Origin of the sequence: Pseudomonas serbica (assembly GCF_028823535.1) — a bacterium.
GTDB classification, from domain to species: Bacteria; Pseudomonadota; Gammaproteobacteria; order Pseudomonadales; family Pseudomonadaceae; genus Aquipseudomonas; species Aquipseudomonas serbica.
This window is the reverse complement of sequence record NZ_JAQIYM010000001.1, coordinates 1-228,686: the sequence shown is the minus strand read 5'-3', so window position 1 is coordinate 228,686 and position 228,686 is coordinate 1. Positions and strand designations below refer to the sequence as shown.

Here is a 228,686-nt window from a genome sequence, read left to right as displayed (position 1 = left end):
CGCTGCTGGTGTTGAACAGGATGTCGGCATCGTACGGGCAGGTCAGCCAGGCGTTTTGCGCCAGTTCGGCCTCCAGTTGCCCGGCTTCCCAACCGGCGTAACCCAGGGTGATGACGCTTTTCGCCGGGCCGACACCGTCGGCGATGGCGAAGAGCACGTCCTGGGATGTCGACAGGGACAGATCGCCTTCCAGATCAACGGTCGCTTGAAAACTCTGGCCCGAGGGGTGCAGGACAAAACCGCGATCGGTCTGCACCGGCCCGCCGATGAAGATCGGCACGTGTTGGCACAGCGCTGGCGGTTCGATATCCGGGCGCAACTGCTCGAGGATATCGGCCAGGTTCAGGTCCTGCGGACGGTTGACCACCAGCCCCATGGCACCATTGGCCGTGTGCTCGACGATGTAGGTCAAGGTGTGCGCAAAGTTCGGGTCGGCCATGTGAGGCATGGCGATCAGGAAGTGATGCTTGAGGTAGCTGGGGCTGACGTTTTTCATGAGCGCTAGTGTGGCGTTGGAGGGGCAAACTGACAAGCTGGGGATGCACAGGAAATGCCGCAAATCCCAAGAAGGGCACAGATACATGTGGGAGCGGGCTTGCTCGCGAAAGTGGTGTGTCATCCAAGATGAATCTCGACTGGCACGACGCCTTCGCGAGCAAGCCCCTCCCACAGAGGGATTTTTGCTGGTCAGTTGCTGGAGAGGCGGTCGCCGCGGGCAAATTTCCAGGTGCGGATGATTTCCAGGCGATCGATGTCCGACAGGTCCCCGGTAAATGGTGCAAACGGCGCCGCCAGGCGCACGATGCGCTGGGCCGCCTGATCCAGCAGCGGTTGCCCGGACGACTCCAGCACCAGCACTTCATACAGCGAGCCGTCGCGATTGATCGAAACCATCAGGCGCAAATTGCCGTAGATTTGCTTGCGCCGGGCTTCGTCAGGGTAATTGAGGTTGCCGATGCGCTCGACTTTCTTGCGCCATTCGTCCTTGTACCAGGCGCCCTTGTCGCGCATGGTCGAGGCGGCGCTCAGGCGGTGGATGCGCGGGCGCTTGGCGTACAACTGTTGTTCGTTGGCCAGTTCGGCTTCGAGGCTGGCGATGTCGCTGGACAGTTGTTCACTGTCGAACGTCGGTGCGGCTACCGCAGGCTTGGTGACGGGCTTGGGTTCTTCGGTTTTCGCCGAGGCTTTCTTCGGTTTGGGCGCGACGGTGGTCACGGCAGCCTTGGGCGGGGCTTCCTGCTGTTCCGGCTTGGCCGCCGGCGGTGGCGTGACTTTCTGTACCTTGTTGTCCTGGAAAGGGGCGATCTCGGTGGTCTTGGGGATCGCCTTCTTGTCCAGGGTGCCGCTGCCTTGCTGATTTTCCTGGGCGAGGAAATCGGCCTTGTCCGGCTTTTTTTCGCTCTTGAAGGTGGCGAGGGTGATTTCCAGGGTTTTGCTGATCTGCTTGGGCTCGACCATCGTGAAACCGACGCCCAACAGCAATGCCAGGTGGATCAGTGCCGCCAGGAACAGGGTAAAACCGAGACGATCGGCCGGGCGCACGCCGTAATGGGCGAGTTCGGGAGGCAGATCGGACGGAAGGGTCATGACAAGGAAACCAACATCGCGTTTTCACAGGCCGCGCATGATAACGCAATGTTGGTTTGGCTTTTCAACGGGCCTTGAGCTTCTGATCGATGGCATCCATCAGCATGCCGCCAATATCGGTGCCGAAGGCATTGTCGATTTCGCGGATGCAGGTCGGGCTGGTGACGTTGATTTCGGTCAGGTGCTCGCCGATCACATCGAGGCCGACGAACAACAGGCCTTTTTCACGCAGGGTCGGGCCGACTTGCGCCGCGATCCAGCGATCCTTCTCGGTCAATGGGCGAGCTTCACCGCGGCCACCGGCGGCGAGGTTGCCACGGGTTTCGCCAGCGGCGGGAATGCGCGCCAGGCAGTAGTCCACCGGTTCGCCGTCGATCATCAAAATGCGTTTGTCGCCATCGACGATGGCCGGCAGGTAGCCCTGGATCATGATTTGCTGCTGGCCGTGCAGGGTCAGGGTTTCGAGGATCACCGAGAGGTTCGGGTGGCCGGCGGTGTGACGGAAGATCGACGACCCGCCCATGCCGTCCAGCGGCTTGAGGATCACATCGCCATGATGGTCGGCGAATTCGCGCAGTACGTCCGGACGACGGCTGACGACGGTCGGTGGCGTGCACTGCGGGAACAGCGTGGCGAACAGCTTTTCGTTGCAGTCGCGCAGGCTCTGCGGCTTGTTGACCACCAGCACGCCCGCACTTTCGGCCTGTTCCAGCAGATAGGTGGAATAGACGAATTCCATGTCGAAGGGCGGATCCTTGCGCATCAGGATCACGTCCAGATCGCTCAGCAGGGCGTCCTGCTCGGCCTCCAGCTCGAACCATTTTTCCGGGTTGGCGAACACTTTCAGCGGACGCATCCGCGCCCGAGCCTGGCCTTCGGCCTGGTACAGGTCGCGCTGTTCCATGTAGAACAGTTCCCAACCGCGCTTTTGTGCGGCCAGCAGCATGGCCAGCGAGCTATCCTTTTTATAGGAGATGCTGGCGATAGGATCCATGACAATCCCGACACGAACGCTCATGGGTGTTTCCTCAAGATTTGGGGCTGATGTCGACCTGTAGGAGCCAGCTTGCTCCTACAGAAGATCAGGCCGAAGGACCATATAAAAGTGGCGTCAGAGTGGCGCTGAGTGTGTTCCCGGTCAAGGAAAAACCACTGCCAGGGCCGGCCGATAGATTGGATTAGGAGACTGTGCTAAAAAGGCTGCCATGTCGTGCCGGCCCTTGAACATCAAGGGTTTCGAGTCCTCGATGGCCCGCAAATGGACAAATAGATTCTTAAAGGCGACGGTAGAGCCACTATGGAACAGCAACCCAGCGCCTTGAAGGTCATGGTGATCGACGATTCGAAGACGATTCGTCGCACCGCCGAAACACTGCTCAAGAACGTGGGTTGTGAGGTCATCACGGCCATCGACGGCTTCGATGCCCTGGCCAAGATCGCCGACCACCACCCCGGCATCATCTTTGTCGACATCATGATGCCGCGCCTGGATGGCTATCAGACCTGCGCTTTAATCAAGAACAACAGTGCCTTCAAGTCCACGCCAGTGATTATGCTGTCGTCCAAGGACGGACTGTTCGACAAGGCCAAGGGGCGCATCGTCGGCTCTGACCAGTTCCTGACCAAACCTTTCAGCAAGGAAGAACTGCTGAACGCGATACAGGCCCATGTTCCGGGGTTTGCCGCTGTTTTGCCGCAGTAAGACACCTACAGAGACGCTCGGCCATTGGGCCTTGCGCCGACAAGAATGGGGAAGACCATGGCACGTATCCTGATCGTCGATGATTCGCCGACTGAAATGTACAAACTGACCGGCATGCTGGAAAAGCACGGTCATGAAGTATTGAAAGCCGAAAACGGCGCAGACGGCGTGGCCCTGGCCCGCCAGGAAAAACCCGACGCAGTGCTGATGGATATCGTCATGCCCGGACTCAACGGCTTCCAGGCGACCCGCCAGTTGACCAAGGATCCGGACACCGGGCATATCCCGGTGATTATCATTACCACCAAGGATCAGGAAACCGACAAGGTCTGGGGCACTCGCCAAGGGGCAAGGGATTACCTGACCAAGCCGGTCGACGAAGATACCTTGATCAAGACCCTCAATGGCGTGTTGGCCGGTTGATCGTACGGCCATGAACGAATCACTGACCGCCTTCGAACTGCTGCTGCAGATCGACCGGCGCTGTCGCTTGCTGGCGGCGGACTTGCCGTCCCAGCCGACCCGACAGGACAGTTGGAGCGGCATTGGTTTTCGCCTGGGCGAACAGGGGTACGTCGCACCCATGGGCGAAGTCGGTGAAGTGTTGCACGAGCCGCGTTTTACCCAGGTGCCGGGGGTCAAGCCCTGGGTCAAGGGCGTGGCCAATCTGCGTGGGCGCTTGTTGCCGATCATGGACCTGGCAGGCTTCTTCGGCCATGAAGTCTCGACGCCGCGCAAGCAGCGGCGGGTGTTGGTGGTGGAGCACGACGAGGTGTTTGCCGGGCTGTTGGTCGATGAAGTCTTCGGCTTGCAGCATTTTGCCCGGGACAGCCTGCAGCCGACAGACACGTCGAACAGCCCGATTTCACCGTTCATCACGGGCCGGTTCCAGCGAGAACAGACCTGGCGGGTGTTCAGTCTGCTTGCGCTGGCGCGGTCGCAAGGATTCATGAACATCGCGCTATAAACGCGGACACCTGTGGGAGCGAGCCTGCTCGCGATTGAACGATAACGCGGTGTTCCTGAAACACCGCGGTGCCTGAATCGCGAGCAGGCTCGCTCCCACGGGTTCTTCGGCAAGTAATGAAGGGTGTGGGTTAACAGGCGAAGACCGATGATAAAAGCAAAAGCAGGCAAGCCAATGGAAGGGTCGCGGAGTCGGTCGCAGATCATCGTGCTGTTCATCGCACTGATTATCTTCATCATGCTGTTGTTCGCCAATTTCGCGTACCTCAATACCCAGGCCACTTACGACAAACAGTACATTGGCCACGCCGGTGAGCTGCGCGTGTTGTCCCAGCGCATTGCCAAGAATGCCACCGAAGCGGCCGCCGGCAAGGCCGCTGCGTTCAAGTTGCTGAGCGATGCGCGCAACGATTTTGCCCGGCGCTGGAGCTATCTGAAGAAAGGCGACCCCGCTACCGGCCTGCCACCGGCGCCGGCCAGCGTGCGCCCGGAAATGCGCGCCGTGCAACTGGACTGGGAACGCCTGCTGAAAAACACCGACGCCATCCTGTCCAGCGAACAGACGGTGTTGTCGCTGCACCAGGTCGCCGCGACCCTGGCCGAAACCGTGCCGCAATTGCAGGTCGAATACGAAAAAGTGGTGGAAACCCTGCTGCAACGCGGAGCGCCGGCTGCGCAGGTGGCGATGGCCCAGCGTCAATCACTGTTGGCCGAACGTATTCTAGGGGCGGTCAATACCGTGCTGTCCGGCGACGAGAACTCGCAACAGGCCGCCGATGCGTTCGGCCGCGATGCGGCGCGTTTCGGCCAGGTGCTCAACGGCATGCTCCAGGGCAATGCAGCCCTGCGGGTCAGCCAGGTCGAGGATCACGACGCGCGCGCGCGGCTGATGGAGATTTCCGAGTTGTTCGAGTTTGTTTCCGGCTCTGTGGACGAAATCCTCGAAACCTCACCGGAGCTGTTCAAGGTCCGTGAGTCGGCCACTAATATCTTCAGCCTGTCGCAAACCCTGCTCGACGAAGCGTCCCAGTTGGCCAGCGGCTTCGAGAACCTCGCCGGGGGACGTGACACCGACACCATCGGCGGCTATGTCCTGGGCCTGGCGGCGTTGATGTCGATCATCCTCATCGGCCTGGTAATGGTGCGCGAAACCAATCGCCAGCTGCGCGAAACCGCCGAGAAGAACGAACGTAACCAGAACGCGATCCTGCGCCTGCTCGACGAAATCGAAGACCTGGCCGACGGCGACCTGACTGTGACCGCCACGGTCACCGAAGACTTCACCGGGACCATTGCCGATTCGATCAACTATTCCGTGGACCAACTGCGCGATCTGGTGGCGACGATCAACCTGACCGCCGGCCAGGTCGCTGCCGCCGTGCAGGAAACCCAGGCCACTGCGATGCACCTGGCGCAGGCCTCGGAACACCAGGCCCAACAGATCTCCGAGGCCTCTACCGCGATCAACGACATGGCTGAGTCCATCGACCAGGTGTCGGCCAACGCCGCCGAATCCTCGGCGGTGGCCGAGCGTTCGGTGGAAATCGCCAACAAGGGCAACGAGGTGGTGCACAACACCATCCATGGCATGGACAACATCCGCGAGCAGATCCAGGACACCGCCAAGCGAATCAAGCGCCTTGGCGAGTCTTCCCAGGAAATCGGCGACATTGTCAGCTTGATCGATGACATTGCCGATCAGACCAATATCCTCGCCCTCAACGCGGCGATCCAGGCGTCCATGGCCGGTGATGCCGGGCGTGGTTTCGCGGTAGTCGCCGACGAGGTGCAGCGCCTGGCGGAACGCTCGTCGGCCGCGACGCGGCAGATCGAGACCCTGGTGCGGGCGATCCAGGCCGACACCAACGAAGCGGTCATTTCCATGGAACAGACCACCACCGAAGTGGTGCGCGGCGCGCGTCTGGCGCAGGATGCCGGGGTGGCCCTGGAAGAAATCGAAGGGGTATCCAAGACCCTGGCGGCGCTGATCCAGAGCATTTCCAACGCCGCACAACAACAGACGTCGTCTGCCGGTCAGATTTCCCTGACGATGAACGTGATCCAGCAAATCACCACGCAGACCTCGTCCGGCTCTACCGCCACCGCCGAGAGCATCGGCAACCTGGCGAAAATGGCCAGCCAGTTGCGGCGTTCGGTGTCCGGATTCACCTTGCCGGCCACCCAGGCGCAGGTCGCGGACAAAGCTTGAACCGCCCCCGGGCATGGCTATCTTGATTGAAGTGGGGATTGGAGTGGTTATGGGTGATCGGCACGACTATGTGGCCCTCGAATGGGTCAAGGGCGAAATTGCCGAAACGCTGAAGCAGGCTCATCACGCGATCGAAACCCAGCTTGATGACCCGCAGGCGACGCACGCCCTGAGCGAATGCCTGGCGTGCATCCATCAGGTTCACGGCAGCCTGCAGATGGTCGAGTTCTACGGTGCGGCCTTGCTCGCCGAAGAAATGGAGCAACTGGTCAGCGCCTTGCAACATAATCGCGTCAATCATCGCGACGAAGCGTTGCACCTCATGCTGCAAGCGCTGGGACAATTGCCGATTTACCTTGATCGCGTGCAAGGCGCCCGCCGCGATTTACCTCTGGTGGTATTGCCACTGATCAACGACCTGCGCAGCGCCCGAGGCGAAAGCCTGTTGTCGGAAACCAGCCTCTTCAGTCCGCAGTTGCCCGGCCTGGCTCCACTGGACGAAGCGTCCCTGGCGAGTCTGGCGCCTGCGGAACTGCCGAATGTACTGCGCAAATTGCGGCAGATGTTGCAGATGGCCCTGGTCGGTTTGCTGCGTGAACAGGACGACGACACTCATCTCGGGTATCTGGCCAAGGTTTTCACGCGTTTGGAAAGTTTGTGCGATTCCGCGCCCCTGAGCCCGCTGTGGCAGGTCGCTTCGGCGCTGGTCGAAGGCATGCGTGCCGGCGCCATCGCCAACAGCCCGGCCTTGCGCAGCCTCTTCAAGGAGGCCGACAAGGAACTCAAGCGCTTACTCGAAGAGGGCATGCAGGGTATCAATCATCCGCCGCCACCCGAGTTGCTCAAGAGTTTGCTGTTCTATATTGCCAAGGCCGAACATCCCACCGGGCAGATGCTGACCATGAAAGATCGCTACGCACTGGATGATGCATTGCCTGACAGCGCGATGGTCGACGAAGAACGCGCACGGCTGGCTGGTCCCGACCGGGACGCCATGCGCTCGGTATTGTCGGCATTGTGTGAAGAACTGGTGCGGGTCAAGGAGCGCCTGGACCTGTTCGTGCGCAGCGACCGGCAGCATGCCTCGGACCTCGACAGTCTGCTCGCGCCCCTGCGGCAAATCGCCGACACCCTGGCGGTGCTGGGCTTCGGCCAGCCTCGCAAGGTGATCATCGATCAACTGGCCGTGGTGCTGAGCCTGGCCCAAGGTCAGCGCGCACCCGATGACGCGATTCTCATGGACGTGGCCGGCGCCTTGCTTTACGTCGAAGCGACGCTGGCCGGCATGGTCGGCACCGTGGAGCCGGAAAGCCAGGAAGACAGCCGCCTGCCCACCACCGACCTGACGCAGATCCACCAGATCGTTATCAAGGAGGCGCGCATCTGCCTGCAGCAGGCCAAGGACATGATCGTCGACTACATCGATGCCGATTGGGACCGTCAGCACCTGCAGGCACTGCCGGCTTTGTTGACCCAGGTGCGCGGTGCGCTGGCGATGATTCCGCTGAGCCGTGCGGCGAGCCTGATCGAAACCTGTAATCAGTTCATCCGCGAGCACCTGCTGCTTGAGCCGGGCCAGCCTGGCTGGCAGGCGCTGGACAGTCTGGCCGACGCCATCACCAGCATCGAGTATTACCTGGAGCGCCTGAGCGACGACCCCGCAGCCCCCGGTGAACAACTGCTCGACGTGGCGCAACGCAGCCTGGCTGCGCTCGGGGTTTTCCCCAGTGAACAACAGGTGCCGGTGCTTGCCGATATCTTGAGCCCTGGCGAAGCACAATCCCTGCGCCAACAGCAGGAACAGGACGCGCCGGCAATCGTCCAGAGCCTGGCCGATGTGCTGGCCAACCCGGTCTCGGCCTTGAACCCGCCCGCGCTCGATACGCCGGGCAGCCTGTTGCCGCCGCCGTCAGGCGAAGCGCCGGTGGACGAGGAATTGCGCGAAGTGTTCCTCGAGGAAACCGAGGAAGTGCTGGAGATCCTTGGTGAGTATTTGCCACGCTGGACGGCGAACCCCGCCAACCGATCGGCCCTGAGTGAACTGCGCCGCGCCTTCCATACCCTCAAGGGCAGTGGCCGGATGGTGCGCGCCCTGGTGCTTGGCGAACTGGCCTGGGCCATGGAAAACCTGCTCAACCGCATCCTCGAACAGAGCGTGCAGCCTGGCGCCAGCGTGTACCAGCTGCTCGGTGAGGTGCTCGATCTACTCCCGGAACTGATGGCCGAATACGCCGCCGATGCCCAGCGCCAACGTGACGATGTCGATCGGTTGGCGGCCCGTGCCCATGCCTTGGCCAAGGGCGAAGCCACGGCAGCGGACGAGGACACCCTGGACGTCGCGGCCCTCGACCCGCTGTTGCTGGAAATCTTCCGCAAGGAAGCCGAGACCCATCTGAATAGCCTCAACCGTTTTCTCGACCAGGCCGCCGAACACCTCCCGCTGGCGGCCAGCGATGAGTTGCAGCGCGCCTTGCACACGCTCAAGGGCAGTGCGTCGGTAGCCGGGGTCCTGCCGATTGCCGAGCTGGCGACGCCGCTGGACGAACTGGCCCGGGAATATAAAGCCCACCTGATCGCACTCGACCTGGACGAAGTTGAAGTGCTGCTGGAGGCCGAAGGTTTGTTTCGTCTTGGGTTGCGCCAGCTCAAGAGCGATCCGCTGGCTGAAATCCCCGGTTCCCGGGCCTTGATCGAGCGTGCCAGGACGCTGCTCGCCGAGCGCCTGAAAACCCTCTCGAACACGCCTAGCAGCGGCCTGCGGATCAAGCGTGACCCGCAGCTGATCAACAACTTCCTGGCCCAGGGCATGGACATCCTGCTGGACGCCGAAAGCCTGTTGCGACGTTGGCAGCAGCATCCGGGCGAGCGCCAGGAGCTCAGTGCATTGCTGGACGAATTGACCACCCTCGGCGAAGGTGCGCACCTGGCTGACCTGCAACCGGTGGACGAGCTCTGCGAAGCCTTGCTCGACCTCTATGGTGCGGTGGAAGAGAGCAGCCTGGCGGTCAGCGAAGCGTTTTTCCATGAGGCGCAAGGCGCCCACGAAGCGCTGATCAACATGCTCGATGAGTTGGCGGCCGGCCAGGAAGTCAGCCCGCGCCCGGAAAAAGTTCGGGCCTTGCACGGCTTGCTCGATCAAAGCCTCGACCCATCCGCCATGGGCCTGATTCGCAGTGACGGCAGTCGCACCTTGAGCATCCGCGAGCTGGGCGACGCCACCGCAGAACTTGAACGCGCGCTACCCCCTGTGGGAGCGAGCCTGCTCGCGATGGACCCACAGGCGCCGCGGTCATCCAATGACAACGCGTCATCGTTAACGTCCATCGCCGGCAAGCCGGCTCCTACAGGGGGCCACGCTACCGGCCTGGACAACGACATCGTGTCGATTTTCCTCGAGGAGGCCGAGGATATCCTCGAAAGCGCCAACCATTCCCTGCAACGCTGGATTGGCGATCCGCAAAATGCCGCACCCTTGTCGTCGTTGCAGCGCGATCTGCACACCCTCAAGGGGGGCGCGCGGATGGCCGAGGTCGAACCGGTCGGTGATCTGGCCCACGAACTGGAAAGTCTTTATGAAGGGCTGGTGGACCGCCGTTACAGCCACAGCGCAGGGCTCGCGCAGTTGCTGCAACAGAGCCATGACCGTCTGGCGCAGTTGCTTGAACAGCTGAAAAATCATCAAGTCCTGGGCGACCCCGAGAACCTGATCGAAGCGATTCGTGCGTTCAGGCAAGGTCACGCGAGCAACGTCGAAGTGATCGAGGCGCCAGCCGGCAACGACTCGGCCCATCATGATGGCGAGTTGCTGGACATCTTTCTTGAAGAAGGCTTCGACATCATCGAAAGCTCCGGCGCGGCGCTGTTGCGCTGGCAGGCTGAGCCGTCGAACCGCCAGGAATTGGAAACCCTGTTGCGCGACCTGCACACCCTCAAGGGCGGTGCGCGCATGGTGGAAATCGCTCCGATCGGCGATTTGGCCCATGAGCTGGAGTTTCTCTACGAAGGTCTGTCCACCGGCGCGCTGCAACCCACCGCGGCGTTGTTCGAACTGCTGCAGCGCAGCCATGACCGCCTGGCACAGATGCTCGACGCGGCGCGTGCCGGTGAGCCATTGCCGCCGGCCGACCGGCTGATCAACGCCATCCAGAACTTCAGTCACCCGGTACTGGCTGAAACCCCGGCGCCGCTCACCGTGGCGGCAAAAGCCGAGCCGCCACAGCTGCAACCCGAAGCTGGGGCAGACATGGTCAAGGTCTCGGCGGAGCTGCTCGACGACCTGGTCAACCTGGCTGCTGAAACGTCGATCTTTCGCGGTCGCATCGAGCAGCAGGTGAGCGACGCGCAGGTGGCGCTCAACGAAATGGAAACCACCATCGAGCGCATGCGCGACCAGTTGCGCCGACTCGATACCGAAACCCAGGGCCGGATCCTCAGCCGTCAACAGGTCGACGCCGAGCGCCTGGGCTACGAAGAATTCGACCCGCTGGAAATGGATCGCCACTCGCAATTGCAGCAACTGTCGCGTGCCCTGTTTGAATCCGCCTCTGACTTGCTCGACCTCAAGGAAACCCTCGACCGGCGCAACCAGGACGCGGAAAACCTGTTGCAACAGCAGGGCCGCATCAACACCGAATTGCAGGAAGGCCTGATGCGCACGCGCATGGTGCCGTTCGAACGGATGCTGCCGCGCCTCAAGCGCATTGTCCGCCAGGTGGCCAGTGAGCTGGGCAAGGACGTCGAGTTCATCGTCGGTAACGCCGAGGGCGAAATGGATCGCAATGTGCTCGAGCGCATGGCCGCGCCGCTGGAGCATATGCTCCGCAACGCCGTCGACCATGGCCTTGAACCCGCAGATGTGCGAGTGGCGGCGGGCAAACCGGCGCAAGGGCGGATCACCCTGGACCTGTTGCGTGAAGGGGGTGACATCATTTTCGATATTCGCGACGACGGTGCCGGCGTGCCACTGGAGATGGTGCGACGCAAGGCGATCAAGCGCGGCCTGCTCGAGCCTGGCAGCGTCATCAGCGACCACGACGTGTTGCAATTCATCCTGCAGCCGGGGTTTTCCACAGCCGAGAAAATCACCCAGATCTCCGGGCGTGGTGTCGGCATGGACGTGGTGCACGAAGAAGTGCGGCAGCTGGGCGGTACCATGAGTATCGACTCGGTGCCGGGGCAGGGCGTGCATTTTCGCATTCGCCTGCCGTTCACCGTGTCGGTCAACCGGGCCCTGATGGTGCAATGCGCGGAGGACCAATACGCGATCCCGCTGAACACCATCGATGGCATCGTCCGCGTATTGCCCAACGAGCTTGAAGGGCATTTCCGTCTTGATCCGCCGACCTATGAATACGCCGGGCAGCGCTATGAATTGTGTTACCTGGGCGAGCTGCTGAAAACCAGCCCGCGTCCACGTCTGTCGGGCCAGAGCCTGCCGTTGCCGGTGCTGCTGGTGCAATGCAACGAGCGGCATATTGCAGTGCAGGTCGATGCCATGGCGGGCACGCGCGAGATCGTGGTGAAAAGTCTCGGCCCACAGTTTGCGGCGGTGCAAGGGGTGTCCGGGGCAACGATTCTGGGGGATGGCCGGGTGGTGCTGATTCTGGATCTGCTGGCGCCGGTTCGCGCCATGCAAGCCCGTACGCCGCAACATGCGGCGAGTCACGAAGTCGAGGTCGAGCCACAGCGGCCATTGCTGGTGATGGTGGTCGACGACTCGGTCACCGTGCGCAAGGTCACCAGCCGTTTGCTCGAGCGCCACGGCATGAACGTGCTGACCGCCAAGGACGGTGTCGACGCCATGCTGCTGCTTGAAGAACACAGCCCGGACCTGATGCTGCTGGACATCGAAATGCCGCGCATGGATGGCTTCGAAGTCGCGACCCAGGTGCGCAACGATGAGCGTCTGCGGCATCTGCCGATCATCATGATCACCTCACGCACCGGCCAGAAACACCGCGACCGGGCCATGGCCATCGGCGTCAACGACTACCTTGGCAAGCCTTACCAGGAATCGGTATTGCTCGAAAGCATCGCCCTGTGGAGCAAGCCCCATGCATGAGCGTCGCCACGACTCGCGCGACAGCCAGCTCACCGGCCTGCTGCTGCCCCTGGCCGACCGCAACCTGATCCTGCCCAACGTCGCAGTCGCCGAGCTGATCGATTACCAGTCCGCGGCCTTCAACCTGGACTCACCGCCCTGGTACCTGGGACGGGTAGCGTGGCGAGACCGGCAGATTCCTTTGCTCAGCTTCGAATCGGCGTGCGGGCAGAAAATCGTCATCGGTGAACGCGCGCGAATCGTCATTCTCAATGCGCTCGGCGGTCGCCCCGAGCTGAAATTCATCGCGCTGCTGGTGCAGGGAATTCCGCGCTCGTACAAGCTCGACAGTCAGTTGAGCTACGTGGATGTGCCGTTGTGCTCGTTGGAGAAAGCGGCGGTTCAGGTGGCGGATCAAGTGGCCAAGGTGCCGGATTTGCTGGCGCTGGAGGAGTTGTTGGTGAGCGCCGGGCTCGCCTGAAGTGCCCCTTCGCGAGCAAGCCCGCTCCCACATTTGGATCGAGTTGCGCACAAACTCTGTGTTCACCGCGGTCCAATGTGGGAGCGGGCTTGCCCGCGAAGGCGTCAACCCTGACGACGTGACTTTCCCGGTTCATTAACCTGAGCGTAACAATCCGCCACTCTGCTTGATTGATGCCCCCACCCAACGCTCCTACTGTGACCCCCACGACAGCGAACCCGTGGAGTGGTCATGACAACAACAATATCCCCCGACTCGCGATGGACGCGGCGGCGTAGCGAAAAGCAGCGGCGTCTTGCGCAGGTGCGAGACCTGGCTGACGGTGTGGTGTTGCCCACCGACAAGATCGTGGCGGCACTGGAGGCGTTGATCCTGCCTGGCGACCGCGTGGTGCTGGAGGGCAACAACCAGAAGCAGGCGGATTTTCTTTCACGTTCCCTGGCCAAGGCCGACCCCGCGAAGCTGCATGACCTGCACATGATCATGCCCAGCGTCGGGCGCTCCGAGCACCTGGACCTGTTTGAACGCGGCATCGCCCGCAAGCTCGACTTCTCCTTCGCCGGTACCCAGAGCCTGCGCATCAGCCAGTTGCTCGAAGACGGCCTGCTGGAGATCGGCGCGATCCACACCTACATCGAGCTCTATGCGCGACTGGTGGTCGACCTGATCCCCAACGTGGTGCTCAGCGCCGGTTTCATGGCCGACCGCGCCGGCAACATCTACACCGGGCCCAGCACCGAAGACACCCCGGCGCTGATCGAGCCGGCGGCCTTCAGCGACGGCATCGTCATCGTCCAGGTCAACCAGTTGGTGGACGACGTCAGCGACTTGCCGCGGGTCGACATTCCCGCTTCCTGGGTCGACTTCGTGGTGGTGGCGGACAAGCCGTTCTACATCGAGCCGCTGTTCACTCGTGACCCCCGGCACATCAAGCCGGTGCATGTGCTGATGGCGATGATGGCGATTCGCGGGATCTACGAAAAACACAACGTGCAGTCGCTCAACCATGGGATCGGCTTCAACACCGCGGCCATCGAGCTGATCCTGCCGACCTACGGTGAATCCCTCGGCCTCAAGGGCAAGATCTGCCGCAACTGGACGCTCAATCCCCACCCAACCCTGATCCCGGCGATTGAAAGTGGCTGGGTCGAAAGTGTGCATTGCTTCGGCACCGAACTGGGCATGGAAAACTACATCGCCGCCCGGCCGGACGTGTTCTTCACCGGGCGCGATGGCTCCCTGCGCTCCAACCGGATGTACAGCCAACTGGCCGGGCAATACGCGGTGGACCTGTTCATCGGCGCCACCCTGCAAGTCGACGGCGACGGCCATTCTTCCACCGTGACCCGCGGTCGCCTGGCCGGTTTCGGTGGCGCGCCGAACATGGGCCACGACCCGCGCGGTCGCCGCCACGGCACACCAGCCTGGCTCGACATGCGCCACGCCGATGCGGCCGAGCCGATGCTCGAACGCGGCAAGAAACTGGTGGTGCAAATGGTCGAGACCTTCCAGGAAGGCGGCAAACCGACCTTCGTCGAAACCCTCGACGCGGTGGAGGTGGCGAAGAAAAGCGGCATGCCGCTGGCGCCGATCATGATCTACGGCGACGACGTCACCCACCTGCTGACCGAAGAAGGCATCGCCTATCTGTACAAGGCCCGTTCGCTGGAAGAGCGCCGGGCCATGATCGCCGCCGTGGCCGGGGTGACCGCCATCGGCCTGCGCCACGACCCCAAGGACACCGCGCGCATGCGCCGCGAAGGCTTGATCGCCTTGCCCGAAGACCTTGGCATCCGCCGCACCGACGCCACCCGCGAATTGCTCGCCGCGAAGAGCGTGGCCGACCTGGTGGAGTGGTCCGGTGGCCTCTACAACCCGCCCGCCAAATTCAGGAGCTGGTAATGCACGCACTCAACCTGCAACCGAAAACCCTGAGCCTGGCCGAACGCCTGGCAGACCTGGCGGTGGACGCGTTGATCGACGAGGCGGACCTGTCGCCGAAACCGGCGCTGGTCGACCGCCGCGGCAATGGTGCCCATACCGATCTGCACCTGGGGCTGATGCACGCCTCGGCGCTGGCCTTGTGGCCGGCGTTCAAGGAAATGGCGCAAATCGCTATCGAGATCGGCGAGGTCGGATTGCCGCTGCGCGAGGCCATTGGCCTGATCGGTCGTGAAGGCGAACAGGCGATGCTTGCCACCACCAACGGCGTGAATACCCATCGCGGGGCGATCTGGGCGCTGGGCCTGTTGGTCGCCGCGGTTGCGCTTGAACCGCAATCCAGCGCCGCCGGCCCTGTCGCCTTGCGCGCCGCACGCCTGGCCTTGCTCGATGATCGTTACGCACCGAGTCCGCTGAGCCATGGCGCCCAGGTCGCTCAACGCTACGGCGCACGGGGTGCCCGTGAGGAAGCGCAGCTCGGTTTCCCGGCAGTGACCCAACGCGCGCTGCCGCAACTCAAGTGCAGCCGCGCGGCCGGCCATGGCGAACAGAACGCGCGGCTCGATGCGCTGCTGGCGATCATGACCAACCTGGCCGACACCTGCGTGCTGTATCGCGCCGGGGAAGAGGGCCTGCACACCATGCAACTGGGCGCCCAGGCCGTGCTCGACGCGGGCGGCAGTGCCAGCCTCGCCGGGCGTCGTCGGCTGCACGTGCTGGACCAACAATTAATCGCATTGAATGCCTCGCCCGGTGGCGCTGCCGACCTGCTCGCAGCCTGCCTGTTCATCGATCGTATCGAGTCTGGCGATGGCATTACTCAGGGAGCGTTTTGATGGAAACCTTATCCTTTGAATTCCCCGCCGGTCAGCCGCCACGCGGTCGCACGCTGGTGGGTTGTGTAGGCTCGGGCGATCTGGAAGTACTGATCGAACCGGGTCAGGCCGGCAAGCTGACCATCACCGTGCAGACCTCGGTCAACGGCAGCGAACAACGCTGGCAGCACCTGTTCGCGCGGATGTTCGACGGCCAGACCCCGCCGGCCATGGACATCGATATCCACGATTTCGGCGCCACGCCCGGCGTGGTCCGCCTGCGCCTGGAGCAGGGCTTCGAGGAGATCGGTCATGACTGACAGTACAGCACTTCTCCATAAGCACAGCTTCGTCGAACTGGGTGCGCGGCAACGGGCCAAAGCCTTGCTCGATGCCGGCACCTTCCGCGAATTGCTCGACCCGTTCCAGCGGGTCATGTCGCCGTGGCTGTCGCGCCAGGGTGTTGTGCCACAGGCCGATGACGGCGTGGTCATCGCCAAGGGCAGCCTCGAGGGTTTGCCGGTGGTGATCGCGGCCATCGAAGGGGCCTTCCAGGGCGGCAGCCTCGGTGAAGTCGGCGGGGCGAAAATTGCCGGGGCGCTGGAACTGGCTGCCGAGGACAACCGCAAGGGCATCCCCACCCGCGCCGTGTTGCTGCTGGAAACCGGTGGCGTGCGTTTGCAGGAAGCCAATCTCGGGTTGGCGGCGATTGCCGATATTCATGCGGCGATTGTCGATCTGCGCCAGTACCAGCCAGTGGTTGGCGTGGTGGCGGGCAGCGTTGGTTGTTTTGGCGGCATGTCGATTGCCGCCGGGCTGTGCAGCTACCTGCTGGTGACCCGGGAAGCGCGTCTGGGCCTGAACGGCCCACAGGTGATCGAACAGGAGGCGGGGCTCGAGGAATATGACTCGCGGGATCGTCCTTTCATCTGGAGCCTCACCGGCGGCGAGCAACGGTTTGCCACGGGGCTGGTGGATCGCTACACCGATGACGACGTCGCGCAGATTCGCCAGCAGGTCGGTGAACTGCTCAAGCAAGGGTTGCCCGCGCAGCCACGCAGTACTCAGGCCGAGCTGTTTCTGCAACGGCTGGCGCGCCTGGACGCCGAACCGCAAATCGAACCGGCGACGGTTCGCGATCTGTATCAAGGAGAGCGCCCATGAGTGCCTATTCCCTCAGAGGCTTGAACTGGTTCAATGCCTTGGCTGCCGCTGCCAAGCCGGTCGACGGTGTGCCGGCCTCGCTGAAAGTGGCGGATGGGTTTCTAGGTGAACAAGCCGTGCGGTTTATCGCCGTGGTGGCCGACCCTGGCAACCGTTTCGTCCGCGCTCGTCATGGCGAAGTCGGTCTGCTCGAAGGCTGGGGCCTGGCCAAGGCGGTGGACGAGATGATCGCCGCCGATCACGGCAAGCCGCAAAAACGCGCCTTGATCGCCATCGTCGACGTGCCCAGCCAGGCCTATGGTCGCCGTGAAGAAGCCCTCGGCATTCATCAGGCGCTGGCCGCTGCGGCGGACAGCTATGCCCGCGCCCGTCTGGCCGGGCATGCCGTCATCGGTCTGCTGGTGGGCAAGGCCATGTCCGGGGCGTTTCTCGCCCATGGCTATCAGGCCAACCGGCTGATTGCCCTGCGCGATCCGGGCGTGATGGTGCACGCCATGGGCAAGGCCTCGGCGGCGCGGGTGACCTTGCGCAGTGTCGAAGAATTGGAAACCCTGGCCGCCAGCGTGCCGCCGATGGCCTATGACATCGACAGCTATGCCAGCCTCGGCCTGCTCTGGGAAACCCTGGCGGTGCAGCAGATCGAACAGCCTACCGCGGCGGATCTGGCGCGGGTGAGCGAATGCCTGGTCCAGGCGATCGACGATGTCGCGCACAAGGGCACGGATCTCAGCGGTCGACTCGGCGCGGCCAATCGCGCGGCCTCAAGCAAGGTTCGCCAATTGCTGAGGGAGCAGTGGTGAGCCGTTACCTGGCCCACGACCTGCTGTGGGGCATGACCCCGCAGCAGTTGCCCGTGGATGCGCCTGCCTGGGCGATTGAGTCGATCGAAGCCGGCCAGCCCGTGGTGGTGCGCCGCGCGCCTTCGACGGCGGAGCGGATTGCGGTCGGCGTGCGTGGCCGTTTGCGTGAGCAGCGTTATGGGACCTCGATGGCGATCGCAGCGATCACCCGTCGGGTCAGTCCGGAACAGCTGTGTCATGTCCATACTCACCGCGACCTGCCCGCGCTTGAGGCCTTGGCTCAATTGCGCCCCGTACTCGATGCCTGCGGTTGGGCCTGGGGTGTCAGCGGTAGCGCCGGGTTTGAATTGGCCAGCGGCTTTGCAGCGCTGCATGAGGCCAGCGATCTGGACCTGATTCTGCGCACGCCACAAGCGCTGACCCGTGATCAGGCTCGGGAGTTGCTGGCATTGCTCGATGCGGCGCCCTGTGGGGTGGACATGCAGTTGCAGACTTCGTCTGGCGCTGTCGCCTTGCGTGAATGGGCGAGCGCTTCCACTCGGGTCCTGCTCAAGAATGCCACGGCAGCCTGCCTGGTGATCGACCCATGGAACCCCCGGGAGCAGGCAGCGTGAGCAGCTTGCTGGTGTTCCCGGGTCAGGGTGCGCAGCGGCCGGGCATGCTTCAGGGTTTGCCTGGGGAAACCCTGAGTGAAGCCTGCGATGTGTTGGGTGAAGACGTGCGACTGCTTGATTCTGCCGAGGCATTGCGATCGACGAGGGCGGTGCAACTCTGCCTGCTGATCGCCGGTGTGGCGGCCGCACGGCAGTTCTCATTGCCGGCGGATTACGTCGCCGGGCTGTCCATTGGTGCCTACCCGGCCGCGGTGGTCGCCGGTGCCCTGGAGTTCAGCGATGCGCTGCACCTGGTCAACCTGCGCGGTGAGTTGATGCAGCAGGCGTATCCACAGGGCTACGGGATGACCGCGATCATCGGCCTGGAACTGGCGGTGGTGGAGAGTTTGCTGGCCCGGGTCCACAGCGTCGATACGCCGGTGTACCTGGCCAATATCAATGCCGAAAACCAGGTGGTGATTGCCGGCAGTGACGCCGGGATGAAGGCGCTGGCCGAACTGGCAAAAGCACGCGGGGCAGGGCTGGCCAAGCGTCTGGCGGTGAGTGTGCCGTCGCACTGCCCGCTGCTGGATGCGCCGGCGCAAACCCTGGCCGAAGCGTTCGCCAATGTGAAGCTGCAAACGCCGAAGATTGGCTACCTGAGCGGCAGTCGTGCGCGCCCGGTGATCAAGGTCGAGGCCTTGCGCGACGACCTGGCCTACAACATGTGCCGCGTGGTGGATTGGCGCGGCACGGTGCAAAGCGCCTACGAGCGTGGCGTACGCCTGCAGATCGAACTGCCGCCCGGTGCGGTGTTGACCGGGCTGGCGCGCCGGGTATTCGAACAGGGCACCGTGATCGCTTTCGACGGTGCCCGGCTCGATACCCTGCAGGCGCTGTTGCGTGAGGAGGGACGTCGCCACCCCTAGACACCCTGAGGCTTCGAACAACAAGAACAACATTCGACGATGCACTTTGAGGACGACAACAATGATTATTTACGGTGTGGCGCTGCTGGCGATCTGTACGCTGGCAGGGGTGATCATGGGCGACATGCTCGGTGTCTTGCTGGGCGTCAAATCCAACGTCGGCGGGGTCGGGATCGCGATGATCCTGTTGATCTGCGCGCGGTTGTGGATGCACAAACGCGGCGGCATGACCAAGGACTGCGAAATGGGCGTCGGGTTCTGGGGTGCCATGTACATTCCGGTGGTGGTGGCGATGGCGGCGCAACAAAACGTGGTCACGGCCTTGCACGGTGGGCCGGTGGCGGTGCTGGCGGCGATCGGCTCGGTGGTGGTCTGCGGCTGCACCATTGCCCTGATCAGCCGGACCCACAAGGGCGAACCCTTGCCCGATGAGCCCACGGAAATGACCCCCGTCGGCACGCCAGTAGGAGGTCGCTGATATGTGGGATCTCATCGAGAAAGGCCTGGAACACAACGGCCTGGTCACGGCATTTGCCTTCGTCGGCGTGATCATGTGGGTATCTGTCATCCTCTCCAAGCGCCTGACGTTCGGGCGCATCCATGGCTCGGCGATTGCGATCGTCATCGGCCTGGTCCTGGCCTGGGTCGGCGGCACCATGACCGGCGGGCAAAAAGGCCTGGCGGACCTGACCCTGTTCTCCGGCATCGGCTTGATGGGCGGCGCCATGCTGCGCGATTTCGCCATTGTCGCCACGGCGTTCGAAGTGCAGGCCACCGAAGCGAAAAAGGCCGGGTTGATCGGCGTGATCGCGCTGCTGCTGGGCACGGTGCTGCCGTTCATTGTCGGCGCGTGCATGGCCTGGGTGTTTGGTTATCGCGATGCGGTGAGCATGACCACGATTGGCGCGGGGGCGGTGACTTACATCGTCGGGCCAGTGACCGGTGCGGCGATTGGCGCGACCTCGGACGTAATGGCGCTGTCGATTGCCACAGGGCTGATCAAGGCGATCCTGGTGATGGTCGGCACGCCGATGGCGGCACGCTGGATGGGCCTGGATAACCCGCGCTCGGCGATGGTGTTCGGCGGCCTGGCGGGTACGGTGAGCGGGGTGACGGCGGGGCTGGCGGCGACGGATCGGCGGTTGGTACCTTATGGCGCGTTGACGGCGACTTTCCACACCGGGCTTGGGTGCTTGCTGGGGCCTTCGTTGTTGTTCTTCATTGTTCGCGGGATTGTTGGCTAGGATTTTGTTTCGCTTGCCATGACGCCTTCGCGAGCAGGCTCGCTCCCACAAGGGATTGCATTCCAATGTGGGAGCGAGCCTGCTCGCGAAGGGCGCGACGCGGTCTCAAGCCTGGCGATTGGCATACATCCGACACTCCGCCAGCAACGCCAGCAAATTCGGGTCACGCTCCTTGGCCTTCAGGAACACCACGCCAATGTGCTGTTGCAACCGATACTTCTCCTGCAACGCAATCAGCTTCACCCGGTTTTCGTACACCGCCGCAATCCTGCCCGGCAGCAACGCATACCCGACGCCCGAGCTGACCATGCTCAGGAGGGTGAAGATGTCGTTGACCTGCATCGCTACCTTCGGCTCGAACCCCGCCTGCTCGAATACCCGCTTGCCGTCCTGATGCGTGGCGAAGCCCTGGGTCAGGGTAATAAAGGTTTCGTCGCGGACTTCGGCCAGGTCGACTTCGGTACGCTGGGCGAACCTGGAATCGGCGGGGGTGGCGAGGAAGATGTCGTCAGAGAACAGCGGGATCTGCTCGCAATCGGGGTCGTTGATACTGTCGTCCAGGGACACCAGGATCGCGTCGACTTCCATGTTCTTGAGCTTGTACAGCAAGTCGAAGTTCGAGCCCAGGATCAGGTCGATGTTAAGTTCGCTGCGGCGGATCTTCAGGCCCATGATCAGTTGCGGCACGGTCTTGACCGTCAGTGAATACAGCGAGCCCAATTTGAAACGCTCGGCGGAGAACCCGGCAGCTTCGCGGGTCAGGCGCACGGTTTCGACCACATCCTGAATCAACTTCTGCGCCCGTTCTTCGAGGACGTAGGCGCTTTCCAGTGGCGTCAGGTTGCGCCCCTCGTGCTTGAACAACGGGCAGCGCAGGGCGCTTTCCAGGGAGTGGATGGCCCGATGTACGCTAACGTTACTGGTCTGCAATTCGGCAGCGGCGCGGGCCAGGTTGCCGGTGCGCATGAAAGCCAGGAACACCTCGAGTTTTTTCAGGGTCAACTCTTCATCGATCAGCATGGGGTGGGCTCTTATTGGGATAACCCGATTGTGCACGCATGCGGGTTGGATCGCGCCATATTGTGCTTTATCGATTTTCGAGGTGGGGTAAACGATGTATCACGGGGAAAGATTGAACGCCTGGACGCATCTGGTCGGGGCCGTGGCGGCGTTTGTCGGCGGAGTGTGGTTGATCGTGGTTGCCAGCCTTGACGGCAGTCCTTGGAAGATCGTCAGCATGGCGATCTACGCCTTTACCTTGCTGGTGTTGTACAGCGCATCGACCGTGTACCACAGCGTGCGCGGACGCAAGAAAGCGATCATGCAGAAAGTCGATCACTTCTCGATCTACCTGTTGATCGCGGGCAGCTACACGCCGTTCTGCCTGGTGACCCTGCGCGGGCCCTGGGGTTGGACTTTGTTCGGGATTGTCTGGGGGCTGGCGCTGATCGGCATCCTGCAGGAAATCAAGCCGAGGTCGGAAGCGCGCATCCTGTCGATCGTGATCTACGCGGTGATGGGCTGGATTGTGCTGGTGGCGGTCAAGCCGTTGCTGGCGGCGCTAGGCACTGCCGGGTTTGCGTGGCTGGCGTCGGGGGGGATTTTTTATACCGTGGGCATCATCTTTTTTGCCCTGGACCATCGCCTGCGGCATGCCCATGGGGTCTGGCACCTGTTCGTAATCGCCGGGAGTTTGCTTCATTTTGTGGCGATTTTCTTTTACGTCTTGTAGGCGAAGCGGCCTTCTTCAGGGACAGGCGAGGCGATCCAATTGCTCCTGGGCTCGACGGCTGAACACCTGCAATAAGTCGTTCAAAGTGTGGGGCGGTGGTTCGGCGGCGCGGGTCACTGCGTACAGGGTAATGGGCAGTGGCGGCGCCAGAGGGCGAATGGTTGTGGTGTCGGGAGACGCGCCGAGGGCGGTGAACGGATCGATCACCGCCACGCCCGCGCCAGACTCCACCATCGCCCGAGCCAGGGAGTAGGTCTGCACGGCGATGCGCACCCGGGGTGGCGGTTCAACGGCTTCCAGGTAACTGTCGAGCCGTGCTGCCAGCGGATCGGCACTGGATAAACCAATCAGCGGCGCATTCGCCAGGGCCATCAGCGGCAATGGTTTTCCCGTCTCTTCCTGTGGCCAGTAACCCCTCGGCGCCAGCGCCACCAGCACGCCGCACGCCAGGGCCTGGGCCTTGAGCCCCGGGTGATCCGGGCGTTGCAGGGTCAGGGCGACATCCACTTCACGCATCAACAGGTTCTGCACCAGTTCGCGACTGTGGGCGCTGGACAATTCGCAGACGATGTCCGGGTAGTGCATAGTCCACTCATGAATGGCCGGCGGCAGCAATGACAGAGCCAGTGCCGGAGTGGCGCCGATGCGCAGGCTGTGACCCGGCTCGCGACGCAGGCTCTGGGCCAGGCGTCGCACGCCTTGCAGGCTTTCGCTGACCTTGTCCACTTCGCGCTCCAGCTCCAGCGCTTCCGGCGTCGCCTGCAACTTGCCGCGCACCCTCAGGAACAACGGGAAGCCCAATTGTTGCTCGGCGTGCTGCAACACCTTGCTCACCGCCGGCTGCGAGACATGCAGCAACTGCGCGGCAGCACTGATCGAGCCGGTCTGGCGGATGGCCTGGAAAATCTCGATATGGCGAAGGCGCATGGCAAGTCCATAACCTTTGTTTATATGTTTAACATGTTTATGCATTGTTCAACGTCTGTCACCTGGTTCTAACCTCGACCATGTTTTCACAACGGTTTTAAGGACGGACATGGCTCAGCGTGTGTGCATCATCGGCGGCGGTGTGATTGGCCTGGCTACGGCCTATGCGCTGGTGCGCGACGGTTTCGAGGTAACGCTGGTCGAGGCACGGGACTCGTTGGGCAGCGAAACCAGCTTCGCCAACGGCGGCCAGTTGTCCTATCGCTATGTCGCGCCCCTGGCCGACGCCGGTGTGCCGTTGCAGGCCATCGGCTGGATGCTGCGCGGCGACTCACCATTGAAACTGCGCCCGCGCTTTGACCCGGCCCAGTGGCGTTGGATGGCGTCGTTCCTCGGCGCCTGCCGACGCTCGGTCAACCGCGCGAACGCCGCGCACTTGCTGCGCCTGGCGCTATTGAGCCAAGCCACCCTGAAGTCCTGGCGCGAGGACGATGGACTGGCGGGTTTCCAGTGGCGGCGCAATGGCAAACTGGTGACTTTTCGTCAGAACAGCAGTTTCGAACATGCGCGCCAAGGTCTGGCCGACCCGCAACAACAGCAAGTGTTGTCGCCGGCCGAATGTGCACAGCTGGAACCGGCGCTGATCGATGCGCCCTTTGTCGGCGCGATCTACACCCCGGAGGAGGAGGTCGGCGATTGCCACGCTTTCTGCCAGCAACTGGCCGCGCGGCTGCAAGCGTCCGGCCGTTGCGAATTTCTCCTCGGGCAAGCAGTGACCGGGATTCGCCATGGCAACGGCAGCGTCAAGGCCATCGAAATGGGGGACCAGGTGCTGCCGGTCGAGCAACTGGTGATCGCCGCCGGACACCGCAGTCCGCTGTTGGCGCTGCCCGGGCTGCAACTGCCGCTTTACCCGCTCAAGGGCTACAGCCTGACCGTGCCCATCGGCGTCGGTCACCGGGCGCCGGACGTGAGCATCACCGACTATGACCGCAAGATCGTCTATGCCCGCATCGGCGAGCAATTGCGCGTGGCGGCGATGGTCGACATCGTCGGCTTCGACCCTGCGCTGGACCCCAAGCGCCTGGCACTGATCAAGCGTCAGGCCCATGACACCTTCCCGGATGCCGGTGCATATGACCAAGCCGTCGAGTGGGCCGGCATGCGCCCGGCCACCCCCAGCGGCGTACCGTTGCTGGGGGCGACGGCGTATCGCAACCTGTGGCTCAACCTCGGCCATGGTGCGCTGGGTTTCACCCTGGCGTGCGGCAGCGGGCGCGTGCTCAGCGAACTGATCGGCGAGCGCCGACCTTCCATCGACCTGCAGGGTTTCAACCACCGGGCTGCCTGAAAAAACATCACCCACAACGGAGAATAACAATGCAAAAAATCACGTTGCTCGCTTGCACCCTCAGCATGTTGCTAGGCAGTCAGGCGCAGGCCAATGAAACGCCGCTGACGGGCACCCTGGGCAAGATCGCCGGTGCCAACAGCATTACCCTGGGCTATCGCGATGCTTCGGTGCCCTTTTCCTACGTGGGTGATCACAGCGGCAAGCCAATGGGGTACTCGGTGGATCTGGCGGGCAAGATCGTCGAACGCATCCAGCAGCAACTGGGGCGGCCTGACCTGAAGGTGAAGTACAACCTGGTGACCTCGCAGACCCGCATTCCATTGGTGCAGAACGGCACCGTGGACCTGGAGTGCGGTTCCACCGGCGTCACGGCCGAACGGCAAAAACAGGTGGCGTTCTCCTATGGCTTCATCTACGTCAAAGGCCAGCTGCTCACCGCGAAGGACAGCGGGATCAAGCGCTTTGCCGACCTGCGCGGCAAGAATGTGGTGACCACGGCCGGCACCACCAACGAGCGCTTCCTGAAAAGCTACAACGTCGATCACAAGATCGGCATGTTCGTGATCAGCGCCAAAGACCACGGCGAAGCCTTCCAGATGCTGCAATCGGGTCGGGCGGCGGCGTTCTACATGGACGACGCGCTGCTCTACGGCGAGCGGGCCAAGGCCAATGATCCGCACAAGTGGGTGGTGGTCGGGGAGGAGCAATCGCGGGAGATCTACAGCTGCATGGTGCGCAAGGACGATCCGCAGTTCCTCGCCCTGGTCAACGGCGTGTTGGCGGACCTGTATAGCTCGGGCGAGATCAATGGCATTTACCAGCGCTGGTTCGAGCAGCCGATCCCGCCGAAGGGTTTGAACCTTGAGTTCCCGATGACCAGCGAACTCAAGGCGATCATTGCCAAGCCGGTAAGCGATCCGGTGCAGTAGCTTTAGAAATCACCCCAGAGTTGCTGGGCCACCGCCAGCGCCACAACCGGCGCGGTCTCGGTGCGCAACACTCGCGGGCCGAGGCGGGCGGCATGGAAGCCGTTGGCCTTGGCCTGATCGACTTCGGCGTCGGACAAACCGCCTTCCGGGCCGATCAGGAACGCCAGGGACGCAGGCTTGGCATGGCTGACCAATGGCTCGGCCACCGGATGCAGCACGAGTTTCAATTCGGCTTCAGTCTGCTTGAGCCAGTCAGCCAACAGCACCGGCGGATGAATCACCGGCACCCGTGAGCGCCCGCATTGCTCGCAGGCGCTGATTGCTACCTGGCGCCAGTGCAGCAGGCGTTTGTCGGCGCGTTCATCCTTCAAGCGGACTTCACAACGCTCGCTGAAAATCGGCGTGATTTGCGTGACGCCCAGTTCGGTGGCTTTCTGGATCGCCCAGTCCATGCGCTCGCCTCGGGACAAGCCTTGGCCGAGGTGGATCTGCAGCGGCGATTCGACCTGGCCGGCGAACTGTTCGTTTATCTGTACCACTACGCGTTTTTTGCCGACTTCCACCAGCGTGCCGCGAAATTCATGGCCGGAACCGTCGAACAGTTGCAACGCATCGCCCTCGGCCATGCGCAGCACGCGCCCGATGTAATGGGCCTGGGCCTCGGGCAACTCGTGCTCGCCAGTGCTCAAGGGAGCGTCGATGAAGAAGCGGGACAGTCTCATGCGTGGTCTCTGTAATTCAAATGTAGGTCTTGCTGACGCCTTCGCGGGCAAGCCCGCTCCCACAGGGTAATGCGGTTAACTGTGGGAGCGGGCTTGCCCGCGAAGGCGTCAGCCCTTGCACCACAGAAACCAGGGTGAAACCAATCAGCCCGGATCGCGGAACCCCGGATGGAAATCCTTCGGCACCGCCACGCTGACGCTCTCGCGGGTGGCAATGTCGATCCCTTCACTGGCGACTTCGGCGAGGAAATCGATCTGCTCCGGGGTGATCACGTACGGCGGCAGGAAATACACCACGCTGCCCAACGGGCGAAGCAAGGCGCCGCGCTCCAGCGCATGCTGGAACACCTTCAGGCCGCGGCGTTCCTGCCACGGATAAGCCTCTTTACTGGCTTTGTCCTTGACCATCTCGATAGCCAGCACCATGCCAGTCTGGCGCACTTCACTGACGTTCGGATGATCGGCCAGGTGAGCGGTGGACGAGGCCATGCGCTGGGCCAGGGCCTTGTTGTTCTCGATGACGTGGTCTTCTTCGAAGATATCCAGCGTCGCCAGGGCCGCCGCGCAGGCCAGCGGGTTGCCGGTGTAGCTGTGGGAGTGGAGGAAGGCGCGCAGGGTCGGGTAATCGTCGTAGAAGGCGCTGTAGACGTCGTCGGTGGTCAGGCACGCCGCCAGCGGCAGGTAGCCGCCGGTCAAGGCCTTGGACAGGCACAGGAAATCCGGGCGGATGCCGGCCTGCTCGCAGGCGAACATCGTCCCGGTGCGGCCGAAGCCGACAGCGATTTCATCGTGGATCAGGTGCACGCCATAACGATCACAGGCTTCGCGCAGCAGCTTGAGGTACACCGGGTGGTACATGCGCATGCCGCCGGCGCCCTGGATCAGCGGCTCGACGATCACCGCCGCGACGCTATCGTGGTTCTCGGCCAACGTCTGCTCCATGGCGGCGAACATGTTGCGCGAGTGCTCTTCCCAGCTCATGCCCTCAGGGCGCAGGTAGCAATCGGGACTCGGCACCTTGATGGTGTCGAGCAGCAGCGCCTTGTAGGTTTCGGTGAACAGTGGCACGTCGCCCACCGACATCGCCGCCATGGTCTCGCCGTGGTAGCTGTTGGACAGGGTGACGAAGCGCTTCTTGTCAGGCGCGCCGCGGTTGAGCCAGTAGTGAAAGCTCATTTTCAGCGCGACTTCGATGCAGGATGAGCCGTTATCGGCGTAGAAGCACCGGGTCAGGCCTTCCGGCGTCATCTTCACCAGGCGCTCGGACAGCTCGATCACCGGCTGATGGCTGAAGCCAGCGAGGATCACGTGCTCCAGCTGATCAACCTGGTCCTTTATGCGCTGGTTGATGCGCGGGTTGGCATGACCGAACACGTTCACCCACCAGGAGCTCACCGCGTCGAGGTAGCGCTTGCCTTCGAAATCTTCCAGCCACACGCCTTCACCGCGCTTGATCGGGATCAGCGGCAGTTGTTCGTGATCTTTCATCTGGGTGCAGGGATGCCACAACACCGCGAGATCGCGTTGCATCCACTGATTATTCAGGCCCATGTTCAGTCTCCTCGAGGCGTTCCGTGACATGCGCGGACTTACAATCGCGCAAGCCTATGCAATGCGTGCCTCGGGAACAACCCATTGTGTCGATTGAGCTACTTTGTATAGGGCGATAGACGTTGCTGGCGGGCGTCTGACGGCTGACGTATCCTTCGCGGTTCTTGGGCCGCCTGGCTCGCAAAACCGCTATTTTTTCCTGAATTTCCGGAGTTCGCTGAATGTCTGTCGGTTGGCTGCGCGCCTGTGCGCTGGTGATGTTGGGGCTGTTCAGCGTGTCTGCGCTGGCAAAGGATAAAACCGCGATCGTGATCGGCGGCGGGGTTTCGGGCCTCACGGCTGCCTATGAGCTGCAGAAAAAAGGCTGGCAGGTCACGCTGCTGGAAGCCAAGCCGAGCCTGGGCGGTCGTTCCGGCATGGCCACCAGCGAGTGGATCGGCAACGACAAGACCCAGCCGGTACTGAACAAGTACGTATCGGAATTCAAGCTGAGCACTACGCCAGCCCCTGAATTCGTGCGCACACCGAGCTACCTGATCGACGGCGTGTATTACACCGCCGCCGACCTGGCCACCAAGGATCCAACCACGGCCGAAGCGCTCAAGCGTTACGAAAAGACCGTGGACGACCTGGCGCGCTCGATTGAGGACCCGCAAAACCCGTCGGCCAACAACACGCTGCACGCCCTGGACCAGATCAACGTGTCCAACTGGCTGGATCGCCTGAGTCTGCCGGCCACGGCCCGTCAGTTGGTGAACCAGCAGATCCGTACCCGTTACGACGAACCTTCGCGTATCTCACTGCTGTACTTCGCCCAGCAGAGCCGCGTTTACCGTGGCGTTTCCGACCGTGACCTGCGTGCTTCGCGCCTGGTCGGCGGCAGCCCGGTGCTGGCCCAAGCCTTCGTCAAGCAGCTGAAAACCATCAAGACCAGCTCCCCGGTCTCGTCCATCAGCCAGGACAAGGACGGCGTCACCGTCAAGGTCGGCAGCGTTGGCTATCAGGCTGACTACGTGGTACTGGCCGTGCCGCTGCGCGCACTGAACAAGATCCAGATGACCCCGGCGCTGGACGCCCAGCACCTGGCGGCGATCAAGGGCACCAACTATGGCTGGCGCGACCAGATCATGCTGAAGTTCAAGACGCCGGTGTGGGAGCCTAAAGCGCGCATGTCCGGCGAGATTTTCAGCAACACTGGCCTGGGCATGTTGTGGATCGAGCCGGCCTTGAAGGGCGGCGCCAACGTGGTGATCAACCTTTCCGGCGATAACGCACGGGTGATGCAGGCGTTCGGCGACAAGCAGATGGTCGATCAGGTGCTGATCCGCCTCCACGCGTTTTATCCACAGGCGCGCGGTTCGTTCACCGGTTATGAAATCCGTCGCTACAGCACCGACCCTTCGATGGGCGGCGCCTACCTGGCCTTCGGCCCAGGTCAGATCAGCAAGTTCTGGCGCCTGTGGGAACGCCCGATCCAGCGCGTAGCCTTTGCCGGCGAGCACACCGACACCCTGTACCCGGGTACCTTGGAAGGCGCGTTGCGCACCGGCCAGCGTGCGGCCAGTCAGGTGGAAGACCTGGCGGCGGGCAAGTCGTTTGAACCGAAGGCCGCTCCAGTCGCCGCCGCAGCGGCAGCCGGCGCGGTAGCGGCGAAGAAGGGTAACTTCTTCACCAACCTGTTCGGCGGCTCGGACGACGAGAAGAAGCCAGAGCCGGTTAAAGCGCCAGAACCCGTAGCCCCGGCGCCTGCACCCGCCCCGGCGCCGACCCCTGCACCTGCTCCGGTCGAACCACCGAAGCCTGCGGCACCGGTGAAAGCGGAGCCTGCGAAGAAGGCCCCGGCCAAAGCGCCCGTGAAGAAGACCGAGACTAAAAAAGCCCCGGCCAAGGCACCGGCGAAAAAGACTGAGCAAGCGAAGAAGCCAGCGGCGACCACGGTTACCAAGGCGCAGTAACGTTCAGGCGTAAAAAAAGCGCGGCCCGAGGGTCGCGCTTTTTTTTGCCATCAAACATGAGGCATCTCGGCGTTGACGGCCAGTCCTACACGCCTCAGCGATATATCAGAGACTTCCCACAAGCGAATCGGAAGGGAATGATGAGTAGCGCTTGACCTTGGACTCTATGCTCTTCAGAAACGGGAGAGCCTATGAAAGAACTGACAGTAATCATCGTATTGATAGCCCTTGCCGGTTGTGCAAATGCCGAGCTTTTTACTGAGGGATACAGTCGGAGATACGGCCATGGACTGGCCTACAAATGCGATATGAATCCGTACGATCCTGACTGTCTACAGCCACCTCCCGTGTACCACAATTAGGCAAGGCAAAGACCACTGAGACCAGGGCTCGATAACGTTCAAGCGCAAAAAAGCGCGGCTCAAGGCTGCGTTTTTTTACGCCTGAAAAAAACCGAGGAGAGGAATCGAATAAAACTTTTGATACAGGTGTTCTCTGGTTTGTATTCACTTCTTTTCACAATTTCGACTTTAATCTTTCCTTAACCCGCGTGATTCAGGCTCTTGATCGTATTTCTCGATATTTCAAAGCGAAATTTTCCGCTTTAATTCGATAGGTAAATCGATAGTCTTGGGGCCAGCACTTACAGGGATCTAGGCAATGCAGCTACGAAACTCTACTTCCCGCTACGGCTGGGTCAGCATTTTCATGCACTGGGGTGTGGCGCTGGCGGTCTTCGGGCTGTTCGCGTTGGGGCTGTGGATGGTCGGGCTCGACTACTACAGCACCTGGCGCAAAGACGCGCCGGACCTGCACAAGAGCATTGGCTTGGTGTTGCTGGGGGTGATGGTGCTGCGGGTATTGTGGCGCTTCATCAGTCCGCCGCCACCGACCTTGACCAGCTACAGCCGCATGACGCGCCTGGGCGCCAAGTTTGGCCATGGCTTTCTGTATCTCAGTCTGTTTGCTGTGATGATTGCCGGTTACCTGATTTCCACCGCCGAAGGTGTCGGTATCCCGGTGTTTGGTTTGTTTGAAGTGCCTGCACTGGTGTCCGGGCTACCGGACCAGGCAGATACCGCTGGCGTGATTCACCTCTACCTGGCGTGGGTGCTGGTAATTTTTTCCGGCCTCCATGCGTTGGCAGCATTGAAGCACCACTTTATCGACCGTGATGTGACCCTCAAGCGCATGCTGGGTCGCAAAGCCTGAAGTTCAACCTCGACTCCAAAGGAAAACAAAGTATGTTGAAAAAGACTCTGGCCGCTCTGGCAATCGGTTCCGCCCTGTTGTCCGCCGGTAGCGTAATGGCCGCTGACTACGTGGTCGACAAAGAAGGCCAGCATGCCTTCGTTGACTTCAAGATCAGCCACTTGGGCTACAGCTTCATCACCGGTACCTTCAAGGACATCGACGGCAAGTTCAGCTTTGACGCTGCCAAGCCTGAAGACAGCAAGATCGAATTCAACGTGAACACCGCCAGCGTGTTCACCAACAATGCCGAGCGTGACAAGCACATCTCCAGCAAAGACTTCCTGAACGGCAGCAAAGCCACGTTCGTTTCCACCAGCGTCAAGCCTACCGGCAAGAACGCCGCTGGCAAGGACACTGCTGACGTGGCTGGCGACCTGACTATCCTCGGTGTGACCAAGCCAATCGTGGTCAAGGCCACTTTCCTGGGTGAAGGCAAGGATCCATGGGGCGGCTACCGTGCAGGCTTCGAGGGTACCTTCAGCCTCAAGCGTTCCGATTTCGGCAAGCAGAAGGACCTGGGTCCATCGTCCGATGCAGTTGAAATGTACGTGACCTTTGAAGGTGTCAAAGCGAAGTAATTTTCGCGCCTGACAAAAAAACGCCCGCTGCTCTCCCGAGTACGGGCGTTTTTTATTGCCCTACACAACCCCCCTGTAGGAGCTGGCTTGCCAGCGAAGGCGTCCCTGAGGTCTGCGCAGAATTCGAGGGCCCCTTCGCCGGCAAGCCGGCTCCTGCAGGTTTTGTGTTTGCGCATAAAAAATGCCCCGGATCGCGAGATCAGGGGCATTTTTCATGGCAGCGACAAATCAGCGATTGCGGGTCAGCAACGCCGGTTTTTCACCACGAGGACGGCTTGGCAGTTGATCCAGCTGCTCAGGTGTCGGGAAGCGATCGGCCTTCGACTCCTTGTGCATGATCTTCGGCGCTGGACCGCGAGGGTTCTGCACGGCCGGTTCCGAACGTGGTTGCTCGTCACGGGCCGGGCGGCGGTTGCGCGAGTCTTCGCGACGGGCCTGGCCATCACGTGGCGCGCCGCTGCGTGGACCGCTGCGCTTGGCTGGCGGGGTGCCGGTGCTGGCGCCATCGCTGTTGCGCGGACCGCTCTGGCGACCGCCCTGTGGCTTGCCGCCACGGGGAGCGCCGGAACCGGCAGCTGTGCCTTGTGCCGGGGCACCCGGACGACGGCCGCGGCCCTGGGCAGGTTTCTGCTGTGGCACGTAGTCGACGCGGTTACCGAAGTTATCGATATCGTCGTCGAGGAATTCGTCCGGCGCACGATCGGCCGCGGCGCGCGGCGGCTGGCTTGGTTGTCGCTGTTCGCGGGCCGGGGTGCCTTCGCGCGGCTTTTGCTGGCGGGCTGGACGCTCACCGCGCTCAGCCGCCGGCTTTTCCTTGCCCTTGTCCTTGCCTTTGTCCTTACGACCGCCACCACCGCCACCGCCGTTCGGACCATCGCCGCGCGGGCCACGTGGATTGCGCGGGTTGCGCATATCCGGACGCTCGCGTGCTTCGGGTTTCTCGGCTTCCACGGCGCTGATATCGAAGCCCATCAGGTCGCCGTCGGCGATTTTCTGCTTGGTCATGCGTTCGATGCTTTTCAGCAGCTTCTCTTCGTCCGGAGCCACCAGCGAGATCGCCTCGCCCGAGCGACCGGCACGGCCCGTACGGCCGATGCGGTGCACGTAGTCTTCATCGACGTTCGGCAGTTCGAAGTTGACCACGTGTGGCAACTGGTCGATGTCCAGGCCGCGGGCGGCGATGTCGGTGGCCACCAGGATGCGCACGGTGCCGGCCTTGAAGTCGGCCAGGGCTTTGGTGCGCGCGTTCTGGCTCTTGTTGCCGTGGATAGCAACGGCGCTCAGGCCGTGTTTGTCCAGGTACTCGGCCAGGCGGTTGGCGCCGTGCTTGGTGCGGGTGAACACCAGGACCTGTTCCCAGGCGCCAGCGGTGATCAGGTGCGCCAGCAGCGAACGCTTGTGGTTGGCCGGCAGGCGGAATACGCGTTGCTCGATGCGCTCGACCGTGGTGTTCGGCGGCGTGACTTCGATGCGTTCCGGGTTGTGCAGCAATTTGCCGGCGAGGTCGGTGATGTCCTTGGAGAAGGTCGCCGAGAACAACAGGTTCTGGCGTTTGGCTGGCAGGCGGGCCAGGACCTTCTTCACGTCATGGACAAAGCCCATGTCGAGCATGCGGTCGGCTTCGTCCAGCACGAGGATTTCCACGTGGGACAGGTCGACGCTGCCTTGGCCGGCGAGGTCGAGCAGACGGCCAGGGCAGGCCACCAGCACGTCGACGCCACGGGACATGGCCTGGACCTGAGGGTTCATGCCGACGCCACCAAAGATGCAGGCGCTGACGAACTTCAGGTCACGGGCGTAGACCTTGAAGCTTTCGTGCACTTGCGCGGCGAGTTCGCGAGTAGGGGTCAGGACCAGTACGCGCGGTTGGCGCGGGCCGTGACGCTGGGATTTGTCCGGGTGACCGTTGGGGAACAACCGCTCCAGGATCGGAAGGGCGAAACCGCCGGTTTTACCAGTACCTGTCTGTGCCGCGACCATCAGGTCGCGACCTTGCAACACGGCGGGAATGGCCCGCTGTTGCACCGGAGTAGGCTCGGTATAGCCCGCTGCCTCGATGGCGCGGACTAAAGCCTCGGAGAGACCGAGGGAAGCAAAGGACATGAGTAATCCTGTTCTAAGTTAGGGCTTGGCCCAATGGGAGTCTTGCCTGGCGCGAATGGCGTTTATGGGGAACGCAATCCCGTCCGGTCCTGCTTCGGTCACGAAGGCTCGTCTGGAGCGCTCGCGCGGGCTGGAAAGCTGCGCTGTAGCGGGGTCGAGATGCCTTGAACGGTTCCGAGCGTCCGGGCGTGAGCCTGGCGGGAAGGCCGGAGTATAACAGAGCAATCACTGCGCGCCGCTTTCCTGCTGCTCAACGGTTTTTTCTGTGTTGGCCGTGGTCCGCGCGGGGTTGACGGTAATGGCCGGGGCGGCGCCGTAGCGCGCGCTGAGTTCGGCGTAGGCCGGTTCGCGCTTGAAACGTTTGAGTTCGGCGCCGAAGCGCTGCACCAGCAGGTCCATGCCGGCATTGCGGCGCACCGCCAGAAACTGGCTCTGCTGACTGATGACTGTGGGGTTTTCGGTGATCTTGTTGCGGATATTCAGTTCGTCGAGCAGGTGCTGGCCCACCCTGCGGTCGGTGATCAGCAGGTCGATTCGCCCGCGCACCAGTTTGCCGAAGTTTGCTTCATGGCTGGGTGCCGGTTCCCGGGTGAACAGGGTCGAGTCCCGAAAGTCCTGGCTGTACAGGTAGCCGGGAGAGATGCCGATGGTCAGGCCGCGCAGTTCGTCGAGGGTACGAAACGGGTGGGGCCGGGCGTTGGCGTAGAACATCACGAACTGGACTTCCGAGAGCGGTTCGCTGGGGTAGAGCAGGGTCGCATCACGTTCTTCGCTGTGGAAAATGTCCAGCGCGCCATCCGCCTGGCCGGTTTCGAGCATCGACAGGCAGCGTTTCCAAGGCAGGAACTGCCATTCCACTTCGATGCCCAGGCGCTTGAAGACGATGGCGGTGGTTTCGTAGTCCAGGCCCAGGGCTTTGCCGTTTTCCTCGTACACGTAAGGTGCCCAGGGTTCGGTGACAATGCGCAATTTCTCGCCCCGAGCGGCGAAGCTCAGGCAAGTGAATACAAGCAGGGTGATGAACTGCGTGATCAAAGGCATGGGCTTGAGATTACGACGAGAAACGCGAAAGAGCCAGAAACTGGTGGCAGATGCTCTAACTCCGTGGATTGCCGCACAATAAAAGTGCCTGAAAGCAAAAGATCGCCGCCTGCGAAAGCTCCTACAGGGATTACACATTTCCCCTGTAGGAGCTTTCGCAGGCGGCGATCTTTTGATCTTGCCTTGATGCTTAACGCGGCAACTTCAGGTTGTTCCACACCGCCAGGCTCGCTTCAGCCTGGTTCAGCGTGTAGAAGTGCAGCCCTGGCGCACCGCCCTGGAGCAGGCGTTCGCACATCTCGGTGATGACTTGCTCGCCGAAACGCTGAATGCTCTGGGTATCGTCGCCGTAGGCTTCCAGTTGCTTGCGGATCCAGCGCGGGATCTCCGCACCGCAGGCATCGGAGAAGCGTGCCAGCTTGCTGTAGTTGGTGATCGGCATGATCCCCGGCACGATCGGAATGTTCACACCCTTGGCCCGCACGCGCTCGACGAAATAGAAGTAGCTGTCGGCGTTGAAGAAGTACTGGGTGATCGCACTGTCGGCGCCAGCGTTGGCTTTGCGTACGAAGTTGTTGATATCGTCTTCGAAGTTGCGGGCCTGCGGATGCATTTCCGGGTAGGCGGCGACTTCGATGTGGAAATGATCGCCGGTCTCTTCACGGATGAATTCAACCAGGTCGTTGGCGTGGCGCATTTCGCCGCTGGCCATGCCCATGCCCGAAGGCAGGTCACCGCGCAACGCGACGATGCGCTGGATGCCGGCGGCCTTGTACTGGCTCAGCAGGCCGCGCAGGTCGGCCTTGCTGTCGCCGACGCAGGACAAGTGCGGTGCGGCCGGGACTTTGACTTCACTCTCGAGTTGCAACACGGTGTTGAGGGTGCGATCACGGGTCGAACCACCGGCACCGTAGGTGCAGGAGAAGAAATCGGGGTTGTACGTGGCCAGCTGACGGGCAGTGGCGAGCAGCTTTTCATGCCCAGCGTCGGTCTTGGTAGGGAAGAACTCGAAGCTGTAGCGACGATCTTGGGACATGGTCATATCCTTGGAAACAAGAACCTTCGAGGCGCTGCAATCCCATGTGGGAGCGAGCCTGCTCGCGAAAGCGGTTTAACAGCCAAGACAATGTGAATGTCAGGGCCTCATCGCGAGCAGGCTCGCTCCCACAGGGAGAGCGAGCAGTCAGCGCCTGTTAGTAGCGGTAAGCGTGCGGCTTGAACGGACCTTCGACGGTCACGCCGATGTAGTCGGCCTGGGTCTTGGTCAGCTGAGTCACGACGCCGCCGAAACCGCGGACCATTTCCAGGGCCACTTCTTCGTCGAGTTTCTTCGGCAGTACTTCAACGGTCAGGCGCTCGGCTTTCTGGGCTGGCGACAGGTCAGCGTACTTCTGGCCGAAGAGGAAGATCTGCGCCAGTACCTGGTTGGCGAACGAACCGTCCATGATGCGGCTTGGGTGGCCAGTGGCGTTGCCCAGGTTAACCAGGCGGCCTTCAGCCAGCAGGATCAGGTAGTCGTCGTTCTGCGGGTCGAAAGCGCCAGCGCCGGTGCGGTGGATCTTGTGAACCTGCGGCTTCACTTCTTCCCATGCCCAGTTCTTGCGCATGAAAGCAGTGTCGATTTCGTTGTCGAAGTGGCCGATGTTGCAGACAACAGCGCGTTTCTTCAGGGCCTTGAGCATGTTCGCGTCGCAAACATTGACGTTGCCGGTGGTGGTCACGATCAGGTCGATCTTGCCCAGCAGTGCTTTGTCGATGCTCTCTTCGGTACCGGTGTTGATACCGTCGATAAACGGCGAAACCAGTTCGAAACCGTCCATGCAGGCTTGCATGGCGCAGATCGGGTCGACTTCGGACACCTTGACGATCATGCCTTCCTGACGCAGGGACTGGGCCGAACCCTTGCCCACGTCACCGTAACCGATGACCAGCGCTTGCTTGCCGGACAGCAGGTGGTCGGTACCACGCTTGATCGCATCGTTCAGGCTGTGACGGCAGCCGTACTTGTTGTCGTTCTTGCTCTTGGTCACCGAGTCGTTGACGTTGATGGCCGGGATTTTCAGCTCGCCCTTGGCCAGCATGTCCAGCAGGCGGTGTACGCCGGTGGTGGTTTCTTCGGTCACGCCGTGAACGCGGTCCAGTACCTGTGGGTACTTCTTGTGCAGCAGTTCGGTCAGGTCACCGCCGTCGTCGAGGATCATGTTGGCGTCCCATGGCTGGCCATCCTTGAGGATGGTCTGCTCCAGGCACCACTCGTACTCTTGCTCGGTTTCACCTTTCCAGGCGAAAACCGGGATGCCGGCAGCGGCGATGGACGCAGCGGCCTGGTCTTGAGTCGAGAAAATGTTGCAGGACGACCAGCGTACTTCGGCACCCAGGGCAACCAGGGTTTCGATCAGCACGGCGGTCTGGATGGTCATGTGGATGCAGCCGAGGATCTTCGCGCCCTTGAGCGGTTGCTCTTCAGAGTACTTGCGACGCAGACCCATCAGGGCCGGCATTTCGGACTCGGCGATGATGGTTTCGCGACGGCCCCAGGCAGCCAGGGACATGTCGGCGACTTTGTAATCGGTAAAATCTGCAGGCGTGATAACAGCGCTCATGAAGAGCCTCCATTCGTAATGTATGCGAATGGGCGCCGTTGTGCGTTTAGTGTCTGGCCGGTGATGACCAAGCAACGCCCCATCCGAGCCTGACAGGTCTAGCCTGCTGCAGCGCCCCTCGGACAGGTGGCGGGAAAACGGTAGCAAGTGAAGATTACCGTTTTGAAACGGGGGCGATTATAGCGGGCTATGCTGATCTTCCAAAGGGTTTCTGTTGGTCAATGTCCGAACGGTAATCGAGACCATAGTCGATGCTCAATAGAGCTCTGGCCCGGGGTCTGCCAAGATAGCGCCCTCATTCGGCAAGACGCTCAGGAGTGAACATGAATTTCCACACCCGCAAATGGGTTAAACCCGAAGACCTCAACCCCAATGGCACGCTATTCGGCGGCAGCCTGCTGCGTTGGCTCGACGAAGAAGCGGCGATCTACGCGATCGTCCAGCTGGGCAACCAGCGTGTGGTCACCAAGTACATTTCCGAAATCAATTTCGTCAGCGCTTCGCGCCAGGGTGACATCATCGAGCTGGGTATCACCGCCACCGAATTCGGTCGCACCTCGATCACCCTCAAGTGCGAGGTGCGTAACAAGATCACCCGCAAAAGCATCCTGACGGTGGAGAAGATCGTTTTCGTCAACCTGGGTGAAGACGGGCTGCCCGCGCCCCATGGCCGTACCGAGATCAAATACGTCAAAGACCAGTTCAAGGATGAAGGCGCTGTCGAATAATTTGAGGATGACGAACGGAATCTGAACCGCGCGGGTCGTAACTACATCGCACGCCAGCGGTTCAGGAGTTCCATGGACACTAAAAAAGACGGCAAGACCCCCGACCTCTCGGCAAAAGAGCAGCATGAGGTCGAAAAAAACCAGCCGCCACGCGCGGCGGTCCTGCACGAAATCATCCGCACCCAGGGCGATCAGGAACTGGAGCGCAGTGTTGCCGCGCTGTGGTGGTCGGCGCTGGCCGCAGGCTTGACCATGGGCCTGTCGCTGATGGGGATGGGCCTGCTCAACTCGCGCCTGCCGGACGGCGAGGGCTTCAAGGTGATCGCCAGTTTCGGCTACTGCGCCGGTTTTCTCGCGGTGATCCTCGCCCGCCAGCAACTGTTCACCGAAAACACCCTGACTGCCGTGCTGCCGATCATGAGCAAGCCCACGCTCGGTAACTTCGGCCGATTGCTGCGGCTGTGGTCGGTGGTGCTGGTGGGCAACCTCTGCGGCACCTTGCTGGTGGCCTACGTCATGCTGGAGCTGCCGATTTTCGACGGCAAGACCGACGTGGCCTTCCTCGACATCGGCCGCAAGGTCATGGAAAACGACGTCAGCCAGATGTTCGCCAAGGGCATCATCTCGGGCTGGATGATCGCCACCATGGTCTGGATGATCCCGTCCATGGAGAGTGCCAAGATGTGGATTATCATCCTCATCACCTACCTCATGGCGCTGGGGGATTTCACGCACATCGTGGTCGGTTCGCTGGAGGTCGGTTATCTGGTGTTTGCCGGCGAACTGCCGTGGAAGGATTTCTGGCTGGTGTTCGCCGGGCCGACGCTGGTGGGCAATATCGTGGGGGGCAGCTTCATCTTCGCGTTGATCAGCCATGCGCAGATTCGCAGCGAGAGCGGGCCGCCCAAAAGCGCATCGGATCAGGCTGAAGAGCCCGATCCACAGAAGATCAAAAAGTGATCAGCCCGGCACATTCACTACGGCGCCAGCGCGGCGTTGCAGGTAGATGAAATACAGCGCGGCCAGCACGGTCAGGCCACTGACCGCTGCGCCGGTCCACGGCAGGTCCGCGAGGTCGGCACCGCTGGCGACCACCAGCCCGCCGATCCAGGCACCGGCCGCGTTACCGAGGTTAAAAGCACTCTGGTTGAGCGTCGAGCCAAGGTTGGGCGCTTCATGGGCCTGATCGATGATCAGCAGTTGCAGGATCGGGCACAGGGCGAAGGCGAAAATGCCCCACAACACCAGGGTGATTGCCGCTGGAATCACCGAATGGCTGGTCTGGCTGAACGCGGCCAGGACCACCACCACGGCCAGTGCCATGCCGACCAGCGAAGGCAGCAGGCGGCTGTCCGCCAGGCGCCCGCCGAGCATGCTGCCCGCCGTCAAGCCCACGCCGAACAGCAACAGCATGATGGTCACGCCATGGGGGCTGACGCCGGTGATGTCCTGCAGGATCGGCGCGATGTAGGTGAAGACGCTGAACAGGCTGGTCGAGGCCAGTACGCTCATGCCCAGTGCCAGCAACACGTTGGCCTTGCCCAGTACCTTGAACTCGCGGGCCAGGTCGGCGTTGTCCATCGCGATATGCTTCGGCAGCCAGACCCACTGCGCAATGGCCGCGATCACACCGATCACCGACACTGCCCAGAACGTCGAGCGCCAGCCGGCGTACTGCCCAAGCGCGGTGCCCAATGGCACCCCAAGCACGTTGGCCAGGGTCAGGCCGGTGAACATCATGGCAATCGCCTGGGCCCGTTTGTTCGGCGCCACCAGGCCGGCAGCAACCACCGAACCGATACCGAAGAACGCACCGTGACACAGCGCGGTGATCACTCGCGCGGCCATCAGCGTGGCGTAATTGGGGGCCAGTGCGCAGAGCATGTTGCCGAGGATGAACATCAGCGTCATGCCCAGCAGCGTCGCCTTTCGCGGCATGTTGGCGGTGCCGACCGCGAGGATCGGTGCACCGAACACCACACCCAGGGCATAACCGGTGATCAGCAGTCCGGCGTCGGGAATGCTCACCGCGAGGTCGCGGGCAACATCGGGCAGCAAGCCCATGATGACGAATTCGGTGGTGCCGATGCCGAACGCGGCAACAGCAAGGGCAAGCAAGGCGAGTGGCATGCGCAAGGTCTCTGTCGGTAGTCTTGACGCTCTGATCAGGCATACGCATGCCAAAGACCGATCTCGATGAGAGCGGGCGAGGGCATTTTTATTGGAATTAGTCTGTGCGCAACTGAGTGCGGCGTGGTCGGTTGCAGTATAAACAGCTGCTGACATATGGCGAATCAATTAAAAGGAGTAGGCCGTGCTTGCGACGGCGTTGGTGTTGGTGGCGGCGTTGCTGCATGCGGCGTGGAATACCCTGATCAAGTTCAGTGCCGAGCGGTTGCTGGTGGTGGCCTGCATGGACAGCGTGGCGTTGCTTTTCGTCGCGCTCATGCTGCCGTTTGTGGAGCTGCCACCACTGGAAATCTGGCCGTGGATTCTCGCCTCGGCAGCGTTCGAGTTGCTCTACCGCTATTTGCTGATCCAGGCTTATCGGGTCGGCGACCTCGGGCTGGTCTATCCACTGATGCGGGGTCTGTCGCCGCTGGTGGTGTTGGCGCTGACGCTGATTTTTGCCGGGGAAGTGCTGACCTATCAGCAGATATTCGGGATCCTGCTGATCCCGCTCGGCATGCTTTGCCTGCTCTGGCAGGGGGGCGGCGGTGCGCACTTGCCGTGGTCGATGCTGCCGGTGGTGGCGCTGATCGGCCTGTGCATCGGTTGCTACACGTTCATCGACGGCCAGGCCTTGCGACGCTGGTCACACCCACTGGATTACTTGGTCTGGGTGACGTTGCTCAGTGCCTGGCCGTTTCCTTTGCTGGCCTGGGTTCGCAAGCGGCCGGCCTTCAAGTTGTTCTGGCGCGAGCAATGGCGGCTGGGCCTGGCGGTCGGATTCTGCGTGTTGTTCAGCTACGCTCTGGTGCTGTGGGCCATGCAGCTGGGCTCGACTGCTGAAGCGGCTGCCTTGCGCGAGATCAGCGTGATATTGGTGGTGCTGTTCGGCATGCGTTACCTGAAAGAACCTTTCGGCGGGCCACGGCTCTTAGCCTGTGGGCTGGTGCTGGTTGGCATGCTGGTGATGAAATTCTGATTGTTCTGAAACGTGAAGAAGGGAATGCTTTATGACGGTTGCTCTGTGGTGCATTTTGATCGCGATTATTCTGCCTTATGTCTGTACAGGCATCGCCAAGGCCAGTGGCGGGTTTCGTCTGAGTGACAATCATGATCCCCGTGACTTTCTCGAGTCGCTCAATGGTTTGGCCAGGCGCGCGCATGCGGCGCAACTGAACAGTTTTGAAGTGACCCCGGCGTTCGCGGCCGCCGTGATCGTGGCGCACCTGGCTGGCAATGCGGAGCTGGTGACGCTCAATGTGCTGTCGGTGTTGTTCATCACCAGTCGACTGCTCTACATCATTTTCTATCTGGCCGACCTGGCGATTTTGCGATCGCTGGCGTGGTTTGTGGGGATGGGGTTGATCGTCAGCTTTTTTGTCGTCTCTGCCTGAAAGAAGTTCGGCGTTTTTACTGGCCTCATCGCGAGCAGGCTCGCTCCCACACTGATCCCTGTAGGAGCGAGCCTGCTCGCGATAGCTATCGATCAGTCACAGCGAATATCAAGGCTTGGTGTTGGCCGTATCCGCCACCTGCGGCACCTGTGGCAGCGCCGCGCCTTTGGGCCATAGCATCCAGATCTGCCCTTGCTGCTTCATGTCCCCCGCCAGTTGCCCGGCCGCCTCGCCGGTGCCCCAGAACAGATCCGCACGAACCTCGCCGGCAATCGCGCCGCCGGTATCCTGTGCCGCCACCGGGCGTACCAGGGCGGTACCGTCGGGTTTGGTGGTGGACAGCCACAACAAACTGCCCAGCGGAATGACCTTGCGATCCACTGCCGCGCTGTAACCCGCCGTCAGCGGCACGTTCAGCGAGCCGCGCGGCCCTTCGTTGCTATCCGGGTTACGGGTAAAAAACACATAGCTCGGGTTGCTGCCGAGCAGTTCAGGAATGCGCGAAGGATTGGCCTTGGCCCAGTTGCTGATGGCGCCCATGGTCACGTCTTCTTTCTTCAACTCGCCTTGCTCCACCAGCCAACGTCCTATGGGTCGGTAGGGGTGACCATTCTGGTCGGCGTAGGCAATGCGCAATTGCCGGCCGCTGTCGAGCTGGATGCGACCCGAACCCTGGATCTGCAGGAATTGCAGGTTCATCGGGTCGGTCAACCAGGCCACCACGGGTGCCTTGACCCCGTTGCTCTCGATGGTTGCGGCATCGTCATACGGCTTGAGCACGCGGCCTTCAAGTCGACCGCGCAGGCGTTTGCCCTTGAGTTCCGGGTAGATGCTGTCCAGTGAGACGATGATCATGTCTTCCGGCACGCCATACACCGGGATGTTCGCCGCTGCGGTTTGGGTCAGGCTGCCAGGGTAGACCGGTTCGTAGTAGCCAGTGATCAGGCCGTTGGGATTGTCATTGGCGGCGCGCAGGCCGTAGACATCCAGGTTCTGCTTGAGGAAACCGCGAATGTCATTGGCGCTCTGCGGTACGTTGGCCGCCGCTGCGCAGGTGCCGCCCCAGACCGGGTCGGCCTTGAGCCGGGTGCAGGCGCTGCGCCACGAGCCGAAACCGGCGACGAGGTCGCTGTCGGAGACTGCTGGCAACGCTTCCCAGGTGGCGCTGGAGTAGGTGGCCAGTGCGTGGGTCTTCGGTTGTTTGTCTTCGCCGCCGGTGCAGCCTGCGAGCACGGCCACGATCGGAAGCGTCCAGGCCAGGGGGTGACACCAGGCCTTGATACGGCTGTTCATGAAGTAATTCCTTTGCCGGTTGCCTGAGTGTCGTGCGCGCTCATGCAACCCGTATTGATAATAGGGGTATTGGTGTTTGCCGGTGACGCGAGGATACTGGCCGACGTTTTCCGCGACCTGAAGCCACCATGACTCTTAAAAGACTTTCTGTTGTATTGCTGGCCTGCCTGACGCTGTCCGCCTGTGGCGGCGTCGATCCCAACTCGCCCCTCGGTCAGCGCAAGGCCATTTTCAAACAGATGCTCAAGACCGCTGAAGACCTGGGCGGCATGCTGCGTGGCCGTATTGCATTCGATGGCCCCAAGTTTGCCGAGGGCGCGGTGAAACTCGATGCGCTGTCCCATGAGCCGTGGAAACATTTCCCGCAGGTGCGTGAAGAAGACCATACCAGCGCCAAGAGTGACGTCTGGGAGAAGCAGGCACGCTTTGAGCAGATGGCTCGCAACCTCGAGGCCGCCACCGGCGAACTGGTGATCGCCAGCCAGGTTCAACCCTACAAGGCCAGTAACCTGGGGCCGGCGGTACAGAAGGTCGAAGATGCCTGCAGTGCGTGCCATAAGGAATTTCGCGATCATTGACCTTTAGGGGCCTTGAGGGCGCTAAAAGCTTCGCTGGCAAGCCAGCTCTTACCTGTCCAGCTCGTCCACCGCTTCCTGCAACTCCTTGCGGGACTCGGCGAGTTTGTCCTTGCGCTTGTTGATCTTCTCGGCGTCGCCTTGCTTCATGGCTTTGTCGAGGTCGGCCTGACGCTTGCTGACTTCGTGCTTGGCGTCGAGCACCTTGTTTTCCCGTTCTTTCTTCAGCGAGGCATCAGTGCAATTGGCGCTGACCTCGCTCAAGGCTTTCTCCAGTCCGGCCTGTTGGTCGGCATTGCCGTGGGATTTGGCCAGTTCGATCTGATTCATGATGCCTTGTTTCTTGGCTGCGCAACCGGTCAGGCCCGGGGCGTCTTCAACTGCCATCAATGGAGTGGCGATTACGCTGCAAAGGGTCAACAGGACCAGCGGTGGAAGAAATTTCATAAAAGCTCCAGGTGAAAAAGGCATCCGTATCGATGCAGCGATGGCATGTTTGAGCCCATCGGGACTATTGGGTTCCCGGGCGCGCGGCACCACCGGGGCTAAAATTGAAATCCATCCATGGCGGCCAGTCGCAGTGTTTCACTCAGGGCCAGGACCTGCGGGTCGCGAAAAAATGCGCTCAATTGCGCCGCGCGCCCTGGTCCGATGTCAGGTTGGGCTTGCCATTGTTCGATATCCCGTTGCGCCAGCTCCCGCCATGAATCACCGAGATGCGCCTTACCGGCCGGCGGCATGCCCAGGGCTTTGAGCCAGCGGTCGAATGGGCGTTGCCGGGCACTGTCGAAACTACTGGCCAGCCGGGCAGCGCCGCGCTCGCCGAAACCGTCAATGTTAGCAAGCTCTTGGGCATCGAGGGTCAACCAATCCAACAGGCTGTTCAGGCGACCTGTTTCAAGAAGTTTTTCCCAGGTGCCGGGGCCTACATGGGGCAGGGCCAATCCGTGCTTGCCGCTGAGCCAGGTCAGGCGCGCGAGAAACTGGCTTTTGCATCCCGGGGTCGGCTGCCAACAGCTCAAGGGATGGAAGTCGGCCGCCAGCGGCACGTGCATTTCCGCGCGTTCGGTACTGCGCAGCACCACGCCATCGAGCCTGGGAATGGTCAGCCCGGCCAGGCTGATGGCCACCTGGTCGCCCGGACGAATATCCAGGGTTTGCCAACGGTGCAGGGAGCTCACGCTGACGCGCTTGATCTGCTGGTCATCAAGGGTCACCGGCGTCAACTCCAGCACGGGGGTGATCCTTCCCGTGCGGCCAATCTGGAAGTGAACCTTGCGCACCTCGGCCAGTGTCTGGGCGAACGGATACTTCCAGGCAACGATCCAATACGGTGCTTTTGCCTGCCAGCGCTCGGCAGGCGGGCGCTGCTCCTGGCGCAGGACAATTCCGTCGCTGGCAAATGGCAGGGGCGAGCGGTACCAGTGATCACGCCAACGTTCGACGTCGGCCAGCGAAGTGATGGCCTGGGTGTACTGCGCGGTACCGGTGAACCCCAGTTTTTCCAGTTCCGCGATACGGGCTGGCAAGCTCGTCGGTCCGTGCGGCCATTCCCAGGCAAACAGGCCGATTCCCTCGGCCTGCTCGATGCTCAACGTCTTGCGCGCCATCAAGCCGGCGACCGTGCCGCGGGAGTTGAGGCTGCCGGCGCTGGCTTGCACATGGTCAGTCAGGCGCCAGTAGAGTTCGCCCTGAACCACCAGGTCCTGTAGCTCCGACAGGCGTTGGGGAATGGCGGCGATCTGGCGCGCCGAGGTGGTCCAGTCCTGGCCCTGCACGCCGTCGCCGCGACTGATCGCCTGCACCAGCAGACCTTCGCGGTACACGAGGGTCACGGCCACGCCGTCGACCTTGGGCTGCGCCCAGACATCCGTGCGATCACGCAGCCATGTGTCAACGGCGCGAGCGTCCCGCAGCTTTTCCAGTCCGGTATGCGGCACCGGGTGGACCAGCGGGCCGGTCGCGCTGCGCAGTGGGTCGGCGGCGGCACCCAGGCTGAAACATTGCCGCCATTGGGTCAGGCGTGCCAAGGATTGATCGTAGAGTTCGTCGGCGATCAGTGAGCGGCCTTCACGGTGATAGCTGTCATCCCATTGGTCGATCTGCTTTTGCAGTGCGGCGATTTCCTGCGCGGCACGGGCGGACGGCCAGGTGGGGCATTCGCCAGCAGCAGTGCCCAGGCACAGGAAGGTGAGGAGTAAACCGGTCAGCAGGCGGGGCAGCATTGTGAGCTTCCTTGCTCAATGGAGGTGCCTGAAGGTTAGCCAGTGGTGGGCGGCTGGGTTGGTGGCTGTTTTTCGGCTTGTTTCCAGGCATGAAAAAACCCCGCACGGCGAACCGTGCGGGGTTTCGGGTACCACTGGGAAGACTTACAGACCGGCGGCGGTGCGCAGGTGCTCGGCGCGGTCGGTTTTTTCCCAGGTGAAGGTGGTGAAGGTGTCTTCGCCAACCGTCTTGGTGGCCGGGGTGCGACCGAAGTGGCCGTACGCAGCGGTTTCCTGGTACATCGGGTGCAGCAGGTCAAGCATGGTGGTGATCGCGTATGGACGCAGGTCGAACACTTCTCGGACCAGTTTGACGATCTTGTCATCGCTGATCTTGCCGGTGCCGAACGTGTTCAGCGAGATCGAGGTCGGCTGGGCGACGCCAATGGCGTAGGACACCTGGATTTCGCAACGCTCGGCCAGGCCGGCAGCGACGATGTTCTTGGCCACGTAACGACCGGCGTAGGCGGCCGAACGGTCAACCTTGGATGGATCCTTGCCGGAGAACGCGCCGCCGCCGTGGCGGGCCATGCCGCCGTAGCTGTCGACGATGATCTTGCGGCCGGTCAGGCCGCAGTCACCTACCGGGCCACCGATGATGAACTGGCCGGTCGGGTTGATGTGGAACTGCGTGTCCTTGCTCAGCAGTTCGGCAGGCAGGACGTGCTTGACGATCAGCTCCATCACGGCTTCGCGCAGATCTTTGTACGACACGTCCGGGTTGTGCTGGGTCGACAGGACAACTGCGTCGATACCCACGACCTTGCCGCCTTCGTAACGGCAGGTGACCTGGGACTTGGCGTCCGGACGCAGCCACGGCAGCAGGCCCGACTTGCGGGCTTCGGCTTGCCTTTGTACAAGCTGGTGCGAGAACGTGATCGGCGCGGGCATCAGCACGTCGGTTTCGTTGCTGGCGTAGCCGAACATCAGGCCCTGGTCGCCGGCACCCTGATCTTCAGGCTTGGCGCGGTCGACACCCTGGTTGATGTCAGGGGACTGCTTGCCGATGATGTTCATCACACCGCAGGTCGCGCCGTCGAAGCCGACGTCGGAACTGGTGTAGCCGATGTCGGTGATGACGTCACGTACGATCTGCTCCAGGTCAACCCAGGCCGAGGTGGTGACTTCGCCAGCGATGATCGCTACGCCGGTTTTCACCAGAGTCTCGCACGCCACGCGGGCGAACTTGTCTTCAGCGATGATGGCGTCCAGCACCGCATCAGAAATCTGGTCGGCGATTTTGTCCGGATGCCCTTCAGACACGGACTCGGAGGTGAAAAGGGAGTATTCGCTCATCTCGATGTTTTCCTGAAATTACCGATGGTGAGTGTCGCCAGCCGACCGCTGAAAATGGCGGACCTGGATCTGGAAACCATTACGTAAGCCTACATAGAGGCTTTCTCCGGGGACGAGCCCCGCAGCGGTGGCCCAACGGGCCAGATCGTCCTGTTCAAACCCCAGCCAGAGATCACCGCAGGCCTCCTTGGCCCAACTCTGGTTGTGGCTGCATAATTCTGTTACCAACAGGCTGCCGCCTGGGTGCAACAAATTGGCCATGTGCTTGAGCGCATCGGCCGGCGCGGCAAAGTGATGCAGCACCATGTTCAGTACAACGCAATCGGCCTTCAGACTGACGCCGTTCAGGGCATCGGCCAGTTGCAGGTTAACGTTAGTCAGCGAATCGCGTTCGCACACCTGGCGCGCCAGTTCGAGCATGGCCTGGCTATTGTCCAGTGCCGTGACCTGGGTGAAGCGCCGCGCCAGTTCCGGCAGGAAGGCACCGTCGCCGGGGCCGACCTCGATTGCCGTGGCAGCGCTGCCAAAGCTCAGTTTGTCGAGCAGGGCCACCACGCTTTCGCGGTACTGCGCCAGGCCGGCGATCAAGTCCTGCTGGGCGCGAAATTTCTCGGCGACCCGTGAGAAAAAGTCCTGGCTGGCGGCCTCGCGTTGCTTGTGTACCTGAGTGATCCGCATCTGCACGTCGGCAGGCAGGGTCAGGTTGTCGACTTCTTCGAGCAGGGCCGCGTGCAGTTTGCCCCCCGGCAACTCGGTGTGGGGCAGGGCGCGACGGTAGAAAATCGCATTGCCTTCACGGCGGGTGGCGACCAGGTCGGCTTGGGCCAGCACCTTGAGGTGATGACTCATGCCTGATTGGCCTATGCCGAAGATCTGCGCCAGTTCCAATACGCCGAACGAATCGTTGGTCAGTGCGCGCAAGACATTCAGGCGCAAGGGATCGCCGCCGGCCTTGCACAAGGCTGCCAGCTCATCACAATCGTCCTGGCGAATGGAGGGCGCACGTAAATTCATAGGCCGGCAGTCTAGTCACGCGCCGGAAGCATCGCAAGATCAATATCAAAAAGTTTTGATATTGATCGATAGATGGCACTTCTCACGAACTGGTTAACTCTACAAACCAAGAGCGGAAAGGTTTCACCCGTCTATTCCGTCAACAAGCATGGGAAAAACGCCTCCAGATGACTTTCTGTCATTGCCCCGAGGCGTCCGTGTGAGGGAAAATGCTCGCCTTTTTTCCGTTTCATTTTTATCACTCTCGATTCAGAACCCGCAGGAGAACAGCGATGCCTAGCCGTCGTGAGCGTGCCAACGCCATTCGTGCCCTCAGCATGGATGCCGTGCAAAAAGCCAACAGCGGCCATCCCGGTGCCCCTATGGGTATGGCGGATATCGCCGAGGTGCTTTGGCGCGACTACCTCAAGCACAACCCGAGCAATCCATCGTTCGCCGACCGTGACCGCTTCGTGCTGTCCAATGGTCACGGCTCGATGCTGATCTACTCGTTGCTGCACCTGACCGGCTACGACCTGTCGATCGATGACCTGAAACAGTTCCGCCAACTGCACAGCCGTACCCCGGGTCACCCGGAATTCGGCTATACCCCAGGCGTCGAGACCACCACCGGTCCACTGGGCCAAGGCCTGGCCAATGCCGTGGGCTTCGCCCTGGCTGAAAAAGTCATGGCGGCGCAGTTCAACCGTCCCGGCCACAACATCGTCGACCACCACACCTACGTATTCCTGGGTGATGGCTGCATGATGGAAGGCATCTCCCACGAAGTCAGCTCCCTGGCCGGTACCCTGGGCCTGGGCAAACTGATCGCCTTCTACGATGACAACGGCATCTCCATCGACGGTGAAGTCGAAGGCTGGTTCACCGATGACACGCCAAAGCGCTTCGAATCCTACAACTGGCAAGTGATCCGCAACGTCGACGGTCATGACCCGGAAGAGATCAAGATCGCGATCGAGACCGCGCGCAAGAGCCCGCAGCCGACCCTGATCTGCTGCAAGACCACCATCGGCTTCGGTTCGCCGAACAAACAAGGCAAGGAAGACTGCCACGGCGCTCCGCTGGGAGACGCGGAAATCGCCCTGACCCGTGCGGCGCTGAAGTGGAATCACGGCCCGTTCGAAATCCCGGCCGACATCTACGCCGAGTGGGACGCCAAAGAAGCCGGTCGCGCGGTCGAAGCCGAATGGGACCAGCGTTTTGCCGCCTACTCCGCTGCCTTCCCGACCGAAGCCAACGAACTGATCCGTCGTCTGAGCGGTGAACTGCCGGCTGACTTCAGCGAAAAAGCCGCGGCCTACATCGCCGAAGTGGCCGCCAAGGGCGAAACCATTGCCAGCCGTAAAGCCAGCCAGAACGCCCTGAACGCGTTCGGCCCGCTGTTGCCTGAGTTCCTCGGAGGTTCGGCTGACCTGGCCGGTTCCAACCTGACCCTGTGGAAAGGTTGCAAAGGCGTCACCGCCGACGACGCCAGCGGCAACTACATGTACTACGGCGTGCGCGAGTTCGGCATGACCGCGATCATGAACGGCGTTGCCCTGCACGGCGGCCTGGTGCCTTACGGCGCGACCTTCCTGATGTTCATGGAATACGCGCGCAACGCGGTACGCATGTCGGCCCTGATGAAGCAGCGCGTGATCCACGTCTACACCCACGACTCCATCGGTCTGGGCGAAGACGGCCCGACTCACCAGCCAATCGAGCAACTGGCCAGCCTGCGCTGCACGCCGAACCTCGACACCTGGCGTCCGGCCGATGCCGTTGAATCGGCGGTGTGCTGGAAGTATGCGCTGGAGCGTAAAGACGGTCCTTCGGCACTGATCTTTTCGCGTCAGAACCTGCAGCACCAAACCCGTGATGCCGGGCAGATTGCCGACATCAGCCGCGGTGGCTACGTGCTCAAGGACTGTGCAGGCGAGCCTGAGCTGATCCTGATCGCCACCGGTTCCGAAGTGGGTCTGGCCGTCCAGGCCTTCGACAAACTGACCGAGCAGGGCCGCAAGGTGCGTGTGGTTTCCATGCCGTGCACCAGCGTGTTCGATGCTCAGGACGCCGGCTACAAGCAATCGGTCCTGCCGTTGCAGGTCAGCGCCCGTATCGCCATCGAGGCGTCCATCGCCGACTACTGGTACAAGTACGTGGGCCTGGAAGGTCGCGTAATCGGCATGACCACCTACGGCGAGTCGGCGCCTGCGCCGGCCTTGTTCGAAGAGTTCGGCTTCACCCTGGAAAACATCCTGGGTCAGGCTGAAGAGCTGCTGGAAGACTAAGCAAAACGCGGCGGTTTCAACACCGCCGCCGTCCCCTTTAGGAGCTGGCTTGCCAGCGAAGGCGTCTTTTCAGTCGACAGCATCGTTGAATCTGAGGGCCCATTCGCAGGCAAGCCAGCTCCTACAGTGGGCGAGTTGCACATAAGAATTTCGTCTGACTGCGTCTATCGAGAACCCCATGCCTCAACCGCGTCCCTACAAAGTTGCACTCAACGGCTACGGCCGGATTGGTCGTTGCGTCTTGCGTGCGTTGTTCGAGCGAGGCGAAAAGGCCGGGTTTGAAATTGTCGCGATCAACGACCTGGCCGACATGGCCAGTATCGAATACCTGACACGCTTCGACTCCACCCACGGGCGTTTTCCCGGTGAAGTGAAGGTCGATGGCGATTGTCTGCATATTAATGGCGATTGCGTGAAGGTCCTGCGCAGTGCCACTCCCGAAGGCATCGATTGGGCGTCGTTGGGCGTCGATCTGGTGCTGGAATGCTCCGGCGCCTACCACACTCGCGAAGACGGCCAACGGTTCCTCGACGCCGGCGCGCCGCGGGTGCTGTTTTCCCAGCCGATGGCCAGCGAGGCGGATGTCGACGCCACCATTGTCTACGGCGTGAACCAGGGTTGCCTGACCGGCGAGGAGCTGCTGGTGTCCAACGCCTCCTGCACCACCAACTGCGGCGTGCCGCTGTTGCGACTGCTGGACCAGGCCATCGGTCTTGAGTACGTGTCGATCACCACCATCCATTCGGCCATGAACGACCAGCCGGTGATCGATGCCTACCATCACGAAGACCTGCGCCGCACCCGTTCGGCGTTTCAGTCGGTGATTCCGGTGTCCACTGGTCTGGCGCGTGGCATTGAACGCCTGCTGCCGGAACTTGCCGGGCGAATTCAGGCCAAAGCCGTACGTGTGCCGACGGTTAACGTGTCTTGCCTCGACATCACGATGCAGACCGTGAGCGATACCGACGCCGCCGAGGTCAACCGGATCCTGCGCGAGGCGGCTACTAGCGGCCCGCTCAAAGGTCTGTTGGCCTACACCGAGCTTCCCCATGCAAGCTGTGATTTCAACCACGACCCACATTCGGCGATCGTCGATGCCAGTCAGACTCGAGTTTCCGGCCCAAGGCTGGTGAACATCCTGGCCTGGTTCGACAACGAATGGGGTTTTGCCAACCGAATGCTGGATGTTGCGGAACACTATCTGCATACAGCCTCTACAAAACCTGCTCTCTAAGAACAGCTACTCAGGAAATGCGACCAATGACCGTGTTGAAGATGTCCGACCTCGATCTGCAAGGTAAGCGCGTACTGATTCGCGAAGACCTCAACGTCCCAGTCAAGGACGGTGTTGTCACTAGCGATGCGCGAATCCTGGCTTCGCTGCCGACCATCAAGCTGGCCCTGGAAAAAGGCGCGGCCGTGATGGTCTGCTCGCACCTTGGCCGTCCGACCGAAGGCGAGTTCTCGGCCGAGAACAGCCTCAAGCCTGTCGCCGACTACCTGAGCAAGGCTCTGGGTCGCGAAGTGCCGCTGGTGGCTGATTACCTGGGCGGTGTTGACGTGAAAGCCGGCGACATCGTGCTGTTCGAAAACGTTCGCTTCAACAAAGGCGAGAAGAAGAATGCCGACGACCTGGCCAAGCAATATGCGGCCCTGTGCGACGTGTTCGTGATGGACGCCTTCGGCACCGCGCACCGTGCCGAAGGTTCGACCCATGGCGTGGCCAAGTTCGCCAAGGTTGCTGCTGCAGGCCCGCTGCTGGCTGCCGAACTGGACGCGTTGGGCAAGGCGCTCGGCGCTCCGGCCCAGCCGATGGCTGCCATCGTGGCCGGTTCCAAGGTCTCGACCAAGCTTGATGTGCTCAACAGCCTGAGCCAGATCTGCGACCAGTTGATCGTCGGCGGCGGTATCGCCAACACCTTCCTGGCGGCTGCAGGTCACCCGGTCGGCAAATCCCTGTACGAGCCGGACTTGCTGGACACCGCTCGCGCCATCGCGGCCAAGGTCAGCGTGCCGCTGCCAGTGGACGTAGTGGTCGCCAAGGAATTCGCGGAAAGCGCGACGGCCACTGTGAAGTTGATCGCCGATGTAGCCGCTGACGACATGATCCTGGACATTGGTCCACAGACGGCGGCTAACTTTGCCGACCTGCTGAAATCGTCGAAGACCATCCTGTGGAACGGCCCGGTCGGGGTGTTTGAGTTCGACCAGTTCGGTAACGGCACCAAAGTGCTGGCCCAGGCCATCGCGGACAGCGCGGCTTTCTCCATTGCTGGCGGCGGCGACACCCTGGCGGCCATCGATAAATATGGCGTTGCCGAGCAAATCTCCTACATTTCTACCGGCGGCGGCGCGTTCCTGGAGTTCGTCGAAGGCAAGGTGTTGCCAGCCGTTGAAGTCCTGGAAAGCCGGGCGAAGGCCTGAGGGTCGCCCGTTTGACCAGGCAAGGGAGTGTTCAAATGGTCAAGACCTTAGCGCTGTTGATCGTCGCGGGATTGCTGGCGGCTTGCGGGAGTAATCCCAAAGCCACGCCGGACCCCGGACCGTCGGCGCCAAAGAACGGTTGCTACCAGGCCGACTGGCAGGCGGAAACCAACCCGGTGCTCAACAAGCGTTCCGGACCTGATGGCCTGGACAAATACGAGACACAGGCCCCCACCAAGGAACATGGTTGTCCTTGACGGGTCTGACTCTTTACTCAGGGCTGGCGGCGTTTGCCGTCAGTCGAGGGACACGGATGAAAGGTTTTATCGCCATCACGGCGCTGGCAGTGCTGGGCGGGTGCGCCAACTGGAACCCGTTCCAGTCGTCCACCCCGGCGGATGACTGGACCACCTGGGTCTGCGACAGCCAGGCCAAAGTGGTCTGGCGCTACACCGACGACAGCCGCAACGAGGTCGACGTGCGCCTGGGCGGGGCCGATCAGGTCCATCGCCTGAAGCAGGAACCGGGCGCGTCGGGTTCGCTGTACAGCGACAACATGCTGGCGTTTCACATAAAAGGTGAGGAAGGCCTGGTCTACTGGGTCGCCACCAATGATTTGATTGGCCGTGGCTGTAAGGCGCTGTAACTGACATACCACGGACCTGATGTGGGAGCGGGCTTGCTCGCGAAAGCGGTGGTTCAGCTTGCATTGATGCTGGATGTTAAATCGCATTCGCGAGCAAGCCTGCTCCCACAGGGTTCTCTGTAGTTCTTGAGATTTTGCTCCACCGAATTCGCAGCCCGGACCAACCCCCGATCTGCAATAACTTGAATAGCCGCCGCCGCTACGGCAGGCTGGCACGATTAACGACCCAAACCGGGAGAGAAACACACAATGGCACTTATCAGCATGCGCCAGATGTTGGACCACGCAGCCGAGTTCGGCTACGGCGTTCCAGCCTTCAACGTCAACAACCTTGAGCAGATGCGCGCCATCATGGAAGCCGCTGACAAGACTGACTCCCCGGTGATCGTCCAGGCTTCGGCCGGTGCTCGCAAATACGCTGGCGCACCGTTCCTGCGTCACCTGATCCTGGCGGCAATCGAAGAATTCCCGCATATCCCGGTGTGCATGCACCAGGACCACGGCACCAGCCCTGACGTCTGCCAGCGTTCCATCCAGCTGGGCTTCAGCTCGGTAATGATGGACGGTTCCCTGGGCGAAGACGGCAAGACCCCGACCGACTACGACTACAACGTACGCGTCACCCAACAAACCGTGGCCATGGCTCACGCCTGCGGCGTATCGGTAGAAGGCGAATTGGGCTGCCTGGGTTCGCTGGAAACCGGCATGGCCGGTGAAGAAGACGGCATCGGCGCCGAAGGCGTCCTGGATCACAGCCAGATGCTGACCGACCCTGAAGAAGCCGCTGACTTCGTCAAGCGCACTCAAGTGGATGCCCTGGCCATCGCCATCGGCACCAGCCACGGCGCCTACAAGTTCACCAAGCCGCCTACCGGCGACGTGTTGGCGATCGACCGTATCAAAGAGATCCACAAGCGCATTCCGAACACTCACCTGGTCATGCACGGTTCGTCTTCGGTTCCGCAAGAGTGGCTGGCGATCATCAACCAGTACGGCGGCGACATTAAAGAAACCTACGGCGTACCGGTTGAAGAAATCGTCGAGGGCATCAAGCACGGCGTGCGCAAGGTCAACATCGACACCGACCTGCGTCTGGCATCCACCGGCGCCATGCGTCGCCTGATGGCCACCAACCCGAGCGAATTCGACCCACGTAAATTCTTCGGCGCCACCGTGACTGCCATGCGCGACGTGTGCATTGCCCGTTACGAAGCCTTCGGTACCGCAGGCAACGCTTCGAAGATCAAGCCGATCTCCCTGGAAGCGATGTTCCAGCGCTACCTCAAAGGTGAGTTGAACGCCAAGGTCAACTAAGCCTCAGGTGCTTGATAAAAAACCCGCCATTAGGCGGGTTTTTTTATTGAAGAGCGGTATTTCTGAAAAATTCTATATCGACTACGTAGAGCGCCTGAGTATGAGGATCGCTATAGACGCGTTTTCCCTTGAGTGACTCATAACGTCGATTAATGGCTTCGAGAATAAAGTAACCAGAGCGTGCGTTATGGTCACGGGTGTTTGACCCGGCAAAGTAGATGTCGGTTTGAACGCCGTTCGCATTTCTGAACCGATAGTCCCCGACCAATACGTAGTCAATAACGCCAATACGTAACGTACCTGTCATGGCGCCACTTCTGTCGATGCTGGAAGTGATATTCAATTCGTAAGAAGTTCCGGCTTTATCAGTGGCGCTATACGCGGCAGTGATATATCCCAGCATGTTGATCTCTTCCTTAGCACTCATGGAGTCTTATTCCTTTGCTTTGATCTGGCGTCAAGGGAGAGCTATGTGTTGGGTTGCCGATGAAGAATAAATTCGGCGTGGCGAATATTCACCTGTCATAAATGACAGTTGTTTATTCGATATTGTTATGTGGGTAACAATGATGGGTAATAAGCATTTGTCGTTTTGAATTATATGAAAAACCCGCCTGGCGGCGGGTTTTTGTGGGGCAGGGACCCGGATAGGGATCACTATTTATCGTGATCAATATCCAGCTTGCTGAATGTCACTTGTCCGCCCTCACTGGTGTATCCGGTGTTGTCCTGAACGTACGCCCCTGCCTTGAAATACAGCGGTTTGTCGCGCCAGGTGGCACTGATGGTGGTATCCCACTGGTAACCCGCGGCGCTGACGCCCAGTGCGCCGCCGGGGCTCAAATGAATGAGGTAGTTGAACTCATTATTGAGCTTGATCCCGGTGGCGAGGGTGATGATCCGGCTTTCAGAGTCGTCGGGGTGCATGCGCACTTTGATGACGAGGTTGCCGGTCTCGGTTTTGGTTTTGTATTGGTATTCGAGTTTGACCATCGGCTTCTGGCTGTTATAGGCGTGGATCTGCCCGATCACGATCTTGCCCGAGCTTGGGACCTGGTTCACCGCCAGGGTGGCGTGGAGCAAGTTGTCGGCGTCCGGGTAGAACCAGTTTTTCAGCGTGCCGTTGCTGTAGGTTTCACGCAGCTCGGTGCGCGGATAAATCGCGTTTTCAGTGCGCGAGCCGGTCACTGGCGACCAGAAAAACAGAACGCCCGTGTCGGAATGGAAGTATTGATCCTTGAAACCGTCTACCAGTTTTGAGGTTTCAACAGTGTATGGCGGGCTGCCGACAGGAACACTGAGATTCCAGGTTGCGAGGTCAATCATAGTCAAAGCTTCCGCGAATGAATGCTGCACGAACGTGCCAATCGCTCTAGCACGTGCCTTTGGGGCGGTCTTTATAAGCGTAGTGAACTATTTTGTTAACGCCCGCCGGGCAGTTAATTGGCGCCAACATCCTGTCGAAGTGCCATCCTGCCCGATTTTAGCGGGCTGCGTGGCCGACCGTTAGTCGGCAAATGACGCTTCGGTCGAGTGATGGCGCACTGACACCTTCTGCTTTCACTGATCCCGGTCTAGAGTGAAGGCACAATATCTGTCCGGTTTTCACCCGAAGTCGACCTGACATCCAGACCTAGAGAAGCAGCATGGAATGCGCGCACCCAATGCCAGCTGAAGGCCATTCAACCCTGTTGATCGTCGATGATTACCCTGAAAACCTGGTCAGCATGCGTGCATTGCTGCAGCGCCAGGATTGGCAGGTCATCACCGCTGCCTCCGGTTTCGAGGCGCTCGGGTTGTTGCTTGAATACGATGTCGACCTGGTGCTGCTTGATGTGCAAATGCCGGGCATGGACGGTTTTGAAGTGGCGCGCTTGATGCGTGGCAGCCAGCGTACGCACCTGACACCGATCATTTTCCTGACCGCCAACGAACAGTCCCAGGATGCCGTGATCAAGGGGTATGCCAGTGGCGCGGTGGATTATCTGTTCAAACCCTTCGACCCACAGATCCTCAAGCCCAAGGTCCAGGCGCTGCTCGAGCACCAGCGCAATCGCCGGGCATTGCAGCGCCTGAGTCATGACCTGGAGGTCGCTCGCGCGTTCAATGCCTCGGTGCTGGAAAACGCCGCCGAGGGCATCCTGGTGGTCGGTGAGGACGGTCTGGTGCGCTTTGCCAACCCGGCAATGTCGCGACTGCTCAATGCCACGGTGCAGGAGCTGCAGGGCAAGGAGTTCCTGGATTTCCTGCAAAAACCGCACATTCCGGTCTGGGCCGATTCTGACCTGTTGAACGGGTACAAACGCGGCGAGACCTTGCGCCTGCACGATGCATTGCTGCGTACCGCCCCGGGGCAACAGGTGCCCGTGGCGCTGTCCTGCGCCCCACTGCCTACGGAACAACATGCGATGGTGGTGACAGTGCTGGACATGTCGGTGGTGCGCCACCTGCATCAGCAACTCGAATTCCAGGCGGTCACCGATCCGCTGACCGGGTTGCTGAACCGCCGTGGCTTTTACCAGACTGTGGAAAACCTCCTGTTGCGAGGCGAACGTTCGGACAGTGCCTGGGTCCTGTTGTACCTCGACCTGGATGGCTTCAAGCGGGTCAACGATTCGCTCGGTCACGATGCCGGCGATCGCGTATTGCGTTGGGTGTCCGAACAGTTGAAGGCCTGCCTGCGTCCATTTGACATCCTGGCACGCATGGGGGGAGATGAATTCACGGCCTTACTGGACCTGGAGTTTCCCGAGCAGGCGGCGAAGATTGCGGAAAAACTCATCGAACGGGTGTCGGTCTGCCAGCAAATCGACGGTCTGGATATCGCCCTCGGCGCCAGCATCGGCATTGCCACGTTCCCCGATTGCGGCGCCAACCTCGATGGCTTGATGCGCGCGTCCGACATCGCCATGTACGAAGCCAAGCGCGCCGGCCGCCAGCAGTATCGGTTCTACGACCACGAAATGAACGGCCGGGCTCGCTCGCGACTGATGCTCGAGGAAAGCGTGCGCACGGCCATCGAGAATCGTGATTTCAATCTTGTGTATCAGCCTCAGGTGGCTGTTGCCGATGGGCGGCTTCGTGGATTCGAGGCGTTGCTGCGCTGGCAGCACCCGAGCGTCGGCGACGTGCCCCCAGGGTTGTTTTTGCCGCTGCTGGAAGAGGCACGGTTGATCAGTCGCCTGGGCAGCTGGATCTACCAACGCAGTGCCGGGCAGCGCAAAGCTTGGGAGGCGCTGTTTGCCGAGGACCTGGTGGTGGGTGTCAGCTTGAGCAGCACACAGTTTGCCATGCCCCATCTGGTCACCGAGTTGCGCCAGGTACTGGAGCGGCATGGTTTGCAGTCGCGTCACCTGGAGGTCGAGGTGACGGAAGAGGCCTTGATGCATAACCCGGAGGAAACCCGGAAGCAGCTGCGTTTACTGCGCAATCTTGGGGTCCGGGTGGCGCTGGACGACTTCGGTTCCGGCCCGTGTTCGCTGTCTCATTTGCGCGACCTGGAACTGGATACGCTCAAGCTCGATCGCCATCTGATCAGCCGGCTTCCGGATTCCTCCAGGGACGCCGCCCTGGTGCGCAATGTGATCGACCTGTGCAAGGAGTACGGGATGCTGGTGGTTGCCGAAGGGGTCGAAACCCTGGCGCAATACCAGTGGCTGCAAGCCAATGGCTGTGAGTATGTGCAAGGTTTCCTGGTGGCGCGGCCGATGATGGCCGAAGACACCGGGCTCTTTGTGCAGCCCTTCGACTGGGGCGCGCTGACCGGCTGAATTCGCTACACTGGCGACCTTTTGCTGATTTGAGTTGCCGCTGCGATGACCGCGTTGAAATACCTCCAGGCCTACCCGGCTACCTTGCAAGACCAGGTGCGTCAGATGATCGCCGACGGTCGGCTGGGCGATTACCTGAGCCAGCGTTACCCGCAAAAGCATGGAGTGCAGAGCGACAAGGCGCTGTACACCTATGCCCTGGACCTCAAGCAGGAATACCTGCGTAACGCCCCTTCCATCGACAAGGTCCTGTTTGACAACCGTCTGGACCTGACACACCGCGCACTCGGCCTGCACACCACCATCTCGCGGGTGCAAGGCGGCAAGCTCAAGGCCAAGAAAGAAATCCGCATCGCCTCATTGTTCAAGGAGGCGCCATCGGAGTTTCTGAAAATGATCGTGGTGCATGAGTTGGCGCACTTCAAGGAGTCCGACCACAACAAGGCCTTCTACAAACTGTGCGAGCACATGTTGCCCGGTTATCACCAGGTGGAGTTCGATGTGCGGGTGTACCTGACCTGGCGCGACCTGCAATGAATCGATCCGACGAACAAGGAGCGCATGGATGGACGTAAGCAAGACCAAGAGCAGCTTCTACCGCCGCCTGTACGTGGCGTACCTGATCGACAGTGGCCTGGCCAGCAGCGTTCCGGCCTTGACCGAAGTCACCGGTATGCCCCGGCGCACAGCCCAGGACACCATTGCTGCCCTGGCGGACCTGGATATCGTCTGCGAGTTCGAGCAGGAAGAGGGCGCACGCAACCATGCCGGGCGTTATCGCATTCGCGGGTGGGGGGCGATCGATCGCGGGTGGATCGAGCGTAATCTTCGGCAGATCAAGGCGGTGCTGGAGTATCCCTGAGTTTCTGCGGTGATTGATCGGACGCCTTCGCGAGCAGGCTCGCTCCCACAGTAGATATTTGGCTTAACAAAGATCGACTGTGGGAGCGAGCCTGCTCGCGATAGGGCCCTCAGGAACGCCGCATGCCGATGTGTGGAATCCCGTCCTCGACATACTCCTCACCCGCCACGACAAACCCGTACCGCCCGTAATACCCCTGCAAATGCGCCTGGGCCGAGAGGTAGACCGGCATGTCTGGCCAGCGTTTTGCGATCTGCTTCAGCGCCTGGGCCATCAACTCATGGCCCAGCCCGGTGCCTCGCGCCTGTGGCGCAATGATCACCCGCCCGATCACCACGTCACCGCCCTGTAGCTCAGGATCGAGCAGGCGCAGGTACGCCACCAGCCGATCTTCGTCCCAGGCCATCAAATGGCAGGTGTCACCCTCCAGATCCTGGCCATCGATGTCCTGATAGATGCATTTCTGTTCGATGACGAACACTTCGGCGCGCAGTTGCAAAATGGCATACAGCTGCTCCTTGCCCAGATCGCTGTGGTGTTTGCAGACCCAGTTGATTGTCATGTGCTGATTCCCTGAAAACGTCTTGGTGATACTAAGCGCCTCGGCGATGGATGTCTTTATGGCGTAGGAATCTGTGACAAAGACCAAAATGCCATCATTCATTTGGCGCGACGCTGTCTTCTTTGTGTAATCTGAATCTAGCGCTGTGCAGAGCTGCAACGCGCTGACATTGAGTGCCTGGGGGTGCCGGTACGGGTCTTGGCGTTTTCGCTGAAAAACACGTCGGGCAGCCGCCCGCTAAGGATTTTCTGGCATGCCGCGATTGCATCGAGCCTTTGCTTTGCTTGGATTGCTGTTGCTGACTGAAAGTGTGGCTGCAGAAAAGTTGCGGCTGGTGGCGGATGCCTGGCCACCCTTTACCGACGCCACCTTGTTCAATGGTGGGTTGGCCACGGACATTGTCAGTACCGCCCTGGCGCGGTCCGGCTATGCCAGTGATTTCCAGCAGGTGCCGTGGGCGCGGGCGTTGCTTGGGTTGGGCGAGGGCCGTTATGACGTTTTGGTCAACGCCTGGTTCAATGAGGAGCGCACAGGGCTCGGGCAGTTTTCGGACGAGTACCTGATCAATCGGGTGCGCTTTCTCAAGCGTAAGGATGCACCCATCGAATTCAACCATTTGCAGCAGCTGTATACCAATCCGATTGCGGTGGTGCGTGGCTACGCCTATTCACCGAGTTTCGATCAAGATGTGTCATTGCAGAAGATTCCGGTACACAACTTTGCCATGGCCGTGCGCATGGTCGCTGCCGACAGGGTCAAGCTGACCTTGGAAGACGAATATGTCGCTCGTTATTATCTGGCCCGAGAGTCGCCCAAGGTTCGCAACGCCGTGGAGTTCTTGCCCAAACCGCTGAGCGAGAACGGCCTGCACATTCTGGTCAGCCTGAAAAATCCGCAGCACGAGCAGATCGTCGCCGGTTTTGATCGTGCCATCCTGGCAATGAAGGCCGACGGCACGTATGCGCGGATCATGAAGCGACACGGAATGTGAAGTGTGACACCTCTCAATCCTCGCTGGTGTCCTTGATCAAATGCGCCGCCAGCGTGCGCAACGGTCCCAACTGTCGGCAGATCAACGCCAGTTGCGTCTGCACCAGTCGCTGGCCCTCATCGATCTCGTCGGGCATTTGCTCGAGCGCGTTGGCCAACGCTTCTTCCTCATCGCTCTGAATGGCAATGGCGGATTTGCTTGCCAGCCCCTGGGCTATTTCATCGATGCTGGACGCCAGTTTCACCCCCGCGCCTTCGATCAGCTGTTCGCGCACATCCTGCGGTAATTGAGTTTCCCGGTGGGCGCCCAGTCCGGACAAATAGCTGAGCAAGGTGTGCGACAGCACCAGGAAGCGAAACCCGACATCCGCTTCCTTCCGGAAATGCCCCGGCTCCATCAGCATGTTGGCCAGGGTGGTCGACAACGCCGCGTCGGCGTTGTGTGCGTTGCGCCGCGCCAGGCGATACGCCAGGTCGTCGCTTTTGCCGGCGGCGTATTGCTGCATGATCTGGCGCAGGTAGATGCTGTTGCAGGTCAGGGTGTTGGCCAGCACTTTGTTCAGGCGCCGACCCTGCCAGTCCGGCAGGAACAGGAACACCGCCAGGCCGGCAATCAGGCTGCCGAGCAGGGTATCGAACAGCCGAGGCAGGAACAGCCCGTAACCGTCGCCCACCTGGTTGAAGCAGAACAGCACCATCAGCGTGATTGCCGCCGTCGCCAGGGTGTAGCGGGTGGTGCGGTTGGTAAAGAACACCACCCCGGCGGCAATCGCGAAACAGGACTGGATCAGCGGGTTCGGGAACAGATCGAACAGTGCCCAGGCCAGCGTCAGGCCGATCGCGGTGCCGATGATCCGCTGGCCGAGCTTGCGCCTTGTTGCACCGTAGTTCGGCTGGCAGACAAACAGCGTCGTGAGGATGATCCAGTAGCCCTGGGACGGGTGAATCAAATGCACCATGGCGTAGCCGATGCTCAAGGCCAGGGGCAAGCGCAGGGCATGGCGGAACAGCAGCGAGGTGGGCGTCAGTTGGGTGCGCAAGCGTACCCAGACATCCTTGAAATTGCGCGGCGAGCGGTCGAGCAGGCTGCTGTCGGTGGCGTCGGCCAGGGTGTCGGGATTGCTGGCATCGCTGAGCAGGCGGTCGAGCGTGCCGAGGTTGGCCGCCAGCGCCCGCAGTGAGCGCAGTAGCCCGCGCCAGGCGGGATTGCTCTGGATGCGCAGGTGTTCGAGGGAGGCGTGCAGGTCGCCGAGGGCCTCGGCAAAACTCGCGTCGTAGGTGAACGGCTGGCGCATCTGGATCGACTCGGCCAGCGCCCGGCACGCCTTGCCTTGCTGGCGCAGCAGGCGCTGGCAGCGGAACAGCACATCGCTGTGGAAGAACGCTTCGGCCAGGGCGTTGTACGGGTAATGCGAGGAACTGGCGCGTTCGTGGATGTCCTGGGCGAGGAAGTACAGCTTCAGGTAGCGGCTGACTTTTGAGCCTGGGCGACCGTTGCCGACCCGATGCAGGATGATTTCCTTGGCGGCGTTCAGCGCCGCAACCACGCGGCCGTTTTGCTGGGCCAGTTCCAGGCGCCGGGCTTCCACGTCCATCTGCCGGATCGGCTCGAACAGCGAAGACTTCAACTTCAGGTAAAACCCCAGCTCACGGAACAGCCGCGCCAGGCTTTGTTGCACCGGCTGGTTGGAAAACAGCGCCTGCCACAACACCGACAGCAGGCCGTACCAGGCTGCACCGGCCACCAGCAGCACCGGCTCATGCCAGAAATCGGTGACCGCGCCACCGCGCTGGTCGACGCCGATCATGGTGTAGACCGACAGAATCAGGGTCGCCGAGGCAATCGCCCCATAACGTTCGCCCAGGGCGCCGAGCATCGTCAGGCAGAAGGCGGCCAAGGCGAAGGCGATGATAAAGAGAATGGGGTAGGGGAACAGCAGTTCGACCGACAGCGCGGCGACGGCGAAACACACCAGGGTCACTGCCAGAGCGTTGAGGCGGCCCTGCCAGCTGTCATCGGTTTCGGCCAGGGCGCTGGCGATAATCCCCAGGAACAACGGGATCAGCAGTCCCATTTCATCCTGATACCAGCACAAAGCCATGGTGCCGGTCAGGGCGATGAACACCCGCACGCTGTAACTGAATTTATCCAGCGCCCAAAGCCGGCGCAGAGACTGACGGAACGAGGTCGATGACATGAAGTGCGAAGGCCTTCCGAGGCAATGACGCTAAATTGAGCCAATGATGACGCCGACGCAATGGCGGCAATCACATCTGACAGCAAAATCTGTTCCTTCCCTATGTCTGTTACATCGCCTTCGCTGGCAAGCCAGCTCCTACAGGTCTTGCGCGGTCTTGTAGGAGCTGGCTTGCCGGCGAAGAACGATGGCGCGGTCGATCAGACGTACTGCGCGGCGGCGTAGCCGGAGGCCCAGGCCCACTGGAAGTTGAAGCCGCCCAGGTGCCCGGTGACGTCCAGCACTTCACCGATGAAATACAGGCCAGGGCTCTTCAGCGACTCCATGGTCTTGGACGACACCTCGTTGGTATCGACGCCGCCCAGGGTCACCTCGGCGGTGCGGTAGCCTTCAGTGCCTGCCGGTACCACTTTCCAGTTCGCCAGTTTCTCGGCGATGGCGGCGATTTCCCCGTGGGTGTATTGCTTCATCGGCTTGGAGACGAACCAGTTGTCCGCCAGCAGATTAGCCATCTTCTTGGTGAAGATTTCGCCGAGCAGGGTTTTCAGTTCGCTGTTGGGGCGTTCGGCCTGTTGCTGTTGCAGCCAGGTTGGTACGTCGTGGTCCGGCATCAGGTTGATTTCCACCGTGTCGCCGGATTCCCAGAACGAAGAAATCTGCAAGATCGCCGGGCCACTCAGGCCGCGGTGGGTGAACAGGATATTCTCGCGAAAGCTCTGGTCATTGCAGCTGACCAGGCAGTCCACCGAGGTGCCGGACAACTCGGTGCACAGTTCCTTGAGTTGATCGGTGATGGTGAACGGCACCAGGCCGGCGCGAGTCGGCAGCAGGTCGTGGCCGAATTGCTTGGCCACCTGGTAGCCAAAACCGGTTGCGCCCAAGGTCGGGATCGACAGGCCGCCGGTGGCGATCACCAGTGATTCGCAGGTGACCTGGCCGAGGGTGGTGTCCAGCAAGTAGCCTTTCTCGAGCTTCTCGATGGTCTGGATCGAGGTGTCCAGGTGCAGACTGACGCCGACCTGATCGCACTCGTTGAGCAGCATTTCGAGGATGTCGCTGGATTTGTTATCGCAGAACAGTTGGCCGAGCTTTTTCTCGTGGTAGGGCACGCCGTGCTTGGCCACCATGCCGATAAAATCCCACTGGGTGTAGCGGGCCAGGGCGGATTTGCAGAAGTGCGCGTTCTGCGAGAGAAAATTGCCAGGTTCAGTGTACATGTTGGTGAAATTGCAACGGCCACCGCCCGACATCAGGATTTTCTTGCCGGCCTTGTTGGCATGGTCGAGCAACAGCACCTTGCGCCCGCGCCCGGCGGCGGTCAGTGCACACATCAACCCTGCGGCGCCAGCGCCAATGATCACGACTTCGGTAGAGCGCAAAACGGTGTCCTCAACTGTACTCGATCGTTCCCACGCTCTGCGTGGGAATGCCGCCATGGACGCTTTGCGTCCGCTGATATGTGACGCAGAGCGTCACGGGATGCGTTCCCACGCAGAGCGTGGGAACGATCAGGGTCAGAGGATGCGCACGCGCAACGAACGGCCCTTGATCTTGCCGTCGTTCAGGCGTTGCAGGGCCTGCTTGGCGACGCCGCGTTCCACGGCCACGAAGGCCTGGAAGTCGAAAATGGCGATCTTGCCGACCTGGGCGCCCGGGATGCCGGCTTCACCGGTCAGTGCACCAAGGATGTCGCCTGGACGAACCTTGTCCTTGCGGCCGCCAGCGATGCACAGGGTGCTCATCTGCGGCAGCAGCGGGCCACCGCCCTGGGAGGTGAGGTTGTCCACCTGGTCCCAGTTCAGCGGGCTCTTCTGCAGCTGCTCGATGGCCTGGGCGCGGTGCGCTTCGGACGGGGCGACCAGGCTGATGGCGAGGCCTTTCTCACCGGCACGGCCAGTACGGCCAACACGGTGGATGTGGATTTCCGAATCCCGGGCCAGTTCGACGTTGATCACCATGTCCAGCGAATCGATGTCCAGGCCGCGGGCGGCAACGTCAGTCGCCACCAGCACGGAAGTACTGCGGTTGGCGAACATCGCCAGTACCTGGTCACGATCGCGCTGTTCCAGATCACCATGCAGGCCAACGGCGGAGATGCCCTTGGCTGTCAGGTGATCAACGGTTTCCTGGACCTGCTGCTTGGTGAAGCAGAACGCCACACAGGACGCCGGACGGAAGTGGCCCAGCACCTTGGTCACGGCGCTCATGCGATCATCCGGGGAAATTTCGTAGAAGCGCTGCTCGATCTGCGTGTCGTCGTGAAACGCCTCGGCCTTCACTTGCTGCGGGTTGCGCATGAATTTCGAGGCTAGCTGCTTGATGCCCACCGGGTAGGTGGCGGAGAACAGCAGGGTCTGGCGACGCTCGGGGGCCTGCATGATGATTTCTTCGATGGAGTCGTAGAAACCCATGTCGAGCATGCGGTCGGCTTCGTCGAGGATCAGGGTGTTGAGGCCGTGCAATACCAGCGAGCCCTTGCGCAGGTGCTGCTGGATGCGCCCCGGGGTGCCGACGATGATGTGCGCGCCGTGTTCCAGCGAAGCGATCTGCGGGCCGAGGGACACGCCGCCGCACAGGGTCAGGACCTTGATGTTGTCTTCGGCACGGGCCAGGCGACGGATTTCCTTGGCGACCTGGTCGGCCAGCTCGCGGGTCGGGCACAGGATCAACGCCTGGCAACCGAAGTAGCGCGGATTGATCGGGTTGAGCAGGCCGATACCGAAGGCGGCGGTCTTGCCGCTGCCGGTCTTGGCCTGGGCGATCAGGTCCATCCCCTTGAGGATCACCGGCAAGCTTTGCGCCTGGATCGGCGTCATCTGGGCATAACCGAGGGAGTCGAGGTTAGCCAGCATGGCGGCGGACAGCGGCAAAGTATTAAATTCGGTGGCGATGGTGGTCACGGGACTGGCCTGCAAAACAAAATGTCGCGCAGTGTACCAGCCCGATGGCCATTCGCCCTAAGGCTCTATGTGTTCTTCCGGACGCTTGACGCGCCGTCCGTCTTCCTTTGAGAGCTGCGAGAAGATGGTCGCGGCCAGCATTGCCATGATTCCGACGGTCACAAACGTCAGTTGGAACGCCCCCAGCACCGTCTCAACACCATCGTTTCCGATCTCTGCGGTAAAGCCGCCGAGCAGCGCACCGGCACAGGCCACCCCCAGGCTCAGGGACAGTTGAGCGACCACCGACAGCAGACTGTTGCCGCTGCTGGCACTGGCATCGTCGAGGTCGATCAGGGTCACGGTGTTCATCGCGGTGAACTGCAAGGAGTTGATCGCCCCCAGGACTGCCAGCAGGCACAACAGCAGCCAGTACGGCGTCTGCTCGCTGACCAGGCCCATGCTCGCCAGCATGATTCCCAGCGCCAGGGTGTTGCCGGTCAGCACGATACGGTAGCCCAGCCGTTCGATCAGCGGTCGCGCCACCCACTTGGCGATCATCGCTGCAGCGGCCAGCGGCAGCATGCTCATCCCGGCCTGGGACGGCGAATACCCCAACGCCACTTGCAGCAACAGCGGCACCAGGAACGGCAGGGCACCGCTGCCGAGGCGGGCGAAGAGGTTGCCGAGAATGCCGACGGCAAAAGTGCGGGTCTTGAACAACGACGGCGCAAACAACGGATTGTCGATGTGCCCGGCGCGCAGCCAGTAGGCCGCCAGGCAGGCCATGCCGCCGAACAACAACAGCATCACCCGCAGGTGTGGCAGGTGCAGTTCGCCCAAACCTTCCATGGCGACCGTGATCAGGATCATCGCCGCGCCGAACAGCAGGAAACCCAGGCTATCGAAACGGGTCCGTTCGGAGCCGCGCAGGTCGGGGATGAATTTCCACACCGCGTAGCAGCCCACCAGTCCCACCGGCAGGTTGATCAGGAAAATCCAGTGCCAGGTCAGGTACTCCACCATCCAGCCGCCCATGGTCGGGCCGATCAACGGCCCGAGCAGGCCGGGAATGGTGATGAAACCCATGATCCGCACCAGTTCCGAGCGCGGGTAGGCGCGCAGCACCACCAGTCGTCCGACCGGCAACATCAACGCGCCGCCCAGGCCCTGGATCACTCGTGCACCGATCAGCATGCTCAAGCTGCTGGACAAGGCGCAGAGCAACGAGCCGAAACTGAACAGCAGGATCGCGCTGAAGAAGATTTTTTTCGTGCCGAAACGGTCAGCGATCCAACCGGAGGCGGGGATCAGCAAGGCGACCGTGAGCATGTAGGCAATGATCACGCCCTGCATGCGCAACGGGTCTTCCGCCAGGTCGCTGGCCATGGCCGGCAGGGCGGTGTTGAGGATCGTCCCGTCGAGGGACTGCATGAAGAACGCAATGGCGACGACCCAGGGCACCCAGCGGGCGGTGACTGGATCGAGAGGCGGGCGGTTGGGCATGGGACCTCTTGTGGTGGTCAGGGAACCGAACCCTGTGGGAGCGGGCTTGCTCGCGAAGGGGCCATCACATTCAACATCAATGCTGAATGACCCACCGCTTTCGCGAGCAAGCCCGCTCCCACAGGGGGATTGTGTTTACAGGGTCAACGTCAGCCGCCGGACGATCGCCCCCGGCAACAACGCCGATGCCGTCGCCCGCTGGCTATAGGTACTCGCCGACAACAGCAATTCGCGCTCCGCGGTCAGTGCTTCCAGCTGCGAACCCAGCAGGCTGTAGGCGCTGTCGTCGAAACGCATGGTGCTGACCGGCGCCTGGATCTCGCCGTTTTCGACCCAGAACGTGGCAAACCGCGTCATGCCGGTCAGGCGCGCCGCCGGTTGATCCGAGAAGTTCAGGTACCACAGGTTGCTGATGTACAGGCCGGTACCGAGTTGCTTGAGGATCTGTGCCTCAGGCAAGTTCCCGGCCTGCATATTCAGGGCCGTTGGCGATTCCCCGCCGCTGGCGCCGTTGGCGGTCAGTCCGTACTCGGCGGCGCTGCGTGATCCGACCAGTTGCGCACCGGCCCTGCCTTCGACGATCAAGCCCAGGTCGCTTCGCGGATAACCTTCGTCGGAGAACGCCGGGCTCAGCGAACCGCTGACTTTTTCGTCCAGCGAAACCAGCGGGCTAAACGCCTGGTCGCCGCCGTAGAGCTTCTGCAGTGGGCTGCTTTTGCTGGCGATCGACTGTGCCGAAAAACCGCCCCAGCACAGCATGCCCATGATTTCTTCCAGCGCGGCGGGCGCCAGGTAAGCGCGGTATTGGCCTGGGGCCAGGGTGCGCAGTGGCCGTCCCAGGTACTCAAGCTGCTCCCGAGCCTGCTGGAAGCGTTTGGCAAAGCCTGCGCTGTTCCAGTCGTGCCCGGCGTAGCTGGCCTTCACCGCCTGGCCGTTTTCATGGAACAGGCTGAAGTCGAAGTTGAAGCTGTTGGCCTGGTGCCAGCCGAACGCGCCGGCGGAACTGGCGAAACCACGGCTGATCGGCCCGGCGGCGTAGAATCCGACCAAGTCCAGGCCTTCAGCGGCCTGGGAGATTTCGGCGACCACTTGCTCGGTGTCCGGCAGCGGATGCTCCTGCACGTTTTTGCTTTGCCAGCCGTTGTGGTTTAGCAGCAGGTAGGGGTCCTGGGGCAGCAACGGCAAGGTTTCGCGCAGCTGTTGCAGGCCTTCGGCCAGGCGCTGATGGTCGACCGCAGGATCGCCCGCCAGGGTGATCTGCAGGTCGGCGTGGCGACCATCGTTGATCAGTTTCAAGCCGACGCTCGCCTGTTGCACCTGCCCGGCCTGACGCACCTTGGCGTGGTTGAAACGCACGAAGGCCGACGATTCGGCGGCATAGCTGAGGGTGAATTGCTCCGGTTCGTGCAGCGCTTCACTTAATCCGGCGACCAATGCCTTGAACGACTCTGCCTGGGCTTTCGACGTAGTCATCAGCTGTCTCCCCCAAATACATCAACGTTGCTGAACACGCAGGCTGGCGAGGCGTGGCCGACGCGGATCACTTGATTCGGCTCGCCCTTGCCACAGTTCGGTGTGCCCAGGACCTTGAAGGTGCTGGCGTCGCCGACTGCGCTGAGGCTTTTCCAGAACTGCGCGGAAATCGCCCGGTAGTTCGGGTTTTTCACCACGCCCTTGAGTTCGCCGTTTTCGATCAACTGGCCCCATTCGCAACCGAACTGGAACTTGTTGCGCGCATCGTCGATGGACCAGGAGCGGTTGGTGCTCATCAGGATGCCGTGTTCGATGTTGCCGATCAGTTGCTCGAGCGGCTGGTCGCCAGGCTCGATGTTGAGGTTGGCCATGCGGTCGATCGGCGGGCGGTTCCAGCCGCAGGCACGGCTGTTGGCGACCCCGTCCAGGCCGGCGCGGAACTGCGAGAGGGCACCGCCCAAGGGGCGCAGCAAGAGGCCTTGGCGAATCAGGAACTGTTTGTTGGCCGCCGTGCCGTCGTCGTCATGGCCGTAGCTGGCAAGCTGCTCGGGAATGTCCGGGTCGAAAGTCACGTTGAGCAGGCCGGAACCGTATTGCAGGTGACCGAAATCACTGGCTTTGACAAAACTGGTACCGGCGTAATTGCGCTCATCGCCGAGGATGCGGTCCAGTTCAAGCGGGTGGCCGATGGATTCGTGGATCTGCAGCATCATCTGGTCGGGCATCAGCAGCAGGTCGCGCGGCCCCTGCGGCGTGTTCGGTGCCAGCAGTAATTGCAGGGCCTGATCGGCAATTTTTGCCCCAGCGCCGATCAGTCCGCAGCGGCTGATGACATCGAAGCCACCCTGCTGGCCGAAGTTTTCCCGGCCGAGCGTGCGGGTCTGGCTGTCGTTGCCATCGTAGGCGGTGACGTCGAGGCCCGGGTAGACGAAGCGCTGGGCCTGGCGCAGTTCGGCGCCGGCGCTGTTGAGGTAAATCTGTTCGACGTTAGTGATGCCGATGCTGACCTGCCAGCTCACCAGGCGTTCGTCCTTGGGCACGGCGGCGGATTCGGCGCTGAGCAGCTGGTAGCAGTCGCTCAGGGACGGGAAGGGCTGGTCGAGGTTCGGTGAAAAGTAATCGGCACGCTCGCTGGATACTGCTTGTTCGCGTAGGTCCAGCAGGGCGTGAGGCTTGAGTCGGCGCGCCTGCTGTTCGGCGCGCTCGAGGGCCGCTTGCAGGCCCTGTTGCGACAGGTCATTGGTGGCGGCATAGGCTTCCACGCCATTGACCCGCACGGTCAGCATCGCCCCTTCGTCGCGGCTCAGGCTCGGCGGTTCGGCGACGTTCTTGCGCACCGACAGGTACTGGCCGGACTCGCGCACAAAACGCAGGGAAAAGAATTCGGCGCCCGTGCGCAAGGCAGCGAAGCGCTGCTTGAGCTGGGGGTGGAAATCGAACATTCGGGAACCTCCTTGGTATGGAGTGGCGGTGCAGCGGTGCGGCGAGGGGATGAAACGATTGCGCGGCACTAGAGTAGGCCTGCATGGGGGGAGGATCAAGTTTGGATCGGTAGAGGTGTGTTGTTTGGTCGGGCCTCTTCGCGAGCAGGCTCGCTCCCACAGTGTTTTTGTGTTGAATCACGATCGAGCGATCAACGCAGAACAATGTGGGAGCGAGCCTGCTCGCGAATGGCCGTGACGCGGTCTAAAGCCTTACGCCGTCAGGCCCACTTCACGCATAGGCTTGCCCTTCACCGGCGCGTCGCCCGCTACGTAGTAGTTGGCCTTGCTACGCGGCAATGGCTGGCGGCCGCGGATCTTGTCGGCGATTTTCTCGGCCATCATGATCGTCGGCGCATTCAGGTTGCCGGTGGTGATGATCGGCATGATCGAGGCATCGACCACGCGCAGGCCTTGCATGCCATGCACGCGGCCTTCGCCATCGACCACGGCCATTTCGTCGGTGCCCATCTTGCACGAGCAGGACGGGTGGAACGCGGTTTCGGCGTGCTCGCGGATGAACTTGTCCAGCTGCTCATCGGTTTGCACTTCGATGCCCGGGCTGATTTCGCGGCCGCGGAAGGCATCCAGCGCCGGTTGCTGCATGATTTCACGGGTCAGGCGGATGCCGTCGCGGAACTCCTGCCAGTCCTGCTCGGTGGCCATGTAGTTGAACAGGATGCTCGGGTGCTGGCGTGGGTCCTTGGACTTGGCCTGGATACGCCCGCGGCTTGGCGAACGCATGGAGCCCATGTGCGCCTGGAAGCCGTGTTCTTTCACACCGTTGCTGCCGTTGTAGTTAATCGCCACCGGCAGGAAGTGGTACTGGATGTTCGGCCATTCGAATTCCGGACGGGTACGGATAAAACCGCCCGCCTCGAACTGGTTGCTGGCGCCGATGCCGGTGCCGTTGAACAGCCACTCGGCACCGATGGCCGGCTGGTTGTACCAGAGCAGCGACGGGTACAGCGAGACCGGTTGGGTGCAGGCGTATTGCAGGTACAGTTCAAGGTGGTCCTGCAGGTTTTCACCGACGCCTGGCAGGTCGTGGACCACCGGAATGTCGAGCTTGTTCAGCAGTTCAGCCGGGCCGACGCCGGAGCGTTGCAGGATCTGCGGCGAAGCGATGGCGCCGGAGCACAGCAGCACTTCCTTGCGCGCCTTGGCTTCGACGCGCTCTTCGGCGTCACCGACCAGGTAACGCACGCCGACCGCACGCTTGCCTTCGAACAGAATCTTGTCGGTCAGGGCGTGGGTGACGATGGTCAGGGTCGAGCGCTTCTTGGCCACGTCCAGGTAACCGCGGGCGGTGGAGGCACGACGACCTTTCGGCGTCACGGTGCGGTCCATCGGGCCGAAGCCTTCCTGCTGGTAGCCGTTCAAGTCTTCGGTGCGCGGGTAACCGGCTTGCACGCCGGCTTCAACCATGGCGTGGAACAGCGGGTTGTTGCCAGCTTTCGGCGTGGTCACGCTGACCGGGCCGTCGCCACCGTGGTAGTCATTCGGGCCGATGTCGCGGGTTTCCGCTTTACGGAAATACGGCAGGCAGTCCAGGTACGACCAGTCTTCCAGGCCTGGCAATTTTGCCCAGCCGTCGTAGTCCATGGCGTTGCCGCGGATGTAGCACATGCCGTTGATCAGCGAGGAACCGCCCAGGCCCTTGCCGCGACCGCATTCCATACGGCGACCGTCCATGTGCGGCTCTGGATCGGTTTCGTAGGCCCAGTTGTAGCGACGGCCTTGCAGCGGGAACGCCAGGGCGGCCGGCATTTGCGTGCGGAAGTCGAAACGGTAGTCCGGGCCGCCCGCTTCGAGCAGCAGGACGGTGACGCCGGCGTCTTCGGTCAGGCGGGTCGCCAGGGTGTTACCGGCCGAGCCGGCACCGATGATGATGTAGTCGAATTCTTGGGACATTGAATGCACCCTCTTTGATAGTGGTCAGGTCGGGCCTCGGCGAGTGCTGCGCACTCGATTCGCGAGCAGGCTCGCTCCCACAATGGAGTGAGGTCTCCTGTGGGAGCGGGCTTGCTCGCGAAGAGGCCCTCGCGAGCAATACAGGTCTCGGGTCTTAGAACACCGAGACGTAATCGCCCAACTCGACCTGTACCGATTTGATGCGGGTGAAGTTGTTCAGCGAGCTGATGCCGTTCTCACGGCCAACACCCGACTGCTTGTAGCCGCCAACCGGCATCTTCGCGTCGGACTCGCCCCAGGCGTTGATCCAGCAGATACCGGCTTCCAGCTGATGAATCACGCGGTGGGCGCGGTTCAAGTCCTTGGTGACGATACCGGCGGCGAGGCCGAAGTCGGTGTCGTTGGCGCGGCGGATCACTTCTTCTTCGGTTTCGTACGACAGGATCGCCATGACTGGGCCAAAGATTTCTTCACGCACGATGGTCATGTCGTCAGTGCAGTCGGTGAACACGGTCGGCGCCACGAACGCGCCCTTGGCGAATTCGCCCTCGGTCAGACGCTCGCCGCCACACAGCAGGCGCGCACCTTCTTCCTTGCCCTTGGCGATGTAGCCCAGCACGCTTTCCATGTGGGCGAAGCTGACCAGCGGACCAAAGTTGGTGTTTTCGTCTTGCGGGTTACCGACGCGGATGCGTGCAACGCGCTCAACGATCTTGGCTTCGAAAGCGGCTTTCAGGTGCGCCGGCACGAACACGCGAGTGCCGTTGGTGCAGACCTGGCCGGAGCTGTAGAAGTTGGCCATCATCGCGGTGTCGGCGGCGCGGTCGAGGTCGGCGTCGTCGCAGATGATCAGCGGGGATTTACCGCCCAGTTCCATGGTCACGTCCTTGAGCGAAGAGCTCGAAGCGCTGGCCATGACTTTCTTGCCGGTGTCGGTACCGCCGGTGAACGAGACTTTTTCGATGCGCGGGTGCTCGGTCAACCAGGTGCCGACTTCACGGCCGCTGCCGGTCAGGACGTTGAACACGCCGGCTGGCAGGCCGGCTTCGGTGTAGATCTCGGCCAGTTTCAGGGTGGTCAGCGAGGTGACTTCGCTTGGCTTGAAGATCATCGCGTTACCGGCCGCCAGGGCAGGTGCGGATTTCCACAGGGCGATCTGGATCGGGTAGTTCCACGCGCCGATACCGGCTACGACGCCCAGCGGCTCGCGACGGGTGTAGACGAAAGAGGTGGTGCGCAGCGGAATCTGCTCACCTTCGATGGCCGGAACCAGGCCAGCGTAGTACTCCAGCACGTCAGCGCCGGTGACGATGTCGACGTAGCGGGTTTCGGAGTACGACTTACCGGTGTCCAGGGTTTCCAGGGCAGCCAGTTCATCGTTGCGCTCGCGCAGGATGTCAACGGCGCGACGCAGGATGCGCGAACGCTCCATGGCGGTCATTGCGGCCCAGATTTTCTGGCCCTTTTCGGCGCTGACCACAGCGCGCTCGACGTCTTCCTTTGTCGCGCGTTGCACTTTTGCGAGGACTTCACCGTTAGCCGGGTTGATGGCTTCAAACGTGGCATCGCTGCCAGCATCCGTGTAGCCGCCGTCGATGTAGAGTTTTTGCAGTTCGAAACGGGCCATAAAGTCCTCGCAAGTGCATTGGTTGTTGGCACGGTGCGGGTGTCGAGCGTTCTATGTGTGCTCTAACTCACCCGCTTGGCCAGTTGGAAATCCATGTATTCGTAAGCGATCTGGTGCGCCTGCTCAGTGTCGAAAGCATCTCCCGACAGTGCGCCGCGCAACCACAAACCGTCGATGAGGGCTGCCAGGCCACGGGCTGCACTGCGCGCATCATCGAGCGGCAGTACGCGGCGGAACTGGCAGCACAGGTTGGAATACAGACGGTGATCGTTGATCCGCTGCAACCTGTGCAAAGACGGGTGGTGCATGCTGGTGGCCCAGAAGGCCAGCCAGGTTTTCATTGCCGGGCCATTGACCTGGCTGGCGTCGAAGTTGCCTTCGATGATCACCTGCAGATGCGCCCGCGGGCTTGCATCTGTCAGCGCCTGACGGCGCGCGGTGACGTTCTCGCTGAGGACACTCATCAGGTACTGCGCCGTGGCAGCGATCAGGCCGTTCTTGTCCTGAAAGTAATGACTGATGATGCCATTCGAGACACCGGCCAAACGGGCGATCAGCGCAATGCTGGCGTCCCCCATTCCGACTTGGTCGACCGCCAGCAATGTGGCTTCGATCAACTGCTGGCGACGGATGGGTTGCATACCGACCTTGGGCATCTTGCACATCTCCTTAGGCCTTCCATCAGACGCAAGGCGTCTATCGGATTAAGGGCCAGTCTATTTTGTTTTGATTGAACGTTCAATCAACAAAGAATAAGATCTGCGACAAATCGTCGCTGCCTACAGATTTTTCCTACGCGTAGCGGCGAAAAAAACGACTTCCGAAAATGCTCGAAACCTACGCGCCACAGCGCTCAAGGGGCTTCGGGCCCTTTGGGGTTGTCTTTATATCACCCGCTGGTCGGCTGCCCACTAACCGATTGGTCGGGTACCCCGTTTGTCTTGCGTTCTTCTCTCGCACTGCCCGGAGCATCTGTGCCATGAGTTCTGCCTCGCTAATAAAGACCCCGCCCGAGAAGGTGACGGTCAACGGTTGGGTGTTCTACACCTCTACCGCGTTGATTCTATTGTTGACCGCCATTCTGATCATCGCCCCGCAAGAGGCGGGCAGACTGCTCGGTATGGCGCAAGCCTGGTTGTCCCGCAGCTTCGGCTGGTACTACATGGTGGTGATTGCCGCCTACCTGATCTTCGTGGTCGGCCTGGCGTTCTCGTCCTACGGCAAGCTCAAGCTGGGCAGCAAGGACGACACCCCGGACTTCAGCTACGGCGCCTGGGCGGGGATGCTGTTCTCCTCGGGCATCGGCATCTCGCTGCTGTATTTCGGCGCATCCGAGCCGCTGGACCACTATTTCAACCCGCCGGAAGGCGTGGCCGGCAGCAACCTGGCCGCCCGTCAGGCGGTTCAGCTGACGTTCCTGCACTGGGGCCTGCATGGCTGGGCGATCTATGCGCTGGTGGGGTTGGCCGTGGCGTACTTCGCCTACCGGCATAACCAGCCGCTGGCGTTGCGTTCGGCGTTGTACCCGCTGGTGGGCGAGCGTTGGGTCAAGGGCGCGGCCGGTCATGCGGTGGACGGCTTCGGCATGTTCGTGACGCTGCTGGGCCTGGTGACCAACCTGGGGATCGGTTCGCTGCAAGTGTCGTCGGGCCTGGAAAACCTGTTCGGCATGGAGCACAGCAACACCAACCTGCTGATCGTGATCATCGTGATGAGCACCGTGGCGACCATCGCTGCCGTGTCCGGGGTGGAAAACGGCATTCGTCGCCTGTCCAACCTCAACATCGTGCTGTTCAGCGGCCTGCTGATTTTCGTCCTGCTGTTCGGCCCGACCCTGCACCTGCTCAACGGCTTCGTGCAAAACGTCGGTGACTACCTCAACGGCGTGGTGATGAAGACCTTCGACCTGTATGTGTACGAAGGCGACAGTGAGAAGTCTGACCGCTGGTTGGGCCTGTGGACCCTGTTCTACTGGGCCTGGTGGATTTCCTGGGCGCCATTCGTCGGCATGTTCATCGCGCGTATTTCCCGTGGTCGCACGGTGCGTGAGCTGGTCGCTGGCGTGTTGCTGATTCCGCTGGGTTTCACCCTGGCGTGGCTGTCGATCTTCGGTAACTCGGCCCTGGACCTGGTGATGAACCACGGGGCGGTGGAGCTCGGAAAGACGGCGCTGGAACAGCCGTCCATGGCGATCTACCAATTGCTTGAGCATTACCCCGCATCGAAAGTGGTGATCGGCGTGTCGATTTTCGTGGGGTTCGTCTTGTTCCTGACGCCAGCGGATTCCGGCGCGGTGATGATGGCCAACCTCTCGTGCAAGGGCGGCAATGTCGACGAAGATGCGCCGCACTGGCTGCGGATCTTCTGGTCGGTCGTGATCACCCTGGTGACCATCGGCCTGCTGTTCGCCGGTAACTTCGAAGCCATGCAAACCATGGTGGTGCTGGCCGGCCTGCCGTTCTCGGTGGTGTTGGTATGCTTTATGTTCGGCTTGCACAAGGCCATGCGCCAGGACGTGCAGATCGAACAGGAGCAAGCGGAACTGGCGGCCCGTGGCCGTCGTGGTTTCAGCGAGCGTTTGACCCAGCTGGACCTGCAACCGAGCCAGTCGGTGGTGCAGCGCTTCATGGACAAGCATGTGAGCCCGGCCTTGCAGGATGCGACGACGCAAATGCGCGCCCAAGGCCTGGAAGTGCAGACGCTGCTGGGCAAGTCCAAGCGTTGCATGGGCGTTCGGGTCGAGATGGAGGAGGGCAACCCGTTTGTCTACGAAGTCAGCCTGGACGGCTATCTGGCCACGCCAACCGAGTCGGCTCAATCCGATGAGGCGCGTCAGCGTTACTATCGCGCCGAGGTGTACCTGCACAACGGCAGCCAGGACTACGACCTGATGGGCTTCACTCAGGATCAGATCACCCGTGACGTGCTCGATCAGTTTGAAAGCCATCGGCAGCTCCTTGGCCGCGTCTATAGCTGAGTTGTGAAGTGATGCGGTGTTTCTGTCTGAGGCACCGCATCGCATTCTTCGCGAGCAAGCCCGCTCCCACATTGGATTTGTGAACACCGCAGATCAAATGTGGGAGCGGGCTTGCTCGCGAAGGGGCAATCAGCCGCAAAGCTGAATGTCCCTATACCCCACAAACAAAAACGCCGCGATACTCTCGCGGCGTTTTTGTGTCTGTTGCCTTACCCCAGGTTCTTGCCGAGCAGCGCGTGGTACAGCTCGCTGTCGCCGAGAATCCCGACAACCTTGTTGTTGTCGTGCAGCACCAGTTTGTTGCCGGTCTGATAACGAATCTGCAGCGCATCGCGCATGCCGATATTGGAATCCACCAGTGTCGGCCGGCGACCCAGGCCTTCGACTGCCTGCCCTGGAATCCAGTTCTGCAGATCCAGGCTCGAGCCGTTCTGGCGTGCGCCCTTGATGGTGTTGCCTTCGGCCAGGTCCAGCCACGAATCGCCACCCGGGTCCAGGCACACCGAACCGTTGATGCGCTTGCAGTTGTCCAGGGTGCGCATCAGGCTGCGACCGCACAGCACGTTCAGCGGGTTGGTGTGGGCAACGAAAGTGCGCACGTAGTCGTCTGCCGGGTTGAGGACGATTTCTTCCGGCTTGCTGTACTGGATGATCCGGCCATCTTTCATGATCGCGATACGGCTGCCCAGCTTCAGGGCTTCATCGAGGTCGTGGCTCACGAACACGATGGTCTTGCTCAGCTTGCGCTGCAGCTCCAGCAGTTCGTCCTGCAGGCCCTGGCGGATCAGTGGGTCGAGCGCCGAGAACGGCTCGTCCATCAGCAGGATGTCGGCATCCATCGCCAGCGCACGGGCCAGGCCCACACGTTGCTGCATGCCACCGGACAGTTCGTCAGGCTTCTTGTTGCGCCATTGGGTCAGGCCCACCAGCTCGAGTTTTTCATCGACCAGCTTACGGCGTTCCTTCTCCGGACGGCCCTGCATTTCCAGGCCGAAGCTGATGTTCTCGCGCACCGTCAGCCAAGGCATCAGGGCGAACTTCTGGAACACCATCGCGATGCGCTTGGTGCGCATCATTTTCAGTTCGGCCGGGGTACAGGAAGCAATGTTGATCTGCTTGCCTTCGTGTTCGACGAACAGCTTGCCGCGGCTGACGGTGTTGAGGCCGTTGATGCAGCGCAGCAGGCTGGATTTGCCGGAGCCGGACAGGCCCATCAGCACGCAAATTTCACCTTTTTCGATGTCGAGGCTGGCTTTTTCCACGCCCACGATCTGACCGGTTTTTTTCAGGATCTCGCTGCGGGTCAAGCCTTGATCGAGAAGCTTCAGGGCTTCGCGCGGATCCTTGGTGAAGATCACGTCCACGTCTTCGAAGCGAATTATGCTCATGCGTCACCCCCTACTTTGGCGTCGGGTTGTTTGCAGATACGGTCGAGCATGATCGCCAGCAGTACGATCGCCAGGCCTGCTTCGAAGCCCAGGGCGATATCAGCGGTATTCAGTGCGTTGACCACGGGTTTGCCCAAGCCGTCAGCGCCCACCAGTGCCGCGATCACCACCATCGACAACGACAGCATGATGCACTGGGTGATGCCGGCCGCGATGCTTGGCATGGCGTGGGGCAGTTCGATGCGCGAGAGCAGTTGACGACGCGAGCAGCCGAAGGCCTTGCCGGCGTCCATCAGTTCTTGCGGGACATCGCGGATACCCAGGTAAGTCAGGCGGATGGGCGCGGCAATCGCGAACACCACCGTCGAGATCAGGCCCGGGACCACACCCAGACCGAAGAGAGTCAGGGTAGGAATGAGGTAGACGAAGGTCGGCACGGTCTGCATCAGATCGAGCACCGGACGCATCATGGTATAGAACATCGGTTTGTGCGCGGCGACGATACCCAAGGGTACGCCGATGACCACGCAGACCAGGGTGGCGAATAACACCTGGGCGAGGGTTTCCATGGTTTCCTGCCAGTACCCCAGGTTGAGGATCAGCAGGAAGGAGGCAACGACGAAGGCGGTCAGGCCCCATTTGCGCTGGATGAAGTGGGCAAGTATTGCGATTAGGCCGATCAAGACCAGCGGGTTGAACCAGGTCAGCGCAAACGTCACGCCGTGGATCATCGTTTCCAGTGACACGGCGATTGCGTCGAAGGTGTTGGCGCCGTGTTGCGTCAACCATTCAACGAAGCCTGCGATGTACTGGCCTAGAGGTATTTTCTGATCAATCAGCATGGTAGTGAACGTCCGCATGCAAGGAAATAAACAGCCCGGGCGGCTTGCCGCCCGGCGTAAGCGATGCTCCCTAAGCTCAAGGCTGTGCGAGCTTGGCTTTCACGGCTTCCAGGCCAGGTTTACCGTCAATGGTGGTCACGCCAGCGAGCCAGGTATCGAGCACCTGGGGATTCTTTTTCAGCCAGGCCTTGGCGGCCGCGTCAGGCTTCATTTTGTCGTCCAGGATGTTGCCCATCAGTTCACTTTCCATGTCGACGGTGAACTCCAGGTTCTTCAGCAACTGACCGACGTTGCTGCATTCCGTGGCGTAGCCCTTGCGGGTGTTGGTCGCCACGGTGGCGGCGCCAAAGTCGGGGCCGAAGAAATCGTCGCCGCCGGTCAGGTATTGAATCTTGAAACGCTTGTTCATCGGGTGCGGGGCCCAGCCCAGGAACACCACGGCGGTATCGCGTTTCTGCGCGCGGTCGACCTGCGACAGCATGCCGGCCTCGCTGGACTCGACGACCTTGAAGCCGGCGTCCTTGAGGCCGAAGGCGTTCTTGTCGATCATACTCTGGATCAGGCGGTTGCCGTCGTTGCCCGGCTCGATGCCGTAGATCTTTCCATCCAGTTCCTTCTTGAACTTGGCGATGTCGGCGAAATCATGCAGCCCTTTGTCGTACAGCGCCTGGGGCACGGCGAGGGTGTACTTGGCGCCCTTGAGGTTGGTGCGCACGGTTTCCACGGTGCCGGCATCGCGGTAGGCCTTGATGTCGTTTTCCATGGTCGGCATCCAGTTGCCCAGGAACACGTCCATGTTCTTGCCGTCGGCCAGGGACTTGTAGGTCACGGGCACGGAGATCATGGTGGTCTTGGTCTTGTAGCCGAGGGCGTTGAGCACGACGCTGGTGGTCGCGGTTGTCGCGGTAATGTCGGTCCAGCCGACATCGGAGAAGTTTACGGTGTTGCACTGGGCCGGTTCGGCAGCTTGCGCCAGAACCGGCAGACTAAGCAGGGCGGCCAACAACAACGACGGGGAACCTTTCATGGATGGACTCCTTGGTGTTTTTTTTGGCAGTGTTTCCGATTGGAACCACCGCACTTATAGGTTGCGGTTGGATGGCGTTTTGGAGACAGCTCTACCACGGCGCCTTGCAATCGAGTCGATACGATCATGTACCAGTGAAAATCTGACGCCTACAGGGTGCGTCGTAACCAGTACAGGGATGGTCGCATCCAGTGTCGGTGACGTCGTTTACAGCTTTTTTCAGCCTCCTTTGTCCGTCTGAGCCGCAAAAAAACGGCGCAAACACGACGTAAAAGACACGCGGCGTTCGTGGACATGAGTGCGTCGGTGTGAGACGTCGAGCGACAGGACAAAAGCCTGATGATGCGGCCATCCCGACGGATTGCAGCTTGAGCGTAGCAGCTCCGTCACCGGGCGCTTTTGCGCCTGGAGTTGGCACATCCAGGAGTCCGGCAGCAATGGCTATCAGTGTTTTCGACCTGTTCAAAATCGGCATCGGTCCTTCCAGTTCTCACACCGTGGGGCCTATGCGGGCGGCGGCGCTGTTCGTGCAGGGTTTGCGTGAGCGGGGCCTGCTTGAGCAGGTTCGGCGTGTGCAGGTGCAGCTCTTTGGTTCACTGTCGGCCACCGGCATCGGCCACGGCAGCGACAATGCCGTGATCATGGGGCTGATGGGCGAGTGGCCGGATGCGATCGATCCGTCGCAAATCGGCATCCGCATCGACACCCTGCGCGAAACGGACACCTTGTTGCTCGACGGCCGTTTGCCGGTCCCGTTCATCTGGTCCAGGGACATGCGCCTGATCGACGAAAACCTGCCGTTTCACCCCAATGCCATGACCTTGATTGTCGAAGGCGATGACGGCGAGTTGCATCGCGATACCTACTATTCGGTCGGCGGCGGTTTTGTCGTCGATGAGGCGCAAGCCAGCAGCGGAGTGGTCGATATGGATCGCACCGAGCTGCCTTACGATTTCTCCAGCGCGGCGCAGCTGCTGGACTTGTGTAAAAAACACAACCTGCGGGTGGCCGAACTGATGATGGCCAACGAGAAGGTCTGGCGCAGCGAAGAGGAAATCCGCAGTGGTCTGATGCACCTGTGGCGCGCCATGCAGGATTGCGTCGAGCACGGCCTCAAGCACGAGGGCATTCTGCCTGGCGGCCTGAACGTGCGCCGGCGCGCGGCCAAATTGCATCGCAGTTTGCAGGAGCTGAACAAACCCAACGTGATCGGCTCGACGCTGAGCGCCATGGAGTGGGTCAACCTGTTCGCTCTCGCGGTCAACGAGGAGAACGCTGCCGGCGGGCGCATGGTCACGGCGCCGACCAATGGCGCGGCGGGGATTATTCCGGCGGTGTTGCACTACTTCATGAAGTTCAGCGAGGACGTGACCGACGCCAATGTCGTCGACTACCTGCTCGGCGCGGCTTCGGTCGGGATTCTGTGCAAGAAGAACGCCTCGATCTCCGGTGCCGAAGTCGGATGCCAGGGCGAAGTCGGCTCGGCCTGCGCCATGGCGGCGGCGGGGTTGGCGCAAATCCTTGGCGCCACACCGGAGCAACTGTGTAACGCGGCGGAAATCGGCCTGGAGCACAACCTGGGGCTGACGTGCGATCCGGTGGGCGGCCTGGTGCAGGTGCCGTGCATCGAGCGCAACGCGATCGCCGCAGTGAAAGCGATCAATGCGGCGCAGATGGCTTTGCGCGGCGATGGTCAGCACTTTATCTCGCTCGACCGGGTGATTCGCACCATGCGCGATACCGGTGCCGATATGCATGACAAATATAAGGAGACGTCGCGGGGTGGGTTGGCTGTGAGCGCGGTGGAGTGCTGATATCGAGTCGCCTCCATTCGCGAGCAAGCCCGCTCCCACATTGAAATGCATTCCCCTGTGGGAGCGGGCTTGCTCGCGAAGGCGTCAGACCAGTCAAAACTGCGCGGTAATTGAACACCCGATTTAAAACGCGCCACCTTTTGGCGCGTCGCTTACAGATAAGTACCTGACTTCAAAATCAGGACCGCCCGGTCTCTGACCATCCGTCAGCTGTGCCTGCGGTGACACTCTTCCAGGACTCGCCACAGCCCTGTTCCCACAAGTGCTACCGATTTGCTCACACGCAACGGGGCAGAGCGCCAGACGCCATTGATGGCACTTATAACCCCTACTCCCTGCGCGTCATATATAGACACATTCCGACGTCGTTTTTAGGAGTTATTGAACGCGCATTCAAATTTAGGCATGGCAATTGCTCTGTCATTACAAAGCCCGTCTCCCACGCGAGAACGATGGCAATAACAAGAGCCTCCGCCTGAGGCCATCACCCGCTTTGTGTGAGGAGATACCGCGATGACGACGTTCAACTCCGGGGCCCAACCCCAGAACCGTGCGCCTCAATCCATCGGCTTTCTGCTGCTGGACAATTTCACGCTGATTTCCCTGGCGTCCGCAGTCGAACCGCTGCGCATGGCCAACCAGTTGTCAGGCCGTGAGCTGTATCGCTGGACCACCCTCACCGTCGATGGCGGTCAAGTCTGGGCCAGTGACGGTCTGCAAATCACGCCTGATGCCTCCATGCACAAAGCGCCTCCCATGGACACCGTGATTGTCTGCGGTGGTATCGGTATTCAACGCACTGTTACCCGCGAACACGTGTCATGGCTGCAGAGCCAGGCGCGACAGTCCCGTCGCCTGGGTGCGGTCTGCACCGGCAGCTGGGCCCTGGCGTGTGCTGGCCTGCTGGACGGTTTCGATTGCAGTGTGCACTGGGAGTGCCTGGCGGCGATGCAGGAAGCGTTTCCACGGGTGGCCATGAGTACCCGCCTGTTCACCCTCGACCGTAACCGCTTCACCAGTTCTGGCGGCACCGCGCCGCTGGACATGATGCTGCACCTGATCAGTCGCGATCACGGGCGCGAGCTGTCGGCCGCGATCTCGGAAATGTTCGTCTACGAGCGCATCCGCAACGAACAGGATCACCAGCGCGTACCGCTCAAGCACATGCTCGGCACCAATCAGCCGAAGTTGCAGGAAATCGTCGCGCTGATGGAAGCCAACCTCGAAGAACCGATCGACCTCGATGAGCTGGCGGTTTACGTTGCCGTGTCCCGTCGTCAGCTGGAGCGGCTGTTCCAGAAGTACCTGCACTGCTCGCCATCGCGTTACTACCTGAAACTGCGCTTGATTCGCGCGCGGCAACTGCTCAAGCAGACACCGATGTCGATCATCGAAGTGGCGTCGGTCTGTGGCTTCGTGTCCACGCCGCACTTTTCCAAGTGCTACCGCGAATACTTCGGCATTCCGCCGCGTGACGAACGCGTCGGTTCCAACACCACGCAGCAGGTGGCAATGATGCCGCTGCCACAGGCCCTGGTGCTGTCGCCGTTGTCCGGGCCGTTGTCGGCGTTGAGTCAGGCGCGCAATGAGTCGACGTTTGCCAGCGTAAGGCTCTAGACCGAGTCGCCTTCATTCGCGAGCAAGCCCGCTCCCACATGGGATCTGCGAACGACGCAGATCCACTGTGGGAGCGGGCTCGCTCGCGAAGGCGTATTAACGGGCGGTGTGGCTCTGTTGATATTCCGCCAACGCGGGCAACAACTGCTTATCAATGGCTTGGCGCACCGCCGGCAGGATCGTCGCGCTGCTGGTGTACATCTGCTTGACCATGGTGCGCAGCACGATGGCCCGCTCATCGTTCAAACCCCGCACGGCACACTCGCAAGCCTGCTGGGCGGTGGCGCCGGTCGGCACTTGGAAGCCCAATGACTTGAGCTGGCCCAACAGGTCTTCCTGGTCTATCAAATCGGCGTGCATCATGACGCTAATCCTTCTTCTGGGAATGATGTCGTGGTTCGATTCTGGTAGTGGCACGCAGTGGCGGCAAGGGCGATTTGTCGTGATGGCAGCATTGACTATGAACAGGTCGTTTTCGTGCTATTTCCCTGCGCTGAGAGTCGGCACACTGGACCCAGCTTGCTTCACGAGGGTTTGGTCACCTTCCCACGGCAGCTCCTCAACAGTACCCTCTGCCTCGATCCTGTCACGGCTTGATCGGGGCTTTTTTTTGCCTGTGAATCAACACGAAATGTAGTGTCGGGACTGACGCCTTCGCGAGCAAGCCCGCTCCCACATTGGATCGGCGTCGTTCAAAGATCCAATGTGGGAGGGGCTTGCTCGCGAAGAACGATGACGCGGTTTAGCGTTGTAACACGAGGATGCGCGATAACAACTCATCCCGATCTACATAACACCCCTGGAAATGCCGGGCGCCAGTGGCAGGATCAAACGCATTGCGCGCATGCAGGGTACGGCGGTTGTCGAAGCACCAGAGCTCGCCGGGATTAAGCCTTTGCATCAGCCTGAATCGGGGCTCGCGAGTCATCGCAATGAAGCGGCGATAGGCGCGATACAGCTTGGGCATCTGCTCCACCGACGCATCGAACGGCCCTCGCAAAAAGTTCGCCATGCGAATCTCCGACACCTGCCCCAACGCGTCCAGGGCGATGATCGGCGCGAGGCAACGGTAGTCGCTGTGGCGGTCCTTGTTGCGAAACTCCACGGGGGTCTCGCACAGGCTCCTGAAGGCTTCCGGGTCCTCTAGGCGCAAGGCGTCGGCGATGGCAAAACCGTCGACGAAAATGCTCTCGCCCCCTTCGGCATCGTTGATCAGGCAATGCAGGAATTGCAGCCCCGGTTGCAACTCCCGGGTCGGCAAATCGCTGTGCAGTGGCAGGTTGAAAGCGGTGTAGGCGTTGCTGTCAGCATCGGCCTTGGATTGCACGTTGAACAGCACGCCGAAATTGCTCTCGCGGATGAATGAAATGCGCTGGGCGATCAGCTTCAGCGAGCCGGGCTCGGTGGGGACGCCGCGCACCTGGGTCAGGCCGGTGTCGCGCACGGCCAGCAGCCATTGCAACAGCGCCTGGTTGTCGTTCATCAGCGCTTGGTATTCGAACACCGGCAACTGCAAATCACTGTGCCAAAGCCTGGCTTTTGGCTTGCCGGCCAGGCGCTCGGCGCGCGATTCGTCATCATAGGCGTGGGCCCGTAACCAGCCAGGGTCGAAGCGGCTGAGATGGCCATCCTGCCATCGGATGCTCAGGCACCCTTCGGCATTGATGCTGGTTTCGACAGGCATCAGGCTTTCTGGCACATCGACGATTTCCAGCACCTGTTCGCGAGTCACCGTGTAGACGCATGACGGGCACGGGCAATTGTCCCGCAGCCAGGGGTGGTGGAAGGGGCTGGCGCGGTGGTCAGCCCACTTGACCAGGACATGATCGGCCATGGTCTGCACGCCTGCCAGCGCGCTGATCAATGGATAAGTACGGAAGTCGGCAAAAGCGGCGGCGGTGTTCATGCGATCTCCTTGTTATTTTTTTGCCGGTAATGCAATCACTCGGCCGATGTAGGCGGGAGCGGGCAGGTCGGTCTGTTCGGCGACGATGGCCTGCAGTTTGCCCAGGGTTTCTTCGCTGAATGGCGTGGAGCGTGGCCCGGCGAGGTCGACGTGCAGCAGCATCTGCTCGTTGCCCGCCAGCTCCTTGTCGTCGCCCACCAGATGCAGGCTGTGATAGAGGTGCAGGCGCTTGGCGTCATGGGCGATGATCTGCGTGTGTACTTCGACCTCGGCGTCGAGCTTCACTTCATGCAGGTAATTGAGGTGCAGTTCCAGGGTGAACAGTGAGTTGCCGCTGGCTTCGCGGTTGTTGCTGTCCATGCCGAGGCGGTCCATCAGGGCGTCGGTGGCGTAGCTGAAGATCAGCAGGTAGAAGGCATCGCGCAGGTGGCCGTTGTAGTCGACCCAGTCGGGGATGATTTTGGTCTGGTAGGTGGTGAGGGTGGGCATGATTCCGGTTCCAATGTTGGTGGTGACTGGACCGCCGCTTTCGCGAGCAGGCTCGCTCCCACAAGGACGGCGCAAACCTGTGGGAGCGAGCCTGCTCGCGAAGGGGCCAGACCTGCGGGGCTCATTATTCGGCAAATGCCATCCCATGCTTCTCTTTGGTGGTCTTCACCGCTTCCAGCACGGCCAACAGACAGTCATCACGATAGCGCTCCAGCGCCGAAATGCTGTGTTTGCCCAGTTGATCGCTGGTGCCGTCCACCACATCGTCGATCAACTTGTCGGTCAGCTCAGGTGCTGGCAGATAGGTCCACGGCAACTGCAATGCCGGGCCGAACTGCGCCATGAAATGGCGCATACCGGCATCACCGCCGGCCAGCGTGTAGGTCAGGAACGTGCCCATGAACGACCAGCGCAGACCCGCGCCAAAACGGATCGCGTCGTCGATTTCGCCGGTCGTTGCCACACCGTCGTTGACCAGGTGCAGCGCCTCGCGCCACAACGCTTCGAGCAGGCGGTCGGCGATGAATCCCGGCACTTCCTTGCGGACGTGCAGCGGGCGCATGCCAAGGGATTCGTAGACTTTCATCGCTGCTTGCACGGCTTCGGGGGCGGTGTTCTTGCCGCCGACGACTTCCACCAGTGGCAACAGGTAAACCGGGTTGAACGGGTGCCCGACAACGCAGCGTTCCGGGTGGGTCGAGCTCTCGTAGAACTCGCTGGGCAACAGGCCGGAGGTGCTGGAGCCGATCAAGGCATTCGGCTTGGCCGCCGCACTGATCTTGCTGTGCAGCTCCAGTTTCAGTTCAAGGCGTTCAGGGGCGCTTTCCTGGATGAAATCGGCATCGCGCACGCACTCTTCGATGGTCGCGACAAAACGCAGGCGATCCTGCGAGGCGCCGGGTACCAGGCCTTGTTTTTCCAGCGCGCCCCAGGCATTGGCGACGCGTTTGCGCAGGGCGGCCTCGGCACCCGGCGCCGGATCCCAGGCCACTACGTCCAGGCCATGGGCGAGGGCGCGGGACACCCAGCCGCTGCCGATGACACCACTGCCCAGCGCTGCGAAGGTTTTGATTTCGGTAATGAAGGTCATGGCAACTTCCTGAAGATTTCGGTGATCCACTGTAGGAGCCGGCTTGCCGGCGAAGGCGATTTCAGCACCGCAGAAAATGCGGCGGATGTACCGGCCTCTTCGCCGGCACGCCGGCGCCTACAGGGGTTGGGTGTAAGTGCAATCAACCGCGCTGGGTCAGGCCCATTTTCTTGCGGCCTTCAGCCGGGGTCAGGACGCGGGCACCGAGGCGGCTGAGGATTTCACCGGCGCGCTCGACCAACTGGCCGTTGGTCGCCAGTACGCCCTTGTCCAGCCACAGGTTGTCTTCCAGCCCGACCCGCACGTTGCCACCCAGCAGCACGGCTTGTGCGGCCATCGGCATTTGCATGCGGCCGATGCCGAAACCGGCCCAGACCGCGTCGGCCGGCAGGTTGTCGACCATGGCTTTCATGGTGGTGGTGTCGGCCGGCGCGCCCCACGGGATGCCCAGGCACAGTTGGAACAGCGGGTTGTCGAGCAGGCCTTCCTTGATCATTTGCTTGGCGAACCACAGGTGACCGGTGTCGAAAATCTCCAGCTCGGCCTTCACGCCCAGCTCCTGGATGCGTTTGGCGCCAGCACGCAGCTGCGCCGGGGTGGAAACATAAATGGTGTCGCCATCGCCGAAGTTCAGCGTGCCGCAATCGAGGGTGCAGATTTCCGGCAGCAGTTCTTCGACATGGGCCAGGCGGGTCAGCGGGCCGACCAGATCGGTATTCGGGCCGAACTCCATCGGCTTCTCACCTGGGCCGATTTCCAGGTCGCCGCCCATGCCAGCGGTGAGGTTGACGATGATGTCGACGTCGGCCTCGCGAATGCGCTCCATCACTTCGCGGTACAACGCCACGTCGCGGCTGAACTTGCCGGTTTCAGGGTCGCGGACATGGCAGTGAACCACGGTGGCGCCGGCCTTGGCGGCTTCCACGGCGGCAGCGGCAATTTGTTTCGGGGTGACCGGCACGTGTGGGCTCTTGGCGGTCGTGTCGCCAGCACCGGTGAGTGCGCAGGTGATGATGACGTCGTGGTTCATGAGGCGGTTCCTTACAGGCGTGATGAGTCGGTTCGCAGCCCTGTCGGGCTGCGAAGCGGTGTTCAGGTCAGGTTTATTTGCTGGTCAGCTTGAGGTTTTCAGCCGCCGGCTTGCCATCGAAGGTGGTCACGCCTTCGAGCCAGCGCTGTTTGTCTTGCGGGTGATCTTTCAGCCACTGTTTGGCCGACTCGAAGGCGTCCTTGTGATCCAGCAGCGGCTGCATCATCCGGCTCTCGTCTTCGGCGGTGAATGTCAGGTTGCTCAGCAGGCGACCGACGTTCGGGCACTGTTCGGCGTATTTCGGCGCAGTGACGGTCCAGACCGTGGCCATGCCTTCGTTCGGGCCGAGGGCGTCGTCGCTGCCGGTGAGGTACGTCATCTGCACGTTGACGTTCATCGGGTGCGGCGCCCAGCCGAAGAACACCACGGCTTCCTTGCGGCGCACGGCGCGATCCACGGCGGCGAGCATGCCGGCCTCGCTGGACTCCACCAGCTGGAACTTGCCGAGGCCAAACTGGTTCTTGGCGATCATCGCCTTGATCTGGGTGTTGGCGCCTGAACCTGGTTCGATGCCGTAGATCTTGCCGCCCAGTTCTTTTTCGAACTTGGCGATGTCGGCGAAGGTTTTCAGGCCCTTGTCGGCAAGATAGGTCGGAACGGCGAGGGTGGCACGGGCGTCTTGCAGGTTTGGCGCTTCAAGCACCTTGACCTGATTGGCGTCGACGAATGGGGTGATGGTCTGGGTCATCAGCGGGTTCCAGTAACCCAGGAACAGGTCCAGGCGCTGATCGCGGATCCCGGCGAAAATGATTTGCTGGGAGGCGCTGGTTTGTTTGGTGTTGTAGCCGAGGCCGTCGAGCAATACCTGGGTCATCGCACTGGTGGCGATCACGTCGGTCCAGTTCACCACGCCCATGCGCACGTTCTGGCATGAGGCGGGTTCCGCGGCCATGACGCTGGCACTCAGCAAAGCGGTACCACTGAGTGCAAGAACACAGCTGCTGATCAGTCGTTTCATTCTCAGGTTCCTCGGCAGTTTCATTATTGTGGGTCCGGTCGTCTTTGTGCGCCGGTGATGACACGTTACGCAGCAAATCAGCCATGAAAGCGCACTGCGGCGACCAGCACTTGCACTGCGGCGACCTGTGCTCTTGAATGGCTGTTGCAAGTGGCGTATCAACGTCCTCACGCTACCCGTCCATCGAGAGCGCCATGTCCCAGGATTTCTACTTCTTGTTGATGCCGGGTTTCTCGGCCATCGGATTTATCTCGGCCATCGAGCCGTTGCGGGTGGCCAATCGCTTTCGTGGCGAGCTGTATCGTTGGCATGTGTTGAGCGCCGATGGCGGGGCGGTGCTGGCCAGCAACGGCATGTCGGTCAACGCCGACGCGGCGCTGGAGCCGCTGAAGAAGGGCGCGACATTACTGGTAGTCGCTGGCTTCGAACCGCTGAAATTTGCCACCCCGGTGCTGGAGCACTGGCTGCGTCGGCTGGACATTGAAGGCGTGACCCTCGGCGCCATCGACACCGGCAGTTTTATCCTCGCCGAAGCCGGCCTGCTCGACGGCCATCGCCTGACCCTGCACTGGGAAGCCATTGACGCCTTCAAGGAGTCTTATCCGCAGCTCAGCGTCACCCAGGAGTTGTTCGAGATCGACCGTCGGCGCATCACTTCTGCTGGCGGCACCGCCTCCATCGATTTAATGCTGGATCTGATCGCCCAGGCCCACGGTCCCGAACTGGCGATCCAGGTCAGCGAACAATTCGTGCTCGGCCGCATCCGCCCGCGCAAGGACCACCAGCGCATGGAAGTCGCTACGCGTTATGGCATCAGTAACAAGAAGCTCGTTCATGTGATCGGTGAGATGGAGCAGCACAGCGAACCGCCGCTGAGTACGCTGGAATTGGCGGAATCGATCAAGGTGACGCGCAGGCAACTCGAACGATTGTTCCGCCTGCATTTGAATGACACACCGAGCAATTTCTATCTGCGATTAAGGCTGGAAAAGGCCCGGCAGTTGCTGCGGCAAACGGACATGAGTGTGCTGGAAGTGAGTATCGCCTGCGGGTTTGAATCGCCGTCGTATTTCACCCGCAGTTATCGGGCGAAGTTTGAGCGCTGCCCGCGGGAAGATCGGCGTACCGCAAAAGCCTAGACACCTTGGAACCCTGTGGGAGCGGGCTTGCTCGCGAAAGCGGTGTGTCATCAACAATGATGGCGACTGACACTGCGCCTTCGCGAGCAAGCCCGCTCCCACATTTTTATCTGTTTTCGCCTTTACTTCTTCACCAACGCCGTACACGCCGCTTTGTAAGCCTCATGCTGATACTTGTTCAGCGTCGCCGGTGGCTCAAAACCGTGCTTCTTGGCCTGAGCATTGATCGTCTGCGGCGACAACAGCGTCACCTCACAATTCTCCAGCAACTGGAAAACCCCTTCGATCTTGAACGTCGTCGGCCCACCCGCAAACTCACCTTTCTTGCTGCGCTTCTTGATCGCAATGCGATCAATCGAATTCTCCCGCACAAAAGACGCAACCTGAGCGGCGAACACTTTGACGTTGGCGGCTTCGTCGTCATCGTCGAGGGCGATTTTCTTGGTTGCGAGCGACAAATGGCCCGGTGCCGAGCCTTCGAGGGTTGCCACGGCAATGATCGCTTCGCTGCCTTTGATTTCGATGCCGCAGACTTTCATGTTGAATCCCTTTTCTGGCTGAAGGCGTGAAGCTTACAGCTCAAGTTCAATAGCAGTCGTCACTCCTGCCCGATCGACTCCAAAAACTCCGACCGCTCATCGCTCATCCGCGCCACGCAATCGTTCTGCGCAATAGTGAACGCCTTGCTGCCGGCGGCGGCCGGGAAGGCTTCGATGGCGCAGTCGGCGTCGCGGGTTTTCAGCCATTGTTGTTGCGCGGCCTTGATTCGGGCGGTGATGTCGGCCAGTTGCGACGGGTTCTTGCCGTAGAGCGACTGCATGCGCTCGGCCAGGCTCTTGTAGTTCTCGCCCAGCAAGTCTTCGGCAGTGGTTTTGTTGAAGGCCGAGCACTCCAGGGTCTGGATGTCGTTTTCGACCTTGTCGCAGGGGGTGTCTTCGGACTCTTCGGCGGCGTGTACGCCGGTCGCCATCAGTGCCAATGCCAGGAAGATGAATTTCATGTGCGTTGCCGCTCCCATCCAGTGAAGCATCAAGTGATGCGGCGAATTCTGGCCCAAGCGGAAGGCCTTGAACAGGTCGGCAATTGTGCCTTGCGACGACCCTTTGTCGCGGATTGACGCTTTCGGCAATTCCCCTGTCGTTTTTGCACCCGGCTGTCCCGTCCCTCAGGCATATGCTGGCCCCAAAGCGCCGGCAGACGATTCGGCGCATGAATCGCCAACAAGGGGACAGCCTGATGAGCCCAGCCGAATTGCACGCCGACAGCATCGTTATCGACGGGCTGATCATTGCCAAGTGGAACCGTGAGCTGTTCGAAGACATGCGCAAGGGCGGTCTGACCGCCGCCAACTGCACCGTGTCGGTGTGGGAAGGCTTCCAGGCCACTGTCAACAACATCGCCGCCAGCCAGAAACTGATCCGCGAAAACAGCGACCTGGTGATTCCGGTGCGCACCACCGCCGACATCCGCAAGGCCAAGGAGCAGGGCAAGACCGGGATTCTCTTCGGCTTCCAGAACGCCCACGCCTTTGAAGACCAGATTGGCTACGTCGAGGTGTTCAAGCAGCTCGGCGTCGGTATCGTGCAGATGTGCTACAACACCCAGAACCTGGTGGGCACCGGTTGCTACGAGCGTGATGGCGGTCTCTCGGGTTTCGGTCGCGAAATCGTCGCCGAGATGAATCGCGTTGGCGTGATGTGCGACCTGTCCCACGTCGGCTCCAAGACTTCTGAAGAAGTCATCCTCGAGTCGAAGAAGCCGGTCTGCTACTCCCACTGCCTGCCGTCGGGCCTGAAGATCCACCCGCGCAACAAGTCCGATGAAGAGCTCAAGTTCATCGCCGACCACGGCGGTTTCGTCGGCGTGACCATGTTCGCGCCGTTCCTGGCCAAGGGCATCGATTCGACCATCGACGACTACGCCGAAGCCATCGAATACACCATGAACATCGTCGGCGAAGACGCCATCGGCATCGGCACCGACTTCACCCAGGGTCATGGCCAGGACTTCTTCGAATACCTGACCCACGACAAGGGCTACGCCCGCCGCCTGACCAGCTTCGGCAAGATCATCAACCCGCTGGGCATCCGCACCGTCGGCGAGTTCCCGAACCTCACCGAAACCCTGCTCAAGCGCGGCCATTCCGAGCGCGTGGTGCGCAAGATCATGGGCGAGAACTGGGTCAACGTTTTGAAAGACGTCTGGGGCGAATAAGCCGCCGCACTTCTGAATCCTTACCTGCGGCCATTCGCGCCGCAGGCAACACCAAAATTTTTCTGGAGTTAAGTTTCCATGGCCAAGATCGCCCCGCAATTGCCTATCGAAGTCGACAGCGAAACCGGTGTCTGGACGTCCGACGCCCTGCCGATGCTGTACGTGCCGCGTCATTTCTTCGTCAACAACCACATGGGCATCGAGGAAGTGCTGGGCGCCGACGCCTATGCCGAGATCCTCTACAAGGCCGGCTACAAGTCCGCCTGGCACTGGTGTGAAAAAGAAGCCGAATGCCACGGCCTGGAAGGCGTCGCGGTGTTCGAGCACTACATGAAGCGCCTGTCGCAGCGTGGTTGGGGCCTGTTCAAGATCCAGGACATCGACCTCGACAAAGGCACCGCCAGCGTCAAGCTCGAGCACTCCGCTTTTGTCTACGTGTACGGCAAGGTTGGGCGCAAGGTCGACTACATGTTCACCGGCTGGTTCGCCGGGGCCATGGATCAGATCCTGGCCGCTCGCGGCAGCAAGATCCGCACCGTGGCCGAGCAAGTCTACGGTGGCTCCGAAGAGGGCCACGAAGACGGCTTGTTCATCGTCAAGCCGTTGTAAGTCGAGGATCCCGCCATGGCTTTCGAAGCAATGTTCCAGCCGATCCAGATCGGCAAACTGACCATCCGCAACCGCGTGCTCAGCACCGCGCACGCCGAGGTCTATGCCACCGACGGCGGCATGACCACCGACCGGTACGTCAAGTATTACGAAGAGAAGGCCAAGGGCGGGATCGGCCTGGCGATCTGCGGCGGTTCGTCCGTCGTGGCCATCGACAGCCCGCAGGAATGGTGGAGTTCGGTGAACCTGTCCACCGACCGCATCATTCCGCACTTCCAGAATCTGGCCGACGCCATGCACAAGCACGGCGCCAAGATCATGATCCAGATTACCCACATGGGCCGGCGTTCGCGCTGGGACGGCTTCAACTGGCCGACCCTGATGTCGCCATCGGGCGTGCGCGAGCCGGTGCACCGTGCTACTTGCAAGACCATCGAGCCGGAAGAAATCTGGCGGGTGATCGGCAACTACGCGCAGGCCGCGCGCCGCGCCAAGGCCGGGGGCCTGGACGGTGTCGAGCTGTCGGCCGTGCACCAGCACATGATCGACCAGTTCTGGAGCCCGCGGGTCAACAAGCGTACCGACGAATGGGGCGGCACCTTTGAAGGCCGCATGAAATTCGGCCTGGAAGTGTTGAAAGCCGTGCGCGCCGAGGTCGGTGACGATTTCTGTGTGGGCATGCGCATCTGCGGTGACGAGTTCCACCCGGATGGCCTGTCCCATGAGGACATGAAACAGATCGCCAAGTATTACGACGACACTGGCATGCTCGATTTCCTCGGCGTCGTGGGCTCGGGTTGCGACACCCACAACACCCTGGCCAACGTTATCCCCAACATGAGTTATCCGCCGGAGCCGTTCCTGCACCTGGCTGCCGGCATCAAGGAAGTGGTCAAGGTTCCGGTGCTGCACGCGCAGAACATCAAGGACCCGAACCAGGCCACGCGGATTCTGGAGGGCGGTTACGTCGACATGGTCGGCATGACCCGCGCGCACATTGCCGACCCGCACCTGATCGCCAAGATCAAGATGGGCCAGATCGACCAGATCAAGCAGTGCGTCGGCGCCAACTACTGCATCGACCGTCAGTACCAGGGACTGGATGTGCTGTGCATCCAGAACGCGGCGACCTCCCGTGAATACATGGGCCTGCCGCACATCATCGAGAAAACCACCGGCGTTAAACGCAAGGTGGTGGTGGTCGGCGCCGGTCCTGCCGGGATGGAAGCCGCCCGTGTGGCCGCCGAGCGTGGCCACGACGTCACGCTGTTCGAGAAGAAAGAGTTCATTGGCGGGCAGATCACGACTGCTTCGAAAGCACCGCAACGGGACCAGATCGCCGGTATCACCCGCTGGTACCAGCTGGAGCTGGCACGGTTGAAAGTCGACCTGCGCCTGGGCACCGCGGCAGATGCGCCGACCATCATGGACCTGCGTCCGGACGTGGTGGTGCTAGCTGTCGGCGGTCACCCGTTCATCGAGCAGAACGAACACTGGGGCGCGGCTGAAGGCCTGGTGGTCAGCAGCTGGGACATCCTCGACGGCAAGGTTGCGCCTGCCAAGAACGTGCTGGTCTACGACACCATCTGCGAGTTCACCGGCATGTCCACCGCCGACTTCCTCGCCGACAAGGGCAGCCAGGTCGAGATCGTCACCGACGACATCAAGCCGGGCGTGGCCATCGGCGGTACGTCGTTCCCGACCTACTACCGCAGCATGTACCCCAAAGAAGTGATCATGACCGGCGACATGATGCTGGAGAAGGTCTACCGCGAAGGCGACAAGCTGGTGGCGGTGCTGGAAAACGAATACACCGGCGCCAAAGAGGAGCGGGTGGTGGATCAGGTGGTGATCGAGAACGGCGTGCGTCCGGACGAGGAAATCTACTACGCGATGAAGGAAGGCTCGCGCAACAAGGGCCAGATCGACGTCGAAGCCTTGTTCGCGATCAAGCCGCAACCTTGCCTTGCACAGAGCGGCGACGGTTACCTGCTGTTCCGCATCGGCGACTGCGTGGCCCAACGCAACGTGCATGCCGCGATCTATGACGCACTGCGGTTGTGCAAGGATTTCTAAGAGCTTGTTGATAACCCTGTGGGAGCGAACCTGCTCGCGAATGCAATCTGTCAGCCGCCATTGATGTCGACTGACCCACCGCTTTCGCGAGCAGGCTCGCTCCCACAGGAATCGGGCAAGGCATCCAGGTAGTTTGGCCTGCAAGACCCTGCGGTCTTTGGGAGCTCCACCATGTTGAACACCCTTCTTCCAATCCTGTTGTTCGCCGCCCTGGGCCTCGCGGTCCTGGGCGCGTTGCGGCGGGTAGCCATGTGGCGCCGGGGCCGGGCCTCGAAGGTCGACCTGATCGGCGGCCTGTTCGCCATGCCCAAGCGCTACATGGTCGACCTGCACCACGTGGTGGCGCGGGACAAATACATCGCCAACACCCACGTCGCCACGGCCGGCGGTGCGGTGGCGTCTGTCGTGCTGGCGATACTGGTGCACGGTTTCGGCCTGCATAACCGCTTCCTCGGCTATGCGCTGCTGCTAATGTCGGCAGTGATGTTCGTCGGCGCGATCTTCGTTTACCTGCGTCGGCGCAACCCGCCTGCGCGCCTGTCGAAAGGCCCCTGGATGCGCCTGCCGAAAAGCCTGCTGGCATTCTCGGTGTCGTTCTTCCTGGTGACCCTGCCGGTGGCCGGGATCCTCCCGGAAAATTTCGGCGGTTGGCTGCTAGCGGTGATCCTCGGTATCGGTGTGTTGTGGGGCGTGTCCGAGTTGTTCCTCGGCATGACCTGGGGTGGGCCGATGAAGCACGCCTTCGCCGGTGCCCTGCACCTGGCCTGGCACCGTCGCGCCGAGCGCTTTGGCGGCGGTCGTTCCACCGGCTTGAAACCGCTGGACCTGAACGACCCGAGCGCACCGCTGGGCGTGGAAAAACCCAAGGATTTCACCTGGAACCAGCTACTCGGCTTCGACGCCTGCGTGCAGTGCGGTAAATGCGAGGCCGCGTGCCCGGCGTTCGCCGCCGGCCAGCCGCTGAACCCGAAAAAACTGATCCAGGACATGGTTGTCGGCCTGGCTGGTGGCACTGATGCCAAGTTCGCCGGCAGCCCGTATCCGGGCAAACCGATTGGCGAGCACGCTGGCAATCCGCATCAACCGATCGTCAACGGTCTGGTGGATGCCGAAACCCTGTGGTCGTGCACCACCTGCCGCGCCTGCGTCGAAGAGTGCCCGATGATGATCGAGCACGTCGATGCCATCGTCGACATGCGTCGGCATCTGACCCTGGAAAAAGGCGCCACGCCAAACAAGGGCGCCGAAGTCCTGGAAAACCTGATCGCCACCGACAACCCGGGCGGTTTCGCCCCCGGCGGACGGATGAACTGGGCGGCAGACCTGAACCTCAATCTGCTCAGCGAAAAGAAATCCACCGACGTGCTGTTCTGGGTTGGCGACGGCGCCTTCGACATGCGCAACCAGCGCACTCTGCGCGCCTTCGTCAAAGTGCTGAAAGCGGCGAAAATCGACTTCGCCGTGCTCGGCCTCGAAGAGCGCGACAGCGGCGACGTGGCCCGGCGCCTGGGCGACGAGGCAACCTTCCAGTTGCTGGCCAAACGCAACATCCAGACCCTGGCCAAGTACAGCTTCAACCGTATCGTCACCTGCGATCCGCACAGCTTCCACGTGCTGAAAAACGAATACGGCGCGTTCGATGGCAACTACCTGGTGCAGCACCACAGCACCTACATGGCAGAAATCATCGGCGCCGGCGCGCTGAGCCTCGGTCAACACAAGGGCGACAGCGTGACTTATCACGACCCATGCTACCTCGGCCGTTACAACGGCGAATACGAGGCACCGCGCCAGGTCCTGCGCGCGCTCGGCATCGAAGTGAAAGAGATGCAACGCTCCGGTTTCCGTTCGCGCTGCTGCGGCGGTGGCGGCGGCGCGCCGATCACTGACATTCCAGGCAAGCAGCGTATCCCCGACATGCGCATGGAAGACATCCGCGAGACGGGCGCCGAACTGGTGGCCGTGGGCTGCCCGCAGTGCACCGCGATGCTGGAAGGCGTGGTAGAGCCGCGCCCCTTGATCAAGGACATTGCCGAACTGGTGGCCGACGCGTTGCTTGAAGACCAGGCACCGAGCAAGCCGGCCACACCAGCCCAACGTGAACCTGCGGAGGTGCATTGATGAGCGACATTATCCGCCGCGACCCCCGGGCCGAATGGATCGCCCGCAACCGCCTGCATCCGCTGCACGCGGCCATGCAACCGGCGCAGCACAGCTGGATGGGGCCTAACGGCATCATCCGCAAGAACCCCCACGGTATCGGCTTCATCGGCCCCAACGGGATCAAGCGCATCGACCGCAGCGGCGCCCAGCAAGGCGGCGCGACCAAGCGTACCGCCGCCGTCGAAGTGCAATTGCCGCTGCATCAGGTGCCTGCACCGGCCTTCTACATCAGCGTGGTGCCGGACATGGTCGGTGGCCGCTTGAGCAGCCACGACCGCGACTTGCTCGGCCTGGCTCATCAATTGGCCGGCAAGGACGGCGCGGTATTGGCCGTGGTCTTTGGCGAACACAAAGAAAATGCCTTCGCCACGGCTGGCGTCGATCGCCTGCTGGTGCTCGAAGGCGAGCAATTCAGTGGTTATGCACCGGAACAACGGGTCCAGGGTCTGCGGGCTGTGGATAACCAGTTCAGCCCCCGTCACTGGTTGCTTCCGGACAGTCGCACCGGTGGTGGCGAACTGGGTCGGCGCTTCGCCGCCGCCTTGGGCGAACGCCCGGCCACGCGGGTCTGGCAGGTCAAGGACCAGGAATGCATCGGCCGCGCCGGTGCCGGGTTGCAAGACCTTGCTCGTCCGCTCGCACGCTTGATTCTGGCCGCTGTGGAATGCGCTGAACCGGTCAGCGAAACCCGTCACGAAGCCTTGCCGGTAGAGTTATCCACAGCCGTCGTCCGCAGTCTCTCGCGCATCGAGGATCTGGGGGCGGTGGCGGTGGACCCGGCGGCGATACCGATGGCCGAAGCGGAATTCATCTTCTCCGGCGGCAACGGGGTCAAGGATTGGGGACTTTTCCACAGGACCGCCGAAGCCTTGGGCGCCACCGAAGGCGCGTCCCGGGTAGCGGTGGACGACGGTTTCATGGCGCGCGATCGTCAGGTCGGCGCGTCCGGTACCTGGGTCACCGCACGGGTCTACGTGGCGGTGGGGATCTCCGGGGCGATCCAGCACCTGCAAGGCATCGGTGCCTGCGACAAGGTGGTGGCGATCAACCTCGACCCGGGCTGCGACATGATCAAACGGGCCGACCTGTCGGTGATCGGCGAGAGCGCCGAGATTCTTCAAGCCTTGATCGCGGCGGTAGAGGCTTACCGCAGCGACGCCAAGCGCGATGCGGCTTAAGGGAAGGAAAGGGTTATGAGCACGAAAATCATCAGCCTGGTGTCCATCGGCGCCCACCCGACTTCCGGTCGACCACGACGTGCGGAACAGGATGCGCGGGCGGTGGAACTGGGTTTGCAACTGGCTGGGGATAACTTGCAGGTGCTGCATGCCGGCGATGTCGCCGAGCCTGCATTGCGCGCGTATCTGGGCATGGGCCTTGAGCAACTGCACGTACTGGAACAACCGGAGGGCGCCGATGCGCTGCCGGCGTTGACCGCGTATTTACGTGATGCCGGCGCTCAAGTCGTTTTGACCGGCAGCCAGGCGGAAACCGGTGAGGGCTCGGGCATGTTGCCGTTCCTGCTGGCCGAAGGCCTTGGCTGGCCGCTGGTGGTGGGGCTCGCGCAGGTCGAGTCGATCGATGCAGGCTCGGCGCTGGTATTGCAGGCGTTACCTCGCGGCCAGCGTCGTCGCTTGAAAGTTCGTCTGCCGTTCCTGGCGACTGTGGATAACGCCGCACCCAAGCCTCGACAGAGCGCCTACGGCCCGGCCCGACGCGGGGTCTTGCAAGCCGCGGACGTGGAGATCGTCGACGATGAACTGCTGGCGGTCGCCACCCTGCAACCGGCCAAGCCACGACCCAAACGCTTGAAGGTGATCAAGGCCAAGAGTGGTGCCGACCGCATGAAAGCCGCGACGGCCAAGGCCAGCGGTGGGGGTGGGCAGGTGTTGAAGGGCGTTACGGCTCAGGCGGGGGCTGAAGCGATTCTCAAATTGCTGATCGAAGAGGGCGTGGTGCGGTGACATTGAACTTCAAGCTGCAGCACCCGGAAAAATAACGTTCCCTCCGGCGCGTTGCTGCGCCATAAGCGCCCACGTTAAAACGGGCGCCCAATGATTGGTGGAGTTCCAATAAATGGCGGTTGAGTTTCGTACGGCAGTGCGCGCGGATGCGCGAGAAATTGCGCGTTTGTTCCAGATTTCCTCGGAGGGGGCTGCGGATTACATCTGGAGCCAGATAGCGGAACCTGGCCAGGCTCTGTTGGACGTTGGAGCCCAGCGTTACGCCCGCGACGATGTGGACTTCTCCTGGCAGAACTGCCTGATCGCCCAAGCGAATGGGCAAGTCATCGGCATGCTGCACAGCTACGCGATGCGTCACGATCCGTTCGCGGCGCCAGTGACCGACCCGGTGCTGGCGCCGTACGCCACTATGGAAATCCCCGACACCCTGTATATTTCCAGCCTGGCGCTGCATGAAGGCTGGCGCAACCAGGGGCTGGGCAAGCAGTTTCTTGCGTACGCCTACGACCGCGCCAACCGGCTCGGGCTCAATGGCCTGAGCCTGATCGATTACGCCGCGAACACCGGCGCCCGGCGCTTCTATGAGCGCCACGGCTTTCGCATCGTCGATACCTGCCAAATCACACCACACCCGATGATTCGGGTTACGGGTGAAGCCTATCTGATGTATCGGCCCTAGCGGGTTCGGTGGCAGGCGACCCTAGCAGAACTGATAGTGTTGCCTTTAATGGCGGTTTGTTAGGGTACCGATCAGTTGGTACCCGCTTTCTCGAACCGGGCCTTTCAATGCCAGGTATCACCCCGCGGGTTATCAGGTCTATCAAGGACGCTACTGATGCCCATCGCCCGCAACGCCCAACCTCTAAAACCCTCCGTGACAGATACTCGGTCCCCTCGAACCCTGCTGCTCGCCAGCGACCTGCAGCAAAGCGTGCTGGCCGAACTGGACCGCAGCGGACCGAACCCCTTCGCGTATTCCCCCTATGGCTTGCAAAGCGGCCTGAGACGGAGGGAAACGCACCTGGGGTTCAACGGACAGTTCAAGGAAGGGGCTACGGGTTGGTATCACCTGGGCAATGGCCATCGGGTCTATAACCCGGGGTTGATGCGGTTTCACAGTCCGGATCGGTTGAGTCCGTTTGGGAGGGGCGGGGTGAATGCCTATGTCTATTGCGCGGGAGATCCGGTCAACTTCACAGATCCCACAGGAGAATATGGGCAAGTCATTGCCAGAACCATCCAGTTGTGGGCCACCACCGCGTTGCATGCCGGGATAGTGACGACCAATCTCGTGGGAGCGAAAGCGGTCGGCTGGATGCTGCACGCTGCGCGACTGAGTACCGTGGCATCAAGCACTGCTATGGTCGGTACGGTTGGCCAGTTAGCGGGATTACCTGCTGCTGTTTATGTTTCTAACGCTGCTACGACAGTGTCTGCGGTAGCAACCATGGTTCGATACGTTCCGGCGATAGTGAATGGTCTACGTGGACGAACGCTGTGGACGACCGTTAGAAATAACGTCCGAAACCTCGTCAAGGGCACGGCATTTCCAACTCCGCCGAAGTTACCCGCTGCTGTCCCTGCGCATGCGCAGGCTTCCGATACGGTTGTCATTCCAATGCGAAGGATTGAAAGTGCTCAGGCGCAGGGTGATCCAGTTACCTCTGGCCTTTCCATCAGACAAGTCGGGACACCCGATTTGAAACGCAGGAAGTCCTTTTAGCACTGCTGCACTTATCCCCTGAATTCCATGAAGGGGAAGCGCTGAGGGGGTTACCCACAATCCCTGTTAGCGTTTCTGTGGATAACATGTTTGCGCCTCGTTGCAACCCTTGCAAACCGTGCCCTGCAGTCGGAAGGTTAAAAAACAACCAGTCTAAGCTGCGGTTTTTTATGGTGTTTTCCTGGGGAAAAGGCTGTTGGTTGATCAGCACTTGCCCCCAAACTCTGTTGGCGCTTCTGTGGATAAGATGTTCGCTTAACGCTGTAGGCCTTTAAATTCATGCCTTTCAGGCTGTTGGTTGAAAAATGATCAATTCGCCTTTATTCACCCACTAACCGCCCACAAAGCTAGAAATATCGCGGCTTTCAGCGGTTTTCCACAGCGCGCTCGAAGTTGCCCCCAATCTCTGTTGGCGCATCTGTGGATAAGGTGTTCGCGAACCTCTGCAGGCCAAGCGTAGTGCGGCTTTCGAGTCTTAGATCAAAAAATGATCAGTGGCTACGAGAAACGCTGGATTTGCATAAGTCACGGATTTTCTTTGCTTTGTGTGGAAAAAAATCTGCGCATTTCCACAGTTGTCCCCATTTGCTGTGGGTGGAGGTGTGGATAACTTGTTCGCGGAAGGCTGAGAGGCGCGCGTTGCATAGCTCCGAACGAAATAGATCATATTTCGTACAGTTCTAAAAAATGTGGAATATCGCGATGGAAAGGATTCGGTGTTTGGGAGGACGCCATCGCGAGCAGGCTCGCTCCCACAGGGGATATGTGAACGACACAATGCCAATGTGGGAGCGAGCCTGCTCGCGATGCTTTAGACCTTGATCAGCCTTGAACAGGAACCCCTTTGAGATACGGCGCAGGCTCAGCCCCGAGGTTGCTCAGCAGGCGCTCGCTGTACCAATCCACAAAATTCACCACACCAAACTCATAGGTCTTGGAGTAAGGCCCTGGTTGGTACGCAGTGGAGTTGATCCCGCGCTGGTTCTCTTCAGCCAGGCGACGGTCCTGGTCGTTGGTGGCGTCCCAGACCTGGCGCATGCGCTCCACGTCGTAGTCCACACCCTCAACGGCATCCTTGTGGACGATCCACTTGGTGGTGACCATGGTTTCCTGGGCGCTGATCGGCCACACGGTGAACACGATGATGTGGTCGCCCATGCAGTGGTTCCACGAGTGCGGCAGGTGCAGGATGCGCATCGAGCCCAGGTCGGGGTTCTTGATGCGACCCATGAGCTTGGCGCAGCCCTGTTTGCCGTCCAGGGTCATCGACACGGTGCCCTTGAGCAGCGGCATGCGCACGATGCGGTTACGCAGGCCGAAGCTGGCGTGGGCGTAAGGGATCTTTTCGGCTTCCCAGGCAGCAGCAGAAGCGGCCACGTGATCCTTGAACGCCTGATCGGCCCGTGGGTCGGTGACGTCGTCCCATTCCAGCAGGGTTTTCAGCAGTTCCGGGTGCGACGCGTTGCAGTGGTAGCACTCGCGGTTGTTTTCCAGCACCAGTTTCCAGTTGGCTTTTTCCATCAAGGTGGTGGTGATTGCCACCTTGGTGTTTTCCATGTCGTACGGTTCCATGTAATGGCTGAGCGTCGAGAGGAAGTCATCGATGGCCGGTGGATTCTCCGCCAGGCTGATGAAGATGTAGCCGCCAGCGGTCTTCACGTTCACCGGTTTCAGGCCGTATTGCTTCATGTCGAAATCGGCGCCCATTTCAGTGCCGGCGAACAGCAGGCGACCGTCGAGTTCGTAGGTCCATTGGTGATAGTGGCAAACCAGCTTGGCGACCTTGCCTTTTTCGCTGGTGCACAGGCGCGAGCCACGGTGGCGGCAGACGTTATGGAATGCGTGCACTACACCTTCAGCGCCACGAATCACGATGATCGGGTTCTTGCCAACTTGCAGGGTCAGGTAGTTGCCCTTGGCAGGGATTTCGCAGGTCATGCCGGCGATCAACCATTCTTTCTGAAAGATTTCCTGCATGTCGATATCAAACAGGCGCTCGTCAGAGTAGAACGGCTGTGGCAGCGAGAAGGTGCGCTCGCGCTCTTGCAGCATCTGCGCGGTGGCCTTGCGTGCGGGTTCCAGCGGATCGCCCAGGCTCAGGGTAGTAGTGACGTCCATCGTGTATTTCCTCAAGGCCATCTGCGTGGCCGCGAAAAGTGGCTGATCAGGTGTACTGCTGTGGGTAGCTACGCAAGGTGTAAAGAATGTGTCTTGGTATGGGGCGAGTGTGGGGCCGGCGCTGGCCAGAACCTTATCCATGGGCGACATGGTGCAATCTGTTCCCGACGCGCAAGCCCCGGTAGTTGGGGGCTGGTCGCGATAAGCATGTGAATGTCGCAGATAGGTAAATGGGTGTTTCGCGCTATACGCAGAATCGCCAACATGAAGGCCGACAGTCGGCCGTGGAGATCAGCATGTCCAACAGCTTCCTGAACCCGGTAACCACCCAGACCTGGGCCAATGGTCGGCACATCGTCCGTTGCGTCAAAGTCATCCAGGAAACCTGGGATGTGCGTACCTTCTGCTTCATGGCCGACCAGCCGATCCTGTTCTTCTTCAAGCCGGGGCAGTTTGTCACCCTGGAGCTGGAAATCGAAGGCCAGCCGATCATGCGTTCGTACACCATTTCCAGCTCGCCGTCGGTACCGTACAGCTTTTCGGTGACCATCAAGCGTGTGCCGGGCGGCAAGGTGTCCAACTGGCTGCACGACACCTTGCACGAAGGCCAGGAGCTGGCGGTGCACGGGCCGGTCGGGCTGTTCAATGCCATGGATTTCACCGCGCCAAAGGTGCTTTACCTCAGCGGCGGTGTGGGTATCACGCCGGTCATGTCCATGGCACGCTGGTTCTACGACACCAACGGCAATGTCGACATGGTGTTTATCCACAGCGCCCGTTCGCCCAAGGACATCATTTACCACCGCGAGCTGGAACACATGGCGTCGCGGATCGATAACTTCAGCCTGCACCTGATCTGCGAGAAGCATGGCATGGGTGAGCCCTGGGCCGGTTATCGCGGTTACCTCAACCAGCGAATGCTTGAATTGATGGCGCCGGACTTCCTTGAGCGCGAAGTGTTCTGCTGCGGCCCGACACCGTACATGAATGCGGTCAAGCGTTTGCTGGAAGGCGCTGGCTTCGACATGTCGCGTTACCACGAGGAGTCCTTCGGCGCGACCCCTCCAGAGGCGCGTGCCGACGCAGTGGAACACGCCGAACAGGCGGCCGATGCACCGGAACTCGATGTGGCGGACCTGCATCAGGTGGAATTCGTCGCGTCGGGGAAAAGCATTCGCATTGCGCCGGGCGAAACCGTTCACGCAGCGGCGGCGAAGGCGGGTTTGCTGATCCCGAAAGCCTGCGGCATGGGCATCTGCGGCACCTGCAAAGTATTGAAGCTGGGCGGCGAAGTGGAGATGGAACACAACGGCGGGATCACCGAGGAAGACGAAGCCGAAGGGTACATCCTGTCGTGCTGCAGTGTGCCGAAGGGGGATGTGCGGATCGAATTTTGACCCTGGTACTATCGACACATATTCAAGTGTGTTTAATAAGTGCTGTCAGTTACACAAGACACTCGCCCTGTCCCAATGATGAAAGGGGCAGGGCAAGCTTTTTAACTTAGCGCTTCTTCAGCGTTTAATTACTTGGGTGTTACTGGTTTCACCCGTGCACCCAAATATTCAAGATTAAATGTGCTGCCTGGCACGCTTGCGAATTCGTTGCGAATGAATTCATAACCAAGGTTGTCCTTCAGGATTTCCTCTCCTTTGTTCAGGGCTAGCATCGATTTATAAGATTCATCATCTGTCGAGGGGGCTGGCCAGAAATCACCCACGACCACTTCCGGAATCGCTACCGCAATTGAAGAAATGGCGTAGCGACCCGCTTCTACAGTCCAGGCTTTACTCAAAATACCGACTGTGAGGTCTGCGGCCTCAATGGTGTCGCCTGGCTTGAGGGCCAGGCTTTCTGCGCTTGAAGAAAGAATGTTTTTAATCGTTGGAATTTCAATTGCCGATTCTGTTGCATTGTTCATGTTCATGTTCATGTTCATTTTTAATATCCTTTCCGAAAATATCCTTGGATAAAAATTACTCGGCATTTATTGCGTGAAACGCGTTTGCTGAGTCTGAACGAGATTAAGAGGCATCAGGAAGTCGGTCTAGCTATCAGGTTGCATAGCTAGTCAAGTGTGAGGCGATGTGGGTTTCGATCGTTCCCACGAGTGGGAACGATCTCAGGCGCAGGGCAGATGAACTTAGTGAGACATCACTTCGCGAATGTCTTTCGCCAATTCCCGCACGCGCTCTTCCTCGGTATCCCACGAGCACATGAAGCGGGCGCCGCCGTTGCCGATGAAGGTGTAGAAGCGCCAGCCTTTGGCGGTCAGCGCGGCGATGGCCGGTTCCGAGAGTTGCAGGAATACGCCGTTGGCCTGCACCGGGAACATCAGTTCAACGCCCGGGATATCGCTCACCAGCTCGGCCAGCAATTGTGCGCAGTGGTTGGCGTGGCGGGCGTATTTGAGCCAGGCGTCGTTTTCCAGGATCCCGACCCAGGGTGCGGAAAGGAAGCGCATCTTTGAAGCCAGTTGCCCGGCCTGTTTGCAGCGATAGTCAAAGTCTTCAGCCAGCGTGTGGTTGAAGAACAGGATCGCCTCGCCCACGGCCATGCCGTTTTTCGTGCCGCCGAAGCACAGCACGTCAACGCCGGCCTTCCAGGTCAGGTCCGCTGGCGTGCAGCCGAGGAACGCGCAGGCGTTGGAGAACCGCGCGCCGTCCATGTGCAGGTTCAGGCCCAGTTCCTTGCAGGTGGCGCTGATGGCGCGGATTTCGTCCGGGGTGTAGACGCTGCCGACTTCGGTGGCCTGGGTCAGGGTCACGACGCGGGGTTTCGGGTAGTGGATGTCCTGGCGCTTGAGCGCGACTTCGCGGATCGAATCCGGGGTCAGCTTGCCGTTTTCAGTGCGGGCGATCAGCAGCTTGGAGCCGTTGGAGAAGAATTCCGGTGCGCCGCATTCGTCGGTTTCGACGTGGGCGGTTTCCGAGCAGATCACGCTGTGGTAACTCTGGCACAGCGACGACAGGGCCAACGAGTTGGCGGCAGTGCCGTTGAAGGCAAAGAACACTTCGCAGTCGGTTTCGAACAGTTTGCGGAAATCGTCGGACGCGCGGGCGGTCCACTCGTCGTCGCCGTAAGCGCGCTGGTGGCCATGGTTAGCCTGTTCCATGGCAGCCCAGGCTTCAGGGCAAATGCCGGAATAATTGTCGCTGGCGAATTGTTGGCTCTTATCGGTCATGGCCTGCTTCCGTGGTCGGGACGCTTATGGTGAAGCGTCTCGTGGTCAAAGATGTCGCGCACTGTACCCAAGATCGTCAGGAGAGCACACGGGATGTCGCTGTCAGAAAATTACAAGGATGCCGGGCAATTATGCACGTGACTACACACTTAAAGCAGCGCGACGGTGCACTGGATTTGCTCAAGTGGCTGGCGCTTTTGAGCATGGTGCTCGATCACCTGCGATATGTCGGTTACTCCGTCGATTTGTTGTATGTCCCGGGGCGCCTGGCATTCCCTTGGTTTTGCCTGGCGATGGCAGCGAATCTGGCGCGAGCATCGACAGTTACATCGGGCGGCCAGTGGCGTTATCTGGGTTGGTTGTTGCTGTTTAGCGCGGTGAGTGAAATTCCATACCGGATGTTCATTCCTGAGCACGACACGCTGAACGTGATGCCCACCCTGGTCCTTGGCCTGCTGGTGGCGCGTGGCTGGCAACAGCCGACGCTGCAATCGCGGTTGCTGGCGGCAGGCGCCGTGCTGTTGGCGGTACTGTTCACGCAGAAGCTGATGTTCGGCTTCTTTGGGGTTCTGTTGCCATTGGCGCTGCTGCTGGTGATTCGTCGCCCCTGGTATTACGCGTTGCTGCCGGGGCTGGTTTGCCTGGCGGCCAATCAATGGCAGGTGCTGTTTTACGCCGCGCGGTTGGGTACCAGCGCGGCCATTCCCGCCATCGTCACTTGTCTGATTGCGCCATGGCTGGGGCTGTTCCTGTTGCGACACCTGCATGACGTAAAAGCCCCACCGATGCGCCGCTGGGCATATGCGCTCTATCCCGCGCATTTCCTCATGTTGCTAGCACTACGCCAGGCTATCGCCTAACCCTTGTAGGAGCTGGCTTGCCAGCGATAGCGGTGGGTCAGCCGACATCAATGTTGAATGTGAGGCCGCCATCGCGAGCAGGCTCGCTCCCACAGGGGATCTGCGCAAGATCGACGGTCGTGTTCTACATGCCATTTCTCACCATGTCGTAAACGCACCTTTGCGTGGCGCCCGTAGGCATTTGGCGACTCCAAGCCAGTCATACCATCGCTATCAAAGGGCACTGCCGAAAAGCCAGTGCCTCACCGAGACGAATGGCGCACCGCCGCCGCTGGGAGAGACGCGATGTTCAGCAAGCAAGACCAGATCCAGGGTTACGACGATGCACTGCTGGCGGCGATGAATGCCGAGGAGCAACGCCAGGAAGATCACATCGAGCTGATCGCGTCAGAGAACTACACCAGCAAACGTGTCATGCAAGCGCAAGGCAGCGGCCTGACCAACAAATACGCCGAAGGCTATCCGGGCAAGCGCTACTACGGTGGCTGCGAGCACGTCGACAAGGTCGAAGCCCTGGCCATCGAACGCGCCAAGCAGCTGTTCGGCGCCGACTACGCCAACGTGCAGCCGCACTCCGGTTCCTCGGCCAACAGCGCCGTGTACCTGGCCCTGCTGCAAGCCGGCGACACCATCCTCGGCATGAGCCTTGCCCACGGTGGTCACCTGACCCACGGTGCCAAGGTGTCGTCCTCGGGCAAGTTGTACAACGCCGTGCAGTACGGCATCGACACCAAGACCGGACTGATCGACTACGACGAAGTCGAGCGCCTGGCCGTCGAGTGCCAGCCGAAGATGATCGTTGCCGGTTTCTCGGCCTACTCCAAGACCCTCGACTTCCCGCGCTTCCGCCAGATCGCCGACAAGGTCGGTGCCCTGTTGTTCGTCGACATGGCCCACGTTGCCGGTCTGGTTGCTGCCGGCCTGTACCCGAACCCGCTGCCGTACGCCGACGTGGTCACCACCACCACCCACAAGACCCTGCGCGGTCCACGTGGCGGCCTGATCCTGGCCAAGTCCAACGAAGAAATCGAGAAGAAGCTCAACGCTGCAGTATTCCCCGGTGCCCAGGGCGGCCCGCTGATGCACGTGATCGCCGGTAAGGCAGTGTGCTTCAAGGAAGCGCTGGAGCCAGGCTTCAAGGCCTACCAGCAGCAAGTGATCGACAACGCCCAGGCCATGGCCGGCGTATTTATCAAACGCGGCTACGATGTAGTGTCCGGCGGCACCGATAACCACCTGTTCCTGGTCAGCCTGATTCGTCAGGGCCTCACCGGCAAAGAGGCGGACGCAGCACTCGGTCGCGCCCACATCACCGTGAACAAGAACGCTGTCCCGAACGATCCACAGTCGCCGTTCGTGACCTCCGGCCTGCGCATCGGCACCCCGGCGGTGACCACTCGCGGTTTCAAGGTCAGCCAATGCGTCGAACTGGCCGGCTGGATCTGCGACATCCTCGACAACCTCGGCGATGCCGATGTCGAGGCCAATGTTGCCCAGCAAGTATCGGCACTGTGCGCGGACTTCCCGGTTTATCGCTGAGCGCGGTTTTGGAGTAAATGACTATGCAACGCTACTCAGGCTTCGGCCTCTTCAAACACTCCCTCAGCCACCACGAAAACTGGCAGCGCATGTGGCGTACGCCAACCCCGAAAAAGGTCTACGACGTGGTCATCGTCGGCGGTGGCGGGCATGGCCTGGCGACCGCCTACTACCTGGCAAAAGAGCACGGGATCACCAACGTGGCCGTGGTCGAGAAAGGCTGGTTGGGCGGCGGTAACACCGCGCGCAACACCACCATCGTGCGCTCCAACTACCTGTGGGACGAGTCGGCGCACCTGTACGAACACGCGATGAAACTGTGGGAAGGCCTGTCCCAGGACCTGAACTACAACGTGATGTTCTCCCAGCGCGGTGTCTACAACCTGTGCCACACCCTGCAGGACATACGTGATTCCGAGCGTCGGGTCAGCGCCAACCGCCTCAACGGCGTCGACGGCGAACTGCTCGATGCCAAGCAAGTCGCCGACGAGATTCCGTACCTCGACTGCTCGAAGAACACCCGCTACCCGGTGATGGGCGCCACCGTCCAGCGTCGCGGCGGCGTGGCCCGTCACGATGCCGTGGCCTGGGGCTTTGCCCGGGCGGCCGACGCATTGGGCGTGGACCTGATCCAGCAGACCGAAGTGATCGGCTTCCGCAAGGAAAATGGCGTGTGCATCGGTGTTGAAACCAACAAGGGCTTCATCGGCGCCAAGCGCGTCGGCGTCGTGACCGCCGGTAACTCCGGGCACATGGCCAAGCTCGCCGGTTTCCGCCTGCCGATCGAATCCCACCCGTTGCAAGCACTGGTGTCCGAGCCGATCAAGCCGATCATCGACAGCGTGATCATGTCCAACGCGGTGCACGGTTACATCAGCCAGTCCGACAAGGGCGACCTGGTGATCGGCGCCGGTATCGACGGCTACAACGGCTACGGCCAGCGTGGTTCGTACCCGGTGATCGAGCACACCGTGCAGGCTATCGTCGAGATGTTCCCGGTGTTGTCCCGCGTGCGCATGAACCGCCAGTGGGGCGGCATCGTCGACACCACCCCGGATGCGTGCCCGATCATTTCGAAAACCCCGGTGCCGAACATGTTCTTCAACTGCGGTTGGGGCACCGGCGGCTTCAAGGCCACACCTGGCTCGGGCAACGTATTTGCCGCCAGCCTGGCCAAGGGTGAAATGCACCCATTGGCTGCACCTTTCTCCATCGACCGTTTCCACAACGGTGCGTTGATCGACGAACACGGCGCTGCTGCGGTTGCCCACTAACAGGAGAAATCCCCATGTTGCATATCTTCTGTCCTCACTGCGGCGAACTGCGCTCCGAAGAGGAATTCCATGCATCCGGCCAGGCGCACATCCCGCGTCCACTGGATCCAAACAGCTGCACCGACGAGGAGTGGGGCGACTACATGTTCTTCCGCGACAACCCTCGCGGCCTGCACCACGAGTTGTGGGATCACGTCGCCGGTTGCCGTCAGTACTTCAACGTCACCCGCGACACCGTGACCTACGAGATTCTTGAAACCTACAAGATCGGCACCAAGCCACAATTCACCGACAAGACCGATAGCCCGAAAGCGGCCGCCACGGCTCTGGGAGAGAAGGTATGAGCCAGATCAATCGCCTGTCCAACGGCGGACGGATCGACCGCAACAAAGTCCTGACCTTCACCTTCAACGGCCAGAGCTACAAAGGCTTTGAGGGCGACTCCCTGGCCGCTGCACTGCTGGCCAACGGCGTCGACATCATCGGTCGCAGCTTCAAGTATTCCCGCCCGCGTGGCATCTATGCCGCCGGTGCCGAAGAGCCGAACGCTGTACTTCAGATCGGCGCCACCGAAGCCACGCAAATTCCGAACGTACGCGCCACGCAACAAGCGCTGTACCAGGGCCTGGTCGCCACCAGCACCAACGGCTGGCCGAACGTTAACAACGACATGATGGGGATCCTCGGCAAGGTCGGCGGCAAGCTGATGCCACCGGGCTTCTACTACAAAACCTTCATGTACCCGCAATCGTTCTGGATGACCTACGAGAAGTACATTCGTAAGGCCGCAGGTTTGGGCCGCTCGCCGACCGAGAACGATCCGGACACCTACGACTACATGAACCAGCACTGCGACGTGCTGATCGTCGGCGCCGGCCCTGCAGGCCTGGCCGCTGCACTGGCCGCTGCGCGCAGCGGTGCTCGCGTCATCCTGGCTGACGAGCAGGAAGAGTTCGGCGGCAGCCTGCTCGACTCCCGCGAAAGCCTCGACGGCAAGCCTGCGACCGAGTGGGTCGCCAGCGTCATCGCCGAATTGAAGGACACTCCGGACGTGCTGCTGTTGCCGCGCGCCACCGTTAACGGCTACCACGACCACAACTTCCTGACCATTCACGAGCGCCTCACCGATCACCTCGGCGACCGCGCCCCGATTGGCCAGGTGCGCCAGCGCATCCACCGCGTTCGCGCCAAGCGCGTGGTGCTGGCGACCGGCACTCACGAGCGTCCACTGGTCTACGGCAACAACGACGTGCCGGGCAACATGCTCGCTGGCGCTGTCTCGACTTACATTCGCCGCTACGGCGTGGCACCGGGCAAGAAGCTGGTGCTGTCGACCAACAACGACCATGCCTACCGCGTGGCACTGGATTGGCTCGATGCCGGTCTGCAGGTCGTGGCCGTCGCCGACGCCCGCAGCAACCCGCGTGGTGCGCTGGTGGAAGAGGCGCGTGCCAAGGGCATCCGCATCCTCACCGGTAGCGCCGTGATCGAAGCCCGTGGCAGCAAGCGCGTGACCGCTGCGCGCGTGGCGGCGATCGATGTCAAAGGACATAAAGTCACCAGCCCGGGCGAATGGCTCGAATGCGACCTGGTCGCCAGTTCCGGCGGCTACAGCCCGGTGGTTCACCTGGCCTCGCACCTGGGCGGCAAGCCGATCTGGCGCGAAGACATCCTCGGTTTCGTACCGGGTGAAGCGCCACAGAAACGCGTGTGCGTCGGTGGTATCAATGGCGTCTACGGTCTCGGCGATTCCCTGGCCGACGGTTTTGAAGGCGGTGTTCGCGCAGCCAGCGAAGCCGGCTTCGGTCCGGTCGAAGCCAAGTTGCCGAAGGCCCTGGTCCGCCAGGAAGAGCCGACGCTGGCATTGTTCCAAGTGCCTTATGAGAAAGTCACTGCGCGTGCGCCGAAGCAATTTGTCGACTTGCAAAACGACGTCACCGCGGCCGGTATCGAACTGGCGACCCGCGAAGGCTTCGAGTCGGTCGAGCACGTCAAGCGCTACACCGCGCTGGGCTTCGGCACCGATCAGGGCAAGCTTGGTAACGTCAACGGCTTGGCCATCGCCGCCCGTTCGCTGAACGTGACCATCCCGCAGATGGGCACCACCATGTTCCGTCCGAACTACACGCCGGTGACATTTGGCGCCGTGGCCGGTCGTCACTGTGGGCACATCTTCGAGCCGGTGCGTTTCACCGCGCTGCATCAATGGCACCTGAAAAACGGCGCCGAGTTCGAAGACGTCGGCCAGTGGAAACGTCCTTGGTACTTCCCGAAATCCGGCGAAGACATGCACGCCGCCGTGAAGCGCGAATGCAAAGCCGTACGCGACAGCGTCGGCCTGCTGGACGCTTCGACCCTGGGCAAGATCGACATCCAGGGCCCGGACTCGCGTGAGTTCCTCAACCGCATCTACACCAACGCCTGGACCAAGCTCGACGTGGGCAAGGCGCGTTACGGCCTGATGTGCAAGGAAGACGGCATGGTGTTCGACGACGGCGTAACCGCCTGCCTCGCCGACAACCACTTCGTGATGACCACCACCACCGGCGGCGCTGCACGTGTGCTGCAATGGCTGGAGATCTACCACCAGACCGAATGGCCGGACCTGAAGGTGTACTTCACTTCCGTGACCGATCACTGGGCAACCATGACCCTGTCCGGGCCGAACAGCCGCAAGCTGCTTAGCGAAGTCACCGACATCGACCTGAGCAACGAAGCCTTCCCGTTCATGACCTGGAAAGAAGGCCTGGTCGGCGGCGTTCCTGCGCGGGTGTTCCGGATTTCGTTTACCGGTGAGCTGTCGTACGAAGTCAACGTGCAAGCCGACTATGCGATGGGTGTGCTGGAAAAAATTGTCGACGCTGGCAAGAAATACAACCTGACCCCTTACGGCACTGAAACCATGCACGTACTGCGGGCCGAGAAGGGCTTCATCATCGTCGGCCAGGACACTGACGGCTCGATGACACCGGACGACCTGAACATGGGCTGGTGCGTTGGTCGTACCAAGCCGTTCTCGTGGATCGGCCAGCGCGGCATGAACCGTGAAGACTGCGTGCGTGACCAACGTAAGCAACTGGTAGGCCTGAAGCCGATCGATCCGAACAAATGGCTGCCGGAAGGTGCACAGCTGGTGTTCAACACCAAGCAGGCGATCCCGATGACCATGGTCGGCCACGTGACCTCCAGCTATGCGCACAACTCCCTCGGTTATTCGTTTGCCATGGGCGTGGTCAAGGGCGGCCTGAACCGCATGGGTGAGCGTGTGTTCGCGCCACTGGCGGACGGCAGCGTGATCGAGGCGGAAATCGTTTCTTCGGTGTTCTTCGATCCGAAGGGCGAACGGCAGAACGTGTAAGGGTTCGGGTTTTGTGGGGTGCCGTCTGCCGCCTTCGCGAGCAGGCTCGCTCCCACAAGGGTTACGCGATCTCCTGTGGGAGCGAGCCTGCTCGCGAAGGCGGCAGAACAGGCCCCACAGAAGCCAACAGAATTAGGAAAGGTGCTTTATGACCGCAGCCAATGTTTACCAACAACGCCCAACCACCGGGGCCAAGGCCGAGTCGTCGCTGCATCACGCAGACCTGCCAAGCCTGGTGGGCAAGGGTCGCAAGAACGCCGGTGTGACTGTGCGGGAAAAGAAACTCCTCGGCCACTTGACCATCCGTGGCGATGGCCACGATGCCGCGTTCGCCGCTGGCGTGCAGAAGGCCCTCGGGATCGAACTGCCTGGCGCACTGACCGTCACCGTCAAAGGCGAAACCAGCCTGCAATGGATGGGACCGGATGAATGGCTGCTGATCGTGCCGACCGGCGAAGAATTCGCCGCCGAGCAAAAGCTGCGCGAAGCGCTGGGCGACCTGCATATCCAGATCGTCAACGTCAGCGGTGGCCAGCAGATCCTCGAACTGAGCGGCCCGAACGTGCGCCAGGTGTTGATGAAATCCACCAGCTACGACGTACACCCCAACAACTTCCCGGTGGGCAAGGCTGTCGGCACGGTGTTCGCCAAGTCGCAACTGGTGATCCGTCACACCGCCGAAGACACCTGGGAGCTGCTGATCCGCCGCAGCTTCTCGGATTACTGGTGGTTGTGGTTGCAGGATGCTTCTGCCGAATATGGCCTAAGCGTCCAGGCGTAATGATCGTTCCCACGCTCAGCGTGGGAACGCATCCCGGGACGCTCCGCGTCCCAAGAACGGACGCAGAGCGTCCATGGCGGCATCCCCTCGCAGAGCGTGGGAACGATCACAGGAGTCACTGCACTATGAGCCGCGCCCCAGACACATGGATCCTGACTGCCGACTGCCCCAGCGTGCTCGGCACCGTGGACGCGGTGACGCGCTTTCTGTTCGAGCAGGGCTGCTACGTCACCGAACACCACTCCTTCGATGACCGGCTCTCGGGCCGTTTCTTCATTCGCGTGGAATTCCGCCAACCGGACGGCTTCGACGAGCAGTCGTTCCGCGCCGGCCTGGCCGAGCGCGGCGAATCCTTCGGCATGATCTTCGAACTGACGCCGCCGCATTACCGGCCGAAAGTGGTGATCATGGTTTCCAAGGCCGATCACTGTCTCAATGACCTGCTCTACCGTCAGCGCATCGGCCAGTTGTCGATGGACGTTGCCGCCGTGGTCTCCAACCACCCCGACCTCAAGCCGTTGGCCGACTGGCACCAGATTCCGTACTACCATTTCCCGCTGGACCCGAACGACAAGCCGTCCCAGGAGCGTCAGGTTTTGCAGGTGATCGAAGAATGCGGCGCTGAACTGGTGATCCTTGCCCGCTACATGCAGGTGCTGTCGCCGGAGCTGTGCCGCAAGCTCGATGGCAAGGCAATCAATATCCACCACTCCCTGCTGCCCGGCTTCAAGGGGGCCAAGCCGTATCACCAGGCCTACAACAAGGGCGTGAAACTGGTTGGCGCCACGGCGCACTACATCAACAACGACCTCGACGAAGGGCCGATCATCGCCCAAGGCGTCGAGGTGGTGGACCACAGTCATTACCCGGAAGATTTGATCGCCAAGGGGCGGGATATCGAAGGCCTGACCCTGGCCCGGGCGGTTGGATATCACATTGAACGACGAGTGTTTCTCAACGCCAATCGCACGGTCGTTCTCTAGTTCGCTTTCGCGAGCAGGCTCGCTCCCACAGGTTTTGTGTTGGTCACAGACTTGTGTACACCCCCGATCAACTGTGGGAGCGAGCCTGCTCGCGAAGAAGCCCTATCAGGCAACACAAGACACACAGGCAACAACCAGAGCAATCAACGCGCCGCCGCTTCATGGCGACGCGACCGCTACATAAAAACAACAGCGAGGTGAAAGCATGTCTGGCAATCGTGGTGTGGTGTATCTCGGCGCTGGCAAGGTCGAAGTACAGAAAATCGACTATCCGAAAATGCAGGACCCGCGCGGCAGGAAGATCAACCACGCCGTCATCCTGCGTGTGGTTTCCACCAACATCTGTGGTTCTGACCAGCACATGGTGCGCGGTCGTACCACTGCGCAAACCGGCCTGGTACTGGGCCACGAAATCACCGGTGAAGTGATCGAGAAGGGCAGCGACGTCGAGAACCTGCAGATCGGCGACCTGGTGTCCGTGCCGTTCAACGTGGCTTGCGGGCGCTGCCGTTCCTGCAAGGAAATGCACACCGGCGTGTGCCTGAGCGTCAACCCGGCCCGTCCGGGCGGTGCCTACGGTTACGTCGACATGGGTGACTGGACCGGTGGCCAGGCTGAATACGCCATGGTGCCGTACGCCGACTTCAACCTGCTGAAACTGCCGGACCGCGACCGGGCCATGGAGAAAATCCGCGACCTGACCTGCCTCTCCGACATCCTTCCAACCGGCTACCACGGTGCCGTAACGGCCGGCGTTGGCCCAGGCAGCACCGTGTACATCGCTGGCGCCGGCCCGGTCGGCCTGGCCGCCGCCGCATCCGCTCGCCTGCTGGGCGCGGCGGTGGTCATCGTCGGTGACGTCAATACCATCCGCCTGGCCCACGCCAAGGCCCAGGGTTTCGAAATCGCCGACCTGTCCTCCGACACCCCGCTGCACGAACAGATCGCTGCGCTGCTGGGCGAACCGGAAGTGGATTGCGCCATCGACGCCGTAGGCTTCGAAGCCCGCGGCCACGGCCATGACGGCGTCAAGCACGAAGCCCCGGCCACCGTGCTCAACTCGCTGATGGGCGTGGTGCGCGTGGCCGGCAAGATCGGCATCCCTGGCCTCTACGTCACCGAAGATCCAGGTGCTGTGGATGCCGCCGCGAAAATGGGCAGCCTGAGCATCCGCTTCGGCCTGGGCTGGGCCAAATCCCACAGCTTCCACACCGGCCAGACCCCGGTCATGAAGTACAACCGCCAGCTGATGCAGGCGATCATGTGGGACCGCATCAACATTGCTGAAGTGGTGGGTGTGCAGGTGATCAGCCTGGATCAAGCGCCGGAAGGTTATGGCGAGTTTGATGCGGGTGTGCCGAAGAAGTTTGTGATTGATCCGCATAAGTTGTTTAGTGCGGCGTAAGAAATGTAGGTGAAAAAGGGCGACTTGAGGTCGCCCTTTTTTGTACTTATGTGTTGGTTCTACGAATTCGTTTTAGGACTTCAATTCGACGTGGCTTTACTGTTTCAACGGCAAAGCTAGTTATGATCTCCCGAGCGGTGGTTGTTTGAGACGCACTATAAGTAGGTGGGTCAGTAGGTGGTGAACTTGGGAATGAAGATTTGAGTCGCGGCGCTTCCAGACCAGATATTCCTAGGTGGATGCTGTCATTGCTGCTGCTAATGCTCGCTGATGAAGTTCTACGTCCCACTGGTGAGGGCAAGCTCCATTGTGTGGTGGAAGGCATACTTGATGAGGGGGGAGTGTACGAAGGTGGTGCGTGATGCGGAAAATACGCAGGTGGTTGTAGCTCATCTGCCAAACTCATCGTACTACGGGTGCTGGCAATACTAACAGTACGAGTCGGCGATGCCTGTCTAAGCCCAAATATATTACCAATGCCCTTGAACAGCCTCGTCAGCCAAAATGAGTGTCCAGTTGGATCTCGCTGATTCCTCGGATCTCCCCCGCAATAAGCATATGCATTCAATCCCCCTTGCCAAAACGGACTCCAACTGTCCGGACTGTTAAACCTCATCAGCACCGGGTTGAACGCCCGATAACCATTCCCCAACAAATAACACCCGGTCACCGAATCCGGCCGTTCGCCATTGAAGCCGAGCAGGCTGAGCAAGCCGCTTTCCAGTGCACGATGACCATAGGGGGTGTAGGCGAAGGAATGAAGTGGGCCGGCATCGAGCACGTTCAACACTGAGCATTGTTGGTCGGTTGCGAGCAAACGGGTTTGCAGGGTGTCGTTGTGGCTATGCTGCTGCGCTAGCAATTTATCTTCGTGCTGCATGATCGAACGCTGCATCGCACCTTGAATCTCGGTGGCCAGGCGATCTTTCAGGTAGAAACGCTTTGTGTTTGCCGACACCGACGTAGTGCTGTTAATCAGTCGATCCAACGGGTCATAGTGATAACGACAGAGCAGCGCTTCTCGATTGGGCAGCATGGCCGGACTTCCTGAAAGGTTAGTCGATTCAGGGATTACTGTGACGCAACTGACCCAGACTGCCTACTATCAGATCTGATAGGTTTATCGCCTTCTGAGCCGCGTTGCGACGAGCGGGTTGAAAATGGGCGCGTGCCTGAGGAACATGCCCGTGCATACCCGGTCAAACCGGCAGCTTTGCGCCCGGAGCCGGGCGTTTTCATGGCACAAGAGGATGTCTGGATGAAGATTTCACGCGGTTTTGTACTGGCTTCGCTGATGATCCTGGTGGCCAGCCCGGTCTTCGCACAGTTCAGCCTGAGCGATGCGGCCAATGCCATTGCGGGGATGAAGGGCGGCAACGCGGCCACAGAGGCCGCGCCGACTTCGGAGACTGCGGACCTGCTGGGCGCGCTCAGCCAACTGAATGTGACGCCACAACAAGCCGTCGGCGGCGCCGGGGCGATGCTGGGGCTGGCGAAGAATCAACTGAGCTCGACCGATTATTCGGAACTGGCCAAAAGCGTGCCGGGGATCGACACACTGTCGGGCGGCGGTGAGCTGGGCGCGCTCGCTGGTTTGCTGGGTGCGACCGGCAAAACCGCAGGGCTGGATAACGCCCTGGGCAACGTCAAGGACACCAATGACCTGAACAACGCCTTCAGCGCCCTGGGCATGGACACCGGCATGATCGGCGTGTTTGCGCCGGTGATCCTGCAATACTTCGGTCAGCAGGGTGTCGGCGGTTCGCTGCTGCAAAGCCTGGGTGGCATTTGGGGTGCCGGCACAAGCACTGCTATCAGCAGTGGAATCGGCAGTTGATCAGCGACGTTCAGCGCGCAAATCGTCGATGCGTCGATCCTTCTCGATCCAGAGCTGGTTGACCCAGTTCTGGACCTTCTCGCGAAACAGCGGATCGTTTTCGTAATCGCCCTGCCACAGCGCCGGGTCTAGCTCGCGGGTCGTGATGTCGATGATGACCCGCGGCACGTTACCGCTGATCAAGTCCCAGAACCCCGGAATCGCCGGCTGCGGATACACCACGGTCACGTCGAGAATCGCATCCAGCTGTTCACCCAGCGCCGCCAATACAAACGCCACGCCACCGGCCTTGGGCTTGAGCAGGTGGGTGAACGGTGATTGCTGCTGAGCGCTTTTGGCCGCAGTGAAACGGGTGCCTTCCAGGTAATTGACCACCGTCACCGGCTGGCGCTTGAACAACTCGCAGGCTTGCCTGGTGATCTCCAGATCCTTGCCCGCCAACTCCGGATGCCTGGCCAGAAATGCCTTGCTGTAGCGCTTCATGAACGGGTAATCCAGCGCCCACCACGCCAGGCCCAGGAACGGCACCCAGATCAGTTCTTTCTTGAGGAAGAATTTGAAGAATGGTGTGCGGCGGTTCAGCGTCTGGATCAGTGCCGGGATATCGACCCAGGATTGATGGTTGCTGATCACCAGATACGAAGTGTCACGCCGCAGATCGTCGCCGCCGCGAATGTCCCATTGCGTGGGAATGCACAGGCGAAAGATCAGCTTGTCGATTTCCGACCAGGTCTCGGCAATCCACATCACCGCCCAGGAGGCGTAATCGCGAAAGCGCCCGGGCAGGACCAGCTTGAGCAAGGCAAACACCATCAGCGGCCCGATCAGGACCAGGGTGTTGAGTAACAGCAGCAGGGCAACGAAACAGCCGGTGAGCAGGCGGCGCATAAATAACTCTTGGAAGCGTTTGGGCGCGCCATGATAAGCAGCTTCGAGCGACAGGCCAAATCGCTGCTGACGAATGTTTCACCTTTGAACCGTTAACCTCGTGGGAACGATCAGCTCAACAACGGTCTAAAATTTCGCTGCCTCTTCCCTCAAGGACACCCAGTACGTGAGATCCCTTCTAGCATTGCTTTCACTCCTCGCCCTGCCGGTCATGGCCGCCGAGCCGACCCTGTACGGTCGCTACGAATACATCGCGCTGCCGGAAATCGGCGGTGAAGTACTAAAGGCGAAAATGGACACCGGCGCCCTGACCGCTTCGCTGTCGGCCAAGGACATCGAAACCTTCACTCGCGATGGTGAAGATTGGGTGCGTTTCCGCCTGGCTACCAAGGGTGCGAGCAACAAGGTCTATGAACATAAGGTTGCGCGCATCAGCAAGATCAAGACCCGTTCCGAAGAGGACGAGGATGACAGCGAAGTGATCGCGCCCACCAAGCGTCCGGTGGTCGATCTGGAATTGTGCCTGGGCAATGTCAAACGCACGGTTGAGGTCAATCTGACAGACCGCAGCAGCTTTAATTACCCTCTGTTGATTGGTGCGAAGGCGTTGCGTGAATTTGGCGCGGCGGTGAATCCGGCTCGGCGGTTTACGGCGGACAAGCCGGATTGTTGAATGACATCGCATCAACCATGACCGTTCACCCGCTCAACTAAACTTCAGCTTCTTTAGATCTGTTTATTTGTGCGGCGGATAATTTCATTTTCTAAGGCTGATAATTCTTGTATTTGGCGTGAAGGCCCCGGCCGTTCCATGTTCTTCGATAGTTCGTAATAACCCGCAATTAACTTTTCGAGTGGTGCAGATTTAATATATTCATTCTGAGTGGTCGCTAGTAGGTTGTTATGTTGTATGTGACTAGTGGGTTCTGATTGATTTAACTTTAACTTTAACTTTAACTTTAACTTTAACTTTGCCTTTGTGGGCTTCTCATTGGCTGCAATTGCGATGCTTTTTGCACTTGCTTCAGGCTGCGGGGGGAAGTTTTTCCTGCCTTGTATCTGGCGATTTGGTTGTTTTTTTGCTTCGGATAAATTGTCGAAGTCGAAGGTCGAGGCGTTTTTTGGATGGTGTGGGTTGATAGAGGTTTGTGATGTCGCTGCGGTGGGTGTAGCAACAGGTGTCCGTGTTCTTTGTCTTTTTGGGATCCTTCCAAAAAAGGTATTTTTAAAGCCTTTCCAAGCGCTCATGAATATATTTGAGTGCCCTGTTGGGTCTGTTCCAAGTACTGGCTCTCCATTGCAATATGCATATGCATTGATTCCTCCACTGCCAAACGGACTCCAACTATCCGGACTGTTAAACCGCATCAAAACCGGATTGAACTGCCGATACCCTTTCCCCAAATGATAATGCCCAGTCACCGAATCCGGCAGTTCACCGTTAAAACCGAGCAAGCTGAGCAAGCCGTTTCCAGGGGGGCGGTGGCCGTAGGGTGAATAGGCGAGGGGATGGTTTTGCGTCGTATCCAGTGCATTCAGCACCGACTGCTGTTGATCAGTTGCCAGCAGAATGGTCTTGCGTGAAGACGTAGGCATGGGTTGAACTCCGATGCTGAAGGTCCCTTAAGTCGGAGCTTCAGCATCGGAGTTTTCTCAGGCTTTGCCTACTATCAGAACTACTAGGGTGATGGCGCCTTCTGCGTCAAACCTTCGGCATCGTCGCCAGCATCGAAGGTCGCTGGCTCACTTCGAAATACCACGCCGCCAATTGCGGATTTGCCTCCCGCCAGTCCAGATCCGGATGGCGCAGATCCAGATAGCCCAACGCACAGGCGACACTGATGGCCGCTACGTCGAAATGGCTGGCCAGCTCGGCCATCGCGTCTTTTTCCAGCAAGGCCAGGGCACGGCGGATTTTCTCGCGCTGGCCGTCGAGCCATTGGTCCCAGTGTTTTTCCGGGGCACGCAGGGCAACTTCATAACGGACCAGTACCGCAGCGTCCATGATGCCATCGGCCATGGAGGCCAGGGTCAGGCGCCGCCAGCGGGCCGAGCCTTCGCGGGGGATCAGTGGGTTGCCGACGTGCTGGTGATCGAGGTAATCGAGGATCACCCGGCTGTCGTGGATGATGCTGCCGTCGGCCAGGCGCAGGGCGGGGATCTTGCTCAGGGGGTTGTCGTTGATCAGTGTCTGGTCCGGGTCGACTGGCGTGAGTACGCAGTTCTGCAAGGCGACACGGTCCTGTTGACCGGTTTCGTGCAGCAGCACCATGACTTTGCGGACGAAGGGGGAGAGGGGGTTGTGGTAGAGGGTCATGCTCGGGGTGGACATGGCAGTGACTCGGTCGGTGGCGGTGTCACGCAGCATAACGTGTGGAGGCGATGATGTAGGAGCGAGCTTGCTCGCGAAGGGGCCGCGTCAGTCGACATCATTGCCGTCTGACACGCCGCTTTCGCGAGCAGGCTCGCTCCTACAGGGGATCTTCTTCAGCTCGCTGGCTGCAAGGCGGTCTGTGGGCTTTGAGCAGCCTGCTGTGGCTTGAGTTCCCGGGCAACAGTCCAGACGATGAACGCGGCGACGATGTCGAAAATCGCCAGGGTCACGAACAGCGGGCTGTAGCCAATCTTGGTCACCATCACACCAAACACCAGGGTGAAAGCGGCCGCGCCGAGGTAGCCGAACATGCCGCCCATGCCGGTAGCGGTGGCCACTTCGTTTTTGCCGAACGAGTCAGAGGTGATCGCATACAGCGCGCCGGACAAGGTCTGGTGGGCGAAGCCGCCGATGCACAGCAGCGCAATCGCGGTGTACGGGCTGGCGACGAGGCCGATGCATGCCGGGCCGATCATGCACGAAGCACCGAACAGCAGGACCATTTTGCGCGAGGTGAACAGCGATACTTTGCAATGCTTGTGGAAGAACGGGCTGAGGTAGCCACCGAGTACGCAGCCCAGGTCGGCGGCGAGGAACGGCAGCCAGGCGAACATCGCGATCTCCTTGATGTTCATGTGCCGCTCGGTCATCAGGTACAGCGGAATCCAGGCGTTGAAGGTCTGCCAGGCCGGCTCGGAAAGGATCCGCGCGCTGGCAATGGCGTAGAAGTTACGGCTACCGATGATCTTCTTCCAGCTGCCTTTTTTCGTGGTCGCCTCCTTGAAATGCTCTTCCTGGCCACTGAGGATGTAGGCGCGCTCTTCATCGCCCAGGCGCTTTTGATCCCGGGGATGCTTGTAGAGGATCACCCACAGGAAGCTCCAGAGCACGCCCAGGCCACCGACGATCAGGAACGCCAGTTCCCAGCCACTGTGCAGGATCGCCCAGACCACCAAGGGTGGCGCCAGCAGTGCGCCGATCGACGAACCGATGTTGAACCAGCCGATGGCGACCGAGCGCTCCTTGGCCGGAAACCATTCGGTGGTGGCTTTGACGGCTGCCGGCAAGCCTGCCGCTTCCGTCAGACCGAGCAGGCCACGAACGAACGCCAGGCCCTGCCAGCCACTGGCCAGTGCAGCCAATGCGCAGGCAATCGACCAGGCGAAAGCAAAAATCGCGAAGCCCATCTTGGTGCCGATGGCGTCGATGATGTAGCCGGCTACCGGTTGCATCAGCGCATAGCAAACCTGCCAGGCAACGACGATGTGCGAGTACTGTTCGGTGGAAATGTTCATTTCGCTCATCAGGGTCGGGGCGGCCACTGACAGGGTATTGCGAGCGAGGTAGTTGACGATCAGACCGACTGTTACCAGACCGACCATCCACCAGCGGATGCCTTTGACTTTCATCACATCACCGTCATTTTTCTTGGATTTATTATGGGTATCGCATTTGTTGTAGGTTGTCGTACAACATGCGCCTTTATAGGAGTGCAAGGGTGAATGTGTCAACAAATATGTCAGAGATTTCGCAAGGAGAGCCGACGGGCGGGGGCGATTGTCGTCGTATGACTGTAGGAGCGAGCTTGCTCGCGATGGCCTTCAATACAACGCTGGAAGTCTGGCTCCCAGAGGCGTTCTCAGGTTTGTCGCGAGCAAGCTCGCTCCTGCGGAGAGGGCGGTTTATCGGCGCTGAAGCAGGCCGCGCAAGGCGAGGGCAGCTGGAATACCCAGGCCAAGCCAGCTCAGGGCATCCCATACGCCGTCACCGAGCAGCGCGGCAAATAACCCCGCTGCACTGAACAAGGCGATGACGGTAGGGGTGGCGAACACCTTCCAGAAATTCGACTGCCGGGGCCTCATGCCACGCTCTCCGCTTTTTCCAGTACGGGTTTCGCTGCCTTGCGCCGCACCATCCACAGGTAGACGCCGCTGCCGAGCACAATGATCGTCAGCACATCCAGGGTCGCCCAGAGGATTTGCATCGGCATGCCGCCGTAGTCACCGAAGTGCAACGGCTGCGACATGCCCATGGCGTCCATGTACCAGGGGCGCTCGGCGACGGCGGTGACTTGCAGGGTGCTGGCGTCGATCAGTACCGGCGTGAGCAGGTGCGAGGTCAGGTGCGTGCTGCCTTTCATGAAGACCGCGTAATGATGCTCGCTGGAGAATCGTGTGCCGGGGAAGGCGATGAAATCCGGCTGCATGCCGGGGGCGACTTCCTTGGCGATGTCGAGCAGGCGGGTAGCCGGTGCCAGTTGCGTCAACGGCGGCGCATCGCGATACGGGGCGACCATCGCGCTCAAGCTGTCGTTGCGCCACGCGGCGATCAGCAGGTCGGCACAGGCGCTGATCACGCCGGTCACGCCGACCACCAAAGCCCAGGTCAAGGTCACTACGCCAATCAGGTTATGCAGGTCGAGCCAGCGCAGGCGAGAGGATTTGTCCTGGCGCACGGTCGCGAATTTCAAGCGGCGCATGAACGGCAGGTACAACAGGGTGCCGGAGACAATCGCGACGACGAACAACAAGCCCATGAATGCCAGCAGCAATTTGCCCGGCAGCCCGGCGAACATGTCCACGTGCAGGCGCAGCATGACCATCATGAAGCCGCCATTGGCCGACGGCATCTCCAGCGCTTCGCCAGTGCGGGCGTCGAGCATGAAGGTGTGGGACGAGTTCGGTTCGGTGCCGGCAGTGGCCGCCATGATCGCAATCGCACCGTTGGGTTCGTCCTCGTCGAAACCGAAGTACTGCATGACTTCGCCGGGACGATGTTTTTCAGCCGCCTGCACCAACTGCTGCAAATCAAGCTGGGGGGTGTTCGCCGGCATTTGCTTCAACTCGGCAGCATCGCCCAGCAGATGATCGATCTCATGGTGGAAGATCAACGGCAGGCCGGTCAGTGCCAGCATCAGCAAAAACACGGTGCAGATCAGGCTGGTCCAGGTGTGGACGAAGGACCAGCGGCGAATTGTTTTACTTTTCATTTCGTAGCCTTCAGAAAAACCGAAGCCGTCCAAGAAGGACGGCCGGGTCGTTGGGCGTGTCAGGTCAAGCCGTTACCACTTGTAGTCAAGGCTGGCCATGACGTTGCGACGGTCGCCGTAGTAGCAGTAGAAGCCGTCGCAGGTCGATATGTATTCCTTGTCGAATACGTTGTTGGCATTGACGCTGACACTGACGCCCTTGAGGACATTGTCCAGGCGGCCAAGGTCGTAATGAACGCCCGCATCGTAGACGGTATAGGAATCGCTATGGCCATCCGATGGATCGCGTACGAAGGCCATGCTGCCGATGGCGATGTTGTCGGTTTCGCCGACATAGCGCACGCCGAAGCCGATTCCGAAGCCGTCAAGAACACCGGTATGCCAGGTGTAGTCAGCCCATGCAGCAGCCTGGTTTTCCGGGGTCAGTGGCAGCGGACGGTTTTTGTCCAGTGGGTCGGTGACCTTGGTCATCTTGCTGTTGGCGTAGGTGTAAGAGGCGGTCAGGTTCAGGTTTTCGTTGACGTCACCGGTCGCTTCCAGCTCGAAGCCACGTACTTTCGCTTCACCCAGTGGGCGAGATACGCCCAGGGTGTCGCTGAGTACGATGTCCTTGCGGGTCAAGTCATAGGCCGCCGCTGTGAACAGCATGTCGGTACCCGGAGGCTGGTACTTGAGCCCCACTTCATATTGCTTGCCGGTTCCCGGGCGGAAGGCCTCGCCGTTGGCGCCACCCGCTTCTGCCTGGAAGGATTCGGCGTAAGAGACGTAAGGTGTAAAGCCGGAGTCGAACACATAGCTGATGGCCGCGTTGCCGCTGAATTGGGTGTCGTCGCGGGTGTCCTTGGCGTTGTTCATGTTGTAGAACGTCGAATCCGTGTGCAGCCAGTCCTGCCGACCGCCCAGGGTCAGGCGCCAGTTGTCGAGGGCCATCTGGTCCTGGGCGTAGAGGCCTGTGTCATGGGTCTTCTGGTTGTAGTCGTTGAGCGCGGTGTATTGGACGTTACTGAAGTCCTGGCCGTAAATCGGGTTGGTGATGTTGCTGGTTGGCGCGCTGCCGTACAGCCATTTGTAGTTGGTGTTGACGCGTTGGTGATCCAGCCCCAGCAGCAGTGTGTGCTTGATCGCAGCGGTGTCGAAATCGGCCTGGAAATTGTTGTCCACGGCGAACTGGCTGAGGTCCTCGTCAACTACGTTGGCACCCCGGGACAGGGTGCCGTCGTCTGCGACCGAACCGTAGAAACCGCCCGAGGTGATGCTCTGGAAGGACAGATCGCTCTTGGTGTAGCGAAGGTTCTGGCGGAACTGCCAGATGTCGTTCATCCGGTGCTCAAAGGCATAACCCAACGCGTAATAGGTCTTGTCGTAGAACTCCCATTCTGGATCACCGAGATTCTTGTGGAATTTAACTTCTCCTGCGGGGGTGGACAGTTTGGTGCCTTGCAACGGAAGGAACTGGCTGGTGGTGCCGGTATCGTCACGGTTGTACTGGCTGAGGAAAGTCAGCGTGGTGTCGGGATCGATGTTCCAGGTAAGGCTGGGGGCGATGTTGTAACGCTTGTCGTCAATGTGCTCGATGGTGGTGTTGCTATCGCGCACCACACCGCTGACACGGTACAAAAAACGCCCTTCGTCATCGACCGGACCGGTGCTGTCGAAGCTGACCTGCTTGCGCTCGTAGCTACCGACCTGCAATTGCACTTCGTTGCTGGCCAATGCATCAGGGCGCCGACTGACCATGTCGAGCATCCCGCCTGGCGGTGTCTGGCCATACAGCGAGGACGCAGGGCCACGCAGCAGGGCTACGCGCTCAAGGTCCCAGGTCTCCATCTTCGGCATGGTGTAAGTGCCCTTGGGTAACGGCAAGCCATCGAGGAACTGGGTGGGCTCAAATCCCCGAACCTTCAGCCACTCGGCCCGGCTATCGCTGCCGTAGCTGCTGGCAATGACCCCGGGCATGTAACGTACGGCATCATCCAGATTTTGTACGGCACGGTCCTGCATCTGCTCGCGGGTGGCGACAGAGATCGAGCGCGGTACTTCGGCCAGTGCCGTATCCGTCTTGGTTCCGGCTGCCGTGCGCTTGGCCAGGTAGCCTTGCACCGGGCCCCAGGCGTTTTCAGTGTCTGCTTCCACGCCTATCACGCTGGTCGCCGGCAGGTCCATCACGCCCTCGGGCACGGCCACCAGGGTGTAGGTAGCGCCGCTCTGTTCCAGTTGCAATCCGGTGCCGCGCAGGGCTTCGCGCAAGGCGCCGGCAGCATCGAACTGGCCTTCGACCGGGGCCGAAGTCTTGCCCGTCGCCAGCGACGGGTTCAACGACAGCGCAAGACCAGCCTGGCTGGCAATCTGGTTCAGGGTGCTGGCCAGCGGAGCGGACGGTAGATGGTAAGTGCGAACGTTGGACGCCTGTTCAGCGGCGATCAGTTGGCTGCTGGCCAAAGGGGTGCAAAAGGCAATGGCAAGCGCCAGCAAACCGGGGCGCAACAAGGTGTCTAGCGAACGGGACATACAGCGGCTCCTGAAAGGCAATACTTCTCAATTGCCTATGTGCCGGACGAAAATCAAAAAGTGATAGGGATGGATGAAAATAATTTCGATTCATCAATTGAGGTGCGTCGGGCCCAACCGGTCAGTGCTTTGCCGCCACAGTCACCCACCATGGCGTGTGCTGTTCGATCTGCACGGGCAGGGTCGGCAGCAATGCGCTCAGCGCCAGGTTGGTGTCCTTGAGTGGAAAGCTACCGGTGATCCGCAGGTCAGCCACTTCCGCTGCCACACCCAAATGCCCCGGGCGATAGCGACCGATTTCACGCACCAGGTCTTCCAGCCGCGCGTTGTCCACCACCAACATGCCGCGGGTCCAGGCATCGGTGCCGAGGTCAAGCGCGGCAATCGGGCCGAGGCCGTCGCTGCGGATCAGCATTTGCTGGCCCTCGCGCAGAATCTGCTCGTCAGGACTCGATTGCGGATGGGCGGCCACCGCCGATTGCAGCACGCTCAAGCGCGTGCCTTGCTCTTCACGCTTGACCAGGAACCGCGTGCCCAAGGCACGCATGCGGCCTTCGCGGGTTTCAACGATAAATGGCCGTGCATCGCCGTGACCGGTTTCGATAAGGATCTCGCCTTCCTGCAAAACGACCAGTCGCTGCTTCTCATCGAAACGCACGTCTACCGCACTGTGGGTGTTGAGATTGATCAGGGTGCCATCGTCCAGGCGAAGGGTGCGTTGTTCGCCGGTGGCGGTGCGCTGGTCAGCCAGCCAATAGTCGATCGGCAGGTAACGCTCACCGGCAAACAGCGCCAACCCGAACACCGCAATGACGCTGGCCAGGCCGCTGCCGAGCTTGCGCACCCGGCGGCGAATGCCTTCGCGCGATTGCAGCAGGGCGGTGCGGGCGGGGCCGCTGGCGACGCTGAAACGCTGGTCGAGCATGCCCAGTTGGCGCCAGGCGCGAGCGTGTTCTTCGTGCGCCGCGTGCCATTTGGCGAACTCTTCGCGTTCCACCGGGCTGCCGGAGTCCAGGGACAGTTGCCAGGCGATGGCGGCATCGAGCACCTGCGCCGACACCGGCTTGGAACTGACCGGGTTCATGTCGGCTCACCGTACAAGGCGATGTAGCACTGACGAATGCCCTGGGCCAGGTACTGGCGCACCCGCGGCACCGATACCCCGAGGCGCTCGGCGATTTCTGCGTGGCCAAGGCCATCGAGACGATTGAAGAGAAACGCCGCGCGGGCCTTGCTCGACAGCTTGCCCAGCAGGCGATCGATGTTTTTCAGGTCTTCGAGGATCATTTGCTGTTCTTCCACCGAGGGTTGTTCGGTTTCTGGAATCAGCATCAATTCGGTGAGGTAGGCCTGTTCCAGCGCGGCGCGGCGGAAGTAGTCGAACAGCAGGCCCTTGGCAATCGCCACCAGGAACGCCCGCGGCTCGCGCGGCTCTTTCAGTTCCTCGCGTCCGAGCAAGCGCACAAAGGTGTCCTGGCTCAGGTCTTCGGCCCGTTGCGGGCAGGTGACATTGCGACGTAGCCAGGCCAATAGCCAACCGCGGTGGTCGCGATATAACGCACCGACGAGCTCACTTTGGGGGCTTGGGACTGACGACACGCAGCATCACCGATTAGGAAGTGTTAACTAACGAGAATTGTTCGCGATTGTGTCAGAGGCGAGGAAGGTAAGCAATTGACGCCGGTCGGGTAGGGGGTGTCGTAGGTCCCTGTAGGAGTAGCCGGTCGACGCTCCTACAGGGGAGAGGTGGTGTTAAAAGGAGTGCGTTTGCTGCCGCCGCTTCCACTGATTCAACCGCTGCTGCAGGTTCAACGGGCTATGAATCTGCTGCTGGCGCGCGCGGCTGAACAGGATCAGTGCCAGTTCGGCCGTGGCCAGGGCGTCGGCGCTGGCGTTGTGACGTTCGAAGACTTCCAGTTTGAACCAGTCGATCCACTCGTCCAGGCCGGCCTCGCGGATATTGGCCTGCGGGCACAGCAGCGGGGCGATGTCCGCGACATCCAGAAAGGTATGCTGCAACTTGTAGCCCAAATGATCTTTCAATGCGCGACCAAGCATGTGCTGGTCGAAGGGCGCATGAAAGGCCAGCACCGGGCTGTCGCCGACAAACTCCATGAATTCGAGCAGCGCCTCGGCCGGATCGCTGCCAGCGGCGATGGCACTGGGCCCCAGGCCGTGAATCAACACGCTGGGACCGAGCTTGAGTTCGGCGCATTGCAACGTGCGCTCGAACTGCCGACTGAAATCGATCGCGCCATCCTCGATCACCACCGCGCCAATGGACAGTACCCGGTCCTTGTTCATGTTCAGCCCGGTGGTTTCCAGGTCGAGCACGACCCAGCGCTGCTCGCGCAGGCTGCATTCACTCAATCCGCCGACCGTCGGCAGGTGTTGCAGGCGCTGTTGCAGGTCTGCGGACAAGCTCGGGCCGGCGGGGCGCAGCCATGAAAACAGACTCATAGTTGGTACCGCAGGGCCAGGCTGCTTTGCAGGCGTTGAGCCTGGCGCAGGGATTCACGCAGGATGCGTCGATCCAGATGATTGAGGCTGTCCGGGTCGACACGGTTGGAGTAGGGCAAATTCTCCCGGGTCTGCAACTGATGTTGCTGCATGCGGGTTTGCTGGATGAAGTGATACGCCTCTTCGTACGCCGCGCCGTCCAGCGGCTCGATGACTTCCTTGGCCACCAGCTGACGAAAGCGCTCCAGCGTGTTGTTCGCTTCGATGCCGTGGGCGAGGGCGAGTAGCCGCGCCCCGTCGACGAAGGGGGTCAGGCCCTGGACTTTCAGGTCCAGGGTCGCTTTCTCGCCATTTTTTCGCGCCAGCACGAACTCGCGGAAACGTCCTACGGGAGGACGATTGCGCAACGCGTTTTCAGCCATCATGCGCTGGAACAAGCGGTTGTCGGCCACCTGGTCGAGAATCCCCCGACGCAACTGTTCGCAGCCTTGCTCGCTGCCCCAAACCACGCGCAAATCGAAATAGATGCTCGATCCCAGCAGGTTCTCCGGCGTGGCCTCGCGTATGAACGCAGAAAAGCGCCGGGCCCATTCGGCTCGGGACAGGCACAGCTCGGGATTGCCGGCCATGATGTTGCCTTTGCACAGGGTGAAACCGCAGAGCGCCAGGCTCTGGTTGATCTGATGGGCGATTGGCAGCAGTTTTCCGCGAATCTCGGCGGCGTGGGCCGCGTCCCGCGCTTCGAACAGAATGCCGTTGTCCTGGTCGGTGTGCAGCGTCTGTTCGCGGCGACCTTCGCTGCCGAAACACAGCCAGCTGAACGGGATGCCAGGGTCACCTTTCTCGGCAAGGGTCAGTTCGATCACGCGGCACACCGTGTGGTCGTTGAGCAGGGTGATGATGTGCGTGATCTGGGTCGAGGACGCACCATGGGCCAGCATGCGTTCCACCAGTTGACCGATCTCACCCCGCAGCAGCACCAGGTTTTCCACGCGCTGGGCGCTGCGGATGGTGCGCGCCAGATGCACCAGGTCGACCCGTTGCAGGGAAAACAGATCGCGTTCCGAGACCACGCCGCACAGGCGCTGATCCTTGACCAGGCAGACGTGGGCGATATGCCGCTCGGTCATTGCAATCGCGGCATCGAAGGCGCTGTGGTCCGGAGACAGGTAAAACGGCGACGGCGTCATGTGCCGCTCGATCGCCTCGCTGAAATCGCCGGTGCCGTTGGCCACCACATGGCGCAAATCGCGCAGGGTGAAAATACCCAGCGGCGCCTTGTGTTCATTGACGATCACGATGCTGCCGACCTGCTGCTCGTGCATTTGGGTCACGGCTTCGCGCAGGGGCGTGTTCGGGCTGCACGTCACCGGATGGCGCATGGCCAATTCACCCAGGCGGGTGTTGAGCGAGTATTGGGTGCCGAGGGTTTCCACGGCTTTTTGCTGAACCTGCTGATTGACCTGATCCAACAGGCTGCTCACGCCTCGTAGGGCAAAGTCGCGGAAGGTACCGGAAATGGCGAACAACTTGATGAATGCAAGTTTGTTCAGCTGTAGGCAAAAGGTGTCTTCGGCGGCGAGATGTTCGGTGCGGGTCGCACGCTCACCCAACAACGCAGCGAGGGGGAAACACTCGCCGGTGGTGATCTCAAAAGTGGTTTCGGTGCCACCCTTGGCCGTGTGCGGACGTTCGCCGACCACTCGACCCTGCTTGACGATGTAAAAGTGCTCAACCGGGCCGTCCGCGGGCTTGATGATGCTTTCGCCGGGAGCGTAGAAGCGCAATTGGCATTGCTCGACCAGATACGCCAGGTGGGCGTGTTCCATCTGGTTGAAGGGCGGGAAGCGCTGAAGGAATTGCAAAGTGCCCTGGATGTTCTGCAACACCGCGGTTTTCCCTGCCTGGGTGAAGGCGTCCGCTTTACTCATAACCATTACCGCAGTCTTTTTTTGAATTGTTGTTGTCGGATGACTCGTCCATGGTCGGCCCCTAAGGTCGAGGTGCCCATTGGACGTAAGTCTAGGTAGGCCGCAAACGTGATGCAGCGTCGGAAAAACCCTACCCAAACGTGAGAAAAACCTCACCTTGCCCCTATTGGAAAATTTTCCGACGGAGTGCACATTGGTGGTGTGCTTAGCGATGTCTCACCACTGTGCTAGGGAATTGACTTGAACATGTAGAGAATGCCATGTCCGACCACGATATTTTGAGTGATGCCGAGCGCGAGGCGCTTAGTGCAGTCATGCTGGAACCCGACTTGCCGCCGCAGCGGGTGCTGATCGTCGACGACGACAAGGACGCTCGTGAGTTACTGTCAGAGATTCTGGCCCTGGACGGCATTCGTTGCATGACGGCGGCCAGTGGTGAAGCCGCACTCAAGATGTTGGAAGAGAAACCCTCGATTGGTCTGGTGATCACCGACCTGCGCATGGGTCATGTCGATGGCCTGGAGCTGATTCGTCAAGTTCGTGAGTCGGTTCGGGCGGCAATGCCGATCATCATCGTCTCCGGCGACGCCGACGTGAAAGACGCCATCGCCGCGATGCACCTGAGTGTGGTGGACTTCCTGCTCAAGCCCATTGATAGCGGCAAATTGCTGGGGTTGGTCAAGCATGAGTTGGGCATGGATCCCTGACCCATCTGTAGGAGCCAGCAAGCGGCTCCTTCAGGTTTACCGCACATGAAAAAGCCCTGATCTTTCGATCAGGGCTTTTTCGTTCCCACGCTATCGCTTACTCAAAGGCCATTGGCAGCCTTGAACTCGCGACGACGACGGTGCAGGACCGGCTCGGTATAGCCGTTCGGTTGTTTGGTCCCTTCCACTACCAACTCGACGGCCGCCTGGAAGGCGATGTTGCTATCGAAGTTCGGTGCCAGCGGACGGTACAGCGCGTCGCCGGCGTTCTGGCGGTCCACCACCGGCGCCATGCGCTTGAGGCTTTCCATCACTTGCTCTTCGGTGACGATGCCATGACGCAGCCAGTTGGCGATGTGCTGGCTGGAAATACGCAGCGTGGCACGGTCTTCCATCAGGCCGACGTCATTGATGTCCGGCACCTTCGAGCAACCAACGCCCTGGTCGATCCAGCGCACCACATAACCCAGGATGCCCTGGCTGTTGTTGTCCAGTTCGTTCTGGATCTGTTCGGCGGTCCACTGCGGGTTCACTGCCAGCGGGATGGTCAGGATGTCGTCCACCGACGCGTGGGCACGCTTGGCCAATTCGGCCTGGCGGGCGAACACGTCGACCTTGTGGTAGTGCAGTGCATGCAGCGCAGCAGCGGTCGGCGAAGGCACCCAAGCGGTGTTGGCACCGGCCAATGGGTGAGCGATTTTCTGTTCCAGCATCGCGGCCATCAGGTCCGGCATCGCCCACATGCCTTTACCGATTTGCGCGCGACCTTGCAGGCCGGTGCTCAAGCCGATATCGACGTTGGAGTTCTCGTAGGCGCCAATCCATTTTTCCGCCTTCATGTCTGCCTTGCGCACCATCGGGCCGGCTTCCATGGAGGTGTGGATTTCGTCACCTGTGCGGTCGAGGAAACCGGTGTTGATGAACACCACGCGTTCGCTGGCGGCCTTGATGCAGGCCTTGAGGTTGACAGTGGTACGGCGCTCCTCATCCATGATGCCGACTTTCAGGGTGTTGTGCGGCAGGCCCAGCACATCTTCGATGCGCCCGAACAGCTCGTTGGTGAACGCCGCTTCTTCAGGACCGTGCATCTTCGGCTTCACGATGTAGACGGAGCCGGTGCGGGTGTTTTTGCGCGAAGTATTGCCGTTCAGGTTGTGCATCGCCGCCAGGCAAGTCACCAGGCCGTCGAGGATACCTTCCGGTACTTCGTTGCCGTCCTTGTCGAGGATCGCGTCGATGGTCATCAGGTGACCAACGTTGCGCACGAACAACAGCGACCGCCCGTGAAGGTTCACCGCGTTACCGTCCACACCGGTGTAGGTGCGGTCGGCGTTCATGGTGCGGGTAAACGTCTTGCCGCCCTTGGCGACTTCTTCCGACAGGTCGCCTTTCATCAGGCCGAGCCAGTTGCGGTAGATCACCACCTTGTCATCGGCGTCGACAGCGGCGACCGAGTCTTCGCAGTCCATGATGGTGGTCAGCGCGGCTTCCATCAGGATGTCTTTGACACCGGCAGCGTCGGTCTGGCCGACCGGGGTGCTGGCATCGACCTGGATCTCGAAGTGCAAGCCGTTGTTTTTCAGCAGGATCGCGGTCGGCGCCGAGGCATCGCCCTGGAAACCAATCAGCTGGGCGTCGTTGCGCAGGCCACTGTTGCTGCCGCCTTTGAGGGCGACCACCAGTTTGCCATCAACGATTTTGTAGTGCGTGGAGTCGACGTGGGAACTGGCCGCCAAAGGTGCCGCTTCGTCGAGGAAGGCGCGGGCGAAGGCGATGACCTTGTCGCCGCGAATTTTGTTGTAGCCTTTGCCTTTTTCCGCGCCGTCAGCTTCGCTGATGGCGTCGGTGCCGTAGAGCGCGTCATACAGCGAACCCCAGCGGGCGTTCGACGCATTGAGCGCGAAGCGGGCGTTCATCACCGGCACCACGAGCTGTGGACCGGCCATGCGGGCGATTTCTTCATCGACGTTTTGCGTCGTTGCCTGGAAATCGGCCGCTTCTGGCAGCAGATAACCGATGTCTTGCAGGAAGGCTTTATAGGCCACGGCGTCGTGCGCCTGGCCGGCGCGTTCCTGATGCCAGGAATCGATACGAGCCTGGAAATCATCGCGTTTGGCGAGTAGGGCTTTGTTCTTCGGCGCCAGGTCATGAATGACCTTGTCGGCACCGGCCCAGAACTTATCGGCGGTGAGGCCGGTACCGGGAATGGCTTCGTTGTTCACGAAGTCGAACAGGACTTTGGCGACCTGCAGGCCACCGACTTGAACGTGTTCAGTCATTGCTTGCCTCACTCTGCTCAGCTATTTCGCTTTTCAGCTCTTCAATTTAACAATGAAGCCTCTGGCCATTTAAACCACAAACCCTGCGACCAGTACATGCCATTTCTGACGGCTGGGTGGGGACCAATCAACGGCTTTAAGGCCTTGCTGACAGGGCTTTCAGGGATGCGACTGCGCCTGTGGCAGACATCGATCCAACGTTATGTAGTGCGCGCAGCGGCATACTACATGATGAGTTGCGGTTGTGAAAATTAGACTAATTACGTCGTTCTGCGACCCCATGACGCATTGCAGTCACGTCGGGGATCGGGATGTTCTCAAAAAACCATTAGATTGTTCCAGTTAAATATAAAAAGTTGTACACATTTGTGACTGCAGGAGCAGGCTTGCCTGCGAAGGCGTCAGCCGATTCAACACAGGATTACCCCTTGCCTATACTTCTCTTTCAATAACAAAAGAGGGCTGCGCCATGGACCACCTCGTACTCACTGTTTTTGCACCGGACAAGCCTGGGCAGGTCGAGCGCATTGCCCAATGCATCGCCGAGCAGGGGGGCAACTGGCTGGAAAGCCGCATGTCACGCATGGCCGGGCAATTCGCCGGGATCCTTCGGGTCGGGGTGCCGGCGGAATCCTACGATTCACTGGTTGATGCCTTGCAAGGATTGTCGGCCCAGGGCATTCGCGTACTGATCGCCGAAAGCGGCATCGAACAATCGTGTACCTGGAAACCGATCGCCATGGAACTGGTGGGCAATGACCGGCCGGGGATCGTGCGCGACATCACGCGCTTGCTCAGTGAGCAGGGGGTAAACCTGGAACGACTGGTGACGGAGGTGCGTCCGGCGCCCATGAGCAGCGAGCCGTTATTCCATGCCGAAGCGATACTGGCGGTGCCGTTGACGTTGTCTCTGGACGTGCTGCAATCGCGCCTGGAAACCCTGGCGGACGATCTGATGGTGGAGTTGGTCCTGCGCAGTGAACCTTGAAAAGGTTATCCAGTTTAAACGTGCACCTGCCTGTGGATAACCTGTAGAGACAGCCCGCCAGGCCACGCCGGCCGGGGCTTCTAAAAGATTGATCAAAAAACCAGCAGTTTCAGTCACTTGCGCACAAACGGCGGGGATCACGCTGTGGATAACCTTGGGAAGGATCGGCGCAGGCCACGGAGAACGTGGCCTGCAGAGGTTTGTGCGTTTTTTGATCAGCGGCGGCGACGCAAGCTGAGCCAGGCATCGATGCTGTAAACCGCAAGGCCGGCCCAGATGAAGATGAACGCGACCAGCGTGCTGGACGACAGGTGCTCGCCAAACAGCAACACGGCTTGCAGCAACACCAGGGTGGGCGCCAGGTATTGGAGGAATCCCAGCGTCGTGTAGGGCAGATGGCGCGCGGCGGCGTTGAAACAGACCAGCGGCACCAGCGTCACCGGGCCGGCAGCCACCAGCCACCAGGCCTCGGAGGTGGTCCAGAATTCAGCCTGGGCGCTGCTGGCGGTTGGATTGAGCAGCAACCAGGCCAGCGCGATCGGCACCAGCATCCAGGTTTCGACCACCAGGCCCGGGAGTGCCTTGACCGGCGCCTGCTTGCGAATCAGCCCGTAGAAACCGAAGGTCAATGCCAATACCAGCGACACCCAGGGCAGGCTGCCGACTTGCCATACCTGTTGCGCTACGCCAACCGCCGCCAGCCCCACCGCGATCCATTGCATGCGGCGCAGCCGTTCGCCGAGGATCAACATCCCCAACAGCACGTTGACCAAGGGATTGATGTAGTAGCCGAGGCTGGCCTCCAGCATGCGCCCGTTGTTCACCGACCACACATAGGTCAGCCAGTTGGCGGCGATCAGCGTGCCGCTCAGGGCCAGGATCGCCAGTCGACGCGGGTTCTCCCGCAGTTCGCGCCACCAGCCCGGATGTTTCCAGACCATCAGCAGCAAGGCGCCGAACAACGCCGACCACAGCACACGATGAATGATGATCTCCACCGCGGGCACGCTGGCGATGGCTTTGAAATAGAGTGGGAAAAGTCCCCAGATGATGTAGGCACTCAGGCCCAGAATGTACCCGCGACGCGGGTTGGCGGCTTGCATGCAGAGTCCTTGCTTAGGCAGCTAACAAAGAGGGATTGTAAGGAAATTTGTCTACGAATGTCCTGCCTGAATAGGTTGGCCAATTGTGAACACATGACCTGTGGGAGCGAGCCTGCTCGCGAAGGCGATTTCAAATTCAGCACATCAGTGTCTGATAAACCGCTATCGCGAGCAGGCTCGCTCCCACAGGGTTCCAGGCGGTATCAGAAGAGTTTCAGCGGCTCTTCATTCAACGCTGCCAACTGCTCGCGTAATGCCAGCACCTGATCCCCCCAATAGCGTTCAGTCCCGAACCACGGGAAGCTGCGCGGGAATGCCGGATCGTCCCAGCGCCGGGCGAGCCAGGCGCTGTAGTGCATCAGGCGCAGGGCACGAAGGGGTTCGATCAGTGCCAGTTCACGGGGATTGAAGTCGTGGAACTCGTTGTAGCCGTCCATCAATTCCGACAACTGACCCAGGCAGTCCTGGCGATCGCCGGCCAGCATCATCCAGATGTCCTGCACTGCCGGGCCCATGCGGCAGTCATCAAGATCGACGATGTGGAACATTTCGTCGCGGCACATCATGTTGCCGGGGTGGCAGTCGCCGTGCATGCGGATGTTCTGGTGCGGCGTATTGCTGTAGGCATCTTCCACACGCTTGAGCAGATCGCGGGCCACCGACTCGTAGGCCGGCAGCAGGCTGCGGGGGATGAAGTTGCCTTCGAGCAAGGTCGTCAGCGAGTCATGGCCGAAGTTTTTCACCGCCAGCGCCTCACGGTGCTCGAACGGCTTGGTCGAGCCCACCGCGTGCAGGCGACCGAGCAGTTGCCCCAGGCGATACAGCTGATCGAGATTGCCCGGTTCCGGCGCGCGACCGCCGCGGCGGGGGAACAGGGTGAAACGGAAGCCATTGTGTTCGTGCAGGGTTTCACCGTTATGGATCATCGGCGCGACGACTGGCACGTCGACCTCGGCGAGCTCGAAGGTGAACTGGTGTTCTTCCAGAATCGCTTCGTTGGTCCAGCGCTGCGGGCGGTAGAACTTGGCGATCAGCGGTTCGGCGTCTTCGATGCCGACCTGGTAGACACGGTTTTCGTAGCTGTTGAGCGCCAGGATGCGGGCATCGCTGAGAAAACCGATGCTTTCGACGGCATCGAGAACGAGGTCTGGGGTGAGCGTTTCAAACGGGTGGGCCATGCTGACTCCTGCGCGCAGCAGGCTGCTGCGTCCGGCCAGGCATGGTAGCGCAGACAGACATGGATAGGTTGTGACTGTGCTGACGCCTTCGCTGGCAAGCCAGCTCCTATAGGTCATGCGCCATTTTTGAAATCGCGCATGACTTTGTAGGAGCTGGCTTGCCAGCGAAGGGGCCCTGTCAGGCGCCGACTATCCCGCCATCCTCCCGGGTAATCGCCATCACCGATGACCGCGGCTTGCCATTGGGCAAATGCTCGGGGAAAGTCGAGCCACCGTTCTCCCCCGGATGCTGGATCCCGACAAACAAGGTCTTCTGGTCCGGCGAGAAACTGATGCCCGTCACCTCGCAGCCAATCGGCCCGACCATGAACCGGCGAATCTCCCCGGTCGCCGGGTCAGCGCAGAGCATCTGGTTGTTGCCCATGCCGGCGAAATCTCCGGCGTTGCTTGAATCGCCGTCGGTTTGTATCCACAGCCGCCCGGCCTTATCGAATGCCAATCCGTCCGGGCTGTTGAACATGTTCTGTGGGGTGATGTTCGACGAGCCGCCCTTCGGCGTGCCGGCATGCACTTGCGGGTTGCCAGCGACCACGAACAGATCCCACGCGAAGGTTTTCGAGGCGTGGTCGTCGCGGTCAGTGCGCCAGCGCAGGATCTGCCCGTAGACATTCTTCTCGCGCGGGTTTGGCCCGCCCACCGGTTGCCCGTCTTCGCCGCGTTTGGCGTTGTTGGTCAGGGTGCAGTAAACCTGTCCGTCCGTGGGACTGACGACGATCCATTCGGGGCGGTCCATGCGCGTGGCCTTCACCACGCTGGCCGCCAGACGCGCGTGAATCAGCACTTGGCCCTGGTCGGCAAAACCGCTGCTGGCGTCGATGCCGTTTTTACCGTGGGTCAGTTCGATCCATTCCCCTTGGCCCTTCGGATGATCGGCATTGCCATCGCCGCCGTCGAAACGCGCCACGTACAGGGTGCCGTGGTCCAGCAGGTCGCGGTTGGCCTTGGGATTCTTGTGATTGATCTTGTCGCGGCTGACGAACTTGTAGATGAACTCGCCGCGCTCATCGTCGCCCATGTACACCACGGCGCGGCCGTCTTGGGTTTCAGTCAGGGCGGCGTTTTCATGTTTGAAGCGGCCCAGCGCGGTGCGCTTGACCGGGGTTGACTTCGGATCGAACGGGTCGATCTCGACCACCCAGCCGTGACGATTGAGTTCGTTGGGATTGTTCGCCAGGTCGAAGCGCGGGTCGTGTTGATGCCAGTTGATGTCTTTGCTGGTTGCCACCACGCCGTAGCGTTTTTGCGCGGCGTCGAACTTCTGCTCGGCATTGGTGCTGCCAAAGCAATCGGTGAAGTTCTCTTCACAGGTCAGGTATGTGCCCCACGGCGTCTTGCCGTTGGCACAGTTCTGGAAGGTGCCGAAGACTTTTTTGCCGTGCGCATCGGCACGGGTCTTCAGCAGTTCGTGACCGGCAGCCGGGCCGCTCAGGTTGATCGGCGAATTGCCGTGGATGCGTCGGTTGTAGGGCGAGCCCTGGACGAACTGCCAGTGACCATCCTTGCGCTGCACCTCGATCACCGACACACCTTCGCAGGCCAGGGCCTTGTGCACTTCCTGCGCCGATTGCGGCATGCCCGCATGGGGGTAGAGGTAGCGGTAGTTGGTGTATTCGTTGTTGATCGCCATCAGCGCCCGGTTGTTGTCATCGGGGAAGGCGAACAGGCTCATGCCGTCGTTGTTGTCACCGAACTGGACTTCCTGATGCTCGGCGGAGCCGTTGCCACTCGCGTCGAAGGCCGGGCCGTTTTTCTCCAGGGGCTGACCCCAACTGATCAGTACCGAAGACTTGTAGCCGGGTGGCAGGGTGATCGCGTCGCTGGTCGCGGCGGGAATGCTTTCGAAACCCAGCAACCGGCTGGTGCCGGCGCTGACACTGGCGGCCAGTACGCTGCGACTGAGCAGGTTGCCACCGAGAAACATGGCGGCACCGCACAGGGCGCCGGCGCTGATGAATCCACGGCGGCTGAGGCCGACCATTTGTTCGAGGTCGGTGGGTTGGTTGTCTTCTAATAGGCTCACATCAGGCTCCCTGCGAATTTTGCAGTCACCTTAATGGCGGGTGATGAAGCTTTTGTTGCAGCTGTCCTTAAAGTGGGGTGCCGAGCAATACGTTGGAGGGCGAGAACTGCGCGCGTACCGGCTTTCCGCTGGTCAGTTCGCGCGATTGCAAATGCCAGGGCTCGGCCAGGGCGCAGAGCGTCTGGCCGTTAGGCAGGCCGATGCGCACTTCGCAGGGGCCGTCTTCGGCATTGAGGATTTCCTCGATGATGCCTTCGAGGCAATTGTGTCCTGGTATTGCTTCGTCGCCGCAGCCCAGCACATCGAGCCACCCGGCCTTGATCAGCGCGACCACTTCGGTGCCGGGTTGCAGGTCCAGGCGTACGGTGCTGTCGTGGGTGATCTGCGCAGCGATGCTCAAGCCTTCGGCCAACTCAAGGCGGACCCGGTCGTTATGGCCTTGGGTTTCAATAGCCACGACCTTGCCGTGTAGCTGATTGCGTGCGCTGGTCCTGAGCATCAGGCGACCGAGCAGGTCAAGGTCGCTGGCATCTTCAGCAGCTTCCAGAACCTGGGCCTGCAACGCCTGCAGCTTTTGATAAAGGCGCAGCACACGCTCGCCTTCGGCGGACAGTTTGGCGCCGCCACCCCCTTTGCCGCCCACACTGCGCTCCACCAGCGGTTTCTGCGCAAGGTTGTTGAGCTCATCGATGGCATCCCAGGCAGCCTTGTAGCTCAGGCCTGCGCTTTTCGCTGCGCGGGTGATCGACCCTTGCTCGGCGATATGTTGCAGCAGGGCAATGCGTTGCGGACGGCGGACAATGTGCTGGGACAACAACGTAGGCAAGGACATGGCAAGACGCTATGGGCTATGACGATGGTGAGGACGTTGGCCGCTCGGGCCCCGCGAGTCAAGTCACGGCGACTCACCAGGCTTGGGTGTTCGCGCCAGGCAATAGACATCGACCCGTGTAGCGCCGGCGTCCATCAGCAGGTGAGCCAGTGCTTGTGTCGTGGCGCCCGTGGTCAGCACGTCATCCACCAGCGCCAGATGGCGACCCTTCACCGATGCGCCGGGCGCCAGGGCGAAGGCGTGGTGCAGGTTCTTTTTGCGGGCCTCGGCGTTCAGGTCTTGTTGCGCGTGGGTGTCCTGGGGCCTTAATAACAGCCGTTCATCGGTAGGAACGCCAAGGCGCTCGCTGAGCCAGCGTGCCAGCATGGCTGCCTGGTTGAACCCTCTTTGGCGCAGGCGTCGGGTAGCCATCGGCACGGGTACCAGCGCGTCGGGCCGTGGGAGGTCGTCATCGAAGTGATGTTGCAGGGATTGAGTCAGAAGTTCGCCGAGCAGGTGGCCAAACGGCCAATTCGAGCTGTGCTTGAACCGGGTAATCAGGCTGTCGATCGGGAAGCTGTAAGTCCAGGGCGCGACCACCCGTTCGAAGGCCGGCGGCTGCTTGAGGCATTGCCCGCACGTCAGGCCGGCAGCGGGCAAGGGCAGGGCGCAGGTCTGGCAGTGATCGCCGAGCCAGGGCAACTCGGTTTCGCAGGCCATGCAAATGGGCGTGGTGCCATCGGCGGGTTCGTCACACAGCAAACAGCACTGTTTGTTTTTTAACCAGATGTAAACCTGCTTATCGTATCGTGGTTGACAGCGCATGGCTCTTCCTTAAATATGCCGAAACATCTGTGATGCGCCTGTGGAAAATTCCATTTTCCTGGTCGCCTGCCAAAGCATAAAACAAAGGAAACGCCCATGAGCGCCAGCACCTCTGCAACCCTGCGTCATGACTGGTCTTTGGCCGAAGTCAAAGCACTCTTCGTTCAGCCATTCAATGACCTGTTGTTCCAGGCGCAGACGGTGCACCGTGCGCATTTCGACGCCAACCGGGTCCAGGTTTCGACCCTGCTGTCGATCAAAACCGGTGCCTGCCCGGAAGATTGCAAATATTGTCCGCAGTCCGGTCACTACAACACCGGCCTGGAAAAAGAAAAGCTGATGGAAGTGCAGAAAGTCCTCGAGGAGGCTGCGCGCGCCAAGGCCATTGGTACCACCCGGTTTTGCATGGGCGCGGCGTGGAAGCACCCGTCGGCCAAAGACATGCCGTATGTGCTGGAGATGGTCAAAGGCGTAAAGGCCCTGGGCCTGGAAACCTGCATGACACTCGGCCGTCTCGATCAGGACCAGACCGCAGCCCTGGCCGAAGCCGGCCTGGACTACTACAACCACAACCTCGATACCTCGCCAGAGTTCTATGGCAGCATCATCACCACCCGCACCTACAGCGAACGCCTGCAAACCCTGGCCTACGTGCGTGATTCGGGGATGAAGATCTGCTCCGGCGGCATCCTCGGCATGGGCGAGTCCCTCGATGACCGCGCCAATTTGCTCATCCAGTTGGCGAACATGCCAGAGCACCCGGAATCCGTGCCCATCAACCTGCTGGTGAAAGTCGCCGGTACGCCACTGGAAAATGCCGACGACATCGACCCGTTCGATTTCATCCGCATGCTCGCGGTTGCGCGCATCCTGATGCCCAAGTCCCACGTGCGCCTGTCCGCCGGCCGCGAGGCGATGAACGATCAGACCCAGGCCCTGGCGTTCTTCGCCGGTGCCAACTCGATTTTCTACGGCGACAAACTGCTGACCACCGCCAACCCGCAGGCCAACAAGGACATGCAACTGTTCGGGCGCCTGGGGATCCTGCCGGAAGCCCGCGAAGAACACTCCGACGAAGTGCATCAGGCCGCCATCGAACAGGCGCTGGTGGAGCACAAGAGCAGCGAGCAGTTCTATAACGCGGCTGTTTGATCCTTCTGAAGGAATGCAAAACCCTGTGGGAGCGAGCCTGCTCGCGAAAGCTATGTAACAGTCGACATTGATGTTGAATGTGAAGGCCTCTTCGCGAGCAGGCTCGCTCCCACAGTGGAGATGTGTCATTTGATAGTCGAGGCCTGCATGTCTTTCGATCTCGCCGCACGCCTGGCTGCCCGTCGTGCTGAAAATCTCTATCGCCAACGTCCATTGCTCGAAAGCCCGCAAGGCCCGCAAGTGGTGGTGGACGGCCAGCCATTGCTGGCGTTCTGTAACAACGACTACCTGGGCCTGGCCAATCACCCGCAAGTGATCGAAGCCTGGCGCGCGGGAGCCGCCAAGTGGGGCGTGGGTGGCGGGGCCTCGCATCTGGTGATCGGCCATAGCGGCCCGCATCACGCCCTGGAAGAAGCCCTGGCCGACTTCACCGGTCGCCCGCGTGCCCTGCTGTTCACCACCGGCTACATGGCCAATCTCGGTGCGGTCACGGCGCTGGTGGGGCAGGGCGATACGGTGCTCGAAGACCGACTCAATCACGCCTCGTTACTGGACGCCGGGCTGTTGTCTGGCGCACGTTTCAGCCGATATTTGCACAACGACGCGACGAGCCTGGCCAAGCGCCTGGAGAAAGCCACCGGTAATACGCTGGTGGTCACCGATGGCGTGTTCAGCATGGACGGCGACATCGCCGACCTGCCGGCGCTGGCTCGGGAAACCAGGGCCAAGGGTGCGTGGCTGATGGTCGATGACGCGCACGGTTTCGGTCCCCTGGGTGCCCAGGGAGGCGGCAGCGTCGAACATTTCGGCCTGAGCCAGGAAGATGTGCCGGTGCTGGTCGGCACGCTCGGCAAGGCGTTCGGAACCGCGGGTGCCTTTGTGGCCGGCAGCGAAGAGTTGATCGAGAGCCTGATCCAGTTCGCCCGCCCCTACATCTACACCACCAGCCAACCCCCGGCCCTGGCCTGCGCGACCCTGAAAAGCCTGGAGCTGCTGCGCCGCGAGCATTGGCGCCGCGAGCATTTGCAGGCGCTGATCCGTCAGTTCCGCCACGGCGCCGAGCAGATCGGCCTGGAGCTGATGAACAGCTTCACGCCGATCCAGCCGATCATGATCGGTGACGCCGGACGCGCAGTGCGCTTGTCGCAGATGCTGCGCGAGCGCGGTTTGATGGTGAGCGCCATACGCCCGCCAACCGTGCCAGCCGGCAGCGCCCGACTGCGCGTGACCCTGACCGCCGCCCATACCGAAGCGCAGGTACAGCTATTGTTGGAGGGACTGGCCGATTGTTATCAACGACTGGGACCGGAGCCTGGCCATGCGTGATCGACTGATTCTGCTACCCGGCTGGGGTCTGGGGATTTCGCCGCTGGAGCCGCTAGCCGCCGCCTTGCAAGGCCTGGACGAACACCTGCGGGTGGACATCGAGCCGCTGCCTGAGCTGGACTCGAGCAATCTCGAGCTTTGGCTTGATGAGCTTGACGCCAGCGTGCCACAGGACGCCTGGCTGGGCGGCTGGTCGCTGGGTGGCATGCTCGCGTCCGAATTGGCGGCGCGCCGTGGCGACCGTTGCTGCGGCTTGCTGACCCTGGCGAGCAACCCTTCTTTTGTCAGCCATGAACAATGGCCGTGGGCGATGCCCAACCAAACGTTCGACGCCTTTCTGGCGGATTGCGCTGCCGATCCGCGCATGACGTTGAAGCGCTTTTCACTGCTCTGTGCCCAAGGGGCCGAAGACCCGCGCGGCTTGTCGAGGCTGTTGTTCGGGGGCGCGCCGCACTCGTCAGAGGCGGTGCTCATGGGTGGCCTGAAGCTGCTCGCACAATTGGACACGCGCCAGGCCCTGCAGGCGTTCCGCGGTCCGCAACTGCACCTGTATGCCGGCCTCGACGGGCTGGTGCCGGCTGAAGCCGCCGAGGCGTTACTGGCGTTGCTGCCGGATGTCGAAATCGGTCTGATTGAACAGGCCGGTCACGCGTTTCTCCTGGAAAATCCCCACGGTGTGGCGGGGGCGATCCAGGCCTTTTTGCATGAGTGCGGCGATGACTGATTTATCTCTTCCCCAACTGCCCGGCGGTTTGCCTGACAAGCGCCAGGTAGCCGCCTCTTTTTCCCGTGCGGCGGCAAGCTACGACAGCGTGGCCGAATTGCAGCGTGATGTCGGCAGCCAATTGCTCCGCCGTTTGCCCGATGATTTCGTGTCAGGGCGATGGCTGGACCTGGGGTGCGGCACCGGGCATTTCAGCCGCGCGCTGGGCGAGCGTTTTCCCGCAGGGCACGGCGTGGCGCTGGACATCGCCGAAGGCATGCTCAACCACGCCAGGCCTTTGGGCGGCGCCACACACTTCATCGCCGGCGACGCCGAGCGAATGCCGTTGCGTGATGGAACGTGCGATCTGATTTTCTCCAGCCTCGCGGTGCAGTGGTGTGCGGACTTCGCTTCGGTACTCAGCGAGGCGCATCGGGTACTCAAACCCGGGGGCGTTTTCGCATTTGCTAGTCTATGCGTAGGCACGTTGTTCGAACTGCGTGACAGCTGGCGTCAGGTGGATGGCATGGTGCACGTCAACCGCTTCCGCGAGTTCGCCGTTTATCAACAGCTTTGCGCAGCCAGCGGCCTGCGGGCGATCAGCCTGGAAAACCGTGCGCATGTGCTGCATTACCCGGATGTGCGCAGCCTGACCCATGAACTCAAGGCGTTGGGGGCACACAACCTGAACCCCGGACGACCGGGTGGGTTGACCGGTCGGGCGCGGATTCTCGGCCTGGTAGAGGCTTATGAGCAGTTTCGTCAGGCCCAAGGCCTGCCGGCGACTTATCAAGTGGTGTACGCCGTTTTGGAGAAACCCTTATGAGCTCCGCGTATTTCATCACCGGTACCGATACCGATGTCGGAAAAACCACGATTGCCGCCGGCTTGCTGCATGCCGCCCGATCGGCCGGGTTAAGCACGGCAGCGGGCAAGCCGGTAGCCTCTGGCTGTTCGGTGACGCCCAAGGGCCTGCGCAATGCTGACGCGCTGGCGCTTTTGGCGGAGTGCTCGCTGCCCCTGACCTACACCCAGGTCAATCCGCTGGCGCTCGAGCCGGCAATTGCGCCGCACCTGGCCGCGCGCGAGGCCGGCATTGCGTTGACCGTGCAATCGCTACTGACGCCAATGCGAGAGATACTCGACATGCAGGCTGATTTCACCCTGATCGAGGGTGCTGGAGGCTGGCGCGTGCCATTGGCAGATCAGGACAACCTGTCGGACCTGGCCAAGGCGCTGGGCCTGCCGGTCATCCTCGTGGTCGGTGTGCGCCTGGGCTGCATCAATCACGCGTTGCTGACGGCCGAGGCGATTGCCCGGGACGGTTTGCAGTTGGCGGGATGGGTGGCGAATATCATCGACCCGAAGACCGCACGCCTGGAAGAAAACCTCGCCACCCTCGCCGAGCGGCTCCCGGCGCCATGCCTGGGGCGAGTGCCGAAGCTCAAGATGGTCACGGCTGAAGCGGTAGCAGAGCACCTGGAACTGGATCTCCTGGACTAGGTATCTGGCTATGACGCGGCACTGTGCCATTAGTGTTTTTGACGGGCCATTCCCCGGTAAGTCTGCTTCAATGAGTGTTGATGACTCTTTGCAAGGACGAGCGCTTCCATGGAAATCTCGGGAAATACCGCTTTTTATGCCGGTTTGAGCACTGTTCAGACGGCGCAGAACCGTGTCGATCAAGCCGCCGGCCAAATTGCCAACACCACGATCGAGCGTTCAGTGACCAGCCAGTCTTCCGAAGCCCAGGCCGATCGCCTGCGTTCGGTCGACCGCAGCCAGCAGTCGGACCTCGTGAGCCACAATCTCGCAATGGCTGAAGGCAGGTTTGGGGTGGAGTTGGGCACTAAAGTCGCCAAGGCTTCTGATGAAATGCTCGGCACCCTGATCGACACCTACGCCTGAACTCACGCTGAAAGCGCACCGTCTGACGGGTACGCTTTCAGCGTGAGTCCTGCTATCCAATACTTTCTCGCGCTGCGCGTTGCTCAGGCCAACGGCGTCAGGCCCGCGTGCGCGCTGATTGGTCATGGAATGACGAATGGCAAAAGATCGGTGCTTGACAAGATTTAGGCGTAAACGTATGTTTCAAACAACTGTTTGATCGTTTCGACAACGGTCGCTCATTCCCGGTTACATCAGCAGAGGTTTATCGCTATGCCTGACTACAAGGCCCCCTTGCGTGATATTCGCTTCGTTCGTGACGAACTGCTCGGCTACGAAGCGCACTATCAGAGCCTTCCGGCTTGTGCAGACGCAACTCCAGACATGGTTAGCGCCATTCTTGAAGAAGGCGCCAAGTTTTGTGAGCAGGTGCTGGCTCCTCTGAACCGTGTGGGCGATACCGAAGGCTGCACCTGGAGCGAGTCCGGTGTTAAGACCCCGACTGGCTTCAAAGAAGCGTACAAGCAATTCGTCGAAGGCGGCTGGCCGAGCCTGGCCCACGACGTAGAGCACGGCGGCCAGGGCCTGCCTGAGTCCCTGGGGCTGGCGGTCAGCGAAATGGTTGGCGAAGCCAACTGGTCGTGGGGTATGTACCCGGGCCTGTCCCACGGCGCGATGAACACTATTTCCGAGCACGGTACGCCTGAGCAACAAGAGGCTTACCTGACCAAGCTGGTATCCGGCGAATGGACCGGCACCATGTGCCTGACCGAACCGCACTGCGGTACCGACCTCGGCATGCTGCGCACCAAGGCCGAGCCTCAGGCCGACGGTTCCTACAAAGTCTCCGGCACCAAGATCTTCATCTCGGCCGGTGAACACGACATGGCCGACAACATCGTCCACATCGTGCTGGCGCGCCTGCCGGATGCGCCGGCTGGCACCAAAGGCATTTCGCTGTTCATCGTGCCGAAGTTCCTGCCGAACGCCGACGGTTCGATCGGTGCGCGTAACGCGGTGTCCTGTGGTTCCCTGGAACACAAGATGGGCATCCACGGCAACGCCACTTGCGTGATGAACTTCGACGCGGCTACCGGTTACCTGATCGGCCCGGCGAACAAAGGCCTGAACTGCATGTTCACCTTCATGAACACCGCTCGCCTGGGTACCGCGCTGCAAGGTCTGGCCCACGCCGAAATCGGCTTCCAGGGTGGCTTGAAATACGCTCGCGATCGCCTGCAAATGCGCTCGCTGACCGGCCCGAAAGCACCGGACAAAGCCGCTGACCCGATCATCGTGCACCCGGATGTACGTCGCATGCTGTTGACCATGAAGGCGTTCGCCGAAGGCAACCGCGCGATGGTCTACTTCACCGCCAAGCAAGTCGACATCGTCAAGTACGGCGTGGACGAAGAAGAGAAGAAGAAGGCCGATGCCCTGCTGGCGTTCATGACGCCAATCGCCAAGGCCTTCATGACCGAAGTCGGTTTCGAGTCCGCCAACCATGGCGTGCAGATCTACGGCGGCCACGGCTTCATCGCCGAGTGGGGCATGGAGCAGAACGTTCGCGACAGCCGTATTTCGATGCTGTACGAAGGCACCACCGGTATCCAGGCACTCGACCTGCTGGGCCGTAAAGTGCTGATGACTCAAGGCGAGGCCCTCAAGGGGTTCACCAAGATCGTCCACAAGTTCTGCCAGACCAACGAAGGCAACGAAGCCGTCAAGGAATTCGTCGCACCGCTGGCTGCGCTGAACAAGGAATGGGGCGAGCTGACCATGAAGGTCGGCATGGCTGCCATGAAGGATCGCGAAGAAGTTGGCGCGGCCTCCGTGGATTACCTGATGTACTCCGGTTACGCCTGCCTGGCCTACTTCTGGGCTGACATGGCGCGCCTGGCTGCCGAGAAACTGGCTGCCGGCACTTCCGAAGAGGCGTTCTACACCGCCAAGCTGCAGACTGCACGCTTCTACTTCCAGCGCATCCTGCCGCGTACCCGTACTCACGTTGCAACCATGCTGTCGGGCGCCAACAACCTGATGGACATGAAAGAAGAAGATTTCGCGCTGGGCTACTAAGTCCCGACGCGTTTCTCCAAAGCCGCTGTTCCTTCGGGAATGGCGGCTTTTTTGTGCCGCCGATGACGCTGTTCTGAAAATACCTCGGTAATTGGCTAAGAAAGTCCGGGTTTCTGCCGTTACAGTTATGGGCACATTGCCATCACTGATATGACGGGTCGGAGCCTTACCCTTGCCGCGTTCTTCCCCTGCACGTGTGAGTCACTTTTTGCCATCACTGCTGCTGTTGCTGGCGGGGCTCGCGGCTGCCTACGTCAGGGAGCTGAACGTTTTCTTCACGTCGCTGTTCCAGGTGCTTCCTACCTTGGTGCTGTTGCTCGGCGGTGCCTATTGCGCGGTTTACCGACGCCAGCGTGAGCTGTTTCTGATGGTCACGGTGTACATCGCCTACTTCCTGCTCGACACCCAGACCGATTACTACCGCGACCACGGCAAGGTGCGCGAAGACGCTGCAGTGGTTTTTCATCTATGTTGCCTGTTGTTGCCGTTGCTGTTCGGCGTGTTCGCCGCGTGGCAGGAACGTACGCATCTGTTCCAGGACATGGTTGCCCGTTTTGCTGTGCTGCTGGCCGTTGGCAGCGTGGCATTGGCCCTTGAACAAAGTTACCCACAGGTGTTGCTGGTGTGGCTGGCGGAGATTCGCTGGCCTGCCTTGCACGGCGCCTGGATGAGCCTGATCCAATTGTCCTATCCGGTGTTCATCGCCGCATTCCTGCTGCTGGCCTACCAGTATTGGCGCCACCCAAGGCCCCTGCATGCTGCGCAGCTGGTGGGGTTGCTCGGCCTGTTCTGGATGTTGCCGAAAACCTTCATCCTGCCCTTCACCCTGAACATCATGTGCAGCCAGGTGATGCTGATGATCGCCGCCGCCGTTGCCCATGAGGCCTATCAGATGGCTTTCCGTGACGAACTCACCGGACTGCCGGGACGCCGTGCATTGAATGAGCGGATGCAGCGCCTGGGACGCAACTATGTGTTGGCCATGAGTGACGTCGATCACTTCAAGAAATTCAACGACACCCACGGGCACGACGTGGGGGACCAGGTGTTGCGATTGGTCGCCAGCAAGCTGTCGAAAATCGGCGGCGGCGGTAAGGCGTATCGCTACGGCGGTGAGGAATTCGCCCTGGTGTTTGCAGGCAAGACCTTGGACGAGTGCCTGCCGCACCTGGAGGTCATTCGCGAGGCGATCGCCACCTACAACATTCATCTGCGCAATCAGGACAGTCGTCCCCAGGATGACAATCAGGGCCGCCAGCGTCGCGCAGGCGCCAGTGCCTCGAGTGTATCGGTGACGGTCAGCATCGGCGTTGCCGAACGGGTGGAGCAACGCGCGCCCGAGCAAGTGCTCAAGTCCGCGGACCAGGCGCTCTACAGCGCCAAGGGCGCCGGGCGCAACTGCGTCATGGCGTTCGGACAGAACCGCCGTGGCGCCGTGCGCATGGACGCCGCTACGGTTGAGTGATGACGGCGCATTCAGCGTCTGGACTGTAATTGTGAAGGGGTGGGATGCGGCAGTAGGTTTGAGTCATCTGCTGCCGGAGAAATGACCATGCCCGACTACAAGGCTCCCCTGCGCGACATGCGCTTTCTGATTGACCACGTCTTCGATTTTCACAGCAACTACGCAGCCCTCGGCGCCACCGATGCCAGCCCGGACATGATCGATGCGATCCTCGAAGAGGGCGCAAGATTCTGTGAGAACGTGCTGTCACCACTCAACCGCAGTGGCGACGAAGAGGGCTGCCATTTCAACAACGGCGAGGTCACCACGCCTGCAGGCTTCAAGCAGGCTTTCGCCCAATACGTCGAAGGTGGCTGGCATGGACTGGCGGCTGATCCGGCGTATGGCGGCCAGGGTCTGCCCAGTTCACTGGGGCTGGTCATCAGCGAAATGGTGGGTTCCAGCAACACGTCCTGGGGCATGTATCCGGGGCTGACCCACGGCGCCATGTCGGCGATCCACGCCCATGGTACGCAGGAGCAGAAAAACACCTACCTGAGCAAACTCACCGCCGGCCAATGGACCGGCACCATGTGCCTGACCGAAGCCCATTGCGGCACCGACCTGGGCATCATCAAGACCCGCGCCGTGCCCCAGGCCGACGGCAGCTACGCGATCACCGGCAGCAAGATCTTCATCTCCGCCGGCGAGCACGACCTGAGCGCCAACATCATTCACCTGGTGTTGGCGAAGCTGCCGGATGCGCCGGCCGGGACCAAAGGCATTTCGCTGTTCATCGTGCCCAAGTGCCTGCCCGATGCCCAGGGTGAAGCGGGCGAACGCAATGGCGTTTCCTGCGGCTCCATCGAGCACAAGATGGGAATCAAGGCCTCGGCCACCTGCGTGCTGAACTTCGACGGGGCCAAGGGCTTCTTGATCGGGGAAGCGAACAAAGGCCTCAACTGCATGTTCACCATGATGAACCACGCGCGGCTTGGCACCGGCATGCAGGGGTTGTGTCTGGGCGAAGCAAGTTTCCAGGGCGCGATCAAGTACGCCAACGACCGTTTGCAGATGCGCGCGCTGACAGGTCCCAAGGCTCCGGAAAAAGCCGCTGACCCGATCATTGTGCATCCGGACGTGCGCCGTATGTTGCTGACCATGAAAGCCTTCAACGAAGGCAACCGCGCACTGACTTACTTCACTGCGCAATTACTCGACGTTGCACACCTTAGCGCGGATGCAACGGCGCGCCAGGACGCCGAAGACCTGTTGGCCTTCCTGACGCCGATCTGCAAAGCCTTCATGACCGAGACCGGGCTGGAAGTGACCAACCATGGCATGCAGGTGTTCGGAGGCCATGGTTTCATTCGTGAATGGGGCATGGAACAACTGGTTCGTGACTGTCGCATCGCGCCGATCTATGAGGGCACCAACGGCATCCAGGCGCTGGACCTGCTCGGGCGCAAAGTCCTCGGCAGCCAGGGCAAGCTGCTGCGTGGCTTCACCAGAATCGTCCACAAGTTCTGTGCGGCGAACGCCGGGCATCCACAGTTGGCCAGTTATGTGGCGCAACTCAACGAGCTCAATCAGCAGTGGGGCGAACTGACTACCAAAGTCGGCATGGCCGCCCTGAGAAATCCAGATGAAGTGGGCGCCGCGTCTGTGGATTACCTGATGTACAGCGGTTACATCATCCTCGGCTATTTGTGGTTGCGCATGGCGCTGGTGGCTCAGGCGCAGCTGGATTCGGGCAGCGGTGATGCCGGTTATTTCCAGGGTAAGCTCGCCACCAGCGAGTTTTATTTCAAGCGTTTGCTGCCGCGCACTGCCGCTCATCGGGCAGCGATAGAGGCAGGCAGTGATTGCCTGATGAAGCTGCCAGCGGAGTTGTTCGCGCTTTAAATCGGACTAGTCTGCAAGAGATCACAGCCTTCGGCAGCGCCCACAGGGATACGCATTCCTCCGTTGGCGCTGGCGAAGGCTGCGATCTATTTTCTAGTGACTAAAAATTACAAATCGGTCACGCGATGACCCTATGTGTCGCAAAAGTTGTTGGGTTACACTCGGACCCAACGAAACATCATTCCTACGATTCACCTGTTTAGATCTTGCGAGGTTTGCCATGGCTGACTACAAAGCGCCCCTGCGCGATATGCGCTTCGTCCTCAATGAAGTGTTCGAGGTCGCCAAACTCTGGGCCGAGCTGCCAGCACTGGCCGAGACTGTTGATGCAGAAACCGTCGAAGCCATTCTCGAAGAAGCCGGCAAGGTCACCAGCAAAAGCATCGCGCCCCTGAGCCGTGCCGCTGACGAAGAAGGTTGCCACTGGGCGGACGGCGCAGTCACCACGCCGGCTGGTTTCCCACAGGCTTACCAGACCTACGCCGAAGGCGGATGGGTTGGCGTCGGTGGCGATCCGGCCTACGGCGGCATGGGCATGCCCAAAGCCGTTTCGGCCCAGGTTGAAGAAATGGTCAACTCGGCCAGCCTGTCGTTCGGCCTGTACCCGATGCTCACCGCTGGCGCCTGCCTGTCGATCAACGCCCACGCCAGCGAAGAGCTGAAGGCCGCTTACCTGCCGAACATGTACGCCGGCGTCTGGGCCGGTTCCATGTGCCTGACCGAGCCCCACGCCGGTACCGACCTGGGGATTATCCGCACCAAGGCCGAGCCTCAGGCCGACGGGTCCTATAAGGTCAGCGGCACCAAGATCTTCATCACCGGCGGCGAACACGACCTGACCGAGAACATCATTCACCTGGTGCTGGCCAAGCTGCCGGACGCACCGGCCGGGCCAAAAGGCATTTCGCTGTTCCTGGTGCCCAAGTTCATGGTCAATGCCGATGGCAGCCTGGGCGCGCGCAACCCGGCCAACTGCGGCTCGATCGAACACAAGATGGGCATCCAGGCTTCCGCGACCTGCGTGATGAACTTCGATGAAGCCGTGGGTTACCTGGTCGGCGAGCCGAACAAGGGCCTGGCGGCGATGTTCACCATGATGAACTACGAGCGTTTGGGTGTCGGTATCCAGGGCCTGGCCACCGGCGAGCGCTCGTATCAGAACGCTGTTGAATACGCTCGTGATCGTCTGCAAAGCCGTTCGCCAACCGGCGCGCAGAACAAGGACAAAGTGGCTGACCCGATCATCGTCCACCCGGACGTGCGTCGCATGCTGCTGACCATGAAAGCTTCGAACGAAGGCGGTCGTGCGTTTTCCACTTACGTGGCCATGCAACTGGACACCGCCAAGTTCAGCGAAGACGCCACCACTCGTAAACGCGCGGAAGACCTGGTGGCCTTGCTGACCCCGGTGGCCAAGGCATTCCTGACCGATCTCGGCCTGGAAACCACGGTGCACGGCCAGCAGGTATTTGGCGGTCACGGTTACATCCGTGAGTGGGGCCAGGAGCAACTGGTGCGTGACGTGCGCATCACCCAGATCTACGAAGGCACCAACGGCATCCAGGCGCTGGACCTGGTCGGGCGCAAGATCGTTGGCAGCGGCGGGGCGTTCTACAACTTGTTTGCCGACGAGATTCGTCACTTCACCGCAACAGCCAGCGCTGATCTGGCGGAGTTCACCAAGCCGCTCAACGACGCGGTGACGACCCTGGACGAGCTGACCTCATGGCTGCTGGATCGAGCGAAGAACAACCCGAACGAAATCGGTGCGGCGTCGGTCGAGTACCTGCAAACCTTTGGTTACGTCGCTTACGCCTACATGTGGGCGCTGATGGCCAAGGCCGCCTTGGGTAAAGAAACCCAGGACGATTTCTATGCCAGCAAGCTGGGCACCGCACGTTTCTACTTCGCCCGCTTGCTGCCGCGCATTCACTCGTTGAGCGCGTCGGTGAAGGCCGGTAGCGAATCGCTGTTTCTGCTGGATGCCGGGCAATTCTGACGATATAACCTGATGTAAGCATTCTCTTACATGCCGTGCTGCTGTTCTCCCATAGCTTGAAATTGGATCCACAGCTAATCTACTTCTCATGGACGTAGCGCAGGAAGCGCAAAGTAACAACACGGACACGTAGGATTCTGCCAGGAAGGTGGAGTGAAATGGATGTCAGGGAAACAGTCTGCAAAGCCCCGCTTCGGCGGGGTTTTCTTTTGTCTCGAGAAAAGTATTCAGCCCAGGCCATCCAGTATCGGCGGGCTATTCAGCCGCTCATCCGGCCCATTGATCACCTCCTCCAGTAACGTGCGCAGCAAGGCCAGCGAGGCCTGTTGCCGTTGCACATCGCGACAGACCAACCCGACTTTCAGCGGCACCCGCGGTTCGCTCAGGGGTTTCCACAACAATTGCTGATTGCCGTGGGTCTTCTGCGAGCGTCCGGGCAGCACCGTCGCCAGTCGCGTGTGCGGCAGGCTGTCGAGAATACCGGCCATGTTGTTCAGCTCAGCCTGTACCTGCGGACGTCGTCCCAGGCTGGCCAGTTGCGCCTGCCAGATCTGCCGTATCTGAAACTCTTCGCCCAGTAGCAACATCGGCAATTCGGCGGCCTGGCTCATGGAGACTTTCTTGAATTCGCGCAATGGATGGTCGGCCGGGATGACCAGCGTCAGTTCATCTTCGTACAACATCACCCCATGCAGGCCCGGCTGACGAGGGGGCAGGTAGCCGATGCCAATGTCCAGCGAACCATTCAGCAGGCGTCGCTCGATTTCCAGCCCGGTCAGTTCATAGATCTGCACCACCAGATGGGGCTGCGCCTTACGCACCCGCTCAAGCATTTGTGGCACCAGGCTGGTGTGCACGGTTTGCAGCACACCAATGGCCAGGGTGCGCAGCGCATGCCCCTTGAAATTGCCCAATGCTTCACGCGCCCGTTGCAGGCCGTCGAGCAAGGGCAGGGCATGGTTGTACAGCGTATGGGCCGCCAGGGTCGGCAACAGGCGTTTGCTGCTGCGTTCGAACAGGCTCACATCGAGGTTTTGTTCGAGGTGACGAATCTGCTGCGACAGTGCCGGCTGGGAAATCGACAGCCGCTCGGCAGCCCGGCCCACATGACCCTCTTCATAGACCGCGACGAAATAACGCAGTTGCTTGAAATCCATAAGTAATACTTATCGAAAATGCTGGGAAATCGAAATGGCTCATCGCCTTGTGTAGGCCTAGTCTAACCGCATTCACAAGGCTTACAGGGCCCCGGAACGCGATGAACACGCCTTGCCTCGATGGCATTTGCATAGGTAACGCAAAAAATCTTCTGCGAGGGTTGAACCCATGAATCTGTTCAGCCTGCGTCGACATTCGCCAAGCCTCGATGATTTGCTGGCGGGCAATGGCTTTCCGGTCAGGGACGACAATCTTTGCAGCGAGTACCTGATGCCCAGTGTCGATCGGCCCAAGCAGGTGTTTGTCCGTGGCCAGGGTTCCTGGTTGTGGGACAGCGATGACCGTGCCTATCTGGATTTCTCCCAGGGCGGTGGCGCCAACAGTCTCGGTCACAGTCCCAAGACGTTGGTCAGTGCCATTACCGCGCAGGCGCAAGCGCTGATCAATCCCGGTTTCGGCCTGCATAATCGCGGCATGCTCAACCTTGCCGAGCGCCTGTGTGCCAGCACTGGCAGCGACCAGGCGTATCTGCTCAACAGCGGCAGCGAGGCCTGTGAGGCGGCGATCAAGCTGGCGCGCAAATGGGGGCAACGGCATCGCGGCGGCGCTTCGCGGATCATCGTCGCCCATCAGGCTTGCCATGGCCGTAGCCTGGGGACGATTTCGGCGTCGGACGGTTTGACCCTGGTCAACCGTTTCGAGCCACAGCTGCCTGGCTTCAGCCGCGTTCCCTTCAATGATCTCGCGGCACTGCACGCGGCGGTGGATGAACGTACCGTGGCGATCATGCTCGAGCCGATCCAGAGCGAAGCCGGGGTGATCGCGGCCACTGCACATTACCTCAAAGGGGTCGAGCGCCTATGTCGCGAGCTGGGCATCCTGCTGATCTTCGACGAAGTGCAAACCGGTGTCGGGCGTTGTGGCAGCTTGCTGGCTGAACAGTCCTATGGCGTGCGGGCCGATATTGTCGTGCTCGGCAAAGGGCTTGGCGGTGGTGTGCCGGTGGCGGCGCTGCTGGCGCGGGGCAAGGCCTGCTGCTTGGAAACGGGCGAAATGAGCGGCACCCATCATGGCAATGCGCTGCTGACCGCCGCCGGCCTGGCGGTGCTCGACAGCGTTCAGGACAAGGGCTTTCTCGAGCACGTCGGAGACATGGCCCAGCACCTGCGTGAAGGGCTGCAGCGTTTGTCCCACCGCTATGGACACGGCGAACTGCGCGGGCAAGGGCTGCTCTGGGGGCTGACCCTGTCCGACGACTCGGCCGACGCCGTGGTCAAGGCCGCGTTGTACGAAGGCCTGTTGCTCGATGCGCCGCAAGCCAACTGCCTGCGTTTCACCCCGGCGCTGACGGTAAGCAAAGCCAACATCGATGAAATGTTGCTGCGCCTGGCCCGCGCCTTCTCCCGCGTGCGTACCGCGCAGCTGCAATGCCGCAAAGGGATCGCCGTCTGAGCGGGCCCCTCGAATTCCCGAACCGTCTCGCGGTATAACGCACGCCCCACGCCTGATTCTTTTGGCGTGGGGCGTTTTTTTTGCGGCGGCACATCGTTCAGAAACATGGCCTGGCTACACTGGCCGTATAAATCGAGCTGAACCCTGACCAACGGTATGGGTCGATTGGATATGGGCTCACGTGAGCCCACCTCAATCAGGAGCTGCTTGCATGGACTTTATCCGCATCATCATCGCCATTCTGTTACCGCCACTGGGTGTTTTTCTGCAAGTGGGATTCGGCGGAGCGTTCTGGCTGAACATTCTGCTGACGCTGTGTGGCTACATTCCAGGGATCGTGCATGCGGTGTACATCATCGCCAAGCGGTAAGCGTTTCAGTTTTCGAACGCCATGACCCGCCGATAGAACAACCATTCCTGTTCCAGCGCGTGGGCCTGGTTATCGGCTTTGCGAAAGCCGTGGCGTTCGTCCGCGTAGTAATGGGCTTGGACCAGAATGCCGTTGTGCTGCAGGGCCTCGACCATGTCACGGGTCTGCTGCGGCACCACCACGGCATCCAGTTCTCCTTGAAAGAAGATGACCGGCACGCGAATGTTGCCGGCATGCAGTAACGGCGTGCGGGCGGCGTAGCGTTCGGCATCCTGCTGCGGATCACCGATCAGCCAGTCCAGGTAGTCCCCTTCGAACTTGTGCGTCGCCCGACCCAGCGCCACAGGGTCGCTGACCCCATAAAGGCTGGCACCGGCACGGAACACCTGATGGAACGCCAGCGCGCACAGCGCCGTGTAGCCACCCGCGCTGCCACCGCGAATGAAGGCTTTGTCGCCATCGATCAAGCCACGTTCGGCGAGATGGCTGACCACTGCGCAAGCGTCTTCGACATCAACTTCGCCCCAGCGCAAATGCAAGGCCTGTCGATAGTCCCGGCCGTAACCGCTGCTGCCACGATAGTTGAGATCGGCCACGGCGAAACCGCGTTGCGCCCAATATTGGATGCGCGGATCGAGCATCGGATAACACGCCGAGGTCGGGCCGCCATGGATGAACACCACCAATGGCGGTTTCGCGTCGCCGGTCATCGCCGGGTAGAAAAAACCGTGGGCTTCACCCGCGCCGCTTGGATAGCGCAGGGTTTGCGGACGACTGATTTGCTCGGCAGGCAGCGGTGCGATACCGCCGGCGAGGACTTTCACCTGGCGGGTCTGGCGATCGATGGCGATCACCGCCGATGAACTGACGGGGGACGCCGCGATGCAGTATATGAACTGCTCATCCATGGCAAGGTGACGGAAGCGACTGTAGTCGCCGGTAAAGTCGTCGCACTCGGCAGCGCACAGCCCCAGTCGGCCGAAACCGCCTTCGGTCCAGCTGGCCAGGTAGCTGCCCTCGCTCAGTGGCAGCCAGGTGCAACCGCCCAGTTGCCAGGGCGCCGGGCCGTGGTCGGCGGCGGCGCTTGGCAATGGCGTCAGGCCGTCGACCGATTCCACCCAAGGCTGCCAGTAACCAGCGCGATCGGTCAGGCAGTACAGGCGGCCATTGCCGTCGAAGCGCGGTTGCTGCAGCGATTCTTGCGCCTGGTCTCCTGCCACGCAGGAGGGCGCCGCATAAGCACCATCAGCCTGGCGATGGGCGACCATCAAGCGGGTTGCGGTCCATGGCTGATTCGGGCGACTCCACTCGATCCAGGCCAGTCGCTGCCCATCGGGACTCAAGGTCGGTGCGGCGTAGAAATCCGCACCTTCGGCCAGCAAATGCCGTGTGCCATCCGCCAGGTCGATCGCCACCAGGCGGTGTTCATTGCGGTTTTCCTCGACGGCCAGCACCTGGCCATTGGCGAACTGCAAGTCGCCGTATCGACATACGCCTGACGTCAGCACTTCGGGCGTCTCGCCTGGCAATGATTGGCGATACAACTGCTGATCGGCCTCATTGACGAATACCACGCCGTCGTCGGTCAGGCAAAACGCACCACCGCCATATTCGTACACCCGACTGCGCACACTGAACGGGGGAGGTGTCAGGCAATAGGCCGCGCCATCACGCCATTGCCAGATCCGGCACGCGGCATCCTCCGGGCGGTATTCGTTCCAGAACAAACCATGGGCGCCGACCTGCAGTTCGGCAAAATCGATGCCTGCCGCGACGGCGTTGGCGGCGCTGAAAGGTTCAGCTTTTGGCGATGAGGCGTGAGTTTCGTTCATTGCGAAAGGCCAGTTGTTCAATGGTCTGGGTCGCGTGCTCCGCCTCTTCGCGGGCCTTGAGGATCACGCCGTGTTGAGGCGACTTGCTGCACACCGGGTCGGCATTGCTCGCGTCCCCCGTGAGCATGAACGCCTGGCAGCGACAGCCGCCGAAGTCCTTTTCCTTCTCGTCGCATGAGCGGCACGGCTCGGGCATCCAGTCGTAACCACGAAAGCGGTTGAAGCCGAACGAGTCGTACCAGATGTGCTGCATGCTGTGATCGCGTACGTTGGGAAACTGCACGGGCAGCTGTCGGGCGCCATGACAGGGGAGCGCGGTTCCGTCCGGCGTGACTGTCAGAAAAATACTGCCCCAGCCATTCATGCAGGCTTTAGGGCGTTCTTCGTAGTAGTCCGGCGTCACGAAAATCAGCTTGCACGGATGCCCTTCGGCTTCCAGCTTGGCGCGGTACTCGTTGGTGATGCGTTCAGCGCGCACCAGTTGCTCTTTGGTCGGCAATAGCCCGGCTCGATTGAGCTGCGCCCAGCCGTAGAACTGGCAGGTGGCGAGTTCGACGAAGTCCGCCTCAAGGGCGATGCACAGCTCGATGATGCGGTCGATCTTGTCGATGTTGTGCCGATGGGTGACGAAGTTAAGCACCATCGGATAGCCATGGGCTTTGACGGCGCGGGCCATTTCCAGCTTTTGTGCGAAGGCCTTTTTCGAGCCCGCCAGCAGGTTGTTCACCTGCTCGTCACTGGCCTGGAAACTGATCTGGATGTGATCGAGACCGGCCTTCTTGAAGTCGCCGATTTTCTGCTCGGTCAGGCCGATGCCGGAGGTGATCAGGTTGGTGTAGAACCCCAGCTTGCGCGCCTCGGCGATCAACTCGGCCAGGTCCTGGCGCACCAGTGGCTCGCCGCCGGAAAAACCCAGCTGCGCCGCGCCCATTTCCCGGGCTTCGCGCAATACCTTGATCCACTGCTCAGTGCTCAGCTCTTTGCCCTGCTCGGCGAAATCCAGCGGATTGGAGCAATATGGGCATTGCAGCGGGCAGCGGTAGGTCAGCTCGGCGAGCAGCCACAACGGCAGGCCAACCTCAGGCTGGGGCGGCAGATCAGTCAAGGGTGATCCAGTGCTGCGCACGGGCAACCTCCATGAATTGCTCGATGTCGTCCGCGAGTTCGGGCACGCCCGGGAACTGCGTGTCGAGCTCGTTGATGATCGCGGCGACATCACGCTCGCCGTCGATCAAACCGCCGATCAGCGCGGCGCTTTCATTGAGTTTGATCATGCCTTCAGGGTACAGCAGCACGTGGCCTTTCTGCGCCGGTTCGTACTGGAAACGGTAGCCGGGGCGCCAGGTCGGGGTCTTGCTGCGATCGAAACTCATAGGGTGATTCCTTTGTGCCAGACCCGCTCACCGGTCACGCTGTGATAGGGCGGGCGATTGAGTTCGTAGGCCATGCTCATGGCATCGAGCATGCTCCAAAGAATGTCCAGTTTGAACTGGAGAATTTCCAGCATGCGTTCCTGGCCTTCCCGGGTTTTATAGTGCTCGAGGGTGATGGCCAGGCCGTGCTCGACATCGCGCCGCGCCTGACCCAGGCGTGTGCGGAAATATTCGTAGCCGGCGGGGTCGATCCACGGGTAATGCTGCGGCCAACTGTCCAGGCGCGACTGGTGGATCTGCGGGGCGAACAGCTCCGTCAGCGAGCTGCTGGCGGCCTCCTGCCAACTGGCCCGGCGGGCGAAGTTGACGTAGGCGTCGACGGCGAATCGCACGCCGGGCAGCACCAGTTCCTGGGAGCGCAGTTGGTCCGGGTCGAGACCGACGGCCTGGCCCAGGCGCAGCCAGGCTTCGATGCCGCCGTCTTCACCGGGAGCGCCGTCGTGGTCCAGCAGGCGTTGAATCCACTCGCGGCGGATCTCGCGGTCCGGGCAGTTGGCCAGGATCGCCGCATCCTTCAGCGGAATATTCACCTGATAGTAAAAGCGGTTGGCAACCCAGCCCTGGATTTGCTCGCGGGTCGCCCGGCCTTCGTACATCGCCACGTGGTACGGGTGGTAGATGTGGTAGTAGGCGCCCTTGGCGCGCAGGGCGGCTTCGAATTCGGTGGGGGACATCGGGGTGTCGGTCATTGCGGGTCTCCGGAGTACAACCGGTGGATTCTGTGGTGCCTGGTTGGACGTCTTCGCGAGCAAGCCCGCTCCCACATTGGAATGCGGTCAACTGTAGGAGCTGGCTTGCCAGCGAAGGGGTCATCAGTTACAGCACAATACTCATGCCGTCATACGCCACTTCAACTTCGCGCCGACCCAGTTCGGCACGCTGCGGCGAATCCTCATCGAGAATCGGGTTGGTGTTGTTGATGTGGATGAGGACCTTGCGCTGTCTTGGCAGTTGCTCCAGCACTTCGAGCATGCCACCAGGACCGTTCTGCGCCAGATGGCCCATCTCCCGACCGGTACGGGTGCCTACGCCACGGCGCTGCATTTCATCGTCGTCCCACAGGGTGCCATCGACCAACAGGCAATCGCTATCAGCCATGATCTCCAGCAGCGGCGCGTCGACTTTGCCCAGGCCCGGGGCATAGAACAGTTTGCCACCGGTGTTGAGGTCTTCGACGATCAGGCCGATGTTGTCGCCCGGATGCGGGTCGAAGCGATGCGGCGAGTAGGGCGGGGCGGCGCTTCGCAGGGGCAGCGGGGTGAAGCGCAGGTTCGGGCAGGCGGGAATGCTGAAGCTCTGGTCGAGCTCGATGCGGTTCCAGCTCAGGCCGCCGTTCCAGTGGGTCAGCATGTTGAACAGCGGAAAACCGGTGCTCAGGTCTTCATGAACCATGTCGGTGCACCAGACCTGATGCGGGCAACCCTCGCGCAGGCTGAGCAGGCCGGTGGTGTGGTCGATCTGGCTGTCCATCAGGATGATTGCGCTGATCCCGGTATCACGCAGTGCTCGCCCCGGTTGCATGGGCGCGAAGCTTTGCAGTTGGGCACGGATGTCCGGGGAGGTATTGCACAGCACCCAGTTCACGCCGTCATCGGAAATCGCGATGGAGGATTGAGTGCGCGCCTCGGCCCGCAGGCTGCCGTTGCGAAAACCCGCGCAGTTCTCGCAATTGCAGTTCCACTGTGGAAAACCACCGCCAGCGGCGGAACCTAGGATCTGGACAAACATGGGCGCTCCATCATTTCAACGCTGAAAATAAAACGCCTCGGATAACCGAGGCGTTGTGCTGCATTCTGCCAGGGCAGAGATCAGCGGCTTGCGAAGTACATGGTGACTTCGAAGCCGATACGCAGGTCGGTGTAAGCCGGTTTGGTCCAGGCCATCGTTTGAACTCCTTCAGGTAGGGTTGGACAGCGCTATCTATATGTATAGTCCACCTCCAGTCAGAGATGTTCCAAATAGTTAGGCTGCTATGTTACTCAAAATTTCACAAGAATTGCCCGTGAAACTTTGAAAAAGCTCCTTACCGTCTGGGTAATGATCATTTTGTCGCTTGCCAAGGTGCGCCGGGTGCCGGGCTGTTCGCCAAGCAGCGCCAGCCGCCTTCTGCCCGGTTCAAATGCTGGACAGCCGCCAGCAGCGCGGCGCGGTCGGTCAACAGAATGGCCTGGGGCAATTGCGTCAGATAATCCGACGGGCGGCCGGCCAATTTGCCCTGCCAGAGCAATTCGGCGGCCTGGTTTGTCGTCAGGGCAGCGCTGGAAAACTGCTCCACCAAGGCTTGGCGTTGGGTAATGAAGGCGTTCTCGTCGAGGGTCTGGATCAACGTCGGCAACTCGCTCAGGAACTGTTCGATGTGCTGCAAGAGCTGGGCAGTGACCACGTTTGGTGATTGCACACCGAACAACAGCCCAGTTTGCCCGTGAACCTGTCGCAGGGCGCTGAACACCGCGTAACCCAATTGCAACTCCACCCGCAGGCGCTGATAGAACGGCGTCTGACAGACATGGGCAAGCAACCGCCAGGCGGCTTCGTCAGCCAGTTCCAGGGTGGCTGTCGGGCAGAACAACAGCAGCGCGTGTTCGCTGGAGTCGGTTTCTACGATGCTCCACAGGTGTTGCGAGGGCATTGACGAAGCCGGTGCCTGTTGCGTATCCGCAGTACCCGGCACTCGACTCAACGCCAGGCCCATGGCCGCTTGCGTTTGGGCAGAAAAACCGCACGCCAGGCCGGTCCAGCGAGCACCCGACCACAGTTGGGCCAGGTTGTCCGATTCGGCCGATTGTTCCAGGCAGAGATCGGGCAGCATCTTGAGTAACTGTCGAATCGGCATCAAGGCCGGGCGGGCCGGTGATGGCTGTGACAGCGCTGCTTCAGGCTGGCTCAGCAGGTTCAGCGCGTGTTCGAGGATGGTCGGCATCGGTGCCTGCAGGCCGGTCATTTTCAGCAGCCATTGATTGCCCGATGCGCCGAAGGAAAAGTCCACGCCAGCCTCTCCGGCGTCTTCGCGCAACGCTTGCAGGTTGTTTTCCAGGCGCGATTGCAGGCTGGCGCCAGGTGCCGCCTCGAGGCGCCAGCGCAGGTAAAGCGCCGCTTCAGCACCGGTATCCGGCAAGGCCTGGCTGAACTGCATCGGTGAGCGTTCGCGGCGGCTGCGTGAGCGGTCTTGTGCAAAGGTGCGCAGGCCCCGGTGAGCGCTGGTTTGTCCGCGAATCAAACCGGCGCCAGAAGGCGAAGGTTCGGTGCGCAGGAACGGATTGGGTGCGGGGAGCTGCCACGGGCCAGCGAAGATATCCACAGCGCCGATTCTTTCCAGAATGACCTTGAGGGCAGCAACACCGGCGTCGGATAAGCCTGCTTCGCGCTCTTCGCTGTCCTGCCGGGCCAGTTGCAAGGCGCTGCCTGGCTGGCGCTGGCGCAGCGCCGCGTATTCTTCGCGCAGCCCGCGCCAGTCTTGCCGGGCGAAAAAGCCCAGCCAGTCCTGCAACTGTTCGCCAATTCCAGTCGCCGGGGCATTGGCGGCCAGTGTGAACTCAATGTGCAGCAAGGCTTGCCCGGCGAACTGGTACAGAGGGTGCGCCTTGAGGTTTTCAACTCTGCCCTGTTTGCGCAGTTCAGCCAGCAGCCCACCGGGTTTTGCGGTGTTCAGCCAATGGCACAGAAAGCCCAGCGCTTCGGCGGATGAGTCGGGCAGTGCTTCAAGGGCAAACAGCAGGTCCAGCCGATGCTCGCCGACCTGTTGATAACTATTGTCCGCCCCAGCCATCAGCGGCGTCGGGGCTTGTTGCGGGATCTTCTCGCCCTTGGCAATGACGTTGCCAAATGCTTCGGCCAACTGCCGCAACTCATCAAGGCTCTGGGGGCCGGCAAGGCTCAAGGTCATTTGTCCGGTCTGGTAATAGCGCTGGAAAAAATCCTGCAAGGCTTGCTGGAACTCGGATAACGGCACCGGCAGGCTGTCGCGGTTGCCTGCATGAAAACCGCGCAATGGATGAGCGTCGCTAAGCCCGCCCAGCAAAGCCAGTTGCTGCTGCGCCGCAGCATCCTGCGACCAGGCGATGAATTCCGCCTGCAGCACCTCCCGTTCCCGGTGTTGGTCGTCCAGGTCCATGCGTGGATGGGCGAGCATGTCTGCCAGCCGCTCCAGGCCCTCGGCAAATGCCTGCAGTGGCAACTCGAAAAAGTAATCGGTGGTGCGCTCGCAGGTTTGTGCATTTACCTGGCCGCCGTGGCGCTGGACGAAAGCCATCAGCCCCTGGTCGGCGGCAAAACGCTCGGTACCGAGAAACAGCAGGTGCTCAAGAAAGTGCGCCAGGCCCGGCCAGGCCAACGGCACGTCATGGCTGCCAGCGGCAACCCGCAACGCCGCCGCACAGCGCTTCAAATCCGGGGCATGACGCAGCGTCACCCGCAAGCCGTTGGCCAGGGTTTCAGTGTGGGGGCGAGGGGGATTCAGCGCAGGCATGAGCACTTCCAGGACAGAGAAGTGCCAATGCTAGCGGATAACGGTGGCTCAGCGCTTGTTCAGCGTGCCGTAAAGCTCGGGGCGGCGATCGATCAGGTAGCGATTGGCGGCGCGGGAGTCGAGCATCAACTGGCGGTCCAGTTCACCGACAATCAGCGCTTCATCGAGTCCCGCCTGGGCAATGCGGCTGCCGTCCGGTGCGGCGATGCTGCTTTGGCCACAGTAGTGGATATCGCCTTCGCTCCCGCAATAGTTGGCATAAGCCACGTAGCACTGATTCTCGTAGGCCCGGGCGCGTACGGTGACGTCAGCGATGAAGTCGAACGGGATCATGTTGGCCGTCGGTACCAGGATCAGTTCGGCGCCGGCCAGGGCCAGGCGCCGGGTATTTTCCGGAAATTCGAGGTCGTAGCAGATCAGGAAGCCGAGCTTCCAGCCGTTGAGTTCAACGACAGGGAAGTCGTCCGTACCGGCGCTGAACATCGAGCGGTCGAGATCGCCGAACAGGTGCGTCTTGCGGTAATTGCACAGGCGCTCGCCATGGGCGTCGATCAGTTGCACGGCATTGTAGATCTGCCCGTCTTCGCAGCGTTCGGGATAGCCATACAGGATGGCGATCCCGGCGGCCTTGGCAATGCGCGCGATCTGTTGCGCCGATTCGCCGTTGTGCACCTCCGCCAGCACGCTGACGGCATCGACGCCGATGTTGTAGCCGGTCAGGAACATCTCCGGCACTACCAGCAAGTCGGCGCCCTTTGCCTCCAGCGCCAGTTGATGCAGGCGCTGAAGGTTGCCGGCGACATCCAGGGGCAACGGTGGACATTGGTAAAGGGCTACGCGCATTTCAGATTCCTCTTACTCGGGCAGGGCGATAGGGCCAATCTCGTTGAACACATCTCCTGGACCCGGATTCTCGGCGTGAGTTGCACCGCCGAAGTGTTTCATGATGCCCCACACCGCATTGAGCGAGGTCTGAACCGCGCCTTCGACCCAGGCCGGCGTCCAGGACACGTCGTCGCCGGCGATGAAAATCCCGCGCTGTTCGGCCGGCATGTCGTCCTGCATGAAATGCGCGTACATGCGCTGGTTGTAGCGATAGTGACCGGGCAGTGCACCCTTGAAAGCACCGAGGAAATGCGGGTCGGCTTCCCAGGACACGGTGATCGGATCGCCGATGATACGTGCGGCGATGTCGACTTTCGGGTAGATCTTTTTCAACGCGTCCAGCGCCAGCTTCACGCGTTTTTCCACCGGGTGCGGGAGCATTTTCAACGCGTCGCTCATCCACGAGTACGACAGGCAAATCACCCCGGGCTTGTCATCGCCGTTATCGAACAGGTAAGTGCCGCGCGTCAGGCGATCGGTGAGGGTCATGCTCATCAGGTCGCGGCCGGTTTCCGGATCCTTGTCCTTCCAGAACGGACGATCGACCATCACAAAGGTTTTCGACGATTGCATGTAACGGGTGCGGTCCAGGGCCATCCACATCTTCTGCGAAAACAAGGTTTCGTCGCATTCGATCTGGGTGGTCAGCAGCCAGCTCTGGCAGGTGGTCAGCACCGCGGCGTATTCGCGGGTGTCGCCGTTGTTGTCGGTCACCGCAAAACGGCCGCCCGGTGCATGGGCGATTTTCTTCACGCCGGAACGTGGTGCACCGCTGTGCAAGGACTTGAGGCTGGTGCCCTGCGGCCAGTGCACGCAGCGTTCCGGGACATGGCGCCAGATGCCCTGCGGCACTTGTTCCACGCCACCGACCACCAGGTGCTGGTGATCGTCGCAGTTGGTCATCACCACGCGGAAGATTTCCAGCATCGAGTTGGGGAAGTCCGAATCCCAGCCACCGGTACCGAAACCGACCTGGCCGAACACTTCACGGTGATGGAACGACAGCTTGGCAAAGGCTTCGGAGGTGGCCACGAAATCGTAGAAGGTGCGGTCGTCCCACAGCGGTACGAGGGTGTTCCATAGCTCCTTGAGGCGCGGCACGTCGCGGTCGCGGATGGCCTGCTGGATATCGGAGAACTGCGAGCCCGCTTCCAGGGCATCGGCCCAGGCGTCGGCGACTTCCTGAAACAGTGCAGGAAGATCCGCCAGTTTTTGTGCGTAATGGGTCTTGCCTTCCAGATCGATGACAGTGCTGCCGGAGGCTGGTGTCAGCGGGTTGGGGAAGGGTTTGGTTTCAAGGTTCAGCTTGTCGACGTAGTGATAGAACGCCGTAGACGATACCGGAAAGCGCATGCCACCCAACTCGGCGACGATGCCATCGGTGCCATTGAACGCCTGGGAGCGCAGGCGGCCGCCCAGCTTCGAGGCCTCATAGACCACGGGCTTGAGACCCAGCTTCATCAACTCGTACGCGGCCACCAGCCCGGCAATCCCGGCGCCGACAATCGCCACTTCGGCACCGTGATGGTGCTCGGGAATGCTGCCCAGGCCGGCCGGGTGTTCGATCCAGTCGTCGAAGGCGAAAGGAAAGTCCGGACCAAAAATGGTGACTGGTTTTTTACCGTCTGCAGGATGGCGATTGTTCTTGTTCATGGCTGACCTTGCTGTCGACCCGACGCGGAATGCGCATCTGAGTATAGGAAAAGATGCCAGCCATTCTAGAGAGCGTAGAACACGTTAATAAGACGCAAAGTGTCGTCGTTTTGCCAGATTATTGATCAGTATGACAATATAATTGCGCACACTGACCACTGTAGGAGCTGGCTTGCCAGCGATGAGGTCCTTGAGTCTTGTGTTGATGGTCCGGACGCCTTCGCTGGCAAGCCAGCCCCTACAGGTTCTTTGCAGGCCAGCCAGACACCCATAACCACCGGAAAAATCTCAAACCGGCTGCCCCCGATCAATCTTGCTGCTCAGGATGATCGAGGTCGTAGTCTTCTCCACCCCATCCACACTGCCAATCTGATCCAGCAACTGATCCAGCTGCTCCGGCGAATCGGTGCGCAACCATGCCACATAATCAAATTCGCCACTCACCGCACACAACTGCTGCACCTGCGCCATTGCGCTCAGGCGCCGCAACACTTCCTTGCCGGACCGCGGTTGCACGGTAATCCCCACATACGCCTGCAGCCCGCCATCCACCACGCGCTGGCCAAGTCGCACGCCATAGCCGGTGATGACCTTGGCTTTTTCCAGCCGCGCCAGGCGCGACGTGACGGTGGTACGGGCAATGCCCAGTTGCCGGGCGAGCATGGCCACGCTTTCGCGGGCATTGATCTGCAGGGCCGCAATCAGCTGACGGTCGATTTCGTCGAGAACGGGCGGGCGGATGTCAGGCAAGGCGGGTCTCCAGCGGCATGGATCAATATCCGGGCATGTTACAGGCACATCCCCCGCAGCGCTCGCGACGCCAATATCCTACTGACCGTGGGCGATAACCGAACAGAAAAGCCAACGCCATTTCAGGACGCGTCTGACATACGTGGCAGTGCCCGCTTGCCGATCATTGATTCTTTCCGTGGCGTCGGGTCGCGGAGAGGTCTATGAAGGTGCCAGGGGGCGAATGGAAAGGGTCTCGTTTGATGTTGATCACGTGTATTGCATATCCCTGAGTGAGCGCCATGACCGGCGGCAATTGTTCGAAAGAACCATCGCTACGCTCATTTCAAACCCGATCGAGTTCTTCATCGCTCAGCGCTGTAGCGACCCGATCCGAGGCTGTTACGAGTCGCATCAAGCATTGGCCAGAAAAGTCCTGGCCGAAGGTTGGCAACGGGTGTTGATCTTCGAGGATGACGCCATGCCCTACCGGTTTCATCCGGCACAGGTGGGCTGGGTGAACCGGTTTATTCGCCGCAACAGGTTCGAGGCATTGCACCTGGGGTACAGCATGGGGCGCACATGGCTGACCTGGTTCCCGTTCATTGCCCGTGGCAACGTGGTGGCGCTGCACGCCTATATCCTCTCCCGCGAAGGCTGCAGGGTGCTGGCTGCAACACCTTATGTGGGGGAGCCGGTCGATGTCCTGTTCAAACGGCAGATCAAGCAACACTGCGTATTTCCCATGCTGTTTCGTCAGCACGCGGCGGCGGTGACCGGCAGCGACATCGAGGTGTTCGCGATGAATGAAGATGAGTGGTGGGAACGCAACTGGAAGAAGCACAAACGCTCGGTATGGAAAAATCTCTGGCGAACGGTGTTTCGATTGAGGTTTTGAGGATTGACCCTGGACCTTCATTTGGTCTGTGATGTAAGACAGCTCATTTGCGGCCGTGGCACGAAGGGACAGGTCATGACGAAGAAAATGCCTCCAGCTGTACGGGATCGCGCCTGGGAGATTGCCCATCACGAAATGGGCCACTACGCCGTGGCTCGTGCCTTGGGTTTTGCCACGGGCAGCGTGAGCCTGACAGTGACCATGGACTTGCGGCATCACGGCGGTGCGTCCATCAGCCTGGTGCGGGCAATATCGTCGATAGACGCCATGAAGCAACATCTGGAGGCTCGAATGATGGTCCTCCTGGCTGGCGCGATGGCGCAGACACTGGCAGCAAGACACCCAGGCGGACAGCGCGTCGACAAGTCGAAAGCCACAGCCATCCTCAAGGGAGAGCAGGGGGCGGAACAGGACTACGCAAAGATCAGGGAGCTGCAGCATCTGCTGCGCAACATCGTCTACCCCGAGACCGATGCGGCGTCGTCCGAGCGCATATCGACTGAGCTAAAAACGCTCACGGATCGGGCGTGGCAGCGGACCCAAGACATTGTGGAAGAGCTGTCCGGGACCATTGCCGAATTGGCGGCGGCTTTGGTGGACGGGATGGCTATCGTCGAGCAGTGGGGGCGGGCGGCGGATACTTACGAGGTTATGCTGGCGGGGCAGATGCTTGAGCGGCTGCGGGCAGTGCAGGACATTCCGTCTATTGGTGTTGGAGGCCCCGAAAAGTCTGGACGTGTTTTCGATGGATGAACTGCTGCCCGCTGAACGATTATGCGATCGCTTGACTGCTTCAGGTCATTCAGACACGCAAAAGCCGCGCATTGCGCGGCTTTTTTGTTTGGTGGGCCCACACGGACTTGAACCGTGGACCAAAGGATTATGAGTCCTCTGCTCTGACCAACTGAGCTATAGGCCCCATTGGTGGCGGATTATAGCGACGGTTTCGCGGCTGTGCTATCCGAAAAATCTATTACTGTTGTACGAAGAAACGTCGCGGCGAATTCGTCGGGGGGCAGGGGCAGGCTGACGATGTAGCCCTGGATCTGTTCACAGCCTTCGGCGGCGAGAAATTGCTGCTGCGCCTGGGTTTCGACGCCCTCGGCGATGACCGTGAATTGCATGCTGCGGCCGAGCGCGATGATGGCGCGCACGATAGCGGCATCGTGGGGGTCATCCGGCAGGCCGCGGACGAAGGACTGGTCGATCTTGAGAATATCCAGGGGCAGGCGCTTGAGGTAACTCAGTGAAGAGTACCCGGTCCCGAAGTCGTCGATCGCCAGTTGCACGCCCAGGTGCTTGAGTTGGTGCAGCACCGCAAGCGCTTCTTCGGCCTGGCTCATGATGAAGTTTTCGGTGATTTCCAGTTGCAGTAAACCGGGGTTGAGGTTGTTGTCCTTGAGCAACTGTTCGATGCGCCCGAGCAGGTTGGGTTGGCGTAGTTGGGCCCCGGCGAGGTTAACCGACAATGGGCCGAGGCCTTCGTACATCTGGTTCCATTCATACATCTGCCGGCAGGCGGTCTCGAGTACCCAGTCGCCGATCTGCAGGATCATGCCGTTTTCTTCGGCCAGTGAGATGAAGTGTTCGGGCGGCACGTCGCCAAAGGTCGGATGACGCCAGCGAATCAGCGCTTCGGCACCCACCAGGCGATAGTCGTCGAGGCTGATCTTGGGCTGGTAGCACAGGTGCAGTTCGTTGCGCTCGATAGCGCGGCGCAGTTCGTGCTCCAGCGCCACGCGTTCGCTGGCTTGGGCGGTGAGGTCGCAGGTATAGCTTTCGACGCGGTTGCGGCCTTTGGCCTTGGAGCGGTACATCGCCGCGTCGGCGTTTTTGATCAGCGTGGCAACGTCGCTGCCGTCCTTGGGGTAGAGGCTGGTGCCGATGCTGGAGCTGATGAAAAACTCATGTTCGCCGGCCTGGAACGGCGCGGTGAAGCAATTGAGCAGCTTGGTGGCGATGTTGTCGGCGTCACTGGGTTGCTGCAGGCCAGGGAGCAGGATGATGAATTCGTCGCCGCCCAGGCGCGCAACGGTGTCGATGTCGCGCAACTGGTCCTTGAGGCGTACGGCAATGCCCTTGAGCAGTAGATCGCCGACCGGGTGGCCGAGGCTGTCGTTGATGTGCTTGAAACGGTCCAGGTCGAGGAACAGTACCGCACCTTGGCCGCCGTTTTCCTTCTGGTGATTGAGCGCGTTGAGCAAGCGGCTCTCGAACAGCGTGCGGTTGGGCAGGCCGGTCAGCGGGTCGTGGTGGGCTTGGTAGTCGAGTTTGGCCTGGGCGTGTTTGAGGCTGGAAATGTCAGCGAACACGGCGACGAAGTGGGTGATGAAATTGTCGCGATTGCGCACGGCGCTGATGGTCAGCCAGCTAGGATAAAGTTCGCCATTCTTGCGTCGGTTGGAAATCTCGCCTTGCCAATGACCTTCGGCGGTCAGTTGATGCCACATGGCGGCATAGAACGCGCTGTCGTGCAGGCCCGAGGCAAGCAGGCGCGGGGTGTGGCCCAGTGCTTCGCTTTCGCTATAGCCGGTGATTTCGGTAAAGGCACGGTTGACTGCGCTGATATGTTGCTGGGTATCGGTGATCAACACGCCTTCTGCGGTGCTCTCGAATACCGTGGCGGCCTGTTGCAGTTTTTCCTGCATCAGGTGGCGTTCGGTGATGTCCCGGGCGATGGTCAGCATGCAGTCGTCGTCGCCGATCGGCAGCGGACGGCTGGAAACCTCGCAGAGGCGGATCTGCCCGTCGCTGCGGCGAATATGGCAGCTGAAGTCGCGGACGAAACCGTCACGGTGCAACAGGTCGAGCATTTGTTTGCGCTCATTGAGATTGACCCAGATGCCGAGGTCCAGGGCCGAGCGATCCACCGACATTGCGCTGTTGAAGCCGGTAATGCGGCTGAAGCCCTCGTTGACCTCGATCAACAGGCCATCGCTTTGCCGGGACAGCAGCAAGCCGTCTGGTGAGGCGTGGAAGGCCTTGGCAAATTTCTCTTCGGAGGTTTGCAGTTGTTGTTGGGTTTCCTTGAGCTGGGTGATATCTCGCACCACGACCACCAGTGCCGGCGTCGTATCGAGGTCAAAGGGCTCGGCAGAGATCAGGCCGGTGAACACTTGGCCATTGCTGCGGCGAAAGGGCATCTCCAGGTTGCGGATGCTGCCGGCCTGCAAGCGCTGCAACAGTCCTGGCCCGACGCCCGGGATGCCCCAGATGTTCAGGTTGGTGGCGGTCTGGCCGATGACGTCTTCGGCCCTGAGGCCGATCTGGTCTTCGAACGCCTCGTTGACTTCCAGCAGGCAGCCGTCGCTGAGACGCGCAATCACCAGGATGTCCGGGCATTGCTGGAACACCGAAGCAAACTTCTGTTCAGAGAGGCGCAGTGCTTCTTCGGTGCGTTTGGTTTCGCTGATATCGATCATCAAGCCACGCATTACCGGCTCATGGCCATGTTCGATCAGGCTGACGATGTCGCGAACCCACAAGCAACGCCCGTCAGCGGTGATGACCCGGTAATCGAGGGTGTGGTCTCGACCGGCCAGCACCTCGTGATCGCAGAAGCTCTGCGCGCGGGTGAGGTCGGCGGGGTGAATGATGTTGCGCCAGAAGCCCGGAATCAACCAGTGGGACAGGGGGTAACCGAGCAGGTCTTCGGCGTGGGGCGACACATAGCTGTAGGTGAAGTCGCTCATCCGCGCTTCCCAGGCGATGGCCGACAGGCTCTCCACCAGCCCGCGATAATGGTATTCGCTGCTGCGCAGTTCCTGCTCCAGATCGACCCTGCGGGCGATTTCCGAACTCAAGCGGCGGTTGACCCGGATCACGGCGGCCAGCACGAGAATCAGTAGCAATAGCCCAGGCAGGCCGTAGACCAGCAGATCGGACCAGAACGTTCGATGATCGAGGACGTTGCCAACCCAATGCTCCTGGATCGAACTGATTTCAGCCGGTGACATGTCGGCCAGGACTTTATCCAGGATGCCGACCAGCATCTTGTTATCCCGTGGTACCCCCATGGCCAACTGATAGCGGTAAGGGGTTTCGCCGCTGACATACAGCCCGTCGAGCTTGAGCTGGCGCAAACTCCAGACGCTGGAGGCGAGATCGCTTACCACGGCGTCCACTTCATCGGTGGCCAGTGCCTGCAAGGCAGAGCTGACGTTGGGCATCGCCACCAGATTCAGATCGGGATTGTGGGTGCGCAACAGTTCGTGGGGCGCGTAGTTTTCCACCACGGCGATCTTCAGCCCGTACAGGTCTTTGAGTTTGCGCGGTTGGGCGCCCCCGACATGCGCCAGGATAACGATCGGGAAATCCAGGTAGGGGCGGGTGAATGACAGGTAGGCTTGGCGTTCCGGGGTCGACATGATGCCCGGCAAAAGGTCCAGCTTGCCTTGTTTGGCCTGGTCCAGCACGACCGTCCAGCTCACGGGTTCGATGGGTGTGAGCTTGATGGCCAGTCGCTGGCGAATCAGGTCGATATAGTCTGCCGCAAGGCCCTGGTAGCGCCCCTTGTCGTCGCGAAACTCAAAGGGGGGCCAGGACGCATCGACACCCAGGCGCAGGTCCGGGTGGGCTGCAAGCCAGCTACGTTCTTCGTCGGTTAGAGTCAGCGCGCCAGCCGTTGCGGTCCAGGTAATCAGCGACAGCAAAAACAACACGGTCGGCAGTCTGGGCATAACGGTCTCGTTATGGCTCGGGGAATGTTTCGAGTGTAGACGGGCAAATCGGCGGGTGGGGGTGGAGCGGGGGATTTAATCTGCACAAAACAAAACCCCCGGCCTGGGCCGGGGGTTCTGGTGTCACTCGTCGAGGAAGGAGCGCAGGTGCTCGCTTCTCGTCGGGTGGCGCAGCTTGCGCAACGCCTTGGCTTCGATTTGACGAATCCGTTCACGGGTCACGTCGAACTGCTTACCAACCTCCTCGAGGGTGTGGTCGGTATTCATGTCGATACCGAAGCGCATGCGCAGTACCTTGGCTTCACGGGCAGTGAGGCCGGACAGCACTTCGCGAGTCGCTTCCTTGAGGCTCTCAACGGTGGCGACATCGATTGGCGACTGCATGGTCGAGTCTTCGATGAAGTCGCCCAGATGGGAGTCTTCGTCATCACCGATCGGGGTTTCCATGGAGATCGGCTCTTTAGCGATCTTCAATACCTTGCGGATCTTGTCCTCAGGCATTTCCATGCGTTCGCCCAGCTCTTCCGGGGTCGGTTCGCGACCCATTTCCTGCAGCATCTGGCGGGAAATACGGTTGAGCTTGTTGATCGTCTCGATCATGTGCACCGGAATACGGATGGTGCGGGCCTGGTCGGCGATCGAGCGAGTGATCGCCTGACGGATCCACCAGGTGGCATAAGTCGAGAATTTGTAGCCGCGACGGTATTCGAACTTGTCTACCGCTTTCATCAAGCCGATGTTGCCTTCCTGGATCAGGTCGAGGAATTGCAAGCCACGGTTGGTGTACTTCTTGGCGATGGAGATCACCAGACGCAAGTTCGCTTCGACCATCTCTTTCTTCGCGCGGCGGGCCTTGGCCTCACCGATCGACATGCGACGGTTGATGTCCTTGATCTCGGCGATCGTCAAACCGGTTTCGGTTTCCAGCGCGGTCAGCTTCTGCTGGCAACGAATGATGTCCGGCTGCAGGCGACCAATGGCTTCAGCGTATTTGCTTTTGCCTTTGGCCAGTGCATCACTCCAGCTTTCGTCGACTTCGTTGCCCGGGAACTGGCGCAGGAAGTCAGCACGCGGCATGCGTGCATCACGAACGCAGAGCTGCATGATTGCACGCTCTTGCTGACGCAGACGATCCAGGGCGCTGCGCACACGCTCGACCAGGCCTTCGAATTGCTTCGGAACCAGTTTGATCGGCATGAACAGGTCGGCCAGGGCCAACAGCTCGGCAATTGCCAGCTTGTTGTGGCGACCGTGCTTTTTCAGCGCCTTGCGGGTGATTTCCATCTGATCGGCGACAGCGCCAAAACGCTGGGCGGCGATGATCGGATCCGGACCGCTTTCGGCTTCTTCTTCGTCATCGGAAGCTTCGGCGTCATCGTCGTCGGAATCGTCATCCGCTTTCGCGGCCTTGGCGTCGATCGGCGGCGGCACTTCCGCTGCAGGCGGCGCAATGCCGTCGTCCGGGTCGATATAACCGCTCAGGACGTCGGACAGGCGGCCACCTTCGGTGGTGACGCGAGTGTATTCGGAGAGAATATGATCAACCGTGCCAGGGAAGTGCGCGATTGCGCTCATCACTTCACGGATGCCCTCTTCAATACGTTTGGCGATTTCGATTTCGCCTTCACGCGTGAGGAGCTCGACCGTACCCATTTCGCGCATGTACATGCGCACCGGGTCGGTTGTGCGACCAATGTCGGTCTCGACCGCTGCCAACGCAGCAGCTGCCTCTTCGGCCGCGGCTTCGTCGGTATCGGCGTCGGCCAGCATAAGGGAATCCTTATCTGGCGCAACCTCGAATACGTTGATCCCCATGTCGTTAATCATGCGGATGATGTCTTCCACCTGTTCCGGATCTGAAATATCCTCCGGCAGGTGGTCGTTGACCTCCGCGTAAGTCAGGTAGCCCTGCTCACGACCAAGGGTGATCAACTCTTTGATACGAGACTGCTGTTGCGCTTTTCCGGACATAACACCCTATCCACTGAAGGTCTTGGCGGGCAAAAAACAAGCCGAGGATTATACCTGAGCTATGACCTCACGCGCCAGTTGAGGTCGGGTTTGATGCGGAAACATTGCCTTTAAATAGGTCGCGCATCTGATTTGCTATCTGCATTTTCTGTTCCGCGGTCAGTCCTGGGTCGTTGGCTTTTTTGATGAGCTCGTCCAGGGTATGTGTGTGCTGGGCTGCGGATAACCTATTAATGGTGTCTAAAAACTGTTGTTCAAGGTTGTCCCCTCGAATTAACCATTCCTTTTCCGCAAGCGCCTTGAGCAGGCGCCCCTGATCGGTTCCATGCCAGCGAGCCATCAGTTGGATTGAGTTTAGCCCAGGATTTTTCTGAACTGCCTCGACCAGCGCGACCAGGAGCTGCGCATAGGTATTTGTCTCATTTGCAAAATGATTGGCACTCTCCACTTTTCCCGCCATGTTCGGGTGGTGGATAAGGGTACGGATTGCAATGAGCGTTGGTGCCTCGACAGCTATAGGCGTTCTGGGTGGACTTTGCTGATCGCGATAACCGCCACGCTTGCCATTCTTGTCCCAGGGTTTCTTGTCCCATTTCTTGCCGCCGGCACCGGTTTTTTTCGGTGTCCACTCTTGCTGTGGTGCATACATCTCCGGTGCCTGCGGCTGATGGTAGTCGCTGTAATCCGGCATTGCGTCGTAATCGAAGCCCGGATCGTAGGCGGGCGGTGCTTCCTGGGGGGCGGTTTGGGCAAGCTGACTAACGGCCTCCCCGCTGAGGCCGGTGATTTCGCTCAGGCGCTGTCGCATCAGGATGCGCAGGTTGGCCCCCGGGACTTTATCGATCAGCGGTGCCGCCAGGGTGGCCATGTGGGCCTTGCCTTCGAGTGAGCGCGGGTCGGCTTCTTCCGTCAGTTGCTGGAAAAAATAATCGGCCAATGGCTGCGCGTGCTGGTTGATGCGTGCGCGGAAGGCATCGGTGCCTTCGGAGCGGACCAGGGTGTCTGGATCTTCACCTTCGGGCAGGAACAGGAATCGGGCGCGACGGCCATCCTGCAGGCTCGTCAGCGTGGCTTCGAGGGCTCGCCAGGCGGCGTTGCGGCCGGCCTGGTCGCCGTCGAAGCAGAACAGCACGCTGGGCACGACGCGAAACAGGCGCTTCATGTGCTCTTCGCTGGTGGCGGTGCCCAAGGTCGCGACGGCATTGCGCAAGCCTTGCTGGGCGAGGGCGATGACGTCCATGTAGCCCTCGACGACGATGATTTCGTCGAGGTTGCGGTTGTTCTTGCGCGCTTCGTACAGGCCGTAGAGTTCCTGGCCTTTATGGAAGACCGGGGTTTCCGGCGAGTTGAGGTACTTGGGCTTGTCGTCGCCCAGTACCCGGCCACCGAACGCGATGATGCGCCCGCGACTATCGCGAATCGGGAACATCACGCGATCACGAAAGCGGTCGTAGCGTTTGCCGGTTTCGGCGTTCTCGATCAACAGGCCGGCATCGATCATGGCTTTTTGTTGCAGGGTGTCGCTGCTCAAGTGCTTGAACAGGTTGTCCCAGCCCGGCGGCGCAAAGCCAAGGCCGAAGTCCCGGGCGATTTCACCGGTCAGTCCTCGACCTTTCAGGTAGTCCACGGCAGCTTTGCGCGCCGGATGGCTCTTCAGGGCCTGGCGATAGAAATCGGCGGCAGCGGTAAGCAACGGGTACAGCGGCGAATCGGTTGGCTGGCGCGGCTTGTGCGGTCGCCCGCTTTCCTCGCGGGGGATTTCCATCCCGGCGGCCTTGGCCAGTTCTTCGACAGCCTGGGGGAAATCCAGGTTGTCGTGGTCCATGATGAAGCCCAGGGCGTTGCCACCCGCGCCGCAGCCAAAGCAGTAATAGAACTGCTTGTCGGGACTTACGCTGAAAGAGGGTGTTTTCTCTTTGTGGAACGGGCAGCAGGCAGTGTGGTTCTTGCCGGCCTTTTTCAGTTGCAGGCGCGAGCTGACCACGTCGACGATGTCGGTGCGGTTCAGAAGGTCGTCAATGAAGCTCTGGGGAATTAGCCCGGCCATGGCGTTCTCGTCATCTGCGCTGAAAGGGGACCGAAGCGAAGGGTGGCTGAACGCGGATCATTGCTTGAGGCACGCACAATGTGCGGCTCGACCGGTATCGCCTGCATAATCGCTATCGGGAAGTGTATCTGCCGAAAATCCACTGACGTTACTGCCTGTCAGTATTCGACTGTTTGAAAGTGTTGCGCTGAATCCGGCTGCGACCCGTCAAGGGTCTCGGATAGCTCTTTTTCGGCACGCATACAGGTGCCTTGGGCTGATCGTCGTGAGAGGAATCAGTGGGTGTGCTCGTCAGTAGCCTTGAAAGGCTCGTCAGAAAAGACGTGCACCGCTGGCAAAAAAGCCAGGTCTGACGCAGTGAAGCAGATTTGTCTCGGTCGCGTCTGCGGCTTCGACGGTGAAGCATCAAGCGTTTTACGCAAATGCCATAAGCCCGGCTCAGAGCCGGGCTTGGCAGAAGCTTGCTACGATCGTCTGTGTATTAGTACAGACGAACGGCGCGGCGCTGTTCGCGCTGAACTTTCTTGGCGTGACGCTTAACAGCGGCTGCTGCCTTGCGCTTACGCTCAGAAGTTGGCTTCTCGTAAAATTCGCGGCTACGAACTTCAGCCAGTACACCGGCTTTTTCGCAGGAGCGCTTGAAACGACGCAGAGCTACGTCGAAGGGTTCGTTCTCTTTTACTTTGACGGCTGGCATCCAGAGCTACCTTCATTCATTACCGGGGTCAACATCCTCGCGGCAAAAGAGCACTTGAAGACGTCGGTTTTTAAGGGTTGCGGATGTTAACCCCTCATCGCACGGAATGCAAAGCCTCTGATCGAAAACCGCTGGTCGGGGCATCACGCGGCGACTATTATGCGCGCCTTCGAATTCAGCCTAAACAAGGCGCAAACCCATGCTAGTACTGGGATTAGAAACCTCTTGCGACGAAACCGGTGTCGCGCTTTACGACAGTGAGCGCGGCCTGCTGGCCGATGCGCTGTTCAGCCAGATCGACCTGCACCGCGCCTATGGTGGCGTAGTGCCGGAGCTGGCCTCGCGTGACCACGTCAAGCGCATGCTGCCCTTGATTCGTCAGGTGTTGGCCGAAGCCGGCTGCGTGCCGACCGAGATCGACGCCATCGCGTATACCGCGGGCCCCGGCCTGGTCGGCGCGCTGCTGGTCGGTGCTTCCTGTGCCCAGGCGCTGGCCTTTGCCTGGGGTATTCCAGCGCTGGGCGTGCACCACATGGAAGGACACCTGCTGGCGCCGATGCTGGAGTCTCAGCCGCCCGAATTTCCGTTCGTCGCTTTGTTGGTGTCGGGCGGCCATACGCAGTTGGTTCAGGTCGATGGAATCGGTCAATACACACTGCTTGGCGAAACGCTGGACGATGCCGCGGGCGAAGCCTTCGACAAGACCGCGAAGATGATGGGGCTCAATTATCCGGGTGGCCCGGAAATCGCTCGCCTGGCAGAGCAGGGCGTTGCAGGACGTTTCGTCTTCCCGCGTCCGATGTGCGACCGCCCAGGCCTGGACTTCAGCTTCAGCGGCTTGAAAACTTTCGCCCTGAACACCTGGCAGCAGTGCGTGAGCGCTGCAGACGACGGTGAGCAAGCCCGTTGCGACATCTCGCTGGCGTTCCAGCAGGCCGTGGTAGAGACTTTGACCATCAAGTGCAAGCGCGCCCTGAAAGCGGCTGGCATGAAGCGCCTGGTGATCGCTGGCGGCGTCAGTGCCAACAAGGCGTTGCGCGTTTCCCTGGAAAAAATGCTCGGTGACATGAAGGGCGATGTTTTTTACGCCCGTCCGCAGTTCTGTACCGATAATGGCGCCATGATTGCGTTTGCTGGCTGTCAGCGCCTGAAGGCCGGTCAGCAGGAAAGCCTGGCGATCAGCGTGCAGGCGCGGTGGCCGATGGAGCAGTTGTCGCCTTTGTGATGAGGGCGGCGCCTGGCTGGCGGCTAAAAATGCCGTTCGCGCCCGGCAAACAGGTCGCGTAGATTGCCCCGGTGGCGCCAGACGATCATTGCGGTCAGGGCGCACATCGGCAGCAGAGCAGCCGGCTCTTGCCAGGCCAACAGTGGCAGGGTCAAGGGCGTGGCGATCAAGGCGGCCAGCGAGCTGGTACGGGTCAGGTAGAACGTCAGCAGCCAGGCGCATACCGCCATCAGAGCCGCGGGCGGGTATAGCCCCAGCAGCATGCCGGCAGCGGTGGCGACACCCTTGCCACCGCGAAAGTGGAAGTACAGTGGAAACAGGTGGCCGATGACGGCGCAAACACCGATCCAGGCCTGATCCTGTAGTGACAAGCCTGCGAGACCGGCGATCAGTACGGGCAGCAGGCCTTTGCAGAGGTCGCCGAGCAGCGTCAGGATGGCGAGTTTCTTGCCCGCCAGGCGCAGCATGTTGGTGGCGCCAGCATTGCCCGAGCCACTCATTCGCGGATCGGGGTTACCGGTCAAGCGGCTGAGCAAGATGGCGAAGGACAGAGAGCCGAGCAGGTAGGCGAGGATCGCCAGTAACCAAAACATGCTAACTATTCCGGGCGAGGACGCCCTGATTCTAACGGCGCATTGCGCCCTTGTCGTGCAGCGGAGAAAAGTGCTTGGACAGAGTGTTTATCGAGGGCCTGGAAGTCGACACCGTGATCGGTGCCTATGACTGGGAGCGAGGCATCCGACAGTGCTTGCGGCTTGACCTGAGTTTCGCCTGGGACAATCGCCCGGCCGCCGCTGGCGATGACCTGACCCTGGCGCTTGATTACGCGAGCGTTTCATCGCGCATCCAGGCGTTTGCCGAGCAGGCACAGTTCCAGTTGGTCGAGACTTTCGCCGAGCGCCTGGTGGAAGTGCTGATGAGCGAATTCAAGATCACCTGGATGCGCCTCAAGTTGACCAAGCCAGGCGCAGTTCCTGCCGCTACCGGTGGCGTGGGTGTGGAGATCGAGCGCGGATGTCGCTGACTCAGGTGTATCTCGGGCTCGGCAGCAACATCGAGCGCGAAACCCATTTGCAAGCCGGCCTGGAAGCCCTGGCGGGTTTTCTGGTGGATATTCGTTGCTCCGCGGTTTTCGAAAGCCAGCCGGTGGGGATCAAGAGCGGGCCGTTCTTCAATTTCGTGGTGTCGGCCTACACCGACTTGCCGCTAATGGAGCTGGATCGCCGGTTGAAGTTTATCGAGGCCGATAACGGTCGTTATGCACCGGATCGCCGAGGTTTGCCTCTGGATATCGACGTGTTGCTGTACGGCGACCTTGTGGGAAACTTCGATGGCCTGGTGTTGCCGAGGGCGGAAATTCTTAAGAATGCCTTTGTGTTGTGGCCGTTGTCGCTGATTGCTCCAGATCGCGTACACCCGGGCGTAGGTAAAAATTTCGCCGCGTTGTGGGCCGAATCGCAGATTGATCAGGTGCTGGCGCCGGTGGCGTTTGAGTGGCGTGGGCAGTCATTGACCCCGTCCAGCTTGCTGTAAAGCAATGATCGCAGCCAGCCTGCGGCAGCTCCTCCAGGGAAACGCATATTTCCCCTATAGGAGCTGCCGCAGGCTGCGAACTTTTGATGCTTAAGCTTGTTCCTTGTAGGCCTTCAAAGCCTTGAGCCGTTCGCGCTTGATCGCCTCACCCAACTGCGGCCCCTTGAATCCCTGCTCCAGCAACGGCTGAACCGCCACGCTACGCGCTGCTGTCGCCGCCCCGCGCAGATAATCCGCCTGTGGATAACTTCTCTGCTCCAGCCCTTTACGGCCACGTGCATCCATCTCGCACGCTGCGATGAATTCCTCGAACCGTTGCGGTCGACGGTAAACGTCGAAGCTCTGCAGTAGCTCGAGCAAGGTCGATGGCTTCAGCTCGAGTGCGCGATGACCGTGGGTGTGATATTCGCCCACCAGCAACGCCAGCTCCTGGCAATCCTTCGGCGCCTTGAAGCGTTCGTTGACCACCTTGATCAGTTTCAGTCCCTTGGACTCGTGAGCAATGTGCCGCGGCCATTGATCCTCCGGCGTCAGTCCTTTCCCCAGATCATGTAGCAGGCACGCCCAGCGCACGGTCAGCGGCTGTTCATGTTCTGCCGCTTGCTGCAGCACGCTCAGGGTGTGGGCGCCAGTGTCGATTTCCGGGTGGTGGCTCTCGGGCTGCGGGACGCCAAACAGTGCGTCAACTTCCGGCATCAGCTCTTTAAGGGCAGCGCATGCGCGCAACACTTCGATAAACACCTGTGGCTGATTTTCCATCAGGGCGCGGGAGATTTCTTTCCAGCTGCGCTCCGCCGTAAGCGCTTGCAGTTCGCCTGATTCGCTGAGCTGGCGCATCAGTTCAAGGGTTTCGGGGGCGACGGTGAAGCCGAGTTCGGCATAGCGTGCCGCGAAGCGGGCAACGCGCAAAACCCGGAGGGGATCCTCGGCAAACGCTGGGGAAACGTGCCGAAGAACACGGGCCTCAAGATCGCGCTGGCCGTTGTAGGGGTCGGTCAGTTTCTGCTGATCGTCTTCGGCCATCGCGTTGATCGTCAGGTCGCGGCGAATCAGGTCTTCTTCGAGGGTCACATCGGGACTGGCGTGGAACGTGAACCCACCGTAACCGCGTCCGCTTTTGCGTTCGGTCCGGGCGAGGGCATATTCCTCGCCGGTTTTCGGATGAAGAAACACCGGAAAGTCAGCCCCCACCGGCCGATAACCCTGGGCGAGCATCTCTTCGGTCGTCGCTCCGACCACGACTCGGTCGATGTCAGTGACAGGTATGCCGAGCAGGCGATCGCGTACCGCACCGCCAACTTTATAAATCTGCATGAAAAACCTCCGTTAGCTCGACAGGATAACCCTTACGTCGAGCGTTCGGAGGCACAACCGGAATCACAAATGGATGACGGCCAGGTCCAGTCGGCCGTAATCGCCTTCGCTGTGTTCACTGCGTGGCGGCACATGGTGGGTTTTCATGATCTGGTCACCCTGCAAGGTTTCCAGGTGAATATCGAAGCCCCAGAGGCGATGCAGATGCTTGAGCACTTCCTCGGTGGACTCTCCCAGCGGTTTTCGGTCATGTTGTTGGTGACGCAGGGTCAGGGAGCGGTCGCCGCGTCTGTCGATGCTGTAGATCTGAACGTTCGGTTCGCGATTGCCCAGGTTGTACTGTGCCGCCAGGGTTTCACGGATGATGCGATAGCCGCCTTCGTCGTGAATGGCTGGCACCAGTAGATCGTCTTTCTGATCATCATCGAGAATACTGAACAGTTTCAGGTCACGGATCACTTTGGGTGAAAGGTACTGCAGGATGAAACTCTCATCCTTGAAACTGCTCATGGCGAACTTGATGGCTGCCAGCCAGTCGGTGCCGGCAATGTCCGGAAACCAGCGGTAATCCTCTTCAGTGGGCTCTTCGCACATGCGACGGATGTCGCGATACATGGCAAAGCCCAAGGCGTAGGGGTTGATGCCGCTGTAATAGGGACTGTCGAAGCCAGGCTGGAAGACAACGCTGGTGTGGGACGTCAGGAACTCCATCATGAAGCCATCGGTCACCAGGCCTTCGTCGTATAGATCGTTCATCAGGGTGTAGTGCCAGAATGTGGCCCACCCTTCGTTCATGACCTGGGTCTGGCGCTGTGGATAAAAATACTGGGCGATCTTGCGTACGATCCGCACGATTTCCCGCTGCCAGGGCTCCAGCAACGGCGCATGTTTTTCGATGAAGTACAGGATGTTTTCCTGCGGTTCGGCGGGGAAGCGCGCGTTGTCCTTGTCGCTGTACTTGTCCGCGCCTTTGGGAATGGTGCGCCACAGGTCATTGATCTGCTTCTGCAGATGTTCTTCCCGGTCTTTTTGGCGGCGCCGTTCTTCCTCGGCGGAAATAGGGTAAGGGCGTTTGTAGCGGTCGACCCCGTAATTCATCAAGGCGTGGCAGGAGTCGAGCAAGTCCTCGACCGCATCGATGCCATGGCGCTCCTCGCATTGCATGATGTACTGCTTGGCGAACACCAGGTAGTCGATGATCGAGCTGGCATCGGTCCATGTGCGGAACAGGTAATTGCCCTTGAAGAAGCTGTTGTGCCCGTAGCACGCATGCGCCACCACCAGCGCCTGCATGCAGATGGTGTTTTCCTCCATGAGGTAGGCGATGCACGGATCGGAGTTGATCACGATTTCATAGGCCAACCCCATCTGGCCACGCGTGTAGGACTTTTCGGTGCTGAGGAAGTGTTTGCCGTAGGACCAGTGGTGATAGCCCAGAGGCATGCCCACAGAGGCGTAGGCGTCCATCATCTGCTCAGCGGTGATCACTTCAATCTGGTTAGGGTACGTATCGAGCGCGTAGCGAGCCGCAATACGACTGATTTCACGGTCGTAGGCCTGGATCAGCTCGAACGTCCATTCCGATCCGGTGGATATGGGTTGGCGCTTCTGCTCTTTGGCGGTCATGTCACTAACCTGCGCTGGAAGAGTTCACGGAAGACCGGATAGATATCCCCGGCCGATACCAGTTGTTGCTGGGCAAAAGTGTCGGAAAAGGCTTCGGCGATGCGCTCGTATTCGAACCACAGGGCCTGATGTTCCCGTGGGGTAATCTCGACATAAGTGTAGTACTGCACGAAAGGCATGATCTGGTTGATCAGGATGTCGCGGCAAATCGGCGAGTCGTCGTTCCAGTTGTCGCCGTCGGAGGCCTGGGCGGCATAGATGTTCCACTCGTTTGCCGGATAGCGCTCGGCCATGATCTCTTGCATCAACTTCAAGGCACTGGACACGATGGTCCCGCCGGTTTCGCGGGAGTAGAAGAACTCTTCCTCGTCCACTTCACGGGCGCTGGTGTGGTGGCGGATGAACACCACGTCAATCTTGTCGTAGTTACGCTTGAGAAACAGGTACAGCAGGATGAAGAAGCGCTTGGCGATGTCCTTGGTCGCCTGGGTCATCGAGCCGGAAACGTCCATGAGGCAGAACATCACCGCCTTCGAGCTGGGGTTGGGTTGCTTGATCAGCAGGTTGTACTTGAGGTCGAAGGTGTCGAGAAAAGGGACGCGATGAATGCGTGCGCTGAGTTTTTCGATTTCTGCCTCAAGTTCCTGGATATCGCCGAAGTTGTCCGGTTCTTCCTGTTTGAGTCGCAGGAGTTCTTCCTTGGCTTCGCGCAGTTTCGCCCGGCTGCTGCCAGAGAGGGCGATTCGCCGAGCATGGGCTGAGCGCAGTGTGCGGATGATGTTGATCCGCGACGGATTGCCCTCGTTGCTGATCCCTGCGCGAACGGTCTTGAAGGTGTCGGTGCCGGTCAGGTTGCGCTTGACCAGGTTAGGCAGCTCAAGGTCTTCGAACATGAATTCGAGGAATTCTTCCTGGGTGATCTGGAAGACGAACTCGTCCATTCCTTCGCCCGAGTTGCCGGCCTTGCCAGGCCCTCTGCCGCCACCACCCCCAGGTGGGCGCGCAATGTGTTCGCCGCTGGTGAATTCCTTGTTGCCGGGGTGCACGACGGTCTGTTTGCCGCCACGCCCGTGGTGAAGCACCGGTTCGTCGATGTCACGCCCCGGGATGCTGATTTGCTCGCCGTGTTCCATATCGGTAATGGAACGCCGACTGACCGCCTCTTCGACAGCCTTTTTGATGTGGTCACGGTACCGCCGCAGAAACCGCTGGCGGTTCACCGTGCTCTTGTTCTTGCCATTGAGACGTCGGTCGATCACATAGCTCATAGGCCCTCCGGGGAGCTTCGAGTCATAAGCTTCAAGCTGCAAGACAGAAGCTTCAGAAACAAGCGGCGCGCGACATATGGCCACAATTACGCCAACAACGCGTTTTCGGTGGTGCGGTGTCGCTTGCCGCCTGCAGCTCCCTTACTGGGATTTTCTGACCCTCAGGTACCACTCGGACAGCAGCCGTACCTGTTTGTCGGTGTAACCGCGTTCGACCATTCGTGTGACGAAGTCGTTGTGTTTCTGCTGGTCCTCTTTGCTGGCCTTGGCGTTGAAGCTGATGACGGGCAGGAGGTCCTCGGTGTTGGAGAACATTTTCTTCTCGATGACCACCCGCAGTTTTTCGTAGCTGAGCCAGGTCGGGTTCTTGCCATTGTTGTTGGCCCGGGCGCGCAGTACGAAGTTGACGATTTCGTTGCGGAAATCCTTCGGATTGCTGATGCCCGCCGGTTTTTCGATTTTCTCCAGTTCTTCGTTCAGTGCGACGCGGTTGAGAATCTCGCCGGTTTCCGGATCGCGATACTCCTGGTCCTGAATCCAGAAGTCCGCGTACAGCACATAACGATCGAAGATGTTCTGGCCGTACTCGCTGTAGGACTCGAGGTAGGCGGTCTGGATCTCCTTGCCGATGAATTCGATGTATCGCGGTGCCAGATACTCCTTGAGGAAGCGCAGGTAGCGCTCGCGGGTTTCGGCCTGGAACTGCTCCTGCTCGATCTGTTGCTCCAGCACATAGAGCAGGTGAACCGGGTTGGCGGCGATTTCATGGGGGTCGAAGTTGAAGACCTTGGACAGGATCTTGAACGCGAAGCGGGTCGACAGGCCGTTCATGCCTTCATCGACGCCGGCGTTGTCGCGATACTCCTGGATAGACTTGGCCTTCGGATCGGTGTCCTTGAGGTTTTCACCGTCATACACCCGCATCTTGGAGTAGATGTTCGAGTTTTCTGGCTCCTTCAGGCGTGAAAGTACGGTGAACTGTGCAAGCATCTTCAAGGTGTCTGGCGCGCAATGGGCTTTGGCCAGCGAGCTGTTGAACAGCAGCTTGTCGTAGATCTTCACTTCGTCACTGACACGCAGGCAGTACGGCACCTTGACGATGTAGATCCGGTCGATGAACGCTTCGTTGTTCTTGTTGTTGCGGAAGGTGTGCCACTCCGATTCGTTGGAGTGGGCCAGCAGGATCCCGGTGAACGGAATTGCCCCAAGCCCTTCGGTACTGTTGTAGTTGCCTTCCTGGGTGGCGGTCAGCAGTGGGTGCAGCACCTTGATCGGCGCCTTGAACATTTCGACGAATTCCATCAGGCCCTGGTTGGCCCGGCACAGTGCGCCCGAATAGCTGTAGGCATCGGCATCGTTCTGTGGGAATTCTTCCAGTTTGCGGATATCGACCTTACCCACCAGTGCCGAAATGTCCTGGTTGTTTTCATCGCCTGGTTCGGTTTTGGCCACGGCGATCTGGTTGAGGATCGACGGATAGAGCTTGACCACGCGGAACTGGCTGATGTCACCGCCGAATTCGGCCAAGCGCTTGGTGGCCCATGGCGACATGATGGTGTTGAGGTAGCGCCGCGGGATGCCGAAGTCTTCCTCGAGGATCGCGCCATCTTCAGTGGCGTTGAACAGACCCAGTGGCGATTCGAATACCGGCGAGCCCTTGATCGCGTAGAAGGGCACTCTTTCCATCAGTTGCTTGAGTTTTTCGGCCAGGGACGATTTACCACCGCCGACGGGGCCGAGCAGATAAAGGATCTGTTTCTTCTCTTCCAGGCCTTGGGCGGCATGGCGGAAATACGACACGATCTGGTCGATGCATTCTTCCATCCCGTGGAAGTCTTCAAAGGCCGGATAGCGGCGGATCACCTTGTTGGAGAAGATTCGCGACAGCCTCGAGTTGGTCGAGGTGTCGAGGAGTTCCGGCTCACCGATGGCCAGCAACAGACGCTCGGCGGCGGAAACGTAGGCGCTACGGTCCTTTTTGCACAACTCCAGATACTCTTGCAGCGAGAGTTCTTCCTGGCGTGTGGACTCGAAACGTTGTTGGAAGTGGCTAAAGATACTCATGACGTCACCTCGCTCGATACGTGGAGCCGACGCCGGATCACTCAGTCGATGCTGGCAGCAACCGAACAGGCAGTCGCTGTTTACCCCCCAGAACTCTTTCGAAGCTGACTACCCCGAAAGCTACTCCCGATGACCCGTGCGCCGGTGTACCGGCTCTCCCCTGTTTTGGATGGCCTGCGCTTAAGGATAGTTGGGAATTCGGGAGGTAAAGGCGAGATACGTAATTAGTTGTGGCTGACCGTTCGTCTGCCACCGCGCGAGCCCGCGGCAGCCGGGGCTTGCGCATGACAAAAAAATTATTCGGAGGTGCCTTGCGCCGTTTCCGCAGGATAAGTCGTACGCCACAGCTCAAAACCGCCATCCATGCTGTAGACGTCGGAGAAACCCTGGCTGATCAGGTAGGCAGCGGCACCCTGGCTGGAGTTGCCGTGATAGCAGACCACCACGGTTGGCGCGTCCAGATCGGCACTCTGGATGAAGGCGTGCAGGGAGTGGTTGTCCAGGTGCTTCGAGCCGCTGATGTGCAGGGCGGCAAAGGTCGCAGGATCGCGGACGTCGACCACCACTGCGCCTTGTTCGCGCAGGGCCTGGGCCTGTTCCGGGGGGATACGTTTGAATTCGCTCATGGCGGGCTCCTGTGGCTCGGCTGAAAGCGCAGTCTAGCGCGGGGCGCTGGCTGACGATGGTTCGGAAATCTGTGGGACGACTGGCGGCATCGCGGCATGGCCACGTTCGTCGCATTTGCAGGACAGGCGTTCGCCCGTGTCTACGTTCATCAGGGTCAGGGCACCACCCCAGACGCAGCCGGTATCGAGGGCTGAGACGTTCGGCTCCTGGACCTTGCCTTCCAGCGCTGCCCAGTGGCCGAAGATGATCTTCAGGTCGCGGGTCTTGCGTTCCTTGTGCTGGAACCAGGGCTTGTAGCCTGCAGGGGCGGTGTCGAGGCCTTCCTTGCTCTTGAGGTCAAGCTTGCCCTCGGCCGTACAGAAGCGCATGCGCGTGAAATAGTTGGTGATCACCCGCAGGCGTGTCACGCCCTTGAGGTCGCTGTCCCATTTCGCTGGATCGTTACCGTACATGCCATCGAGGTAGGGTGGCAGCAGGTTGTCGTCGCGCAGGGCGGTCTCGACTTCGGCGGCGTATTTCAGCGCTTTGCGCAGCGACCACTGCGGTGGAATGCCGGCATGCACCATCGCAATGTTGCGCTGTTCGTCGTAGTGCATGAGTTTTTGCTGACGCAGCCATTCCAGCAACTCGACGCTATCGGGGGCTTCTATGATCTCGCACAGGGTGTCGGTTTTCTTCAGGCGTTCGATATTCTTCCCGGCCGCCAGCAAGTGCAGGTCGTGGTTGCCGAGCACGCACACCAGCGACTGGCGAATGCTATAGAGGAAGCGCAGGGTTTCCAGCGACTGCGGGCCACGGTTGACCAGGTCGCCCACCAGCCACAGACAATCTTTTGCCGGATCGAAGGCGACCTTCTTGAGCAGGCACTGCAATGCGTCGAGGCAGCCTTGCAGGTCGCCAACGGCAAAGGTCGCCATCAGTGCAAGGCTCCGGGCACCGCCAGGCGGAACGGGGCGATGGTGGCATCGAAATGTTTGCCATCGCCAGCGAGCATCTCGTAAGTACCCTGCATGGTGCCGACTTTGGAGGTCATTACGGTCCCGCTGCTGTAGGTATGGCTTTTACCCGGCTCGATCAGTGGTTGCTGGCCAACCACGCCCGCACCACGAACCTCCTCGACATGTCCATCGCCATCGGTGATGACCCAGTGCCGTGACAACAGTTTGGCCGGTAACAGGCCGTTATTTTGCACAGTGATGGTGTACGCGAAGGCAAAACGCTCTTGCTCGGGTTGCGACTGTTCTGCCAGATAGCGGGTGACGACGCTGACGTCGACCTGATAACGAGGATCGGACATGCAAAGGGCCTTAAAAACGAAGCGGAACGCGGGGCGTAACTGATGAGTCAGTCTAGGCCAGGTATCGGATAGTAAACCAGACATGGGCGCTGGTGTCCTACCCGATAACGCTTCAGTTCTGTCAGGCGTCCGCGGGTTTTTGTAGGACTTGTTCGCTGAGCTTGTCGGCAAGGCGCACGAAGGCTGCCAGGTCGAGCTGCTCGGGACGCAAGCTGCCATCGACCCCAGCGGCTTCGATTTCGGCATTGCTCAGCAACAGCTTAAGTGTGTTACGCAGGGTTTTGCGGCGCTGGTTGAAGGCCTCACGCACGACGCGCTCCAGCAAACGGTGGTCCTTTGCCGGGTGCGGCAATACTGCGTGGGGGACCAGGCGCACGATGGCCGAGTCGACTTTCGGCGGCGGATTGAATGCGCCAGGACCTACGTTGAACAGGTGTTCGACTCGGCAGTGGTACTGAACCATGATCGACAGCCGACCCCAGTCACCGCCGCCAGGCCCTGCCGCCAGGCGCTCGACCACTTCCTTTTGCAGCATGAAGTGCATGTCGCGAATCAGGTGGGCGTTGTGCAGCAGGTGGAAAATCAGCGGTGTAGAGATGTTGTAGGGCAGGTTGCCGACCACACGCAGGCTGCCTGGAGCAGCGTTCAGGCTGGTGAAGTCGAACTTCAGTGCGTCACCCTGGTGCAGGTTGAAGTTGCTCTTGCCGGCAAACTGCTGGTTGAGGATAGGGATCAGGTCCTTGTCCAGTTCCACCACATCGAGCTGGGCGCCGCTGCTGAGCAGGCCTTGGGTCAATGCGCCCTGGCCAGGGCCGATTTCCAGAAGACGGTCTTCGGCCTTGGCATGGATGGAGCGCAGGATGCGGTCGATAACGCCAGCATCGTGCAGGAAGTTCTGGCCAAAGCGCTTGCGCGCCTTGTGTTGGTATTGCTCGGTCATAAACGGGTCTCGGCCATCTGGTAGGCGGTTTCCAGGGCGACTTGCAGGCTGCCGGTGTCGATTTTGCCGCTGCCGGCCAAATCCAGGGCGGTGCCGTGGTCGACCGATGTGCGGATGATCGGCAAGCCGAGGGTCACATTGACTGCTGCGCCGAAGCCTTTGTATTTCAGCACAGGCAGGCCCTGATCGTGGTACATCGCCAGCACTGCGTCGCAATGCTCCAGATATTTGGGGGTAAACAGAGTGTCGGCGGGCAAGGGGCCGCGTAGGTCCATGCCTTCGCCGCGCAGGCGCTCTAATGTGGGTTCGATGATATCGATTTCTTCATGGCCCAGGTGTCCGCCTTCTCCGGCATGGGGGTTGAGCCCGCACACCAGGATGCGTGGCTTGGCGATACCGAATTTTTCCTGCAGATCGGCGTGCAGGATGCGCGTCACCCGCTCCAGGCGTTGCGGCGTGATTGCATCGGCAATCTCGCGCAGGGGCAGGTGAGTGGTAACCAGCGCTACCCGTAGGCCGCGGGTAGCGAGCATCATGACCACTTGCGCGGTATGGGTCAGGTCAGCGAGGAACTCCGTGTGCCCGGAAAACGCTATACCGGATTCATTGATCACGCCTTTGTGTACCGGCGCGGTGATCATGCCGGCAAAATGCCCGTCCAGGCAGCCTTGGCCGGCGCGTGTCAGGGTTTCCAGGACGAAAGCGGCGTTGGCCTTGTCCAGTTGCCCGGCGACGACCTTGGCATTGAGCGGTGTATCCCAGACATACAGGCTGTTGGCGGGAGCGGGAACATCCGGCCAGTTGTCTGGCGTGACGGGCAGCACATCGACAACCACACCCAGCTGCGCGGCCCGCTCAAGGAGCAGGTCGCGGCTGGTAATGGCAATCAGGGGGTGCGGCTGGGCTTGCGCGGCGAGCAGCAGGCACAGGTCGGGACCTATGCCGGCTGGTTCGCCGGGTGTCAGCGCGAAACGCTTGGGTTTCACTGTGCTGCCTGGTCGGCGCCAGGGAGTTTGATTTCCACGTACGCTTCGTCACGGATCTGACGCAGCCAGGTTTGCAACTCTTCGTCGTATTTGCGGTTACGCAGTACGGTCATCGCTTGTTGCTCGCGAGCCTGGTTGGTGCTGTCGGTGGCGCGACGGCCAAGGACTTCCAGGACGTGCCAGCCGTATTGAGTCTGGAACGGCTTGGACAGCTGACCTTGTGGGGTCTTGGCCATCACTTCGCGGAACTCCGGAACCAATACACTCGGGTCGATCCAGTTCAGGTCGCCGCCGTTGAGCGCGGACCCCGGATCTTCCGAGTAGCTTTTTGCCAGTTCGCCGAAGTCTTCACCCGATTCGATGCGGCTGTAGAGCGACTCGGCCAGGGCCTTGGTTTTTGCTTCGTCACGGATCGGACTTGGTTTGACCAGGATGTGACGAACGTGCACTTCATCACGCACCTGCGCTTCACCGCCACGCTTGTCGGTGATCTTCAGGATGATGAAGCCACCTGGCGTACGCATTGGCTGGGTGATATCGCCAACAGCCATGGTGCTCAACAGGCGATCGAAGGGTGGTGGCAGTTGAGCGGCTTTACGCCAGCCCATGTCGCCGCCTTCCAGTGCGGTTTCGCTGGCGGATTTGGCCAGGGCCAACTGAGCGAAGTCAGCGCCTTGCTTGAGTTGCTGGTAAACCGCGTCAGCCTGTTTGGCCGCATTCTGAATGGCGTCGGAATTGGCGCTTTCCGGCGTGGCAATCATGATGTTGGACAGGCGGAACTCTTGGGACAGCTGCATTTTGCCAAGGTCTGAGGCGAGGAAGTTTTTGACTTCCTGCTCGGACACCTGGATACGCTCGGCCACACGGCGTTGGCGCACGCGGCTGATGACCATCTCACGACGGATCTGGTCACGAGCATCGTCGTAGGACAGGCCATCGTGAGTCAGTGCCGCGCGAAATTGCTCAACCGACATGTTATTGCGCTGGGCGATGGTGCCGACAGCCTGGTTCAGTTCTTCATCGGTGATACGGATGCCGGAACGTTCGCCGATCTGCAGTTGCAGGTTCTCGACGATCAGGCGCTCGAGCACCTGTTGCTCCAGTACGCTGGCCGGAGGCACGGCGGAGCCGCGCTTGGCGATGGTTTGCTGGACTTCATGGACCCGTTGGTCCAGTTGGCTTTGCATGACCACGTCGTTGTCGACAATGGCCACCACTTTATCGATGGACTGTACCGCGGCGTTGGCCGCGGTACCCAGGAACAGCGCGCCCAGCAGCAGCGGGCGCAGACAATCAGAAAGCTTGGTCTTCACGTTCACGATAACCTTGGATGCCTTTGTCGAGGAAACTCTCTACTTTGGCGCCGGTGAGGCCGCCGAGTCCCTTCAGAACAATTTGGAGGAAGACGCCATGGTCGCCTTTTTCGTTTTCCGGAGCGTCTTGACTGGTTTCGTCATAATCGACCCAGTAACGGTTGATCAGGCGCAGTTTCCAGCAGCAGTTGTCGTACTCGAAGCCACCGAAGGCTTCCAGGGTACGGTTGCGGTTGTAGTCGTACTGCCAGCGGCTGATGACGTTCCATTGCGGCACGACTGGCCAGATCACCGAGAAGTCGTGCTGTTCGATCTTGTAGTAGTCCTTCACGTAGCCAGGCTGGCCTGGAACACCATAGTCACCGCCGCCGACCTGCCATTTACCGGAGGACTGGTCGTATCGAACCTGGTCATTGCGATAGCGATAGCCGGCGTTGATGACCTTGTTCGGGTTGTCTTCAGGCTGGTAGTGGAACATCGCGCTGCCCGAGCGAGGGCTGCGGCTGTCCGGGTCCCAGTTGTAATCGGCGGTCGTGCGCCAATCGCGGTTCCAGCGGTATTCGTATTCCAGCGCATATGGGGACACATCTGACTTGGCATCTTCGCGATCGTTGAAATTGATGCCTGGCAGCTGGACTTTACGATCCTTGAAGTAAAGCGCCTGGCCGACACTGATGCGTTGGCGCTCAAAACCGTTTTCTTCGATCCAGCGACTGGTCACGCCCAGGGACAGTTTGTTCTCGTCGCCGACACGGTCAGAGCCAGAGAAACGGTTGTCGCGGAACAGCGACCCATAGTTGAAGGTGTATTCGCTGGTGTCGAATACCGGAATGTCTTCCTGGTCCTTCTCGGGCACGTAGAGGTAGAACAGGCGTGGCTCAAGGGTCTGGTTATAGTCTTTGCCAAACCAGTTGGTCTTGCGGTCGAAATACAGTCCGCTGTCGATGCTGGCGATCGGCACGCCACGGTTCTGATTGCTATCGAATGTGCCGTTGAGCTGGTCCTGTTCTGCCGTCTGCGCGGCAACCTGGCTTTTGCCGATGCTGTCCAGGTCCAGTTGGTACTGCGTGTACTGATACTTGAGCTTTGGCGTCAGGAAGCCATAGCTCGCCTCCATCGGGAAGCTTACCGCTGGCGCAAGGTTGAGGCGATCGCCATTGGCGCGGGCCAGACCTTGAACGTTTCTATCGAGGCGCGGCGATACAACACCATCTTCATCGGTGTAGTTACCGTTTTTCAGGTCGCGGTCGAACCGCACGATTTCTGTGTCATAGGTGAAATTCAGGCCGCCTGGACGATCCGGCAGCGCGCCATTGAAGGTGATCTGCGGCAAACGGTCGTACGGGGTGATGTCCGATACGGTCGCCAGTTGATACGCCTGGGCATTCACGCGAGCGGTGTAGCTGTCGCCGCGGTAGGTAACAGAACCCTGCTGGTTGACGTAATCGGCGCTTTTCACACCAATCTGGTCTGTTTGCAGATCCTGGAAGTAATAGGGATCGCTGATCTTGGTGTAGTCGACCTGGGTCAGCACACGCGAATCAAGACCACCCTTGTGCTGCCAGTTGTACATGTAGCGGGTTTTATCGTAATCGGTCTGCAGCTTGCGATCGTCGTTCTCGTCATTGAGGTACGCGGCGCCGAACTGGCCTTCGCTGGACTTGGTGAGGTAGCGGAATTCGCCTTCCATCAACAGGCCGCGATCGCTCATGTAGCGCGGGTACAACGTGGCATCGTAGTTCGGTGCCAGGTTGAAGTAGTACGGCGTGACCAGCAGGAAGCCGGTATCGCTGCCGGTGCCGATGGTCGGCGGCAGGAAGCCGGATTGACGACGGTCGTCGATCGGGAAGTAGATATACGGCGTGTACAGGACCGGAATGTCCTTGACCCGCAGCGTCACGTTGGTCGCGGTACCGAAGCCGGTTGCCGGGTTCAGGGTGATGTTGTTGCCCTTGAGCTGCCAGGCGTTGCTGTTCGGTTCGCACGTGGTGTACGTACCATCCTTGAGACGGATGATCGCGTTCTCGGCACGCTTGGCGTACAGCGCGTTACCGCGGATGCGCGATTTGTGCATCACGTATTCGGCGTTGTCGACCTTGGCTTCACCGGTATCGAGCTGCACATCGGCGTGGTCACCCACGATCAGTGCACCGTTGTCGCGAATGCGCACGTTGCCGCTCAGCTCACCCCGGCTCTCGGCCTGGTAGAGGTTGGCTTCGTCCGCTTCGACCTGCATGCTGCCCTGGCGCATGACCACGTCACCGGCCAGGGTGGCGACTTGCTCATCCTGCTTGTAGCGGGAAGCTTTGGCGCCGATAAAGGTTGGGGCGTCACTTTTATTCGTCTTGTCATTCATGCCAGGACGAATCGGTTCGATATAGGAACCAGAACAATAAGGACCGGTTTCGGCCAATTGTGCTGCAGTGAGTTGCTCGCGTGGAACCCAGTCGAGGTGGCTATAGTCTGCGCTACGCGACTTCAGGCCGCGGCCTTTGGATTCGGTGACCAGTGCAGGTTTGGCGCCTGTCTCTTCGCTGGCGCCCGTTTCGGCGGGTGTCTCGCCGGTGGCGCTGACGGCGCTGCCTTCATGGACAGGACGCGGAGGCAATGCCGCCGCCGGCGATTTTGGCGCACAATTCCAGGCACCCGAAGCGGAGACCGAGCAGTCATACTGTTCCGCGGCGACCACGAAAGGGCTGGCCAAGGGTTGCAGAGCCAGCAAACTGCCGGTCATCAACAACGGAAATTTTTTACGAAACGCGGGGGATTTCAATGCCATCTTAATAGTCCGGGCTTCCTGCGTGCCATCTGCCCGCGGTGTGGGCCGCACGCCTCTCGATGGTCTGAAAAAGATGCTGGATAATAAAGCATGACCCGCTTGACGGCTAGCGCCGTCGGAGACCCTTGCAATGCCTGACCAAGATCTACGTTTGCAACACCTTAAAGTTTGGCTCGATGAGCAATTGGCAATCCTTTTTGCGCAACAGGGATGGGGTGCCGTCCCCCCGGCCACGTTGACTGCGGCCAGCAGCGATGCGAGTTTTCGGCGCTATTTCCGTTGGGAAGGTGCCGGTAGAAGCTTGATCGTGATGGACGCGCCACCGCCCCAGGAAAACTGCAAGCCGTTCGTGGATATCGCTTTTCTGCTGGCGAAATCCGGAATAAATGTGCCGAAAATCTACGCCGAGGACCTTGATCGCGGATTTCTTTTGCTCAATGACCTGGGCAACAAGACGTACCTGGACGTGATCGACAGCGCGAACGCCGACGACCTGTTCAAGGATGCCCTGCAAGCGCTACTGGCGTTCCAGCAATTGCCGATGGTTGCACCACTGCCGAGTTACGACGTGGCGTTGTTGCGCCGCGAGCTGCAATTGTTCCCGGAGTGGTACGTCAAGCATGAGTTGGGCATCGAGTTCGATGCGGCGCAGCAAGTACTCTGGCAGCAGGTCAGCGATCTGTTGATCGACAGTGCCCTGGCCCAGCCGAAAGTCCTGGTGCACCGCGACTACATGCCGCGCAACCTGATGCTCAGTGAGCCCAATCCCGGCGTGCTGGATTTTCAGGACGCTGTCTATGGTCCTGTCACCTACGATGTGACCTGCCTGTTCAAGGATGCCTTCCTCAGCTGGCCTGAAGAGCGCGTGCGCGGCTGGCTGGAAAGTTACTGGGAGCAGGCAGCGGCGCTGGATATCCCGGTGCAGCCCGACTTCGAAGACTTCCTGCGCGCCAGCGACCTGATGGGTGTGCAGCGTCACCTGAAAGTGATCGGTATCTTCGCGCGCATTTGCCACCGTGACGGCAAGCCGCGCTACCTGGCTGATGTGCCACGCTTCTTTGCGTATATAGATGCAGTGATTGCGCGTCGTCCTGAACTGGCTGAGCTGGATGTATTGCTGGCCAGCCTGCGTGCTGGAGTGACGGCATGAAGGCGATGATTCTGGCGGCAGGCAAGGGTGAGCGCATGCGTCCCTTGACCTTGACCACGCCCAAGCCGCTGGTTCGTGCCGGTGGCGTGCCGCTGATCGAGTATCACCTGCGAGCGCTGGCCGCTGCCGGGTTTACCGAGATCGTGATCAATCACGCCTGGCTCGGTCAGCAGATCGAAGACTACTTGGGCGATGGTTCGCGCTACGGTGTCAGCATTCGCTACTCGGCCGAAGGCGAACCCTTGGAAACCGGGGGCGGAATCTTCCGCGCGTTGCCGTTGTTGGGTGACGAGGCTTTCCTGGTCGTCAATGGGGATATCTGGACCGACTACGATTTCAGCGTGTTGCATCAACCTATCGCCGGGCTGGCACACCTGGTGCTGGCCGACAACCCACCCCACCACCTTGCCGGTGATTTCAACCTGACCGGCGACCAGGTCCGGGACGGTCAGCCGGACACCGCCACCTTGACCTACAGCGGTATCGCCGTGTTGCATCCTCAGTTGTTCGATGGCTGCTCGGCAGGGGCCTTCAAGCTTGCGCCGCTGCTGCGCAAGGCCATGGCTGACGGGCAAGTAACTGGCGAGCGCCTGAAGGGGCTTTGGGTCGATGTCGGTACCCACGAGCGTCTTGCCGAAGCTGAAACACTGATCGAAGCGAGCCGCTGAGATGCTGTGGCCAGCGACGCTGATCGGAGCCGGAGCAGGCTTTGCCATCGCCAGCATTCCGGGGGCCATGCTCGGGGCCTTGCTGGGGCAGGTGCTGGACAGGCACCTGCACCTGCAGAGTTGGGCGCATCTGCGTGAAAAACTCGGGGGGCGACCGGTCCTGCGCAACGACGAGTTGTTGTTTGTGTTGTTGGGGCGCCTGGCCAAGTGTGACGGAAGGGTCGTGGAGGGGCATATCCAGCAGGCCCGCGCGGAGATGTGTTCCCTGGAAATGTCCGAATCGGCACAGCGCCGGGCTATTGCCGCGTTCAATCGGGGCAAGGCGGGCAATGACCGGTTACGTGGCCATTTGCGCCGGCTGAGGTCTCAGCCCTTTGCCGCAGAAGGGGTCTTGCGCGCTTGCTGGAGGATGGTTTGGGCCGATGGTCATGCGGGCAGCCGTGAGCGTGAACTGGTCCTCCAGTGGGGCAGCTGGCTGGGGTGGAGCGCGCCACAGGTCAAGGGGTTGGCGGCCGAATATGAGCCGCAGCATCGACCGTTGGTCAGCAGTGTTACAACCTATCAGGACGCCTTGCGGCTGTTGGGGGTGTCTGCCACCAGCGAGCCCGCCCAGATCAAGCGTGCCTATCGACGCCTGCTCAGTCGCCATCACCCGGACAAGATTGCCGGCAGTGGTGCGACGGCGTCACAGGTTCGCGAGGCCACCGACAAGACGCGCGAGCTGCACAACGCCTATACATTGATTCGTCAACGGCGGGATTTTCGCTAGCCGCAGCGAGTTTTGTCGACGGCGACCCGGTCAATCAGCCGCCGCGTTTTGTGGATTCAACCAGCCGCGGACCCGGCGCACCAGTTGTTCCTGTTGCGCCTTGTTGTTGCCGGGCAAAGCCTTGAGCGAGACCTGGCTGAAGGCCGAGGTCTTCAAGCGTTTGCTGGCTTGCAAGCGGGCCAGCGCCGCGTTGCGATCCAGCGGTTTGTCCATATAGAAAAGGTCGGCGGTAGGCAGTTTGAGGGTTGGCGTGAGTTCGTCCAGTTCCGGTGTCACGTTGCCCGGCGTCTGCGCGGCGACCATGACGAAGCGCTCGACTTGCGCTGTCTGCTTCTCGCTCAGATAACGCGCGGCCCAATAAGCACCCGTGCCATGCCCCAGCACGACGATACTGCGGGCGCTTTGCTGTTCGGCAAAAGCGATGGCCGCGTCGATTCGGGCGAAGATTCGCTCGGCGTCAGCCTTGGCCTGCTCGTCGGCGGATTCGATGACGGCTTTGTCTGCCACCTCGGCTTCGCCGCCCGCCGCCTGTTCGATGGGGGGCGCGGTGGTCGAGTCTTTGCTGCCGACATCCGGCGCCTTGGGGGTTGGAGCGGGTTCAACCACGCGTGGCGCAATGGCATCGCTTTGCAAATCAGGCAAGGTGATACTCAGGCTGCTCCATTGGGCATCCGGCAATTGACGGCGCAGCGGACCGATTGCTTGCGGCCAGTCAACAGTTTCACCGGCGCCCGGGATGATAATCACAGCGCCTTTGGGATCAGCGGAGTTGGCCGGCTTCCAAAGGGCCAGGAACGTAGCGCTGCCCGCTTGCAGTTGCTGCTGTTCCTGAAGCGGAATTTTTCGCTCGAGTGCAGTAGCGTCTTCCTGACTACGCTCAGGCAACGGCTGACGTTCGAGCGGTTTTTCTTCGGCGGGTTTTACCGCCGCGGCAGCTGCCGGGTCGGCGGCCTCAACGGAAAATGCACATGGCAGGATCAGCGACAGGCACAATGCTGGCAGTGCCAGGCGGTAGACAGGGAGCATCGGATATTCCAGGCCAGAAGTTATTCCGGCAGCCTAATGGGTTGGTCAGGGTTTGTCAGTGTGTGAGAGTTCGATGATGCTTTTACGCTGCCTGTGGGTTATCGGCTGTTTGTGGCTGCCCTTGACGGGCTGGGCGACGGTCGCGCCACCGGCGCATGTCGCGCCATTGTCGGCAGGCCAGCAACAATGGCTGGCGCAGCAGGGCGATTTGCGGGTGGGACTGGTGTTGCAAGCGCCCTACGCCCAGTACGACCGCCGCTTGCAGCGCCTGTCCGGGGTCAATGTCGAGCTGATGAAGTGGCTGGCCAAGTCGCTCAAGGTCGAACTGAGCTGGCGCAACTTTCCCGACCTGGAGCAACTGGAAGCGGCCGCTCGCGCAGGCGAAATCGACATCGCCCCGGGGCTGACGCAGACCCCTGGCGGTCTGCGTCTCTGGCAGTTTTCAGATCCGTACATGCGGGTGCCGCAGCTGGTGGTCAGCGACCAGAAAAGCACCGGTGCAGTGGAACTGGAAAAGCTCGACAGCCAGACCCGCGTCGCCGTACGCATGCCCAGTACCACCGCCGACTACCTGCGCGCCAACTATCCGCATTTGAACCTGCAGGGTGTACCGGTCGAACGCCAGGCATTGCAGCTGCTGCTGAGTCAACAAGCCGCCTACGCGGTGGTCGACGAGGCGCAATTGGGGCGGTTGTCCGTCGAACCGGAGTTCGCCGGGTTGGTGGTGGTCGGTGATATCGGCTTGCCCCAGCTGCTGCGGGTGGCGACGCGGCGCGACCTGCCGGAGTTGGCCGGTATCGTCGAAAGCGCGCTGCGGGCGATCCCGGCCAAGGACCTGGAGGCGCTGCACAACCAGTGGCTGCAACCCAAGTATCCACGGCTCACCGAATCCCGGGGGTTCTGGCAAAACCTCTGCCTGCTGTTGTTGGTGGTGGCGCTCAGCGCAATGGCCATCGTGTTCTGGCAACGGCGCCAGCAGCATAGCCTGGAGCAGCGCCTGGTAGCGGCGCAGGCAGACATTGCCTTGCGCGCCGCCAGCGAAGAGGCTCTGCGGCTCACGCAGTTTTCCATCGACCAGAGCACCGTTGGCATCCTGTGGGTGAACTGGGACAGTCATGTTCGTTATGCCAACCGTGCGGCCGAAACCATGCTGGGCTATCCGCCGGGTGGGATCATCGACCGGCCATTGATCGAGTTCGAGCCAGGCTTGCACATGGATCGCTGGTTGAACCTGTGGAAGCGCGCCAGGGCCAGCGACGATGCGCCACAAAGTTTCGAAACCAATTGCCTGCGGGCCGATGGCAGCGTGCTACCGACCGATGTCTCCTTGAGCTTTCTGCGCTTTCGCGATGGCGAGTACCTGGTGGTCTATCTCACCGATGTCACCGAACGTCGCCGCGCCCTGGCGGCGTTGCAGGAAAGTGAAGCGCGCTTGCAAGGGATCGCGGCGAATGTGCCTGGCCTGGTCTTTCGCCTGGAACGGGCGCCGGTGACAGGTCAGATCGACTTTGCCTACATCAGTGAAGGAAGCGAGAGCCTGGTGGGCTACTCGCCGGCGACCCTGGCCCATCGTGACAAAGGCCTGCGCAGTCTGGTGCATCCGGACGACAAGGCGAGCTATCACCAGACCCAGGACCATGCATTGGACACCGACAGCGACTGGTCCTGGCAGGGACGAATCCTGACACGCCAGGGCGAGCAGCGCTGGGCTGAGATCAAGGCGATCACCCGGCAACTCGAGGACGGTGCCTACGTCTGGGATGGCATTGTCTGGGACATCAGCGAAAGCAAGCGCATCGAACTGGAACTGGCCAGTTCGCGAGAGCATTTGCGCGAATTGTCTGCGCACCTGGAGAGCGTTCGGGAAGAGGAGAAGGCCCGCATTGCCCGGGAAGTACACGATGAACTGGGGCAGATGTTGACCGTGCTCAAGCTGGAAACCTCCATGTGCGAGCTGGCTTATGCGCAACTCGACCCAGGGCTGAACGAACGCTTGAACAGCATGAAGCGTTTGATCGCCCAACTGTTCCAGCTGGTACGCGATGTGGCGACAGCTTTGCGGCCACCGATCCTCGATGCCGGGATTGCCTCGGCCATCGAATGGCAAGCGCGCCGCTTCGAGGCGCGCACGCAGATTCCGTGTCTGGTTCAGGTGCCGGAAAATTTGCCGGTGCTCAGTGATGCCAAGGCCATCGGCTTGTTTCGCATCCTGCAGGAAGCGCTGACCAATGTCATGCGTCACGCCCAGGCGCATACTGTCGAACTGACGCTGGCTCTTGAGGACGACGAGCTGTGTCTGACCGTCAGCGATGATGGCGTAGGATTTGTCGCCTCGAGCGGCAGGCCAACATCCTTTGGGGTGGTCGGCATGCGCGAGCGGGTGTTGATCATGGGCGGGCAACTGTCCCTTGAGAGTGAGCCGGGTGAGGGCACGACCCTGACCGTGCGAGTACCCTTGGATGAGGAGACGTAAGTGATCCGTGTACTGGTAGCCGAAGACCACACCATCGTTCGCGAAGGCATCAAGCAATTGATTGGCCTGGCCAAGGACTTGCTGGTGGTGGGGGAGGCGAGCAATGGCGAACAGTTGCTAGAGACTCTGCGGCATGTGCCCTGCGAAGTGGTATTGCTGGATATCTCCATGCCGGGTGTCAACGGCCTCGAGGCGATTCCGCGGATTCGTGCATTGAACAATCCGCCAGTGATCCTGGTGTTGTCGATGCACGACGAGGCGCAGATGGCTGCGCGGGCCTTGAAGGTCGGTGCGGCGGGCTATGCCACCAAGGACAGTGATCCAGCCCTGTTGCTCACAGCTATCCGCCGGGTTGCAGCGGGAGGCCGCTACATCGACCCGGACCTGGCCGACCGGATGGTCTTCGAAGTCGGCCTGACCGATTCGCGGCCGTTGCACTCATTGCTCTCGGAACGTGAGTTCTCCGTGTTCGAACGCCTGGCCCAGGGCGCCAACGTCAACGACATTGCCCAGCAACTGGCGCTGAGCAGCAAAACCATCAGCACCCACAAGGCGCGGTTGATGCAGAAACTCAACATCACCTCGCTGGCGGAGCTGGTGAAATACGCAATGGAACACAAACTCCTCTAAGACGCCGATCCCTTCGTAGGAGCCGGCTTGCCGGCGAAGGCGTCCTCGAAATCGCCTTCGTCGGAGCGCCGCCCGCAGCAAGCTGGCTCCTTCGTTCGATTCCATGCCCGTATCCATTTACGACATCTCGCCCACGCGCTTTTGACGATTCCTGCGGCTTGCAGCTGACAACTTGCCGCTGCGTTTGCCAAAACGCGCCATCCTTGTAGGGCAATCCCTACCCCCAGTCTTCCAGAAGGCTGAGGCGATTCTCTCTTGCCCCCCGATTTGCGCGGTCCCCAGCGTCCACTAGGCTTAGTCCACAGCAGTCATCAATAACAAAGGTGTGGGTATGAGCCAGGTCGATTCAAGTGCAGGGGCCAATGATGTTCTGGTCAGCTTTCGTGGAGTGCAGAAGAGCTACGACGGCGAGAACCTGATCGTCAAAGACCTCAACCTGGACATTCGCAAAGGCGAATTCCTCACCTTGCTCGGGCCGTCCGGCTCCGGCAAAACCACCAGCCTGATGATGCTCGCCGGTTTCGAAACACCGACTGCGGGGGAAATCCTGCTAGCGGGGCGTGCCATCAATAACGTGCCGCCGCACAAGCGCGACATCGGCATGGTGTTCCAGAACTACGCGTTGTTCCCGCACATGACGGTGGCCGAGAACCTGGCGTTCCCGCTGACCGTGCGCGGCTTGAACAAGAGCGACGTCAGCGAAAAAGTCAAAAAAGTCCTGAGCATGGTGCAGCTCGATACCTTCGCCCAGCGTTACCCGGCGCAACTGTCCGGTGGCCAGCAGCAGCGCGTGGCACTGGCCCGCGCACTGGTATTCGAACCCCAGCTGGTGCTGATGGACGAACCCCTCGGCGCACTCGATAAGCAACTGCGCGAACACATGCAGATGGAAATCAAGCACCTGCACCAGCGCCTGGGCGTGACCGTGGTCTACGTGACCCACGACCAGGGCGAAGCCCTGACCATGTCCGACCGTGTGGCAGTGTTCCATCAAGGCGAAATCCAGCAGATCGCACCGCCGCGCACTCTTTATGAAGAACCGAAAAACACCTTCGTTGCCAACTTCATCGGCGAAAACAACCGCCTCAATGGCCGCCTGCACAGCCAGACCGGCGATCGTTGCATCGTCGAGCTGGGTCGCGGTGAAAAAGTGGAAGCCCTGGCCGTCAATGTCGGCCGGACCGGTGAACCCGTCACCTTGTCCATTCGCCCGGAACGCGTGAGCCTCAATGGCTCCAGTGAGTCCTGCGTCAACCGCTTCTCGGGAAGGGTGGCGGAATTCATCTATCTGGGCGACCACGTCCGGGTTCGCCTGGAAGTCTGTGGCAAGACCGACTTCTTCGTGAAACAACCGATTGCCGAGCTGGATCCTGCGCTCGCGGTCGGCGACGTGGTACCGCTTGGCTGGCAGGTCGAACACGTTCGTGCGCTCGACCCACTTCTAGAGGCGCATTAATCGCCCCGGCAATACCAACACCAACCCTGCACGTGGAGAGAACAATAAATGTTGAGATCCCTGAAATTCACCGCTTTGGCACTGGGCATGATGGGGGCAGCCAGCGCAATGGCGGCTGGCCCGGACCTGACCGTGGTGTCCTTTGGCGGGGCGAACAAGGCTGCGCAGGTCAAAGCCTTCTACGCACCGTGGGAAGCGGCAGGCAACGGCAAGATCGTGGCGGGCGAGTACAACGGTGAAATGGCCAAGGTCAAGGCCATGGTCGACACCAAGAGCGTCTCCTGGGACCTGGTGGAAGTCGAGTCGCCGGAACTGTCCCGCGGTTGCGACGAAGACATGTTCGAACAGCTCGACCCGGCCCTGTTCGGCAAGAACGAAGACTACGTCAAAGGCGCTATCCAGCCATGTGGCGTGGGTTTCTTCGTGTGGTCGACTGTATTGGCCTACAACGCCGACAAGCTGAAAACTGCACCGACCAGTTGGGTGGACTTCTGGGACACCAAGCAGTTTCCGGGCAAGCGCGGCCTGCGTAAAGGCGCGAAGTACACCCTGGAATTCGCTCTGATGGCCGACGGCGTAGCGCCGAAAGACGTCTACAAGGTATTGGCCAGCAAGGATGGTCAGGACCGCGCGTTCAAGAAACTCGATGAACTCAAGCCAAGCATCCAGTGGTGGGAAGCCGGCGCACAACCGCCGCAGTACCTCGCTTCCGGTGACGTGGTCATGAGCTCGGCCTACAACGGTCGCATCGCTGCCGTGCAAAAAGAAAGCAACCTGAAAGTGGTGTGGAACGGCGGCATCTACGACTTCGACGCATGGGCCATTCCAAAAGGCCTGGATGCCAAGCGTGCGGAAGCGGCGAAGAAATTCATCGCCTTCTCGGTGCAGCCACAGCAGCAGAAGACCTACTCGGAAAACATCGCCTACGGCCCGGCCAACACCCAGGCTGTACCGTTGCTGGCCAAGGATGTCTTGAAAGACATGCCGACCACCCCGGAAAACATCGCCAACCAGGTGCAGATCGACGTCAGCTTCTGGGCTGACAACGGCGAGCAGTTGGAACAGCGCTTCAATTCCTGGGCTGCAAAATAAGACCACTGCGTGGGCTTATCGATCGTTCCCACGCTTTGCGTGGGAATGCCGCCCAGGACGCTCCGCGTCCCTGTGACGCAGAGCGTCACTGGATGCGTTACCACGCAGAGCGTGGGAACGATTAGGACCAAATGTTCGAGGGGGCGCATGCCACCTCAGTAACGATCAAAGATTTCCGGAGTACGCCATGGCTATCGCCGTTCCCGTGAACGCGGGCACTGACCCCACCTTGAAGCAGCGGCTCAAGCATGCCGAGCGGGTCAACCGCTGGAAGGCCCAGGCGTTGATCGCGCCGCTGGTGCTATTCCTGTTGCTGGTGTTCCTGGTGCCAATCGTGGCGCTGCTCTACAAAAGCGTGGGCAACCCGGAAGTGGTCGGCGGCATGCCGCGCACCGTGGCAGCCATAGCCAGCTGGGACGGCCGAGGCCTGCCTGCCGAACCGGTCTACAAGGCGGCCAGCGAAGACCTCGCCGAAGCGCGCAAGAATCAGACCCTGGGCGACTTGTCCAAACGCTTGAACATGGAACTGGCCGGCTATCGCAGCCTGCTGACCAAAACCGCTCGCGCCTTGCCGTTCGCCACTGAGCCGGCCTCTTATAAAGAAGCGCTGGAGGGTCTCGACGAGCGCTGGGGCGATCCGGCCTACTGGCAAGCCGTGCGTCGCAACACCAGCAACATTACCCCGTACTATTTGCTGGCGGCCGTCGATCACCGCATCGACGACCTCGGCGAAATCGCCCCGGCCACCCCGGACCAGGCGATCTACCTCGACATCTTCGCCCGCACCTTCTGGATGGGCCTGATCATCACCGTGATCTGCCTGGCGCTGGCGTATCCCCTGGCTTACCTGCTGGCGAACCTGCCGTCGCGCCAGAGCAACCTGTTGATGATCCTGGTGTTGCTGCCGTTCTGGACGTCAATCCTGGTGCGCGTCGCGGCGTGGATCGTGTTGCTGCAATCGGGTGGCCTGATCAACAGCGGCCTGATGGCCATGGGTATCATCGATAAGCCGCTCGAGCTGGTATTCAACCGGGTCGGTGTCTACATCTCCATGGTGCACATCCTGCTGCCGTTCATGATCCTGCCGATCTACAGCGTAATGAAAGGCATCTCGCCGACCTATATGCGCGCCGCCATATCCCTCGGCTGCCACCCGTTCGCCAGTTTTTGGCGGGTGTATTTCCCGCAGACCTATGCCGGTGTCGGCGCTGGCTGCCTGTTGGTGTTCATCCTGGCCATCGGCTACTACATCACGCCGGCGTTGCTGGGCAGCCCGAACGATCAGATGGTCAGCTACTTCGTCGCCTTCTACACCAACACCAGCATCAACTGGGGCATGGCGACCGCGCTCGGCGGGCTGCTGCTCCTGGCGACCGTGGTGCTTTATCTGATTTACAGCTGGCTTGTGGGCGCCAGTCGCCTGCGCCTGAGCTAAGGGGAGAATGAAATGCTGAGTCCTTATATGTCACCCATCGAGCGGGTGTGGTTCTACAGCTTGCGGATTCTCTGCGGCTTGATCCTGTTGTTCCTGATCCTGCCGGTGCTGGTGATCATCCCGCTGTCGTTCAACTCCGGCAGTTTCCTGGTGTACCCGCTGCAAGGCTTCTCGCTGCAGTGGTACCACGACTTTTTCGCCTCGGCGGAATGGATGCGCGCCCTGAAGAACAGCATTATCGTCGCCCCGGCGGCAACCGTGCTGGCCATGGTGTTCGGCACGCTTGCGGCCATCGGCCTGACCCGGGGCGACTTTCCCGGCAAACCGCTGGTGATGGCCCTGGTCATTTCGCCGATGGTGGTGCCGGTGGTGATCATCGGTGTGGCCAGCTATCTGTTCTTTGCGCCCTTGGGCCTGGGCAACAGCTTCTTCTCGCTGATCGTGGTGCATGCGGTGCTGGGCGTGCCATTCGTGATCATTACCGTGTCGGCGACGCTGCAAGGGTTTAACCAGAACCTGGTGCGTGCCGCTGCCAGCCTCGGTGCTTCGCCACTGACGGCGTTCCGCCGGGTGACCTTGCCGTTGATCGCGCCCGGGGTGATTTCCGGTGCGTTGTTCGCCTTCGCCACTTCGTTCGATGAGGTGGTGGTGACGCTGTTCCTCGCCGGTCCAGAGCAAGCGACCTTGCCGCGGCAGATGTTCAGTGGCATCCGCGAAAACCTCAGCCCAACCATCGCCGCCGCCGCGACGTTGCTGATTGCCTTCTCGGTGATCCTGCTGCTGACCCTGGAATGGCTGCGTGGCCGCAGCGAGAAACTGCGTACCGCACAGGTTTGAAGTCAAACCGGTACAATGTGGGAGCGGGCTTGCTCGCGAAAGCGCAGTGTCAGTTGACGTATAAGTCGAATGACGCACCGCCTTCGCGAGCAAGCCCGCTCCCGCATTGGATCTCCATCGGCCGGTCGGTCATTCACCGCCTGAATACCAGACCACCCCCAATCCCCAGCTACTATTGTGCCCAGCTCCCCTACCTATAAGAGGCTGCGCACATGGGTCTTTCCTCTTTCAAAATCGCTCACAAACTGATCACCGGCGCTGAGGCCATCGAGCAACTGTCCGCCGAACTGACGCGCCTGGATATCGACCACCCGCTGATCGTCACCGACGCCGCACTGGTCAAGTCCGGCACGGTAGAGCTGGCGCTGGCGCAGTTGGGTGGGCGCAGCTACGAAATCTTCGACCGGGTGCTGCCGGACCCGGAAATCGCCATCGTTGAGGACTGCATGCGGGTTTACCGCGACGGTGGGCATGACGGTCTGATCGGCCTGGGTGGCGGGAGTGCCATCGACATCGCCAAAAGCGTGGCGGCCTATGCCGGTTACCACGGCGCGCTGGAAGATCTGTTCGGTATTGACCAGGTGCCGCGCAAAGGCCCGCCGTTGATTGCCATCCCGACCACGGCTGGCACCGGTTCCGAGGTCACCAACGTGGCGATCCTTTCCGACAAGGTCGCGCAGTTGAAGAAAGGCATCGTCAGCGATTACCTGTTGCCGGACGTGGCTCTGGTCAGCCCACAGATGACCCTGACCTGTCCGCGTGGTGTCACGGCGGCCAGTGGTGTCGATGCGCTGGTGCATGCCATCGAGTCCTACCTGTCGGTCAACGCCTCGTCGATTACCGACGCCCTGGCCATCGGCGCCATCAAGCTGATTGCCAAGGCGCTGCCCAAGGCCTACGCCAACCCGTCCAACCTGCAGGCCCGCGAGGACATGGCCACCGCCAGCCTGATGGCGGGCATGGCGTTCGGCAATGCCGGGGTGGGGGCGGTGCATGCGCTGGCGTATCCCCTGGGTGGGCGCTTCAACATTGCCCATGGCGTCAGCAATGCCTTGCTGCTGCCCCATGTCATGACCTGGAACAAGATGGCCTGCGTTGAACGCATGCAGGATATTGCCGACGCCATGGGCGTGAGAACTGCTCATCTGAGCGTCAATGAAGCGGCCGACAAAGCCGTGGAGGCCATGGCCGAGCTGTGCGCGGCCGTGGAAATACCCCAGGGGCTGCGCAGTTTCGGAGTTCCAGAGGAGGCCATTGCGGCGATGGCCGTGGAGGCGGCGGGGATCGAGCGCCTGATGCGCAACAATCCGCGCCGGTTGAGTGCTGTCGATATCGAGAAAATCTACCGGGCGGCCTACTGATCATCGCGCTTTCGGTGCGCGGGCCAAAGCATGAGGTATACAATGCGCGCCATCGTGATTCTGCTCAGAAAAGGTGCGTCATGCAGCCCTTCGTAATTGCTCCGTCGATTCTTTCCGCCGACTTTGCCCGCCTGGGTGAAGAAGTGGACAACGTCCTGGCCGCCGGTGCCGACTTCGTGCACTTCGATGTCATGGACAACCACTACGTGCCGAACCTGACCATCGGCCCGATGGTCTGCTCGGCGCTGCGCAAGTACGGCGTAACCGCGCCTATCGACGCGCACCTGATGGTCAGCCCGGTGGATCGCATCGTCGGTGACTTCATCGAAGCCGGTGCTACCTACATTACCTTCCACCCGGAAGCGACCCAGCACATCGACCGCTCCTTGCAACTGATCCGCGAAGGCGGCTGCAAGTCCGGCCTGGTGTTCAACCCGGCGACGCCGCTGGACGTGCTCAAGTACGTGATGGACAAGGTCGACATGATCCTGCTGATGAGCGTCAACCCGGGTTTCGGCGGACAGAAGTTCATCCCGGGCACCCTCGACAAGCTGCGTGAGGCGCGCGCGCTGATCGACGCTTCGGGTCGTGACATCCGCCTGGAAATCGACGGCGGCGTCAACGTCAACAACATTCGTGAAATCGCTGCAGCGGGCGCCGACACCTTCGTGGCCGGTTCGGCGATCTTCAATGCGCCGAACTACCAGGAAGTGATTGAGAAAATGCGTGCCGAACTGGCGCTGGCTCGTCCATGAGTGGCTTTGAGCAGCTGTTCCCGGGATGCCTGCCAAGGCTGGTGATGTTCGACCTGGATGGCACCTTGGTTGACTCGGTCCCCGACCTGGCGGTGGCTGTGGACAAAATGCTGCTCAAGCTCGGTCGCGCACCGGCCGGTATCGACGCGGTGCGTGAGTGGGTGGGCAATGGCGCGCCGGTGCTGGTGCGCCGTGCGCTGGCCGGCGGTATCGACCATTCGGCGGTCGATGACGCCGAGGCCGACAGTGCACTGGAAATTTTCATGCAGGCCTATGCCGATAGCCATGGCTTGACGGTGGTCTACCCCGGTGTGCGCGATACCCTCAAATGGCTGCAAAAGCAGGGCGTCGAGATGGCGCTGATCACCAACAAGCCGGAGCGCTTCGTCGCGCCGCTGCTGGATCAGATGAAAATCGGCCGCTATTTCAAGTGGATCATCGGCGGTGACACCCTGCCACAAAAAAAACCCGATCCGGCGGCGCTGTTTTTCGTGATGAAAATGGCCAACATCCCGGCCTCGCAATCCTTGTTCGTCGGCGATTCGCGCAGCGATGTGCTGGCGGCGAAAGCGGCGGGGGTCAAGTGCGTGGCCTTGAGCTACGGCTATAACCACGGGCGTCCGATCGCCGAAGAGTCACCTGCGCTGGTAATCGACGATCTGCGCAAGCTAATTCGCGGTTGCCTGGACCCGGCCGCTGAGATAACGTTGGCCGACGCTGTTCAACCCCCTTCTGGAAACGCCATCGTGGTGGTCACCCGCAAACTCTGGATGAAAGTCATCAAGGCCCTGGCCCGCTGGCGTTGGCGCGCCTGACTAGATCCTGGCCGGTCATCCGGCGCGTTTGCATACCTGACTGTTAGAACCTCAAGCCACGAGGCACCTCATGATCCGCGAAGAATTCCTGCGTTTGGCCGCTGCCGGCTACAACCGCATCCCGCTTGCCTGCGAAACCCTGGCCGACTTCGACACGCCGCTGTCGATCTACCTGAAACTGGCCGACGAGCCCAACTCGTACCTGCTGGAGTCCGTGCAGGGCGGCGAAAAGTGGGGCCGTTACTCGATCATCGGCCTGCCGTGTCGCACCGTGCTGCGGGTGCATGACCATCACGTCAGCGTGACCATCGACGGCGTCGAGACTGAAAGCCACGATGTGGAAGACCCACTGGCCTTCGTCGAAGCCTTCAAGGCTCGCTACAACGTGCCGACCATCGCAGGCCTGCCGCGCTTCAACGGCGGCCTGGTGGGCTATTTCGGTTATGACTGCGTACGTTATGTGGAAAAGCGTTTGGGCAAGTGCCCGAACCCGGATCCGCTGGGCGTACCGGACATCCTGCTGATGGTGTCCGACGCGGTGGTGGTGTTCGACAACCTCGCAGGCAAGATGCATGCAATTGTCCTGGCTGACCCGTCTCAGGAAGACGCCTTCGAGCAAGGTCGCGCGCGCCTGGAGGAATTGCTGGGAAAACTCCGTCAGCCTATCACCCCGCGCCGCGGCCTGGACTTCAGCAAGCAGCAGGCGGCTGATCCGGTATTCCGCTCCAGCTTCACCCAGGACGACTACGAAAAAGCCGTCGACACCATCAAGGAATACATCCTGGCCGGTGACTGCATGCAGGTCGTGCCGTCGCAGCGCATGTCGATCGACTTCAAGGCCGCGCCAATCGATCTGTATCGGGCATTGCGGTGCTTCAACCCGACGCCATATATGTACTTCTTCAACTTCGGCGACTTCCACGTCGTCGGCAGTTCGCCTGAAGTGCTGGTGCGGGTTGAAGACAATCTGATCACCGTGCGCCCGATCGCGGGCACCCGTCCACGGGGAGCGACCGAAGAGGCCGATCTGGCGCTGGAAAAAGACCTGCTGTCGGACGACAAGGAAATCGCCGAGCACCTGATGCTGATCGACCTGGGTCGAAACGACACCGGTCGAGTCTCGGAGATCGGCTCGGTGAAACTCACCGAGAAGATGGTGATCGAGCGTTATTCCAACGTGATGCACATCGTGTCCAACGTCACCGGCCAATTGAAGGCCGGCCTGACGGCGATGGATGCGCTGCGGGCGATCCTGCCGGCGGGCACCTTGTCCGGCGCACCGAAGATCCGCGCGATGGAAATCATCGACGAACTGGAGCCGGTCAAGCGCGGTGTCTACGGCGGTGCCGTGGGCTACTTCGCCTGGAACGGCAACATGGACACCGCCATTGCCATCCGTACGGCGGTGATCAAGAACGGCGAGCTGCACGTGCAGGCTGGTGGTGGCATCGTCGCCGACTCGGTGCCGGCACTGGAATGGGAAGAAACCCTGAACAAGCGCCGCGCGATGTTCCGTGCCGTGGCCCTGGCCGAACAAACCCCGGACGCCTGATTTCGCCACTAACCCTGTGGGAGCGAGCCTGCTTGCGATCGCGGTGGGTCTGACAACATCAATGTTGGCTGTGCTGGCCTCTTCGCGAGCAGGCTCGCTCCCACCAAAGACCTCACCACCAAAAAAAACGCGGCGCCTGTGAGGGCGCCGCGTTTTTTATGCCTGCTGTTCGCTGAATCAGAAGTCCAGCGCAACCCCAACGGTAATCCCTTGCTGGGTAAAGTCATCATCCTTGCGCAACGTATACCCGCCGCGCAGCGCCAGATCGGCCGTCAACTTGTGGCTGATGCCCAGGCTCAGGCGATTCAAATGGCTCTGCGGAGTATGGCCATCGAGCCTGAAGTCGAGGGAAGGCAGGCTGTTGAGGGCAATGTTCACCTTCTGCACATCGTCGTCATACTCACGCTCGTAGGCATATTCGCCAAACACTTGGGTCTGCGGGGTGATCCGGTATTTACCCTGCAGTCCGGCGCCGAGTCGTTTTGAATCGCGTTTCTGGTCATCAAAAGTCAGCGCCGTGGAACGAATGGAGTTTTCCGAGTAACCGTCCACTTCCACTTTCGCATAGTCGGCGCTGATGAACGGCGACAAGTGCCATTCACTGCCCGGCTGTGCAATGTCATAGCCCAGGCGTGTGCTGAAGGCCCAGAGATAGCCGTCGGTGTCGCCTTTCTCCGCACCTTCGCCCGCACCCAGATCGAATTTGCGCTTGAGATTGTCGTAATCCAGCTTGCCGCCGGTCAATGCGGCATCCGCCCACCAACGGTTCTGCTGGAACTGGGCGAATGCCGTGGCCAGGTAGCTGTTGAGTTTGTAGTCCGAGTCGTTATCGCCAGCCTCCAGATCCTGACGATAGAAACCTGCCGCCACACCCACGCGCCAGGCTTCGTTGAGACGATAGCTGCCGCCGATGTTCAAGCTGTAGCCGTTGCCATCGGCGTCGGCGCCACTGCTTTGGTGATCGACATCGAGATGCTGGCCACCCCCGGCCACAATGGCGCGCCACTGACCGACCGCTTGCCAGTTTTCCCAGTCGGATTGCCACTGGCTGCGCAGTTCATCCTGATGCGCGCGTAGCGTGGCGTGGGCCATTTCTGGCAGCAGCGTCAGTTCCCAAGGTGCAGCGAGTAAGGAATAGGCGTAGTCCGACACCAACTTTTGCCCCGCCTCGGTCGGATGCACCCCGTCGTTGTAAATCAGCTGGCTGGGGTCCGGGTTGGCGCTGTTGATGCCAAAGGTAGCGTTTTCGGTGCAGCCGTCACCGCTGAAGCAGGTCGCCGTCAGGTTTTGCCCGGTAGCAAAACCGAACCGCGCAGGGTCGGCGAAGGTTTCCTGCAACAGCAGGGGAATGTTCAGGGGAATGATTTCGGCATCGATTCCCGCCAGTCGAGTGACCAGTTGCCGGTTGAAGGCCGCGCTCAGTTGCGAAGTGGGTCCCTGCAGAGGGCTGCCATTGATGGCAGGTGTCAGTCCCAGGTCGGGCAACAGCCAGACCATGATGTAGCGGGCACCGGCCGTTTGCAGAGCCTGGACGCTGTTTGCCAGGCGGTCCGCCGCGGCATTCGCCTGGGCGCCACTTTGCACGCGCCCCTGAAGAAAGTCGTTGCCGCCGCCGGAGAGGTAATACAGTGCATTCGGGTCGGCGCGCAAATTATTGGCTGGCAAGTAACCCGCGCGCGCGCGTTCACCCGTGGCGGATACGGTGGTGATTGATTCGAGGATCTGATCGGTGCGGTAGCCGCCGACGGCCCAGTTATTGCCATCTGGCAGGCCTTGGGCGGTGCGGGCGGCTGAAGTCGAAGCGGCGGTCTGGTCCGCGGAGAACCCGAGCCTGCCCCCAAGCAGTTGAGTCGAGTTGGCGGAATAGGCTTCGCCGCTGCCGTCCTGATAAGTCGGCCCGGTTCGGTTGGTGAAGCGCAGGGTCGAACCGGGAGGGCCGCCCGTGTCGGTAAACTGCCCCGCATCGTTGAGGCTGTCACCGAAGACAATGAAATTCGAATAAGGATTGGGCGCCGCGATCGCCTGGGTGCAGGCCATGGCGAGCAGGCAACCGGCAAGGGGTGCAAACAGCGTCTGTCTGATCATGAGCAAGTCCGTTTGGTTATTGTTTTAGTGGGTGAGACGACAGTGCCAAAAAACTATAGAAGCTGATGCCATTCGGCGCGAACCTGGCGAATGTTGCGCTCGCTTCGATCGCCCCATATTGCACGCTCTGCCCAGCTAAGTTACTGTGCCGAGACGTATAAATGAGACCTTCCCCGTGTTGATCGTCAGCAAACTCCTGGATCAAGTCATCAAGGCACACGCCCGCTGGCGTTGGCGCGCCTGAATCCTTCTGCCGGCCCGGCCGGATCTTTACCGCTTTGCCTTCTTTATTCGTGACAACGCGCTTTGCTTCGCGATTCCAGCGACCGCCAAAGTGCAGGACGCTGCGGGTAAATCATTCGAAGGCTGTATTAAGTCAGTGAATTTTAGAGGTTCTTAACGCCATGTTGCTGATGATCGATAACTACGACTCTTTTACCTACAACGTTGTGCAATACCTTGGTGAGCTGGGCTCCCAGGTCAAAGTCGTGCGCAACGATGAACTCACCGTTGCCGAAATCGAAGCGCTCAACCCTGAGCGCATCGTCGTCTCTCCCGGTCCTTGCACCCCGACCGAAGCTGGGGTCTCGATTGACGTGATCAAGCACTTTGCTGGCAAACTGCCGATTCTTGGTGTTTGCCTGGGGCATCAGTCCATCGGCCAGGCCTTTGGTGGTGATGTGGTTCGCGCGCGTCAGGTCATGCACGGCAAGACCAGCCCGGTGTTCCACGAAGACAAGGGTGTGTTCGCCGGCCTGAACATGCCGCTGACGGTCACCCGCTATCACTCATTGATCGTCAAGCGCGCAACCCTGCCTGACTGCCTCGAGCTGACCGCCTGGACCCAACTGGAGGACGGCTCGGTCGACGAGATCATGGGGCTGCGCCACAAGACCCTGAACATCGAAGGCGTGCAGTTCCATCCTGAGTCGATCCTCACCGAACAAGGTCACGAACTGTTTGCCAACTTCCTCAAACAAACCGGCGGCACGCGCTAAGGACTATTCATGAATATCAAGACAGCCTTGGGCCGTATCGTCGATCACCTCGACCTCAGCACCGAAGAGATGCGCGACGTGATGCGCGAAATCATGACCGGCCAATGCACGGATGCACAGATCGGCGCGTTCATGATGGCCATGCGCATGAAAAGCGAAAGCATCGACGAAATCGTCGGTGCCGTGTCGGTCATGCGTGAGCTGGCGGACCAGGTCGAACTCAAGACACTCGACGGTGTAGTCGACGTAGTCGGTACTGGCGGTGACGGTGCCAACATCTTCAACGTGTCGACCGCTTCTTCCTTTGTGGTCGCGGCGGCCGGGTGCACGGTGGCCAAGCACGGCAACCGCGCGGTCTCGGGTAAAAGCGGCAGTGCCGACTTGCTGGAGGCGGCCGGTATCTACCTGAACCTGACCCCGATCCAGGTGGCGCGCTGCATCGATAACGTCGGCATCGGCTTCATGTTTGCCCAGACCCATCACAGCGCCATGAAACACGCCGCCGGCCCGCGCAAGGAACTCGGTTTGCGCACCTTGTTCAACATGCTCGGCCCGCTTACGAATCCGGCTGGCGTGAAACATCAGGTGGTGGGCGTATTCACTCAGGCGCTATGCCGGCCATTGGCCGAAGTCTTGCAGCGTCTGGGCAGCAAGCATGTGCTGGTGGTGCATTCGAAGGACGGCCTGGACGAATTCAGCCTGGCGGCACCGACCTTTGTCGCGGAACTGAAAAACGATCAGATCAGCGAATATTGGGTCGAACCGGAAGACCTGGGCATGAAAAGCCAGAGCCTGCATGGTCTGGCCGTGGAAAGCCCGGCTGCATCCCTGGAGCTGATCCGCGATGCCCTGGGCAAGCGCAAGACCGAAAACGGTCAGAAAGCTGCCGAGATGATCGTGCTCAATGCCGGTGCCGCGTTGTACGCCGCCGACCATGCGAGCAGTTTGAAAGAGGGTGTTGCCCTGGCGCACGATGCGCTGCACACCGGCCTTGCTCGGGAGAAACTCGAGGAGCTGGGTGCATTTACCGCGGTATTCAAAGTGGAGAATGAGGGATGAGTGTACCGACGGTTCTGGAAAACATTCTGGCGCGCAAGGTTGAAGAAGTTGCCGAACGTAGTGCTCGCGTCAGCCTCGCCGAGCTGGAAAGTCTGGCCAAGGCGGCCGATGCACCCCGTGGTTTTGCCAAGGCTTTGCTGGATCAGGCCAAGCTGAAAGAGCCGGCAGTGATTGCTGAAATCAAGAAAGCTTCGCCGAGCAAGGGCGTTATCCGCGAGAATTTCGTTCCCGCCGATATTGCCAAGAGCTACGAGAAGGGCGGCGCGACCTGCCTGTCGGTACTCACCGATATCGATTATTTCCAAGGTGCCGATCTTTACCTGCAGCAGGCCCGCGCGGCGTGCAAACTGCCGGTGATCCGCAAGGATTTCATGATCGATCCGTACCAGATCGTCGAAGCCCGCGCCCTCGGCGCCGACTGCGTGCTGTTGATCGTCTCCGCCCTGGACGACGTGAAAATGGCCGAACTGGCAGCCGTGGCCAAAGGCGTCGGCCTCGATGTGCTGGTTGAAGTCCACGATGGCGACGAGCTGGAGCGGGCCTTGAAAACCCTCGACACCCCGCTGGTCGGCGTCAACAATCGCAACCTGCACACCTTCGAGGTCAACCTGGAAACCACCCTCGACCTGTTGCCGCGTATCCCGCGCGATCGTCTGGTGGTCACCGAAAGCGGCATCCTCAATCGCGCCGATGTCGAGTTGATGGAAATCAGCGACGTCTACGCGTTCCTGGTTGGCGAGGCGTTCATGCGCGCCGAAAGCCCGGGTACCGAACTGCAACGCCTGTTCTTCCCGGAGCGCGGCATTCCTGTCAGCGGCTCGACCCTCGACTAAAAAAGCATCGCGAGCAAGCTTGCTCCTACAGGGTTGGGGGTAACCACCATCAACTGTGGGAGCGAGCCTGCTCGCGATAGCGGCATAAGAAACACCACAGACTTTTTGTCTTACGGAGTACCTTGTGACCTCACCTGTTTCTCTGACCATCGAAGCCGGCCTGCAAGCCGAACAGGATCTGCTGGCCTCGGTCTGTGCCGGCGACGCGGAATTTGGCCTGCTGTTCTGGCAGCCCAGCGACCGGGCATTAGTGATGCCGCGCCGCTTGAATCGCTTGCCAGGGTTCGAAGCAGCCTGTGAGGTGTCCGCGGCGGCGGGTTGGCCCGTATTGTTGCGCGACACCGGTGGCGAACCTGTTCCGCAATCGGCCACGACCATCAACATCGCCCTGGTCTACGCGCCGCCGCGCAGCGAAGGTGATCTGAACCGTATCGAGACGGGCTACCGGCGTCTGTGCGATCCGATCTGCCAGTTGCTGGACGAGTTGGGCGGCACGTCGTCGCTGGGCGAAATCGACGGCGCGTTCTGTGATGGCCGGTTCAACGTCAACCTGGATGGGCGCAAGATGGTCGGCACCGCCCAGCGCTGGCGCCAGAGTCAGGGAGGTCAACGCCCGGTAGGACTTGTACACGGTGCAATGCTGCTGGATAACGACCGCGTTTCGATGGTCGCGGCCGTCAATCGCTTCAGCGAGGCCTGCAGCCTGGAGCAACGGGTGCGCGCCGAAAGCCACATCGCCTTGCATGAGAAGTTCACCGCACCGGATGCGCTGGAACGTCTCGATGCGCTCTACCGACGAATGCTGGCGCAAATGTTCAGCGGCTGAGTCTTCGAACTTAGCGCGTACCGAAGACCACCATGGTTTTGCCTTTGACGTCCACCAGGTTGCGCTCTTCCAGATCCTTGAGCACGCGTCCGACCATCTCCCGGGAACAACCGACGATCCGTCCGATTTCCTGACGGGTCACCTTGATCTGCATGCCGTCGGGGTGGGTCATGGCGTCTGGCTGTTTGCACAGCTCAAGCAGACAGCGGGCGACACGACCGGTTACGTCGAAAAACGCCAGGTCACCGACCTTACGGGTGGTGTTACGCAGGCGTTGTGCGATTTGTCCGCTCAATACGTAAAGAATGTCCGGGTCCTGCTGCGACAATTCGCGGAATTTCGCGTAACTGATTTCCGCCACTTCGCATTCGACCTTGGCTCGCACCCAGGCGCTGCGTTCCTGTTCCAGGCCGGCCTGCTCGAACAGACCCAATTCACCGAAAAAATCCCCGGCGTTCAGGTAGGCGATGATCATTTCTCGACCGTCGTCGTCTTCGATCAGGATGGTGACCGAACCCTTGATGATGAAGAACAGCGTCTCCGAACGGTCGCCGGCGCAAATGATGTTGCTCTTGGCCTGATAGCGACGGCGCTGGCAATGCATCAGAAGCTTGTCGAGGTTTTTCATCTTGGGGGTGGGGGCAATAGCAACCATGGTTGTATCCCGAAAAGACTCACGGTGGTGTTGGATTTATTTATGAACTGCGGACATTGGGGCAAAGCTGGCCAGGCGCCAGCGAATTGGCGCCAGCTTACCAGACACTTCTTGCAATATTCGAGATTTTACCTACAGCGTCGCAGGTTATGTCCTAGGACGGCGATCACTGTCAATCCAGGGGCCTGTGCTAAGCTGGCGACCCTTTTTTTAGACAGTGGAGTCTTGGCGATGAAGGCACGCATCCAATGGGCTGGCGAAGCCATGTTCCTCGGCGAATCCGGCAGCGGTCATGTCGTGGTCATGGACGGTCCGCCCGATGCCGGCGGTCGTAACCTGGGTGTCCGGCCGATGGAAATGCTCCTGCTGGGTGTAGGCGGTTGCAGCAATTTCGACGTGGTCAGCATCCTCAAGAAGTCCCGTCAGGCGGTCGAGAGTTGTGAAGCCTTCCTTGAAGCCGAGCGTGCAACCGAAGATCCAAAGGTGTTCACCAAGATCCACATGCATTTTGTGGTCAAGGGCCGCGGCCTGAAGGAAGCGCAGGTCAAGCGCGCCATCGAACTGTCCGCCGAGAAGTATTGCTCGGCGTCGATCATGCTCGGGGCGGCCGGTGTCGAGATCACCCACGACTACGAAATCATCGAGCTGGGTTGAATCGAGATCAAAAAAAGGCGACTGCCTCACGGCAGTCGCCTTTTTTGTTGCTGGCGCAGCCGGTCAGATCCGATAAGTACTCTTGGTCATGACCTTGGCCAGCAAGCTCATACCGAACTTCACCGGCGCCGGAAAGCGGAAACCGCCAGCCTCCAGTGCGCTTTCGGCGTGCTGCTCTTCATCGATACGCATCTGCTCGAGGATCGCCCGAGACTTTTCATCCTCGGCCGGCAGTTGCTCCAGGTGTTCGTTCAAGTGCTTGCACACCTGATCTTCCGTTGCTGCGACAAAACCCAGGCTGACTTTGTCGCTGATCAGGCCTGCCACCGCACCAATTCCGAACGACATGCCATAGAACAGTGGATTGAGAATGCTGGTGTGGCTGCCCAACTGATGAATGCGTTGTTCGCACCATGCCAAATGGTCGACTTCTTCTTCAGCGGCGTGCTCCATGGCGACGCGCACTTGCGGCAGCCTGGCAGTCAGGGCCTGGCCTTGATACAGCGCCTGGGCGCAGACTTCTCCGGTGTGATTGATGCGCATCAGCCCGGCAACGTGGCGGGTGTCTTCGTCACTCATTTTCGCATCGGGTTGCACGATGGCCGGCGACGGACGGTAGGGCTGGCCGCTGAAGGGCAACAGGGTACGCATCGCAGCATCGGCTTGCAGCAGAAGGCGATCAATCGGCGAGTAGTGACGTTGGGTAGTCATGCTGACCTCCGGAGGAATCTCGGTGGCCAGTTTAACCCAATCGGCCGGGGAAGGTTTGCGCTGGGACATTGCGACGCAGGCAGTATCTACAGGAGCCCGGCTAGCTTCGGGCGCGTTCCGACGAAGGCGATCTCAATCGCGCCATCGTCGGCACGGGAAAATATGAATCAGCCCGGCGGCCAGTGCATCTGGCGCTGACCCAGCACATGCATATGAATGTGATAGACAGTCTGCCCGCCTTCTTCATTGCAGTTCATGACAACGCGAAAACCTTTTTCGCAACCCAGTTCCTTGGCCAGGCGCTGGGCGGTGAACAGGATGTGTCCAGCCAGCGCCTTGTCGTCCTCGGTCAGGTCGTTCAGGGTGCGTACCGGTTTTTTCGGAATCACCAGAAAGTGCACCGGTGCCTGTGGGGCGATGTCGTGGAAGGCCAGCACCTGGTCGTCCTCGTAAATGATTTTCGCCGGGATTTCCCGGTTGATGATCTTGGTGAACAGAGTATCCACAGCTGTTTCTCCGTTGTTTGGGCTGGCCTGAGTGTACCCATGGAGGCTGCACCAGCCCAGTGTTTTACCGCAGGGCGATTCAACGCGGGCAGTGGGCCTTGATGACCATGCCGGTGATTGTCCGGATCAGCCAGCGCGAGCCGAACCGGGGCAGGGTGGCGAACCAGCGATTGCGTCGCCCAGGAATAATGATTGCGCGATTCTTCTCCAGGGCGCGCACGGTATAGAGCGCGACTTCCTCCGGACTCATCAGCAGTTTACTGTTGGCAAGCTTGTCGTTGTTCAATTGCGCGGTGCGGAAAAACGCTGTGCGGGTCGGGCCGGGGCAGAGCACCGAGACCTTGACCGCGCACTTTTTCAGCTCGACGCGCAGGCCTTCGGAAAAGTGCAGCACATAGGCCTTGCTGGCATAGTAAGTGCTCATCCACGGACCGGGCTGGAACGCCGCGACCGAAGCGACGTTCAGGATCTGCCCGCCACCCTGCAACGCCATGCTGTTACCGATGGCGTGGCACAGGCGAGTGAGCGCCAGAATGTTCACTTCGATCAGGTCCTGCTCGGTCATCCAGTCCTGCGCCAGGAACGGGCCGCAAGTGCCGATCCCGGCACAGTTGACCAGCAGGTCTATCTGCCGGTCACCTTCCTCCAGCTCCAGAAGGAATCCTGAGAGGCGCAGCGGCTCGCCCAGATCGCAGGCACGGAACAATACTTCCACGCCAAAACGTTGGGTCAGTTCGATCGCAATGCTTTCCAGCTGATCACGCTGTCGGGCCACCAGAATCAGGCTGCGGCCGCGCCGGGCCAGCGCCTCGGCCATCGCCAGGCCGATGCCGCTGGAAGCGCCAGTGATCAGAGCGTAACGGGTCATGCCATTCTCCATCGCAACAGCTCCGCGCCGCGACGCAGGTGTCACGGGCGGGGAGCGCTGTTCATTCTTTCGCAGAGTCTACAGGGGGCGGGGCTTCTTCGGCTGCTTCGGCCGGGGAATTTGCTTCAGGTTCGACATCGATATCGATTTCATCGGTGGTGACCGAGCCGCTTTGGTAGCTGCTCTCGAGGCTGTCTTCATATTCTTGCTGGATGGCCGAGATGCCACCCATCATCGCACCGACGCCAAACAGCCCGATAAACACAATCCACAATGCACACAAGACCTTGACCGCCGTGCTGTTGGGCGGGGGAGGCGGGCCATAGCGGTTGGCGCCGGTATTGCCTGGTACGAGCATGATCACCAGCGGGAAAAAACTGCCAATGAACGGAACCAGGTGCAGGAGCCAGAGCCAGCCCGACCAGCCGATATCATGCAAGCGCTGAACGCTGAACAGAACGCCGACAACCATGAACACCAGGAACAGCAAGAAGGCCAGGATGCCACCGAGGATCAGTCCGGTGGTGGAATTCCCACTGACCAGGCCAAGGCCGATGAGCGCAACCACGCCGACAATGGGCAGGGTCACCAGGCTGAGCACCAAGGTCCACGCCAGAAAACGCAGGCGTCCGATTCTGCCTTCGACGCTGAAAGGCTTGAGCGCGGCGAATGCCGGCAGTTTTTCGCCAACGCGGGCCTGTGGCGGTGCATAAGGGGAGAGCGGCTCAGCTGCGGGGGATTGCTCATGAACGTCAGCCAGGTCCAGCTCGATCGAAGGCTCCACCTCGATCCGGGCATCGACGCCAGTGTTCTTCAGGGCTTGGAGATAGGTCTGCGCATCCGCCTGCGACAGGTCGCGCTTGAGTGTGACCGGTCGACCATTGAACAGGCGCTCGATGGCGTTGACGTCGCTCTTGAACAGTGCAGCGAGATTGAGTTTGGCGGTGTTGATATCAACACCCGGCAGCAGCGCGCCGTCGAACACGATCTTGTAACGGTTTCCGCTCATTACCGAGGCATCCTTGTCGCGATTCATTGCTACGAATGGCCAGTCGCGGCTGGCCCGGTTGTTCAGCGCGGCCAGCGTTGGCCCAGTTGCGCTGCTTGTTCCTGTGCCTTGCGGTATTCGGCGTCGAGGCGCGCTATCAACTGTTCGACACTCGGCAAGTCATCGATTTCGCCTACGCCCTGGCCCGCGGACCACACGGTTTTCCAGGCTTTGGCTTCGTCGCTGATGGGCTTGAGCTTGGAACCGAAATTGATCTCGCCCTTGTTTTGCAGCGCTGCCATGTCGAACCCTGCGGCCTCCAGGCTCTGGCGCATGAAACTCGCCGGTACACCGGACACCGCTGGAGTATGGATGATGTCTGCCGCTCTGGAGTTCAGCAGCATCTCTTTGTAGGCATCTGGTGCATGACTTTCGGTAGTACCGATAAAACGCGTGCCGAAGTAGGCCAGGTCGGCGCCGAGCAATTGCGCGGCGAGAATTTCGTGGCCGTGGTTCAGGCACCCAGCCAGCAGCAGTGTCTTGTCGAAGAACTGGCGGATCTCGGCGATCAATGAGAACGGGCTCCAGGTCCCGGCATGCCCACCGGCACCCGCAGCGACGGCGATCAGACCGTCTACACCGGCCTCGGCGGCTTTCTCCGCATGGCGGCGAGTCGTCACATCATGGAATACCAGGCCGCCGTAGCTGTGGACAGCATCGACCACTTCCTTCACGGCGCCGAGACTGGTGATCACGATCGGCACTTTGTGTTCGATACAGATGTCCAGATCCGCCTGCAATCGCGGATTACTGTTGTGCACAATCAGGTTCACCGCATAGGGCGCGGGATTCTCCAGTGCCGCCAGCCCGGCCTCGATTTCTTCCAGCCAGGCTTTGAAGCCGCTGCTCTCGCGCTGGTTCAGCGCCGGAAAGCTGCCGACCACGCCATTGCCGCAGCAGGCGAGCACCAGTTGCGGGTTGGAAATCAGGAACATCGGCGCCGCCACCACGGGCAGACGCAAGCGTTGTTCGAGCAGAGCGGGCAGCGACATTGGAATACCCCGGTGATTTGTGCCTGTTGATTTAAAACGGTCGGACGACGACCAGAATTACGATAGCCAGCAATATCAGGACCGGCACTTCATTGAACCAGCGATAAAAGATATGGCTGCGGGTGTTCTCGCCACGGGCAAAGCGCTTCACTTGCGCGCCGCACATGTGGTGGTAGCCGATCAGCAACACCACCAGGGTCAGTTTGGCGTGTATCCAGCCACCCTGGCTAAAGATGCCTGGGTTGAGGTAGATGAGCCAGCCACCGAAGATCAGTGTGGCGATCATCGCCGGCCCCATGATGCCCCGATACAGCTTGCGCTCCATGATGCTGAAGCGCTCCTTGCTGACAGTGTCTTCGCTTTGGGCGTGATAGACGAACAGGCGCGGCAGGTAGAACAGGCCGGCAAACCAGCAGACGACACTGATGATGTGGAAAGCTTTGAGCCACAGATAAAGCATTTTTAGTTATTCCCAGGTTCACGGTAGCCCGGATAGTAGTAGCTTGAGGCTCCGCACGTCACCTTGCCGGTTGTCGCAGGACGATACGGGCCCTATTATCGACGGCTTTCCAGTGGGTTCGTTGAGGGCAGGTTTATGGTCAAGGTCGGTATCGTCGGCGGCACGGGTTACACCGGTGTCGAACTGTTGCGTCTGTTGGCACAGCATCCGCAAGCTGAAGTGGTGGTGATCACTTCCCGATCCGAGGCTGGACTGGCCGTGGCCGACATGTACCCGAACCTGCGAGGCCACTACGACGGCCTGGCGTTCAGCGTTCCTGACATCAAGACCCTGGGCGCCTGTGACGTGGTGTTCTTTGCCACCCCTCACGGCGTTGCGCATGCCCTGGCGGGCGAACTGCTGGCAGCCGGCACCAAGGTCATCGACCTGTCCGCGGACTTCCGCCTGCAGGATGCTGATGAATGGGCCAAGTGGTACGGTCAGCCGCACGGTGCGCCAGAACTGCTGGATGAAGCGGTCTACGGTTTGCCGGAAGTCAATCGCGAACAGATCAAAAAAGCACGCCTGATTGCCGTGCCGGGCTGCTATCCAACCGCCACTCAATTGGGTTTCCTGCCGTTGCTCGAAGCAGGCCTGGCCGATGCTTCGCGCCTGATCGCCGACTGCAAGTCCGGCGTCAGCGGTGCTGGTCGTGGGGCTGCCGTCGGTTCGCTGTACTCCGAGACGTCGGAAAGCATGAAGGCTTACGCCGTCAAAGGGCATCGCCACCTGCCGGAAATTCGCCAGGGTCTGCGTCGTGCGGCGGGCAAGGACGTTGGCCTGACCTTCGTTCCGCACCTGACGCCGATGATCCGCGGCATTCACTCCACGCTTTACGCAACTGTCGTCGATCGCTCGGTAGACCTGCAGGCACTGTTTGAAAAACGTTATGCCAACGAACCGTTCGTCGACGTCATGCCTGCCGGCAGTCACCCGGAAACCCGCAGCGTGCGCGGCGCCAACGTGTGTCGGATTGCCGTGCACCGTCCACAGGATGGTGACCTGGTGGTGGTGTTGTCGGTGATCGACAACCTGGTCAAAGGCGCGTCGGGTCAGGCCGTGCAGAACATGAACATCCTGTTCGGCCTGGATGAGCGTCTGGGCCTGTCCCACGCCGGCATGCTGCCGTAAGCTTTATCGTGCACAGCAAAAGGCCCGTCTGACGGGCCTTTTTGCATTCCGGGCCGGCGCCTCGATTGGTTGATATACCATAACAATAGTTGACCGCTTTTCTAGGAGAAGCGGATAATGCGCGTCATCACGCAATATGACGGCGTAACGCCGGGAGATAGTCAGCATGAGCGTCGAATCCTTCACCCCCACGGCTTTGCAATTCACCCACGGTGCCGCGCACAAGGTGAAGAGCCTGGTCGATGAAGAGGGGAATGATCGCTTGAAGCTGCGCGTATTCGTTACGGGCGGCGGTTGTTCAGGTTTTCAGTACGGCTTCACTTTCGATGAAGAAGTGGCCGATGACGACACCATCGTTGAGCGCGAAGGTGTGAGTCTGGTCGTCGATCCGATGAGCTTCCAGTACCTGGCAGGAGCCGAGGTGGATTATCAGGAAGGTCTGGAAGGCTCGCGTTTCGTCATCAAGAACCCGAACGCTACCACCACCTGTGGCTGTGGCTCTTCGTTCTCGATCTGATCAGCGCGTCCGTATCATCAAAACGCCGCATGACCCTGAGGTCCTGCGGCGTTTTGCTGTCCGGCATTCAGGCCGGGTAGATGGCACCGAGTACGCGCAGCCCGCGGGCGCCGGTGACGCTCGGGCGATTGGCCGCAATACCTTCCAGGCAGCAGTGGGCCAGCCAGGCGAAGGCCATGGCTTCGACCCAGTCCGGGTCCACGCCGTGAGTGGCGGTGCTGCTGACGGTCGCATTCGGTAGCAGGCTGGCCAGGCGTTTCATCAGTGCGGTGTTGTGCGCGCCACCGCCGCAGACCAGCAGTTCCCGGGTATCAACCTGGGCAGTTTGCAGCGATTCGATGATGGTCAGCGCCGTCAGTTCCAGCAGCGTTGCCTGCACATCCTCGGCAGCGAAGGTCGGCAGCGCTGCCAGATGGCGGGTCAGCCAGGGCAAGTTGAAGACTTCCCGGCCGGTACTCTTTGGGCCCTTTGTCACGAAGAAAGGATCGCTGAGCAGCGCGTTCAACAGTAGCGGTTCGATCTTGCCGCTGGCAGCCCATTGGCCATCACGGTCAAAGTTGTCACCGCGTTGCTGGTGAATCCAGGCGTCCAGCAACACATTACCCGGCCCACAGTCGAACCCAGCGACAGGCTCGCCGGGTTCAATCAGGCTGAGGTTGCTGAATCCACCCACGTTGAGTACGGCGCGATTGCCGGCCCGTTCTTCAAAAAGCGCTTCGTGAAAGGCAGGAACCAGTGGCGCGCCTTGCCCGCCAGCGGCGACATCGCGGCTGCGGAAATCACTGACCACCGTGATACCGGTCAGCTCGGTCAGCAGGGCCGGATTGCCGATTTGCACCGTGAAGCCACGCGCTGGCTCATGGCGAATGGTCTGACCGTGACTGCCAATCGCGCGAATGTCTTCAGGTTTGAGTTGCTGTTGTGCAAGGAGAGCGTTAATGCCCTGCGCCGCCAGCTTCACCCAGTTCTGTTGGGCGATGGCGGAGCGGGCAATCTCGTCCGGACCGCTGGCGCACAAGCCAAGCAGCTCGGCGCGCAGGGAGTCGGGCATCGGGATGTAGTGGCTGGCGATCAGCCTGATCGCCGGGCCTTGCTCGATCAGTGCTATGTCCAGGCCATCCAGGCTGGTTCCGGACATTACACCTATATAGAGCGCCATGGCTTAGCGCTTGGCCGAAGCCAGCTGGGTGGATTTTTCCTGGTCCATGCGCGCCATCAACGGTTGGCTCTGCGCCAGGAAACGTGCGCGTTCGGCATTGGAAATCGGGTCGGCCATCGCTACTTTCTGGCCCAGTGGATCGACGTGGACGCCATTCACTTGGAATTCGTAGTGCAAATGCGGGCCGGTGGAGAGGCCGGTAGTGCCGATGTAGCCGATGACCTGGCCTTGCTTGACGGTGCCCCCAGTCTTGATGCCCTTGGCGAAGCCCTGCATGTGGCCGTAAAGCGTGCGGTAGGTATTGCCGTGTTGGAGGATTACGGTGTTGCCGTAACCACCGCGGCGACCTGCCAGCAGTACTTTGCCGTCACCGGCCGCCTTGATTGGCGTGCCGCGCGGTGCTGCGTAGTCGACGCCTTTGTGGGCGCGGATCTTGTTAAGGATCGGGTGCTTGCGGCCCATGGAAAATTTCGAGCTGATGCGGGCGAAGTCCACCGGGGTGCGGATGAAGGCCTTGCGCATGCTGTTGCCGTCAGCCGTGTAATAGCTGGTGTTGCCTTGCTTGTTGGTGTAGCGCACGGCGGTGTAGGTTTTGCCGCGGTTGGTGAAGCGAGCGGACAGGATCGGGCCGTTACCGACCGCCTTTCCGTTGACCATTTTCTGTTCATAGATCACATCGAACTGGTCACCCTGGCGAATATCCTGGGCAAAGTCGACGTCGTAGCCGAATACGCTGGCCATGTCCATGGTCAGGCTATGCGACAGGCCGGCGCGGGCGGCGGACTGAGACAGCGAGCTGTTGATCACGCCGTGCACGTAGGCTGTGCGCACGGTGGGTTTAGCGGTCACGCGGTTGAAGCTGTAACCCTTGTCGTTCTTGGTCAGGGAGATGGTCTCCAGGTCACTGACCTTGCTGTGCAGGCTGGCCAGTTGGCCGTCAGGACCCAGTTCGAACTCGAGTTTCTGCCCATGCTTGAGCTGGCTGAATTGCTTGGCCTGTTTGCTGCTGGCCAGCAAGTCATGTACCGAAGGGGCGGGAAGGCCGACTTTCTCGAACAGAGTGGAGAGCGTGTCGCCTTTGCTGACGATCACTTCCCTGTGATTGGGCGCCTTCTTTTCTTCGGCAACCGGTGCGGGGGCTGCTACAGGCGCGGGTGCGGGTGCGGCTTGAGCTGTTTGCTGGGGCTCTTGCGCGCTGTCCTCGATCTGCGCAAAAGGAGACGCGACCGGATCATTTGTGGCCTGGACGGCTTCTGCAGCGTCTTGTTCTTGTGTCAGTTGTTCAGCAGGGCTTTCCAGTTCAAGGCTCAGGGTTGTCTTTTTAGCTTCGACATCACTGGAAGGAAATACCAGAAGCGCCAGGCTCAGAAGGGCAGCGATGCCACTCGCTGCGAGCAGGTGGGTCTTCGGGTAAAGCGGTGGCGCTTTAGACGATTCTTTGGTCATAAGTAGTGTTTTGACTTTGAAAAAGATGAATTGGAAAAGATGAATGACATGATGAAGATGAAATAACTGTATAAAATATAACCAAATCATCCCTGAAGCAAGTCCGCGCATGCTCTGCCAGCGGATTGGCGTCATTGCGCCGGCCAAACTTTGTATTTGCCGCGCGATCTTGTATGGTTGGTCCCCTTTGAATTCGAGCCTTGCGGGTCTGTTATGAAGTCGGTTGAAGAGCAGCTAGCGCTGATTAAACGTGGTGCGGAAGAACTGTTGGTCGAGTCCGAGCTGGTCGAAAAGCTCAAGCGTGGCCAGCCGCTGCGTATCAAGGCAGGCTTCGACCCGACTGCCCCTGATTTGCACCTGGGGCACACCGTGCTGATCAACAAGCTGCGCCAGTTCCAGGAGCTCGGTCACCAGGTGATCTTCCTGATTGGCGACTTCACCGGAATGATCGGCGATCCCAGCGGCAAGAGCGCAACGCGCCCTCCGCTGACCCGCGAGCAGGTTCTCGAGAATGCCGAGACCTACAAGACCCAGGTTTTCAAGATTCTCGATCCGGCCAAAACCGAGGTGGCATTCAACTCCACCTGGATGGATCAGATGGGGCCGGCTGATTTCATTCGCCTGACTTCGCAATACACCGTGGCGCGCATGCTTGAGCGCGATGACTTTGACAAGCGCTACACGACCAACCAGCCGATTGCCATTCACGAGTTCCTGTACCCATTGGTGCAAGGCTACGACTCGGTCGCCTTGCGCGCGGATGTCGAGCTCGGCGGTACCGACCAGAAGTTCAACCTGTTGATGGGGCGTGAGCTGCAGCGTGGTTACGGCCAGGAAGCCCAGTGCATTCTGACCATGCCATTGCTTGAGGGTCTGGATGGCGTGAAGAAGATGTCCAAGTCCCTGGGCAACTACGTTGGTATCCAGGAAGCGCCGGGCGTGATGTACAGCAAGCTGGTGTCCATTCCGGATGCGCTGATGTGGCGCTACTTCGAGCTGCTCAGCTTCCGTTCCATGGATGAGATTAATGCGTTCCGCGCCGATGTCGAGGCGGGTGCCAATCCCCGTGACATCAAGATCAAGCTGGCTGAAGAGATCGTTGCCCGTTTCCATGGTGAGGAGGCTGCGGCCAACGCTCATCGTGCGGCAGGTAATCGCATGAAGGACGGTGAGCTGCCGGACGATCTGCCCGAGATCGAATTGACGGCTACCGAAGATATGCCGATCGCTGCTGTCCTTAATAAGGCGGGGCTGGTGAAGAACTCGGCAGTGGCTCGCGATCTGCTCGGTTCCGGTGGTGTGCGTATCGATGGCGAGGTGGTCGATCGCTCCTTTATATATGCGCGCGGTGCAACCCACGTGTGCCAGGCGGGCAAGAAGGCATTTGCGCGTATTACGCTCAAACCTGAATAAACCTGAAACAAAAGGTTGACGGCGAATTACAGAAGCCTATAATTCGCCCCACTTCCGGCGCAGTCGAAACGGAAAACTCCTTGGTAAACAATGAGTTACGCAGTTTTCGACAGCAG

198 protein-coding genes, 1 tRNA gene and 1 riboswitch (1 of these 200 running past the window's edge) are annotated in these 228,686 nt (G+C 60.6%); of the genes, 99 read left to right on the top strand and 100 right to left on the bottom strand.

From position 1 onward, the window contains the following. From NQL71_RS00995 to gshB, 3 genes are all read right to left on the bottom strand, one after another. Window positions 1–496, bottom strand: the 5' portion of a protein-coding gene (locus NQL71_RS00995; protein ID WP_046818330.1) for a YqgE/AlgH family protein. It extends 77 nt beyond the left edge of the window; the window shows 496 of its 573 coding nt (coding positions 1–496); the start codon lies at window positions 494–496; its stop codon lies off the left edge, out of view. Between the two features lie 191 nt (window positions 497–687). Further along, entirely contained in the window at window positions 688–1,587 is a 900-nt protein-coding gene (locus NQL71_RS00990) for an energy transducer TonB (protein ID WP_046818329.1), read from the bottom strand. Window positions 1,588–1,651: 64 nt separating this feature from the next. Continuing rightward, the gene (gene gshB / locus NQL71_RS00985) at window positions 1,652–2,605 is read right to left on the bottom strand and encodes a glutathione synthase (protein WP_046818328.1); all 954 of its coding nucleotides are present in this window, start codon (window positions 2,603–2,605) and stop codon (window positions 1,652–1,654) included. Between the two features lie 279 nt (window positions 2,606–2,884). Here gshB and pilG point away from each other — a divergent pair, with 279 nt between their 5' ends. From pilG to madM, 15 genes are all read left to right on the top strand, one after another. Further along, window positions 2,885–3,289, top strand: a complete 405-nt coding sequence (pilG, locus tag NQL71_RS00980) for a twitching motility response regulator PilG (RefSeq protein WP_046818327.1) — start codon at window positions 2,885–2,887, stop codon at window positions 3,287–3,289. Window positions 3,290–3,346: 57 nt separating this feature from the next. Further along, window positions 3,347–3,712, top strand: coding sequence for a twitching motility response regulator PilH (gene pilH / locus NQL71_RS00975; RefSeq protein ID WP_046818326.1), 366 nt, complete (start codon window positions 3,347–3,349; stop codon window positions 3,710–3,712). Between the two features lie 10 nt (window positions 3,713–3,722). Then, a complete protein-coding gene (locus NQL71_RS00970; protein WP_274642170.1) occupies window positions 3,723–4,256 on the top strand; it encodes a chemotaxis protein CheW in 534 nt (177 codons plus the stop codon). A gap of 147 nt (window positions 4,257–4,403) precedes the next feature. Further along, window positions 4,404–6,464 (top strand): methyl-accepting chemotaxis protein, encoded by a 2,061-nt coding sequence (locus NQL71_RS00965; protein ID WP_046818324.1) that lies wholly within the window; start codon window positions 4,404–4,406, stop codon window positions 6,462–6,464. Between the two features lie 49 nt (window positions 6,465–6,513). Further along, the gene (locus NQL71_RS00960) at window positions 6,514–12,525 is read left to right on the top strand and encodes an Hpt domain-containing protein (RefSeq protein WP_274642169.1); all 6,012 of its coding nucleotides are present in this window, start codon (window positions 6,514–6,516) and stop codon (window positions 12,523–12,525) included. After that, a complete protein-coding gene (locus NQL71_RS00955; protein ID WP_046818322.1) occupies window positions 12,518–12,985 on the top strand; it encodes a chemotaxis protein CheW in 468 nt (155 codons plus the stop codon). Before NQL71_RS00960 ends, NQL71_RS00955 begins: the two co-directional genes overlap by 8 nt. Window positions 12,986–13,216: 231 nt before the next feature. Next, window positions 13,217–14,887: a malonate decarboxylase subunit alpha gene (gene mdcA, locus NQL71_RS00950; protein WP_046818321.1), complete on the top strand. Its 1,671-nt coding sequence runs from the start codon at window positions 13,217–13,219 to the stop codon at window positions 14,885–14,887. Further along, the gene (locus NQL71_RS00945; protein ID WP_274642168.1) at window positions 14,887–15,762 is read left to right on the top strand and encodes a triphosphoribosyl-dephospho-CoA synthase; all 876 of its coding nucleotides are present in this window, start codon (window positions 14,887–14,889) and stop codon (window positions 15,760–15,762) included. The genes mdcA and NQL71_RS00945 overlap by 1 nt, the downstream gene beginning before the upstream one ends. Next, on the top strand, window positions 15,762–16,061 hold the full coding sequence (locus NQL71_RS00940) for a malonate decarboxylase subunit delta (RefSeq protein WP_034147532.1): 300 nt from the start codon (window positions 15,762–15,764) through the stop codon (window positions 16,059–16,061). The genes NQL71_RS00945 and NQL71_RS00940 overlap by 1 nt, the downstream gene beginning before the upstream one ends. Further along, window positions 16,054–16,905: a biotin-independent malonate decarboxylase subunit beta gene (locus tag NQL71_RS00935; protein ID WP_248685954.1), complete on the top strand. Its 852-nt coding sequence runs from the start codon at window positions 16,054–16,056 to the stop codon at window positions 16,903–16,905. Before NQL71_RS00940 ends, NQL71_RS00935 begins: the two co-directional genes overlap by 8 nt. Continuing rightward, window positions 16,902–17,705 (top strand): biotin-independent malonate decarboxylase subunit gamma, encoded by an 804-nt coding sequence (gene mdcE / locus NQL71_RS00930; RefSeq protein WP_248685953.1) that lies wholly within the window; start codon window positions 16,902–16,904, stop codon window positions 17,703–17,705. The genes NQL71_RS00935 and mdcE overlap by 4 nt, the downstream gene beginning before the upstream one ends. Beyond that, window positions 17,699–18,319 (top strand): malonate decarboxylase holo-ACP synthase, encoded by a 621-nt coding sequence (locus NQL71_RS00925; RefSeq protein WP_077184693.1) that lies wholly within the window; start codon window positions 17,699–17,701, stop codon window positions 18,317–18,319. Before mdcE ends, NQL71_RS00925 begins: the two co-directional genes overlap by 7 nt. After that, window positions 18,316–19,227, top strand: a complete 912-nt coding sequence (gene mdcH / locus NQL71_RS00920; protein ID WP_274642167.1) for a malonate decarboxylase subunit epsilon — start codon at window positions 18,316–18,318, stop codon at window positions 19,225–19,227. Before NQL71_RS00925 ends, mdcH begins: the two co-directional genes overlap by 4 nt. A 61-nt stretch (window positions 19,228–19,288) precedes the next feature. Next, on the top strand, window positions 19,289–19,705 hold the full coding sequence (gene madL / locus NQL71_RS00915; RefSeq protein WP_046818314.1) for a malonate transporter subunit MadL: 417 nt from the start codon (window positions 19,289–19,291) through the stop codon (window positions 19,703–19,705). Between the two features lies 1 nt (window position 19,706). Continuing rightward, a complete protein-coding gene (gene madM / locus NQL71_RS00910) occupies window positions 19,707–20,471 on the top strand; it encodes a malonate transporter subunit MadM (protein ID WP_077184688.1) in 765 nt (254 codons plus the stop codon). Between the two features lie 105 nt (window positions 20,472–20,576). Here the strand turns inward: madM and NQL71_RS00905 are convergent, their stop codons facing one another. Continuing rightward, window positions 20,577–21,491, bottom strand: a complete 915-nt coding sequence (locus NQL71_RS00905) for a LysR family transcriptional regulator (RefSeq protein ID WP_046818312.1) — start codon at window positions 21,489–21,491, stop codon at window positions 20,577–20,579. Window positions 21,492–21,585: 94 nt separating this feature from the next. Between NQL71_RS00905 and trhA the strand changes: the two genes are divergently transcribed. Continuing rightward, window positions 21,586–22,203, top strand: coding sequence for a PAQR family membrane homeostasis protein TrhA (gene trhA / locus NQL71_RS00900; protein WP_046818311.1), 618 nt, complete (start codon window positions 21,586–21,588; stop codon window positions 22,201–22,203). Between the two features lie 15 nt (window positions 22,204–22,218). On the opposite strand, the gene NQL71_RS00895 is transcribed toward trhA, so the two are convergent. Beyond that, window positions 22,219–23,130: a LysR family transcriptional regulator gene (locus tag NQL71_RS00895; RefSeq protein ID WP_166618612.1), complete on the bottom strand. Its 912-nt coding sequence runs from the start codon at window positions 23,128–23,130 to the stop codon at window positions 22,219–22,221. A 109-nt stretch (window positions 23,131–23,239) separates the two neighbouring features. On the opposite strand from NQL71_RS00895, the gene NQL71_RS00890 reads away from it, so the two are divergent. Together NQL71_RS00890 and NQL71_RS00885 are read left to right on the top strand one after the other, a co-directional pair. Then, window positions 23,240–24,481 (top strand): D-amino acid dehydrogenase, encoded by a 1,242-nt coding sequence (locus tag NQL71_RS00890; RefSeq protein WP_274642166.1) that lies wholly within the window; start codon window positions 23,240–23,242, stop codon window positions 24,479–24,481. Between the two features lie 29 nt (window positions 24,482–24,510). Beyond that, window positions 24,511–25,413 (top strand): transporter substrate-binding domain-containing protein, encoded by a 903-nt coding sequence (locus NQL71_RS00885; protein ID WP_274642165.1) that lies wholly within the window; start codon window positions 24,511–24,513, stop codon window positions 25,411–25,413. A 2-nt stretch (window positions 25,414–25,415) separates the two neighbouring features. Here the strand turns inward: NQL71_RS00885 and NQL71_RS00880 are convergent, their stop codons facing one another. Together NQL71_RS00880 and NQL71_RS00875 are read right to left on the bottom strand one after the other, a co-directional pair. Beyond that, window positions 25,416–26,135 carry a 16S rRNA (uracil(1498)-N(3))-methyltransferase gene (locus NQL71_RS00880; RefSeq protein WP_077184679.1) on the bottom strand — a complete coding sequence of 240 codons (720 nt, stop codon included), beginning with the start codon at window positions 26,133–26,135 and terminating at the stop codon, window positions 25,416–25,418. Window positions 26,136–26,279: 144 nt separating this feature from the next. Then, window positions 26,280–27,686 (bottom strand): adenosylmethionine--8-amino-7-oxononanoate transaminase, encoded by a 1,407-nt coding sequence (locus NQL71_RS00875; protein ID WP_274642164.1) that lies wholly within the window; start codon window positions 27,684–27,686, stop codon window positions 26,280–26,282. Window positions 27,687–27,907: 221 nt separating this feature from the next. Between NQL71_RS00875 and NQL71_RS00870 the strand changes: the two genes are divergently transcribed. The 3 genes from NQL71_RS00870 to NQL71_RS00860 all read left to right on the top strand — a co-directional run bounded on the left by NQL71_RS00870 (window position 27,908) and on the right by NQL71_RS00860 (window position 31,473). Continuing rightward, window positions 27,908–29,641: a flavin monoamine oxidase family protein gene (locus NQL71_RS00870; protein ID WP_046818305.1), complete on the top strand. Its 1,734-nt coding sequence runs from the start codon at window positions 27,908–27,910 to the stop codon at window positions 29,639–29,641. Between the two features lie 660 nt (window positions 29,642–30,301). Next, window positions 30,302–30,853, top strand: coding sequence for a cytochrome b (locus NQL71_RS00865; RefSeq protein ID WP_046818304.1), 552 nt, complete (start codon window positions 30,302–30,304; stop codon window positions 30,851–30,853). A gap of 32 nt (window positions 30,854–30,885) precedes the next feature. Continuing rightward, on the top strand, window positions 30,886–31,473 hold the full coding sequence (locus tag NQL71_RS00860) for a YceI family protein (RefSeq protein ID WP_046818303.1): 588 nt from the start codon (window positions 30,886–30,888) through the stop codon (window positions 31,471–31,473). A 228-nt stretch (window positions 31,474–31,701) separates the two neighbouring features. Here the strand turns inward: NQL71_RS00860 and rhlE2 are convergent, their stop codons facing one another. The 4 genes from rhlE2 to ahcY form a co-directional block, all read right to left on the bottom strand. After that, complete coding sequence (rhlE2, locus tag NQL71_RS00855) at window positions 31,702–33,576, bottom strand: RNA helicase RhlE2 (protein WP_046818302.1); 1,875 nt, start codon at window positions 33,574–33,576, stop codon at window positions 31,702–31,704. Between the two features lie 225 nt (window positions 33,577–33,801). Next, the gene (locus NQL71_RS00850) at window positions 33,802–34,617 is read right to left on the bottom strand and encodes a substrate-binding periplasmic protein (protein WP_046818301.1); all 816 of its coding nucleotides are present in this window, start codon (window positions 34,615–34,617) and stop codon (window positions 33,802–33,804) included. 190 nt (window positions 34,618–34,807) lie between these two features. Further along, window positions 34,808–35,653, bottom strand: a complete 846-nt coding sequence (gene metF / locus NQL71_RS00845; protein WP_008057037.1) for a methylenetetrahydrofolate reductase [NAD(P)H] — start codon at window positions 35,651–35,653, stop codon at window positions 34,808–34,810. A gap of 157 nt (window positions 35,654–35,810) precedes the next feature. Continuing rightward, window positions 35,811–37,220: an adenosylhomocysteinase gene (ahcY, locus tag NQL71_RS00840; protein ID WP_046818300.1), complete on the bottom strand. Its 1,410-nt coding sequence runs from the start codon at window positions 37,218–37,220 to the stop codon at window positions 35,811–35,813. A gap of 23 nt (window positions 37,221–37,243) precedes the next feature. Continuing rightward, a riboswitch (S-adenosyl-L-homocysteine riboswitch) is annotated at window positions 37,244–37,346 on the bottom strand. A 197-nt stretch (window positions 37,347–37,543) separates the two neighbouring features. Here ahcY and NQL71_RS00835 point away from each other — a divergent pair. Both NQL71_RS00835 and NQL71_RS00830 read left to right on the top strand, forming a co-directional pair. Then, window positions 37,544–37,948: an acyl-CoA thioesterase gene (locus NQL71_RS00835; RefSeq protein WP_008057039.1), complete on the top strand. Its 405-nt coding sequence runs from the start codon at window positions 37,544–37,546 to the stop codon at window positions 37,946–37,948. Between the two features lie 72 nt (window positions 37,949–38,020). Further along, window positions 38,021–38,908 (top strand): formate/nitrite transporter family protein, encoded by an 888-nt coding sequence (locus NQL71_RS00830; RefSeq protein WP_274642163.1) that lies wholly within the window; start codon window positions 38,021–38,023, stop codon window positions 38,906–38,908. On the opposite strand, the gene NQL71_RS00825 is transcribed toward NQL71_RS00830, so the two are convergent. Further along, window positions 38,909–40,078: an MFS transporter gene (locus tag NQL71_RS00825; RefSeq protein ID WP_274642162.1), complete on the bottom strand. Its 1,170-nt coding sequence runs from the start codon at window positions 40,076–40,078 to the stop codon at window positions 38,909–38,911. A gap of 184 nt (window positions 40,079–40,262) precedes the next feature. Between NQL71_RS00825 and NQL71_RS00820 the strand changes: the two genes are divergently transcribed. After that, window positions 40,263–41,096, top strand: a complete 834-nt coding sequence (locus tag NQL71_RS00820; protein WP_274642161.1) for an EamA family transporter — start codon at window positions 40,263–40,265, stop codon at window positions 41,094–41,096. 31 nt (window positions 41,097–41,127) lie between these two features. Beyond that, entirely contained in the window at window positions 41,128–41,511 is a 384-nt protein-coding gene (locus tag NQL71_RS00815) for an MAPEG family protein (protein WP_046818296.1), read from the top strand. Between the two features lie 108 nt (window positions 41,512–41,619). Here NQL71_RS00815 and mltA read toward each other — a convergent pair whose 3' ends face one another. Beyond that, complete coding sequence (gene mltA, locus NQL71_RS00810) at window positions 41,620–42,804, bottom strand: murein transglycosylase A (RefSeq protein ID WP_046818295.1); 1,185 nt, start codon at window positions 42,802–42,804, stop codon at window positions 41,620–41,622. Window positions 42,805–42,932: 128 nt separating this feature from the next. Between mltA and NQL71_RS00805 the strand changes: the two genes are divergently transcribed. Continuing rightward, complete coding sequence (locus tag NQL71_RS00805) at window positions 42,933–43,382, top strand: c-type cytochrome (protein ID WP_248685948.1); 450 nt, start codon at window positions 42,933–42,935, stop codon at window positions 43,380–43,382. Window positions 43,383–43,430: 48 nt separating this feature from the next. Here NQL71_RS00805 and NQL71_RS00800 read toward each other — a convergent pair whose 3' ends face one another. The 4 genes from NQL71_RS00800 to NQL71_RS00785 form a co-directional block, all read right to left on the bottom strand. Further along, window positions 43,431–43,826, bottom strand: a complete 396-nt coding sequence (locus tag NQL71_RS00800) for a DUF1090 domain-containing protein (protein ID WP_046818293.1) — start codon at window positions 43,824–43,826, stop codon at window positions 43,431–43,433. 98 nt (window positions 43,827–43,924) lie between these two features. Beyond that, window positions 43,925–45,604 carry an NAD-dependent DNA ligase LigB gene (ligB, locus tag NQL71_RS00795; protein ID WP_274642160.1) on the bottom strand — a complete coding sequence of 560 codons (1,680 nt, stop codon included), beginning with the start codon at window positions 45,602–45,604 and terminating at the stop codon, window positions 43,925–43,927. A 144-nt stretch (window positions 45,605–45,748) separates the two neighbouring features. Continuing rightward, complete coding sequence (gene metK, locus NQL71_RS00790; protein ID WP_046818291.1) at window positions 45,749–46,939, bottom strand: methionine adenosyltransferase; 1,191 nt, start codon at window positions 46,937–46,939, stop codon at window positions 45,749–45,751. Between the two features lie 18 nt (window positions 46,940–46,957). Next, window positions 46,958–47,953 carry an ArsR/SmtB family transcription factor gene (locus NQL71_RS00785; protein ID WP_077184669.1) on the bottom strand — a complete coding sequence of 332 codons (996 nt, stop codon included), beginning with the start codon at window positions 47,951–47,953 and terminating at the stop codon, window positions 46,958–46,960. A 272-nt stretch (window positions 47,954–48,225) separates the two neighbouring features. On the opposite strand from NQL71_RS00785, the gene tkt reads away from it, so the two are divergent. The 6 genes from tkt (at window position 48,226) to fba (ending at window position 54,607) form a co-directional block, all read left to right on the top strand. Next, a complete protein-coding gene (gene tkt, locus NQL71_RS00780; protein ID WP_046818289.1) occupies window positions 48,226–50,223 on the top strand; it encodes a transketolase in 1,998 nt (665 codons plus the stop codon). A gap of 178 nt (window positions 50,224–50,401) precedes the next feature. After that, window positions 50,402–51,457: an erythrose-4-phosphate dehydrogenase gene (gene epd / locus NQL71_RS00775; RefSeq protein ID WP_046818288.1), complete on the top strand. Its 1,056-nt coding sequence runs from the start codon at window positions 50,402–50,404 to the stop codon at window positions 51,455–51,457. 26 nt (window positions 51,458–51,483) lie between these two features. After that, a complete protein-coding gene (locus tag NQL71_RS00770; RefSeq protein WP_046818287.1) occupies window positions 51,484–52,647 on the top strand; it encodes a phosphoglycerate kinase in 1,164 nt (387 codons plus the stop codon). 35 nt (window positions 52,648–52,682) lie between these two features. Then, window positions 52,683–52,904, top strand: coding sequence for a hypothetical protein (locus tag NQL71_RS00765; RefSeq protein WP_274642159.1), 222 nt, complete (start codon window positions 52,683–52,685; stop codon window positions 52,902–52,904). A 56-nt stretch (window positions 52,905–52,960) separates the two neighbouring features. Beyond that, the gene (locus NQL71_RS00760; protein ID WP_077184664.1) at window positions 52,961–53,293 is read left to right on the top strand and encodes an MliC family protein; all 333 of its coding nucleotides are present in this window, start codon (window positions 52,961–52,963) and stop codon (window positions 53,291–53,293) included. 249 nt (window positions 53,294–53,542) lie between these two features. Continuing rightward, window positions 53,543–54,607 carry a class II fructose-bisphosphate aldolase gene (fba, locus tag NQL71_RS00755; protein ID WP_019694035.1) on the top strand — a complete coding sequence of 355 codons (1,065 nt, stop codon included), beginning with the start codon at window positions 53,543–53,545 and terminating at the stop codon, window positions 54,605–54,607. Between the two features lie 43 nt (window positions 54,608–54,650). Here fba and NQL71_RS00750 read toward each other — a convergent pair whose 3' ends face one another. Next, window positions 54,651–55,034, bottom strand: coding sequence for a hypothetical protein (locus tag NQL71_RS00750; RefSeq protein WP_046818284.1), 384 nt, complete (start codon window positions 55,032–55,034; stop codon window positions 54,651–54,653). A 230-nt stretch (window positions 55,035–55,264) separates the two neighbouring features. Continuing rightward, a complete protein-coding gene (locus NQL71_RS00745; protein ID WP_046818283.1) occupies window positions 55,265–55,933 on the bottom strand; it encodes a polysaccharide lyase family 7 protein in 669 nt (222 codons plus the stop codon). A 320-nt stretch (window positions 55,934–56,253) separates the two neighbouring features. Here NQL71_RS00745 and NQL71_RS00740 point away from each other — a divergent pair, with 320 nt between their 5' ends. The 3 genes from NQL71_RS00740 to NQL71_RS00730 are packed head-to-tail and all read left to right on the top strand — an operon-like array spanning window position 56,254 to window position 59,239. Further along, window positions 56,254–58,377 carry a putative bifunctional diguanylate cyclase/phosphodiesterase gene (locus tag NQL71_RS00740; protein WP_166622107.1) on the top strand — a complete coding sequence of 708 codons (2,124 nt, stop codon included), beginning with the start codon at window positions 56,254–56,256 and terminating at the stop codon, window positions 58,375–58,377. Between the two features lie 45 nt (window positions 58,378–58,422). Then, window positions 58,423–58,914, top strand: a complete 492-nt coding sequence (locus tag NQL71_RS00735; RefSeq protein ID WP_166622108.1) for a M48 metallopeptidase family protein — start codon at window positions 58,423–58,425, stop codon at window positions 58,912–58,914. A gap of 28 nt (window positions 58,915–58,942) precedes the next feature. Beyond that, the gene (locus tag NQL71_RS00730; RefSeq protein ID WP_046818280.1) at window positions 58,943–59,239 is read left to right on the top strand and encodes a winged helix-turn-helix domain-containing protein; all 297 of its coding nucleotides are present in this window, start codon (window positions 58,943–58,945) and stop codon (window positions 59,237–59,239) included. Window positions 59,240–59,348: 109 nt separating this feature from the next. Here the strand turns inward: NQL71_RS00730 and NQL71_RS00725 are convergent, their stop codons facing one another. Next, window positions 59,349–59,801, bottom strand: coding sequence for a GNAT family N-acetyltransferase (locus NQL71_RS00725; RefSeq protein ID WP_046818279.1), 453 nt, complete (start codon window positions 59,799–59,801; stop codon window positions 59,349–59,351). A 253-nt stretch (window positions 59,802–60,054) separates the two neighbouring features. Here NQL71_RS00725 and NQL71_RS00720 point away from each other — a divergent pair, with 253 nt between their 5' ends. After that, window positions 60,055–60,792, top strand: a complete 738-nt coding sequence (locus NQL71_RS00720; protein ID WP_046818278.1) for a substrate-binding periplasmic protein — start codon at window positions 60,055–60,057, stop codon at window positions 60,790–60,792. A 13-nt stretch (window positions 60,793–60,805) separates the two neighbouring features. Here the strand turns inward: NQL71_RS00720 and yccS are convergent, their stop codons facing one another. From yccS to betI, 9 genes are all read right to left on the bottom strand, one after another. After that, window positions 60,806–62,989: a YccS family putative transporter gene (gene yccS, locus NQL71_RS00715; RefSeq protein ID WP_046818277.1), complete on the bottom strand. Its 2,184-nt coding sequence runs from the start codon at window positions 62,987–62,989 to the stop codon at window positions 60,806–60,808. Window positions 62,990–63,189: 200 nt separating this feature from the next. Further along, on the bottom strand, window positions 63,190–64,368 hold the full coding sequence (locus NQL71_RS00710) for a BaiN/RdsA family NAD(P)/FAD-dependent oxidoreductase (RefSeq protein WP_046818276.1): 1,179 nt from the start codon (window positions 64,366–64,368) through the stop codon (window positions 63,190–63,192). A 135-nt stretch (window positions 64,369–64,503) separates the two neighbouring features. Beyond that, window positions 64,504–65,841, bottom strand: coding sequence for an ATP-dependent RNA helicase DbpA (gene dbpA, locus NQL71_RS00705; RefSeq protein WP_235431860.1), 1,338 nt, complete (start codon window positions 65,839–65,841; stop codon window positions 64,504–64,506). Between the two features lie 105 nt (window positions 65,842–65,946). Continuing rightward, window positions 65,947–67,374, bottom strand: a complete 1,428-nt coding sequence (gene mdtD / locus NQL71_RS00700) for a multidrug transporter subunit MdtD (protein ID WP_077184653.1) — start codon at window positions 67,372–67,374, stop codon at window positions 65,947–65,949. A gap of 135 nt (window positions 67,375–67,509) precedes the next feature. After that, a complete protein-coding gene (locus NQL71_RS00695) occupies window positions 67,510–68,847 on the bottom strand; it encodes a TldD/PmbA family protein (RefSeq protein ID WP_274642158.1) in 1,338 nt (445 codons plus the stop codon). Beyond that, window positions 68,847–70,289 (bottom strand): TldD/PmbA family protein, encoded by a 1,443-nt coding sequence (locus tag NQL71_RS00690; protein WP_248685943.1) that lies wholly within the window; start codon window positions 70,287–70,289, stop codon window positions 68,847–68,849. Before NQL71_RS00690 ends, NQL71_RS00695 begins: the two co-directional genes overlap by 1 nt. 252 nt (window positions 70,290–70,541) lie before the next feature. After that, window positions 70,542–72,242: a choline dehydrogenase gene (gene betA / locus NQL71_RS00685; RefSeq protein ID WP_274642157.1), complete on the bottom strand. Its 1,701-nt coding sequence runs from the start codon at window positions 72,240–72,242 to the stop codon at window positions 70,542–70,544. Window positions 72,243–72,396: 154 nt separating this feature from the next. Further along, window positions 72,397–73,869, bottom strand: coding sequence for a betaine-aldehyde dehydrogenase (gene betB / locus NQL71_RS00680; RefSeq protein ID WP_046818270.1), 1,473 nt, complete (start codon window positions 73,867–73,869; stop codon window positions 72,397–72,399). A 62-nt stretch (window positions 73,870–73,931) separates the two neighbouring features. Continuing rightward, a complete protein-coding gene (gene betI, locus NQL71_RS00675) occupies window positions 73,932–74,525 on the bottom strand; it encodes a transcriptional regulator BetI (RefSeq protein ID WP_077184647.1) in 594 nt (197 codons plus the stop codon). 380 nt (window positions 74,526–74,905) lie between these two features. Here betI and NQL71_RS00670 point away from each other — a divergent pair, with 380 nt between their 5' ends. Next, entirely contained in the window at window positions 74,906–76,846 is a 1,941-nt protein-coding gene (locus NQL71_RS00670; protein ID WP_235431859.1) for a BCCT family transporter, read from the top strand. A 209-nt stretch (window positions 76,847–77,055) separates the two neighbouring features. Here NQL71_RS00670 and choV read toward each other — a convergent pair whose 3' ends face one another. From choV to NQL71_RS00655, 3 genes are all read right to left on the bottom strand, one after another. After that, window positions 77,056–78,234, bottom strand: a complete 1,179-nt coding sequence (gene choV, locus NQL71_RS00665; RefSeq protein WP_046818267.1) for a choline ABC transporter ATP-binding protein — start codon at window positions 78,232–78,234, stop codon at window positions 77,056–77,058. Continuing rightward, entirely contained in the window at window positions 78,231–79,076 is an 846-nt protein-coding gene (gene choW, locus NQL71_RS00660; RefSeq protein WP_034147473.1) for a choline ABC transporter permease subunit, read from the bottom strand. The genes choV and choW overlap by 4 nt, the downstream gene beginning before the upstream one ends. Before the next feature lie 76 nt (window positions 79,077–79,152). After that, window positions 79,153–80,103: a choline ABC transporter substrate-binding protein gene (locus tag NQL71_RS00655; protein WP_046818265.1), complete on the bottom strand. Its 951-nt coding sequence runs from the start codon at window positions 80,101–80,103 to the stop codon at window positions 79,153–79,155. Window positions 80,104–80,540: 437 nt separating this feature from the next. Here NQL71_RS00655 and NQL71_RS00650 point away from each other — a divergent pair, with 437 nt between their 5' ends. Further along, complete coding sequence (locus NQL71_RS00650) at window positions 80,541–81,917, top strand: L-serine ammonia-lyase (RefSeq protein ID WP_046818264.1); 1,377 nt, start codon at window positions 80,541–80,543, stop codon at window positions 81,915–81,917. 513 nt (window positions 81,918–82,430) lie between these two features. Beyond that, complete coding sequence (gene gbdR / locus NQL71_RS00645; protein ID WP_007975492.1) at window positions 82,431–83,534, top strand: choline metabolism transcriptional regulator GbdR; 1,104 nt, start codon at window positions 82,431–82,433, stop codon at window positions 83,532–83,534. Window positions 83,535–83,630: 96 nt separating this feature from the next. Here the strand turns inward: gbdR and NQL71_RS00640 are convergent, their stop codons facing one another. The 6 genes from NQL71_RS00640 to NQL71_RS00615 form a co-directional block, all read right to left on the bottom strand. Beyond that, window positions 83,631–83,897: a hypothetical protein gene (locus NQL71_RS00640; RefSeq protein ID WP_046818263.1), complete on the bottom strand. Its 267-nt coding sequence runs from the start codon at window positions 83,895–83,897 to the stop codon at window positions 83,631–83,633. A gap of 379 nt (window positions 83,898–84,276) precedes the next feature. Continuing rightward, window positions 84,277–85,440, bottom strand: a complete 1,164-nt coding sequence (locus NQL71_RS00635; protein ID WP_274642156.1) for a gamma-butyrobetaine dioxygenase — start codon at window positions 85,438–85,440, stop codon at window positions 84,277–84,279. Window positions 85,441–85,452: 12 nt separating this feature from the next. Then, complete coding sequence (locus NQL71_RS00630; protein ID WP_166622943.1) at window positions 85,453–85,929, bottom strand: thioesterase family protein; 477 nt, start codon at window positions 85,927–85,929, stop codon at window positions 85,453–85,455. A gap of 124 nt (window positions 85,930–86,053) precedes the next feature. Next, window positions 86,054–87,019: an L-carnitine dehydrogenase gene (locus tag NQL71_RS00625; RefSeq protein ID WP_274642155.1), complete on the bottom strand. Its 966-nt coding sequence runs from the start codon at window positions 87,017–87,019 to the stop codon at window positions 86,054–86,056. A gap of 142 nt (window positions 87,020–87,161) precedes the next feature. Further along, the gene (gene cdhC, locus NQL71_RS00620; RefSeq protein WP_046818259.1) at window positions 87,162–88,049 is read right to left on the bottom strand and encodes a 3-dehydrocarnitine:acetyl-CoA trimethylamine transferase CdhC; all 888 of its coding nucleotides are present in this window, start codon (window positions 88,047–88,049) and stop codon (window positions 87,162–87,164) included. Window positions 88,050–88,122: 73 nt separating this feature from the next. Continuing rightward, window positions 88,123–89,067: a choline ABC transporter substrate-binding protein gene (locus NQL71_RS00615; RefSeq protein ID WP_046818258.1), complete on the bottom strand. Its 945-nt coding sequence runs from the start codon at window positions 89,065–89,067 to the stop codon at window positions 88,123–88,125. 194 nt (window positions 89,068–89,261) lie between these two features. Here NQL71_RS00615 and NQL71_RS00610 point away from each other — a divergent pair, with 194 nt between their 5' ends. Further along, entirely contained in the window at window positions 89,262–90,206 is a 945-nt protein-coding gene (locus NQL71_RS00610) for a GlxA family transcriptional regulator (protein ID WP_046818257.1), read from the top strand. 122 nt (window positions 90,207–90,328) lie between these two features. Here NQL71_RS00610 and NQL71_RS00605 read toward each other — a convergent pair whose 3' ends face one another. Both NQL71_RS00605 and NQL71_RS00600 read right to left on the bottom strand, forming a co-directional pair. Next, on the bottom strand, window positions 90,329–90,745 hold the full coding sequence (locus NQL71_RS00605; RefSeq protein ID WP_274642154.1) for a DUF3010 family protein: 417 nt from the start codon (window positions 90,743–90,745) through the stop codon (window positions 90,329–90,331). A gap of 59 nt (window positions 90,746–90,804) precedes the next feature. Continuing rightward, entirely contained in the window at window positions 90,805–91,206 is a 402-nt protein-coding gene (locus NQL71_RS00600; RefSeq protein WP_046818721.1) for a lysozyme inhibitor LprI family protein, read from the bottom strand. Between the two features lie 236 nt (window positions 91,207–91,442). Here NQL71_RS00600 and NQL71_RS00595 point away from each other — a divergent pair, with 236 nt between their 5' ends. The 8 genes from NQL71_RS00595 to NQL71_RS00560 all read left to right on the top strand — a co-directional run bounded on the left by NQL71_RS00595 (window position 91,443) and on the right by NQL71_RS00560 (window position 100,955). After that, window positions 91,443–92,420: a dipeptidase gene (locus NQL71_RS00595; protein ID WP_008033250.1), complete on the top strand. Its 978-nt coding sequence runs from the start codon at window positions 91,443–91,445 to the stop codon at window positions 92,418–92,420. 78 nt (window positions 92,421–92,498) lie between these two features. After that, window positions 92,499–93,029 (top strand): 4-vinyl reductase, encoded by a 531-nt coding sequence (locus NQL71_RS00590; protein WP_046818255.1) that lies wholly within the window; start codon window positions 92,499–92,501, stop codon window positions 93,027–93,029. 15 nt (window positions 93,030–93,044) lie between these two features. Continuing rightward, window positions 93,045–95,105 carry a dimethylglycine demethylation protein DgcA gene (gene dgcA / locus NQL71_RS00585; protein WP_046818254.1) on the top strand — a complete coding sequence of 687 codons (2,061 nt, stop codon included), beginning with the start codon at window positions 93,045–93,047 and terminating at the stop codon, window positions 95,103–95,105. A gap of 171 nt (window positions 95,106–95,276) precedes the next feature. Beyond that, complete coding sequence (dgcB, locus tag NQL71_RS00580; RefSeq protein ID WP_077184631.1) at window positions 95,277–97,226, top strand: dimethylglycine demethylation protein DgcB; 1,950 nt, start codon at window positions 95,277–95,279, stop codon at window positions 97,224–97,226. Continuing rightward, a complete protein-coding gene (gene etfA / locus NQL71_RS00575; protein ID WP_274642153.1) occupies window positions 97,226–98,446 on the top strand; it encodes an electron transfer flavoprotein subunit alpha in 1,221 nt (406 codons plus the stop codon). The genes dgcB and etfA overlap by 1 nt, the downstream gene beginning before the upstream one ends. Window positions 98,447–98,461: 15 nt before the next feature. After that, window positions 98,462–99,232, top strand: a complete 771-nt coding sequence (gene etfB, locus NQL71_RS00570) for an electron transfer flavoprotein subunit beta (RefSeq protein ID WP_274642152.1) — start codon at window positions 98,462–98,464, stop codon at window positions 99,230–99,232. Window positions 99,233–99,344: 112 nt separating this feature from the next. After that, entirely contained in the window at window positions 99,345–99,911 is a 567-nt protein-coding gene (locus NQL71_RS00565) for a GNAT family N-acetyltransferase (protein WP_274642151.1), read from the top strand. 156 nt (window positions 99,912–100,067) lie between these two features. Beyond that, window positions 100,068–100,955 (top strand): RHS repeat-associated core domain-containing protein, encoded by an 888-nt coding sequence (locus tag NQL71_RS00560; protein ID WP_274642150.1) that lies wholly within the window; start codon window positions 100,068–100,070, stop codon window positions 100,953–100,955. 822 nt (window positions 100,956–101,777) lie between these two features. On the opposite strand, the gene gbca is transcribed toward NQL71_RS00560, so the two are convergent. After that, on the bottom strand, window positions 101,778–103,073 hold the full coding sequence (gene gbca / locus NQL71_RS00555; RefSeq protein ID WP_046818249.1) for a glycine betaine monooxygenase oxygenase subunit: 1,296 nt from the start codon (window positions 103,071–103,073) through the stop codon (window positions 101,778–101,780). Between the two features lie 296 nt (window positions 103,074–103,369). Here gbca and gbcB point away from each other — a divergent pair, with 296 nt between their 5' ends. Next, window positions 103,370–104,470, top strand: coding sequence for a glycine betaine monooxygenase reductase subunit (gbcB, locus tag NQL71_RS00550; protein ID WP_046818719.1), 1,101 nt, complete (start codon window positions 103,370–103,372; stop codon window positions 104,468–104,470). 128 nt (window positions 104,471–104,598) lie between these two features. Here gbcB and NQL71_RS00545 read toward each other — a convergent pair whose 3' ends face one another. Further along, complete coding sequence (locus NQL71_RS00545; RefSeq protein WP_274642149.1) at window positions 104,599–105,012, bottom strand: hypothetical protein; 414 nt, start codon at window positions 105,010–105,012, stop codon at window positions 104,599–104,601. A 204-nt stretch (window positions 105,013–105,216) separates the two neighbouring features. Then, window positions 105,217–106,257, bottom strand: coding sequence for a threonine aldolase family protein (locus tag NQL71_RS00540; protein WP_046818247.1), 1,041 nt, complete (start codon window positions 106,255–106,257; stop codon window positions 105,217–105,219). Window positions 106,258–106,388: 131 nt separating this feature from the next. Here NQL71_RS00540 and NQL71_RS00535 point away from each other — a divergent pair, with 131 nt between their 5' ends. The 8 genes from NQL71_RS00535 to fdhA all read left to right on the top strand — a co-directional run bounded on the left by NQL71_RS00535 (window position 106,389) and on the right by fdhA (window position 116,457). Then, window positions 106,389–107,117, top strand: a complete 729-nt coding sequence (locus NQL71_RS00535) for a TraX family protein (RefSeq protein ID WP_046818246.1) — start codon at window positions 106,389–106,391, stop codon at window positions 107,115–107,117. A 285-nt stretch (window positions 107,118–107,402) separates the two neighbouring features. Beyond that, window positions 107,403–108,656 carry a serine hydroxymethyltransferase gene (gene glyA / locus NQL71_RS00530; RefSeq protein WP_046818245.1) on the top strand — a complete coding sequence of 418 codons (1,254 nt, stop codon included), beginning with the start codon at window positions 107,403–107,405 and terminating at the stop codon, window positions 108,654–108,656. Between the two features lie 23 nt (window positions 108,657–108,679). Continuing rightward, on the top strand, window positions 108,680–109,930 hold the full coding sequence (locus NQL71_RS00525) for a sarcosine oxidase subunit beta (protein ID WP_008057117.1): 1,251 nt from the start codon (window positions 108,680–108,682) through the stop codon (window positions 109,928–109,930). A gap of 14 nt (window positions 109,931–109,944) precedes the next feature. Then, on the top strand, window positions 109,945–110,274 hold the full coding sequence (locus tag NQL71_RS00520; RefSeq protein WP_007907563.1) for a sarcosine oxidase subunit delta: 330 nt from the start codon (window positions 109,945–109,947) through the stop codon (window positions 110,272–110,274). Next, window positions 110,271–113,288 (top strand): sarcosine oxidase subunit alpha, encoded by a 3,018-nt coding sequence (locus NQL71_RS00515; protein WP_077184625.1) that lies wholly within the window; start codon window positions 110,271–110,273, stop codon window positions 113,286–113,288. Before NQL71_RS00520 ends, NQL71_RS00515 begins: the two co-directional genes overlap by 4 nt. A 148-nt stretch (window positions 113,289–113,436) precedes the next feature. Beyond that, window positions 113,437–114,069, top strand: a complete 633-nt coding sequence (locus NQL71_RS00510) for a sarcosine oxidase subunit gamma (protein WP_046818242.1) — start codon at window positions 113,437–113,439, stop codon at window positions 114,067–114,069. 125 nt (window positions 114,070–114,194) lie between these two features. Further along, complete coding sequence (gene purU, locus NQL71_RS00505; RefSeq protein WP_046818241.1) at window positions 114,195–115,052, top strand: formyltetrahydrofolate deformylase; 858 nt, start codon at window positions 114,195–114,197, stop codon at window positions 115,050–115,052. A gap of 205 nt (window positions 115,053–115,257) precedes the next feature. Then, window positions 115,258–116,457 carry a formaldehyde dehydrogenase, glutathione-independent gene (gene fdhA / locus NQL71_RS00500; RefSeq protein ID WP_046818240.1) on the top strand — a complete coding sequence of 400 codons (1,200 nt, stop codon included), beginning with the start codon at window positions 115,258–115,260 and terminating at the stop codon, window positions 116,455–116,457. A 46-nt stretch (window positions 116,458–116,503) separates the two neighbouring features. Here fdhA and NQL71_RS00495 read toward each other — a convergent pair whose 3' ends face one another. Then, window positions 116,504–117,493 (bottom strand): RHS repeat-associated core domain-containing protein, encoded by a 990-nt coding sequence (locus NQL71_RS00495; RefSeq protein WP_274642148.1) that lies wholly within the window; start codon window positions 117,491–117,493, stop codon window positions 116,504–116,506. A gap of 222 nt (window positions 117,494–117,715) precedes the next feature. Here NQL71_RS00495 and NQL71_RS00490 point away from each other — a divergent pair, with 222 nt between their 5' ends. After that, window positions 117,716–118,294, top strand: coding sequence for a DUF2780 domain-containing protein (locus tag NQL71_RS00490; protein WP_248685935.1), 579 nt, complete (start codon window positions 117,716–117,718; stop codon window positions 118,292–118,294). On the opposite strand, the gene yihG is transcribed toward NQL71_RS00490, so the two are convergent. After that, on the bottom strand, window positions 118,295–119,182 hold the full coding sequence (gene yihG, locus NQL71_RS00485; protein ID WP_274642147.1) for a 1-acylglycerol-3-phosphate O-acyltransferase, YihG family: 888 nt from the start codon (window positions 119,180–119,182) through the stop codon (window positions 118,295–118,297). It abuts the gene before it with no gap. Between the two features lie 166 nt (window positions 119,183–119,348). Here yihG and rloA2 point away from each other — a divergent pair, with 166 nt between their 5' ends. Then, complete coding sequence (gene rloA2, locus NQL71_RS00480) at window positions 119,349–119,855, top strand: retropepsin-like aspartic peptidase RloA2 (RefSeq protein ID WP_046818236.1); 507 nt, start codon at window positions 119,349–119,351, stop codon at window positions 119,853–119,855. Window positions 119,856–119,908: 53 nt separating this feature from the next. Here rloA2 and NQL71_RS00475 read toward each other — a convergent pair whose 3' ends face one another. From NQL71_RS00475 to NQL71_RS00430, 10 genes are all read right to left on the bottom strand, one after another. Beyond that, the gene (locus NQL71_RS00475; RefSeq protein ID WP_274642146.1) at window positions 119,909–120,778 is read right to left on the bottom strand and encodes an RHS repeat-associated core domain-containing protein; all 870 of its coding nucleotides are present in this window, start codon (window positions 120,776–120,778) and stop codon (window positions 119,909–119,911) included. A gap of 106 nt (window positions 120,779–120,884) precedes the next feature. Continuing rightward, window positions 120,885–121,514: a glutathione S-transferase gene (locus NQL71_RS00470; RefSeq protein ID WP_274642145.1), complete on the bottom strand. Its 630-nt coding sequence runs from the start codon at window positions 121,512–121,514 to the stop codon at window positions 120,885–120,887. Window positions 121,515–121,669: 155 nt separating this feature from the next. Further along, on the bottom strand, window positions 121,670–122,965 hold the full coding sequence (locus NQL71_RS00465; protein WP_248685931.1) for an MFS transporter: 1,296 nt from the start codon (window positions 122,963–122,965) through the stop codon (window positions 121,670–121,672). Window positions 122,966–123,238: 273 nt separating this feature from the next. Further along, window positions 123,239–123,418 carry a hypothetical protein gene (locus tag NQL71_RS00460; RefSeq protein WP_046818234.1) on the bottom strand — a complete coding sequence of 60 codons (180 nt, stop codon included), beginning with the start codon at window positions 123,416–123,418 and terminating at the stop codon, window positions 123,239–123,241. Beyond that, complete coding sequence (locus tag NQL71_RS00455; RefSeq protein ID WP_274642144.1) at window positions 123,415–124,545, bottom strand: PepSY-associated TM helix domain-containing protein; 1,131 nt, start codon at window positions 124,543–124,545, stop codon at window positions 123,415–123,417. Before NQL71_RS00455 ends, NQL71_RS00460 begins: the two co-directional genes overlap by 4 nt. A gap of 72 nt (window positions 124,546–124,617) precedes the next feature. After that, window positions 124,618–127,053, bottom strand: a complete 2,436-nt coding sequence (locus tag NQL71_RS00450; RefSeq protein ID WP_248685929.1) for a TonB-dependent siderophore receptor — start codon at window positions 127,051–127,053, stop codon at window positions 124,618–124,620. 121 nt (window positions 127,054–127,174) lie between these two features. Continuing rightward, window positions 127,175–128,137 (bottom strand): FecR domain-containing protein, encoded by a 963-nt coding sequence (locus NQL71_RS00445; protein WP_077184615.1) that lies wholly within the window; start codon window positions 128,135–128,137, stop codon window positions 127,175–127,177. Beyond that, window positions 128,134–128,652 carry an RNA polymerase sigma factor gene (locus NQL71_RS00440; RefSeq protein ID WP_046818230.1) on the bottom strand — a complete coding sequence of 173 codons (519 nt, stop codon included), beginning with the start codon at window positions 128,650–128,652 and terminating at the stop codon, window positions 128,134–128,136. Before NQL71_RS00440 ends, NQL71_RS00445 begins: the two co-directional genes overlap by 4 nt. Before the next feature lie 153 nt (window positions 128,653–128,805). Next, window positions 128,806–129,513, bottom strand: coding sequence for a 3'-5' exonuclease (locus tag NQL71_RS00435; RefSeq protein WP_248685927.1), 708 nt, complete (start codon window positions 129,511–129,513; stop codon window positions 128,806–128,808). Next, entirely contained in the window at window positions 129,510–131,444 is a 1,935-nt protein-coding gene (locus NQL71_RS00430; protein ID WP_316252129.1) for a putative nucleotidyltransferase substrate binding domain-containing protein, read from the bottom strand. Before NQL71_RS00430 ends, NQL71_RS00435 begins: the two co-directional genes overlap by 4 nt. Window positions 131,445–131,704: 260 nt before the next feature. On the opposite strand from NQL71_RS00430, the gene NQL71_RS00425 reads away from it, so the two are divergent. Then, window positions 131,705–132,151 (top strand): response regulator, encoded by a 447-nt coding sequence (locus NQL71_RS00425; protein ID WP_046818227.1) that lies wholly within the window; start codon window positions 131,705–131,707, stop codon window positions 132,149–132,151. Between the two features lie 101 nt (window positions 132,152–132,252). Here NQL71_RS00425 and NQL71_RS00420 read toward each other — a convergent pair whose 3' ends face one another. Continuing rightward, window positions 132,253–134,430 carry a malate synthase G gene (locus tag NQL71_RS00420; RefSeq protein WP_274642143.1) on the bottom strand — a complete coding sequence of 726 codons (2,178 nt, stop codon included), beginning with the start codon at window positions 134,428–134,430 and terminating at the stop codon, window positions 132,253–132,255. A 469-nt stretch (window positions 134,431–134,899) separates the two neighbouring features. On the opposite strand from NQL71_RS00420, the gene NQL71_RS00415 reads away from it, so the two are divergent. Continuing rightward, complete coding sequence (locus NQL71_RS00415; RefSeq protein ID WP_046818225.1) at window positions 134,900–135,418, top strand: glycine cleavage system transcriptional repressor; 519 nt, start codon at window positions 134,900–134,902, stop codon at window positions 135,416–135,418. 215 nt (window positions 135,419–135,633) lie between these two features. Here NQL71_RS00415 and rarD read toward each other — a convergent pair whose 3' ends face one another. The 5 genes from rarD to NQL71_RS00390 form a co-directional block, all read right to left on the bottom strand. Further along, window positions 135,634–136,521 carry an EamA family transporter RarD gene (gene rarD / locus NQL71_RS00410; RefSeq protein ID WP_046818224.1) on the bottom strand — a complete coding sequence of 296 codons (888 nt, stop codon included), beginning with the start codon at window positions 136,519–136,521 and terminating at the stop codon, window positions 135,634–135,636. 203 nt (window positions 136,522–136,724) lie between these two features. Continuing rightward, a complete protein-coding gene (locus tag NQL71_RS00405) occupies window positions 136,725–137,699 on the bottom strand; it encodes a serine/threonine protein kinase (protein ID WP_046818223.1) in 975 nt (324 codons plus the stop codon). Between the two features lie 178 nt (window positions 137,700–137,877). Then, window positions 137,878–139,779, bottom strand: a complete 1,902-nt coding sequence (locus tag NQL71_RS00400; RefSeq protein ID WP_046818222.1) for a PhoX family protein — start codon at window positions 139,777–139,779, stop codon at window positions 137,878–137,880. A gap of 67 nt (window positions 139,780–139,846) precedes the next feature. After that, a complete protein-coding gene (locus NQL71_RS00395; protein ID WP_274642142.1) occupies window positions 139,847–140,611 on the bottom strand; it encodes a TOBE domain-containing protein in 765 nt (254 codons plus the stop codon). 63 nt (window positions 140,612–140,674) lie between these two features. Beyond that, window positions 140,675–141,415, bottom strand: coding sequence for a ComFC family protein (locus NQL71_RS00390; RefSeq protein WP_274642141.1), 741 nt, complete (start codon window positions 141,413–141,415; stop codon window positions 140,675–140,677). A 96-nt stretch (window positions 141,416–141,511) separates the two neighbouring features. On the opposite strand from NQL71_RS00390, the gene bioB reads away from it, so the two are divergent. The 10 genes from bioB (at window position 141,512) to NQL71_RS00340 (ending at window position 153,910) form a co-directional block, all read left to right on the top strand. After that, window positions 141,512–142,567, top strand: a complete 1,056-nt coding sequence (gene bioB, locus NQL71_RS00385) for a biotin synthase BioB (protein WP_046818219.1) — start codon at window positions 141,512–141,514, stop codon at window positions 142,565–142,567. A gap of 147 nt (window positions 142,568–142,714) precedes the next feature. Continuing rightward, window positions 142,715–143,893, top strand: a complete 1,179-nt coding sequence (gene bioF / locus NQL71_RS00380; RefSeq protein WP_046818218.1) for an 8-amino-7-oxononanoate synthase — start codon at window positions 142,715–142,717, stop codon at window positions 143,891–143,893. Next, complete coding sequence (locus NQL71_RS00375; protein ID WP_046818217.1) at window positions 143,886–144,617, top strand: alpha/beta fold hydrolase; 732 nt, start codon at window positions 143,886–143,888, stop codon at window positions 144,615–144,617. Before bioF ends, NQL71_RS00375 begins: the two co-directional genes overlap by 8 nt. Continuing rightward, window positions 144,610–145,422: a malonyl-ACP O-methyltransferase BioC gene (gene bioC, locus NQL71_RS00370; RefSeq protein ID WP_274642140.1), complete on the top strand. Its 813-nt coding sequence runs from the start codon at window positions 144,610–144,612 to the stop codon at window positions 145,420–145,422. Before NQL71_RS00375 ends, bioC begins: the two co-directional genes overlap by 8 nt. After that, on the top strand, window positions 145,419–146,099 hold the full coding sequence (gene bioD, locus NQL71_RS00365) for a dethiobiotin synthase (protein ID WP_046818215.1): 681 nt from the start codon (window positions 145,419–145,421) through the stop codon (window positions 146,097–146,099). Before bioC ends, bioD begins: the two co-directional genes overlap by 4 nt. A 108-nt stretch (window positions 146,100–146,207) precedes the next feature. Continuing rightward, window positions 146,208–146,504: a pyrroloquinoline quinone biosynthesis protein PqqE gene (locus tag NQL71_RS00360; protein ID WP_166619222.1), complete on the top strand. Its 297-nt coding sequence runs from the start codon at window positions 146,208–146,210 to the stop codon at window positions 146,502–146,504. A 252-nt stretch (window positions 146,505–146,756) separates the two neighbouring features. Beyond that, complete coding sequence (locus tag NQL71_RS00355; RefSeq protein WP_046818213.1) at window positions 146,757–148,562, top strand: phenylacyl-CoA dehydrogenase; 1,806 nt, start codon at window positions 146,757–146,759, stop codon at window positions 148,560–148,562. A gap of 172 nt (window positions 148,563–148,734) precedes the next feature. Then, a complete protein-coding gene (locus NQL71_RS00350; protein ID WP_046818212.1) occupies window positions 148,735–150,027 on the top strand; it encodes a GGDEF domain-containing protein in 1,293 nt (430 codons plus the stop codon). An 87-nt stretch (window positions 150,028–150,114) separates the two neighbouring features. Beyond that, window positions 150,115–151,911: an acyl-CoA dehydrogenase C-terminal domain-containing protein gene (locus NQL71_RS00345; protein WP_077184590.1), complete on the top strand. Its 1,797-nt coding sequence runs from the start codon at window positions 150,115–150,117 to the stop codon at window positions 151,909–151,911. A gap of 220 nt (window positions 151,912–152,131) precedes the next feature. Next, window positions 152,132–153,910: an acyl-CoA dehydrogenase C-terminal domain-containing protein gene (locus NQL71_RS00340; protein WP_046818210.1), complete on the top strand. Its 1,779-nt coding sequence runs from the start codon at window positions 152,132–152,134 to the stop codon at window positions 153,908–153,910. A gap of 227 nt (window positions 153,911–154,137) precedes the next feature. Here the strand turns inward: NQL71_RS00340 and NQL71_RS00335 are convergent, their stop codons facing one another. Continuing rightward, complete coding sequence (locus NQL71_RS00335) at window positions 154,138–155,067, bottom strand: LysR family transcriptional regulator (protein ID WP_046818209.1); 930 nt, start codon at window positions 155,065–155,067, stop codon at window positions 154,138–154,140. 169 nt (window positions 155,068–155,236) lie between these two features. Here NQL71_RS00335 and NQL71_RS00330 point away from each other — a divergent pair, with 169 nt between their 5' ends. Then, on the top strand, window positions 155,237–156,520 hold the full coding sequence (locus NQL71_RS00330) for an aspartate aminotransferase family protein (RefSeq protein ID WP_274642139.1): 1,284 nt from the start codon (window positions 155,237–155,239) through the stop codon (window positions 156,518–156,520). Between the two features lie 211 nt (window positions 156,521–156,731). Then, window positions 156,732–156,890 carry a YqaE/Pmp3 family membrane protein gene (locus tag NQL71_RS00325; protein WP_003228885.1) on the top strand — a complete coding sequence of 53 codons (159 nt, stop codon included), beginning with the start codon at window positions 156,732–156,734 and terminating at the stop codon, window positions 156,888–156,890. A gap of 5 nt (window positions 156,891–156,895) precedes the next feature. On the opposite strand, the gene NQL71_RS00320 is transcribed toward NQL71_RS00325, so the two are convergent. From NQL71_RS00320 to NQL71_RS00275, 10 genes are all read right to left on the bottom strand, one after another. Beyond that, window positions 156,896–158,722: a S9 family peptidase gene (locus tag NQL71_RS00320; RefSeq protein WP_274642138.1), complete on the bottom strand. Its 1,827-nt coding sequence runs from the start codon at window positions 158,720–158,722 to the stop codon at window positions 156,896–156,898. Beyond that, window positions 158,688–159,827, bottom strand: coding sequence for a pyrroloquinoline quinone biosynthesis protein PqqE (pqqE, locus tag NQL71_RS00315; RefSeq protein WP_415264418.1), 1,140 nt, complete (start codon window positions 159,825–159,827; stop codon window positions 158,688–158,690). Before pqqE ends, NQL71_RS00320 begins: the two co-directional genes overlap by 35 nt. Further along, window positions 159,820–160,095: a pyrroloquinoline quinone biosynthesis peptide chaperone PqqD gene (pqqD, locus tag NQL71_RS00310; RefSeq protein WP_046818205.1), complete on the bottom strand. Its 276-nt coding sequence runs from the start codon at window positions 160,093–160,095 to the stop codon at window positions 159,820–159,822. Before pqqD ends, pqqE begins: the two co-directional genes overlap by 8 nt. Next, the gene (pqqC, locus tag NQL71_RS00305) at window positions 160,092–160,844 is read right to left on the bottom strand and encodes a pyrroloquinoline-quinone synthase PqqC (RefSeq protein ID WP_046818204.1); all 753 of its coding nucleotides are present in this window, start codon (window positions 160,842–160,844) and stop codon (window positions 160,092–160,094) included. Before pqqC ends, pqqD begins: the two co-directional genes overlap by 4 nt. A gap of 127 nt (window positions 160,845–160,971) precedes the next feature. Further along, complete coding sequence (gene pqqB / locus NQL71_RS00300; RefSeq protein WP_046818203.1) at window positions 160,972–161,883, bottom strand: pyrroloquinoline quinone biosynthesis protein PqqB; 912 nt, start codon at window positions 161,881–161,883, stop codon at window positions 160,972–160,974. An 80-nt stretch (window positions 161,884–161,963) separates the two neighbouring features. After that, entirely contained in the window at window positions 161,964–162,038 is a 75-nt protein-coding gene (gene pqqA / locus NQL71_RS00295) for a pyrroloquinoline quinone precursor peptide PqqA (protein ID WP_003444522.1), read from the bottom strand. 158 nt (window positions 162,039–162,196) lie between these two features. Continuing rightward, window positions 162,197–164,620 carry a pyrroloquinoline quinone biosynthesis protein PqqF gene (gene pqqF / locus NQL71_RS00290; protein ID WP_274642137.1) on the bottom strand — a complete coding sequence of 808 codons (2,424 nt, stop codon included), beginning with the start codon at window positions 164,618–164,620 and terminating at the stop codon, window positions 162,197–162,199. A 48-nt stretch (window positions 164,621–164,668) separates the two neighbouring features. Next, on the bottom strand, window positions 164,669–165,463 hold the full coding sequence (locus NQL71_RS00285) for a carbon-nitrogen hydrolase family protein (protein ID WP_046818201.1): 795 nt from the start codon (window positions 165,461–165,463) through the stop codon (window positions 164,669–164,671). Window positions 165,464–165,475: 12 nt separating this feature from the next. Next, complete coding sequence (locus NQL71_RS00280; protein ID WP_166619229.1) at window positions 165,476–167,158, bottom strand: flavin monoamine oxidase family protein; 1,683 nt, start codon at window positions 167,156–167,158, stop codon at window positions 165,476–165,478. 288 nt (window positions 167,159–167,446) lie between these two features. Beyond that, window positions 167,447–167,908 carry an Lrp/AsnC family transcriptional regulator gene (locus NQL71_RS00275; RefSeq protein ID WP_046029956.1) on the bottom strand — a complete coding sequence of 154 codons (462 nt, stop codon included), beginning with the start codon at window positions 167,906–167,908 and terminating at the stop codon, window positions 167,447–167,449. Between the two features lie 223 nt (window positions 167,909–168,131). Between NQL71_RS00275 and NQL71_RS00270 the strand changes: the two genes are divergently transcribed. Both NQL71_RS00270 and NQL71_RS00265 read left to right on the top strand, forming a co-directional pair. Further along, on the top strand, window positions 168,132–168,785 hold the full coding sequence (locus NQL71_RS00270) for a glycosyltransferase family protein (protein ID WP_248685915.1): 654 nt from the start codon (window positions 168,132–168,134) through the stop codon (window positions 168,783–168,785). A gap of 75 nt (window positions 168,786–168,860) precedes the next feature. Next, window positions 168,861–169,538, top strand: a complete 678-nt coding sequence (locus NQL71_RS00265) for a zinc metalloprotease (RefSeq protein WP_274642136.1) — start codon at window positions 168,861–168,863, stop codon at window positions 169,536–169,538. An 89-nt stretch (window positions 169,539–169,627) separates the two neighbouring features. On the opposite strand, the gene NQL71_RS00260 is transcribed toward NQL71_RS00265, so the two are convergent. The 5 genes from NQL71_RS00260 to rpsU form a co-directional block, all read right to left on the bottom strand. Then, a tRNA-Ile gene (locus NQL71_RS00260) sits at window positions 169,628–169,704 on the bottom strand. A gap of 13 nt (window positions 169,705–169,717) precedes the next feature. Then, entirely contained in the window at window positions 169,718–173,464 is a 3,747-nt protein-coding gene (locus NQL71_RS00255) for a bifunctional diguanylate cyclase/phosphodiesterase (RefSeq protein WP_046818198.1), read from the bottom strand. 123 nt (window positions 173,465–173,587) lie between these two features. Beyond that, on the bottom strand, window positions 173,588–175,435 hold the full coding sequence (gene rpoD, locus NQL71_RS00250; RefSeq protein WP_046818197.1) for an RNA polymerase sigma factor RpoD: 1,848 nt from the start codon (window positions 175,433–175,435) through the stop codon (window positions 173,588–173,590). Between the two features lie 67 nt (window positions 175,436–175,502). Then, window positions 175,503–177,482 carry a DNA primase gene (gene dnaG, locus NQL71_RS00245; protein ID WP_274642135.1) on the bottom strand — a complete coding sequence of 660 codons (1,980 nt, stop codon included), beginning with the start codon at window positions 177,480–177,482 and terminating at the stop codon, window positions 175,503–175,505. A 481-nt stretch (window positions 177,483–177,963) separates the two neighbouring features. Beyond that, the gene (gene rpsU / locus NQL71_RS00240; protein WP_002551877.1) at window positions 177,964–178,179 is read right to left on the bottom strand and encodes a 30S ribosomal protein S21; all 216 of its coding nucleotides are present in this window, start codon (window positions 178,177–178,179) and stop codon (window positions 177,964–177,966) included. Window positions 178,180–178,378: 199 nt separating this feature from the next. On the opposite strand from rpsU, the gene tsaD reads away from it, so the two are divergent. Continuing rightward, window positions 178,379–179,404 (top strand): tRNA (adenosine(37)-N6)-threonylcarbamoyltransferase complex transferase subunit TsaD, encoded by a 1,026-nt coding sequence (gene tsaD / locus NQL71_RS00235; protein ID WP_046818194.1) that lies wholly within the window; start codon window positions 178,379–178,381, stop codon window positions 179,402–179,404. A gap of 23 nt (window positions 179,405–179,427) precedes the next feature. Here the strand turns inward: tsaD and plsY are convergent, their stop codons facing one another. Beyond that, window positions 179,428–179,997, bottom strand: a complete 570-nt coding sequence (plsY, locus tag NQL71_RS00230) for a glycerol-3-phosphate 1-O-acyltransferase PlsY (RefSeq protein WP_046818193.1) — start codon at window positions 179,995–179,997, stop codon at window positions 179,428–179,430. 74 nt (window positions 179,998–180,071) lie between these two features. Here plsY and folB point away from each other — a divergent pair, with 74 nt between their 5' ends. Beyond that, the gene (gene folB / locus NQL71_RS00225) at window positions 180,072–180,428 is read left to right on the top strand and encodes a dihydroneopterin aldolase (RefSeq protein ID WP_008051601.1); all 357 of its coding nucleotides are present in this window, start codon (window positions 180,072–180,074) and stop codon (window positions 180,426–180,428) included. Further along, complete coding sequence (gene folK / locus NQL71_RS00220) at window positions 180,419–180,937, top strand: 2-amino-4-hydroxy-6-hydroxymethyldihydropteridine diphosphokinase (RefSeq protein ID WP_046818192.1); 519 nt, start codon at window positions 180,419–180,421, stop codon at window positions 180,935–180,937. Before folB ends, folK begins: the two co-directional genes overlap by 10 nt. A 90-nt stretch (window positions 180,938–181,027) precedes the next feature. Here folK and NQL71_RS00215 read toward each other — a convergent pair whose 3' ends face one another. From NQL71_RS00215 to NQL71_RS00165, 11 genes are all read right to left on the bottom strand, one after another. After that, window positions 181,028–182,251 (bottom strand): multifunctional CCA addition/repair protein, encoded by a 1,224-nt coding sequence (locus NQL71_RS00215; protein WP_274642134.1) that lies wholly within the window; start codon window positions 182,249–182,251, stop codon window positions 181,028–181,030. A 63-nt stretch (window positions 182,252–182,314) separates the two neighbouring features. Then, complete coding sequence (locus tag NQL71_RS00210; RefSeq protein WP_046818190.1) at window positions 182,315–183,877, bottom strand: SpoVR family protein; 1,563 nt, start codon at window positions 183,875–183,877, stop codon at window positions 182,315–182,317. Further along, on the bottom strand, window positions 183,874–185,145 hold the full coding sequence (locus NQL71_RS00205; RefSeq protein WP_008061553.1) for a YeaH/YhbH family protein: 1,272 nt from the start codon (window positions 185,143–185,145) through the stop codon (window positions 183,874–183,876). The genes NQL71_RS00210 and NQL71_RS00205 overlap by 4 nt, the downstream gene beginning before the upstream one ends. 141 nt (window positions 185,146–185,286) lie before the next feature. After that, a complete protein-coding gene (locus NQL71_RS00200) occupies window positions 185,287–187,209 on the bottom strand; it encodes a PrkA family serine protein kinase (protein ID WP_008061555.1) in 1,923 nt (640 codons plus the stop codon). A gap of 296 nt (window positions 187,210–187,505) precedes the next feature. Next, window positions 187,506–187,835 carry a thiosulfate sulfurtransferase GlpE gene (gene glpE, locus NQL71_RS00195; RefSeq protein WP_046818189.1) on the bottom strand — a complete coding sequence of 110 codons (330 nt, stop codon included), beginning with the start codon at window positions 187,833–187,835 and terminating at the stop codon, window positions 187,506–187,508. 33 nt (window positions 187,836–187,868) lie between these two features. Then, a complete protein-coding gene (locus tag NQL71_RS00190) occupies window positions 187,869–188,753 on the bottom strand; it encodes a symmetrical bis(5'-nucleosyl)-tetraphosphatase (RefSeq protein WP_046818188.1) in 885 nt (294 codons plus the stop codon). After that, window positions 188,753–189,133, bottom strand: coding sequence for a Co2+/Mg2+ efflux facilitator ApaG/CorD (gene apaG / locus NQL71_RS00185; RefSeq protein ID WP_046818187.1), 381 nt, complete (start codon window positions 189,131–189,133; stop codon window positions 188,753–188,755). The genes NQL71_RS00190 and apaG overlap by 1 nt, the downstream gene beginning before the upstream one ends. Before the next feature lie 121 nt (window positions 189,134–189,254). Next, on the bottom strand, window positions 189,255–190,073 hold the full coding sequence (gene rsmA, locus NQL71_RS00180) for a 16S rRNA (adenine(1518)-N(6)/adenine(1519)-N(6))-dimethyltransferase RsmA (protein WP_046818186.1): 819 nt from the start codon (window positions 190,071–190,073) through the stop codon (window positions 189,255–189,257). Further along, window positions 190,070–191,059, bottom strand: coding sequence for a 4-hydroxythreonine-4-phosphate dehydrogenase PdxA (gene pdxA / locus NQL71_RS00175; RefSeq protein ID WP_046818185.1), 990 nt, complete (start codon window positions 191,057–191,059; stop codon window positions 190,070–190,072). The genes rsmA and pdxA overlap by 4 nt, the downstream gene beginning before the upstream one ends. After that, entirely contained in the window at window positions 191,056–192,378 is a 1,323-nt protein-coding gene (gene surA / locus NQL71_RS00170; RefSeq protein ID WP_179092154.1) for a peptidylprolyl isomerase SurA, read from the bottom strand. The genes pdxA and surA overlap by 4 nt, the downstream gene beginning before the upstream one ends. Then, complete coding sequence (locus tag NQL71_RS00165) at window positions 192,353–195,151, bottom strand: LPS-assembly protein LptD (RefSeq protein ID WP_274642133.1); 2,799 nt, start codon at window positions 195,149–195,151, stop codon at window positions 192,353–192,355. Before NQL71_RS00165 ends, surA begins: the two co-directional genes overlap by 26 nt. 130 nt (window positions 195,152–195,281) lie before the next feature. On the opposite strand from NQL71_RS00165, the gene NQL71_RS00160 reads away from it, so the two are divergent. Genes NQL71_RS00160 through NQL71_RS00150 form a run of 3 tightly spaced genes read left to right on the top strand, consistent with a single transcriptional unit; the run spans window position 195,282 to window position 197,738 of the window. Next, complete coding sequence (locus NQL71_RS00160) at window positions 195,282–196,301, top strand: aminoglycoside phosphotransferase family protein (protein ID WP_077184558.1); 1,020 nt, start codon at window positions 195,282–195,284, stop codon at window positions 196,299–196,301. Next, window positions 196,298–196,969, top strand: coding sequence for an N-acetylmuramate alpha-1-phosphate uridylyltransferase MurU (gene murU / locus NQL71_RS00155; protein ID WP_046818181.1), 672 nt, complete (start codon window positions 196,298–196,300; stop codon window positions 196,967–196,969). The genes NQL71_RS00160 and murU overlap by 4 nt, the downstream gene beginning before the upstream one ends. A 1-nt stretch (window position 196,970) precedes the next feature. Then, the gene (locus NQL71_RS00150; protein WP_077184556.1) at window positions 196,971–197,738 is read left to right on the top strand and encodes a DnaJ domain-containing protein; all 768 of its coding nucleotides are present in this window, start codon (window positions 196,971–196,973) and stop codon (window positions 197,736–197,738) included. 30 nt (window positions 197,739–197,768) lie between these two features. Here NQL71_RS00150 and NQL71_RS00145 read toward each other — a convergent pair whose 3' ends face one another. After that, on the bottom strand, window positions 197,769–198,764 hold the full coding sequence (locus NQL71_RS00145) for an alpha/beta hydrolase family protein (RefSeq protein ID WP_274642132.1): 996 nt from the start codon (window positions 198,762–198,764) through the stop codon (window positions 197,769–197,771). Window positions 198,765–198,837: 73 nt separating this feature from the next. On the opposite strand from NQL71_RS00145, the gene NQL71_RS00140 reads away from it, so the two are divergent. The 10 genes from NQL71_RS00140 to trpE all read left to right on the top strand — a co-directional run bounded on the left by NQL71_RS00140 (window position 198,838) and on the right by trpE (window position 211,170). Continuing rightward, window positions 198,838–201,237, top strand: coding sequence for a PAS domain-containing sensor histidine kinase (locus NQL71_RS00140; protein WP_248685910.1), 2,400 nt, complete (start codon window positions 198,838–198,840; stop codon window positions 201,235–201,237). Then, entirely contained in the window at window positions 201,238–201,867 is a 630-nt protein-coding gene (locus NQL71_RS00135) for a response regulator (protein WP_020798801.1), read from the top strand. A gap of 331 nt (window positions 201,868–202,198) precedes the next feature. Next, window positions 202,199–203,323 carry an ABC transporter ATP-binding protein gene (locus NQL71_RS00130; RefSeq protein ID WP_046818177.1) on the top strand — a complete coding sequence of 375 codons (1,125 nt, stop codon included), beginning with the start codon at window positions 202,199–202,201 and terminating at the stop codon, window positions 203,321–203,323. Window positions 203,324–203,371: 48 nt separating this feature from the next. After that, entirely contained in the window at window positions 203,372–204,415 is a 1,044-nt protein-coding gene (locus NQL71_RS00125; RefSeq protein WP_077184552.1) for a polyamine ABC transporter substrate-binding protein, read from the top strand. 187 nt (window positions 204,416–204,602) lie between these two features. Then, on the top strand, window positions 204,603–205,850 hold the full coding sequence (locus NQL71_RS00120) for an ABC transporter permease (protein ID WP_046818175.1): 1,248 nt from the start codon (window positions 204,603–204,605) through the stop codon (window positions 205,848–205,850). 12 nt (window positions 205,851–205,862) lie between these two features. Continuing rightward, window positions 205,863–206,687 (top strand): ABC transporter permease, encoded by an 825-nt coding sequence (locus NQL71_RS00115; protein ID WP_008061581.1) that lies wholly within the window; start codon window positions 205,863–205,865, stop codon window positions 206,685–206,687. A gap of 212 nt (window positions 206,688–206,899) precedes the next feature. Next, entirely contained in the window at window positions 206,900–208,048 is a 1,149-nt protein-coding gene (locus NQL71_RS00110; protein ID WP_046818174.1) for an iron-containing alcohol dehydrogenase, read from the top strand. Window positions 208,049–208,128: 80 nt separating this feature from the next. Further along, complete coding sequence (gene rpe / locus NQL71_RS00105) at window positions 208,129–208,803, top strand: ribulose-phosphate 3-epimerase (RefSeq protein WP_046818173.1); 675 nt, start codon at window positions 208,129–208,131, stop codon at window positions 208,801–208,803. Further along, on the top strand, window positions 208,800–209,618 hold the full coding sequence (locus NQL71_RS00100; protein WP_046818172.1) for a phosphoglycolate phosphatase: 819 nt from the start codon (window positions 208,800–208,802) through the stop codon (window positions 209,616–209,618). Before rpe ends, NQL71_RS00100 begins: the two co-directional genes overlap by 4 nt. Before the next feature lie 70 nt (window positions 209,619–209,688). Continuing rightward, window positions 209,689–211,170 carry an anthranilate synthase component I gene (trpE, locus tag NQL71_RS00095; RefSeq protein ID WP_046818171.1) on the top strand — a complete coding sequence of 494 codons (1,482 nt, stop codon included), beginning with the start codon at window positions 209,689–209,691 and terminating at the stop codon, window positions 211,168–211,170. 177 nt (window positions 211,171–211,347) lie between these two features. On the opposite strand, the gene estP is transcribed toward trpE, so the two are convergent. Then, on the bottom strand, window positions 211,348–213,255 hold the full coding sequence (gene estP, locus NQL71_RS00090) for an esterase EstP (protein ID WP_274642131.1): 1,908 nt from the start codon (window positions 213,253–213,255) through the stop codon (window positions 211,348–211,350). 404 nt (window positions 213,256–213,659) lie between these two features. Between estP and NQL71_RS00085 the strand changes: the two genes are divergently transcribed. The 4 genes from NQL71_RS00085 (at window position 213,660) to NQL71_RS00070 (ending at window position 216,971) form a co-directional block, all read left to right on the top strand. After that, complete coding sequence (locus NQL71_RS00085) at window positions 213,660–214,253, top strand: aminodeoxychorismate/anthranilate synthase component II (RefSeq protein ID WP_046818169.1); 594 nt, start codon at window positions 213,660–213,662, stop codon at window positions 214,251–214,253. A 9-nt stretch (window positions 214,254–214,262) separates the two neighbouring features. Then, entirely contained in the window at window positions 214,263–215,312 is a 1,050-nt protein-coding gene (gene trpD, locus NQL71_RS00080) for an anthranilate phosphoribosyltransferase (RefSeq protein WP_046818168.1), read from the top strand. After that, complete coding sequence (gene trpC, locus NQL71_RS00075) at window positions 215,309–216,145, top strand: indole-3-glycerol phosphate synthase TrpC (protein WP_046818167.1); 837 nt, start codon at window positions 215,309–215,311, stop codon at window positions 216,143–216,145. Before trpD ends, trpC begins: the two co-directional genes overlap by 4 nt. A gap of 124 nt (window positions 216,146–216,269) precedes the next feature. Continuing rightward, window positions 216,270–216,971: a lipoate--protein ligase family protein gene (locus NQL71_RS00070; protein ID WP_046818166.1), complete on the top strand. Its 702-nt coding sequence runs from the start codon at window positions 216,270–216,272 to the stop codon at window positions 216,969–216,971. A 10-nt stretch (window positions 216,972–216,981) separates the two neighbouring features. Here NQL71_RS00070 and crp read toward each other — a convergent pair whose 3' ends face one another. Then, entirely contained in the window at window positions 216,982–217,626 is a 645-nt protein-coding gene (crp, locus tag NQL71_RS00065; RefSeq protein ID WP_046818165.1) for a cAMP-activated global transcriptional regulator CRP, read from the bottom strand. A gap of 231 nt (window positions 217,627–217,857) precedes the next feature. Between crp and NQL71_RS00060 the strand changes: the two genes are divergently transcribed. Then, the gene (locus NQL71_RS00060; protein ID WP_008061600.1) at window positions 217,858–218,280 is read left to right on the top strand and encodes an OsmC family protein; all 423 of its coding nucleotides are present in this window, start codon (window positions 217,858–217,860) and stop codon (window positions 218,278–218,280) included. 63 nt (window positions 218,281–218,343) lie between these two features. Here NQL71_RS00060 and coq7 read toward each other — a convergent pair whose 3' ends face one another. The 6 genes from coq7 to hemJ all read right to left on the bottom strand — a co-directional run bounded on the left by coq7 (window position 218,344) and on the right by hemJ (window position 222,865). Beyond that, window positions 218,344–218,991, bottom strand: coding sequence for a 2-polyprenyl-3-methyl-6-methoxy-1,4-benzoquinone monooxygenase (coq7, locus tag NQL71_RS00055; protein WP_046818716.1), 648 nt, complete (start codon window positions 218,989–218,991; stop codon window positions 218,344–218,346). Between the two features lie 167 nt (window positions 218,992–219,158). Then, window positions 219,159–219,497, bottom strand: coding sequence for a histidine triad nucleotide-binding protein (locus tag NQL71_RS00050; protein ID WP_017341091.1), 339 nt, complete (start codon window positions 219,495–219,497; stop codon window positions 219,159–219,161). 79 nt (window positions 219,498–219,576) lie between these two features. Beyond that, window positions 219,577–220,365 (bottom strand): SDR family NAD(P)-dependent oxidoreductase, encoded by a 789-nt coding sequence (locus NQL71_RS00045; RefSeq protein ID WP_077184547.1) that lies wholly within the window; start codon window positions 220,363–220,365, stop codon window positions 219,577–219,579. A gap of 61 nt (window positions 220,366–220,426) precedes the next feature. Continuing rightward, entirely contained in the window at window positions 220,427–221,374 is a 948-nt protein-coding gene (locus NQL71_RS00040) for a DUF805 domain-containing protein (protein ID WP_274642130.1), read from the bottom strand. A 62-nt stretch (window positions 221,375–221,436) separates the two neighbouring features. After that, window positions 221,437–222,405 carry an NAD(P)H-dependent flavin oxidoreductase gene (locus tag NQL71_RS00035; RefSeq protein ID WP_046818162.1) on the bottom strand — a complete coding sequence of 323 codons (969 nt, stop codon included), beginning with the start codon at window positions 222,403–222,405 and terminating at the stop codon, window positions 221,437–221,439. A gap of 31 nt (window positions 222,406–222,436) precedes the next feature. Beyond that, complete coding sequence (gene hemJ / locus NQL71_RS00030; RefSeq protein ID WP_274642129.1) at window positions 222,437–222,865, bottom strand: protoporphyrinogen oxidase HemJ; 429 nt, start codon at window positions 222,863–222,865, stop codon at window positions 222,437–222,439. A 135-nt stretch (window positions 222,866–223,000) separates the two neighbouring features. Between hemJ and argC the strand changes: the two genes are divergently transcribed. Both argC and erpA read left to right on the top strand, forming a co-directional pair. Further along, window positions 223,001–224,035 (top strand): N-acetyl-gamma-glutamyl-phosphate reductase, encoded by a 1,035-nt coding sequence (argC, locus tag NQL71_RS00025; protein ID WP_020798783.1) that lies wholly within the window; start codon window positions 223,001–223,003, stop codon window positions 224,033–224,035. Between the two features lie 166 nt (window positions 224,036–224,201). Beyond that, complete coding sequence (gene erpA, locus NQL71_RS00020) at window positions 224,202–224,552, top strand: iron-sulfur cluster insertion protein ErpA (protein ID WP_007906865.1); 351 nt, start codon at window positions 224,202–224,204, stop codon at window positions 224,550–224,552. Between the two features lie 67 nt (window positions 224,553–224,619). On the opposite strand, the gene NQL71_RS00015 is transcribed toward erpA, so the two are convergent. Further along, window positions 224,620–225,711, bottom strand: a complete 1,092-nt coding sequence (locus tag NQL71_RS00015) for an anhydro-N-acetylmuramic acid kinase (RefSeq protein ID WP_077184541.1) — start codon at window positions 225,709–225,711, stop codon at window positions 224,620–224,622. 3 nt (window positions 225,712–225,714) lie between these two features. Next, window positions 225,715–227,157 carry a peptidoglycan DD-metalloendopeptidase family protein gene (locus NQL71_RS00010; RefSeq protein ID WP_166619253.1) on the bottom strand — a complete coding sequence of 481 codons (1,443 nt, stop codon included), beginning with the start codon at window positions 227,155–227,157 and terminating at the stop codon, window positions 225,715–225,717. 213 nt (window positions 227,158–227,370) lie between these two features. On the opposite strand from NQL71_RS00010, the gene tyrS reads away from it, so the two are divergent. Then, on the top strand, window positions 227,371–228,570 hold the full coding sequence (gene tyrS, locus NQL71_RS00005) for a tyrosine--tRNA ligase (protein ID WP_274642128.1): 1,200 nt from the start codon (window positions 227,371–227,373) through the stop codon (window positions 228,568–228,570). Window positions 228,571–228,686 lie beyond the last annotated feature (116 nt).

Excerpts from the sequence above, each read along its gene's own strand:
- plsY (WP_046818193.1), bottom strand. The coding sequence starts at position 179,997 with ATGTTTTGGTTACTGGCGATCCTCGCCTACCTGCTCGGCTCTCTGTCC.
- NQL71_RS00970 (WP_274642170.1), top strand. The coding sequence starts at position 3,723 with ATGAACGAATCACTGACCGCCTTCGAACTGCTGCTGCAGATCGACCGG.
- NQL71_RS00965 (WP_046818324.1), top strand. The coding sequence starts at position 4,404 with ATGATAAAAGCAAAAGCAGGCAAGCCAATGGAAGGGTCGCGGAGTCGG.
- trpC (WP_046818167.1), top strand. The coding sequence starts at position 215,309 with ATGAGTGTACCGACGGTTCTGGAAAACATTCTGGCGCGCAAGGTTGAA.
- NQL71_RS00630 (WP_166622943.1), bottom strand. The coding sequence starts at position 85,929 with ATGCCCACCCTCACCACCTACCAGACCAAAATCATCCCCGACTGGGTC.
- ligB (WP_274642160.1), bottom strand. The coding sequence starts at position 45,604 with ATGCTGCCCCGCCTGCTGACCGGTTTACTCCTCACCTTCCTGTGCCTG.
- NQL71_RS00035 (WP_046818162.1), bottom strand. The coding sequence starts at position 222,405 with ATGTCGCTGCCCGCTCTGCTCGAACAACGCTTGCGTCTGCCCGTGGTG.
- NQL71_RS00770 (WP_046818287.1), top strand. The coding sequence starts at position 51,484 with ATGACCGTGTTGAAGATGTCCGACCTCGATCTGCAAGGTAAGCGCGTA.
- NQL71_RS00415 (WP_046818225.1), top strand. The coding sequence starts at position 134,900 with ATGGACCACCTCGTACTCACTGTTTTTGCACCGGACAAGCCTGGGCAG.
- NQL71_RS00650 (WP_046818264.1), top strand. The coding sequence starts at position 80,541 with ATGGCTATCAGTGTTTTCGACCTGTTCAAAATCGGCATCGGTCCTTCC.
- rsmA (WP_046818186.1), bottom strand. The coding sequence starts at position 190,073 with ATGACCGAGCAATACCAACACAAGGCGCGCAAGCGCTTTGGCCAGAAC.
- NQL71_RS00540 (WP_046818247.1), bottom strand. The coding sequence starts at position 106,257 with ATGACCGATAAGAGCCAACAATTCGCCAGCGACAATTATTCCGGCATT.
- NQL71_RS00450 (WP_248685929.1), bottom strand. The coding sequence starts at position 127,053 with ATGTCCCGTTCGCTAGACACCTTGTTGCGCCCCGGTTTGCTGGCGCTT.
- mltA (WP_046818295.1), bottom strand. The coding sequence starts at position 42,804 with ATGAACAGCCGTATCAAGGCCTGGTGTCACCCCCTGGCCTGGACGCTT.
- hemJ (WP_274642129.1), bottom strand. The coding sequence starts at position 222,865 with ATGCTTTATCTGTGGCTCAAAGCTTTCCACATCATCAGTGTCGTCTGC.
- etfB (WP_274642152.1), top strand. The coding sequence starts at position 98,462 with ATGAGCACGAAAATCATCAGCCTGGTGTCCATCGGCGCCCACCCGACT.
- coq7 (WP_046818716.1), bottom strand. The coding sequence starts at position 218,991 with ATGACTACCCAACGTCACTACTCGCCGATTGATCGCCTTCTGCTGCAA.
- bioB (WP_046818219.1), top strand. The coding sequence starts at position 141,512 with ATGAGCGCCAGCACCTCTGCAACCCTGCGTCATGACTGGTCTTTGGCC.
- NQL71_RS00595 (WP_008033250.1), top strand. The coding sequence starts at position 91,443 with ATGAGCCCAGCCGAATTGCACGCCGACAGCATCGTTATCGACGGGCTG.
- NQL71_RS00115 (WP_008061581.1), top strand. The coding sequence starts at position 205,863 with ATGCTGAGTCCTTATATGTCACCCATCGAGCGGGTGTGGTTCTACAGC.
- rpe (WP_046818173.1), top strand. The coding sequence starts at position 208,129 with ATGCAGCCCTTCGTAATTGCTCCGTCGATTCTTTCCGCCGACTTTGCC.
- NQL71_RS00040 (WP_274642130.1), bottom strand. The coding sequence starts at position 221,374 with ATGAGCGGAAACCGTTACAAGATCGTGTTCGACGGCGCGCTGCTGCCG.
- NQL71_RS00905 (WP_046818312.1), bottom strand. The coding sequence starts at position 21,491 with ATGCTGATCGATGAAGAGTTGACCCTGAAAAAACTCGAGGTGTTCCTG.
- NQL71_RS00420 (WP_274642143.1), bottom strand. The coding sequence starts at position 134,430 with ATGACTGAACACGTTCAAGTCGGTGGCCTGCAGGTCGCCAAAGTCCTG.
- NQL71_RS00475 (WP_274642146.1), bottom strand. The coding sequence starts at position 120,778 with ATGCCTACGTCTTCACGCAAGACCATTCTGCTGGCAACTGATCAACAG.
- NQL71_RS00375 (WP_046818217.1), top strand. The coding sequence starts at position 143,886 with ATGCGTGATCGACTGATTCTGCTACCCGGCTGGGGTCTGGGGATTTCG.
- NQL71_RS00800 (WP_046818293.1), bottom strand. The coding sequence starts at position 43,826 with ATGAAATTTCTTCCACCGCTGGTCCTGTTGACCCTTTGCAGCGTAATC.
- rarD (WP_046818224.1), bottom strand. The coding sequence starts at position 136,521 with ATGCAAGCCGCCAACCCGCGTCGCGGGTACATTCTGGGCCTGAGTGCC.
- NQL71_RS00470 (WP_274642145.1), bottom strand. The coding sequence starts at position 121,514 with ATGTCCACCCCGAGCATGACCCTCTACCACAACCCCCTCTCCCCCTTC.
- folK (WP_046818192.1), top strand. The coding sequence starts at position 180,419 with ATGTCGCTGACTCAGGTGTATCTCGGGCTCGGCAGCAACATCGAGCGC.
- NQL71_RS00635 (WP_274642156.1), bottom strand. The coding sequence starts at position 85,440 with ATGAACACCGCCGCCGCTTTTGCCGACTTCCGTACTTATCCATTGATC.
- gshB (WP_046818328.1), bottom strand. The coding sequence starts at position 2,605 with ATGAGCGTTCGTGTCGGGATTGTCATGGATCCTATCGCCAGCATCTCC.
- apaG (WP_046818187.1), bottom strand. The coding sequence starts at position 189,133 with ATGTCCGATCCTCGTTATCAGGTCGACGTCAGCGTCGTCACCCGCTAT.
- rhlE2 (WP_046818302.1), bottom strand. The coding sequence starts at position 33,576 with ATGTCCTTTGCTTCCCTCGGTCTCTCCGAGGCTTTAGTCCGCGCCATC.
- NQL71_RS00615 (WP_046818258.1), bottom strand. The coding sequence starts at position 89,067 with ATGAAACGACTGATCAGCAGCTGTGTTCTTGCACTCAGTGGTACCGCT.
- NQL71_RS00600 (WP_046818721.1), bottom strand. The coding sequence starts at position 91,206 with ATGAAATTCATCTTCCTGGCATTGGCACTGATGGCGACCGGCGTACAC.
- NQL71_RS00515 (WP_077184625.1), top strand. The coding sequence starts at position 110,271 with ATGAGCCAGATCAATCGCCTGTCCAACGGCGGACGGATCGACCGCAAC.
- yccS (WP_046818277.1), bottom strand. The coding sequence starts at position 62,989 with ATGTCATCGACCTCGTTCCGTCAGTCTCTGCGCCGGCTTTGGGCGCTG.
- NQL71_RS00885 (WP_274642165.1), top strand. The coding sequence starts at position 24,511 with ATGCAAAAAATCACGTTGCTCGCTTGCACCCTCAGCATGTTGCTAGGC.
- NQL71_RS00875 (WP_274642164.1), bottom strand. The coding sequence starts at position 27,686 with ATGGGCCTGAATAATCAGTGGATGCAACGCGATCTCGCGGTGTTGTGG.
- NQL71_RS00465 (WP_248685931.1), bottom strand. The coding sequence starts at position 122,965 with ATGAAAGTCAAAGGCATCCGCTGGTGGATGGTCGGTCTGGTAACAGTC.
- NQL71_RS00535 (WP_046818246.1), top strand. The coding sequence starts at position 106,389 with ATGCACGTGACTACACACTTAAAGCAGCGCGACGGTGCACTGGATTTG.
- NQL71_RS00330 (WP_274642139.1), top strand. The coding sequence starts at position 155,237 with ATGAATCTGTTCAGCCTGCGTCGACATTCGCCAAGCCTCGATGATTTG.
- NQL71_RS00280 (WP_166619229.1), bottom strand. The coding sequence starts at position 167,158 with ATGAACAAGAACAATCGCCATCCTGCAGACGGTAAAAAACCAGTCACC.
- glyA (WP_046818245.1), top strand. The coding sequence starts at position 107,403 with ATGTTCAGCAAGCAAGACCAGATCCAGGGTTACGACGATGCACTGCTG.
- NQL71_RS00590 (WP_046818255.1), top strand. The coding sequence starts at position 92,499 with ATGGCCAAGATCGCCCCGCAATTGCCTATCGAAGTCGACAGCGAAACC.
- epd (WP_046818288.1), top strand. The coding sequence starts at position 50,402 with ATGCCTCAACCGCGTCCCTACAAAGTTGCACTCAACGGCTACGGCCGG.
- pqqF (WP_274642137.1), bottom strand. The coding sequence starts at position 164,620 with ATGCCTGCGCTGAATCCCCCTCGCCCCCACACTGAAACCCTGGCCAAC.
- NQL71_RS00435 (WP_248685927.1), bottom strand. The coding sequence starts at position 129,513 with ATGAGTCTGTTTTCATGGCTGCGCCCCGCCGGCCCGAGCTTGTCCGCA.
- NQL71_RS00360 (WP_166619222.1), top strand. The coding sequence starts at position 146,208 with ATGGAAATCTCGGGAAATACCGCTTTTTATGCCGGTTTGAGCACTGTT.
- NQL71_RS00785 (WP_077184669.1), bottom strand. The coding sequence starts at position 47,953 with ATGAATTTACGTGCGCCCTCCATTCGCCAGGACGATTGTGATGAGCTG.
- NQL71_RS00325 (WP_003228885.1), top strand. The coding sequence starts at position 156,732 with ATGGACTTTATCCGCATCATCATCGCCATTCTGTTACCGCCACTGGGT.
- ahcY (WP_046818300.1), bottom strand. The coding sequence starts at position 37,220 with ATGAGCGCTGTTATCACGCCTGCAGATTTTACCGATTACAAAGTCGCC.
- NQL71_RS00525 (WP_008057117.1), top strand. The coding sequence starts at position 108,680 with ATGCAACGCTACTCAGGCTTCGGCCTCTTCAAACACTCCCTCAGCCAC.
- NQL71_RS00990 (WP_046818329.1), bottom strand. The coding sequence starts at position 1,587 with ATGACCCTTCCGTCCGATCTGCCTCCCGAACTCGCCCATTACGGCGTG.
- etfA (WP_274642153.1), top strand. The coding sequence starts at position 97,226 with ATGAGCGACATTATCCGCCGCGACCCCCGGGCCGAATGGATCGCCCGC.
- NQL71_RS00830 (WP_274642163.1), top strand. The coding sequence starts at position 38,021 with ATGGACACTAAAAAAGACGGCAAGACCCCCGACCTCTCGGCAAAAGAG.
- tsaD (WP_046818194.1), top strand. The coding sequence starts at position 178,379 with ATGCTAGTACTGGGATTAGAAACCTCTTGCGACGAAACCGGTGTCGCG.
- NQL71_RS00255 (WP_046818198.1), bottom strand. The coding sequence starts at position 173,464 with ATGCCCAGACTGCCGACCGTGTTGTTTTTGCTGTCGCTGATTACCTGG.
- yihG (WP_274642147.1), bottom strand. The coding sequence starts at position 119,182 with ATGCGCCGCCTGCTCACCGGCTGTTTCGTTGCCCTGCTGCTGTTACTC.
- NQL71_RS00490 (WP_248685935.1), top strand. The coding sequence starts at position 117,716 with ATGAAGATTTCACGCGGTTTTGTACTGGCTTCGCTGATGATCCTGGTG.
- NQL71_RS00395 (WP_274642142.1), bottom strand. The coding sequence starts at position 140,611 with ATGTCCTTGCCTACGTTGTTGTCCCAGCACATTGTCCGCCGTCCGCAA.
- bioC (WP_274642140.1), top strand. The coding sequence starts at position 144,610 with ATGACTGATTTATCTCTTCCCCAACTGCCCGGCGGTTTGCCTGACAAG.
- NQL71_RS00730 (WP_046818280.1), top strand. The coding sequence starts at position 58,943 with ATGGACGTAAGCAAGACCAAGAGCAGCTTCTACCGCCGCCTGTACGTG.
- NQL71_RS00150 (WP_077184556.1), top strand. The coding sequence starts at position 196,971 with ATGCTGTGGCCAGCGACGCTGATCGGAGCCGGAGCAGGCTTTGCCATC.
- NQL71_RS00140 (WP_248685910.1), top strand. The coding sequence starts at position 198,838 with ATGATGCTTTTACGCTGCCTGTGGGTTATCGGCTGTTTGTGGCTGCCC.
- NQL71_RS00015 (WP_077184541.1), bottom strand. The coding sequence starts at position 225,711 with ATGGCGCTCTATATAGGTGTAATGTCCGGAACCAGCCTGGATGGCCTG.
- dgcB (WP_077184631.1), top strand. The coding sequence starts at position 95,277 with ATGTTGAACACCCTTCTTCCAATCCTGTTGTTCGCCGCCCTGGGCCTC.
- glpE (WP_046818189.1), bottom strand. The coding sequence starts at position 187,835 with ATGAGCGAATTCAAACGTATCCCCCCGGAACAGGCCCAGGCCCTGCGC.
- trpD (WP_046818168.1), top strand. The coding sequence starts at position 214,263 with ATGAATATCAAGACAGCCTTGGGCCGTATCGTCGATCACCTCGACCTC.
- NQL71_RS00320 (WP_274642138.1), bottom strand. The coding sequence starts at position 158,722 with ATGAACGAAACTCACGCCTCATCGCCAAAAGCTGAACCTTTCAGCGCC.
- NQL71_RS00355 (WP_046818213.1), top strand. The coding sequence starts at position 146,757 with ATGCCTGACTACAAGGCCCCCTTGCGTGATATTCGCTTCGTTCGTGAC.
- NQL71_RS00935 (WP_248685954.1), top strand. The coding sequence starts at position 16,054 with ATGACTGACAGTACAGCACTTCTCCATAAGCACAGCTTCGTCGAACTG.
- madM (WP_077184688.1), top strand. The coding sequence starts at position 19,707 with ATGTGGGATCTCATCGAGAAAGGCCTGGAACACAACGGCCTGGTCACG.
- betI (WP_077184647.1), bottom strand. The coding sequence starts at position 74,525 with ATGCCCAAGGTCGGTATGCAACCCATCCGTCGCCAGCAGTTGATCGAA.
- murU (WP_046818181.1), top strand. The coding sequence starts at position 196,298 with ATGAAGGCGATGATTCTGGCGGCAGGCAAGGGTGAGCGCATGCGTCCC.
- pqqD (WP_046818205.1), bottom strand. The coding sequence starts at position 160,095 with ATGAGTTTCGATCGCAGCAAGACCCCGACCTGGCGCCCCGGCTACCGT.
- NQL71_RS00215 (WP_274642134.1), bottom strand. The coding sequence starts at position 182,251 with ATGCAGATTTATAAAGTTGGCGGTGCGGTACGCGATCGCCTGCTCGGC.
- NQL71_RS00445 (WP_077184615.1), bottom strand. The coding sequence starts at position 128,137 with ATGAACCCGGTCAGTTCCAAGCCGGTGTCGGCGCAGGTGCTCGATGCC.
- metF (WP_008057037.1), bottom strand. The coding sequence starts at position 35,653 with ATGTCCCAAGATCGTCGCTACAGCTTCGAGTTCTTCCCTACCAAGACC.
- NQL71_RS00165 (WP_274642133.1), bottom strand. The coding sequence starts at position 195,151 with ATGGCATTGAAATCCCCCGCGTTTCGTAAAAAATTTCCGTTGTTGATG.
- NQL71_RS00740 (WP_166622107.1), top strand. The coding sequence starts at position 56,254 with ATGGAATGCGCGCACCCAATGCCAGCTGAAGGCCATTCAACCCTGTTG.
- betA (WP_274642157.1), bottom strand. The coding sequence starts at position 72,242 with ATGTCCCAAGAATTCGACTACATCATCATCGGTGCCGGCTCGGCCGGT.
- NQL71_RS00765 (WP_274642159.1), top strand. The coding sequence starts at position 52,683 with ATGGTCAAGACCTTAGCGCTGTTGATCGTCGCGGGATTGCTGGCGGCT.
- fdhA (WP_046818240.1), top strand. The coding sequence starts at position 115,258 with ATGTCTGGCAATCGTGGTGTGGTGTATCTCGGCGCTGGCAAGGTCGAA.
- NQL71_RS00605 (WP_274642154.1), bottom strand. The coding sequence starts at position 90,745 with ATGAAAGTCTGCGGCATCGAAATCAAAGGCAGCGAAGCGATCATTGCC.
- estP (WP_274642131.1), bottom strand. The coding sequence starts at position 213,255 with ATGATCAGACAGACGCTGTTTGCACCCCTTGCCGGTTGCCTGCTCGCC.
- NQL71_RS00460 (WP_046818234.1), bottom strand. The coding sequence starts at position 123,418 with ATGAGGCCCCGGCAGTCGAATTTCTGGAAGGTGTTCGCCACCCCTACC.
- erpA (WP_007906865.1), top strand. The coding sequence starts at position 224,202 with ATGAGCGTCGAATCCTTCACCCCCACGGCTTTGCAATTCACCCACGGT.
- choW (WP_034147473.1), bottom strand. The coding sequence starts at position 79,076 with ATGCTGATTGATCAGAAAATACCTCTAGGCCAGTACATCGCAGGCTTC.
- NQL71_RS00510 (WP_046818242.1), top strand. The coding sequence starts at position 113,437 with ATGACCGCAGCCAATGTTTACCAACAACGCCCAACCACCGGGGCCAAG.
- NQL71_RS00860 (WP_046818303.1), top strand. The coding sequence starts at position 30,886 with ATGTTGAAAAAGACTCTGGCCGCTCTGGCAATCGGTTCCGCCCTGTTG.
- mdcE (WP_248685953.1), top strand. The coding sequence starts at position 16,902 with ATGAGTGCCTATTCCCTCAGAGGCTTGAACTGGTTCAATGCCTTGGCT.
- tkt (WP_046818289.1), top strand. The coding sequence starts at position 48,226 with ATGCCTAGCCGTCGTGAGCGTGCCAACGCCATTCGTGCCCTCAGCATG.
- NQL71_RS00865 (WP_046818304.1), top strand. The coding sequence starts at position 30,302 with ATGCAGCTACGAAACTCTACTTCCCGCTACGGCTGGGTCAGCATTTTC.
- NQL71_RS00960 (WP_274642169.1), top strand. The coding sequence starts at position 6,514 with ATGGGTGATCGGCACGACTATGTGGCCCTCGAATGGGTCAAGGGCGAA.
- NQL71_RS00815 (WP_046818296.1), top strand. The coding sequence starts at position 41,128 with ATGACGGTTGCTCTGTGGTGCATTTTGATCGCGATTATTCTGCCTTAT.
- NQL71_RS00735 (WP_166622108.1), top strand. The coding sequence starts at position 58,423 with ATGACCGCGTTGAAATACCTCCAGGCCTACCCGGCTACCTTGCAAGAC.
- NQL71_RS00110 (WP_046818174.1), top strand. The coding sequence starts at position 206,900 with ATGGGTCTTTCCTCTTTCAAAATCGCTCACAAACTGATCACCGGCGCT.
- NQL71_RS00205 (WP_008061553.1), bottom strand. The coding sequence starts at position 185,145 with ATGAGCTATGTGATCGACCGACGTCTCAATGGCAAGAACAAGAGCACG.
- pqqB (WP_046818203.1), bottom strand. The coding sequence starts at position 161,883 with ATGTTTGTCCAGATCCTAGGTTCCGCCGCTGGCGGTGGTTTTCCACAG.
- NQL71_RS00625 (WP_274642155.1), bottom strand. The coding sequence starts at position 87,019 with ATGACCTTCATTACCGAAATCAAAACCTTCGCAGCGCTGGGCAGTGGT.
- NQL71_RS00870 (WP_046818305.1), top strand. The coding sequence starts at position 27,908 with ATGTCTGTCGGTTGGCTGCGCGCCTGTGCGCTGGTGATGTTGGGGCTG.
- NQL71_RS00655 (WP_046818265.1), bottom strand. The coding sequence starts at position 80,103 with ATGAAAGGTTCCCCGTCGTTGTTGTTGGCCGCCCTGCTTAGTCTGCCG.
- trhA (WP_046818311.1), top strand. The coding sequence starts at position 21,586 with ATGTATCACGGGGAAAGATTGAACGCCTGGACGCATCTGGTCGGGGCC.
- NQL71_RS00545 (WP_274642149.1), bottom strand. The coding sequence starts at position 105,012 with ATGAACATGAACATGAACATGAACAATGCAACAGAATCGGCAATTGAA.
- NQL71_RS00690 (WP_248685943.1), bottom strand. The coding sequence starts at position 70,289 with ATGTTCGATTTCCACCCCCAGCTCAAGCAGCGCTTCGCTGCCTTGCGC.
- tyrS (WP_274642128.1), top strand. The coding sequence starts at position 227,371 with ATGAAGTCGGTTGAAGAGCAGCTAGCGCTGATTAAACGTGGTGCGGAA.
- pilH (WP_046818326.1), top strand. The coding sequence starts at position 3,347 with ATGGCACGTATCCTGATCGTCGATGATTCGCCGACTGAAATGTACAAA.
- dnaG (WP_274642135.1), bottom strand. The coding sequence starts at position 177,482 with ATGGCCGGGCTAATTCCCCAGAGCTTCATTGACGACCTTCTGAACCGC.
- NQL71_RS00285 (WP_046818201.1), bottom strand. The coding sequence starts at position 165,463 with ATGCGCGTAGCCCTTTACCAATGTCCACCGTTGCCCCTGGATGTCGCC.
- NQL71_RS00160 (WP_077184558.1), top strand. The coding sequence starts at position 195,282 with ATGCCTGACCAAGATCTACGTTTGCAACACCTTAAAGTTTGGCTCGAT.
- NQL71_RS00130 (WP_046818177.1), top strand. The coding sequence starts at position 202,199 with ATGAGCCAGGTCGATTCAAGTGCAGGGGCCAATGATGTTCTGGTCAGC.
- betB (WP_046818270.1), bottom strand. The coding sequence starts at position 73,869 with ATGGCCCGTTTCGAACTGCAAAAACTCTACATCGACGGCGGCTACACG.
- NQL71_RS00045 (WP_077184547.1), bottom strand. The coding sequence starts at position 220,365 with ATGACCCGTTACGCTCTGATCACTGGCGCTTCCAGCGGCATCGGCCTG.
- purU (WP_046818241.1), top strand. The coding sequence starts at position 114,195 with ATGAGCCGCGCCCCAGACACATGGATCCTGACTGCCGACTGCCCCAGC.
- fba (WP_019694035.1), top strand. The coding sequence starts at position 53,543 with ATGGCACTTATCAGCATGCGCCAGATGTTGGACCACGCAGCCGAGTTC.
- mdcA (WP_046818321.1), top strand. The coding sequence starts at position 13,217 with ATGACAACAACAATATCCCCCGACTCGCGATGGACGCGGCGGCGTAGC.
- rpsU (WP_002551877.1), bottom strand. The coding sequence starts at position 178,179 with ATGCCAGCCGTCAAAGTAAAAGAGAACGAACCCTTCGACGTAGCTCTG.
- NQL71_RS00085 (WP_046818169.1), top strand. The coding sequence starts at position 213,660 with ATGTTGCTGATGATCGATAACTACGACTCTTTTACCTACAACGTTGTG.
- NQL71_RS00010 (WP_166619253.1), bottom strand. The coding sequence starts at position 227,157 with ATGACCAAAGAATCGTCTAAAGCGCCACCGCTTTACCCGAAGACCCAC.
- NQL71_RS00760 (WP_077184664.1), top strand. The coding sequence starts at position 52,961 with ATGAAAGGTTTTATCGCCATCACGGCGCTGGCAGTGCTGGGCGGGTGC.
- NQL71_RS00825 (WP_274642162.1), bottom strand. The coding sequence starts at position 40,078 with ATGCCACTCGCCTTGCTTGCCCTTGCTGTTGCCGCGTTCGGCATCGGC.
- NQL71_RS00945 (WP_274642168.1), top strand. The coding sequence starts at position 14,887 with ATGCACGCACTCAACCTGCAACCGAAAACCCTGAGCCTGGCCGAACGC.
- NQL71_RS00835 (WP_008057039.1), top strand. The coding sequence starts at position 37,544 with ATGAATTTCCACACCCGCAAATGGGTTAAACCCGAAGACCTCAACCCC.
- NQL71_RS00560 (WP_274642150.1), top strand. The coding sequence starts at position 100,068 with ATGCCCATCGCCCGCAACGCCCAACCTCTAAAACCCTCCGTGACAGAT.
- NQL71_RS00265 (WP_274642136.1), top strand. The coding sequence starts at position 168,861 with ATGACGAAGAAAATGCCTCCAGCTGTACGGGATCGCGCCTGGGAGATT.
- NQL71_RS00720 (WP_046818278.1), top strand. The coding sequence starts at position 60,055 with ATGCCGCGATTGCATCGAGCCTTTGCTTTGCTTGGATTGCTGTTGCTG.
- NQL71_RS00455 (WP_274642144.1), bottom strand. The coding sequence starts at position 124,545 with ATGAAAAGTAAAACAATTCGCCGCTGGTCCTTCGTCCACACCTGGACC.
- NQL71_RS00200 (WP_008061555.1), bottom strand. The coding sequence starts at position 187,209 with ATGAGTATCTTTAGCCACTTCCAACAACGTTTCGAGTCCACACGCCAG.
- NQL71_RS00695 (WP_274642158.1), bottom strand. The coding sequence starts at position 68,847 with ATGACTACGTCGAAAGCCCAGGCAGAGTCGTTCAAGGCATTGGTCGCC.
- NQL71_RS00880 (WP_077184679.1), bottom strand. The coding sequence starts at position 26,135 with ATGAGACTGTCCCGCTTCTTCATCGACGCTCCCTTGAGCACTGGCGAG.
- NQL71_RS00340 (WP_046818210.1), top strand. The coding sequence starts at position 152,132 with ATGGCTGACTACAAAGCGCCCCTGCGCGATATGCGCTTCGTCCTCAAT.
- NQL71_RS00100 (WP_046818172.1), top strand. The coding sequence starts at position 208,800 with ATGAGTGGCTTTGAGCAGCTGTTCCCGGGATGCCTGCCAAGGCTGGTG.
- choV (WP_046818267.1), bottom strand. The coding sequence starts at position 78,234 with ATGAGCATAATTCGCTTCGAAGACGTGGACGTGATCTTCACCAAGGAT.
- gbcB (WP_046818719.1), top strand. The coding sequence starts at position 103,370 with ATGTCCAACAGCTTCCTGAACCCGGTAACCACCCAGACCTGGGCCAAT.
- bioF (WP_046818218.1), top strand. The coding sequence starts at position 142,715 with ATGTCTTTCGATCTCGCCGCACGCCTGGCTGCCCGTCGTGCTGAAAAT.
- NQL71_RS00060 (WP_008061600.1), top strand. The coding sequence starts at position 217,858 with ATGAAGGCACGCATCCAATGGGCTGGCGAAGCCATGTTCCTCGGCGAA.
- NQL71_RS00750 (WP_046818284.1), bottom strand. The coding sequence starts at position 55,034 with ATGAGTGCTAAGGAAGAGATCAACATGCTGGGATATATCACTGCCGCG.
- cdhC (WP_046818259.1), bottom strand. The coding sequence starts at position 88,049 with ATGAACCACGACGTCATCATCACCTGCGCACTCACCGGTGCTGGCGAC.
- madL (WP_046818314.1), top strand. The coding sequence starts at position 19,289 with ATGATTATTTACGGTGTGGCGCTGCTGGCGATCTGTACGCTGGCAGGG.
- NQL71_RS00565 (WP_274642151.1), top strand. The coding sequence starts at position 99,345 with ATGGCGGTTGAGTTTCGTACGGCAGTGCGCGCGGATGCGCGAGAAATT.
- NQL71_RS00610 (WP_046818257.1), top strand. The coding sequence starts at position 89,262 with ATGTCCCAGGATTTCTACTTCTTGTTGATGCCGGGTTTCTCGGCCATC.
- NQL71_RS00640 (WP_046818263.1), bottom strand. The coding sequence starts at position 83,897 with ATGATGCACGCCGATTTGATAGACCAGGAAGACCTGTTGGGCCAGCTC.
- NQL71_RS00955 (WP_046818322.1), top strand. The coding sequence starts at position 12,518 with ATGCATGAGCGTCGCCACGACTCGCGCGACAGCCAGCTCACCGGCCTG.
- metK (WP_046818291.1), bottom strand. The coding sequence starts at position 46,939 with ATGAGCGAATACTCCCTTTTCACCTCCGAGTCCGTGTCTGAAGGGCAT.
- NQL71_RS00495 (WP_274642148.1), bottom strand. The coding sequence starts at position 117,493 with ATGCTGCCCAATCGAGAAGCGCTGCTCTGTCGTTATCACTATGACCCG.
- NQL71_RS00425 (WP_046818227.1), top strand. The coding sequence starts at position 131,705 with ATGTCCGACCACGATATTTTGAGTGATGCCGAGCGCGAGGCGCTTAGT.
- gbdR (WP_007975492.1), top strand. The coding sequence starts at position 82,431 with ATGACGACGTTCAACTCCGGGGCCCAACCCCAGAACCGTGCGCCTCAA.
- NQL71_RS00390 (WP_274642141.1), bottom strand. The coding sequence starts at position 141,415 with ATGCGCTGTCAACCACGATACGATAAGCAGGTTTACATCTGGTTAAAA.
- crp (WP_046818165.1), bottom strand. The coding sequence starts at position 217,626 with ATGGTTGCTATTGCCCCCACCCCCAAGATGAAAAACCTCGACAAGCTT.
- NQL71_RS00145 (WP_274642132.1), bottom strand. The coding sequence starts at position 198,764 with ATGCTCCCTGTCTACCGCCTGGCACTGCCAGCATTGTGCCTGTCGCTG.
- NQL71_RS00430 (WP_316252129.1), bottom strand. The coding sequence starts at position 131,444 with ATGAGTAAAGCGGACGCCTTCACCCAGGCAGGGAAAACCGCGGTGTTG.
- NQL71_RS00520 (WP_007907563.1), top strand. The coding sequence starts at position 109,945 with ATGTTGCATATCTTCTGTCCTCACTGCGGCGAACTGCGCTCCGAAGAG.
- bioD (WP_046818215.1), top strand. The coding sequence starts at position 145,419 with ATGAGCTCCGCGTATTTCATCACCGGTACCGATACCGATGTCGGAAAA.
- NQL71_RS00895 (WP_166618612.1), bottom strand. The coding sequence starts at position 23,130 with ATGCGCCTTCGCCATATCGAGATTTTCCAGGCCATCCGCCAGACCGGC.
- NQL71_RS00120 (WP_046818175.1), top strand. The coding sequence starts at position 204,603 with ATGGCTATCGCCGTTCCCGTGAACGCGGGCACTGACCCCACCTTGAAG.
- NQL71_RS00850 (WP_046818301.1), bottom strand. The coding sequence starts at position 34,617 with ATGCCTTTGATCACGCAGTTCATCACCCTGCTTGTATTCACTTGCCTG.
- NQL71_RS00805 (WP_248685948.1), top strand. The coding sequence starts at position 42,933 with ATGACTCTTAAAAGACTTTCTGTTGTATTGCTGGCCTGCCTGACGCTG.
- pilG (WP_046818327.1), top strand. The coding sequence starts at position 2,885 with ATGGAACAGCAACCCAGCGCCTTGAAGGTCATGGTGATCGACGATTCG.
- argC (WP_020798783.1), top strand. The coding sequence starts at position 223,001 with ATGGTCAAGGTCGGTATCGTCGGCGGCACGGGTTACACCGGTGTCGAA.
- NQL71_RS00190 (WP_046818188.1), bottom strand. The coding sequence starts at position 188,753 with ATGGCGACCTTTGCCGTTGGCGACCTGCAAGGCTGCCTCGACGCATTG.
- trpE (WP_046818171.1), top strand. The coding sequence starts at position 209,689 with ATGATCCGCGAAGAATTCCTGCGTTTGGCCGCTGCCGGCTACAACCGC.
- dbpA (WP_235431860.1), bottom strand. The coding sequence starts at position 65,841 with ATGCTGGCTAACCTCGACTCCCTCGGTTATGCCCAGATGACGCCGATC.
- NQL71_RS00270 (WP_248685915.1), top strand. The coding sequence starts at position 168,132 with ATGGAAAGGGTCTCGTTTGATGTTGATCACGTGTATTGCATATCCCTG.
- dgcA (WP_046818254.1), top strand. The coding sequence starts at position 93,045 with ATGGCTTTCGAAGCAATGTTCCAGCCGATCCAGATCGGCAAACTGACC.
- NQL71_RS00335 (WP_046818209.1), bottom strand. The coding sequence starts at position 155,067 with ATGGATTTCAAGCAACTGCGTTATTTCGTCGCGGTCTATGAAGAGGGT.
- NQL71_RS00890 (WP_274642166.1), top strand. The coding sequence starts at position 23,240 with ATGGCTCAGCGTGTGTGCATCATCGGCGGCGGTGTGATTGGCCTGGCT.
- NQL71_RS00725 (WP_046818279.1), bottom strand. The coding sequence starts at position 59,801 with ATGACAATCAACTGGGTCTGCAAACACCACAGCGATCTGGGCAAGGAG.
- NQL71_RS00745 (WP_046818283.1), bottom strand. The coding sequence starts at position 55,933 with ATGATTGACCTCGCAACCTGGAATCTCAGTGTTCCTGTCGGCAGCCCG.
- NQL71_RS00210 (WP_046818190.1), bottom strand. The coding sequence starts at position 183,877 with ATGACCGCCAAAGAGCAGAAGCGCCAACCCATATCCACCGGATCGGAA.
- mdtD (WP_077184653.1), bottom strand. The coding sequence starts at position 67,374 with ATGCCCAACCGCCCGCCTCTCGATCCAGTCACCGCCCGCTGGGTGCCC.
- rpoD (WP_046818197.1), bottom strand. The coding sequence starts at position 175,435 with ATGTCCGGAAAAGCGCAACAGCAGTCTCGTATCAAAGAGTTGATCACC.
- NQL71_RS00405 (WP_046818223.1), bottom strand. The coding sequence starts at position 137,699 with ATGGCCCACCCGTTTGAAACGCTCACCCCAGACCTCGTTCTCGATGCC.
- NQL71_RS00940 (WP_034147532.1), top strand. The coding sequence starts at position 15,762 with ATGGAAACCTTATCCTTTGAATTCCCCGCCGGTCAGCCGCCACGCGGT.
- NQL71_RS00125 (WP_077184552.1), top strand. The coding sequence starts at position 203,372 with ATGTTGAGATCCCTGAAATTCACCGCTTTGGCACTGGGCATGATGGGG.
- NQL71_RS00345 (WP_077184590.1), top strand. The coding sequence starts at position 150,115 with ATGCCCGACTACAAGGCTCCCCTGCGCGACATGCGCTTTCTGATTGAC.
- gbca (WP_046818249.1), bottom strand. The coding sequence starts at position 103,073 with ATGGACGTCACTACTACCCTGAGCCTGGGCGATCCGCTGGAACCCGCA.
- pqqC (WP_046818204.1), bottom strand. The coding sequence starts at position 160,844 with ATGACCGACACCCCGATGTCCCCCACCGAATTCGAAGCCGCCCTGCGC.